The following is a 230,686-nucleotide window of genomic DNA, read 5'->3' as shown; positions in this document are numbered from 1 at the left end:
TGGCATTGGCGCTGAGCAGATTCACGCCGTGGCTTTCCGTCAGCCAGATGTTGCCCCAGTCGTTGAGCGCAATGCGAATCAGATAGACCAACACATACGACACGCCGAGCAACCAGATCATCGGGTTTTTCAGCATGGTGGTGCGTAACATTTGCCACAGCCCCATCGGCGGGCTTTGCTGCTCCTGACGCAGTTCCAGCGGGTCATGACGCCATTCCCCAACCGTCGGTAATCCTTCTTCCCGGGGAGTGCCTTTCAATTGCAGAGTGAGCCAGATTCCCAGTGCCATGCTGATTATCCCCGGTGCCAGCATGGCTGCCTGCCAGCCCCACCAGTGGGCGGCAAAAGCGCTAATCAGCGGGATAATGGCGCCACCGATATTGATCGACATATTCCAGCAGCCCCACCAGAATCCGCGTTCGTTGCGCGAGTACCAATGGGTCAGCAGGCGGGCGCAGGGCGGCCAGCCCCAGCCCTGAAAAAATCCGTTCAGCGTCCAGACCACCAGCAGCAGCGTCAGTGATTCACCAAAGGCGAACAGCACGTTTAAAACGCCGGTGGCAAACAGGCCAATCCCCATAAATGCGCGTTGTCCGTGGCTGTCGTGCCACAGCCCGGCGGTAAATTTCGACAGACCATAGGTCAGATAAAACAGTGACCCGAGCAGGCCGATATCGCCTTTATCCAGACCCAGATCCGTTTGCAGCGCCGGGAGGACGTAGTTAACGCTTTTGCGCGTCAGATAAAACGCGGCGTAGCCTATCACCATACACATCAGCAGCCGGGGGCGTAGCGTCCGGTATTGTTGGTCTGTTTCGCTGGCTGAGCGTGCGTGCATGGCAGTCTCCGTTTGTGCTGACTATAGGAAAGTGAAAGCAAAAGGGGATGAGAGAAAGTCCGCAGTGACTAAGACTTTTTCCTGGTTAGCGGCTGATTTGTTGCAAATTTGTGGGCAGGTTAACAATTACGTGCGTGCCGTTGTTTGATTCGAGCGTCAGTTCGCCGCCAAGGGCGCTCACCCGCTCACGCATCCCCTGGATACCGAAACCGGGAATTTTTTCAGGCAGAATACCAACGCCGTTGTCAGCGACATCCAGAAACAAACGTTGTTCCCGCTGGCGCAGCGTAATCGACACGTCGCTGGCGTTCGCATGTTTACAGACGTTATTGAGTAACTCCTGTAGCAGGCGATACAGCGTGAAGCGCACCGTTTCGTTTTCTGGCGTATTCTCTAGCTGATAATCAAAGCGACAGCGAATACCGCGTTCAGCAAAAGCAAATTCATTCACCAGATGATGTAGTGCATCTTTAAAGGCCAGTTCATCGAGCGCGGGTGGGCGTAGCTGGCGCAGCAACTGGCGGGTGGAATGGTGAATGCGCCGGGCAAGGTTGTTGATCTGATTTGCCGCTTCGAGCGTTTGCTCAGGGCCTGGCGCGCGTTTGACCAGTTGCGACTGAATTTGAATGGCGGTGATGTTCTGCCCAATTTCGTCATGCAGCTCCCGCGCCAGGCTTTTGCGCGTATTTTCTTCGGTGCGGATCAGCTGTTCGGTCAGCGCGCGTCGTGCCGCCAGTTCGGTTTCCAGACGCTGGCGATAATGGTGCAAATTTTGCGCCAGATGCTGCTGGCGGCTGATGGCGATCCCCAGCCCTATACCCAGTAGCGCCTGGGTGGCGAGAAAAATTTCCAGCTCTAGTAAGTTACTGAACCCGACGCCGATTTGCCGGGCGATGGTGATCATCATACTGCCGAGCAATCCGGATAACACGCCGCCCTGCCAGCCAAATTTCCACGCCATCACCACGTTCGGTAAGAACACCACGATCAGCAACAGGCGCTCGATCTCCGGCGACAGAACCATCTGAGTGCCGATGCCAATAATAAAAAACAGGCTGCACCAGATGATAAGCGAAGTGCGCAGCGGGGGATTGGTGGTATCCAGTCCGAGCAGATGATAGCGGTGCTGCTGGCGCAAAAATTCATAGATCAGATAGACAAACGGCGTCAACAGCACGCCGCCGGTAAACGACGCCAGACCTATTAACGTCGCCGGGCTTTGAATAAACGGTGAAAGCAGGGCGGTATTGAGCAATGAAGTGATCGTCACGGCGGCCAGCAGCAGGGTTAAGCGCTGCCAGTAAAGGGGGAATCGGTGCCAGTATGACTGGCCGATGCTCGCCGGAATCAGGCTAATTAATGGTGCAGCCAGCAGGATATAGCCATTCAGTAATTGCTCGCTGTGCAGCCAGAGCAACATCAACACCGGCGGCAGAACCAGCGCGGGCCAGTAACGGCGAGAAAGCAGGATTAACAGCGCGAGATAGACGCCGTGCGGTAGAAATAGCGCCGCTTGCTGGCCGTTGTGGGTCAGATAAAACCCCAGCGTCCACAGCATCAGCCAGCCCGATCCCCAGGCCAGCAGAATAAACAGAGAAATAACCCAATGCCGAAGGTTACGCGACATTAATGCCCCGTCAATAGCTGGTGGTCGAGCGCAAAATGCACCAGATCGATGGTGCTATGGCATTGCAGTTTGCCCAACACGTTCGCCCGATGAACGTGCACCGTCTTGTGGCTGAGATCGAGTTTGAAGGCGATCTCTTTCACGCTGTCGCCTTTGACCAGCAGATCAAACACTTCGCGCTCGCGTGGGGTCAGTACTTCCAGGACCTGCGCGGGCTGTTCGCCGCCGCGTAGCGCACGCAGCGCATCGGCGCACAGGTAATGCCCGCCCATACCTACCGAACGTACCGCCTGCACCAGTTCCTCCGGTCCGCAGCGTTTGGTCAGGTAGCCGCTGGCGCCGGCATCCAGCGCGCTTTGCACAAACGTGGGCGAGTCATAAATGCTGAGAATTATGGCGCGAAAACCGGGCTTCTGCGCCCGCAGTCGTTTTAACAGGCTCAGGCCATTTTCATCCGGCATGGCGATGTCCATCACCGCCACGTTGACGTCATCATGCATTAACGCAGGCCACGCCAGGGCCGCGCTGCTGAACTGGCCGATGACGTTGAGATCGTCTTCGAGACTGAGTAATTGCGCAAAGCCGGAACGCACCACCACATGGTCATCCACCAGCACAACATGAATCATGATATTGCTCTCTTGCCTGATAATGGCGTCTATGATGCCTGTCAGCGCCGCACTGGCAATCACCGTGGCGCGGATATGTAACGAATGTAACAAAATTGCAATAATTTGCCGGGTGTTATAGCGAGTGTAGGCCTGATAAGCGCAGCGCATCAGGCATATGATTACCGGATGGCGGCGCAAGCGCCTTATCCGGCCTACGTTCTGTAATGAGCGAAATAGCTAACTATTGCCGCTTTTTTTCTAAAAACAGATCGCTATTAGCCAGAATTTTTAATTCCTTTATCAAATTGTGCCGCAACGAAATACTGCCCTCATAACAAGACAGGGGAGCAGACAATCATGGCTATTTCATCGCGTAACGCACTTCTTGCCGCACTGGCATTCATCGCATTTCAGGCGCAGGCGGTGAACGTCACCGTTGCTTATCAGACCTCCGCCGAACCCGCCAAAGTGGCGCAGGCAGATAACACTTTTGCTAAAGAAAGCGGTGCTACCGTTGACTGGCGCAAATTCGACAGCGGCGCGAGCATCGTTCGTGCGCTGGCATCCGGTGATGTGCAGATCGGTAATCTTGGCTCCAGCCCGCTGGCGGTCGCAGCCAGTCAGCAGGTGCCCATTGAGGTTTTCTTGCTGGCGTCAAAGCTCGGCAACTCCGAAGCGCTGGTGGTGAAGAAAAACATCAGTAAACCGGAAGATTTGATTGGTAAGCGCATTGCCGTGCCGTTTATCTCCACCACCCATTACAGCCTGCTGGCGGCGTTGAAACATTGGGGGATCAAAGCGGGGCAGGTTGAGATTGTGAACCTGCAACCACCGGCGATTATTGCCGCCTGGCAGCGCGGAGATATTGATGGCGCGTATGTCTGGGCGCCTGCGGTCAACGCGCTGCAAAAAGACGGTAAGGTGTTAACTGACTCCTCGCAGGTTGGCGAGTGGGGCGCGCCGACGTTGGACGTGTGGGTGGTGCGCAAAGATTTTGCCCAGAAGCATCCTGAAGTGGTGAAAGCCTTTGCCAAAAGCGCTATCGATGCGCAGCAGCCTTATATCGCTAATCCTGATGAGTGGCTGAAGCAGCCGGAAAATATCAGCAAACTGTCGCGTTTAAGCGGGGTAGCGGAGGCGGATGTGCCAGGACTGGTGAAAGGAAATACTTATTTGACGGCGCAGCAGCAAACCGCGGAGTTAACCGGGCCGGTGAATAAAGCGATTATCGATACCGCGCAGTTCCTCAAAGAGCAGGGCAAAGTTCCTGCGGTCGCGACGGATTACAGTCAGTACGTGACCGATCGCTTCGTGCAATAAATAAGGAGGCGCTGATGCTGCAAATTTCTCATCTTGCTGCCAGCTACGGTGGAAAATCGGCGCTGGAGGATATCAACCTGACGCTCGATAGCGGTGAACTGCTGGTGGTACTCGGACCTTCCGGTTGCGGGAAAACCACGTTGTTAAATCTGATTGCCGGGTTTGTGCCGTATCAGCATGGCAGCATTACGTTGGCGGGTAAAAAAGTTGAAGGTCCAGGCGCTGAGCGCGGGGTTGTGTTCCAAAACGAAGGACTGCTACCCTGGCGCAACGTGCAGGATAACGTAGCCTTCGGGCTGCAACTTGCGGGGGTGGAGAAGTCCCAACGCCAACGAATCGCTAAAGAGATGTTGCAGAAAGTCGGGCTGGAGGACGCGGAAAAACGCTTTATCTGGCAACTTTCCGGTGGGCAGCGTCAGCGCGTCGGCATTGCGCGGGCGCTGGCGGCCAACCCGCAGCTATTGCTGCTGGATGAACCCTTTGGCGCGCTCGACGCTTTTACCCGCGAGCAGATGCAAACCCTGTTGCTGAAGCTGTGGTATGAGACCGGCAAACAGGTGCTGCTGATTACCCACGATATCGAAGAAGCCGTGTTTATGGCGACGGAGCTGGTATTGCTGTCGCCGGGCCCAGGCCGGGTGCTGGAGCGTCTGCCGCTGAATTTCGCCCGTCGCTTTGTGGCCGGAGAGTCGAGCCGCAGCATTAAGTCCGACCCGCAGTTTATCGCCATGCGCGAGTATGTGTTAGGTCGGGTCTTTGAACAACGGGAGGCATTCTCATGAGCGTGGTCATTAATGATAAACCCCGCCGCCAGCGCGCACTCAACTGGCGCTGGCCGTTCTCGCGGCAGATTACCTTAAGCCTCGGTACGCTGGCCGTCATTCTGGCGGTGTGGTGGACGGTGGCGGCGCTGCAGTTAATCAGTCCGCTGTTTTTACCTCCACCGGGGCAGGTTTTGCAAAAATTGATAGTCATTGCCGGTCCGCAGGGATTTATGGATGCCACGCTGTGGCAGCATCTGGCGGCGAGTCTGACGCGTATTGTTATCGCGCTGCTGGCGGCGGTGCTGCTGGGCGTTCCGGTTGGGATCGCGATGGGGCTGAGTCCGACGATGCGCGGCATTCTCGATCCGATCATTGAGCTGTATCGTCCGGTTCCGCCCCTGGCCTATCTCCCGTTGATGGTCATTTGGTTTGGCATCGGTGAAACCTCCAAGATCTTGCTGATCTATCTGGCGATTTTCGCCCCTGTAGCGATGTCGGCGCTGGCGGGAGTGAAAAGCGCGCAGCAGGTGAGAGTGCGCGCCGCGCAGTCGCTGGGGGCCAGCCGTAAGCAGGTGCTGTGGTTTGTTATTTTGCCGGGGGCATTACCGGAGATCCTCACCGGGTTACGTATCGGACTTGGCGTGGGCTGGTCGACGCTGGTGGCAGCAGAGCTGATTGCCGCCACGCGAGGCTTAGGATTTATGGTGCAGTCTGCCGGTGAGTTTCTGGCAACGGATGTGGTGCTGGCGGGGATCGCGGTGATTGCCGTTATCGCGTTTATTTTAGAACTGGGTCTGCGCGCGCTTCAGCGCCGCCTGACGCCCTGGCATGGAGAATTACAATGAGTGAACGTCTGAGCATAACCCCGCTGGGACCGTACATTGGCGCACAAATCAGCGGCGCGGATTTAACGCGTCCGCTGAGCGATAATCAGTTTGAACAGCTTTATCACGCGGTATTGCGCCACCAGGTGGTGTTCCTGCGTGAGCAGGTGATTACGCCGCAACAGCAGCGCGCACTGGCGTTGCGTTTCGGCGATCTGCATATTCACCCGGTCTATCCGCATGCCGAAGGGGTAGAAGAGATTATCGTACTGGATACTCATAACGACAATCCGCCGGATAACGACAACTGGCATACCGATGTCACCTTTATTGACACGCCGCCTGCCGGGGCGATTCTGGCTGCAAAAGAGCTGCCATCGACCGGGGGAGACACCCTGTGGACCAGTGGGATTGCCGCTTATGATGCGTTGTCTGAGCCGTTTCGCCAGTTGCTGAGCGGCCTGCGGGCAGAACATGATTTTCGTAAATCATTTCAGGAATATAAATACCGCAAGACGCCAGAGGAGCATCAGCGCTGGCTGGAAGCGGTGGCGAAGCATCCGCCCCTGTTGCATCCGGTGGTGCGTACGCATCCGGTGAGCGGGAAGCAGGCGCTGTTCGTGAATGAAGGATTTACCATGCGAATTGTCGATGTCACGGAAAAAGAGAGCGAGGCGTTACTGAGTTTTTTATTCGCGCATGTCACTAAACCGGAGTTTCAGGTGCGCTGGCGTTGGCAGCCCAACGATGTGGCGATTTGGGATAATCGCGTGACGCAGCATTATGCGAATGCGGATTATCTGCCACAGAGGCGCATTATGCACCGGGCGACAATTTTGGGAGACAAGCCGTTTTATCGGGCGGGATGATTGCCGGCGGCGATTGACTTACCGGGCCTACGATTTGTAGGCCGGATAAAGCGAAACTGCCATCCGGCAACAATGTGATTAGCGCAGGATTTTTTTCTCAGCCAGATCCAGTGCGAAGTAGCTGAAGATCAGATCCGCGCCAGCGCGTTTGATCGAGCCTAAGCTTTCCAGCACCACTTTCTCTTCATCTATAGCACCCGCCATCGCCGCGAATTTGATCATCGCGTATTCACCGCTGACCTGATAAGCGCCAATCGGCAGCTCGGTGCGCTCGCGGATATCGCGCAGAATATCGAGGTAGGCGCCAGCCGGTTTGACCATCAGGCAGTCTGCACCCTGGGCTTCATCCAGCAGCGATTCGCGGATCGCCTCCCGACGGTTCATCGGGTTCATTTGGTAGGTTTTACGATCGCCTTTCAGCGCGGTGCCTGCGGCTTCACGGAACGGGCCGTAGAAAGAAGAGGCAAATTTGGTGGAGTAGGACATGATCGCGGTATCGGTGAAGCCCGCGGCGTCCAGCGCCTGGCGAATAACCTGCACCTGGCCGTCCATTGCGGCGGAAGGGGCGATGAAATCTGCGCCCGCTGCGGCGGCAACGACTGCCTGTTTGCCGAGGTTAGCCAGGGTTAAATCGTTATCAACGCCGTGCTCGCATAACACGCCGCAGTGACCGTGCGAGGTGTATTCACAGAAGCAGGTGTCGGACATGACGATCATTTCCGGTACGGTCTGCTTACAGATACGCGACATGCGCGCCACCAGACCGTCTTCTTTCCAGGCATCGCTGCCGGTGTCATCGGTGTGATGAGAAATGCCGAAGGTCATGACCGAGCGGATGCCTGCATTAGCAATGCGTTCAATCTCGCGCGCCAGGTGCTTCTCCGGAATGCGCATCACGCCGGGCATGGCGTCAATAGCTTTGTAATCGTCGAGTTCTTCTTCAACAAAGATCGGCAACACCAGGTCATTTAAGCTCAGTGTTGTCTCTTCAAACATAGCGCGCAGCGCAGGTGATTTGCGCAGGCGGCGAGGGCGTTGGATTAGGTCTGTCATGGTATGCCTGATGTTTGTGGAATCGAAGGCCGTAGTATACCCGAACCTGAGGGCGGGTGGTTTATGAAAGTTGGCGTTATATCTGGATTTTACGTGGTGCAAGGCTGAATCATTAGAGCAATTTATTCACATGCATAGCAATTTATTCATATTCATTATTTTGTTTGTTCTTGTTTTTATTATTTTAAATATCGATGTATTTATTTGTTTAGCGCGAAATATAACTCTCGAATATTTATTTTTTATTTATTTGAATGCTAGGTGAATCATTTGATAATTATATGTGTTAGATGTCGTGTGTTCCATATCTGATTGAAAGTTATTGTGTTTTTGTTAACTCCTTTTGGCTGACGTAATTCATGGCGTTGTCCGGTTTCGGACAGCGGACAAAGAATAATTGAACCTTTCCGTTGTGAAACCGCATAATCGGTCCTGCGAAACATAAAATGTTTTCTTTGCATTGATAATTGATGGATCAACTATATTACGTCCCTGAGGAGGGATGACAAATGCACACTTGGAAAAAGAAACTTGTAGTCTCACAATTAGCATTAGCCTGCACTTTGGCAATCACTTCTCAGGCGAATGCTTCTACTGATATTTCTGGAACCACGTACACAACGTTCACCCATTATAATGACGCATCTTATGCTGATGGCGTTTACTACGATGGATATGTCGGTTGGAACAATTACGATACTGATAGTATTTATAACGGTGATATTTATCCGGTAATCAATAACGCTACTGTTAACGGCGTTATTTCTACTTATTATCTGGATGATGGACTGTCAACTAACAGCAATAACAACAGCCTGACGATTAAAAACAGTACCATTCACGGTATGGTGACTTCCGAGTGTATGACCACGGATTGTACTAACCGTACGGGTACCGACTATTACTACGATCGTCTGGCGATGAACGTCATCAACTCCACTATCGATGACAACTACGAACATTATACCTACAACGGTACCTATAACGACGCAGCTGATACACACGTTGTCGACGTTTATAACCTGGGTACGGCGATCACTCTGGATCAAGAAGTTGATCTGTCTATCTCCAACAACTCTCACGTTGCGGGTATTACGCTGACTCAGGGTTATGAGTGGGAAGATATTGACGATAACACCGTCAGCACCGGCGTAAACAGCGGCGAAGTGTTTAACAACACCATTGTTGTTACCGATTCTACCCTGACCTCTGGCTCATGGTCTGATGAAGGTACCTCCGGTTGGTTTGGCAACACCAGCAATGCAAGCGACTACAACGGTAACGGCTGGAACGCTAATGATGTCGCATTAGCGGTTATTGCTCATCCGGATGCTGATAACGCGATGCAGACCACTGCCACGTTTGATAACGCTACGCTGATGGGCGATGTGCTGTTCTCCAGCAACTTTGACGAGAACTTCTTCCCGAACGGTGCTGATACTTATCGTGATACCGATGCCGATCTGGATACCAACGGCTGGGATGGTACTGACCGTCTGGATCTGACCCTGAACAACGGCAGTAAGTGGGTTGGCGCGGCCATGTCCGTACATCAGGTTGATGTTGATGGTGACGGCGTTTACGACAGCTATGCTGCAGGCACTGAAGCCACTGCAACGCTGATCGACATCGCTGCCAACAGCCTGTGGCCTTCTTCAACCTACGGTATCGATAGCGACACAACCTCTTATGACGAAAATGGTCATGTGGTTGGCAACGCTGTTTACCAGAGCGGTCTGTTCAACGTCACGCTGAACGGCGCTTCACAGTGGGATACCACCAAAACGTCTCTGATCGACACCCTGAGCATCAATAGCGGTTCCGTCGTCAACGTGGGTGATTCTTCCCTGATTTCTGACTCTATCTCTCTGACCGGTGCTTCTGCACTGAACATCAACGAAGATGGTCATGTTGCGACGGATACGCTGTCTATCGACAACAGTATCGTCACGATTGCTGATGATGTTGCTGCTGGCTGGGGTGTAGGTAGTGCTGCGCTGTATGCCAACACCATCAACGTTACCAACAACGGTGTTCTGGATGTGGGCAACAGCACGGGCGATGCACTGCAGGTTGATACGCTGAATCTGACCAGCTACACCGACGCTTACAACCATGTTAATGCGGGTGTTTTCGACATCAACAGCACTAACTATGTACTGAATGCTGACCTGACCAACGATCGTACCAACGATACGACCCAGGCTAACTACGGTTATGGCGTGATCGCGATGAACTCTGATGGTCATCTGACTATCAATGGTAACGGCGATTCCGACACCTCAGGCGATCAGTCTGAAGTTGATAACTACGGTGACCACGTAGCGGCAGCAACCGGTAACTATAAAGTTCGCATCGATAACGCGACTGGCGCGGGTTCTGTTGCGGATTACAAAGGTAACGAGCTGATCTACGTTAACGACACGAACAGCAACGCGACCTTCTCTGCAGCTAACAAAGCTGACCTCGGCGCTTACACCTATCAGGCTCAGCAGCAGGGTAACACCGTTGTTCTGCAGCAGATGGAACTGACCGACTACGCGAACATGGCGCTGAGCATCCCATCTGCCAACACCAATATCTGGAACCTGGAACAAGACACCGTTGGTACTCGTCTGACTAACGCGCGTCATGGTCTGGTTGATAACGGCGGCGCATGGGTGAGCTACTTCGGTGGTAGCTTCGATGCAGATAACGGCACCATTAACTACGATCAGGACGTTAACGGCATCATGGTCGGTGTTGACTCCAAAATTGATGGTAACAACGCTAAGTGGATTGTCGGTGCCGCAGCAGGCTTCGCGAAAGGTGATATGAGCGACCGTACCGGTCAGGTGGATCAGGACAGCCAGACTGCCTACATCTACTCTTCTGCACATTTCGCCAACAACATCTTTGTTGACGGTAACTTGAGCTACTCTCACTTCAACAACGATCTGTCTGCCAACATGAGCAACGGTCAGTATGTTGATGGCAGCACATCTTCTGATGCCTGGGGCTTTGGCTTGAAACTGGGTTATGACCTGAAGCTGGGTGATGCAGGTTATGTAACGCCTTACGGTAGCGTATCCGGTCTGTTCCAGTCTGGTGATGACTATAAGCTGAGCAACGACATGAAAGTTGACGGTCAGTCTTATGACAGCATGCGTTATGAACTCGGTGTAGATGCAGGTTATACCTTCGCCTACAGCGACGACCAGGCGCTGACCCCGTACTTCAAACTGGCCTACGTTTACGACGACTCTAACAACGATTCTGATATAAACGGTGACTCTATCGACAACGGCGTAGAAGGTTCTGCAGTACGTGTTGGACTGGGTACTCAGTTCAGCTTCACCAAGAACTTCAGCGCCTACACCGATGCTAATTACCTCGGTGGCGGTGATGTCGATCAAGACTGGTCTGCAAACGTTGGTGTTAAATATACCTGGTAAGTACTTTCTCACTGAGAAATATAAGGTAATTTAATTCAGAATAATGCCCGTCACGGATTTGACGGGCATTTATTGCAAGGAATGCGCTCATGCTATCTACAAATAAACCTCTTCTTGAATTTGGTAAGCTTGATAAATGTTTGGCAAAATATGGCAAACACTTTGAGTGTGATAACGATAAAGAAATAATATATTCCAGTGATATAAATAGCGACGATACTTTTGTTATTTTAAGTGGTGTAGTTTCCCTGCGTAGAGGGGAAAACGTGCTGGTCGGGATTGCACAGGCGCCTTTTATTATGGGCCTTTCCGATGGCGTGATGAAAACAGATGTACAATACAGATTAATGACCGAAAGTAATTGTACGGGATACCACCTACCTGCTTCGCAAACGATAAATATAATTGAACAATGCCAGCTTTGGCGGGAAGCCTTTTGCTGGTTAGCCTGGCAAAACTCCATCCTTGAATTGCGCGATCTGCAGCTGATCGGCAATAACTCCTACGATCAGATCCGCGCGACGCTGATATCCATGACGAAATGGGACGATGTGCTGCGTTCACGTATCGGCGTCATGAACTATATTCACCAACGCACACGCATTTCACGCTCAGTTGTTGCTGAGGTTCTCGCGGCACTGCGTAAAGGTGGTTACATTGAAATGAATAAAGGCAAACTGGTAGGCATTAACCGTTTGCCTTTTGAGTATTGAATCAGGATGCGGGAATAACCAGCGGTTTGTTCCCGCTCAACTCTGCAACCAGATCGTTGATACCGTCGCTCATATTGGTAAAACGGGTTAGCGGAGAACGGGTCACCACGATAAACGCCCCGACGTTTTGCTGCGGGATCATCGCCATATAGGTAATGAATCCGCCGCCGCCACCGGTTTTTTGAATAATGCCTGGTCGCCCATTCTTCGGCGCCATATAGACCCAGCCCAAACCTAGCGCATCGGCTTTGCCCGGCACATCCATCCCTATCACTTTGGTTAGCTGCGTACGCTGATAAATCAGCGTCTGCATACGGTCAGCCTGCTGGCTACGATGGTAAAAATCAGAAGAGAGATACTGCTGCATCCAGCGCATCATATCGCCAGGCGTTGAATAGACGCCGCCACTGCCCATCGCTGCCAGCGTATTGTTACAGGGGCTGGCGCCCTTTTCCGCGACCATCAGGCGTTTGCACTGATCGGGGGACGGGGTGAAGGTGGTGTCTTTCATCCCCAGCGGACGGGTGATTTTTTCTTCAAACAGCTGCGGATAAGGCTTACCGGACGCGGCTCCCAGCGCATCAGCCAGCAGGTCAAACGCCAGGTTGGAATAAGAAGCCTGCGAGCCTGGTGCAGCTTTAAGCGTGGCGGTTGAGAGATAGCTCCAGCGCTGTTCGCGGGTTGGCCAGACAAACACCGGGCGCTTGGCCGCGCCGCCAGGCTGTTCGCGTGGCAGCGCGCTGGTATGTGTCGCCAGATTCACCAACGTAATCGGCGTGCCCTGATAAGTCGGCACGCGCGCGCCAGGTGGCGCATATTTACTCAATGGATCGTTGAGTTTAACCGTACCCTGATCGAGTAATTTTACCAGCATTTCGCTGGTCATTAATTTAGTGATTGAGGCAATTCGAATTACGGAATCCAGCTGCGGATGTACGTTATTGCCGGGGCGTGTTTCGCCGAAACTGCGAAATACGCGCTGATTACCATCAATCACCACCAGTGCCATCCCCGTAGCACCACTGCCGTAAAATATATGGTCGGCATAGCGATCGACGATATCAGAGGCGAAGACCGGATCGGTTATAGGCTGTGCCGCCTGGACAGATGTCAATGACGCCGCACACAGCGCGGCAGAAAAAAGCAGACTACGTTTCAACGGTGGTGTCCATGAGTTAGAGAAAGTGAAAAAGGATGTCATGCGTATGCGTATTTATACTACTCATCGGCGTATTGCAAAGCGCTTATCAGCCAATGATAGTGTGAAAAACGTAACGATGAGTAAATGCGAGCGTTTCCCCGATTATGGATGTTCGCTTTTGTGATCTCACGCTGTGATAATCTGCACTTGCTGGAACGTTGTCGAGTGTGAAAACCACAGAAACAATTCTTCATAACCCTCGTGCGAACTAAGCGCTGCGGTTCTGGTCACACTTGTCGGTTTCAGCTTGTGTTTTTGGGCGTAAGCCGTCTTGCCGCCGCACTCCACGGTGGCAAATACACAGCAGTCGTCATAACGATAAGAAGTTAGCAGGAGAGCATTATGTTTAAGTCTTTTTTCCCAAAGCCGGGGCCGTTCTTTATTTCGGCATTTATTTGGGCACTGGTCGCTGTTGTATTCTGGCAAGCAGGTGGGGGAGCCTGGGTTGCACACATTACCGGCGCGTCGGGAGACGTACCGATTAGCGCGGCTCGTTTCTGGTCGCTGGATTACCTGATTTTTTATGCGTACTACACTCTTTGCGTTGGAGTGTTCGCGCTGTTCTGGTTTCTCTACAGCCCGCACCGCTGGCAGTACTGGTCCATACTCGGCACGTCGCTGATTATTTTCGTGACCTGGTTTCTGGTTGAAGTTGGCGTTGCCGTCAACGCCTGGTATGCGCCATTTTATGATTTGATTCAATCCGCGCTCAGCGCACCGCATAAGGTGAAGATTGAGCAGTTCTATCATGAAGTGGGCATCTTTCTTGGCATCGCGCTGATTGCCGTGGTCATCGGCGTGATGAACAACTTCTTTGTTAGTCACTATGTGTTCCGCTGGCGTACAGCAATGAACGAACATTATATGGCGCACTGGCAGCATCTGCGCCATATCGAAGGTGCGGCGCAGCGTGTGCAGGAAGACACCATGCGTTTTGCCTCCACGCTGGAAGATATGGGGGTCAGCTTTATCAATGCGATTATGACGCTGATCGCCTTCTTACCTGTACTGGTCACACTCTCTGCTCATGTTCCGGATCTGCCGATTGTTGGGCATGTTCCTTATGGCCTGGTGATTGCCGCAATTGTCTGGTCGCTGATGGGAACCGGCTTGCTGGCGGTCGTTGGGATCAAACTTCCGGGACTGGAGTTTAAAAACCAGCGTGTGGAAGCGGCCTACCGTAAAGAACTGGTATACGGCGAAGATGACGCTAATCGTGCGACACCGCCGACGGTGCGTGAGCTGTTTCATGCGGTGCGCCAGAACTACTTCCGCCTCTATTTTCACTATATGTACTTCAATATCGCCCGTATTCTTTACCTGCAGGTTGATAACGTTTTCGGCTTGTTCCTGCTGTTTCCGTCGATTGTTGCCGGTACGATTACGCTCGGCCTGATGACGCAAATCACCAACGTGTTTGGCCAGGTGCGCGGTTCGTTCCAGTATCTGATTAACTCCTGGACAACGTTAGTGGAACTGATGTCTATTTATAAGCGTCTGCGCAGCTTTGAACGAGAGCTTGATGGTCAGGATATTCAGGAAGTTACCCATACGCTTAGTTAATAAGGAGATGTTATGTCGACGGTTTCCCGTCTTTACCCCTTGTCTGGTCTTGCTGCACTGGTGCTGGTGGGATGTAGTAGCCAACCCGCGCAGCCGCTAAAAAAAGGGGAGAAAGCCGTCGATGTGGCGAGCGTGGTGCGCCAGAAAATGCCCGCCAGCGTAAAAGACCGGGACGCGTGGGCGCAGGATTTGGCGAAGACCTTTGAAAGCCAGAAGCTGGCGCCGACGGTTGAAAATATCTGTTCGGTGCTGGCGGTCGCGCAACAGGAGTCAAATTACCAGGCGGATCCAGCCGTGCCGAACTTAAGTAAAATCGCCTGGAAAGAGATCGATCGTCGTGCCGAGCGTATGCACATCCCGCTATTTGTGGTGCATACCGCGCTGAAGATTAACTCGCCAACGGGGAAAAGCTACAGCGAGCGCCTGGATACGGTGAAGACGGAAAAACAGCTTAGCGCGATATTTGATGATTTTATCAACATGGTACCGATGGGGCAGACGTTATTTGGTTCGCTTAATCCGGTGCATACCGGTGGGCCGATGCAGGTCAGCATCGCCTTTGCTGAGCAGCATGCCAGCGGCTACCCGTGGAAAATGGCGGGAACCGTGCGCCAGGAAGTATTTAGCCGCCGCGGTGGGCTGTGGTTCGGTACGTATCATCTGCTTAACTACCCGGCGAATTACAGTGCGCCAATTTTCCGCTTCGCCGATTTCAATGCCGGGTGGTATGCCAGCCGCAATGCAGCTTTCCAGAATGCGGTCAGTAAAGCCAGCGGCGTGAAGCTGGCGATGGACGGTGATTTAATTCTCTATGGCAGCAGCGAGCCGGGCAAAACGGAGCTGGCGGTACGTAAACTGGCCGGGAAGCTGGACATGAGCGAGAGTGAGATCCGCCGTCAGCTGCAAAAAGGCGACAGCCTGGCCTTTGAAGAGACCGCGCTGTACGAGAAAGTCTATAAGCTGGCGGAAGCGAAGGCCGGGAAAACGCTTCCCCGTGAAATGCTGCCTGGCATTCAACTTGAAAGCCCGAAGATCACACGTAATCTGACTACCGCGTGGTTTGCTAAACGCGTGGACGATCGTCGGGCGAAATGTATGGGTCAGTCATCGTTATGATGACGGCGGCGCCAGCGCACGAATGCCGCGATGGCGCCAAGAATCAGGCTTCCGGCGAGAAAAGGGACCAGTCCAAAAAGGGTTCCGACACCCAGGCCGATTTCAACTCGCGGGCGCCCTGTCTCTTGCATTTGCAACTGCATCAACTGCTCATAGATGCCGGGAGCGTGGGCCAACAGATTTAAAATCTGCGCGCCCGCCCAGAAGCAAAACAGCACAAAAACGGCATACGCAATATTGCCGGGCAGGGAGGAGGTATCCCGATGCTTGCCCTTAAAAAGGGATTTAGAGAGCGTAAAATCAGCCATAAAGACCTCCGGAAATAACCTGCTTTTTTGACGTATTGCCTGGAACTGACAGTGAGTCTGACAGGTGATCGGCAATGTCAATATCAGAATGATGGTAATTTCAGGTAGAGATTATTCCTGGATTTCGGTTTTTTGCTGATCGTCACAATTACGCAACCTTAAGTGAAATTAATTTACATTTCAGAAATTCCGCACAGGCCACAGACGTGTATGAGGAAATGTGCGAGGATGCGTTGTCATGTTGTATATCCACCGGAGCCGTTATGAACCTGCCTGTTAAAATCCGCCGAGACTGGCACTATTATGCCTTCGCTATTGGGCTTATCTTTATTCTCAACGGCGTGGTGGGCTTACTCGGTTTTGAAGCGCAGGGGTGGCAAACCTATGCGGTAGGGCTGGTCACCTGGGTGATTAGCTTTTGGCTGGCCGGATTAATTATCCGTCGCCGCGTGGAAGATGAAGAAGAAGCAAAGGATGCCCAATAGAGGTCTATCAGGCATCCTGGCGGGATTACATACTGGTTTTCAGCGCGCTATCCGCCGCATGGCGTTCCAGCGCCAGTTCGATCAGGCGAGTGATCAAATCGGTATAGCCTAAGCCGCTCGCCTGCCACAGTTTTGGATACATGCTGATGTTGGTAAAGCCAGGCAGCGTGTTGATCTCATTGATCACAACCTCGTTCTCTGCGGTTAAGAACACGTCCACGCGGGCCATGCCGGCGCAGCCCAGCGTTTGATAGGCCTGAATAGCAATATCACGGATCTTATCGTTAATCTCCGGTGCGATCGCTGCCGGAACCACCACTTTGGCACCGTTATCGTCAATGTATTTGGTGTCGTAAGCGTAAAAATCACTGTTCAGCACGATCTCGCCACAGGTACTGGCCTGCGGATGATCGTTGCCCAGCACCGCGCATTCGATCTCGCGGCCTTTGATCCCTTGCTCCACCACGACTTTATGATCAAATTCAAATGCCAGCGCGACGGCCTGTTCATATTGCGCTTCGCTGGTCACCTTACTGACCCCAACGGACGATCCCTGATTGGCTGGTTTCACAAACAGCGGCAAACCGAGGCGAGATTCGACTTCGGCAAAGCTGATGCTGTTGCGATTGGCGCGAGTGAGCGTAATAAATGGCGCGATGTTTAATCCGGCATCGCGCAACAGACGTTTGGTCACGTCTTTATCCATACAGGCCGCAGACCCCAGGACATCAGAACCGACGAACGGCAGATTCGCCACCCGCAGCATGCCCTGCAGAGAGCCATCTTCACCCAGCGTGCCGTGAACGATCGGGAAAATAACATCAACCGTTGGCAGCGGCTGACCGTTTTGCGCATCGATCAACTGGTGCGCTTGTTTACCCGGTACCTGAGCCAGGCTGGTCGCGGAAGGACGCAGCGCTATATGCGCCGGATCGTCTGAATTAAGCAGATAGTTACTGGCATCGCTGACGTGCCATTGCCCTTGTTTATCAATACCTAACAGCACAACGTCAAAGCGAGTCTTGTCGATGGCATCGACAATATTTTTTGCCGATTGCAATGACACTTCATGTTCCGCTGATTTACCACCAAATACGATTCCTACCCGCAACTTTGCCATCTTAAAAACCCATTCCATGAATGCAAAGCACATACATTACCACGACAAAACGCAGGTTTCCTCGGCTTCTGGCAGATTGTTTTGCTGGGCCACAAGGGAAAAGATAAGCGCAAACGTGCGTTTCGCCTGTGAAGCATAATTCCCTGCTAGTATTGTGGGTTTGATGTGAGGCGTATCACAAATACGATGAGCGGGAAGATAAAATCCTGAACTGTGATTTATCGCACCTGTGAACCCTTATTTGGCTAAGTAATTTGTTAAGCTGCTCGCAGTTTTCAGCTGCTTATCGTTATGAGTCCCTATGGAATCCTGGAGAGTAAACCTTATTTCCGTATGGTTCGGTTGCTTTTTCACCGGCCTGGCAATTAGCCAAATCCTGCCTTTTTTACCGCTTTATATCTCCCAACTGGGGGTGACCTCGCATGAAGCGCTCTCAATGTGGTCCGGCTTAACGTTTAGCGTCACCTTTCTGATTTCAGCCATTGTCTCTCCGATGTGGGGCAGTTTAGCCGACCGTAAAGGACGCAAGCTGATGCTGCTACGGGCCTCTTTGGGTATGGCGATTGCGATTTTACTGCAGGCCTTTGCGACAAACGTCTGGCAGCTTTTTCTGCTGCGTGGGGTGATGGGGTTAACGTCAGGCTATATTCCCAATGCGATGGCGCTGGTCGCCTCACAGGTTCCGCGTGAACGTAGCGGGTGGGCGCTGAGTACGCTCTCAACGGCGCAAATTAGCGGCGTCATTGGCGGGCCGCTGATGGGGGGATTTATTGCTGACCACGTTGGCTTACGGGCTGTATTCTGTATTACCGCAGCCTTGCTGGTCGTGAGCTTCCTGGTCACGCTGTTCTTAATCAAAGAGGGCGTGCGTCCGACAATCAAAAAAAGCGAGCGTCTGAGCGGAAAGGCCGTGTTTGCCTCGCTGCCTTATCCGGCGCTGGTGATCAGCCTGTTTTTTACGACGATGGTGATCCAACTGTGTAACGGCTCAATTGGGCCAATTCTGGCGCTGTTTATTAAATCGATGGTCCCAGACAGTTCGAATATTGCCTTTCTCAGCGGACTGATTGCGTCGGTTCCGGGCATCTCGGCGCTGATTTCAGCCCCCCGACTCGGTAAATTAGGCGACCGTATTGGGACCGAGCGGATTTTAATGGCGACCTTAATCTTCGCGGTGGTGCTGTTTTTCGCCATGTCGTGGGTTACCACGCCGTTGCAACTGGGAATTTTGCGTTTTCTGCTCGGCTTTGCCGACGGCGCGATGTTGCCTGCGGTGCAGACGCTGCTGGTGAAATACTCCAGCGACCAGATAACCGGGCGCATTTTTGGTTATAACCAGTCATTTATGTACCTCGGCAACGTCGCCGGGCCATTAATGGGGGCGACGGTTTCAGCAATGGCAGGCTTTCGCTGGGTGTTTATTGCCACCGCGAGCATTGTGCTTATCAATATCTGGCAACTGGCTATCGCGCTGCGACGTCGGCGCCGCGCACGCTGAATTGCTGATTAACAACGCTGCCCGTCAGCGTTGTTAATCCATAAATGTACATTATATATCTGTGTGATTATTAATCCCCTTACCCTTTTATATTGAATAATTCTGCGCTACGACTCTTTTCCCCTTATTTTGTGTTGTGATTGTTTTCGCAAAACGTTTTATTACTTATAAAAATACAACTTTCATCCTCTAGGCAGTTGTGAGTCTTAATGATAACGTGGCCTATATTTTGTTAAGGGAATACGCAAATGAAAAATCTCGTCACTGAGTTGTTACTTAAGCTCGCCCAAAAAGAAGAAGAGTCGCAAGACCTTGCGGCGCAGGTTGAAACGCTGGAGCAGGTAATCATCGAAATGCTGCGCAATATGACGTGGAGCGATCGGCAAATACTCATTCGCCAAATCGAGGATGCCCTGGCTGGAGCTGGCCGTATGCCTGCGTTTCTGGCGAACGTACATAACGCTGGCGAGAGCGTGCCAAAAGCGTTTTGAGTAATCTGTGGCGTTCCCTCCACAAATTATCATAAAAGTGTCACATCAAATACTTATAGTCGCTTTGTTTTAATTTTACCGTATTTATACATGGAGAAAATAAAGTGAAACAAAGCGCACTCGCTATTGCCCTGATACCTTTGCTGTTTACCCCAATTATTAATGCAGAAACTTCTACCGTAGCGGTTATGGATAATCGTGCCGCTCAGGGTGATATCACCACGCCGGGCGGCGCCCGTCGATTGTCAGCCGATCAAACTGCGGCTCTGCGCGAATCTCTGAACGATAAACCTGCCAAAAATATTATTTTACTGATTGGCGATGGTATGGGGGACTCAGAAATTACTGCAGCGCGAAATTATGCCGAAGGCGCGGGCGGCTTTTTTAAAGGTATTGATGCTTTACCATTGACCGGACAATACACGCACTATGCGCTGGATAAAAAAACGGGTAAACCCGATTATGTGACGGATTCTGCGGCATCCGCAACGGCGTGGACCACCGGCGTGAAAACCTATAACGGTGCTCTGGGCGTTGATATACATGAAAAAGATCACGCTACAATTCTTGAAATGGCAAAAGCGGCGGGTCTGGCGACAGGCAACGTTTCTACCGCTGAATTGCAGGATGCTACCCCGGCGGCGCTGGTTGCTCATGTGACCTCGCGTAAGTGCTATGGTCCCGACGTGACCCGTGAAAAATGCCCAACCAATGCGCTGGAAAAAGGCGGCAAAGGATCCATCACCGAACAATTACTGAATGCCCGGGCTGACGTTACGCTGGGCGGCGGGGCAAAAACGTTTGCGGAAACCGCTGCGGCAGGCGAGTGGCAGGGTAAAACGTTGCGTGAACAAGCCCTTGCCCGCGGTTATCAGATGGTGAGCGATGCCGCGACGCTGGCAGCGATTACCGAAGCTAATCAGGATAAACCGTTGCTGGGTCTGTTCTCTGACGGCAATATGCCGGTACGCTGGGAAGGGCCGAAAGCGTCTTATCACGGCAATCTGGATAAACCGGTAGTGACCTGTACCCCCAATCCAAAGCGTGACGACAGCGTGCCAACGCTGGCGCAGATGACGGATAAAGCGATTGAGCTGTTAAGCAAAAATGAGAAAGGTTTCTTCCTGCAAGTGGAAGGGGCGTCAATCGATAAACAGGACCACGCCGCCAACCCGTGCGGACAGATTGGCGAAACGGTCGATCTGGATGAAGCGGTACAGCGCGCGCTTGCTTTTGCGAAGAAAGATGGCAATACCCTGGTGGTAGTAACCGCTGACCACGCGCATGCCAGCCAGATAGTCGCGCCGGATACTAAAGCGCCAGGCCTGACCCAGGCGCTGAACACCAAAGATGGCGCGGTCATGGTTATCAGCTACGGCAACTCTGAAGAGGAATCCCAGGAGCATACCGGCAGCCAGCTGCGAATTGCAGCCTATGGCCCGCACGCGGCGAATGTGGTTGGTCTGACCGATCAAACCGACCTGTTTTACACCATGAAAGCGGCGTTAGGACTGAAATAACCCGACGCCCGGCGGCAATACTTTTGCCGCCGGGTGGTATTTTTATCGTTAGCAGCCAAACTTACCTGTGTGTCGTCGTTCAGAAAAGGATGGTGCTATGAAAATTACATTATTAATGACGTTGCTTTTTGGTCTTATTTTTTTAACTACCGTCGGTGCTGCCGAGAAGACATTAACCCCGCAACAACAACGTATGACCACCTGCAATCAGCAGGCAACGGCGCAGACCTTAAAAGGGGACGCGCGTAAGACATATATGAGTGATTGCCTGAAAAACAGTAAATCTGCGCCTGAGGAAAAGAGCCTGACGCCGCAGCAGCAGAAAATGCGTGAATGCAACGTCAAGGCGACGGAGCAGTCTCTGAAAGGTGATGATCGTAATAAATTTATGAGCGCTTGCCTGAAAAAATCTGCGTAGCACTTACGGGTGAGCAGGTAAAATCGCTCACCCGAAATATCATACTTCCGCCGCCAGACCCCTTCCTATAATTTGGGAAATTTGTTTCAGAATATTCCCAAATACGATGAATGATGAAAACTTTTATCAAAAGAAGGTCGTCCCGAATGAAGCGTTTTTATCGCTCCATCAGAATGACCACCAGCGTTCCGGTCTGCGATTCGCCCGACGGATCAGGCTGCCGCGAGCGGTGGGATTGGGGGGAATGTTTTTCCCTATCGCGTCGGTACTCGTTGCTCAGCCGATTACTGGTGGCTGGTGGCTGTTACTGGTGGGATGGGCGTTTGTCTGGCCGCACCTGGCCTGGCAGTGGGCAAGCAAAGCTGACGATCCTCTGCATAGCGAATTTACCAACTTAAAAGTCGATGCCATTCTCGCCGGTATGTGGATAGGAATTATGGGGGTGAACCTGTTGCCATCCACGGCGCTGCTGATGATTACCTGCATCAACCTGATGGGCGCAGGAGGGATGCGAATTTTCATCGCAGGCGCCGTTTTGATGGTGGTTTCATGCCTGGTGACGTTACAGTTAACTGATATCTCTGTCGCGTTCAGCAGTACTCAACTTAGCGTGCTATTGACGCTGCCGGTGCTGGTGATTTATCCGCTGCTGTTTGCCTGGGTCAGCTACCAGACGGTCATCAAACTGGCGGAACATAAACGCCGCTTACAGGTGATGAGTACGCGAGATGGCATGACCGGGGTGTACAACCGCCGCCATTGGGAACTGTTGCTGCGTAATGAATTTGATAATTGCCGTCGCTATCAGCGTGACGCCACGTTACTGATTATCGATATTGACCATTTCAAGAGCATTAATGATACCTGGGGTCATGACGTTGGGGACCAGGCGATTGTCGCGCTGACCCGCCAGTTGCAGATGACCTTACGCGGTAGCGATGTGATTGGGCGCTTTGGCGGAGATGAGTTTGCGGTGATTATGTGCGGCACGCCAGCAACCAGCGCGATTGCGGCGATGTCTCGTGTTCACGAACGACTTAGCCAACTGCGTTTATCCTGCGCGCCGCAGGTTGCTCTGCGTATCAGCGTGGGCGTTGCGCCGCTGACCTCAGAAACCGAGCATTACCGAGAATGGTTAAAGTCGGCGGATATGGCGCTCTACAAAGCAAAGAATTCCGGACGTAACCGCACTGAAGCTGCGGCCTGACGTCCGGCGGTGTTAACTCAGGAGCGGCTGAGTTTTTCCGACTGTTCCATGCACTTAATCATCGCTTCAATCACTGATGAACGGAAACCGCGTTCTTCCAGGACGCGTACCGCTTCAATGGTGGTTCCGCCAGGCGAGCACACCATATCCTTCAGTTCTCCGGGATGTTTACCCGTATCCAGCACCATCTTCGCCGAACCCATAACCGCTTGCGCCGCGAATTTATAAGCCTGCGCGCGAGGCATGCCGCCCTGCACGGCGGCGTCCGCCATCGCTTCGATAAACATAAAGACATATGCCGGTGCTGAACCGCTAACGCCAACGACCGGATGAATCATTGCCTCCGCAATGACTTCAGCTTCGCCAAAACAGCGGAAGATATTCAGCACGTCGGCCGTATCTTCCGGTGTGACTAAGGCGTTCGGCGTGACGGAAGTCATTCCGGCGTTCACCAGTGACGGCGTGTTTGGCATTGCGCGAATGATTTTTCGGTCATGGCCCAGCGCGCGGGCGAGCTGGTCTAGGGTGACGCCAGCAGCAATCGAGACGACCAGGGAGTCTTTGTTCAGGCTGGAGGTAATTTCGCTCAGCACCTTAATCATAATGCCTGGTTTTACGGCGCCAAAAACGATGTCGGCGATTTGCGCGACTTCTTGCGCAGACTGCGCCGCATTAATACCGTACTGGTCGTGCAAGGCAGCGACCTTATCGGGGGAGGGGGTGTAGACCCAGATTTGTCCCGGGAGAACCTGGCCGCTGGCGATCATGCCGCCAAGAATTGCTTTGCCCATATTACCGCAGCCGATAAAACCAATTTTTTTGTCCATCTTGTCACTCCCTATGCGTGATATTCATTGTTTTACCTGGGAAAGCTAAGCTTAGCGCGGAATGAATATGTGCAGAAGGAGAAACAGCACTTTGCCTGAAAGTAAAAGCACGAGACAATGTGCGACTGCACATCTGTGGGGAGAGGTTATGACAATATGGGTGGACGCCGATGCGTGTCCGAATGTGATTAAAGACATTTTGTACCGCGCTGCTGAGCGCATGCAGATGCCGCTTATTTTGGTCGCAAACCAAAGCTTGCGCGTTCCTGCTTCGCGTTTTATCCGTACACTACGCGTTCCCGCCGGGTTTGACGTGGCGGATAATGAGATTGTGCGCCAGTGTAGCGCCGGTGATTTAGTGATAACGGCAGATATCCCGCTGGCGGCTGAAGTGATTGAAAAAGGTGCAGCGGCGCTTAACCCGCGCGGGGAGCGTTATACCGTAGCCACGATCCGTGAGCGTCTGATGATGCGTGATTTTATGGATACGCTACGCGCCAGCGGTATTCAGACCGGAGGGCCAGACAGCCTTTCACCGCGTGACAGGCAGCATTTTGCGGCTGAGCTTGATAAGTGGTGGCTGGAAGTACAGCGTAGAAAATAAAATGTGTAATTTATTATTTACACTTTATTCATTGTGAATTCTTGTTATAGTAGGGATTAATAGATATCGCCACTCCACCTGTAATTTTTTCTTTACGCTTTGGCGATGTACTAGTTTGATGATATGATTATATCTTTAACCGCATCAGATCCCGCTCGTTCGCGGCTCTCTGGGGAATTTCTGTAATGACGCAACCTCTTTTTCTTGTTGGCCCCCGGGGGTGTGGTAAGACAACTACCGGTATGGCGCTGGCGAAGGCTATCGATTTCCAGTTTGTTGATACCGATCGCTGGTTGCAATCGCACGTGCAGATGACCGTGGCGGAGATCGTCGAAAGAGAAGGATGGGAAGGGTTTCGTGCCCAGGAGACGACCGCTCTGCAGGCCGTCACAGCCCCGGCAACGGTTGTTGCGACCGGCGGCGGTATCATACTTACCGAATTTAATCGTCATTACATGCGCAGCCACGGCGTGGTTGTCTATTTAAGCGCACCGGTATCTGTACTGGTCGATCGTCTCGAGGCGACGCCTGAAGAGGGATTGCGCCCAACTTTAACCGGTAAGCCGTTGACTGAAGAGGTGCAGGAAGTGCTCGCCCAGCGCGATGTTCTGTATCGTGAGGCTGCGCACTATATCGTTGATGCCACCAATCCGCCTTCACAGGTGGTGGAAGACATTCTTGGGATACTGGCGCAGGCAGCGCCACGGTTGCAGGGCGGTGTCTATACTTAATGTTCATCCAGTGAAAAGGAAGAACTATGCCGACAAAACCACCTTACCCACGTCAAGCGACGATTGTTACGGTTGAAAAAGGGACGCCAGGCCAGACGGTAACCTGGTATCAGCTTCGAGCCGATCACCCTAAACCGAATTCGTTGATCAGTGAGCATCCTTCTGCGCAGGAAGCTATGGATGCCAAAAAGCGCTACGAAGACCCCGATAAAGCCTGATCTTAATCACCGCCCTGGCACGATTCTGAAAAGTGCCAGTACGGGCGTGCATCACATTTTTTTAAATTTCGCCGTATACAGTAAAAATTGAAAATTAAACAATAACAATCCATTACTGGAATTATTTGGAATCTTTACGCAATACACCGCCGATCTGCTGCTACGCTTTTGAGCATTTGTAGCGCAGGTCAGCGCCCGGCACATGTCCGGGATTTCACAGCAAAGTAAGAAGACGGTGGAGCAACAAATGAGTACGTCGTTGGCTATCCTCACGATTGGCGTTGTGCCGATGTGTGAGGTGTTACCGCTCCTGACGGAATATATCGATGAACAGCACATCACTCACCACAGTCTGCTGGGACAGATGCGGCGAGAGGATGTGATGGCTGAGTACGGCGTTTCGCCCGGTGACGAGCATTTATTAACGCTGCTCAGCGACCACCAACTCGCGCATGTCTCACGCCAGAAGGTAGAACGCTCGCTGCAAAGTATCGTGGAGGTGCTGGATAACCAGGGCTTTGACGTGATCCTGCTGATGAGTACCGCCTCAATCGCTCGCCTGACCGCCCGCAACAGCATTTTGCTGGAACCGTTACGGATTATCCCACCGCTGGTGGCCTCGATTGTCGATGGGCATCAGGTCGGGGTTATTGTTCCCGTCACTGAATTGCTTAAAGCCCAGGCGCAAAAATGGCAGGTGCTACAAACCCCACCAGTGTATGCCGTGGCGAATCCGATCCACGGTAGCGAACAACAATTGATTGATGCCGGGAAAGAACTGCTGGAGCAAGGTGCGGATGTCATCATGCTGGACTGCCTGGGGTTCAATCAACGCCATCGCGATTTACTGCAAAAATCGCTGGATGTCCCGGTTCTTCTGTCCAATGTGCTGATTGCCCGGCTGGCTTCGGAGCTGCTGACGTAATTTTGCGTGACAGGTGGAACGTCACCCCCCTATATTGGTTGTTAACTTAATCACGAGATAGGGCCAGTTGTATGCTTCAAAGTAATGAATACTTTTCCGGCAAAGTAAAATCGATCGGTTTTACCAGCAGCAGTACTGGCCGCGCCAGTGTTGGCGTGATGGCTGAAGGTGAATATACCTTTGGTACCGCGGCGCCTGAAGAGATGACGGTCGTCAGCGGCGCACTGAACGTGCTGCTACCAGGGGAAACCGAGTGGAAAGTGTATGCCGCGGGGGACGTGTTTAACGTGCCGGGCAGCAGCGAGTTTCATCTGCAGGTGGCAGAGCCAACATCCTATCTTTGCCGCTATCTGTAAGCGTAAAAATGACGAATGGCGACATTGAGCCGCCATTCGGTAAACACGGCTTAACGTTGCGCTTCGCCGCCTAATCCTTCCACCAGACTTTTAATCAGCGCCGCCAGTTCACCCGTCATCAGGATAAAATCGGCATCAAAACGCTGAGCATAATCTTCGCGGTCGATATCTTCGTTCTGATCGCGCAGCTCGTCGCTAAACTTCAGACGCTTAACAGAGCCGTCGTCACACATAACGAACTGAATGCGCTGTTGCCAGTCGAGAGCCAGCTTGGTGACCAGTTTGCCCGCTTCGATATGCACGGCGATTTCGTCGCAGACCAGATCCTGCTTTTTCGCGCGGATCACACCACCGTCTTCAAGGATCGCTTTTAGTTCGGCTTCATCAAGCAACTGGAATCCCTGAGCAGTTGTGCCGGAGCGAACCCATTCGGTCAGCGTCAGCTCAATAGGGTTTTCCATCGTCAGCGGAACGACCGGCAGCGAACCGAGACTCTTACGTAGCAGCGCCAGCGTATCTTCGGCTTTCTTCGCACTCGCGCAATCAACCATGATCAGATCGTTGACGGTGTCGATCCACATCATTGTCTGACTGAAACGGCTAAAGGCGCGCGGCAGCAATGAGTGCAGAACTTCATCTTTCAGCGAGTCTTTTTCGGTCTTCTTGAGTTTGCGACCTTGCTCAGCTTCCAGTTTGAATATTTTGGCTTCCAGCGCCTGTTTGATAACCGGCGATGGCAGAATTTTTTCTTCTTTGCGGGCGCAGATAATAATTTGGCCATTGGCGGTATGCGTTAATGCATCGCTGTGCGATCCCATCGGCGGAACCCAGCCCATTTTTGCCATATCCTGGCTACCGCAAGGGGTGAACGTCATTGATGCCAGCTGTTTTTCCATCTCTTCGGCACGCAAAGAAACATCGCGGCTAAGACGGTAAACCATTAAATTTTTGAACCACAGCATGATAATTTCCACGGCCTTGTCGTTAAATCCAGCGGGCATGATAGCGAATTGTCGCTATGCTTGCATTGTTAATCGGGAAGAGGAGTAAACAGTGCGTATAGGTATCGATTTGGGCGGTACGAAAACGGAAGTTATCGCGCTTGGCGATGTGGGCGAACAGCTTTTTCGCCATCGCCTGCCCACGCCGCGCGATGATTATCGGCAAACGATAGAAACCATCGCTGCGCTGGTGGAGATGGCGGAAAAAGCCACCGGGCAGACGGGAACCGTGGGGATGGGCATTCCTGGTTCAATTTCTCCTTACACCGGGGTGGTGAAGAATGCCAACTCGACCTGGCTTAACGGGCAACCTTTTGACAAAGACTTGAGTGCGCGTCTGAATCGTGAAGTTCGGTTGGCAAATGATGCCAACTGTCTGGCGGTTTCAGAGGCGGTGGATGGCGCGGCGGCAGGGGCGCAAACCGTGTTTGCGGTGATCATCGGCACCGGATGTGGCGCTGGCGTGGCGCTGAATGGTCGGGCGCACACGGGCGGCAACGGTACCGCAGGGGAGTGGGGGCATAATCCGCTGCCGTGGATGGATGAAGATGAGCTGCGTTTTCGACAGGAAGTCCCCTGTTATTGTGGCAAACAAGGCTGCATTGAAACTTTCATTTCCGGGACCGGTTTTGCCACCGACTACCAGCGTCTGAGCGGTAAGCTGCTCAAGGGCAGTGAAATTATCAGCCTCGTTAATGCGCAGGATGCTCTGGCGGAGCAGGCGTTGAGCCGCTATGAGCTTCGTCTGGCGAAATCACTGGCGCATGTGGTAAATATTCTCGATCCGGACGTCATTGTGCTGGGCGGCGGAATGAGCAATGTCGACCGACTGTATCAAAATGTTCCGACGTTGATTAAGCAGTTTGTCTTTGGCGGCGAATGCGAAACGCCTTTACGCAGAGCGCTACACGGTGACTCCAGCGGCGTTCGCGGTGCGGCCTGGCTGTGGCCGCAGGAGTAATGTTCGCGTAGCCGGGTAGCGCAGATGCTATCCGGCAGCGTGTGTCATCTGGGGGACTGCGCGCTTCAGGCGAGCGTACACCAACAGTGACGACATCGCAGAAAACGACAGCAGTGCCGCCGGCAGCGTCACGTAGTTGTAGGCAAAGCCCAGCGTCAGCATCATGCCACCGCAGTAAGCGCCAATCGCGCTGCCGAGGTTAAAGGCAATTTGCCCGCCAGCCGCACCCAACAGCTCACCTCCTTTAGCGTTTTGCAGCAGTAAAATTTGCAGCGGCGCCGACAGCGCAAACAGGCCTGCGCAGCAAATAAAAGCGAAGGTCAGCGACGCGGCTTTGATTCCGCCACAGGCAAAGAGCAACAGCAGAGCCAGCACAATCACAAAGTCGGTTATTACCGCAATGCGCAGCGGCGTATAGCAGCCAGACAGCCGACCGCTCAGCAGGTTTCCCAACACCATTCCTAATCCCACCAGCATCATGATGAAGGTCATCAGCGCTTCGGAGAAGCCGGAAATGTACATCATGTACGGTTTGACGTAGCTGAACCAGGCGAATACCCCGGCGTTACCAAACATGGTGGCGGAAAAGATGAACCACGGGGCGGGGCTTTTCAAAAAGTGAAATTGTTCGCGCAGTTTCCCTTTTGCCTCATCGCTGATATTGGGGACCCAAAAAGCGACCGAGACTATTACGGCAATATTAAAGACGGCTATCAGCAGAAACGTGTAACGCCAGCTAAATTCCTGGCTCAGCCAGGTGCCGACGGGAATGCCAACCAGATTGGCCACGGTCATCCCCGAAATCATGCCCGCGACGGCGGCGGTGACTTTTCCCGGACGGGCCAGCTTCGACAGGATAATCGCGCCTACGCCGAAAAACGCGCCATGCGGGAAGCCGGAAACCAGCCTGCCTACCGCCAGCATGGAGTAAGAGGAGGAGAGGGTGAAGATGGCGTTGCCAATCACGCACAGCGTGACCAGAAACAGCAGAATATGCTTGAGCGAAAAGCGGTTGGAAAAGAGCGCAATAATGGGCGCGCCCAGCACCACGCCAAAAGCGTAAAACGAAATCATATGGCCGGCAGCAGGGATGGAAATGCCCACGTCCCGCGCCAGCTCGGTGAGTACACCCATGATGCCAAATTCGGCCATGCCCAGACCAAATGTCCCCAGCGCTAAAGAGAAAATGACTTTTTTCATACCACCTGCCAACAAGAAAGACGCAGGACGTGCGTCATAGCGGCGAACGTTCGCCGCCAATAGCGATAGCTTGCGGATAAGCGAAGTGGAATGCCATTTCATATCCGTCCCTGAGTATGCAATATTGTGCTACATAGAGTGCCGGAGGGTGCCAGCGCTTATACGGCCTGTGAAACCACATCCGCTGGTCGATTACTCCACCGCAAACATCTTGTCGAGTTTGCTGTAGCCCAGTCCGTTGATTTTTTTAACCTTGATCTGTACCGGAATGCGCTCTTTCATCGCTTCAACGTGGCTGATGACGCCAATCGTTTTGCCGGTGGCATTAAGCGCATCCAGCGCATCCAGGGCGGTATCCAGCGTTTCGCTGTCCAGCGTGCCGAAACCTTCGTCGAGGAACAGGGAGTCAATCCGCGTTTTGTGGCTGACCAGATCGGACAACGCCAGCGCCAGCGCCAGACTCACGAGGAAGCTCTCGCCGCCGGAGAGCGTGCGCGTGTCACGCACGGCATCGGCCTGCCAGGTATCAACCACTTCCAGCTCCAGCGCTTCGCTTGCCTTGCGCTGCAACAGATAGCGGCCGTGCAGACGGGTCAACTGGTTGTTGGCAAGCCAGACCAGATTATCCAGCGTTAGCCCCTGGGCAAACTTGCGGAACTTATCTCCCTCTTTCGAGCCGATCAGCGCATTCAGATACCCCCAGTCTTCGACCTGCTGCGCGACCTTTTCCATCTCCTGCATCAGCGCCTGCTGCTGCTGGCGGCTGTCAGCATCCTGTTTCAACTGCTGGCGAATTTCGCCCTGACGAGTGGTGTTATCCCGTAGCTTCTGTGTGAGTTTTGCCAGCGCGTCGTGCAGTTGTTGTGCCGTGAGCGTGAGATCCACTCCTGTTGGCAACTGTTGTTGATGAGTCGCCAGCGCCTGCTGAGCCTGATTAAGCAGGGTTTGCGCCTGTTGCTGCTGGCCTTCGAGTGACTGCTTTAACTGCTCAAGACGGGTGAAGGTCTCTTCATCCAGCAGGGCGGCAATAAAGGCATCGCGATCGGGAAAAATACTGGCCTGCAATGCGGCATCAAACTGTGCCTGAATTTCTGCGGCGCGCTGAACGTCCTGCGCCTCCTGCTGTTGCAAAGTTTGCCACTGCCCCTGTAAAGAGAGGCAATCGTCGTGCACCTGCCGCCAGTTTTCCAGCGACAGACCCTCATTGTTTTCAGGAAGTGCCTCGGTTTCTGGCAGCGTTTCCAGCAGCGGCGCAAGCTGGGCTATTTGGGTCTGTAAAGCGCTCAGTTCGCTTTGGCGTTGTTGCCATATTTGGGCTTCGTTCGCCCGTTCGCTCAGCCATGAGGCGACGTTATCCTCAGCCGGAAGGGACAGGCCATGACGGGCCAGCTCGGCGGTTAGCGCCGCCTGACGCTGGTCAATATGCTGCTGGAGCTGAGTTATTTGCTCTGTATGCGCGGCGATTTGCGCCTGCAGGGTATGGCGCAGGCTCAATTGGTGAAGCTGCTGCTCATGCTCTTCCTGGGTAGCAAGCCATGGGGCGATGTCATCCTGCGGTTGCAGCGTCACGTTGAGGCTGGCGGTGACCGTCTGCCACTCTTGAGTAAGTGCTTGCTCCTCCTGAGAAAGCGTCTGTACTTCGCGTTCATCCCGCTGAAGCTGCTGGCTTATTGCCTCGAGCTGTCCGCGTAGCGTTGAACCCTCATCGGCCAGCGTTTTAACCTCTTTTTCCAGCGCCTCACGTCGCGTCTGATTCACGCTCAGTTCGAGCGTTTGATAGCGCTCAATTGCCGGATGTGCGGTGGAGCCGCAAAGCGGGCAAGGCATACCGGATTGCAGTAATGCCCGCTGGCTTTCCAGATCTTTGATACGGGCTTCCTGCTCACAAATGATTCTCACATCGGCAAGCTGCTGATTTTTATCTTTATAACGTTGACGTTTTTCGGCAAGCACCGCGTTGCGTTGAGTCAGCTCATGCTGACGCTGTACAAGCGTGGCGCGTAGCTGCGCCAGCTGCTTTTGCTTCGGGGCGATTTGTCCGTGCAGGTTGCTCAACCGCTGACGTAACGGACGACGCTGCACATGTTGCGCCAGCGCTTGTGTTACCTCCTGCGGCGAAAGGGTCAGCGTGGGAAGCGCCAGCGCATCGAGCTTACGCATGTCGTTCTCTCGCAACTGCTGCCACTGGCGTAGCTGGGCACTGGCATCGGACTGTTGGGCCAGCAGCGCTTTCCAGCCTGCCAGTTCGCTACTCCATAAGCGGAAGCGGTCATGTTCGTTCAGCCAGTCGGTTAGCGTCTGTTGTCCGGCGAGCATCGCGGTCGATTGCGTGCGCGCCTGCTGACGGATGCGCCCGCGCAGCGCTAAGCTGCTTTGTAAGCGAGCATTCACTTCCTGAATCTTCTGCCGCGTGCGCGCGATAGTAGCCGTTTGTTCCTGGATTCGCTCCCAGTGTGGGCGTAACGCTCTGGCCGGTTGCGCCAGACTCAGCGCCGCCAGTTGTGGCTGCGCGTCTTCTTGCGCCTGAAGAGCAGCCTGTAATGCCTGCTGGTGGCGATTTATGTCCGTTTGTAGCTCATTTTGCCGAATAAGCCAGTTGAGGTGCTGTTGCTGGACGTGCTGGCTGGTAATGTATTGTTTTTCTTCGTCAGTAAGTACCTGCAAACTTTCCGTCAGGGACTGCACCTGCTCTGGTGCTAATAGCGCAACGCCGCTGGCCTGGGCCTGCAGTTTTTCCAGCTCTGTGCGCGCTGATTTGTGTTTTTCAAACACCATCGCGGAAATTTGGCCGTAGATCTCAGTGCCGGTCAGCTCTTCCAGCAGCTCGGCGCGCTCTTTCGGTTTGGCATTGAGAAATGCGGCGAACTGCCCCTGAGACAGCAGCATCGAACGGGTAAAACGACCGTAATCCAGCCCGGTAAGCTCGGCGGTCATCTCCAGCTTGTCTTTGACTTTATCGGCGAGGATTTTGCCGTCGGCGCAGCGGGCCAGTTCTACGCGCGGGACCTGCAGGTTGCCCTCAGGCTGGTTGCGTGCCCGGTTCTGACTCCAGAAAGCGCGGTAGGCTTCGCCCCGCACCTCAAATTCGACCTCGGCCAGACACTCTGCGGTGTCGCGGGTCATCAGGTCGTTTTGCGACTGTGACACGGTATTCAGGCGTGGCGTTTCGTGGTACAGCGCAAGGCAAATCGCGTCCAGCAGGGTGGTTTTCCCCGCACCCGTTGGCCCGGTGATGGCAAACAGCCCGTTGCTGGCAAAAGGCTCGGCGGTAAAATCGACTTTCCATTCTCCCTTCAGGGAGTTGAGGTTTTTCAGGCGCAGGCTGAGAATTTTCATGCTTCAGCCTCCCCGGCAAGCGTGTGCAAGGTTGCGCTAAACAGCTGGTTAAGCCGCTCACGCTGTGGTTCTTCGAGTTCTTCCAGCGCCAGACGGCGGTCAAAAACTTCCGCCACACTCAGTTCACTTAACGTTTCACGCCGTTCATTGGCCATGATACGTTCGCGCTGTTCCCGGCTGCGGCGCACCAGTAACACCTCTACCGGTAAATCTTCGGTTAAGGCCTGGATTTTGCGCTGCATATCATGCAGATAGTCGTCGGTGGTGATTTCAATATCCAGCCACACCGGCGGCTCTTGCTGCATGTCGCGCCACTGGTCAAGCTGGGCGGTAATGGCGGCTAAATCGCCTTTCAGTACTGCAAGCTGCTGCGTGACCGGGACGGTGAGATTTTCGACGGCGCTGAGTTTCCCCGCTTCAAAGCTCACCAGATGTACACATTTGTTTTTGCCGCACTCGTCAAAACTGAGCGCAATCGGCGAACCGCAGTAGCGGATATGTTCCGTGCCGCCGATAACCTGCGCCCGGTGAATATGTCCCAGCGCGATGTAGTCCGCTGGTGGGAAGTTTTGTGCCGGGAAGGCGTCCAGCGTACCGATATAAATGTCACGTACGGCGTCACTTTTACTGGCGCCGACGGTGGTCAAATGTCCGGTCGCAATGATGGGGATATTCCGATCGCCGCGCAGCGTACAGGCGTCCTGATACTGCTGCTGGTAATAATCAGTAATCGCGCCCAGCAAATGCTGCTGTTTTTCTTGTCCTGTCAGTCCAGCCTGGCTGGTGATGATGTCGCGCGGACGTAAAAAAGGAACCGGACACAGGATTGCCCCCGGGGTGCCGTCGCGTTGTAGCAGAATTTGCGGCGCATGGCCGGCGCTGGCAACGACCGTGGTGTTGAGAAATGCCAGAATGTCGCGAGATTCATTGAGCGTGGCGACGGAGTCGTGGTTACCTGCCAGCACCACCAGATGACAGCCGGTTTGCTGCAAATTGACGACAAAGCGGTTATACAGCTCTCGGGCATAGCTTGGCGGTGAGCCAGTATCGAAAATATCGCCTGCCACAATTATGGCATCCACCTGCTGGGATTGCGCCGTTTCCAGCAGCCAGTCGAGAAAGGCCTGATGTTCAGCGGCGCGGCTCTTGCTGTAGAAATTTTGGCCCAGATGCCAGTCAGACGTGTGAAGGATACGCATAAGAGTTCCATGACGATAAAACAATGGCGGGGATTATAACCCTGTAAGGACGTTAATATCTTGTCTCCGGGCTGTCATAATTCACCGGGCTGCGTTAAACCTGGGCTATCTTTTCATAAATCTGTCATAAAACTGACGCATAATGGCACTGTATTGATGGCAAACGATTTAATTATAAACAGGGCAAATCATGGCGAGACGTATTCTGGTCGTAGAAGATGAAGCTCCAATTCGTGAAATGGTCTGCTTCGTGCTCGAGCAAAACGGATTTCAACCCGTTGAAGCCGAAGACTATGACAGTGCTGTGAACCAACTCAATGAACCCTGGCCGGATCTCGTCTTACTTGACTGGATGCTTCCCGGCGGCTCGGGTCTGCAGTTTATTAAACATCTCAAGCGCGAAGCGATGACGCGGGACATCCCTGTGATGATGCTGACGGCGAGAGGTGAAGAGGAAGACCGCGTTCGGGGTCTGGAAACCGGCGCGGATGACTATATTACCAAGCCGTTTTCTCCCAAGGAGCTGGTGGCGCGTATTAAAGCGGTTCTGCGTCGTATTTCCCCGATGGCGGTGGAAGAGGTTATTGAGATGCAGGGGCTAAGCCTTGATCCGACCTCGCATCGCGTGATGACCGGCGAGGATCCGCTGGATATGGGGCCGACCGAATTCAAACTGTTGCACTTCTTTATGACTCACCCTGAGCGTGTCTACAGCCGTGAACAACTCCTCAATCATGTCTGGGGAACCAATGTCTACGTGGAAGACCGGACAGTGGATGTGCATATCCGCCGCTTACGTAAAGCGCTGGAGCACAGCGGACACGATCGTATGGTGCAGACGGTTCGCGGGACGGGATATCGTTTTTCGACCCGCTTCTGACTGACAAGAATCATGGCCTGATGGATTAGGCCGTAAATGGAGTAAGACGTTTGCTAGAACGATTGTCATGGAAAAGGTTGGTACTGGAGCTGATCCTGTGCTGCATACCGGCATTTATCCTTAGCGCTTTTTTCGGTTACCTGCCCTGGTTTTTACTGGCGTCGGTAACGGGCCTGCTTATCTGGCATTTCTGGAATCTATTACGTTTGTCCTGGTGGCTATGGGTCGACAGAAGCATGACGCCGCCGCCGGGGCGAGGCAGTTGGGAGCCGCTGTTATATGGGCTGCATCAAATGCAGCTTCGCAACAAAAAGCGCCGTCGAGAACTGGGTAACCTGATTAAACGTTTTCGCAGCGGGGCGGAATCGCTACCCGACGCGGTGGTGTTGACCACCGAAGAAGGCGGTATCTTCTGGTGTAACGGACTGGCTCAGCAGGTTCTGGGACTGCGCTGGCCGGACGATAGCGGGCAAAATATTCTTAACCTGCTTCGCTATCCGGAATTCACACAATATCTGAAAACGCGCGACTTTAGCCGGCCTATCAATCTGGTGCTCAATACCGGACGGCATCTGGAAATTCGCGTGATGCCCTACACCGATAAGCAACTGCTGATGGTGGCGCGCGACGTTACCCAGATGCACCAACTTGAAGGTTCACGACGTAACTTTTTTGCTAACGCCAGCCATGAGCTGCGTACGCCGCTGACGGTGTTACAGGGTTACCTGGAAATGATGCAGGAGCATCCGCTGGAAGGGACGACGCGTGAAAAAGCACTGCATACCATGCGTGAACAAACGTACCGCATGGAAGGACTGGTGAAACAGCTGCTGACGCTGTCAAAAATTGAGGCTGCACCGACGCTGCAACTGAATGAGAAGGTCGATGTACCCATGATGCTGCGCGTAGTTGAGCATGAAGCGCAGACGCTGAGCCAGCAAAAACATACGTTTACCTTTGATGTTGATAACAGCCTGAACGTGCGGGGTAACGAGGAACAGTTGCGTAGCGCTATCTCGAATCTCGTCTACAACGCAGTAAACCACACGCCTGCGGGAACGCACATTACCGTACGCTGGCAGCATGTGGCGTCGGGGGCGGAGTTTTGTGTGGAAGATAACGGTCCGGGCATTGCCGCCGAGCATATTCCACGTTTGACCGAACGTTTTTACCGAGTGGATAAAGCGCGATCGCGGCAAACAGGCGGTAGCGGGCTGGGTCTGGCCATCGTGAAGCATGCGCTGCATCATCACGACAGCCGCTTGAATATCGAAAGCGAACCAGGTCAGGGGACGCGATTTAGTTTCGTGATCCCGGAACGTTTGATTGCCAAAAGTAACGGTTAAAGCACATTCGTAAGATTAACTTTCCAAAAGCCAGCACAAGCTGGCTTTTTCCATGCGGTCAATATATGACTCCTGAATTTTACGACGTTTGATTGTTTTTTGTTCGAACTATTACCCATACCTTTTTCCATGAAATGGTGTTTTGTGCTAACCCAATTTTTCATATCGCTATATTGTTCTGGTTTTTGGATCCCACCTTGCTTTAAAACGTTATAAGCGTTTAAATTGCGCTCCAGGTGCTGTCATACCGACTGCATTTGCGCGGTAAATCGAAAAACTATTCTTCGCCGCGCCAGCTCGGGAGTGTTTCCCGCTGGAATTGAGCAAAAATGCCGCTGTATTGTCCCCCAGGGAAAGGCAAAAATTTATTATTTTCAACACCACATCCACAGGCAGTAAGACTTTATGACCCATCAGTTAAAATCGCGCGATATTATCGCTTTGGGATTTATGACATTTGCACTGTTCGTTGGTGCAGGTAACATCATCTTCCCCCCAATGGTTGGTTTGCAGGCAGGTGAACACGTCTGGACTGCGGCTTTTGGCTTTTTGATTACCGCCGTTGGTTTGCCGGTGCTTACCGTTGTCGCGCTGGCGAAAGTCGGTGGTGGTGTGGACCGACTGAGCACGCCTATCGGTAAAGTCGCCGGTCTGCTGCTGGCGACCGTTTGCTATCTGGCAGTTGGGCCGTTATTTGCTACTCCACGTACCGCGACGGTCTCTTTCGAAGTCGGGATTGCACCGCTGACCGGTGACTCTGCGTTGCCGCTGTTTATCTATAGCGTTATCTATTTCGCGATTGTCATTCTGGTTTCACTGTATCCGGGTAAACTGCTGGATACGGTTGGTAATTTCCTGGCGCCGCTGAAAATTCTGGCGCTGGTGGTACTGTCTGTCGCTGCAATTGTCTGGCCAGCGGGCCCGATCAGTAATGCGATGGAGGCCTATCAAACTGCGGCGTTTTCTAATGGCTTCGTGAACGGGTATCTGACCATGGATACGCTGGGCGCGATGGTATTTGGTATTGTTATCGTTAACGCTGCTCGCTCGCGTGGCGTTACTGAAGCGCGTCTGCTGACCCGTTACACCGTTTGGGCGGGTTTGATGGCGGGTGTGGGCTTAACGCTGCTGTATCTCGCGCTGTTCCGTCTGGGTTCAGATAGCGCGATTCTGGTCGATCAGTCTGCTAACGGCGCGGCAATTTTGCATGCGTATGTTCAGCACACCTTTGGTGGCGCGGGAAGCTTCCTGCTGGCGGCGCTGATTTTCATCGCCTGTCTGGTCACCGCGGTTGGCCTGACCTGCGCATGCGCAGAGTTCTTTGCCCAGTATGTTCCACTGTCTTATCGTACGCTGGTATTTATCCTCGGCGGCTTCTCGATGGTGGTCTCTAACCTGGGTCTGAGCCATCTGATTCAGATCTCTATTCCGGTGCTGACGGCTATCTATCCGCCATGTATCGCACTGGTTGTATTAAGCTTTACCCGCTCATGGTGGCATAATTCTTCCCGCGTCATTGCACCTGCGATGTTTATCAGCCTGATTTTTGGTATCCTTGATGGCATTAAAGCTTCTGCAATTGGCGACGTGTTACCGGCCTGGACCCAGCGTTTACCGCTGGCGGAGCAGGGGCTGGCGTGGTTGATGCCAACAGTCGTGATGGTGATCCTGGCAGTTATCTGGGATCGCGCAGCGGGTCGACAAGTGACCTCCAGCGCACACTAATATCACTGACAATAAGTTTTAACCACGGGGCTATTAATATGGCCCCGTGGTTTTTTTATTGTGTTAACAGGTTAGGAATCGATGGAAAGTAATAACAAGCTAAAGCGTGGGCTGAGCACCCGGCACATCCGCTTTATGGCATTAGGTTCAGCAATTGGCACTGGGCTGTTCTACGGCTCGGCCGATGCCATCAAAATGGCGGGGCCAAGCGTATTGCTGGCCTATATTATCGGCGGTGTAGCGGCGTATATTATTATGCGTGCGCTGGGCGAAATGTCCGTTCATAACCCGGCTGCCAGCTCCTTCTCGCGCTACGCGCAGGAAAACCTTGGACCGCTGGCAGGCTACATCACCGGCTGGACCTACTGTTTTGAAATCCTGATTGTCGCTATTGCCGACGTGACTGCCTTTGGTATTTACATGGGGGTCTGGTTCCCTGCCGTTCCGCACTGGATTTGGGTCCTCAGCGTGGTGCTGATTATCTGCGCCATCAACCTGATGAGCGTGAAGGTGTTTGGCGAGCTGGAGTTCTGGTTTTCGTTCTTTAAGGTCGCCACCATTATCATCATGATTGTCGCCGGTTTCGGCATCATCATTTGGGGGATTGGCAACGGCGGGCAACCGACCGGTATCCATAACCTGTGGAGCAACGGCGGTTTCTTCAGCAACGGCTGGCTCGGTATGGTGATGTCGTTACAAATGGTGATGTTCGCCTACGGCGGGATTGAGATTATCGGGATTACCGCAGGTGAAGCCAAAGACCCGGAAAAATCTATTCCGCGCGCCATCAATTCCGTACCGATGCGCATCCTCGTGTTTTACGTGGGGACGCTGTTCGTCATCATGTCCATTTACCCATGGAACCAGGTTGGCACCGACGGTAGCCCGTTCGTTCTGACGTTCCAGCATATGGGCATTACCTTTGCCGCCGGGATCCTCAACTTTGTCGTACTGACCGCGTCGCTGTCGGCCATCAACTCTGACGTCTTCGGCGTGGGTCGTATGTTGCACGGTATGGCAGAGCAGGGCAGCGCCCCGAAAATGTTCGCTAAGACCTCGCGTCGTGGCGTGCCGTGGGTCACGGTGATGGTGATGACCATCGCGCTGCTGTTTGCGGTGTATCTTAACTACATCATGCCGGAAAACGTCTTCCTGGTGATCGCCTCTCTGGCGACCTTCGCCACGGTATGGGTGTGGATTATGATCCTGCTGTCGCAGATTGCCTTCCGTCGTCGTCTGCCGCCGGAAGAGGTCAAGGCATTGAAATTTAAAGTGCCGGGTGGGGTTGTGACGACCGTTATTGGCCTGATTTTCCTGGTCTTTATCATCGCGCTTATCGGCTATCATCCGGATACCCGTATTTCGCTGTACGTCGGCTTTGCGTGGATTATCCTGCTGCTGGCCGGCTGGGTTTTCAAGCGCCGTCGCGAGCGTCAACTGGCTGAAGCGCAGTAATATTTTTGCCGGGTAGCCTGATGTTACCCGGCAATTTTCTCCTCCCCCGAGCTCCTCCCCCAATAAACGTTAAGATGAGGAGTGATCCTGCACTTCGCTATGGCAAGGTGACGTCATTATCATCAAAGGGGATACGTGATGTTGAACGCCTGGCACCTTCCGGTTGCCCCATTTGTTAAGCAAAACAAAGATCAACTGACGATTACATTATGGCTGGCGGGGGAGAATCCACCCCAGCGGGTGACGCTACGCGCAGAAAACGATAACGAAGAGATTTCGCTGGCTATGCACAAGCAGCGCAGCCAGCCGCAGCCGGGCGTGACCGCGTGGCGAGCGGCAATCGATCTCTCCAGCGGGCAGCCTCGTCGACGCTATAGTTTTAAATTACTTTGGCTCGATCGTCAGCTGTGGTTTACCCCGCAGGGTTTCAGCCGTTTTCCGCCTGCGCGTCTGGAGCAGTTTGCGATTGATGTGCCGGATAACGGTCCGCAGTGGGTCGCCGATCAGATTTTCTATCAAATTTTCCCGGACCGTTTTGCCCGCAGCCAGTCGCGTGAAGCGGCTCAGGATAATGTCTATTACCACCACGCGGCCGGGCACGATATTGTGCGGCGCGAGTGGGACGAGCCGCTTATGGCTCAGGCCGGCGGCTCCACGTTTTATGGCGGTGATTTGGATGGCATCAGTGAAAAGCTGCCGTACCTGAAAACGTTAGGGGTCACGGCGCTGTATCTGAATCCGGTGTTTACCGCGCCGAGCGTGCATAAATACGATACCGAAGATTACCGCCATGTTGATCCACAGTTTGGCGGCGACAGAGCACTGCTGCGCCTGCGTCACAACACCCAACGGCAGGGCATACGGCTGATTCTCGACGGTGTTTTTAACCATAGCGGCGATTCGCACGCCTGGTTTGACCGGCATAATCGGGGAACCGACGGGGCGTGCCATAATCCGCAATCTCCCTGGCGCGACTGGTATCATTTTTCAGATGATGGTGTCGCGCTCGACTGGCTGGGGTATGCCAGCCTGCCTAAGCTGGACTTTTCCTCCGCAAGCCTGGTGAATGAAATTTATCGCGGCGAAGACAGTATCGTCCGCCACTGGCTGAAAGCGCCGTGGAGTATGGACGGCTGGCGTCTGGATGTGGTGCACATGCTGGGAGAGACCGGTGGCGCGCGCAACAACCTGCAGCACGTGGCCGGTATTACGCAGGCGGCAAAAGAAACCCAGCCAGAGGCGTATGTGGTGGGCGAACATTTTGGCGATGCGCGCCAGTGGTTGCAGGCTGATGCCGAAGATGCCGCCATGAACTATCGCGGCTTTACTTTCCCCCTCTGGGGATTCCTCGCCAATACTGATATCTCATACGATCCGCAATCTATTGATGCCCAGACCTGTATGGCGTGGATGGACAACTACCGTGCGGGTTTGTCGCATCAGCAGCAACTGCGGATGTTTAATCAGCTCGACAGCCACGATACCGCCCGTTTTAAATCTCTGCTTGGTAAAGACGTTGCACGGTTACCGCTGGCGGTGGTGTGGCTGTTTACCTGGCCTGGCGTGCCCTGTATTTACTACGGTGACGAAGTGGGGCTGGATGGGAACAACGATCCATTTTGTCGCAAACCGTTCCCGTGGCAGCCTGAAAAACAGGACGCTAACCTGCTGGCGTTGTACCAGCGGCTGGCTAAATTACGCCATCAAAGCCAGGCGTTACGCCATGGCGGTTGTCAGGTGATTTACGCCGAGGATAACGTGGTGGTGTTTGTCCGCGTGCTAAACCGTCAGCGCGTGTTGGTGGCGATTAACCGTGGCCACGCCTGTGAAGTGGTCCTGCCAGCCTCGCCATTACTGAGCGTCAGCCAATGGCAGCACAAAGAGGGTAAAGGCCTGCTTGCTGATGATGTCCTGACGCTGCCGGCGATTACCGCCTCGGTGTGGTCAGGTCATTGATATAAGCGCGCAACCTCCCGGCTTGCCAGCAGCGCGTCTCGCCACCAGCGCTGTGCCAGCCCATCACGGTTATTGCGCCAGGCCATATAGGCCACGTCTTTTTGGCGAAATGAGATAACCGTTTTTTCTACCAGCTCGCCCGTGGCAAGCCACGGGCTGGCAATATGACGTGGGAGAAATCCGCAGCCCATGCCGGCCCGAAGTAGCATCACTTTACTGTGGAAGTCATCGACGCGGATCTGCGCTTGTTCTTCCATCAGATTGGTTTGTAACGGATGACAAAAGCGCGCACTGTCGCTGATAACAATCGCCCGATGCAGGCACAACTGCTCGTTGGTCAGGCCGTCCGTTGCTGCGGCCAGCGGATGCTCAGGTGCAACGACAAACACATTGTCCAGCGTACCGAGCATTTTGTAGGACCAGGCCGCAGACGTTGGCGGTTCATTAATCGCCCCCAGAATAATATCTGCTCCATTATGGGTCAGTTCCTCCCAGGAACCCGCCAGCGTATGGTGGGTAAAGCTCAGGCGCGTTTGCTTATTCAGCGCGTGAAATTCATCGATAATCGGCAACAGCGAGGCGAGGGGAAAGGAATCGTCCAGCGCAATTGCCAGCTCTTTTTCCCAGCCTGAACTCAGCTGCACTGCCTGCTTTTCGAGATCTTTTGCCGCGCTCAGCAGCAAACGTCCCTTTTCCAGCATCATCTGTCCGGTGTCGGTAAACTTAGCCCGGTGTCCAGAACGGTCAAGCAACTCGATATTCAGGTCGCTTTCCAGCTTTTGAATCATATAGCTGAGTGCCGCAGGGGTTTTAAACAGCGATTCGGCCGCCGCGGCAAATGAACCCTGTTTGTCGAGTGCGTCGAGAATGAGCAAAACATCCAGATTGATGCGCATAAGCAGAAAATATCCTGAAAATTAAACCTCTCTGTTGTACCGAATGAAGAAAAACAATGCCAGTGAATAAATTAGATGAGTTATGCGCATTTTTTTGATGTTGTTTAGGATATATCGCAATACAAAATTAATAGTTTCACAGGATGGTAAGTTTTCTTTAATAACTCGTTAGAAATTTCCCGCTATACTCAACAAGCTTTCTGATTCAGGATCCTGCTGCTGACGGCAGATACAGACCGTTGCCTTTTAACTTATTGATTAAGAAGGTGTGATATGTCTATTCGGGAACTGATTGACCCTCAAAACTCTACGCTTATTTTTATTGATCATCAGCCGCAAATGTCATTTGGTGTAGCGAATATTGATCGCCAGACTTTAAAAAATAATACCGTGGCATTAGCGAAAGCCGGGAAAATATTCAATGTTCCGGTGATTTATACTTCTGTGGAAACGAAAAGTTTTAGCGGATATATCTGGCCAGAATTGTTAGCGGTTCATCCTGATGTAAAACCCATTGAACGCACCTCAATGAACTCCTGGGAAGATGCGGCGTTTGTGAAGGCCGTGGAAGCGACCGGACGTAAAAAACTGATTATCTCCGCGCTGTGGACCGAGGTATGTCTGACTTTCCCTGCGCTGATGGCGCTGGAAGCGGGCTACGAAGTGTATGTGGTGACCGATACTTCCGGCGGTACGTCCGTAGATGCCCATGAACGTTCTATCGATCGTATGGTGCAGGCGGGCGCCGTTCCCGTGACCTGGCAACAGGTTCTTCTCGAGTACCAGCGCGACTGGTCACGCAAAGAAACTTACGACGCCGTTATGGATCTGGTGCGCGAGCACAGCGGCGCTTACGGTATGGGCGTGGATTATGCCTATACCATGGTGCATGGCGCGCCGGAACGTAAAGCTTAAATACACGTCATCCTTCATGTTGCATCTTTGTTGGCTTCGTTTGCATACCCCGGTCACTTACTTATGTAAGCTCCCGGGGATCCACAACCTTGCCGCCTCGATGCACCATGAATGATTTTGTGTATTGCTTTCCTGGCCTAAGCGGCCTGTTTCCTCTCAACAAGGAACCCTTCATGGCGCAGAGCAAACATGTGACGTTGGTGATTACCCACACCTTGCTACCTGAGCAGGCGCAGCGGTATGAGCAGTGGTTGGGGAAAATCATGCCTGTAGCGGCTGAATTTCCCGGTCATCTCGGCGCGAACGTGATTCGCCCGGCAGATGGCAACAACCTGTGGAACATCATTATCCGCTTCGACACGCTTGAGCATCTGTATAACTGGACCCAGTCCGATACGCGCCGCGTGCTGGTCGAAGAGATTGCTCCACTGCTGGCGGAAGGTGACAAAACCGAAGTTCGTACCGAAGCGGCATTCTGGTTTACGCCGCCCGCGCCCCATGTACGCCAGCCCAAACGCTGGAAACAGTTTCTGATAACCCTGCTGGTGATATTTCCCAGCACCAATCTGGTGCCGTGGTTGACCGGCATGGTGCTGCCTGCAATGAAGGGCTCGTTACTCCTGCATCTCATCAATGATGCCTTTGTGGTTGCGCTGGTGGTCTGGTTCTGGATGCCCATCGTAACCCGTCTGTTTGCCGGATGGCTGAAAAAAGCCTGACCGGTTTCTCAGGAGATTGATATGTCGCAAACTGCCACATTAATTCTGACTCACGGAAAAATTCATACTCTCGAAAAACAAAACCCGCAGGTTGAGGCGGTGGCGATCGCCAATGGTAAAATCCTGGCGACCGGGAGCCACGAGCGTGTAATGAGCTTTGCCGCCGAAGGGACGCAGGTTGTTGATCTGCAGGGACATACGGTGGTCCCGGGTCTGAACGATTCGCACCTGCATCTCATTCGCGGCGGTCTGAATTACAATCTGGAATTGCGTTGGGAAGGCGTGCCGTCGCTGGCGGACGCGCTACGTATGCTTAAAGAGCAGGCGGACAGAACGCCGTCGCCGCAATGGGTACGCGTGGTGGGAGGTTGGAGTGAATTCCAGTTTGCCGAACGTCGCATGCCAACCCTCGAAGAACTGAATGAAGCTGCTCCCGATACTCCGGTTTTTGTTCTGCATCTCTACGACCGGGCTTTGCTCAACCGTGCCGCGCTGAAAGCCGTCGGTTACACCAAAGCGACGCCGGATCCGGCGGGCGGTGAGATTGTGCGTGATAGCAACGGCAACCCGACCGGAATGTTGATCGCCAAACCCAATGCCATGATCCTTTATTCGACGCTGGCAAAAGGACCAAAACTGCCGCTGGAAATGCAGGTTAACTCGACCCGTCAGTTTATGCGCGAGCTGAACCGTCTGGGACTGACCAGCGCCATCGATGCGGGCGGCGGGTTCCAGAACTACCCGGAAGATTATGAGATAATTGAGCAGCTACACGCCAATAAACAGATGACGGTGCGTATCGCCTACAACCTGTTTACCCAGCGTCCGAAGCAGGAACTGGAAGACTTTGAACGCTGGACCGATATGCTCAAGCCAGGGCAGGGAACCGACTTCTATCGTGCCAATGGGGCAGGGGAAATGCTGGTTTTCTCGGCCGCGGATTTTGAAGACTTCCTCCAGCCACGCCCGGATCTGCCGGAAGGTATGGAAGATGAGCTGGAGCGCGTGGTGCGACACCTGGTTGAGCACCGCTGGCCGTTCCGCTTGCATGCTACCTACGATGAATCCATCAGCCGAATGCTGGACGTGTTTGAGAAGGTAAATCGTGATATCCCGTTCAATGGTCTGCACTGGTTCTTCGATCACGCCGAAACGATTACCGAACGGAATATCGAGCGTGTAAAAGCGCTGGGGGGCGGGATAGCGGTTCAGCACCGTATGGCGTTCCAGGGCGAATATTTTGTCGATCGCTACGGTAAAGATGCGGTCAAACATACACCGCCGGTGGCGAAAATGCTGGCGGCTGACGTTCCGGTCGGATTGGGGACTGACGCCACCCGCGTGGCCAGCTACAACCCGTGGACCGCGCTCTACTGGCTGGTTTCGGGCCGTACCGTTGGCGGAATGGCGATGTATGATGATAACAATCGCCTGCCACGCGATGTGGCGCTGGAACTGTGGACGGCCGGTAGCGCCTGGTTCTCCAGCGAACAGGGTAAGAAAGGGCGCATCGAGAAAGATCAACTGGCCGACCTGGTGGTGCTGTCTAAAGATTACTTCAGCGTGCCGGAAGAAGAGATCAAAGGCATCGAGTCGGTGATGACCATTGTCGATGGCAAAGTGGTGTACGCGGCAGGGTATTTCACTCCGCTGGCACCGCCAGCCATTCCGGTTGTGCCGGACTGGTCGCCGGTAGTGAAGGTGCCGGGGCACTATCGCTCAGCGCCACCTGCTGCGGCGAAAATTGGCGCAATGGTGCAGATGCACCAGTGCTGCGGCAGCTGCGGCGTACACGGTCACCAGCATGATATTGCGCGTAAGTCGGGGATTCCGGTGTCGGACGATCGGGCTTTCTGGGGCGCACTTGGTTGCTCCTGCTTCGCGTTTTAATCCCTCCTCACAGCCCCTGGCCAAACGCAGGGGCTGATTGTATTTTCTGAAAAGCGGGTCATAGTGTTAACAGATATGGCGTAACTGCAACAAATTGTGTCATTCTGGTCTGTCTTTATACAGTGAAGGTGGAAACATGGATGAGCTGCTAACCCTTGGCTGCATTGTTTTATTCTTCGCGCTGGTAGTGGTACCTTGCCTCGCGATCGTGGCATACAGACGCAGTGCGGCGGTACGTTCCGAACTGGTGGCCTTGCGCCGTCGGGTAGAGGAACTTGAGCTGCGCGGCGTGGTGCCAGAGTCTGTGGCGCAGGCAACAGCCATTGAGCCGACGCCTGCAACAGAGAGTATTCTTTCTGATGCGCCAACGTCTGCGATTAGCAACGTGGTGCCGGAACCTGTCACTGAGCCGACGCCGGAACTTGTTAACCCGTGGGCTTCGCAGCCGAAGCCGGAGAAAGCGGCGGTATCCACGCCCAACGTCGAGCGCCCTTCTGCTTTTGGTGGGGTGATGTCATCGCTGGTGCACTGGTTTATGCAGGGCAACCCGTTGGCAAAGCTCGGTATTTTGCTCCTGTTCCTGGGGCTTTCTTTCCTGTTGCGTTACACCGTCGAACATTCTTTGTTTCCGCTTGAGCTGCGCCTGGTGGCTGCCGCATTGTTTGCTATTGTCCTGTTGGCACTGGGCTGGCGGTTAAGGCATAAGCAACCGGTCTATGCGCTGATCCTACAGGGCGGGGCTACGGGGGCACTCTATCTCACCGTCTTTGGCGCGTTCCGGCTGTGGCAAATGCTGCCCATGACGCTGGCATTTGCGCTGCTGGTGGCGATTTGCGCGGCCAGTGTGGGTCTGGCTATTTTGCAAAAGGCACTCAGCCTGGCGATGCTGGCAAGCCTTGGCGGCTATCTCGCGCCGCTGCTGCTTTCCACCGGCGGCGGCAGTCATGTCGCACTCTTCTCTTTCTATCTTTTGCTCTCGGTGGGCATTCTCGCCATCAGCATCTGGCAGCACTGGCGGGAGCTGAATCTGCTCGGCCTGCTGTTTACCTTTGGCGTTGGCGGTTTGTGGGGACTGGATGACTATCGGCCTGAGTATTACCTGAGCTGCCAACTTTTCCTGATCGCCAACACCATTATTTTTGGTGTGCTGAGCGTGGCGCTATCGCTTCGGGCGCAGGAAAAAGGCAAACAGATTATTGACGGCGTGCTGCTGTTTGCTCCTCCACTGATAGGTTTTGGCATGCAGTATGCCATTACCCGACATATGGCATATGGTCCGGCGCTCAGCGCGCTAGGCTACGGTGGTTTCTATCTGGTGTTGGCGACGCTTGCCTTGCGGCGCTCGTCTTCTCTGGGGAGACCTCTGGTATTAGCTGCCCTGGCGCTCGGCGGCGCATTTACCACCCTGGCCATTCCGTTAGCGCTTTCAGCCCGTTGGACGGCGATGGCCTGGTCGCTGGAGGGGCTGGGTATCCTTTGGTTGGGTGTGCAACAACAGCAACGACGCATGAGTTATAGCGGTACGGCGCTGCTCGTGCTGGCCGTGGGCAGCGCGCTATGGGCGCTGACGAACGGCACAACCGCACTTTCGATGATGCTGATTTTTGCCGTGCTTAGCCTTAGCTGGCTGGCTGGTGCATGGCTATGGCGCAACATTCGGATACAGGGCAGTTGGGGGCTTCTCGCGGGTGGTTTGCTTTTCTGGATTATTGCACTTGTTGCGGCATCGCAACTCATCCTGAAACAGGATCGGTGGGTGCTGTCTGGCGTGTTGGCATTAATGGCGGTATCGGTTTGGGGCTGGCGAGCGATTGCTGGTCGCCTGGCATGGCGGGAGCTGGATGCCAGTAAATGGCTGCTGTGGCCGATGATGCTCGTGGTGCTGATGTATCAAATCTCTTTGCAGCAGATTTTTGCGGCGGGTTGGCCGAATCTGGCCTGGTGTGCGGCGCTAGTTGTTGCGCTGGCGCTGCTCTGGCGTGACGCGCAGATATTACCGCCAGCGCTTTCCCGGCTGGCGCATTTGTCGTTCTTCTGGATGATTTTATTGGCGCTGGCGGTTGAGCTGTTCTGGTTCGCGCAGGCGCTGCCGTGGGGCAGGGCTGCGTGGGGAAGCGGCCTGATGATGGCGGCTGGTGGGCTGCTGATTTTCATGGTTTATCAAGCTGTTCATCGCAAGCTCTGGCCGTTTCGCATCTGGCCGGCCCTCTATTCTGTTCAGGCGATGATTCCCGTTGCGCTGGCACTGGTCGGTTTGCTCGTGCTGACGAATTTACAGGATGGCGTGGTTTATCGTCAGACGTATCTGCCGTTGCTCAACCCGTTGGAAGAGGGCGCAGCGTTTGCCCTGCTGGGGTTGGTGGTGTTTTATCGCGTGTCTCAACGCTATTTCCCGGTTCAGCTTTCCGTATGTCGCCCATGGCCGCTTGTGGCGTTGATGGCGCTCAGCTTTTGGTGGCTTAATGGTTTGCTGCTGCGCGCGTTGTCCTGGTATGGCGAAGTTGCGTGGAATGTCCAGGCGCTATGGGATTCGCGGCTGATTCAAACCTGTTTTGCTCTGTTCTGGATGTTAGCGGCGCTGGTGGTGATGCTGCGAGCGACCCGGCGTCGCTCGCGCCAGGAATGGCTATGTGGCGCGGTTTTGCTGGGGATAGTCATCGTTAAACTGATGCTGGTGGACAGCGCGGGAGGCGGCGGCCTGGCGCGCGCGGTCGCGTTTATTGGCGTGGCCATTCTGGTGCTGATTATTGGCTATTTTTCACCCTTACCGCCCAAAGCTGGAGAAGAAAAATGAAATGGATGAAAGCGGTTCTCTGGAGTGCTCTGTTAGGAGCAACCGGCGCTGCGTGGGGCAGTAATACGGCTACGGATGCGCCAGCAGACTACGCGACGGGAGTGAAGCTCTTTACGCCTGGGTCAGAGCAATGGTATAGCCTCCCTCTGCCTTTAGCGGTATACCACGAGGCAGTCTGGCCGGACTTACGTGATATCAGGGTGTTCAACCGTCAGGGTGACGTAGTGCCTTTCACTCTGCTGGCAGAAAAAGCGCAGGCAACATCCCCGAAAACCATTCCTCTGCGCCTTTTCCCGTTTGATTCTACGGCGCAGCAGGTGACGCCAACGCAAGATGATGAACGCCCCGCGGTCCTGCTGCGTTCTAAAAATGGCATAGAAATTCGCTTCGAAAGTGAAAACCAGCAATCCATCGGGCAGAGTTATTTAATCGCTTTGCCAGACGATGTGAAAGAGACGCCATCGCTGTCCCAGTTACGTTTGATCTGGGATGCGCCTGCGAAAAACTGGCAGGGAACGGCATCGCTTTATTACAGCCGCGATTTGCGTGACTGGAGGTTGATTACAGGAAATGCGCCGCTGATGGATCTGACGCATAGCGACGACCGGTTGAAAATGGACACCTTAGGCGTTGATGATTTGCGAATGTCCGCTGATGGCGTCCCCTGGCTGCTGCTGATTCTTGATTCGCAAAGTCCTGCGCTGAATCTGAGCGGGGTGAGTGGGATAACCCGTGAGGAGCCTTCGCTTATCCAGCCTGTTTCGATGAATGCTGAAGTGGAGAGAATCGCCGAAAACCAGGCGATTTGGCGGTGGTCCAGGCCGCAACCGTTGACCTCATTACAGGTTTCACTGGATAACGAAGGCGTGTTGCCGGTTGAGCTTGAATGGCGCAAGGCAGAAAAAGAGGCCTGGCAGCCTTTAACCCGAACGGTTCTCTACAATCTGGAAAATCAGTATTCGGATGATATTCCGCTCTCCGGTGAATTGGTTGAGGCTGTCCGGATGACGACGCTTCAGGCGCGTTTGCCTGCCACCTTACCCGTGCTCAGAGGGGAGCGTGACAGCTATAAAGTGATTTTTAACGCACAAGGCCAAAGCCCGTTTATCCTGGCATGGGGAAACAAAGCGGCGGAACCGGCGAGCATCAGTCTGGCGATGCTGATCCCGGAGGCGTTACGCAAACACAACGACCCCGACAAAATGTCGCAGGCTTTTGAGGATGAACGGGTCACCCTGGGTGGCGAGGCGAGGCTGACGGCAACGTCAGTCGCTGAGCAACAAAGCCAGTGGAAAACGCTGTTGGTATGGGGGGCGTTGATACTTGGCGTCGCCGTACTGGCTCTGATGGCGTGGCGAATCTGGCGAGAAGTGAAAAAGGGTAATCCGACATAAACCAATAAAAAAGGCCCGCATTGCGGGCCTTTTGTCGATTCATGCCAATTACAGGCTGGAAACGTTCTCGGTCAGGTATTTTGCCACGCCGTCCGGAGACGCGTTCATACCTTCTTTACCTTTTTCCCACTGTGCCGGGCAAACGTCGCCGTGCTCTTCGTGGAACTGCAGCGCGTCAACCATGCGCAGCATTTCGTCGATGTTACGACCCAGCGGCAGATCGTTAACCACCTGGTGGCGAACAACGCCGTTAGCGTCGATCAGGAAAGAACCGCGCAGAGCAACGCCCGCTTCCGGGTGCTCGATGCCGTAGGCTTTCTGAATTTCGCGTTTGATGTCAGCAACCATTGCGTATTTCACTGCACCGATGCCGCCTTTGTCGACAGGGGTGTTACGCCATGCGTTGTGGACAAATTCAGAGTCGAAGGAAACGCCAACAACTTCAACGCCGCGCTTCTGGAATTCTTCGTAACGTTTGTCGAATGCGATCAGTTCAGACGGGCAAACGAAGGTGAAGTCCATCGGCCAGAAGAACAGAACGGTAGTTTTACCGTTGGTATGCTGTTTGAAGTTGAAGTTTTCAACGATCTCACCGCTACCCAGTACCGCAGCTGCTGTGAAATCCGGAGCCTGACGAGTTACCAGTACCATATAATTCTCCTGCAATGTTAAGGGGTTTTTGGAACGCAACGCGGGCCAGTATAGAGAGTGTTCGGGAATAAGACAAAGAGGCGTTGGCAATCAATGAGACAGGTTTTGTCTATCAATCTTTTGCCGGATCGCGGCTACGGCTTATCCGGCGGGGAATGCGGGCTGCAATCAAAGGGTTTTACGCCGCGCCTGGTCCATCATTTGCGGATAAAATTGCCAGAAACGTTCTTCTAACGCATCGTAATGCGTATCGAGGTCATACCATGAGTCGCGCAGGGCATCGAGTCGCGGGCGGCGGCTGGCCATGCCGTTCAGGACGTTCTGGATAAAATCCATGTCCCGGTAGCGCTCAAGCCATTTCTCTGACCATATATAGTTGTTCAGATTGATAAAGCGCGGCGGCGATTCCGGCAAAATAGTGGTTACCTGGGTACGGGCATAGCGCACAAAGTCCGTCAGCGGGAAGTCAGGGGAGATTTCCGACCAGTGGCGCGACAGAAAATGATCCCACATGACATCCAGCGTAATCGGTGCGACGCGGCGCGTTTCGCTACGAAACCACTCTTTGGCTTCACGCACCTGCGGCAGGTTATCGGTCATCACGTCGATACGACGGTGCATGAAGATGCCTTCCACCACGTCAGGCGAATAGTGCGTTTCCGGATTACCCCGGACAAAATCGGCCAGCAGATTGCCGGAAAGCGAGCTGTCGGCAAGATGAGCGAGATGCAAATGTGCAAGAAAATTCATAGTTAAACGTTTATCCAGAGGGGTAAAGGTTGCAGGGAGAACGCCCCGGCACTAGACTACCCGCCTCTTATTTTAGTCTGAGTCAGTGTCATGCGCGTTACCGATTTCACCTTTGAACTACCCGAATCCCTGATTGCCCACTATCCGCAAGCTGAGCGCAGTAGCTGCCGCTTGCTGTCTTTGGACGGGCCGACGGGCGCGCTGACGCACGGTACTTTCACCGATTTGCTCGATAAGCTCAACCCTGGAGATTTGCTGGTCTTTAACAACACTCGCGTCATTCCTGCGCGTTTGTTTGGCCGTAAAGCCAGCGGCGGCAAGATTGAAGTACTGGTCGAGCGTATGCTGGATGACAAACGTATTCTGGCGCATATTCGTGCTTCGAAAGCGCCGAAGCCGGGCGCTGAGCTGCTGCTGGGCGACGACGAAAGTATTAACGCGACGATGGTCGCCCGCCATGACGCGCTGTTTGAAGTTGAGTTTAACGACGAACGCAGCGTGCTGGATATCCTCAACGCCATCGGCCATATGCCGTTGCCGCCGTATATCGACCGTCCCGATGAAGACGCCGACCGCGAGCTGTACCAGACCGTGTATAGTGAAAAACCGGGTGCCGTCGCCGCGCCGACTGCGGGTCTGCACTTTGACGATCCGCTGCTGGCTAAACTGCGCGATAAAGGTATTGAAATGGCGTTCGTCACGCTGCACGTCGGCGCGGGTACTTTCCAGCCGGTGCGCGTAGACACCATTGAAGACCACATCATGCACTCTGAATATGCGGAAGTGCCGCAGGATGTGGTGGACGCGGTGCTGGCGGCGAAAGCGCGCGGCAACCGCGTGATTGCGGTGGGCACCACCTCTGTACGCTCACTGGAAAGCGCAGCGCAGGCTGCCAAAAACGACCTTATCGAGCCATTCTTCGGCGATACGCAAATTTTCATTTATCCAGGCTATAAATATCAGGTGATTGATGCCCTGGTAACCAACTTCCACCTGCCGGAATCGACGCTGATCATGCTGGTTTCCGCGTTTGCTGGTTATAAAAACACCATGCACGCCTATCATGAAGCGGTAAAAGCGGAATATCGCTTTTTTAGTTACGGTGATGCGATGTTTATCACGTACAATCCGCAGGCTATTTCTGAGCGACCGTGAGAAGGCTATCTCACTTGCCATTTTGATGGCGGGCAGTGCTCGCCATCCTCACGTACTGCGTGTACGCTCCGGTGGCTGTGCGCTGGTCGCCCCCAAACTGGCTGCGCCGATTGCGCCTTCGCCAGTGGGTTAAGATATTTTTACTCCGTGGAGTGAATCCATGGGGAAAGTTTAATCATCAGACTGTCTCTCTGATGCAGGAGAAAAAATGAAATTTGAACTGGATACCACAGACGGTCGCGCGCGTCGCGGCCGCCTGGTTTTTGATCGTGGCGTAGTAGAAACGCCTGCTTTTATGCCGGTCGGTACTTACGGCACCGTAAAAGGCATGACGCCGGAAGAAGTTGAAGCGACCGGCGCACAGATCATCCTCGGCAACACCTTCCACCTGTGGCTGCGCCCGGGTCAGGAAATCATGAAGCTGCACGGCGATCTGCACGATTTTATGCAGTGGAAAGGGCCGATCCTCACCGATTCCGGCGGCTTCCAGGTGTTCAGCCTGGGCGATATCCGTAAGATAACCGAGCAGGGCGTGCATTTCCGTAACCCGATCAACGGCGATCCGATTTTCCTCGATCCCGAGAAGTCGATGGAGATTCAATACGATCTCGGTTCCGATATCGTGATGATCTTCGACGAATGTACACCGTATCCGGCCGACTGGGACTATGCTAAACGCTCGATGGAGATGTCTCTGCGTTGGGCGAAGCGCAGTCGCGACCGTTTTGATAGTCTCGGCAACAAAAATGCGCTTTTTGGCATCATTCAGGGCAGCGTTTACGAAGATTTACGTGATATCTCTGTTAAAGGTCTGGTAGATATCGGCTTTGATGGCTACGCTGTCGGCGGTTTGGCTGTCGGTGAGCCGAAGGAAGATATGCACCGCATCCTGGAGCATGTATGCCCACAGATTCCGGCAGATAAACCGCGTTACCTGATGGGCGTCGGCAAACCAGAAGATCTGGTTGAAGGCGTGCGTCGCGGTATCGATATGTTTGACTGTGTGATGCCAACGCGAAATGCCCGTAATGGTCATTTGTTTGTGACTGACGGCGTGGTAAAAATTCGTAACGCGAAACATAAAAGCGACACCAGTCCGCTCGATGCTGAGTGTGATTGCTACACCTGTCGCAATTATTCGCGCGCTTACTTGCATCATCTCGACCGTTGCAACGAAATATTGGGCGCGCGTCTCAACACGATTCATAACCTTCGCTACTACCAGCGTTTGATGGCGGGTTTACGCAAGGCTATTGAAGAGGGTAAATTAGAGAGCTTCGTGACCGATTTTTACCAACGTCAGGGTAGACCAGTTCCACCTGTGAACGTTGATTAATTTTAATAATGAGGGAATTTGAATGAGCTTTTTTATTTCTGATGCGGTAGCGGCAACAGGTGCTCCGGCGCAGGGCAGCCCGATGTCTCTGATTCTGATGCTGGTGGTGTTTGGTCTGATTTTCTACTTCATGATCCTGCGCCCGCAGCAAAAGCGTACCAAAGAACATAAAAATCTGATGAGCTCCATTGCGAAAGGCGATGAAGTGCTGACTAACGGTGGTCTGGTGGGTCGCGTGACCAAAGTAGCAGAATCTGGCTACATCGCTATCGCGCTGAACGACACCACTGAAGTGGTTATTAAACGTGATTTCGTAGCTGCCGTTCTGCCGAAAGGCACCATGAAGGCGCTGTAATTTATTGTTTTCCCAAAGGGAACTGCCGTGTTAAACCGTTATCCTTTGTGGAAGTATGTCATGCTGATCGTCGTTATTGTCGTCGGTCTGCTCTATGCGCTTCCCAACCTGTATGGTGAGGATCCGGCTGTTCAAATCACTGGCGTGCGCGGTGCCGCCGCCAGTGAGCAAACGCTGATCCAGGTCCAGAAAACGTTACAAGAAGATAAAATCACACCTAAGTCTGTGGCTCTGGAAGAGGGTGCTATTCTCGCGCGCTTCGACTCCACTGATACCCAACTGCGCGCACGTGAAGTGTTAATGGGCGTACTGGGCGATCAGTATGTCGTGGCGCTTAACCTTGCTCCGGCAACCCCGCGCTGGCTGGCAGCCATTCACGCAGAACCGATGAAACTCGGTCTTGACCTGCGTGGCGGCGTTCACTTCCTGATGGAAGTGGATATGGACACCGCGCTGAGTAAGTTGCAGGAACAAAATATCGATAGTCTGCGCAGCGATCTGCGTGAAAAAGGCATTCCTTATACTACCGTTCGTAAAGAAGATAACTACGGTCTGAGCATCACCTTCCGTGATAGCAGCGCCCGTGATGAAGCTATCTCTTACCTGAGCAAGCGCCACCAGGATCTGGTTATTTCCAGCCAGGGCAGCAATGCTCTGCGTGCGGTAATGACCGATGCGCGCCTGAGCGAAGCCCGTGAGTACGCGGTACAGCAGAACATCAACATTCTGCGTAATCGTGTTAACCAACTGGGTGTTGCTGAGCCGGTGGTACAACGCCAGGGTGCTGACCGCATTGTGGTCGAACTGCCGGGTATTCAGGATACCGCGCGTGCGAAAGAAATTCTGGGCGCAACCGCGACGCTGGAGTTCCGTTTGGTAAACACCAACGTTGACCAGTCCGCTGCGGCATCGGGTCGTGTTCCGGGTGATTCGGAAGTGAAACAGTCTCGTGAAGGCCAGCCGGTTGTGCTGTACAAACGCGTGATTCTGACCGGTGACCATATCACCGACTCTACTTCCAGCCAGGACGAATACAATCAGCCGCAGGTTAACATCTCGCTGGATAGCGCGGGTGGTAACATCATGTCCAACTTCACTAAGGACAACATCGGTAAGCCGATGGCGACCCTGTTCGTGGAGTACAAAGACAGCGGTAAGAAAGATGCTAACGGTCGCGCAGTGCTGGTGAAACAGGAAGAGGTGATTAACATCGCCAACATTCAGTCTCGCCTGGGCAACAGCTTCCGTATCACCGGTATCAACAACCCGAACGAAGCGCGTCAGCTTTCTCTGCTGTTACGTGCCGGTGCGTTGATTGCGCCGATTCAGATTGTTGAAGAACGTACCATCGGCCCAACCCTGGGTATGCAGAACATTAAACAGGGTCTGGAAGCATGTCTGGCCGGTCTGGTGGTGTCTATCCTGTTCATGATCTTCTTCTATAAGAAGTTCGGTCTGATTGCGACCAGTGCGCTGATTGCTAACCTGGTGCTGATTGTCGGTATTATGTCGTTGCTGCCGGGTGCTACGCTGAGTATGCCGGGGATTGCGGGGATCGTCTTAACCCTTGCCGTCGCGGTCGATGCGAACGTACTGATCAACGAACGTATCAAAGAAGAGTTGAGTAACGGGCGTTCGGTGCAGCAGGCGATCAATGAAGGTTATGCAGGCGCATTTAGCTCCATCTTTGATGCGAACATTACGACGCTGATCAAGGTCATCATCCTGTACGCAGTTGGCACCGGGGCAATTAAAGGGTTCGCGATTACTACCGGTATTGGTGTGGCGACGTCGATGTTTACCGCGATTGTCGGTACACGTGCCATCGTAAACCTGTTGTATGGCGGCAAGCGCGTCAAAAAGCTGTCAATCTGAGGAGTGCGAAGTGGCACAGGAATATACTGTTGAACAATTGAACCACGGCCGTAAAGTCTGGGACTTTATGCGCTGGGACTACTGGGCTTTCGGCATTTCAGGTTTCCTGCTGATTGCGGCCATCGTGGTGATGGGCGTACGCGGGTTTAACTGGGGTCTCGATTTCACCGGTGGTACGGTTATTGAAATCACGCTGGAAAAACCGGCCGATATGGACGTGATGCGCGATGCGCTGGAGAAAGCGGGCTTTGTTGATCCGCTTCTGCAGAACTTCGGCAGCAGCCACGACATTATGGTACGTATGCCGCCAACTGAAGGCGCAGACGGCGGTCAGGTGCTGGGCAGCAAAGTGTTGAGTGTGATTAACGAATCCACCAACCAAAACGCCGCGGTGAAACGAATTGAATTCGTGGGGCCGAGCGTGGGTGCAGACCTGGCGCAAACCGGTGCGATGGCGCTGATGGCGGCGCTGATCTCCATCCTGGTGTACGTCGGTTTTCGCTTTGAATGGCGACTGGCGGCTGGGGTAGTTATCGCGCTGGCGCACGACGTGATTATCACACTTGGGATCCTGTCGTTGTTCCATATCGAGATTGACCTGACTATCGTCGCATCGCTGATGTCGGTAATCGGTTACTCGCTGAACGACAGTATCGTAGTATCTGACCGTATTCGTGAAAACTTCCGCAAAATTCGTCGCGGTACGCCTTACGAAATCTTTAACGTGTCATTGACTCAGACGCTGCACCGTACGTTGATTACGTCCGGTACGACGTTGATGGTTATTCTGATGCTGTTCCTGTTCGGTGGTCCGGTACTGGAAGGCTTCTCGCTGACGATGCTGATCGGTGTTTCCATCGGTACCGCATCTTCTATCTACGTGGCATCGGCGCTGGCGCTGAAGCTGGGTATGAAGCGTGAACACATGCTGCAGCAGAAGGTCGAGAAAGAAGGGGCGGATCAACCGTCGATTCTGCCTTAACCATTAAGAGTGAAGATACTGGAATCCCGATCGCAAGGTCGGGATTTTTTTTGCCTGCGATTTAGCGGCAGGACATTATCTTTTTCTCTCGCCACACTACTGACAGTATGCTGTCAGTAGCCCTGTCTTATAGTCCTTCTGAGATTACCCACACAGGCAGGAGGAAGTATGAAGAACGTAATTAACTGGTTTGAAATCCCCGTGGCACAAATGGATCGCGCCATCGCTTTTTATGAGCCAGTGATGCTGGTTTCGTTGCGTCGGGAGAATATGGACTGCGCCGAGCTGGCCGTATTCCCGTATCAGGAGCCCGCTCCCGGCGGGGCGCTGGCTAAATTTGACGGTATTACGCCTTCAGCGCAGGGCGCTATTATTTATCTGCATACGGACGATTTGGCTGCCACGCTTGAACGCGTCGCCACTGCTGGCGGTCAATGCGTGTTTGGCCCACTCGAATTGGGGCAGGACATTGGTACGATTGCGCTATTTACTGACAGTGAAGGCAATCGTGTTGGTTTACATCAACCCGCGTAATACTTTCAGGACTGAGGATTAACATGAGCAGACGCGCCGACCGCTTGTTTCAGATTGTACAAATCCTGCGTGGCAGGCGAGTGACAACGGCGGCGCTGCTGGCAGAACGCCTTGAAGTTTCTGAACGGACGATTTATCGCGATATCCGCGATCTCTCTTTATCCGGCGTGCCCATTGAAGGAGAAGTGGGCAGCGGATACCGCTTGATGGCCGGGTTTGATCTGCCGCCGTTGATGTTAACGCATCACGAATCAGAAGCATTGATGGTAGCGATTCGGTTGCTGAAAACATGGGGCGGAGATTCACTCTCACAGGCGCTGGAATCCGCGCAGGAAAAAGTGCTGGCGATATTGCCGCCAGAGAGTCGGCGCAGAGCCGAGCAAACGCGGATTTTCGCGCCAGATTTTGGTAATCAGCCGCATTCACGCAGTGCGTTCGATCTCATACATCGCGCGGTTTCGGCGCAGCAGGCGTTGGCGCTGCATTATCGCGATGAGTCCGGGAACCTCTCCTGGCGCGACGTTCAACCGTTGGGCTTATTTTTCTGGGGCGAGCACTGGCTGCTGGTTGCCTGGTGCGAGAAGCGTGACGATTATCGCTGCTTTCGCGTTGATCGATGTCTGAAGATCACGCCGCTCGACAGGCGCTTTCGCGAATCGGCGGATCGCTCGCTAAGTGACTTTTTACGTAAAGTACGCTGTGAAGACCAGCCATAAAAAAGCCAGCGGTTAAGCTGGCTTGTCTGCGAAACATTGTCTGGATTAGAAGTTGTAACCTACGACCAGGTAACCACCCCAACCGGTAGATTTCGCGCTGAAGTCGCCTTCGCCCCAGTTCAGAGTATCTCCACCTTTCCACTGACCACCGTTATGGAAGTAACGCGCGACTACGGAGTAGTGCCAGTGATCGTAGTTCAGCGCCAGAACGTGGCTGGAAGCGATAGAGTTGCTGGTGCGGTTCGGATCATCACCCAAATCTGAGCCCCAGTCGAAGTTGGTGAAGCCGATGTAGGTCAACTGACCGCCCCAAACCTGGGTGATCGGCACAAAGTATTTCACTTTGAAACGGTAGCCATCCCACTCGTTTTCGTTGGATGCGCCATAGTTCTGCCACTGGTATTTAGCATACACGTTCAGGGAAAGCCCCATCGGCAGACCGGTATCGATATCGGTACCCAGACCCATATACCAGGTGCTCTGGCGGCTGGCTTTGTTGTCACCCATATCGTAGATGTAGTTGTTGGCGAAATACCATTCTTTGAACGGGCCAAAGCTCAGGTCAGCACCGGTCAGTTTGTCAATGGAGAAACGCGGTTCGATTTCCATAAACAGCGGGGAACCGTCAGACCAGATGCCTTTGTCGTTGCCGTTACCCCAGTCGAAGGTTTTCGGAATATCGATGTAGCCATAGAAGTCAAACCAGTCTTTTTTAGCAAACGCTTCGTATTCCAGATACACATCGTTGTTCAGTTTCGGGGAGAAACGGGTGTGGTAGCTGCCCACCACGTTGACGCTCTGGTGCCACCAGTCGGACAGATATTGCGGTTTGTCATTTTCTGCTGCATTGGCAGTGAAAGACGAGGAGAGCGCCAGCACTGCACCGGCTGCAAGTAATGTTTTTTTCATATGTATGCCACTGTTTGAAATCCCTTTCGGGATAGAAAAATGCGCAATTTGCGTTTCTATACACTTCATCCTTCAAGACGCCTCTTTGTTGGCTGCCTTTGCTCACCCCTGTCACTTACTGATGTAAGCTCCAGGGATTTACGCAGTTGCCGCCTCGATGCATCTTGCATGATTTTGTGTAGAAATATTTCGTGTTTCTTCGGAGCCTATTATAAAAATCATTGTTCACAAAAATATGTCTTGTTTCACAGTTCTATCATTTGCGTAATCGATTGCGTTCACGTTTGCGTACTTTAGGCGGCGAATTGTACTGGCTCCCATGAATGTTGCCAAGTTTTAACAGAAATATTGGTTATGTCAGGGGAGTAACAAAATAAGGCAAAGTGATGTTGCGGAACGCACAAAACGTCCCGCAAAAAAGTTTATTGGCTAACAGGCTGGATGTCGTGGATGCGAACAAACCCTAACTGGTCCGCAGAAAGGCCATTTAACTGCAGCGGAATATCGACGTCGCTGGGTGCAAGGATACTCGCGGGGGCAGTGACCAATTGATTCTGAACGTTCACTTCCTGATAGTTATCCGTGGTGCCCTGAATTTGTCCGTACTCGACGGTGGCGCTAAAGGCGGGTAAAGGTGTGTTGGATTCACCCTGAATCCGCAGCGTCAGACGTGTGCCTTCGGCGTTTGGCGCAATATTGATTAGCGACATACGTAGCGTGCCAATCTGGCTGTCCAGTCGGGCAGGCGTTTTGGAACCCGGCAACAGATAGACGCCGCTGGTTGATTTTGCATTCAACATATTCTGTTGTGTAATTTTTACCGTTTCCTGATTGAGCTGCGTCATCTCTTTGTTCAACGTGCTAACGCTTTGATGCATCTGACGTACTTCGCTTTGCTGTGCGCAGGCGCTAAGACTAAAGAGACTTCCCACCAGGACAATTCTTAGGTAACGTCTTGTCATTGTGATTACTTCCTTCATTGTCGCGATAGCATAATGGTAGTGCGCACTGAGCACGAAGGCATCGATCCTTTGTCTCAAAAGCGCTGCGCCTTTGTTGTCACGCCAGTTCAGGGTAAAATAGATTTCTGTTAACCACTGAGGTACAGGACGCCGTATGCATTGCCCATTCTGTTTCGCCGTAGACACTAAGGTAATTGACTCTCGTCTTGTAGGCGAGGGCTCCTCAGTACGCCGCCGTCGGCAGTGTCTGGTCTGTAACGAACGTTTCACCACTTTTGAAGTGGCTGAACTTGTTATGCCGCGCGTTGTGAAAAGCAACGATGTGCGTGAACCCTTTAATGAAGATAAGCTGCGCAGCGGCATGCTCAGAGCGCTTGAGAAACGCCCGGTCAGCTCTGATGACGTCGAAATGGCGTTGAACCATATCAAATCACAACTGCGTGCAACTGGCGAGCGTGAGGTGCCGAGCAAGATGATCGGCAACCTGGTGATGGAGCAGTTGAAAAAACTCGATAAAGTCGCCTATATTCGCTTCGCCTCGGTTTACCGGAGCTTCGAAGATATCAAAGAATTTGGCGAAGAGATTGCTCGCCTACAGGACTAAGCCATGCAGGATGAATTGTACATGGCGCGCGCGCTGAAGCTTGCTGCGCGCGGACGTTTTACCACGCATCCCAATCCCAATGTGGGCTGCGTGATTGTGAAAGATGGGGAGATCGTCGGTGAAGGATATCATCACCGCGCGGGCGAACCGCATGCTGAAGTCCATGCCCTGCGGATGGCTGGAGAAAAAGCGCAAGGGGCAACCGCCTATGTCACGCTTGAACCCTGCAGCCATCATGGTCGTACGCCGCCATGCTGCGATGCGTTGATTGCCGCGGGTGTGATGCGTGTGGTTGCGGCGATGCAGGATCCCAATCCACAGGTAGCAGGTCGTGGCCTCTACCGTTTGCAGCAGGCGGGTATCGATGTCAGCCACGGGCTGATGATGAGCGAGGTTGAGCAGCTTAATAAAGGTTTTCTCAAGCGCATGCGTACCGGATTCCCGTATCTGCAGCTTAAGCTTGGCGCGTCGCTTGATGGGCGTACGGCGATGGCCAGTGGTGAAAGTCAATGGATAACCTCGCCGCAGGCGCGCCGCGATGTGCAACGTCTGCGGGCGCAAAGCCATGCCATCTTAACCAGCAGCGCGACGGTGCTGGCCGACGATCCTCTGCTTACCGTGCGTTGGTCGGAGCTTGGGGAGTCAACCCAGGCGAGTTACCCGCAGGAAAATCTGCGCCAGCCAATCCGCATTGTTCTTGATAGCCAGAATCAGGTCACGCCGGAGCATCGTATTGTGCAACAGCCAGGAGAAACCTGGATTGTCCGGACTGAAGACGATTCTCGAAGCTGGCCGGAGGCGGTACGCAGCCTGAAGGTGCCGGAACATAACGGGCATCTGGATCTGGTGGTGCTGATGATGCAGTTGGGCAAACAGCAAATTAACAGCATTTGGGTTGAAGCTGGCCCTACGCTTGCGGGCGCGTTATTACAGGCCGGTTTGGTTGATGAGCTAATCGTGTATGTTGCGCCTAAACTGTTAGGCAGCGATGCGCGAGGATTATGTGTTCTTCCAGGCCTTGAGAAACTGGCCGACGCGCCCCATTTCAAATTCAACGAGATACGCCAGGTGGGCCCGGACGTTTGCCTGCATTTAACCACTGCGTGAGGCTTTCTGAATTAGAGCAAGCAGCGCACAGAATATTATGATAAAATCCGCCCCCCTTACGGGGCCATAAATCGAACCCGAAGGAAGAATATGAACATTATTGAAGCTAACGTTGCTACCCCGGACGCTCGCGTCGCCATCACCATTGCGCGTTTCAACAACTTTATCAATGACAGCCTGCTGGAAGGTGCGATTGACGCCCTGAAACGTATTGGCCAGGTAAAAGATGAAAACATTACCGTTGTTTGGGTTCCAGGCGCATATGAGCTGCCGCTGGCGGCTGACGCGCTGGCGAAAACCGGTAAATACGACGCGGTGATTGCGCTCGGTACGGTGATCCGTGGCGGTACTGCGCACTTCGAATATGTGGCTGGCGGTGCTAGCAATGGCCTGGCGCATGTCGCTCAGGACAGTGGCATTCCGGTAGCCTTCGGTGTTCTGACCACCGAAAGTATTGAACAAGCCATCGAACGTGCTGGCACTAAAGCCGGCAACAAAGGCGCAGAAGCTGCACTGACTGCGCTTGAAATGATTAATGTATTGAAAGCCATCAAGGCCTGATTTTTGTAAGGGGAAATCCGTGAAACCTGCTGCTCGTCGCCGCGCCCGTGAGTGTGCCGTCCAGGCGCTCTACTCCTGGCAGTTGTCCCAGAACGACATCGCTGATGTTGAATACCAGTTCCTGGCGGAACAGGACGTGAAAGATGTTGACGTTCTGTATTTCCGTGAACTGCTGTCCGGGGTGGCGACTAACAGCGCGTACCTGGATGGATTAATGAAGCCTTACCTGTCTCGTCTGCTGGAAGAGTTGGGTCAGGTAGAAAAAGCCGTGCTGCGTATTGCGCTGTTTGAACTGTCTAAACGTAGTGATGTGCCGTACAAAGTGGCCATCAACGAAGCGATTGAACTGGCGAAAACCTTCGGCGCTGAAGACAGCCACAAGTTCGTGAACGGCGTACTGGATAAAGCAGCACCTGTGATTCGCCCCAACAAAAAGTAATCCCGAGGCCGGCTGGATGGTGGAACCTGTTTCCGCTGTCCCCGGCTTTTTCTTTTTTTTCTGCTGAGGCATAACGTATGGCATGCGGCGAGTTTTCCCTGATTGCCCGTTATTTTGACCGCGTAAGAACGTCTCGTCTTGATGTCGAAACCGGTATTGGTGACGACTGCGCACTTCTGAACATCCCTGAAAAACAGACGCTGGCGATCAGTACCGATACGCTGGTGGCTGGCAACCACTTCCTCCCCGACATTGATCCTACCGATCTGGCCTGGAAAGCCCTGGCGGTGAATTTGAGCGATCTGGCGGCGATGGGAGCCGATCCTGCGTGGCTGACGCTGGCGCTCACGTTACCTGACGTCGATGAAGCCTGGCTTGAAGCTTTCAGCGATGGCCTGTTTGAACTCCTTAATTACTACGATATGCAGCTGATTGGCGGTGATACCACGCGTGGACCGCTGTCGATGACGTTGGGTATTCATGGCTACGTTCCCGTTGGGCGTGCCTTAAAACGCTCCGGTGCGAAACCGGGTGACTGGATTTATGTGACCGGCACGCCGGGTGACAGCGCTGCCGGGCTGGCGATTTTGCAGGATCGCTTGCAGGTTGCAGAGGTAAAAGACGCAGACTATCTGCTGAAACGCCATTTGCGTCCCACGCCGCGTATTTTGCAGGGACAAGCCCTGCGCGATCTGGCCAGTGCGGCTATCGATATCTCCGACGGTCTGATTTCCGATCTGGGGCATATCGTTAATGCCAGCGGCTGCGGCGCACGGGTTAACGTTGATGCGCTGCCTTACTCCGCGGCGTTTGCCCGGCACGTGGAGCCGGAACAGGCCCTGCGCTGGGCACTCTCGGGTGGTGAAGATTATGAGTTATGCTTTACCGTACCGGAAATTAATCGTGGCGCGCTGGACGTAGCGCTGGGAAATCTCGGCGCAACGTTTACCTGCATAGGACAGATGAGCGCGGACGTGGAAGGTATTCACTTTACGCGCGATGGAAAATCCGTCACGTTCGACTGGAAAGGATATGACCATTTTGCCGCGCCTTAAAAAAGATGTCGCCAAAAGCCGCCTGAGTATGCGCAATCCGTGGCATCTGTTAGCCACCGGTTTTGGCAGCGGGCTGAGCCCAATTGTTCCTGGCACCATGGGTTCGCTGGCGGCGATCCCTTTTTGGTATTTAATGACGTTTCTGCCGTGGCAGCTGTATTCACTGGTGGTGATGTTATCTATCTGTATCGGCGTTTATCTGTGCCATCAAACGGCGAAAGATATGGGCGTGCACGATCACGGTAGCATTGTCTGGGACGAGTTTGTCGGGATGTGGATAACCCTGATGGCGCTGCCGACCAACGACTGGCAGTGGGTTGCCGCCGGATTTGTGATTTTCCGTATTCTGGATATGTGGAAGCCGTGGCCGATTCGTTGGTTCGATCGCAACGTACATGGCGGTACGGGAATTATGATCGACGATATCGTGGCCGGGATACTGTCCGCCGGGATACTGTACTTTATTGGCCATCACTGGCCGGTAGGGATCATTTAACGGGTTTGCCGGATGGCGGCGTAAATGCCTTATCCGGCCTACAATCTACAATCGCGCTTATTTAAATCCCACCACCGGATGCTGTTTGTACGGCGTTTCCAGCTCGGCAATCTGCTCCGGCTTCAGCGTTAAATCCACCGCATTGAGCAACTCATCCAGCTGTTCCTCGCGCGATGTGCCGATAATCGGTGCTGCCACACCCGGTTTGCTCAGCAGCCAGGCCAGCGCGACCTGCGCACGGGTTACGCCCAGTTCCTCACTGACGCCGGTCAGCCGTTCGGCGATTTGCGCGTCGTTTTCATCGCTCTCGCTGTACAAATTTTTACCGACCTCATCGGAAACCAGACGGGCGGTCGTTTCTCCCCAGGGGCGCGTCAGGCGACCACGCGCCAGCGGACTCCATGGGATCACTGCCACACCCTCCTGATAGCAAAGCGGCAGCATTTCGCGTTCTTCTTCGCGGTAGATCAGGTTGTAGTGATCCTGCATGCTGACGAACTGCGCCCAGCCGTGTTGCTTCTGTAAGGCCAGCGCCTGAGCAAACTGTGAAGCGTGCATGGATGAGGCGCCGATATAGCGCGCTTTACCGGCTTTCACTACGTCGTTAAGGGCTTCCAGCGTTTCTTCGATCGGCGTGTTGTAATCCCAGCGGTGAATTTGCAGGATGTCCACATAGTCCATACCCAGGCGTCTGAGGCTGTCGTCGATTGAGCGCAGGATTTGTGCGCGGGATAAACCTTCCGCTAAATCATCCACCTGGTGAAAAACCTTGGTCGCCACCACGACATCTTCGCGGCGGGCGAAATCACGCAGCGCGCGGCCGACAATCTCTTCGCTGCTGCCAGCGGAGTAGCTGTTGGCGGTATCGAAAAAGTTAATGCCGCCTTCAAGAGCGTGTTTGATTATCGGGCGGCTACTTTCTTCAGGTAGCGTCCAGGCATGATTGCCGCGATTGGGCTCGCCAAACGTCATGCAACCCAGGCAAAGGCGGGAGACCCGAAGGTCGGTTTTTCCTAAGGTGTTGTATTTCATCAATCCACTCCTGCTTAGCTCGTGATGAGTTAAGCATAGCAGGAGCGGAGAGAGGATTATGCCAGCCAGGCCTTGATTTTGGCCTCAATGCCGGCGGCATCAAGACCCAGATCGGCGCGAGCCTCGTCCTGAGTCCCCTGCGGGATGAAGAAGTCAGGCAGGCCAATGTTCAGCACCGGAACGGGTTTGCGATGGGCCATCAGCACTTCGTTTACGCCGCTGCCAGCGCCGCCCATAATGGCGTTCTCTTCGAGGGTGACCAGCACCTCGTGTTGGGCTGCCATTTCCAGAATCAACGTTTCATCCAGCGGTTTGACAAAGCGCATATCAACCAGCGTGGCGTTCAGCGACTCTGCGACCTGCGCGGCTTCCGGCATTAGGGTACCGAAGCTCAGTATTGCCACTTTCTCCCCGTGACGCTTCACGATGCCTTTCCCAATTGGCAGTTGCTCCAGCGGCGTTAGCTCAACGCCCACCGCGTTACCGCGTGGGTAGCGTACAACCGTTGGGCCGTCGTTGTAGTGATAGCCGGTGAACAGCATCTGGCGACATTCGTTCTCATCGCTCGGGGTCATAATGACCATTTCCGGGATGCAGCGCAGGAAGGAGAGATCGAACGCCCCCTGGTGGGTTTGCCCATCTGCGCCAACAATACCAGCCCGGTCAACGGCGAACAGGACCGGCAGTTTCTGAATGGCGACATCATGCAGCACCTGATCGTAGGCGCGTTGCAGGAAGGTAGAGTAAATAGCCACGACCGGCTTATAGCCGCCAATTGCCAGACCGGCAGCAAACGTCACCGCGTGCTGCTCGGCAATCGCCACATCGAAGTAGCGGTCCGGGAACTTACGTGAGAACTCCACCATACCGGAGCCTTCACGCATCGCCGGAGTGATCGCCATCAGCTTATTGTCTTTCGCTGCGGTTTCGCACAGCCAGTCACCGAAGATTTTTGAATAGCTTGGCAGGCCGCCGCTGCTTTTCGGCAGGCATCCGCTGGACGGATCGAATTTTGGTACCGCGTGGAAGGTAATCGGATCTTTTTCCGCAGGCTCGTAACCACGACCTTTTTTGGTCATGATGTGCAGGAACTGCGGACCTTTAAGGTCGCGCATGTTCTTCAGCGTAGTGATAAGCCCCAGCACGTCGTGACCGTCTACCGGACCAATATAGTTAAAGCCCAGCTCTTCAAACAGCGTACCCGGCACAACCATGCCTTTGATGTGTTCTTCGGTACGCTTGAGCAGCTCTTTAATCGGCGGCACGCCGGAGAACACTTTTTTCCCGCCTTCGCGCAGCGAGGAGTAGAGTTTGCCAGAGAGCAGTTGCGCCAGGTGGTTGTTCAGCGCGCCGACGTTCTCTGAAATCGACATTTCGTTGTCGTTGAGGATAACCAGCATGTCGGGCTTAATATCACCCGCGTGGTTCATCGCTTCAAACGCCATCCCGGCGGTGATAGCGCCGTCGCCAATCACACAAACGGTACGACGATCTTTGCCTTCTTTCTCGGCGGCAACCGCAATACCAATACCGGCGCTGATGGACGTTGAGGAGTGCCCAACGCTCAGTACGTCATACTCGCTCTCACCGCGCCACGGGAACGGATGCAAACCGCCTTTCTGACGAATGGTGCCGATTTTATCGCGGCGGCCGGTCAGAATTTTGTGCGGGTAAGCCTGATGTCCCACATCCCAGATTAACTGGTCAAACGGGGTGTTGTAGACATAGTGCAGCGCGACGGTGAGTTCCACCGTGCCCAGACCAGAGGCGAAGTGCCCGCTGGAACGGCTTACGCTGTCGAGCAAATAGCGGCGCAGTTCGTCGCAAAGCTTTGGCAGACTCTCTTTTGGCAGCAGGCGTAACTCCTGGGTGGAGTCGACCAGCGCCAGGGTCGGGTATTTGGCTATATCAAAACTCATCGCAAGCTCATGGGATATGTTGGTTTATTTATCACGCTGGATTATATAGTCCGCTAGCGCTTCCAGTGCCGAGGTATCGAGTGACTGTGCGGCCAGCAAACTTAGCGACTCGCGGGCATCCTCAATTAAATCCCGGGCTTTGTTCTGGGCTTGCTCAAGACCCAGAAGTGCAGGATAGGTACTTTTGCCAAGCTGCTGGTCAGCACCCTGACGTTTACCCAATGTTGCAGTATCGCCTACCACATCCAGGATGTCATCCTGAACCTGGAAGGCCAGACCGATGCTTTCTGCGTATTTGTCGAGTATTGCCAGGCATTCTCGCCCTTTATCGCCAGCGCTTAATGCTCCCAGACGTACGGCGGCGCGAATCAGTGCCCCGGTTTTATGGCGGTGAATACGCTCCAGCGCATCCAGCTCAACCTGATGACCTTCAGCTTCCAGATCCAGCGCCTGACCGCCGCACATACCGGCGATACCGCTGGCCCGGGCCAGTTCAGAGATCATCGCGATGCGGTCACGATCGGACACTTCCGGCATCGGGGCATCGCTGATAATAGAGAACGCCAGCGTTTGCAGCGCATCTCCGGCCAGGATCGCGTTTGCCTCGCCAAATTTTACGTGGCAGGTCGGCAGACCGCGGCGCAGGTCATCGTCGTCCATCGCGGGTAAATCATCATGCATTAGCGAATAGGCATGAATGCACTCGACGGCGGCAGCGGGAGCATCAAGCGTACTCAGGCTGACGCCAAACATCTGACCGGTCGCATACACCAGGAACGGGCGCAGACGCTTACCGCCTAATAATGCGCCATATTGCATGGTTTCGACCACGGGAGTGTTCTGAAAGGGCAATGGCGCAATAAAACGGCTCAGTGCCTGGTTGGCCTGCTCAACGCATGCCTGTAGCTGCTGCGTAAAATCCATTTACTCATTATCCGGTGTGAAAGGCGTAAGGGCGGCGTCTTCAGTATCTGACAGCAGGATTTGTACGCGCTGTTCAGCCTGTTGCAATTTAACCTGTCCCTGACGCGCCAACTGTACGCCACGTTCGAATTCGTTCAGCGCTTCTTCCAGCGGCAGGTCGCCGCTTTCCAGGCGGGTAACAATCTGTTCCAGCTCGCTCAGCGCTGTTTCAAAACTGGCTGGCGCTTCATTTTTCTTCGGCATAATGAATGTCTGACTCTCTGTATTGGCAGCACAAGACTATGGTAACGGACTCGTACTGATAAGCAAATAACGCGCAATGGTAAGGCGATGTGCACAGGATGACCATGATAGTGGTATACTTGCGCGCCTGGATGCAGCCGCAGGGTATGGGCTGCTGTATTTTTTTCCATTACAAGTCGTTCAGACTTGCCAAAGAACCATTGCCGCCATGAAGTTTATCATTAAATTGTTCCCAGAAATCACCATCAAAAGCCAATCTGTGCGTTTGCGCTTTATAAAAATTCTGACAGGGAACATTCGTAACGTTTTAAAGCATTATGATGAAGACCTTGCCGTTGTCCGTCACTGGGATCACGTTGAGGTTCGCGCTAAAGATGAAAGCCAGCGCCTGGATATACGCGACGCGTTAACCCGTATTCCGGGGATCCACCATATTCTCGAAGTAGAAGACGTGCCGTTTACCGATATGCACGATATTTTCGAGAAAGCGCTGGTGCAGTATCGCGATCAACTGGAAGGTAAAACCTTCTGTGTACGCGTTAAGCGTCGCGGTAAGCATGAGTTTAGCTCCATTGAGGTGGAACGCTATGTTGGCGGCGGGTTGAACCAGCATATTGAATCCGCACGCGTGAAGCTGACGAAGCCGGACGTGACGGTTAATCTTGAAATCGAAAACGACCGTCTGCTGCTGGTTAAAGGCCGCTATGAAGGTATTGGCGGTTTCCCGATTGGTACGCAGGAAGACGTACTGTCGCTGATCTCCGGTGGTTTCGACTCCGGCGTGTCCAGCTACATGCTGATGCGTCGCGGCTGCCGCGTACACTATTGCTTCTTCAACCTCGGCGGCGCAGCGCATGAAATCGGCGTTCGCCAGGTGGCGCATTATCTGTGGAATCGCTTTGGCAGCTCGCATCGCGTGCGTTTTGTTGCAATCAACTTTGAGCCGGTGGTTGGCGAGATCCTGGAGAAAGTCGACGACGGCCAGATGGGCGTGGTCCTCAAACGCATGATGGTACGCGCGGCGTCGAAAGTCGCTGAGCGCTACGGCGTACAGGCGTTGGTCACCGGTGAAGCACTGGGTCAGGTGTCCAGCCAGACGCTGACCAACCTGCGCCTGATCGATAACGTATCTGACACCCTGATCCTGCGCCCGCTTATCTCCCATGATAAAGAGCACATCATCAATCTGGCGCGTGAAATTGGTACCGAGGACTTTGCCCGTACCATGCCGGAATACTGTGGTGTGATTTCAAAAAGCCCGACGGTGAAAGCGGTTAAAGCGAAGATTGAGGCTGAAGAAGAAAACTTCGATTTCTCTATCCTCGATAAGGTGGTTGAAGAAGCCAACAATATCGATATTCGCGATATCGCTCAGCAGACACAGCAGACCGTGGTGGAAGTTGAAACCGTGAGCGGCTTCGGCCCGAACGATGTGATTCTGGATATCCGTTCGGTGGATGAACAGGATGACAAACCGCTGAAAGTTGACGGTGTGGACGTCGTTTCTCTGCCATTCTACAAACTGAGCACTAAATTCGGCGATTTGGACCAGAGTAAAACCTGGCTGCTGTGGTGTGAACGCGGGGTGATGAGCCGCCTGCAGGCGCTTTATCTGCGCGAGCAGGGCTTTGAAAACGTGAAGGTGTACCGCCCGTAATTGACTAAACACCGTGTTGTAAGCCGGATAAGGCGGTTACGCCGCCATCCGGCAATATAACGATATTATTCAAAACGCACGGGTAGTGTCTTTCCGTTCGATTCCCAGACGCCCTGATAGACACCGTCTTTTAACTCCAGCGTTATCTTCTCTTCCGATTGTTCAGCGGCAGACGTCTTCAGTTCATAATGTCGATTGTCGGCTGTGTCGCACTTACCGGTTAATTCAATCGGTGCGCCAAATTTCTGGTAAAAGTAAGCCCCTTCAAAAAAATCACCGTATTTGCAGTCCACCTTCAGCACAATACGCATGCTTTTTCCCAACGTGCCGTACATGACCTTGCCGTCAATGCCTGGAGTGGGCTCAACCGATGTTGTACTCTTTGCACCAGTCAGATACTGGCCGTATGGCGTGAACTGTTTATGCAGTTCACCGGTAGGGATTTTCGTGGTGAAATCGCCCAGCTCGTCACCCGCGCGGTTGGCGTGGTTGCTACAGCGTCCGTTCAGGAAAGCCAGATGATCTTTTTGCAGGGAGAATCTGTCGATGTAGTACAACCCGTCAGTGTAGGTTGCGCACGAGGCGTAGAATTCGGCATAGCCAGGATCTCCACCGTCCTTCTGTGCGGTAACAAAGGTATCAATTTGGCTGCGGATATCTTTTCTGATGCGGGTGTTTAATTCGGCCATCGTGGAGCGGGAAAAAAGATCGTTAAGGGTAATTGCCGCGCCGCTGGCCAAATCGAAGCTGATCGGCACATTGTATGACTCGCAATACGCTCCGCAGCCTTCGACAAACATATTCAGGGTCAGGACATTGGCATCGCGATACTCAATCGTGTAGTCAAGGTTTGCGGTAGGGTTCATCTCTGAATTTGCAAACTGATTCACTGTCGTTTGCGGATTATTTCCCGGTAGCTGATTGATAAAGCTGGCGAAAATATAATCGTTAATGCGTTTTGCAACCTGTGGGCTTTCCTTTGAAGTAAACCACGGCACGCGATACTGCATCTCAGTACTTGCGGGATAGCGATACTCAAGGTTTTTTATTTCAAGCTGTGTTGCACAGGCGTAACCAGAAAAGAGCAGTAAAGCCACTGTGCTCAGATATCCTTTCATTATAATTCCTTGTATGTGAGTGGCCTGAAAGTTTACTCGTAGTAGTTATAAATTCCCGCGGCCATCACCAGCTGTGACGCCACCTCGTGAGCTTTTTCGCGACTCACCAGCAGATCAATGATTTTTAAACCGAAATCGATTGAGGTTCCCGGTCCCTGGCTGGTTAACAGATTGACGCGCGGATCCCATACGACGCGCTTGTCCTGCCACTGGTCAGCGGGGATCTTGTCTTTCAGCGCCGGGAAGCCCGTCATATTTCCGATGGGGAAAATATCGTGTGGGACGAGGACGGTGGCGGCAGCGGCGCAAATTGCCGCGACAATGCGCCCGGAGCGATGAAACTGTTTCACGGTTTCGACCAGCAGAGGGCTGTCGCGAAAACACTCGGCGCCTTTAATTCCGCCCGGCAGCACGATGATATCGAAATCGCCGTCAGCAACTTCCACTAATGGCGCATCCGCCAGCAGCTTCACTCCGCGTGAACACACAATAGCCAGGCCGCCATCGCTGGCGACGCTTGCGGTCGTGACCTTAATCCCGCCGCGAACCAGCAGATCGATAGTGGTGACCGCTTCGGTTTCTTCACTACCAGGGGCGAGACATACCAGTGCTTGAGCGCTCATACTCACTTTCCTTTCTCTTAACCATTTCAAACAGGCGGGCATTTTCCGGGACGGCGATGCCGTGCGCGCGGGCGCGTTTTAACAAATAGCCGGTAATGTAATCGATCTCAGTATGGCGCAGCGCACGAATGTCTTGCAGCATCGATGAGATATTTTCCGCAGTACTGTCAATTACTTGCTCGACATAATAGCGTAAATCATCCGCTGATGTGTGGTGGCCTTCGCGTTCAATGACCGCTGCTACTTCCTCGCAGATGAGTGCTATTTTTTCTGGATGATGGGGTAACTCGCCGTTTGGGCAATCCCATAATGCGGTCAGCGGATTAATAACGCAGTTTACTGCCAGCTTGCGCCATAGCTCGGCGCGGATAGTGTTGTGCCAGGCGACGTCCGGCAGCACTTCTTGCAGGACTTCAGCCAGATAGCTGAAATCACCGTCTTGTTCACGCGCCGGACCAATCCTTGTAGTACCCTGAGCGACATGAATGATGACGTTCCCGTCACGGCGTGCCGCGTGGGTGGTGGTGCCCATCAGCAGAGGTTGCTTAATGTTATGCAGTTCTTCAATCGTCCCCATACCGTTGTGAATCAGCAGAATGGGAGTGGTTTCAGGCAGTATTGCGGCCAGGCCTTTTACCGCATCAGAAACCTGCCAGGCTTTCAGGGTGACCAGCAGCAGGTCGCTTTTCGCCAAAAAATCGGGGTCGTTTGCCGTCAGGGATTCATTAAAAACTGACCCATCCGTGTCGATCAGGTTAACGCTGCAATAGGGTTGCGGTACGCGTAGCCACCCCTGAACTTCATGTCCATGTTTGCACAGCGCGGTTAGCCAAAGCTGCCCTAACGCTCCACATCCCAGTACGGTAATTTTCATTCTTCCTCCTCACCTGCAACAGCACCAGGTGTTAATCCATATCGGCCGTACCCCATTATTGTTCGCAGGTGTCAGTACCACGTACAATTAAAGGATACAGCCTAGTATAGCGCTGTCTGTTGTGTAACTTTGCAGGTATTATGCTTCGCATCAAAAATGAAGGGAGAGGAAAAGATGCCATCTTTCGATATTGTTTCTGAAGTTGATCTTCAGGAAGCCCGTAACGCGGTAGATAACGCCAGCCGTGAAGTGGAATCACGCTTTGATTTTCGTGGCGTTGAAGCGACTTTTGAGCTGAATGAGTCAAATAAGACGATTAAGGTGCTGAGCGAGTCTGATTTTCAGGTCAACCAGTTGCTGGATATTTTACGTGCCAAGCTGTTGAAGCGCGGTATTGAAGGCACGTCGCTGGACGTACCAGAAACCTTCGTGCACAGCGGTAAAACCTGGTTTGTGGAAGCTAAGCTGAAGCAGGGCATTGAAAGCGCGGTGCAAAAGAAAATCGTTAAGCTGATTAAAGACAGCAAACTGAAGGTGCAGGCGCAGATTCAGGGCGAAGAAATTCGTGTGACCGGTAAGGCGCGTGACGATCTGCAATCCGTTATGGCGCTGGTTCGCGGTGGCGATCTCGGCCAGCCATTCCAGTTTAAGAACTTCCGCGATTAAGTCGTAATGCCTGATGGCGCTACGCTTATCAGGCCTACAGGTAGCACACGCTATTGGTAGGCCGGATAAGGTGATAGCCGCCATCCGGCAATCTTCACGCCTGGCTGATGGCCTGCTCAACCTCAAATCGATTCGTCACTTTGCTGTCGATTTTCACGTAGGCCGAGTGCTCTTTCGCGACAATTAACACTTCGCTTATCCCTTCTTTAGCCAGCAGATGCTGCTTCAGGGTGTCATCCGCAGCAATTTCAGGTGGGATTTCCACCCGCAGGCTGCTGACATACGGCGGCTCTTTCATTGTACTTGCCACCAATAACCACACTGCTGCCAGAAGCGCACCAGCCAGGAATACCGCCTGACCATCAAACATTTCGACTACCCAACCGCCGAGCGAACCGCCAATCGCCACGCCGATGAACTGGCTGGTGGAGTAAACGCCCATCGCCGTGCCTTTATAGCCAGCCGGAGATTCTTTACTGATAAGCGAGGGGAGGAGGGCTTCCATCAGGTTGAAGGCGAGGAAGAATATCTGAACGCCCGCAATCAGCCCCCAGAAACGAATGTTAGCGCTCCACAATACAATCTCTGCAATAAGAATCAGTAACACGCAGGCGAGGAACACGCGTTTCATCCGGCGCTTCACTTCGGCGTAAATGATGAACGGCACCACGGAAACAAAGGACAGCAGCATCGTCACCAGATAAATTTTCCAGTGTTCGGCGGCGGGGAAGCCTGCTTTCGCCAGTTGGCCCGGTAAGGCGACGAAGGTAGACATCAGCAAAATGTGCAGACACATGATGCCGAAGTTGAGCTTCAGCAGTTTAGGTTCCGCCAGCACTTTGCTGAAGCTGCCTTTTACCATGCCCGACTCGCGGTTCAGCACGTGGTTGGTACTGTTGGGAACGACCCAAATAGTCAGCACGATACCCGTGGTAGCAAGAGCGGCAATCATCCAGAACAGCGCGTGTAGCCCCAGCGCGTGGGTAACGATCGGCCCCAGCACCATCGCAATGGCGAAAGTGATACCAAAGCTGACGCCGATAAACGCCATCGCTTTCGTTCGGTTTTGCTCACGGGTTAAGTCGGACAGCAGCGCCATTACGGCAGCAGCAATCGCGCCAGAGCCTTGCAGAGCCCGGCCGAGAATAATTCCCCAGATTGAATCGGATAGGGCGGCAATTACGCTGCCGAGAACGAATACCGCCAGCCCGCCGACGATAAGCGGCTTACGACCTATGCGGTCAGAGAGCAGACCAAAGGGGATCTGGAAAACGGCCTGCGCCAGACCGTAAATGCCGATGGCAAGGCCTATCAACGCTTCGCTGGCGCCCTGTAGCGCCATACCGTATGTGGTCAGAACCGGCAGGACCATAAACATGCCAAGCATGCGCAACGAGAATACGGTCCCTAAACCCCAAGTGGCGCGCAACTCACCGGGCGTCATTTTGTAATCGTTCATTCCCACCTCTGTATTAATTTCGCGCCTAGTGTAAAGCGGGGAAGGGGTGGGGTAAACCTCTACGATATGTGGAATTGTGTAGTGGGATAATTGAAATAGTTACCGATGCAACTAATTTACTTGCGATAATTACAGGTGTAGTCTTTTTGTGGTTGTTTCTAATGGAAAGAGGGAAAAGGAAAATGGCGATTCCAGGCAATATGTGGATTTATGACGATGGTGGCGCGCTGATAAAGGGCGGTGTGATGTAAAGGGAAGAGAATACAGTATTGAATTTAAAGGCTTTCATCATAATCTGTCTATTCCCACTGATAATGGTACAGGCAAGCCAACAGGCACTCGCCAACATTCACCGATGATGATAGTCAAAGAGTTTGACTACTCTAGTCCGTATTTATACAAAGCGGTCGCTTCTGGTCAGAATCTTAAGTCCGCAGAGATTCGTTGGTACAAAATTAATGATGCGGGTCAGGAAGTTGAATACTTCAATATGCTTCTGGAAGGGGTGCGGATTGTCTCCGTTTCTCCTTCGATGGCTGGTCCAGAGGACATGAACAATAACCATCTTGAAACCATAGAATTACGCTACGAAAAAATCACCTGGAAGCATTGCGACGGGAACATTATCTATACCGACGCATGGAATGACCGGCAGACGGCATAATGGGTGATTGAATGGACACCACTGAAGAAGTGAATGGAACCTATTGGTATCATGGTCACAGCAATCTATCAGCTGGGGAATTGTATGATCTCATCTTTCTGGAACAGTTTTGTGATGAGTTAGGAATTGGCATTGAATCGGGAGCAGCTATTCTGGCTGGTCAGCCTTGGTTGAAGACTAGACAGAAACCTTCTGGGGCTATTGAAGGAATAAGTGTTGTTTCCAAATACGGGAGAATGCTTCTGAGAGATGCGCGGGTGCCATTTGGTATTAAAGTCCCCACCCCAGTGGGTTTCAGGATACAAAGCACTAACAAACTTGCAGCTGTGATTGCTCGGTATATACCTTGGCTTGGGTGGATTGGTCTGGTAAATGCACTTGTGCAAGTATCAAGAAAGACGCAGCTAAAATACAACTTAATTGCTCGACCTAAAGATCGCATTCAGTGGACATCATTCTAATGAGTATTCAAGACGATGTGTTAAAGCTTTTCAGGGAAGAAATACCTGGGTATTTGGATGAAAACTGGAAGGAGGTTTCTTTAGAACTCGACTCAGAATTGTTTGATGTCCCCGGAGATGATCTCCACAGCGCTCTGGATCGATATGAGAAAGAGTTCAAAGTTGATTTATCATGTGTGAACTGGAAACCTTATTATCCATGGCACAATCTGCCACTATTCACGAGATGGTTCAAAGCTAACCGGGAAGAAGTGGAAGCAACACGCATACCGTTAACCGTAAGGATGTTTGCTGAGTCGGCTGAAGCGGGGAAATGGTTGTTTGAGAGCTGGCCTGAAGAACAAAAAGACGAGACCTGACGCTCTCAAAATAACGTAGTAAATAAAAAGGGTGCCGGGGCACCCTTTTCGTATCTGCAGATTCTTACCAGACGTAAGTCAGCAGGTTCTGCGAGTTTGGCACCATAAAGTCGACGGACATCATCACGGAAAGCGCGGTAATGGCGATGATGGAGAAACCGAACAGCTTGCGCGCCCAGATTCTGTCATCTTCCACTTTATATCCGCGCAGCGCCATGCCCAACCACCAGACGCTCACCGCCGCAGCAACAATCAGGTATTTATAACCAGCATAGCCGCCCAGGGTTAGCATTAACGTGGCGATAGCAAACGCTACGATGTACAGCGTGATATGGTTTTTCGCGACCGAAATACCTTTCACCACCGGCAGCACCGGGATGTTGGCAGCCTGATAATCCTTGAAGCGGAAAATCGCAATCGCGTAAGAGTGCGGCATCTGCCACAGGCTGAAAATAGCCAGCAGAATCAGCGCACCGCTATCGAACACACCGGTTACGGCGCAGTAGCCAATCACCGGCGGCGCTGCGCCGGAGAGTGAGCCAATCAGCGTGCCGTAAACGGAATGGCGCTTCATATACAGGCTATAGACGCCCACATAGACCACGAAGCCCATTACCCCCAGCCAGCAGGCCAGAGGGTTCGCGCCAAACCACAGCAGCATAAAGCCAGCAATACCCAGCAGGGTGGCGTATACCAGCGAGACCGCAGGGGAAATCAGACCTTTAACCAGCACGCGGTTTTTGGTCCTCTCCATCTTCCTGTCGATATCCCTGTCGATGTAGTTGTTAAATACACAACCCGACGCCACAACCAGTGACACCCCAACCAGCGTGTAGATAAACAGGGGATAGTCGATGCTGCCTTTCGAGGCCAGCAGGAACCCCCCAATCACCGAGATCAGGTTGCCAAAGATGATGCCTGGTTTCGTTACTTGCAGGTATTGCTTAAACATCATAATCGCCGCTCTTAGTGCATCATCATGTTGTAGTTAAGGTTCCACATAATCCAGATGGAGCCCACAACCAGGATGGCGATGATTAGCACAGTAAAGACAAAGGCCGTCATGTTCCAACCTTCATCAGATTTGCTATTCATGTGCAGGAAGCACACCAGGTGCACCAGAATCTGTACCACTGCCATTGCCAGAATAGTTCCCAGAATGACGGCCGGAGAGGCAGCACCCGTCATGACCATCCAGAACGGAATGACCGTCAGGATTACCGACAGGATAAAACCTGTCATGTAGGTTTTTACGCTGCCATGGGATGCGCCGCCGCTTTCGTTAGAATGACTCATTACATCGCCCCCATCAGATAAACAACAGTGAACACACAGATCCACACCACATCAAGGAAGTGCCAGAACAGACTCAGACACATGATGCGGGTGCGGTTAGTACTGGTCAGGCCGCGACGAGCAACTTGCACCATCAGCACCGCCATCCAGATAAGACCGGAGGTAACGTGCAGACCGTGCGTGCCGACCAGCGCGAAGAACGCAGACAGGAAGCCGCTGCGATCCGGGCCCATACCGTTAACAATCAGGTGATGGAATTCATAGAGTTCCATCCCGATGAATCCGGCACCGAACAAGAAGGTCAACGCCAGCCAGGAGATAACCTGGCTCTTGTTGTTCTTGTACATGGCAATCGCTGCCATGCCGTAAGTAATGGAGCTGAATAACAGCAGGAATGTTTCAACCAGAACGAACGGCAGTTCAAAAATGTCCTTACCTGTTGGGCCACCTGCGGTGCCGTTCACCAGAACGGCATAGGTTGCAAACAGAATAGAGAACAGAATGCAGTCGCTCATCAGGTAGATCCAGAATCCGAAGATTTTGGTCTGGCCTGCATCGTGGTGCCCGTGTTCGTGCGCGTGGGCAGTCGCGTGCGTTAAAGTATCAGTTGCCATTTTTCAGCCCTGCCTTAGTAATCTCATCGAAATGCTGATTTTCCAGTTTTTCGACTTCCGGGACCGGCACGTAGTAATCCACGTCTTCATCAAAGCTTTTCACAATCCAGCTGATGATCATGCCTGCGAAGCTTGCAATCGCCAGCCACCAGATATGCCAGATCATGGCGAAACCAAACAGTGTTGCGAAGGCGGTAATGACGATACCGGCACCGCTGTTCTTCGGCATATGAATTTCTTCATAGTGCGCAGGCTGTTTGTACGCTTCACCTTTTTCTTTCATTTCCCAGAATGCATCACGCTCGTGAACGTGCGGCACAACGGCAAAGTTATAGAACGGAGGCGGGGAAGAAGTTGCCCACTCCAGCGTACGACCACCCCATGGGTCACCGGTCAGGTCACGGTTCTGCTCGCGGTCGCGAATAGACACGTAAATCTGAATCAACTGGCACAGGATACCCAGTGCAATCAGCGCGGCACCGCAGGCGGCAACGACCAGCATCGGATGGAACTGCGGGTCAATCTGCTGGCTGAGGCGACGGGTCATACCCATGAAGCCCAGCACGTACAGCGGCATAAATGCCACGAAGAAGCCGATGATCCAGAACCAGAACGCGCGTTTACCCCAGGTTTCGTTCAGCGTGAAGCCAAACGCTTTTGGCCACCAGTAGGTCATACCAGCGAAGCATCCAAATACAACGCCGCCGATGATAACGTTATGGAAGTGCGCAATCAGGAACAGACTGTTGTGCAGTACGAAGTCCGCACCCGGCACCGCCAGCAGTACGCCGGTCATGCCGCCGACTGAGAAGGTGACGATAAAGCCAATCGTCCACAGCATCGCTGAGTGGAATACGATACGGCCCTGATACATGGTGAACAGCCAGTTGAAAATCTTCACCCCGGTCGGGATGGCGATAATCATGGTGGTAATACCGAAGAAGGCGTTTACGTTAGCGCCCGCACCCATGGTGAAGAAGTGGTGCAGCCAAACAACGAACGACAGAACGGTGATACACACGGTTGCCCACACCAGTGAGGTGTAGCCAAACAGACGTTTACGCGAGAAGGTTGCAGCGATTTCGGAGAATACACCGAACACCGGCAGAACCAGAATGTACACTTCCGGATGGCCCCAGGCCCAAATCAGGTTGATGTACATCATCATGTTGCCGCCCATATCGTTGGTAAAGAAATGGGTACCCAGATAGCGATCCAGGGTTAGCAACGCGACGGTAACCGTCAGGATTGGGAAAGAAGCGATAATCAGGATGTTCGCACACAGAGATGCCCAGCTAAATACCGGCATCTTGAACATGGTCATTCCTGGCGCACGCATCTTAATGATGGTCACAAAGAAGTTGATACCGGTCAGAGTGGTACCAATACCTGACAACTGAACTGCCCATATCCAATAATCGACCCCGACGCTTGGACTGTACTCTATTCCCGAGAGCGGCGGGTACGCCAGCCAACCGGTCTGTGCGAACTCTCCCACGCCCAGAGACAGGTTAACCAGGATTACGCCGACAACGGTGAACCAGAAGCTCAGGTTGTTCAGGAATGGGAACGCAACGTCACGAGCGCCGATCTGCAGCGGAACCACCAGGTTCATCAGACCGATAACAAATGGCATTGCCACGAAGAAGATCATAATCACGCCGTGAGCCGTGAAGATCTGATCGTAGTGGTGAGGTGGCAGGAAGCCCGCTTCACCTGCAGAAGCCAGCGCTTGCTGGCTACGCATCATGATGGCGTCGGCAAAGCCACGAATCAACATGACGATTGCAACGATGACATACATGATGCCAAGGCGTTTGTGGTCAACAGAAGTCAGCCACTCTTTCCATAGATAGGTCCACTTACCGAAGTAAGTGATTAGGCCCAGTAAGGCCGCACCACCGATGATTATTGCAGCAATCGTAACCATGACAATAGGTTCATGGAACGGCACTGCATCCAGCGTCAATTTTCCGAACATCGTATTCTTCCTCGGCCCCTTAGTGAGCGGATTCCGCGTGGCTCATGTCCATGCCTTCCATTCCTTCGTGTGCGCTGTGCTCACCTTCGGGTTGGGTCATGTCCATGCTCTTACCGTGAGCCATAAATTTGTTAATAACGTCTTTAAACAAATCGGGTTTCACGTTGGAGAAGTATTCCACCTGGTTGTATTCACTTGGCACAGCCACTTTCTCGAACGCTGCCATGTCGCTCATGGTGTTCGTGGACTGTTTAGCTTTAGCAACCCATTGGTCGAATTCGGCGCGGTCCTTTGTTGCGATAGCCTTGAACTTCATACCGGAGAAGCCAGGTCCGCTATAGCTTGCGGAGATACCATCATAAGTACCGGCTTCGTTGGCGATCAGATGCAGTCGAGTCTGCATACCGGCCATGGCATAAATCTGGCTACCCAGACGCGGGATAAAGAAGGAGTTCATCACGGAGTTGGACGTCACTTTGAACTCAACCGGAGTATTCGCCGGGAAGGCGATTTCATTCACGGTAGCGATACCCTGTTCCGGATAGATGAAGAACCATTTCCAGTCCATGGAAACCACTTCGATGGTAATGGGCTTCTCGTCATGCGCCAGCGGTTTGCTTGGCTCAAGAGCGTGAGTGGTTTTCCAGGTCAGTACGGCAAGGAAAATGATGATTAAGATCGGCACCGTCCAGACCACAGCTTCCACTTTATTGGAGTGTGACCAGTTCGGGCTGTACTTCGCATCTTTATTGCTTGCACGATACTTCCAGGCAAAACCAACAGCCATCAAGATGGCGGGAATAACGACAATCAACATCAGGCCAAATGCCGTCAGTATCAATGAACGTTGTTCCAGTCCAATCTGTCCTTTAGGGTCAAGCAGCGCAGAATTACAGCCACTGAGTAACGCAGTGCCTGCAATTAATGACAACCATCCCAAACTTTTATTGTATTTCCTGAGTCTCATTTAACGACCTCAATTCCACGGGACCGGGTGGCGTTTAAAGTGTGAGGTCATTTTACGGGAAGGTTACATTACTGTAAACATCCTTGGATCTGTGTTACTGGGTTCTGCCGCGCATGTCACATATGTTGCAATATATGTCGCTTTGGCTTTAAGAACCTGTTGCAACATCACGTTATAACGAAAGCGGGCAGGCGAGGGACTTGCTGAGGGCAATTGGTATAACCAATACGAAAATAAAACAATTGTTTAACAATTGATTATCAATAAAAAGACAATTAAAGAACAAAAAATAAATCTGTAGTGGCTGAATCGAGTAAGGAAAATAGTATATATAAAAGGCGTCAATAATTTCCAAATTCTTTGGCGCACAAAATAACAAATTATATTTTTAGCGATTGTTGTTTATTTAGCCGTTATAATTACGCAAGGTGATTACAACGGCGATATTAATGCGGATTGTTACGCCAGACGGGTTTTGCGCAGTGCCAGATAATCCAGCAATCCACCAAAAACGACTCCACAGACCGCGACCACCACTGAGACTTCAAGCAGTTCCGGCAGGAAGGAGAAGTTGGTGTAATCCAGTGCGTTCATAGTTAACAGCAGTAGCCAAGCCAGCAGTAAGCAGCAGCCCGCTACCAACGTCATTAATGCCAGGCTGTACGCCCCACGAAATTCCGTGCGTGGAATAAAGCTTTCATTTTTCCAGCTATGCTCCAGCGTCTGACGACAAACCAGCAGCAGTATGAGGCCGGGGATCGCGGCAAACACGGAGAACAAATAAAACGTTGGCCAACCGTGCGCTTCGACAAACCAACCCGCTACCGGGCCAACGTAAACGCGACCAACCGCTGAAAGCGCGGAGAGCAGGGCGAACTGAGTCGCTGAGAAGGACTTATTGCACAGCGTCATTAATAAGGCGACAAACGCTGCCGTGCCCATTCCACCGCACAGGTTTTCAAAGAAGACGGCGGCCGCCATACTGAACATGTGTTTGTCAGTGATGGACAATAGCCAATAACCCGCATTCGACGCCCCCTGCAGAATGCCGAAAATCAGCAAGGCGCGAAACAGCGAAAGGCGCTGCATCAGAATCCCGCCGTACAGCGCGCCAACGATGGTGGCCAGCAGCCCGAGCGTTTTATTCACCACGCCAACTTCACCCGCATCAAACCCAACGCCGCGAATTAAAAAGGTGGTGGTCAGGCTCATGGCGAAAGCGTCCCCAAGCTTATACAGCACAATCAGCAGCAGGATCAGCCAGGCGTTGTTACGACCAAAGAAGTCGCGCAGCGGGGCGACTACCGCCTGTTCCAGCGTTTTGGGCACCGGAATGGCATCAGTTGGTTCGGGCGCTAACAGAGTCGCGATGATACAAGGTATCATCAGCGCCGCCATCAGCCAGTACATGCCCTGCCAGCCCAGCCAGCGATCGGCCATCCACAGGGCCAGACCGCCGGAAACCAGCATCCCTAAGCGATAGCCCAGCACGCTGATAGCCGCACCGGTGCCGCGTTCTTCGGCGGGCAACACGTCGGTTTTCCAGGCATCAAAGACGATGTCCTGCGATGCTGAGCAAAACGCGATCACCACCGCAAGCGCGGCCATCCAGCGCAGCTGCGTACCAGGTTCCAGAAAACCCATCGCGGCGATAGAAATCAGTAACAGTACCTGGGTTGCCAGCAGCCAACCCCGGCGTCGACCTAAAAACGGCGGAGTGTAGCGGTCCATTAGCGGGGACCAGAGGAACTTAAACACGTAGGCCTGGCCGACCAGAGAAAAGAAACCAATGGTTTTAAGATCGATATTCTCGACCGTCATCCACGCCTGAAGCGTACCCGAGGTCAGAGCGAGCGGTAAACCGGAGGCGAATCCCAGTATGAGCAGGATAGCTGAACGTGGTTGCTGAAAAATACGTAAGTAATGACTGGACATGGGCTTCTATAGGCCCGACGAGCGCCGGGCCATATGGGCAGAAATTAACGAGCGTTCTGCTTGATGAAATCGTGAACGCTGGTGTCCTGAGACATATCAGCGATGGTGTCGGTCAGTACGCTGTTAACGGCGTCAGCGATATTTTTGTTAGAGGCCTGCAGTGCGCCTTCAACAGAATAGCTTGCGCGGTAGTTTTTGGTCATCTTGTTGCCGTTAGCGGCGGTCGCGATGATGGCGATGTCTGCCTTGGTGGCGATGTTGTAACGCACGCTACCCTGAGACACGTCAGCATACAGTTGGCTAACAATAATTTGCAGGTTGACTGCACCGTTTGGCCCAATCATATAACCGCGTGCGGTCATCTGTTTTTCCAGTACTTCTTGCAGCAGGAAGCGCAGATCGCGAGACGCGGTCAGGGTAACCAACTGGTTGTCACGGGTGACTTTTGCCAGCGCCTGATCCTGACGCTGGTCGGCACCGTTGATGCTAACGGTCACGCCCATCAGGCTTGGGTCCTGCTGCGGCAGAGTGATTTTTGGGGAAACTTCAATAGTGGTCGGCGGCGTTGCGCATCCAGCTAACATAAACAGCGCGACAAACGGGACGAGGATTTTTTTAAACATGCCAGGGCTCTCAGCGAATCTAAATTGTATGGTTGGAGAAAATTCCCGCCATCATAACATCGCCAACGATGAGGGGAAGTGGGTAACGCATGTAAATTCATTGTGTTGTCCGTTTTATGACTTTGTGGAGACCATAAACGGACTTTTTGCAATAAATCGAAGGGTGGATTCAGTGAACTTCATCCGTTTGGCTGAGAAAATCAGACAAGGGCTAATTTTTTGTTGCTAAGGTGTAATGAAAACGGTAAAAGCGGCTAGTATTTAAAGGGATGGGTGACATCTCAGCGTTGTCGGAGGAAAAATTTCATGATGATTCGTGAGCAAATAGAAGAAAAATTAAGGGCAGCGTTCGAACCCGTATTCCTCGAAGTTGTGGATGAAAGCTATCGTCACAATGTCCCGGCTGGTTCTGAAAGCCACTTTAAGGTTGTGCTGGTTAGCGATCGCTTTACAGGTGAACGTTTTCTTAATCGTCATCGGATGATTTACAGCACATTAACGGCGGAGCTTTCCACAACCGTTCATGCGCTTGCCCTGCATACCTATACCATTAAGGAGTGGGAAGCGTTGCAGGATACGATTTTTGCATCGCCTCCGTGTCGTGGGGCGGGAAGCATCGCGTAAAAACGGATTTGCAACAACCGACGCTTTTCCAGTATGTTGCTACAGATTATGTGAAAACGGCCTGCGGGCCGTTTTGTTTTGTCTGAATTCTGGGGCGCTCGTACAGTATTCAGACAAAAATTAGCCGGGAATTGTGAAAAAAGCCGCAGCAACGCGCGATAACCGTTCTCGACTCATAAAAGTGATGCCGCTATAATGCGCGTCTTATTTTTCGGAATGTCTTCGGGATGATTCTGACGACAGGGAATGTGATTGCTTATGAGAACATCCCAGTTCCGCGAAGCCAACAACCTGTGCTTGCGGAGAAGAGTTGACCGAGCACTGTGATTTTTTGAGGTAACAAGATGCAAGTTTCAGTTGAAACCACTCAAGGCCTTGGCCGCCGTGTAACGATTACTATCGCTGCTGACAGCATCGAGACCGCTGTGAAAAGCGAGCTGGTCAACGTAGCGAAGAAAGTGCGTATTGACGGTTTCCGCAAAGGAAAAGTACCGATGAATGTTGTTGCTCAGCGTTATGGCGCATCTGTTCGCCAGGACGTTCTGGGTGACCTGATGAGCCGCAACTTCGTTGACGCGATCATCAAAGAAAAAATCAATCCGGCTGGCGCACCGAACTACGTTCCGGGCGAATACAAACTGGGTGAAGATTTTACTTACGCGGTAGAGTTCGAAGTTTACCCGGAAGTTGAGCTGACTGGCCTGGAAGCAATCGAAGTTGAAAAACCGGTTGTTGAAGTCACCGACGCTGACGTTGACGTGATGCTGGATACCCTGCGTAAGCAGCAGGCTACCTGGAAAGACAAAGACGGCGCTGCAGATGCAGAAGACCGTGTAACCATCGACTTCACCGGTTCTGTAGACGGCGAAGAGTTCGAAGGCGGCAAAGCGTCTGACTTCGTACTGGCGATGGGCCAGGGTCGTATGATCCCGGGCTTTGAAGAAGGCGTTAAAGGCCACAAAGCTGGTGAAGAATTCACTATTGACGTGACTTTCCCAGAAGAGTACCACGCTGAAAACCTGAAAGGTAAAGCCGCTAAGTTCGTTATCAACCTGAAGAAAGTTGAAGAACGCGAGCTGCCGGAACTGACTGAAGAATTCATCAAACGTTTCGGCGTTGAAGATGGTTCCGTAGCAGGTCTGCGCGCTGAAGTACGCAAAAACATGGAACGCGAGCTGAAAGGCGCTGTGCGTAACCGCGTTAAGTCTCAGGCGATCGAAGGTCTGGTAAAAGCTAACGACATCGACGTTCCGGCTGCTCTGATCGACAGCGAAATCGACGTTCTGCGTCGTCAGGCTGCACAGCGTTTCGGCGGCAACGAGAAACAAGCTCTGGAACTGCCGCGTGAACTGTTCGAAGAACAGGCTAAGCGTCGCGTAGTTGTCGGTCTGCTGCTGGGCGAAGTGATTCGCACCAACGAGCTGAAAGCTGATGAAGATCGCGTTAAAGGCCTGATCGAAGAGATGGCTTCTGCTTACGAAGATCCGAAAGAAGTTGTTGAGTTCTACAGCAAAAATAAAGAGCTGATGGACAATATGCGTAACGTCGCTCTGGAAGAGCAGGCTGTTGAAGCCGTTCTGGCGAAAGCGAAAGTGACTGAAAAAGCCACTTCCTTCAACGAGCTGATGAACCAGCAGGCGTAATTCGTCGCTTTTTTAGCTCGAATTTCGTACGCAAGCCCGTCACCTTTTGGTGGCGGGTTTTTTTTTGTCACGCATTTTGCATGGGAAGAGTGCGAAAACAGCGTTTCAGTGTTAGCGTTACAACAAAAGATTGTTATGCTTGAATTATGGCGATGTCGTACCCATTACTGAGGGACTAGCTGATAATCCGTCCATAAGGTTACAATCAGCACAGCAGGTTTTTTCAAATTTTATCCAGGAGACGGAAATGTCATACAGCGGCGAACGAGATAACTTTGCACCCCATATGGCGCTGGTGCCGATGGTCATTGAACAGACCTCACGTGGTGAGCGCTCTTTTGATATCTATTCTCGTCTACTTAAGGAACGCGTCATTTTTCTGACCGGCCAGGTCGAAGACCATATGGCTAACCTGATCGTGGCGCAGATGCTGTTCCTGGAAGCAGAAAACCCAGAAAAAGATATCTACCTGTACATCAACTCCCCTGGTGGAGTGATCACTGCCGGGATGTCTATCTATGACACCATGCAGTTTATTAAGCCGGACGTCAGCACCATTTGTATGGGCCAGGCGGCCTCAATGGGCGCGTTCCTGCTGACTGCCGGGGCGAAAGGTAAACGTTTTTGCCTGCCTAACTCTCGCGTCATGATCCACCAGCCTCTGGGCGGTTACCAGGGCCAGGCAACGGATATTGAAATTCATGCCCGTGAAATCCTGAAGGTAAAAGGGCGCATGAACGAACTTATGGCGCATCATACGGGTCAATCTCTTGAGCAGATTGAACGTGATACCGAGCGCGATCGCTTCCTCTCCGCTTCTGAAGCGGTAGAGTACGGTCTGGTCGACTCGATTTTGACCCATCGTAATTAATGCCCAGCGCGCAGGTGTGCCGCTATAATTACCTGGAGCGGCACAACGCTGACTAGCGTCTTGCGCCTGAGAATGGCATTTGCGTCGTCGTGTGCGGCACAAAGAACAAAGAAGAGGTTTTGACCCATGACAGATAAACGCAAAGATGGCTCGGGCAAATTGTTGTACTGCTCTTTTTGCGGCAAAAGCCAGCATGAAGTGCGTAAGCTGATTGCCGGACCATCCGTGTATATCTGCGACGAATGTGTTGATTTATGTAACGACATCATTCGCGAAGAGATTAAGGAAGTAGCACCGCACCGTGAACGCAGTGCGCTGCCGACGCCACATGAAATTCGCAACCACCTGGACGATTACGTTATCGGTCAGGAGCAGGCGAAGAAAGTGCTGGCGGTCGCGGTATACAACCATTACAAACGTCTGCGCAACGGCGACACCAGCAATGGCGTCGAGTTGGGCAAAAGTAACATCCTGCTGATTGGCCCGACGGGTTCCGGTAAAACGCTGCTGGCTGAAACGCTGGCGCGCCTGCTGGACGTTCCGTTCACCATGGCCGACGCCACCACGCTGACCGAAGCCGGTTATGTGGGGGAAGATGTTGAGAACATTATTCAGAAACTGCTGCAGAAATGCGATTACGATGTACAGAAAGCACAGCGCGGGATCGTCTATATCGATGAAATTGACAAGATTTCTCGTAAGTCCGATAACCCGTCCATTACCCGTGACGTTTCCGGCGAAGGCGTACAGCAGGCGCTGTTGAAACTGATCGAAGGTACGGTTGCTGCCGTTCCGCCGCAGGGTGGTCGTAAACATCCTCAACAGGAATTCCTGCAGGTTGACACCTCTAAGATCCTGTTTATCTGTGGCGGTGCCTTTGCCGGTCTGGATAAAGTGATTGCTAACCGTGTTGAAACCGGCTCCGGCATTGGTTTTGGCGCAACGGTAAAAGCGCAGTCTGACAAAGCCAGCGAAGGTGAACTGCTGTCGCAGGTAGAACCAGAAGATCTGATCAAATTTGGTCTGATCCCTGAGTTCATCGGTCGTCTGCCGGTTGTCGCGACGCTGAGCGAGCTGAGCGAAGAAGCATTGATCCAGATCCTCAAAGAGCCGAAAAACGCCCTGACCAAGCAGTACCAGGCGCTGTTCAATCTTGAAGGTGTCGATCTGGAATTCCGTGAGGAAGCGCTGGATGCGATCGCCAAGAAAGCGATGGCGCGTAAAACTGGTGCTCGTGGTCTGCGTTCAATCGTCGAAGCCGCGCTGCTCGACACCATGTACGATCTGCCGTCTATGGAAGACGTCGAAAAAGTGGTGATCGATGAGTCGGTGATTGGCGGTCAGAGCAAGCCGTTGCTGATTTACGGTAAGCCGGAAGCGCAGCAGGCATCTGGCGAATAATTCATCAATTCATACAGACATTTAATTAAAAAGGGGGGATTTTATCTCCCCTTTTATTTTTCCGTAAACATGGCGTTGAATGTGTGGGAAACATCCCCATATACTGACATACATGTTAAAGGTGGTGTGGAGCACAGTCGTACCACCTGATTACCTGGCGGAAACTAAACTAAGAGAGAGCTCTATGAATCCTGAGCGTTCTGAACGCATTGAAATCCCCGTATTGCCGTTGCGCGATGTGGTGGTTTATCCGCACATGGTCATACCCTTATTTGTAGGGCGGGAAAAATCTATCCGTTGTCTGGAAGCGGCTATGGACCATGATAAAAAAATCATGCTGGTCGCACAGAAAGAAGCGTCAACGGATGAGCCGGGTGTAAACGATCTTTTCACCGTCGGGACCGTGGCCTCTATTTTGCAGATGCTGAAACTGCCTGACGGCACCGTAAAAGTGCTGGTCGAGGGGTTACAGCGCGCGCGTATTTCTGCGCTGTCTGACAACGGCGAGCATTTCTCTGCGAAAGCGGAGTACCTTGACTCGCCAGCCATTGATGAGCGCGAACAGGAAGTGCTGGTGCGTACCGCTATCAGCCAGTTCGAAGGCTATATCAAGCTGAACAAGAAAATCCCACCAGAAGTGCTGACGTCGCTGAACAGCATTGACGATCCTGCACGTCTGGCGGACACCATCGCTGCACACATGCCGCTGAAGCTGGCTGACAAGCAGTCCGTGCTGGAGATGTCCGACGTTAACGAACGTCTGGAATATCTGATGGCGATGATGGAGTCTGAAATTGATCTGCTGCAGGTTGAGAAACGCATTCGCAACCGCGTGAAAAAGCAGATGGAAAAATCCCAGCGTGAGTACTATCTGAACGAGCAGATGAAAGCCATTCAGAAAGAGCTCGGCGAGATGGACGATGCGCCGGACGAAAACGAAGCGTTGAAGCGTAAAATCGACGCGGCGAAAATGCCGAAAGAGGCAAAAGAGAAAGCGGAAGCAGAACTGCAGAAGCTGAAAATGATGTCTCCGATGTCCGCGGAAGCGACCGTAGTGCGTGGCTACATCGACTGGATGGTTCAGGTACCGTGGAATGCGCGTAGCAAGGTCAAAAAAGACCTGCGTCAGGCGCAGGAAATCCTCGATACTGACCACTACGGTCTGGAACGCGTCAAAGATCGTATCCTTGAGTATCTCGCGGTTCAAAGCCGTGTGAACAAAATCAAGGGACCGATCCTGTGCCTGGTTGGGCCGCCGGGGGTAGGTAAAACTTCTCTGGGACAGTCCATCGCTAAAGCCACCGGACGTAAATATATTCGTATGGCGCTGGGCGGCGTGCGTGATGAAGCTGAAATTCGCGGTCACCGCCGGACCTATATTGGCTCTATGCCGGGTAAACTGATCCAGAAAATGGCTAAAGTGGGCGTTAAAAACCCGCTGTTCCTGCTCGATGAGATCGACAAAATGTCTTCTGACATGCGTGGCGATCCGGCTTCCGCATTGCTTGAGGTGCTGGATCCAGAGCAGAACGTGGCGTTCAGCGATCACTACCTGGAAGTGGACTACGACCTCAGCGACGTGATGTTCGTTGCGACCTCTAACTCCATGAATATTCCAGCGCCGTTGCTGGATCGTATGGAAGTGATCCGTCTGTCCGGTTATACCGAAGACGAGAAGCTGAACATTGCTAAACGTCACCTGTTGCCGAAACAGATTGAGCGTAATGCGCTGAAAAAAGGCGAGCTGACGGTCGACGATAGCGCCATTGTGGGCATTATTCGTTACTACACCCGTGAAGCCGGCGTGCGTAGTCTGGAGCGAGAAATCTCCAAACTGTGCCGTAAAGCGGTGAAACAGCTGCTGCTCGACAAGTCGCTGAAACACATCGTGATCAATGGTGATAACCTGCACGACTACCTGGGCGTTCAACGCTTTGACTATGGCCGCGCGGACAACGAAAACCGCGTTGGTCAGGTAACGGGTCTGGCGTGGACGGAAGTGGGCGGCGATCTGCTGACTATCGAAACCGCCTGCGTACCGGGTAAAGGTAAGCTGACCTACACCGGTTCGCTGGGTGAAGTCATGCAGGAATCCATTCAGGCAGCACTGACCGTGGTGCGGGCGCGTGCGGAAAAACTGGGTATTAATCCGGACTTTTACGAAAAACGCGACATCCACGTTCACGTACCTGAAGGGGCGACGCCGAAAGATGGTCCAAGTGCGGGTATTGCCATGTGTACCGCGCTGGTGTCTTGTCTGACCGGTAACCCGGTACGCGCCGATGTGGCGATGACCGGTGAGATCACCCTGCGTGGTCAGGTTCTGCCTATTGGTGGTTTGAAAGAAAAACTGCTGGCGGCACACCGTGGTGGTATTAAAACGGTCTTAATTCCAGACGAAAACAAACGTGACCTGGAAGAGATTCCGGACAACGTGATTGCCGATCTGGACATCCATCCGGTGAAACGCATTGAGGAGGTTCTGACGCTTGCGTTGCAAAATGAGCCCTCCGGAATGCAGGTTGTGACCGCAAAATAGTGACCTCGCGCAAAGAGCACTAATAAAAACAGGGCTGGCAGGCCATTTCGGACTTGCCAGCCTTTTTTTGTATAGCTAATTTAGATGACGGATTGGGCTTGCCATCATTAACGGGTGTTGTAAGGGCATGGCAGGCCTGATATAACTGCTGCGCGTTCGCACTTTGAAGGATTCAGGTGCGATATAAATTATAAAGAGGAAGAGAAGAGTGAATAAATCTCAACTGATCGACAAAATTGCTGCAGGGGCTGATATCTCTAAAGCTGCGGCTGGACGTGCGTTAGATGCAATTATTGCTTCTGTTACTGAATCTCTGAAAGAAGGTGATGACGTGGCGCTGGTAGGTTTTGGTACTTTTGCCGTTAAAGAGCGTGCTGCCCGTACTGGTCGCAACCCGCAAACAGGTAAAGAGATCACCATCGCCGCGGCTAAAGTACCGGGCTTCCGTGCAGGTAAAGCACTGAAAGACGCGGTAAACTAAGTGATTTCCCCTTTGGGGATGTGACGAAGTACAAGGGCGCATCGACTGATGTGCCTTTTTTATTTGTAATTCCGGTACTTTCTACGCGTTGTGGGCTGACAATTGCCCCTGTTTCTTGTCACAATAGACCTTTGTGCGCAGCGTTCAGGAAACGCTATGCTGCGTGAAGCATATATACTCAAAATCCTTGCCGCCGTTGTTGTGCCTGCGCGCAGGCGGCTTGAGAGATAACGCGTATAGTCATCTACAGCGGAGTGTGGTTACACCATGATGGACAGCTTACGCACGGCTGCTAACAGTCTCGTGCTCAAGATTATTTTCGGTATCATTATCGTGTCGTTCATTTTGACCGGCGTGAGTGGTTACCTGATTGGCGGGGGCAATAACTTCGCCGCCAAAGTGAATGGCCAGGAGATCAGCCGCGGGCAGTTCGAGAATGCGTTCAACAGCGAACGTAACCGCATGCAGCAACAGCTGGGCGATCAATACTCCGAACTGGCTGCGAACGAAGGCTACATGAAAACGCTGCGTCAGCAGGTGCTGAATCGTCTTATTGACGAAGCGCTGCTGGATCAGTACTCCCACGAGCTTAAGCTCAACATCAGCGACGATCAGGTCAAACAGGCTATTTTCGCCACGCCTGCGTTCCAGGTGGACGGCAAATTTGATAACAACCGCTACAACGCGATTGTTAATCAGATGGGTATGACCGCCGATCAGTACGCTCAGGCATTACGTAATCAGCTCACTACCCAGCAGCTGATCAACGGTGTTGCCGGTACGGACTTCATGCTGAAAGGCGAAACGGACGAGCTGGCGGCGCTGGTTGCACAGCAGCGTATCGTTCGCGAGGCGACGATTGACGTTAACGCACTGGCCGCGAAGCAGTCTGTTACCGAGCAGGAAGTTGCCAGCTATTACGAGCAAAATAAAAACAACTTTATGACGCCGGAGCAGTTCCGCGTGAGCTACATCAAGCTGGACGCCGCTGCTATGCAGGAGACGGCCAGCGATGCTGATATTCAGTCTTACTACGACCAGCATCAGGACCAGTTCACTCAGCCGCAGCGTAACCGCTACAGCATCATTCAGACCAAAACGGAAGATGAAGCCAAAGCGGTGCTGGACGAGCTGAACAAAGGCGGTGATTTCGCTGCGCTGGCAAAAGAAAAATCTGCTGACATCATCTCTGCCCGTAAAGGCGGCGACATGGGATGGCTGGAAGATTCCACCACTCCGGATGAGCTGAAAAGTGCTGGTCTGAAAGAAAAAGGCCAGCTGTCAGGCGTGATTAAGTCTTCCGTTGGTTTCCTCGTTGCGCGTCTTGACGACGTACAACCTGCACAGGTTAAACCGCTGAGCGAAGCCCGTGACGACATTGCGGCGAAAGTGAAGCAGGAAAAAGCGCTGGACGCGTATTACGCACTGCAGCAGAAAGTGAGCGATGCCGCCAGCAACGATAACGAATCCCTGGCGGGCGCGGAGCAGGCTGCTGGCATGAAAGCGGTTGAGACGGGCTGGTTTAGCCGTGACAGCCTGCCGGAAGAACTGAACTTCAAACCGGTCGCTGACATCATTTTCAATGGTGGTCTGGTTGGCGAAAACGGTACGCCTGGCAGTAACTCCGACATCATCACCGTGGACGGCGATCGTGCGTTTGTACTGCGTATTGCAGAACACAAAGCCGAAGCCGTTAAGCCACTGGCTGAAGTGAAAGATCAGGTAACTGCGCTCGTTAAGCACAATAAAGCAGAGCAGCAGGCGAAGCTTGATGCCGATAAACTGCTGGCGGATCTGAAAGCTGGTAAAGGCGATGAAGCGATGAAAGCGGCGGGTCTGAGCTTTGGCGAGGCGAAAACGCTGAGCCGTACCGGGCAGGATCCGCTGAGCCAGGCGGCCTTTGGCCTGAGCCTGCCAGCGAAAGACAAACCGAGCTACGGCGTGGCGAACGATATGCAGGGTAATGTTGTTCTGCTGGCGCTGGACGAGGTGAAAGCCGGTTCTATGCCTGAAGCGCAGAAGAAAGCGATGGTTCAGGGGATTACCCAGAACAACGCGCAGATTGTCTTCGAAGCGCTGATGAGCAACCTGCGTAAAGCCGCAAAAATTAAAGTCGGTGACGCGCTGGAACAGCAGCAATAACCGAGGCTGCTCGCAAAAAATTGCAAAAAGTTGTATCGACAAAAGGCCGCTTTCGCGGCCTTTTCCATTTCTGATATTTGCCGTTTGTCTGTCGTTGTGCACCCCGCTATCGTGATTCCACTGTTAACAAACAAGGAGAAAACAGTATGAAACATGGAATCAAAACCCTTCTTATCACTCTTTCATTGACCTGTGCCGGCATGGCTCAAAGCGCACTGGCTGCAGAGCCTGTCGCCAAAAGTCAGGCGACTCAAGCCAAAGCGGATGCTTCCACAGTGGCGCAAAGCAAAGCCACGTCAGCGGCTAAAGCGAGCGACGATGAAGGTACCAGGGTAAGCATCAACAGTGCTTCTGCTGAGGATTTAGCTCGAGTCATGAATGGCGTTGGTCTGAAGAAAGCGCAGGCGATTGTGAGCTATCGTGAAGAGTACGGACCGTTTAAAACGGTGGAGGACTTAAAGCAGGTGCCGGGCATGGGTAGCTCGCTGGTTGAGCGTAATTTGGCAGTTTTAACACTTTAATAACTTGCGCAGTGGCCAATATTTGCCACACTAGAGAGGTCATACCAGTTATGGCCTCACTACCCTGAATATATTCCTATAAAAACGTAAGGTTCCTGCGCTATGCAAACACAAATCAAAGTTCGTGGTTTTCATCTTGATGTCTATCAGCACGTTAACAATGCCCGCTATCTGGAGTTTCTGGAAGAAGCCCGCTGGGATGGTCTGGAAAACAGCGACAGCTTTCAGTGGATGACCGCACACAACATCGCTTTTGTGGTCGTTAATATTAATATTAACTACCGCCGACCTGCGGTGCTGAGTGATCTGCTGACCATCACCAGCCAGGTCCAACAGCTAAATGGTAAAAGCGGCGTGTTGAACCAGACCATCACCCTGGAGCCGGAAGGACAGGTGGTGGCAGACGCGTTGATTACCTTCGTCTGCATTGATTTGAAAACGCAAAAAGCGCTGCCGCTGGAAGGGGAGTTGCGCGAAAAATTGGAGCAGATGGTGAAGTAGTGGCTGCGAGTGTCTGCAGGCCGGATAAGCAAAAGCGCCATCCGGCATCACTCAACGTATTACTTTAACCCGGTTTTCTGCTTCATTGCCGCCATCACCGCCGATTTATCCGCCAGATAATGGTTCAGGCCGTTGGCGCGCAGATTACACGCCGCACAGTGACCGCAACCGTCACCTTTGATGCCGTTATAACAGGTCAGCGTTTCTTCGCGTACCAGGTCCAGCTTGCCCCAGTAATCGGCCAGTGCCCAGGTTTCGGCTTTATCGATCCACATTAACGGTGTTTCAAAGCGGATATCTTTTGCCATCCCCAGGCTTACGGCATGGTTCAGGGCTTTGACGAACTCATCGCGACAGTCCGGGTATCCGGAGAAATCCGTTTCGCAAACGCCGGTAATGACCGCTTCTGCCTGTACCTGATACGCGTAAATCGCCGCCAGCGTTAAAAACAGAATATTGCGTCCAGGCACAAAGGTGTTGGGGATGCCGTTGGCATCAGGTTCGTAATCAGGTACCGGAATGTTATCGCGGGTCAGGCTACTGACGGCCAGTTCGCTGAGCAGCGTGACATCAAGGACTTTGTGCGCACGCGCGCCGAGTTTTAAGGCCAGGTCACGTGCGACATCAATCTCAGCGCGGTGGCGCTGACCATAATCAAAGGTCACGCAATGCACTTCATCATACTGATGCAGCGCTTGCGCCAGACAGGTTGTGGAGTCCTGGCCTCCACTGAATACAACAACGGCACGTTTCATGGCTTTTCCTGACTAGTAACGAAAGCGCTTATGGTAGCGCCTGGGCGTGTCGCCGACCAGCTTCTTCACGCTGAAGGCGGCGGCAGCCAGGCTTCGGTAAACTCGAACCAGCCGCGAGGGTTCAGGCGTACGCCGTTCACACCTGGAGGGGCGCTAATACGATAGTGATAATTGAACAGCGGCGTCAGGGTCGCGTCATGCATCAGCGTGGCGAAAACTTGTTGTAAAGCCGCGTGACGATCGTCTTCATCAGCCTGAATTTGCAAGGCATCCAGAGTGGTTTGCAGATGAGTATAAGCCGGCGCGCTCAATACGTGTGACCAGAGCTGATCGCAGCGCAGCCACTGTTCGAGGGTATATTCAGGCGCTTCGCCAATTAGCCTGTCGCCCATCATCAGGTCGGCCTGGGCTAAAGGATGATCGCCATCCCAGTTCTTGGCATTATGAAAAATAAGCGTTAATTCACAACCGAGCAGCGCCAGCGCCTGGCGAAGCTGTTCAGCCATCGCATGCAGTTCTACCGGCAGATGATAGGCCAGCGTTAGTTTTTTCGGCAGCGTTACCTCGTCCAGTTCATCCCATTGTGGGATAGTCCATCCTGGCAGCAGCGCATTGCTTGGCGTAATCAGGTTTTCATCCACTTCAAGCGTTTGTAGCAGGGAAGAGCGGTGGATAATATTGACCAGTCGGCGGGCCTGCTGCGTATTCAGGCGCGCGCTTTTTCTGAGCGTAAGATAGCAAAAACCGAGGCTGATGCCGCTGCTTACCTGGCTTAGCATGGGCAATTCTTCGGGCTTACCAATCGCAATTTGCACCGGATGGCGACAGCTGGTGCCCAAATCCTGGGAGAAGAGTTGCGGGGTTATCCAGTATTCAATGGCTTTTAGCAGCGGATGACTCAGGTGGTAGTGATCGTGACTTTCGATACGCACCAGTTCAGGAGTAAACAGCGTCAATCGGAACGGACCAGTACCCACAAACGGATGTTCAGGATGCGCCAGATGACTGCTGTAGCTTGCCAGACGATGCGCCAGCCAGAAGTCGGGGCGATGCAGAATAAAGGTCAGGCACTGGGGATGCGTCACTTCAATGCGCTTCACGCTGATAAACAGCTTATTCAGCGCGGGTAGCGCTAACAGCTTCTGCAATTGTTGATGTAGCTGCGTGCTGCTGACCGCATCGCCGTTATGCCAGTGCAGGGTGGAACGAATATAGAAATCCCAGCGCAGGCCATCGGCGGAGATATTCCAGTGGTGGGCTAAATCTCCGCAGGGGCGTTGCGTCTTGCTGTCGAACCGTGTCAGTCCAGAAAATAGTTGTCCGGCGAGGTGTTGCTCCGCGCGACCGGGGAGAAATCCAGGGTGCAAAGGGTCGAGCTGGCGGTAATAGGGGATACGCAGGGTTGGCGTGTCGTTTTGCCACTGACCTCCCATAAACGGTTGTAGCAACGTTCTTAATTCGCCTGGCGCCAGTTGAGCCAGTTCAAGTACGCTGAGCTGTTCTCCCTTTTGCAGCGCCTGTTCCATCATGGTGTTGCGCAGCGAATCTGGCGTCACCAAAAAACGTAGCAGCCCGCGTTTCCCGCGCCCCGACTGAGCGTACCACTCCAGCCAGCCAGCATCCTGCGCTTGCTTTAGCAAGGTTCGCACGTGGCGCTCGCTGCAAAAACAGCGTTTGGCCAGTTCGCCCACGGTCACTGACTGTGGTTCGCCGTTCGACGGTTGCCACAGGCGCTGGTACTGATTCAGTCGATTCAATAATCGCATATAAACCCGGAACAATTCATTTTATCTATTCACTATTACTTCCGTATATCTCAGGTGATACTGAATCACAAGTTAACCGCGTCACAGTGTGGAGAAAGAAATGGCTCGTCTGGCTGCATTTGATATGGATGGCACCCTTTTGATGCCGAATCACCATTTAGGTGACGAAACGCTTTCAACGCTGGCGCGCCTGCGTGAACGTGATATCACCCTGACCTTTGCCACCGGTCGCCATGTGCTGGAGATGCGCCATATTTTGGGTTCTGTGTCACTGGACGCTTTTTTGATCACGGGTAACGGCACGCGTATTCACTCTCTTGAGGGCGATGTGCTGCACCGTCAGGATCTGGATCCGAATGTTGCGGATATCGTGCTACATCAGAAGTGGGATACCACCGCCAGCATGCATGTCTTTAATGACAACGGTTGGTTCACCGGACAAGAGATCCCCTCGCTGCTGCAGGCGCATGTATATAGCGGATTTCGCTACCAGATTGTCGATGTGAAACGTATTCCTGCTCATCAGGTCACGAAAGTTTGTTTCTGCGGCGATCATGACTCCCTGATCCAATTACGCATTCAGCTGAATGAAGCGCTGGGTGAACAGGCGAATCTCTGTTTTTCCGCGTTTGATTGTCTTGAGGTACTGCCGTTGGGCTGTAACAAAGGATCTGCGCTGGCGGTACTAAGCGACCACTTAGGTTATTCAATGGCCGAGTGTATGGCGTTTGGCGATGCCATGAACGATCGCGAAATGTTAGGCAGCGTTGGTCGCGGTCTGATTATGGGTAACGCGATGCCGCAACTGATTGCCGAACTGCCTCATTTATCGGTGATTGGGCATTGCCGCAATCAGGCAGTATCACACTTTTTGACGCATTGGCTGGACAATCCGCATCTACCTTATTCCCCCGAATGAGAGATCCCTTCCAGCAAGCCAGACTTCGCGTCTGGCTTTTTTTTATCCTGTTAATGGGTGTTCAGAAGTCGGGCGAGTTCCCCTTTCCACGGCGTTAAATCACCGATCTGCGCGTCGACCCATTGTGGGTTGTAGTAGGTTTCCAGATAGCGTTCGCCACTGTCGCACAGTAGCGTTACCAGTGAACCGGTAACGCCTGCATCGCGCATACGAGCGGCAAGCTGCAGGGTTCCCCACATGTTGGTACCGGTTGAAGCGCCGACTTTGCGGCCCAATTGCGTTTCCAGCCAGTGCGCGGTAGCCACGCTTGCGGCATCCGGTACGCGCAACATTTCATCAACCACGTCAGGAATGAAAGACGGTTCGACACGCGGGCGGCCAATGCCTTCGATTTTACTTCCTACCGGGCTGCGCAACGTTGCATCGCGATCCTGCCAGAAGGGCAGAAAGACCGAGTTTTCCGGGTCCACAACCATCAGTTGAGTGTCGTAGCCCTGACAGCGGATATAGCGGCCAATGGTTGCTGAGGTGCCGCCGGTTCCGGCACTCATCACGATATGGCGGGGAACGGGGTTGGGCTCGCACTGCATCTGACGAAAGATGCTGTCGGCAATATTATTATTGCCACGCCAGTCGGTGGCGCGTTCAGCGTAAGTGAACTGATCCATGTAGTGACCGTTCAGCTCACGCGCCAGCTGTTCAGAAGCCGCATAGATTTCGCAGGCGCTTTCCACGAAATGGCAGCGACCGCCGTAGAATTCAATCTGTTCAATTTTACGTTTCGCCGTACAGGAAGGCATGACGGCAATAAACGGCAGTCCTAACAGTCGGGCGAAATAAGCCTCAGAAACCGCCGTTGAACCGGACGATGACTCAATGATGGTGGTGCCTTCTTTGATCCAGCCATTGCACAATCCGTACAAAAACAGTGAGCGCGCCAGACGATGCTTCAGGCTCCCGGTCGGATGCGTGCTCTCATCTTTTAAATAGATCTGAATGCCCGGGAACGCCGGTAGCGACAGACGAATGAGATGCGTATCCGCAGAACGCTGATAATCCGCGTTGATTTCATTGATGGCGTTTTTAACCCAGGAGCTATTCATCATTAATAGATATCCATTTGTCATTTTGTGCCCAGAATAGCGAAAAGCACGGAAAAAATTGTTGCCATTTAGCCTTTAAAATAGAATGTAAGGAGAAAATTCTTCTCTGTGGAGTGGTTATGTTAGACAAAATTGACCGCAAGCTGCTTGGCTTACTGCAACAGGACTGCACCCTTTCTTTGCAGGCGTTAGCAGATGCCGTTAATCTGACTACCACCCCCTGCTGGAAACGTCTCAAACGACTTGAGGATGACGGTATCCTGCTAGGCAGAGTCGCGCTGTTGGATCCAGAAAAGCTGGGGCTGGGACTCACCGCGTTTGTGCTGATCAAGACTCAGCATCACAGCAGCGAATGGTATTGCCGCTTTGTCACTGAAGTGACCGGAATGCCCGAGGTTCTGGGATTCTGGCGTATGGCTGGGGAGTATGACTACCTGATGCGAGTGCAGGTTGCCGATATGAAAAGCTACGATGAATTCTATAAGCGCCTGGTGAACAGCGTACCGGGCCTGTCTGATGTCACCTCCAGCTTTGCGATGGAACAGATTAAATACACAACTGCTCTACCTATTGAATAATTCTCCCGGCGCTCATTGCCGGAAATCTTGTCAGGACATAACGCGTGCGATTATTTGCTCAATTAAGCTGGTACTTCCGCCGGGAGTGGCGTCGCTATCTCGGGGCAGTGGCCTTGCTTATCATCATCGCTATCCTTCAGCTTATTCCGCCGAAAGTGGTTGGGATCATTGTCGATGGCGTGACGACACAACGCTTCACCACCGAGCGGCTGCTGATGTGGGTGGGAACAATTGCCCTGATCGCAGTGGTGGTTTATTTGCTGCGCTATGTCTGGCGCGTGCTGCTGTTTGGCGCATCCTACCAACTGGCGGTTGAACTGCGGGAAGATTATTACCGTCAGCTGAGTCGCCAGCATCCAGAATTTTATCTGCGTCACCGTACGGGCGATCTGATGGCGCGTGCAACTAACGATGTCGATCGCGTCGTATTTGCCGCCGGAGAAGGTGTGCTGACGCTGGTGGATTCGCTGGTGATGGGGTGTGCGGTGCTGATCGTGATGTCTACGCAGATAAGCTGGCAATTGACGCTGATTGCGCTTCTGCCGATGCCGGTGATGGCGATAATGATCAAACGTTACGGCGATCGACTCCATAATCGCTTTAAGCTAGCGCAGGCGGCGTTTTCCAGTCTCAATGACCGTACTCAGGAAAGCCTGACCAGTATTCGTATGATCAAGGCCTTTGGTCTGGAGGATCGGCAGTCGGCATTATTTGCCGCCGATGCCGAGGATACCGGTAAGAAAAACCTGCGCGTGGCGCGCATTGACGCCCGCTTTGATCCCACGATTTATATTGCCATTGGTATGGCTAACCTGCTGGCGATTGCCGGAGGAAGCTGGATGGTGGTGCACGGTTCGCTGACGCTCGGCCAGCTCACCAGCTTTATGATGTATCTCGGTCTGATGATTTGGCCGATGCTGGCGTTGGCATGGATGTTTAATATCGTCGAACGCGGCAGCGCTGCCTACAGCCGGATTCGCGCTATGCTGGCCGAAGCGCCGGTGGTGGATGACGGCACTGAGTCGGTACCGGAAGGACGCGGCGAGCTGGCGGTGGCGATTCGCGAATTTTGTTACCCGCAGACCACCCACCCGGCGCTGGAAAATGTGAATTTCCAGCTTAAACCTGGACAGATGCTGGGCATCTGTGGTCCGACCGGCGCGGGAAAAAGCACGGTGCTGTCGCTGATCCAGCGTCATTTTGATATCACTCAGGGCGATGTACGCTTTCATAATATCCCGTTAACGCGCTTACAGCTTGATAGCTGGCGCAGCCGACTGGCGGTCGTTAGCCAGACGCCATTCCTGTTTTCAGATACCGTCGGTAATAACATCGCGTTAGGACGCCCACAGGCCACGCAGGAAGAGATCGAGCATGTGGCGCGCCTTGCCAGCGTTCATGAGGATATTTTACGTCTTCCGCAGGGCTACGACACCGAAGTGGGCGAACGTGGGGTGATGCTGTCTGGTGGGCAAAAACAACGTATTTCTATCGCTCGGGCACTACTGCTGAACGCTGAAATCCTGATCCTGGATGATGCGCTGTCGGCGGTGGACGGTCGTACCGAGCATCAGATCCTGCATAATCTGCGCCAGTGGGGCGAAGGCCGAACCGTCATTATCAGCGCCCACCGCTTATCGGCTCTGACGGAAGCCAGCGAGATTATCGTGATGCAGCATGGGCATATTGCCCAGCGCGGCGAGCATGACGTGCTGGTGCAGCAGGCTGGCTGGTATCGTGATATGTACCGCTATCAGCAACTGGAAGCGGCGCTGTCTGATGCACCAGAGATAAACGAGGAGGCGGCTAATGCGTAGTTTCGGGCAATTATGGCCGACTCTGAAAAGATTACTGGCATACGGTTCCCCATGGCGAAAACAGCTGGCGATTGCGGTCGTCATGCTGTGGGTGGCGGCTGCGGCGGAAGTCAGCGGCCCGCTGCTGATTAGCTATTTTATCGATAACATGGTGGCGAAGAACAATCTGCCGCTGGCGATGGTCGCCGGGCTGGTTGCGGCGTATGTCGGTCTGCAACTGCTGGCAGCAGGCCTGCATTATGCACAGTCATTGCTGTTTAACCAGGCGGCGGTTGGCGTAGTACAACAGCTACGCACCGACGTAATGGACGCTGCGCTGCGCCAGCCGCTCAGCGCCTTTGATACTCAGCCCGTCGGGCAGCTTATCTCCCGCGTGACCAATGACACCGAAGTGATTCGCGACCTGTATGTGACGGTGGTTGCAACGGTTCTGCGCAGCGCGGCATTAATCGGCGCCATGCTGGTCGCGATGTTCAGCCTCGATTGGCGTATGGCGCTGGTGGCGATGGCTATTTTCCCGGCAGTGCTGGTGGTGATGGTGATTTATCAACGCTACAGCACCCCGATTGTGCGCCGGGTTCGCGCTTATCTGGCGGATATTAACGATGGCTTTAACGAAGTCATCAACGGCATGAGCGTTATCCAGCAGTTCCGCCAGCAGGCGCGGTTTGGCGAGAGAATGGGGGAGGCCAGCCGCTCGCACTATATGGCGCGTATGCAGACCCTACGACTCGATGGCTTTTTGTTGCGCCCGCTGCTGAGCCTTTTTTCGGCGCTGATCCTCTGCGGTTTATTGATGCTGTTCAGCTTTACCTCTGGTAGCTCCATCGAGGTTGGTGTGCTGTATGCGTTTATCAGCTACCTCGGCCGTTTAAACGAGCCGCTTATCGAACTGACAACCCAGCAGTCAATGCTGCAGCAGGCGGTTGTCGCCGGTGAACGTGTGTTCGAATTGATGGACGGGCCTCGTCAGCGCTATGGTGAAGATGATCGACCGCTCAAAAGCGGTGACATTGAGGTGGATAACGTTTCATTTGCCTATCGCGACGACAATCTGGTGCTGCAAAACATCAGTCTGTCCGTGCCTTCGCGTAGCTTTGTGGCCCTGGTCGGACACACCGGCAGCGGCAAAAGTACGCTGGCCAGCCTGCTGATGGGGTACTACCCGCTGACGCAGGGTGAAATCCGACTTGACGGACGTCCGCTGTCTTCGCTGAGCCACGGTGCGTTACGTCAGGGCATCGCGATGGTGCAGCAGGATCCCGTGGTGATGGCGGATACCTTCCTGGCAAACGTCACGCTGGGTCGCGATATCTCAGAAGAGCGGGTATGGCAGGCGCTGGAGACCGTGCAACTGGCAGAACTGGCCCGCGGTTTGAGCGAGGGGATTCATACCCGGCTGGGTGAGCAGGGCAATAATCTCTCCGTTGGGCAGAAACAACTGCTGGCGCTGGCGCGGGTATTGGTTGAAACGCCGCAGGTGCTGATCCTCGATGAAGCCACGGCCAGTATTGATTCCGGTACTGAGCAGGCCATTCAGCAAGCTCTGGCGGCGGTCCGTGAACACACAACGCTTGTGGTGATTGCGCATCGGTTATCGACGATTGTCGATGCGGATACCATTCTGGTGTTACATCGCGGTCAGGCGGTTGAGCGTGGTACGCACCAGCAATTACTGGCGGCGCAAGGCCGTTACTGGCAGATGTATCAGTTGCAGCTGGCGGGGGAAGAGTTAGCCGCCAGCACGCAAGAGGATTCTGTTATCGCCTGACGGCGCAGCGCTTATCCGGCCACGCGGAGTCGTAGGTCGGGTAAGGCGTAAACGCCGCCATCCGGCAATCAACAATCTGGTGCAAAAATGTAACGCACTATGCACCGTTATAGTGCGTTTTTTCTTTTTCTCTCCTGGCTGTACCCTGCGAACCTGAATCATTCCGCGTTTTTCATTCCTGGCACATCCCTTGCAATATTCCTCTCGTGTATCTGCAGCCACTACTGAATTCTGACTGGAGGGGATCTATGAAGCTGGTTACCGTGGTAATCAAACCATTCAAACTGGAAGACGTCCGTGAAGCACTGTCGTCTATTGGTATTCAGGGGCTGACCGTCACCGAAGTGAAGGGGTTTGGCCGACAGAAAGGTCATGCTGAGCTGTACCGTGGGGCTGAATATAGCGTCAATTTTCTGCCAAAGGTGAAGATTGATGTGGCGATTGCCGACGACCAACTAGATGGCGTGATTGATGTCATCAGTAAGGCGGCATACACCGGAAAAATTGGCGACGGCAAAATCTTCGTCGCCGAGCTGCAACGTGTGATTCGTATTCGTACCGGCGAAGCCGACGAAGCCGCACTGTAACTTCTGGCACACAGTGATAGGAAACCAAAAAATGAAGATAGCAACGATGAAAACGGGTATTGCCTCACTGGCGCTACTGCCGGGACTGGCGATGGCGGCACCGGCGGTTGCGGATAAAGCAGATAACGCTTTTATGATGATCTGTACCGCGCTGGTGCTGTTTATGACTATCCCTGGCATTGCGCTGTTCTACGGCGGTTTGATTCGCGGTAAGAACGTGCTGTCGATGCTGACTCAGGTAACAGTGACATTCGCTCTGGTTTGTATTTTATGGGTAGTTTATGGCTACTCGCTGGCCTTTGGCGAAGGGAATAATTTCTTCGGCAACTTCAACTGGGTATTGCTGAAGAACATCGCGCTGACGGCGGTCACGGGGAGTTTCTACCAGTACATTCACGTTGCTTTTCAGGGTTCGTTCGCCTGTATTACCGTTGGGCTGATTGTCGGGGCGCTGGCTGAGCGTATTCGCTTCTCTGCGGTGCTGATTTTCGTGGTGGTGTGGTTAACGCTGTCGTACATCCCGATTGCCCATATGGTCTGGGGCGGCGGCTTGCTGGCTTCCCATGGCGCGCTGGATTTTGCCGGCGGAACGGTCGTGCACATCAACGCGGCGATAGCCGGTCTGGTTGGTGCGTATCTGATTGGCAAACGCGTCGGTTTTGGCAAAGAAGCCTTTAAACCGCACAACCTGCCAATGGTCTTCACCGGCACCGCTATTCTCTACATTGGTTGGTTTGGCTTTAACGCCGGTTCAGCGGGAACGGCGAATGAGATCGCCGCACTGGCCTTCGTCAATACCGTGGTCGCCACCGCTGCTGCCATCCTCGGATGGATCTTCGGTGAATGGGCACTGCGTGGCAAACCGTCTCTGCTGGGCGCTTGTTCTGGCGCTATTGCGGGTCTGGTAGGCGTAACACCGGCATGTGGCTACATTGGTGTCGGCGGCGCGCTGATTATCGGTGTCGTTGCGGGGCTGACTGGCCTGTGGGGCGTAACCATGCTGAAGCGTTTTCTGCGCGTGGACGATCCGTGCGACGTGTTTGGCGTTCACGGCGTGTGCGGCATTGTTGGTTGCATCCTGACCGGCGTTTTCGCTGCCAGCTCTCTGGGCGGCGTGGGCTTTGCTGAGGGCGTGACCATGGGGCATCAGCTGCTGGTGCAACTGGAAAGCGTGGCGATCACCATCGTCTGGTCCGGCGTGGTGGCCTTCATTGGCTATAAGCTGGCGGATATGACGGTGGGTCTGCGCGTACCGGAAGAACAGGAACGCGAAGGTCTGGATGTGAACAGTCACGGCGAAAACGCCTACAACGCTTGATGTTTCAATCTGCCGGATGGCAACGCTTTTGCGCCACCATCCGGTAATTCTTAATTGCGATTACGCATTACCCCTTCCTGCACGGTAGAGGCGACCAGCACACCGTCCTGGGTATAAAACTCCCCGCGAACAAAGCCCCTGGCTCCGGAGGCTGAAGTGCTCTCGACGTTATACAGCAGCCACTCATTGATATTGAATGGACGGTGGAACCACATTGAATGGTCAATAGTGGCGATCTGAATCCCTTTTTCCAGGAAGCCAATCCCGTACGGCTGCAGCGCTACAGGCAGGAAGTTCAGGTCTGAGGCATAACCCAGCAGATACTGATGGACGCGTAGATCGTCCTGCAGTTCGCCGTTAGCGCGGATCCAGACCTGGCGCGCCGGAGGTGCGACGTGACCTTTTAAGGGGTTATGAAACTCTACCGGACGCACTTCCAATGGACGATCGTTGATAAATTTTTCTTTCAACAGCGGTGGCAGCAAATGCGCCACTGAGCGGGCAATTTCCGTTTCGGATTTCAACTCATCGGGACCTGGCGCATCCGGCATGGTTTTCTGATGTTCAAATCCGTCTTCCGGTGCCTGAAAAGAGGCGGTCATATAAAAAATGGGTTTACCATTCTGGATCGCGGCAACGCGGCGTGCGCTGAAGCTGTTACCATCACGCAGGACTTCTACATCATAGATGATGGGCTTCTGGCTATCGCCGGGACGTAAAAAGTAGCTGTGAAAAGAGTGCACCAGACGCTCTTCTGGTACGGTTTCTTTGGCGGCATACAGCGCCTGACCGACAACCTGCCCCCCAAAAACCTGACGTAACCCTAAGTCTTCACTTTGGCCCCGAAAGAGTCCTTCTTCAATTTTTTCCAAATTTAACAATGTCAGCAAATTTTTCAGCGCCAGACTCATACGTGCTCTCCAGGTAATATCGATCTCGCAGCGAGGTAGGCAGAGTATAACGCAATTTTGAAAGTGGTCCGATGGGTGCAATTGTCTGAATTACTGGCCTATTACAGGCAAAAATAGCTGTCTTGTGCCACACTTAGTCACGTTATGTTTTTGTTAACCACTCTTCTGGCGGGGAAAGTTCTCGCTGGTGCATAGATGATAAGGAGAATTTAATGAAACTCGTGCACATGGTAAGTGGTTTAGCGGTTGCGGTCGCTCTGGCAGCCTGCGCCGATAAAAGTGCTGATATTCAGACGCCTGCGCCAAGCCCTAATACGTCAATTTCTGACACACAGTCTAAAATTCAACAACCGAATGTTTCCGGTACGGTATGGATCCGCCAGAAAGTGGCCTTGCCACCCGATGCGGTGCTGACCGTTACGCTGTCGGATGCTTCACTGGCCGATGCGCCGTCAAAAGTGCTATCGCAAAAAGCGGTCCGTACTGAAGGTAAACAGGCGCCATTCAGCTTCGTATTACCGTTTAACCCGGCAGATATTCAGCCTAACGCTCGTATTCTGCTGAGTGCGGCGATTACGGTGAATGATAAACTGGTCTTTATTACTGATACCGTTCAGACGGTCATTAATCAGGGTGGTAAAAAAGCCGACCTGACGCTGGTGCCTGTACAGCAAACAGCAGTACCGGTTCAGGCGAGCGGTGGGGCGACAACCACGGTACCGTCAACGTCACCAACCCAGGTGAATCCGTCGTCTGCGGTTCCAGCTCCCACGCAGTACTAAGGCAGTTGTAACCCTCTCCGCCAGGAGAGGGTTAGTACACCCAGCGATAGCGCTGTAAATCGATCTGTCCGCTTCCTGAAACCACTATTCCTTCTGCCAGCAGCGCCTGACGCTGTCGTTGCAGATCGGGACCCGTCAGCGAAATAGCTCCGTGGCGATTAACCACCCGATGCCAGGGGAGAGTGCTGCCTTCAGGTAGACGCTTGAGCACGCCGCCTACCTGGCGCGCAGCACGCGGCGAACCGGCAAGCCTGGCAACATCGCCATAGGTAGTGACGAAACCTTCGGGGATTGACGCGACGATTTGCCAGACGCGTTGGGGGAAAGTGTCTTGTATATCCATCATTTATTCCTGCGCTAATCCTCCAGCATAATGCCGAAAAGCGAAGGAGTGAAGCCGCATTGCGCAAGAAAACAGCATCCGATGCTGGATGGGTTGCAATTACAGGGTGCAGCAGTGATAATGCGCCTGCGCGTTGGTTAACAACGCTCTCAATGGGGGCTCTGTTGGTTCTCCCGCAACACTACTCTGTTTACCAGGTCAGGTCCGGAAGGAAGCAGCCAAGGCAGATGACGTGTGTGCCGGGATGTAGCTGGCAGGGCCCCCACCCATTTCTGCCGTCCGATATTTCCCTTCTGTTTATCTTCTTTTCTTTGTCATCGTAATGTCATTTTATTGTCATCAAATACTGTCAATGTGTTTCGGGGATGTTATTTGATGCTTTTGCCGCCGCCATCGCGCTGTAACGACATGGTCTTACTTTCGGTGTGTTTTGGCTGACCACAAGGATTTTCTACGATGTCGACCGCTGTATTGAATGTCAAAATTGATGAGGCGCTAAAAGAAAAGCTTCGCCATTACGCTGAAGTACATAATGAAAATTTAAGTATTGCGACGGAAAAACTACTGCTGATCGCGTTTTCCGCCGTTGAAGAGGCGGGAGTCTCCGCTGAGGATATCGATAGCCAGCACACGGAAGAATCCGTAGTTGAAGCACTGACTCCTAAAGAAATCAAAGCATTGCGAAGATTACTGAAGAAGAAAAAATGAAACAACAATCGCTCTCAACCGCCTGTAATTACGGCGAAGCCTGTGAAATGCTGCGCTCCGGTTATGTGAAACATGTTCGTCTGAGCTGGAACGTCGGCAGCGATGAGTTCTTCCGTATAGCCTCCGACTGGTGTGATGCCGGGGCAAAGATTAAGAAGGATGGTGAGAATTTCGTGATTTCCCTGAAGGGGTTCCCGGTTCCTCCTCAACGGTAATATTGCCGGGGCATCCTCGCCCATCACGGCATTCAAAGACGAGTCCTTTGACTCGTCGTTTAGATTATTTTACGCATTTTCCCGCTGCTGGCCTGCAAACGCAGGTTATCCCAAATGGGTTGCAATACCTGGAAGGCGGCACGCGTTGTGTCATCCGGTAACGTGAAAGGCATACGCAAAAAGCGGTCGAATGCGCCATCAAGGCCAAACCGCGTACCGGTTCCCAACTGAATGCCAGCGCTTTCGGCGCGCGTAGCGAACAGCGTTGCCAGCGTATCGGGCAGTTCAACCCAGAAAGAAAGCCCTCCCTGCGGCTGGGTAAATTGCCATTCCGGGAAATGTGAGTTCATCAGGTCCGAGCACAGATCTCGCTGGGATGTGAGCAGGCGTCTTCTGTCAGGAAGAAAGTCGGCGGCGTTATCCAGTAGCCAACTGGTGGCGAGTTGTTCAAGCACTGGTGAGCCCAGGTCGAAGGTGTCGCGGGTTTGTACCAGCGCGGCAATGGTTCGCGCCGATGCCCGGATCCAGCCCAGACGTAATCCTCCCCAAAAGCTTTTCCCTGCCGAACCGAGCAGGATGATCGGCGCATCGCGGTTGAATGCGGCAAGCGGTGGCGGCGGCGGGGCGTCATACCACAGGTTCACCATGGTCTCATCGACCACTAACGTAGTGTGGGTTCTTTCAGCAATATCCGCCACGACCTGGCGAGTTGCGGCATCCATACAGCGTCCGGTCGGGTTGTGAAAGTCCGGCATCAGATAAGCCATTCTCGGCGCAGTTTGTGCAAGGGTGGCGACCAGGCCCGCCGTATCCCAACCGTGCTCGGGCAGCGAGACGCCGATGGGGCGACATGATGCCCCTTGTATTGCCGCAATCGCCAGCGGATAAGTGGGGTGATCGACCACTACGCGATCGCCGGGGCCGGTGAGTAACCGCAGGATCAACGCCAGGCCACTGACCGCGCCGTTCACGACCATTATTTCATCGAGCTGTGTCGGGAGTCCGCGTTCGCAATAATGCCGGGCGATGGATTCACGCAAAACCGACAACCCCTGCGGCAGATACCCGGAGCTCTGCAGGTGCTGCGGCATTGCGAACAGCGCCTGCTGGTAAGCCTGATGAATTTCGGGACCGGCGTTCAGCGCCGCCGTGGACAAATCAAGCGCGGTGCCGGTGCTGGTCCGGGTCGGCACATGGCGAATATGTTCCGCCAGGATCACCCGCGAGCCGCTACCATGACGACTTTCCAGATATCCCTCTTCACGCAACTGCGCCATAGCGCTGGCGATGGTAGTTCGACTTACTTGCAGAACGGCGGCGAGCTCGCGTTCACCCGGTAAGCGGCTATCCAGCGCCAGTCGACCATCGAGGATCAGTAAACGTAACGCTTCTGCCAGCTGTCGCCAGATGGGGGTTCGCGAGGGGCTTTCCTGCCAGTGTCCGAGCAGGCGCTGCAAAGACTGGCTTCCGTAACGGCGAGATGACATAGCAGTCCACTTTTTGAAAACTGGACATTAATCATAGTGCCAATTGCGGTGAAGATGAAAGTTATCTGAGAGTGAGAGGAGAAAAGCATGCTGCGTCGTTTACTTCAGCTGTTTATCGGGCTGACGCTGTACGGTGTGTCGACGGCGATGTTTGTCCGTGCCGATTTAGGGGCCGATCCGTGGAACGTGTTTCACCTGGGGGTGGCAAATTTACTGTCGATGAATATCGGCGTGGTGATTATTGCCGTGGGCGTGTTGGTACTGCTGGCGTGGATACCACTGCGCCAGCGCCCAGGGTTTGGCACGTTGAGCAACGTGATTATGATTGGGCTGGCGGCAGATGCCGCGCTGCTGGTGATTCCGGGATTTGAATCCCTGCTGGCGCGCAGCGGGCTGTTGGTATCAGCGGTGATCCTGAATGCGTTAGCAACCAGTCTGTACATTGGTGCCGGTTTTGGCGCCGGTCCGCGTGACGGCCTGATGACCGGTATTCACGCGCGTACCGGCTGGCCAGTACGACGAATTCGAACCGCAATCGAAGTGTCGGTGCTGCTTATCGGTTGGTTGCTGGGAGGAACCGTTGGGTTAGGGACCGTGCTGTATGCACTGGCTATCGGGCCGCTCATTCAGATTTGCCTGCCATGGTTTCGCCATCAGCCGCAGGCGCGTATTCGCATCAGGAATGCGCCTGGGGCACGATCGCCTGCTGGCGACTAAACTTAACCTCGACTGACGCGGCCGGAATCGGCTTGCCGCGCAGTACACTTCGGAGGTTTTTCTCATGAAGTATGTTGATGGCTTTGTGGTTGCCGTACCCGCTGAAAACAAGGAGGCGTACATTGCGATGGCGGCAAAAGCAGCTCCGCTTTTCAAGGAGTTCGGTGCATTGCGCGTGGTGGAGTGCTGGGCAGATGATGTCCCCGACGGCAAACTGACCGATTTTCGCATGGCGGTGAAAGCGCAGGATCATGAAGAAGTCGTATTCAGTTGGATTGAATACCCTTCCAAAGAGGTCCGCGATGCGGCAAATCAGAAGATGATGTCCGATCCCCGTATGAAGGAATTCGGTGAATCTATGCCATTTGATGGCAAGCGAATGATCTACGGTGGATTTGCGCCCATTATGGAAGAGTGATGTGACTGGCTGTGCGGCGTGCCGCCAGCCATCTCAACATAAACAGCCATGTTAAAGCCGTTTTTCTGCCCACAGAATAAATTCTGCTTTCGGCAGCGCTTTGCTGTAAAGCCAGCCCTGACCGTACTGCACGCCGTGCTGGCGTAGCCAGGTTTCCTGATTCTCGGTTTCGATACCTTCCGCTACCATCTCCAGCTTCAGCGTTTTCGCTATCTCGATAATATGCGGCGTGACGTTGTTGTATTCCAGTGCATCGACGAACGATTTGTCTATCTTCAGGATGTCAACATCCAGATCCTGCAAATAGCTCAGGCTGGAATAGCCGGTACCAAAGTCATCAATATAAATTGAGTGACCCGCCTGACGGTATTTGGCAATAAACGGCGCGCTGTTTTTCGGGTCGGCAAATTCGCGTTCGGTGAGTTCCAGCGCGATTTGCGCAGGTTTTAGCTGCCAGTGGTTCACCTTCTGGCTTAACAGGGCAGGAAGCGTTTCGGAAGACAGATCGGCTGACTCAAGGTTGATGGAGATATGCTGCTCCGGATGCTGGCGCAGCCATTTTCCTAAATCATCAAATACGCTTTCAATAATCAAACGGGTGAGCTGTTCTGAGAGTCCGGTCTGCTGCGCCATGGGGACGAAGATTTCCGGCGACAGATAGCTCCCATCGGCCTGCTGCCAGCGAGCCAGCGCTTCTGCCCCGACCACTTTCCCCGTTTTGAGCGAGATAATCGGTTGGTAGTGGACTTTAATGTCCCGATGCTGGATAGCGTCCTGCAACTGGTGATGGGGCGACTGTAAGCGGCGCAAAATGCGCAGAACAAAGGCGGCGGTGAGCAGGCCGATAAGAATACCTGCCGGGAGCCAGATCAGCGCCTGTCGGTGCCAGGTTTTTTGCAATGGCAGGGTGGAGGCCCAGGTTACGATAGTGATGCCCAGCTCCGGGAAAGGGCGGGCGTTAAAAATGCTGCCATCTTTCTGAAAATGGGTAATCGAGCGTTCTTGCTGTACATGCTGCAAAACGTCCGAAGGCAGATCGGCGCTACTGGCAACCACGACGTTGCGCACAGTGCCAATGATAGTGACTTCAATTGGCCATGAGCCAAACGGGATGACGTCTATGAAAGAGCTCGGATCGACCATCACAACGTAATGTTCGCTCCCTAATGCCGCCATAAAGCGCTTAATCCCCAAATCGTTCTGCGTAGTAAGCCATGCGCGATATCCATCAGGCGTGACTTTCATTGCGGGGGGAAATGCGTCAGCCTGGCTTCTTTTTTCCAGAGATGAGCATTGCGGAACGTTATCTTTGAGGTACAGCACTTCCTGAATATAGCGATAGCTATATGACAAACGACGCATTTCCAGCAGATGCTCTTCACTACAAGGCACCCCCTGAAAGGCTTCAATATGGCGTAATGCTTTCCTGGCCTGCTCGCCTACGCGTTCCGTGCGTAATGCGACTCGCGTTGAGAACATATCGAGTTCATCGATAAATTTCGTTTCGACCTGACGATGTGCCAGCCACAAGCTTAAACCTACGGGCGCGAGGATGGAAAGAAACAGTACCCCTGTCACCAGGCTTATCAGATGTCGTGTTGTCACAGTGATATCCTTATTAACACAGCGTAGGGAAAGTATATCCGAAAGCCGAAAAAGCTATTCGATTGGCATCATATATTTACGGCCACTTATCATCCCGTTTAACTCTCTGTAGCGTAAATCAGGTTGTGGTTTGTACAAGAGTGGTGTATTTTGTTGGTTATGTTATAACGTAACAAATTGAGGTTGCCATGAAACCGGATATTCATCCTTTTTACCGTACCGTGGTGTTTCACGATACCAGTGCCAATGAGTTCTTTAAGGTCGGTTCGACCATCAAGACTGAGCGTGAGATTGAGTTTGAGGGGAAAATGTACCCATACGTGACCCTGGATATCTCTTCCAAATCGCATCCGTACTATACCGGGAAACAAAAAACCTTTGATAACGAAGGCAGCGCAGCTCGTTTCCAGAAACGTTTTGGCCATTTTATTGGCGCTAAGCGAGGTTAAGATGCAGGTACTCAATTCACTTCGCAGTGCGAAACAGCGCCATCCTGACTGCCAGATAGTAAAACGCAAAGGGCGTTTGTACGTTATCTGCAAAACGAACCCACGCTTTAAAGCGGTACAGGGGCGTAAAAAAAGACGTTAGTTTCTTTGCCAGCATTTCAGGGACTAAAGTGCGTTTCCTCCACAGGGACGCACTTTTTTTATCTGTACTAAGGCCGCCTTTACTGGCTGGTCTGGGGGCGGGTTAGGGTAAAGACATCGTAAAACGAGAGTTCGCCCTTACGCGATATCATTTTTTGCAGCTGTGCTTTATGTTCACTATCGACGGAGGGTGAGTGCAGGATGGTGTCGATGAGTGAAGGGGGGACAAAGCGCGTGTTGTACCATTCGCCGTTGTAGCAAACTCTGAAATCCAGCACGTCTATATCTTCAAAGCGGTATCGCGGCGCAACGTCGAAAAAGAAAAACGCGTTGAGTATGACAAACAGAACCACCAGCAGCCATACTGAATCGACTAACGTTTCTGACTGTAGCATCACCGCCAGCGTGGCAAACCACGCAACATACATGCCGATGAACAGCCCTGGGTGTTTGCGAATAAAGCTGACGCTAAAGCGCGGTTTGTTGTCGCGCTTTTCGCGAATATTTAAGTCGTCGATTGTTTCAGTAAGCAGGCGCTGTATTTCTGTCATCTCTTGCCTTCGTGGTGTCTGCAAAATTCAAGTGTGATCGCCCTATTTTAAAAGGGGATACCTTTTGAAGAAAGTAACAGATTAACCACAATTTAGCATAACAGTTACATTTAAGATCACAGCGTTTTGATGATCCTCGCGGGATTGCCCCCAACCACGCTGTTGGCCGGAACGCTTTTAGTGACTACCGCGCCTGAGGCCACAACCACGTTATCTCCCAACGTTACGCCGGGGTTTATCACCGCGCGCCCACCTATCCAGACGTTGTTGCCAATCGTCACGGGTTTACCCAGCTCCATGCCGCTGTTTCGCTCGGTGGCATCCAGCGGATGGGTCGCGGTATAGATATGGACGCCCGGCGCTAACATGCAGTTGTCGCCAATATGGATCGGACAGACGTCGAGCATAACGCAGTCGAAGTTGGCGTAAAATTCTTTACCGAGATAGATGTTGTAGCCGTAATCGCAACGAAAAGAGGGTTCAATATAAGCGCCCTCGCTCTGACCCAACAGCTCATGCAGGATAGCTTGTCGCTCGCTTTTTTCATCGGGAGCGGTGTGATTGTAGCGATGGGTCAACTGACGAGCGCGTAGCCGGTCGTTGCGCAATGTTTCATCTGCCGGGCGATAAAGTTCACCGGCGATCATTTTTTGCTTTTCATTACTCATTACGAATTCCCTGTGTCCTGGAGATCATTTCAACACAGTAAAACGCAATGCCAGCAAGGGGAACGTTCCCGTTGTTTCGCTGTGATCGTAGTCACATGATTTGAATTAAATAACTATTGTAAATACGAAAATGGTCAGCCAGACAAATGTACTGCTATACCTGACTTAACCCGTGAGCAATTAGCGAATGAATTTCCAAACAGAAGTTGGAATCTTGTCGTAGAGCTTATTCATAGTCAATTCAGCAAGGCGGTGATCTGCTGCTGAGTAAAATACAGCCAGTTCGTTGTCGGACAATTCATATTTATTTTTTTCAATAACGCGCTCAAGTGTGTCAATTGTCTGACAACGTCGCAGGCGCATCAAATAATCAGTTTTAGTTAATGGTTTATCGGACATAACTCTTACCTATGATTGTAATAATTTTTAACAAGACAAACTAACAGGATTAGCCCTGGTGGCATTGACAAAACAGCGAAACAGACGATTACCTGACTTCCGCCATTTCTGCAGATCCTGCGTATTAATACCATAACTGCTGAACAACATAAAAGTGTCATCCAGGTATTCATCTATCTGCGCAATCAGCTTATTCTCTTCATTGTACTTAATTTTATAATTAAGAGCGAAGGTTGCAATATGCTCTATCAGTTCATTGAGCTGCAAGCTGGTGGCAGAGGTAGGGTCATTAACCCAGCCATGGTTACTTTGTTCAAGGTTTGCAAGACAGTCATGATACAGGGTTTCGCAGAGAAATTTAAGCTGCGCGATATCATGTCTTTTGGGTGAGTATTCATCCATAACGCATCCCCTTCTTAGTGGCTTAAACTAACCGAACACCTTTCGGGATGGATACAACAAACTACCTGGAACTTGCCCGCGACTCCTGATGATTTAACTATAATCTACTCTAAAAAAGATTTCATCGTCATATCACGAAAAATTACAATTATGCAAAATTATGATGTCAGGTCATTTTTACATTTTAACAGATACGTACGGCTATTCGGAATGGGACAACTTCTTTATTCTTCGGGCAATCATCGGGTTATCTTGATTAGGTTTAGCAACGCAAGGTAACAGTCGACAATGCCAGTCAAAAGCTAGGAATAATCTTAATATTTATTAAAGTAAATAAGAACTCTCAATGTTTTTTAAGAATAGCCTTTAAGCCTACAGGGATTATATCGCTTATTTACCCCAGAGAAAATAAACGATATCGCAATAAGTGGTTTTTATGATTTTTCCAGAAAAAAGGCCGCTTGCGCGGCCTTATCTTTAGAGAGCTATCAATGATGGTCTACTGAGTGGCTATGCTCAACATCTTCGCTTTTGCGGCTAAAGCGGCGGCGTACCACCACAAAGAACACCGGAACAAAGAAGATAGCCAACACGGTTGCCGTTACCATCCCGCCCATTACGCCTGTACCTACTGCGTTCTGCGCGCCGGAGCCTGCGCCGGAGCTGATTACCAGCGGCATTACGCCCAGAATAAAGGCCAGCGATGTCATCAGGATTGGACGTAAACGCATACGTACCGCGTCCAGCGTCGCCTCTATCAGACCTTTACCTTCTTTATCCATCAAGTCTTTGGCGAATTCGACGATAAGTATCGCGTTCTTCGCCGACAACCCAATGGTTGTGAGCAGGCCTACCTGGAAGTAAACGTCGTTGGTCAGGCCGCGGAACGTCGCCGCCAGCAATGCGCCAATAACACCCAACGGTACTACCAGCATTACGGAGAACGGAATTGACCAGCTCTCGTACAATGCCGCCAGACACAGGAATACGACAATCAGTGAAATGGCATACAGGGCAGGGGCCTGGTTGCCGGACAGTCGTTCCTGGTAGGACATACCGGTCCAGTCATAGCCGATACCGGATGGCAGTTTACTGGCCAGTTGCTCCATCATTGCCATCGCTTCACCGGTACTTTTACCCGGTGCGGCCTGGCCTAAGATTTCCATGGAAGGCAGACCGTTATAGCGTTCCAGACGCGGTGAACCATATTCCCAACGTGAGGTAGAGAAGGCGGAGAACGGCACCATCTGACCGTCGCTGCCGCGAACATACCAGTTGCCAATATCTTCCGGCAACATACGGTATTTCGCTTCAGACATGACGTAAACTTTCTTCACACGACCACGGTCGATGAAGTCATTCACGTAGCTTCCGCCCCATGCTGCACCCAGCGTTGTATTAATGTCACTAATGGAAACACCCAGAGCCTGCGCTTTTTCCTGATCGATATCGATCTTGAACTGCGGCGTATCTTCCAGACCGTTAGGACGTACGCCGACTAACAGATCGGGATGCTTCGCAACTTCACCAAACAGCTGGTTACGCGCCTGGGTTAGTTTCTCATGACCTAAACCTGCCTGGTCAATCAGCTGGAAGTCGAAACCGGTGGCGGTCCCTAACTCCACAATGGCTGGCAGGTTAAAGGCAAAGACCATTGCGTCTTTAATCTGCGAGAATGCGCCCATCGCACGTTGAGTAATCGCCTCAACCTTGTTCTCTTCGCCAGGACGTTCACTCCAGTCTTTCAGAGAAACGAACGCGATACCGGTGTTCTGACCACGACCAGCAAAGCCGAAGCCGTTAACGGCAAACACCGATTCAACGTTCGCTTTTTCTTTGGTCAGATAGTAATCCGTCATTTCGTCCAGCACCTTCTGGGTACGCTCTTGCGTTGCACCCGCTGGCAGCTGAGCCATTGACAGGAATACCCCCTGGTCTTCATCCGGCAGGAACGAGCTTGGCAGACGAACGAACAGATAGGCCATGCCCACGACGATTATCAGATACAGCGCCAGATAACGACCGGTGCTGCGCAGAATTCCGCCCACGCTGTCGGTGTAATGGTGCGTGCTCTTATCGAACATGCGGTTAAACCAGCCGAAGAAGCCTTTTTTGCCTTCTCCGTGATCGCCTTTAGCAATCGGTTTAAGCATGGTCGCACACAGGGCAGGGGTCAGAATCAATGCCACCAGGACTGACAGCGCCATCGCCGAAACAATGGTGATGGAGAACTGACGGTAAATTGCGCCGGTAGAACCCCCGAAGAAAGCCATCGGGATAAATACCGCTGACAGCACCATCGCGATACCAACCAGTGCGCCCTGAATCTGGCCCATCGATTTACGCGTTGCTTCCTTCGGCGGTAGCCCTTCCTCAGCCATTACACGTTCAACGTTCTCGACCACAACGATGGCATCATCCACCAACAGGCCGATGGCGAGCACCATCCCGAACATCGTCAGCGTGTTTATCGAGAAGCCGAAAATCGCAAGGACGGCAAACGTACCCAATAGCACCACCGGCACGGCGATAGTCGGAATCAGCGTCGCGCGGAAGTTCTGCAGGAACAGATACATTACCAGGAACACGAGAATGATTGCTTCCGCCAGCGTTTTCACTACTTCGTGAATAGAAATTTTCACGAACGGCGTGGTGTCATACGGATAAACGATCTTCAGACCTGACGGGAAGAACGGTTCCATCTTCTTCAGTTCTTCGCGGATAGCGTTAGCGGTGTCCAGGGCGTTAGCGCCTGTCGCCAGCTTGATACCCAGACCGGATGCAGGTTTACCGTTGAACTTCGCAATGATGTCGTAATTCTCGCCACCCAGTTCGACTTTCGCTACGTCACGCAGACGCACCTGAGAACCGTCCTGATTCACTTTCAGCAAAATTTTGCTGAACTCATCGGCAGAGGTCAGACGGGTTTGCGCGATGATCGACGCGTTAAGCTGCTGGCCTTTCACCGGCGGCGTACCGCCTAACTGACCGGCTGCAACCTGGGCGTTCTGCGCTTTGATGGCGCTGATCACATCAACCGGCGTCAGTTGGAAGTTATTCAGTTTGTTCGGATCCATCCAGATACGCATCGCGTACTGGGAACCGAACAACTGAACGTCACCCACACCTGAAGTACGGCTGATGGCGTCCTTCATGTTGGCGCCCACGTAGTCGGAAATATCCTCCTGCGTCATGGTGCCGTTGGTGTTGATAACACCGACAACCATCAGGAAGCTGCTGGATGATTTCTCAACGCTCACGCCCTGTTGTTGTACTTCCTGCGGCAAAAGCGGCATTGCCAGCTGCAGTTTGTTCTGCACCTGTACCTGTGCGATATCCGCGTCAGTACCAGACTGGAAGGTTAGGGTGATCTGCACGGTACCCGTGGAGTCACTGTTTGAGGACATGTACATCAGGTTATCGATACCGTTCATATTCTGTTCGATAACCTGCGTAACAGTATCCTGTACTGTTTTGGCATCAGCGCCAGGATAGGTCGCGGAGATCGTCACTGCAGGCGGTGCAATAGTTGGATATTGCGCTACCGGCAATTTGAGGATCGCGAGCCCCCCTGCCAACATGATGATAATGGCGATCACCCACGCAAATATTGGGCGATCGATAAAGAAATTAGGCATGTCTTAACGGCTCCTGTTTAAGTTAAGACTTGGACTGTTCAGGCTGGCTACCGCTTGCTGCTTGCTGGTTGTTATCAGCGGTGATTTCCTGCGCTTTTACCTGCGCGCCAGGACGTACTTTTTGCAGCCCAGTGACAATCACACGGTCGCCCGGTTTAAGTCCATCAGTGACTAACCATTTGTCGCCAATCGCTTGTGAGGCGACAATTTGACGAGTTTCAACTTTGTCGTCTGCACCGACAACCAATGCACTGGCATCGCCACGCGGTGTGCGGGTAACGCCTTGCTGTGGAACCAGTAATGCAGTTGGGTTAGTCCCTTCTTCCAGACGTGCGCGAACGAACATACCTGGCAGTAAGGTGTGATCCGGGTTAGGGAAGATTGCGCGTAACGTAATCGATCCGGTGGTTTGATCAACCGTCACATCAGAAAATTCCAGCGTACCGGACTGCGGGAATTTAATACCGTCATTGGTCGCCAGTTCGACTTTCGCTTTACCGTTTTCTTGCTTAAGCGTGCCGTTGGCCAATTCTTGTTTCAGGCGCAGGAAGTCGTTACTTGACTGCGTCACGTCCACATAGATTGGGTCAAGCTGCTGAACGGTCGCCAGTGCGGTCGCCTGACCATTTTGCACCAGAGCGCCTTCAGTAACGGATGACTTACCAATGCGGCCGCTGATCGGCGACGTCACTTTGGTATAGGCCAGATTGATGCGTGCAGTTTCTACCGCGGCTTTCGCGGCGACAACGGCGGCGTTCGCCTGCTGTGCGTCTGCCAGCGCGCTATCGTAATCCTGTTGACTAATGTACTTAGTCCCCAACAGTTTCTGATAACGTTTGACCGTCAGTTGAGCGATATTTGCTGCGGCTTGTGCTTTGGCCAGATCGCCTTTTGCGCTTTCATAAGCGGCCTGGTAAGTAGCAGGATCAATCTGATAGAGAGATACACCCGCTTCGATGTCACCACCTTCCGTGAAATTACGCTTCAGGATAATACCGCTAACCTGAGGACGAACTTCAGCAATGCGATACGCACTGGTGCGACCCGGGAGTTCGGTTGTTATCTGTAGAGGTTCAGTTTTGAGCGTAACAACTCCAACCTCTGGCATCTGCTGGCCCCCTTGTTGGGCCTGTTTGTCGTCACATCCTGTTAGCGCTAAGCTGCCTGAGAGCATCAGAACGACTGCCAGAGGCGTTAACCCTCTGTTTTTGTTCATATGTAAACCTCGAGTGTCCGATTTCAAATTGATCAATGGCTAAAAGCCCATAAACCCATTGCTGCGTTTATATTATCGTCGTGCTATGGTACATACATTCACAAATGTATGTAAATCTAACGCCTGTAAATTCACTGACCTATGGCACGAAAAACCAAACAACAAGCACAGGAAACACGACAGCACATTCTCGATGTCGCTCTGCGTTTGTTTTCGCAACAAGGGGTATCATCCACCTCGCTTGCGGAGATCGCAAAAGCCGCTGGTGTCACGCGCGGCGCAATCTATTGGCATTTCAAAAACAAATCGGATTTATTCAGTGAAATCTGGGAGCTAGCAAAACCTAACATTGATGAGTTAGAGATTGAGTATCAGGCAAAATTCCCCGACGATCCACTATCAGTATTAAGAGAAATTTTAATTTACGTTCTTGAAGCTACCGTGACAGAAGAACGCCGACGTTTGTTGTTGGAAATTATATTCCACAAATGCGAATTTGTCGGGGAAATGGCCTCTGTTCAGTTAGCTCAACGTAGTCTGTGTATTGAAAATTACGACCGTATCGAACAAACATTGCGGCACTGCATGAATGCCAACATGCTGCCGGAAAATTTGAACACGCGTCGCGTGGCGGTGCTGCTGCGTAGCTACGTTACCGGAATTATAGAGAACTGGTTATTTGCCCCAGAATCTTTTGATCTGAAAAAAGAGGCCCGGGAATACATCGCTGTACTGCTGGAGATGTGTCTTCTCTGCCCAAGCCTGCGGGTTAACGTGGCGAAAACCTGCTAACGCTTTGGGTCTGAACCAGGAATTCTCCTGGTCGTTTTGCCTGCTGCTATTCTGCCGGTCACAGCCGTGATATTCTTGCTGCTTGACTATTTTCGGTCACTTTTCCGGTTCAGAAACGTTCATTCTCATGACTATGTTGCAGCTCTATAAACGTTCACAGCATCTTATTGCTATTACCATTCTTTTCTTCATTCTATTGCTATCCTGCCAGTCATCTGCATTTGCGCGGGCGCAACAGAGTGGTGAACTGCCGACGAAAGCGGATATTCAGAGCCAGTTAGACACGCTGAATAAACAAAAAGATCTCTCCGCGCAGGATAAGTTGGTCCAACAGGATCTCATCGATACCATTGCCACGCTGGATAAAATCGATCGCGTGAAGGATGAAACCGTACAGCTTCGGCAGAAAGTTGCCCAGGCGCCGGAAAAAATGCGTCAGGCGACGGATGCGCTAAATTCGCTTAGCGATGTTGATAATGACGATGAAACGCGAAAAACGCTAAGTACGCTCTCCTTACGACAGCTTGAGTCGCGCGTGGCGCAGGTTCTGGATGACCTGCAGAGTTCGCAAAACGATCTTGCCGCTTACAACAGCCAACTGGTGTCGCTGCAGACGCAGCCAGAGCGCGTACAAAATGCGATGTACACCGCGTCGCAACAGATGCAGCAAATTCGCAATCGACTTGATGGCACCAGTGTGGGAGAGGCGGCTTTACGCCCCAGCCAGCAGGTGCTGCTGCAGGCGCAGCAGGCGCTGCTGAATGCGCAGATCGACCAGCAGCGTAAGAGCCTCGAAGGTAATACGGTTTTGCAGGACACCCTGCAAAAACAACGCGATTACGTGACGGCGAACAGTAACCGCCTTGAACATCAGCTTCAGCTCTTGCAAGAAGCGGTGAACAGCAAACGACTGACGTTAACCGAAAAGACGGCGCAGGAAGCGGTAACGCCGGACGAAGCCGAGCGTATCCAGTCCAATCCGTTAGTGAAGCAGGAGCTTGATGTTAACCATCAGCTCAGCCAGCGCCTGATTGCCGCGACTGAAAACGGCAACAGCCTGATGCAGCAAAATATCAAAGTTAAAAACTGGCTTGACCGCGCCCTGCAATCCGAACGCAACATTAAAGAGCAGATCGCCGTTCTGAAAGGCAGTCTGCTGCTGTCGCGCATTTTATATCAGCAACAACAAACGCTGCCGTCGGCAGATGAGCTTGCCGATATGACCAACCGGATCGCCGATTTGCGTCTGGAGCAGTTCGAGGTCAACCAGCAGCGTGATGCGTTGTTCCAGAACGATGCGTTTGTCGCCAAACTGGAAGAAGGGCACAGCAACGAAGTTAATCCTGAAGTCCACGATGCCCTGATGCAGGTCGTGGATATGCGTCGTGAACTGTTGGATCAGCTAAATAAGCAGTTGGGCAACCAGTTGATGATGGCGATTAATCTGCAAATCAACCAGCAACAGTTAATGAGCGTGTCGAAAAACCTGAAAGGGATCCTCACGCAGCAAATTTTCTGGGTTAACAGTAACCGTCCGATGGACTGGGACTGGATCAAAGCCTTCCCACAAACGCTAAAAGACCAGTTTAAGTCGATGAAAATCACGGTGAACTGGGAAAAAGCCTGGCCAGCCGTATTTATTGCGTTCCTGGCAGGACTGCCGCTGCTGCTTATCGCCGGGTTAATCCGCTGGCGTTTGAGGTGGCTGAAGGATTATCAGGCAAAATTAGCCGCCGCGGTGGGGAACCTGCGTAACGACAGCCAGCTTAATACACCCAAAGCAATTCTGATCGATCTCATCAGAGCCTTGCCGGCATGTCTGATTATCCTCGCGGTGGGCCTGATTTTGCTGACCATGCAGCTGAATATCAGTGACCTGCTGTGGGCGTTTAGCAAGAAGATGACCATCTTCTGGCTGGTGTTTGGTCTGTGCTGGAAGGTGCTGGAAAAAGATGGCGTGGCGATTCGTCATTTTGGCATGCCAGCGCAGCAGACCAGCCACTGGCGCCGCCAGATTGTTCGTATCAGCCTTGCGTTGTTGCCGCTCAACTTCTGGTCGGTCATTGCTGAGCTGTCGCCGCTTAATTTGATGGACGATGTGCTTGGCCAGGTGGTCATTTTCCTCAACCTGCTGCTGATCGCCTTCCTGGTATGGCCAATGTGCCGCGAAAGCTGGCGTGACAAAGAGTCGCATGGTCTACGTCTAGTCACCATTACCGTGCTGTCTATTATTCCGATTGCACTAATGGTGCTGACGGCGACAGGGTATTTCTACACCACGCTGCGCCTGGCCGGTCGTTGGATTGAAACGGTCTATCTGGTTATCCTCTGGAACCTGCTGTACCAGACGGTGCTGCGTGGATTGAGCGTAGCGGCACGCCGTATTGCCTGGCGTCGTGCGCTGGCGCGTCGTCAGAACCTGGTTAAAGAAGGGGCTGAAGGCGCAGAACCACAGGAAGAACCGACCATTGCGCTGGAGCAGGTTAACCAGCAAACGCTGCGTATCACCATGCTGGTGATGGTTGCCCTGTTTGGGGTTCTGTTCTGGGCTATTTGGTCTGATTTGATAACCGTATTCAGCTACCTCGACAGCATAACGCTCTGGCATTACAACGGCACCGAAGCAGGGGCTGCGGTGGTGAAAGACGTCACCATGGGCAGTCTGCTGTTTGCGATTATTGCCTCAATGGTCGCGTGGGCGCTGATCCGTAACTTACCCGGCCTGCTGGAAGTGCTGGTGCTTTCGCGACTGAAGATGCGTCAGGGCGCTTCCTATGCGATCACTACGATCCTTAACTACGCCATCATCGCCATCGGCGCGATGACGGTCTTCGGATCGCTCGGCGTCTCGTGGGATAAGCTACAGTGGCTGGCAGCTGCTCTGTCGGTTGGTCTTGGTTTTGGTCTGCAGGAAATTTTCGGTAACTTTGTTTCCGGTCTGATTATTCTGTTTGAACGTCCGGTCCGCATCGGCGATACCGTGACTATCGGTACGTTTTCAGGAACGGTCAGCAAGATCCGTATCCGTGCCACCACCATTACCGACTTCGATCGCAAAGAAGTGATCATCCCGAACAAAGCATTCGTGACGGAGCGTTTGATTAACTGGTCGCTCTCTGATACCACCACGCGTCTGGTGATCCGCATTGGTGTGGCCTACGGTTCGGATCTGGACAAAGTGAAGAAAGTGTTGCTGCAGGCGGCGATGGAACACCCGAAAGTCATGCACGATCCGGAGCCTGCGGTGTTCTTTACCGCCTTTGGCGCCAGTACGCTTGATCATGAACTGCGTTTATACGTACGTGAACTGCGCGATCGTAGTCATACGGTTGATGAACTTAACCGTGCGGTGGATCGTTTGTGCCGTGAAAACGACATTGATATCGCCTTTAACCAGCTCGAAGTGCACCTGCATAATGCGAAAGGCGACACCGTGACCGAGGTTAAGCGTGACATCATCAAGGGTGACGATCCGACGCCTTCGGTAGGTTAAGTTGCAATCAGGGCGGCATATTTGCCGCCCTGATTGTATTTAGTGAGTCAGCGCTGTCAGCTCTTCCTGGGTCAGGCCCGTAAGATGTGTAATCAGGTCCGGTTCCAGACCGCTGGTGAGCATTTTTTGTGCGATATCACGCGCTTTTGCCTGCCGACCTTCTTCTAACCCTTTTTCCAGCCCTTGTTGCATGCCTTCCGCTCTTCCTTTTTCTTCCAGCCATTCGGCAATTGTCATCAGCTGTTCCTTGTACTGTGGCGTACTCTGCGCCAGTTGACGGACAAGTACGCCGGGTTCCGTGGTATTTCCTGCTTTCAGCATGTAATTGATCAAAACGTCGATTTGAAACTCTGTCAGATGATCTTGCGTTAAGAGCGTAATCAGTTGATCCAATAACTCGCTAAGATCCCGTCGACGAATATGTTTTTGCAGGAGTTCCAGCATCGCGACCCGCTGATGCTGCAAGATCTGATTATCTGGCATTACGGTCAGGTCTACCAGTGCAAATTCATTGCCGTAAAGCGCTTTCGCAAGCTGTGGTTCGCCAAACAGGTGATGCCAGTTGAGAGTATAGGGCCACGGACTTTCCATGCCATGGTAAAACAACACCGGTACCACCAGAGGTAAGGTTTTATGCCCGGCGTTAAGGTGATGCTGCATGGCGGCAACAGCGTAGCGCATCAGGCGAAAGGCCATGAATTTATCGGGTTTACTCTGATGTTCAATCAGCGCGTAAACGTAGCCGGGTCCATGTGTTGTTTGCAGGGAATAGAGGATATCTGAATAGCTGGTGCGTAAATCGTCCTCAATAAAGCTGCCTGATTCCAGGGTTAATGTTTCCATATTGCATATATTGAGAAATGCTTCAGGCAAATGGATCTGCAAAAAATCTCGGGCGACCTCTTTTTGCGTCAGCATTTGCCGAAAGACCGCATCGTGCGGCGTGGTGGGGAGTCGTTCCATGATCTGTCCGTTATCGTCGTGATGTTGCGACGACTCTGACACCAAAGCCAATGGCAGACCAGAGGGCAGTTAATCAGTTTGCGAGGTGCCTTCCGCACTTTTAAGCTTGTTTTCATAATCACGCATAACGATCTCCAGCGCGCGTAGCACTGTGCGTGCTGGGAGCTGATTTTCCTCAAGTAAAACAATCAGGTCGACGGCCAGTTTGACCTCGTCCGGGGCATTCTCTAATGACATAAATTCTCCGGGGATTAGCGGGTTAAACGCGCCAGCACGTTTTCTATTCTTGCCAGTGCATGACGACAACGCGCGAGTCGCGCTTCGAATGCTTCTACTTCACGATGCAGTTTTTGCTGTTCTTCAAAGCCGGTAGCCTGAGCCAGGCGCTCTTTGCGTTCTCGCGTCATTTCAACCAGACGGCGTTCAAACTCCTGGTGTTGTACTCGCTTGCGCTGCCAGCGCGCAAGACCTGGAGATGCGCTGTCCCACTCCCGGAGCGACCAACTGGCGGTTTCACGTGAAATCGCCTCTAACTGTGAGGCAAGGTGTTCCGCAAGCCAGCTAATTTGTGGTAGTTGCTGCTGCTCGACTGCGCGGCGCAGGGCCGCGAGATTATCATCTGCTTCATCCAGACAGGCCTGCAGCAACGTGCTGCGGGTGTGAAACAGATGTCTGTCAAAGCGGGCGCTAAGCGTTGCATGGTGCGCCAGGGGGGCACAACGCTGGCGTAGGCGGTTAAGCTGGTTTTCGAGCGTCTGAAGCAGCATGACGGTTTTCACGACAACACTCCGATGAAAATGAGAACTGTTATGCTAAAGTAGCGATTCTCTGTGTTAAGTACTCATATTATGCAACGCATTATTCTAATCATCATTGGCTGGATAGCGGTAGTGCTAGGTACGCTGGGCGTTGTATTGCCTCTGTTGCCGACGACGCCGTTTATACTTCTGGCTGCCTGGTGTTTTGCCCGCTCATCGCCGCGTTTTCACGACTGGCTGCTGTACCGTTCGTGGTTCGGCGGGTATCTGCGCCACTGGCAAAAACACCGCGCGATGCCGCCGGGAGCGAAGCCGCGCGCTATTTTGTTGATCCTGGTGACGTTTGGTATCTCACTGTGGCTGGTCAATATGATGTGGGTACGCGGCCTGCTGCTGGTCATCCTCGCCTGTTTACTGATTTTTATGTGGCGGATCCCGGTGATTGATGAAAAACAACAAAAGCAGTAAAGCGCAATAAACGCTGTTGCAATTGTCTCCCACAGTCAGTAAATTCGACCGTTTTCGAGCACAGGCGCAGGTGGTCAAAGGTTAAGCAAGTGTAACCTTGACTCATATATAGACACAAAATCATTCAAGATACGTCGAGGATGAAGTGTATAGTGCGCCGTGAAGTAATACTGTATTAATCAGGCACAAACTTATGACCGCGACTGCACAGCAGCTTGAGTTTCTCAAAAATAGCATCAAAAGCATCCACGACTACCCAAAACCGGGCATTCTCTTTCGTGATGTCACCAGTTTACTGGAAGACCCGAAAGCCTACGCCCTCAGCATTGAATTGCTGGTTGAACGCTACAAAAATGCGGGTATCACAAAAGTGGTTGGCACCGAAGCGCGTGGCTTCCTGTTTGGCGCGCCGGTAGCGTTGGGTCTGGGCGTCGGCTTTGTTCCAGTACGCAAACCCGGTAAGCTTCCGCGTGAAGTTATTGCTGAGAGCTATGAACTGGAATACGGCACCGATCAGCTGGAAATCCACGTTGATGCCATCAAACCTGGCGATAAAGTCCTGGTTGTGGATGATCTGCTGGCAACCGGCGGCACGATTGAAGCGACCGTGAAACTGATCCGCCGTCTGGGTGGGGAAGTGACCGATGCCGCTTTTATCATTAACCTGTTTGATCTGGGCGGCGAACAGCGTCTGGAAAAACAGGGGCTGACCTGTTATAGCCTGGTTCCATTCCCAGGCCACTAAGTCGGGCTATCTTATCCCGGCTGAAGTAATACCGAGACACACAACCTCGCCGTCGCTGCGAGGTTGTGTTAGCATTATCCCCCTGTGAATCCACCCTCCAGCCTTTCAGAGCCTGCCAATGAGTTATCAGGTCTTAGCCCGAAAATGGCGCCCACAAACCTTTGCTGACGTCGTCGGCCAGGAACATGTGCTGACGGCACTGGCGAACGGCTTGTCGCTAGGGCGTATTCATCATGCTTATTTGTTTTCCGGCACCCGTGGCGTCGGGAAAACCTCTATCGCCCGTTTGCTGGCGAAGGGATTAAACTGTGAAACCGGCATCACCGCGACGCCGTGCGGCGTGTGCGATAACTGCCGCGAAATCGAGCAGGGGCGTTTTGTCGATCTGATTGAAATCGACGCCGCCTCACGCACCAAAGTCGAAGATACCCGTGACCTGCTGGATAACGTCCAGTATGCGCCTGCGCGCGGTCGCTTTAAGGTCTACTTGATCGACGAAGTGCACATGCTGTCGCGCCACAGTTTTAACGCCTTGCTGAAAACGCTCGAAGAGCCGCCCGCGCACGTTAAGTTCCTGCTGGCGACTACCGATCCGCAGAAGCTGCCGGTGACTATCCTGTCGCGCTGTCTGCAATTCCATCTTAAAGCGTTGGATGTCGATCAGATTCGTCATCAGCTTGAGCATATTCTCAAAGAAGAGCATATCGCGCATGAACCACGTGCGCTGCAACTGCTGGCTCGCGCCGCGGACGGTAGCCTGCGCGATGCGCTGAGTCTGACCGATCAGGCGATCGCCAGCGGCGATGGTCAGGTCTCGACCGACGCGGTCAGCACCATGCTCGGCACGCTGGACGACGACCAGGCGCTCTCGCTTGTTGAAGCGGTTGTGGCTGCGGACGGTGAACGCGTTATGACGCTGGTTAACGATGCCGCTGCGCGTGGGATCGAATGGGAAGCGCTGCTGGTTGAGATGTCGGCTTTGCTGCACCGTATTGCTATGGTTCAACTTTCACCCGCCGCGCTCGGTAGCGATATGGTCGCCATTGAACAGCGTATGCGCGAGCTGGCGCGAATCGTCCCGCCAACCGATGTGCAGCTTTACTACCAGACTCTGTTAATCGGGCGCAAAGAACTGCCGTATGCGCCGGACAGGCGAATGGGCGTCGAAATGACGCTGCTGCGTGCGCTGGCTTTTCATCCGCGCATGCCGCTCCCGGAACCTGAAGTCCAGCGACAGTCGTTTGCCCCGGTCGCACCCACTGCGGTGATGACCCCGACGCAGGTGCAGCAGCAGCCAGCGCCTGCGCAACAGCAACAGAATGTGCCGCTCTCCGATGCCACCAGCCAGGTGCTGGCGGCGCGCAGTCAGTTGCAACGTGCTCAGGGAGCAACCAAACCAAAAAAGAGTGAACCGGCAGCCGCTTCCCGCGCGCGGCCGGTGAATAATGCTGCGCTGGAAAGACTGGCTTCGGTGTCGGAACGTGTTCAGGCGCGTCCGGCAGTTTCTGCGCTGGAAAAAGCGCCAGCGAAGAAAGAAGCGTATCGCTGGAAAGCGACCAATCCTGTTGCAGAAGTTAAAGAAGTCGTCGCCACGCCGAAAGCGCTGAAAAAAGCGCTTGAGCATGAAAAAACGCCGGAGCTGGCGGCAAAGCTTGCGGCTGAAGCCATTGAACGCGACCCGTGGGCTGCGCAGGTAAGCCAGCTCTCGTTGCCAAAACTGGTGGAGCAGGTGGCGCTCAATGCCTGGAAAGAAGAGAATGGCAACGTGGTTTGCCTGCACCTGCGTTCCACGCAGCGACACCTTAATTCCAGCGGCGCGCAGCAAAAACTGGCTGAAGCACTGAGTTCCTTAACGGGGTCAACGGTTGAATTGACCATCGTTGAAGATGATAATCCAGCGGTGCGTACGCCGCTGGAGTGGCGTCAGGCCATTTATGAAGAGAAGCTCGCGCAGGCGCGTGAGTCGATTATTGCGGATAATAACATTCAGACGCTGCGTCGTTTTTTCGATGCGGACCTGGACGAAGAGAGTATTCGCCCCATTTGATCGTGAGCCTAATGGTTTGACGGTCGTCATCCCTTAACGTGATTGAGAGAGAAGCCTATGTTTGGTAAAGGCGGTCTGGGGAACCTGATGAAACAGGCCCAGCAGATGCAAGAAAAAATGCAACAGATGCAGGAAGAAGTCGCCAAGCTGGAAGTGACCGGCGAATCTGGCGCTGGCCTGGTTAAAGTGACCATCAACGGCGCGCACAACTGCCGTCGCGTGGAGATCGATCCAAGCCTGCTGGAAGACGACAAAGAAATGCTGGAAGACCTGGTCGCTGCGGCATTCAACGACGCGGCGCGTCGCATTGAAGAGACGCAGAAAGAGAAGATGGCTTCTGTTTCCTCCGGAATGCAGCTGCCGCCTGGCTTTAAGATGCCGTTCTGATGCAAACCAGCCCGCTGTTAACTCAGCTTATGGAAGCATTGCGCTGTCTGCCGGGCGTTGGCCCGAAGTCTGCGCAGCGCATGGCGTTCACGCTGCTTCAGCGCGATCGCAGCGGCGGGATGCGTCTGGCGCAGGCGTTAACGAAGGCGATGTCGGAAATCGGCCACTGTGCCGATTGCCGCACCTTCACAGAGCAGGACGTCTGCAACATCTGCTCGAACCCGCGTCGCCAGGAGAACGGTCAGATTTGCGTGGTGGAAAGTCCGGCGGACATCTACGCCATTGAGCAAACTGGGCAATTTTCCGGACGTTACTTCGTGCTGATGGGACACCTGTCGCCGCTGGACGGTATTGGCCCTGATGATATCGGGCTGGATCGTCTCGAACAGCGACTGGCGTCTGAGCAAATCAACGAACTGATCCTGGCGACCAATCCCACGGTCGAAGGAGAGGCGACCGCCAACTATATTGCTGAGCTTTGCATGCAGTATGGCGTTGAAGCCAGCCGTATCGCCCATGGCGTTCCGGTAGGCGGCGAGCTGGAAATGGTCGATGGCACCACGCTGTCGCACTCTCTGGCAGGACGACACAAGATTAAATTCTGAACAAACGGAGGCCGCGACGGCGGCTTCCGCTTGAAATCCTTCCCGCTTGTCCCCATTTCACCCTCAACGTGTTTTTACCATTGAAAATGGCATTGTTGAGGTAGATCTACATGAAAGGACAAGAAACTCGTGGTTTTCAGTCAGAAGTAAAACAGCTTCTGCACCTGATGATCCATTCTCTGTATTCCAATAAAGAAATCTTCCTGCGTGAGCTTATCTCTAACGCCTCGGATGCGGCAGACAAGCTGCGTTTCCGCGCTCTGTCTAACCCGGATCTGTATGAAGGTGATGGTGAGCTGCGTGTACGTGTTTCCTTCGATAAAGATAAGCGTACGTTGACCATTGCCGATAACGGCGTGGGGATGAACCGCGATGACGTTATCGATCATCTGGGGACCATTGCAAAATCCGGCACCAAATCTTTCCTCGAATCCATGGGCTCCGATCAGGCGAAAGACAGCCAGTTGATCGGCCAGTTCGGGGTTGGTTTCTACTCTGCGTTCATCGTGGCGGACAAAGTTACCGTACGTACCCGCGCTGCGGGCGATAAACCGGAAAACGGCGTGTTCTGGGAATCTGCGGGCGAAGGCGAGTACACCGTAGCTGACATCACCAAAGACGATCGCGGCACCGAAATCACTCTGCATCTGCGCGAAGGCGAAGACGAGTTCCTGGATGACTGGCGCGTACGTTCCATCATCAGCAAATATTCCGACCATATCGCGCTGCCGGTAGAGATCGAAAAATCCGAAGAGAAAGACGGCGAGACCGTGGTTTCCTGGGAAAAGATCAACAAGGCGCAGGCGCTGTGGACCCGTAACAAGTCGGAAATCAAAGACGACGAGTACAACGAATTCTACAAGCATATCGCCCACGACTTCACTGACCCGCTGACCTGGAGCCACAACCGTGTGGAAGGTAAGCAGGAGTACACCAGCCTGCTGTACATCCCGTCCCAGGCACCGTGGGATATGTGGAACCGCGATCACAAGCATGGGCTGAAACTGTATGTTCAGCGTGTGTTCATCATGGACGACGCCGAGCAGTTCATGCCGAACTATCTGCGCTTTGTGCGCGGCCTGATAGATTCCAACGATCTGCCGCTGAACGTTTCTCGTGAGATCCTGCAGGACAGCACCGTCACCCGTAACCTGCGCAGCGCGCTGACCAAACGCGTACTGCAGATGCTGGAAAAACTGGCGAAAGACGACGCGGAAAAATACCAGACCTTCTGGAAACAGTTCGGCCTGGTGCTGAAAGAAGGACCGGCGGAAGACCATGCCAACCAGGAAACGATCGCTAAGCTGATGCGCTTCGCGTCCACGCACACTGACTCCTCCGCGCAAACCGTGTCGCTGGAAGATTACGTGTCGCGGATGAAAGAAGGGCAGGAGAAAATTTACTACATCACTGCAGACAGCTATGCGGCGGCGAAGAGCAGCCCGCACCTGGAACTGCTGCGTAAGAAAGGCATCGAAGTGCTGCTGCTTTCTGACCGCATCGATGAGTGGATGATGAACTACCTGACCGAGTTCGACGGTAAGGCATTCCAGTCCGTCGCCAAAGCTGACGAGTCCATCGACAAATTGGCGGATGAAGTTGACGAATCGGCAAAAGAAGCGGAAAAAGCGCTGACGCCGTTCGTTGAGCGCGTGAAAACCCTGCTGGGCGACCGCGTAAAAGAAGTGCGACTGACCCACCGCCTGACCGACACGCCGGCCATCGTCACCACCGATGCGGACGAAATGAGCACCCAGATGGCGAAACTGTTCGCCGCTGCGGGTCAGGCCGTACCGGAAGTGAAATACATCTTTGAACTGAACCCGGACCACGTGCTGGTAAAACGCACGGCGGATACCCAGGATGAAGCGCAGTTCAAAGAGTGGGTTGAACTGCTGCTGGATCAGGCACTGTTTGCTGAGCGCGGCACGCTGGAAGATCCGAACCAGTTCATCCGTCGTATGAACCAGTTGCTGGTGTCCTGATAGCCGTAATGTAATGCCGGATGGCGCTAACGCTTATCCGGCCAACGAGCAGGCAGCTTATGAAAGCCCGATGAGCGTAGCGCCATCGGGCGTTTTTTTATCCTCTCTTTTCTTCATTTTCCTCCGTTAACCGTTTCAGCGTCGGGCGTCTTCCTTGAGCCAATTGCGTGATGGTGGTATCGTTTAGCGCTTTTTAAAAAATATCGACAACCTTTAAGGGGATTTTCGTAATGCGTATCATTCTGCTTGGCGCTCCGGGCGCGGGTAAAGGAACTCAGGCTCAGTTCATCATGGAGAAGTATGGTATTCCGCAAATCTCCACCGGTGATATGCTGCGTGCCGCCGTGAAATCTGGCTCCGAGCTGGGCAAACAAGCGAAAGACATCATGGACGCCGGTAAGCTGGTGACTGATGAGCTGGTGATCGCGCTGGTAAAAGAGCGTATTGCTCAGGAAGACTGCCGTAATGGTTTCCTGCTTGATGGCTTCCCGCGTACTATTCCGCAGGCTGACGCCATGAAAGAAGCAGGCATCAACGTGGACTACGTTCTGGAGTTTGACGTACCTGACGAGCTGATCGTTGACCGTATCGTGGGGCGTCGCGTACACGCTGCTTCTGGCCGCGTTTACCACATCAAATTCAACCCGCCTAAGGTTGAAGGTAAAGACGACGTGACCGGCGAAGAGCTGACCACCCGTAAAGACGATCAGGAAGAGACCGTACGTAAGCGCCTGGTGGAATACCATCAGATGACCGCTCCGCTGATCGGCTATTACTCTAAAGAAGCGCAGGCGGGTAACACCAAATACGCGAAAGTTGACGGCACCCAGGCCGTGGCTGACGTGCGCGCAGCGCTGGAAAAAATCCTCGGTTAATTTTTTAACGCGGTTAATGCCGGATGGTGGTGTAAACACCACCATCCGGCAAATTCTCGTCTTACCTCTCACAGCAATTAGTTCTTCTTTATCGCTTTTCCGCTACAATTATCAACAATTTGAATCGATAAGAGGCGGTAATGCGTCAGACGAAAACCGGTATCCTGCTGGCAAACCTCGGTACTCCCGATGCCCCAACCCCCGAAGCCGTTAAGCGCTATCTGCGCCAGTTTTTAAGCGATCAACGCGTAGTCGATACGTCACCTGCGCTGTGGTGGCCACTGTTGCGCGGCGTTATTTTGCCGCTACGTGCCCCGCGAGTGGCAAAACTGTACCAGTCAATCTGGATGGAAGACGGTTCCCCGCTGATGGTCTACAGCAAGGCGCAACAGCAGGCGCTGGCACAACGTTTGCCAAATACGCCTGTCGCGCTGGGGATGAGTTATGGTTCGCCGTCGCTCGAAAGCGCGGTTGATGAGCTGCTGGCAAGCGGGGTAGAACACATAGTGGTGTTACCTCTGTACCCGCAATATTCCTGTTCGACGGTAGCGGCGGTCTGGGATGAACTGGCGCGCATCTTAGCGCGTAAACGCGGTATTCCTGGCGTCTCGTTTATTCGTGATTACGCCGATGACAGCAGCTACATTGATGCGCTGGCCAAGAGCGCCCGGGATTCATTTGCTCAGCATGGCGAACCTGATTTACTGCTGCTCTCCTACCACGGCATTCCGCAGCGCTACGCCGATGAAGGCGATGACTACCCGCAGCGCTGTCGCGATACGACGCGTGAGCTGGTTTCAGCGCTTGGTCTGCCGCCGGAAAAAGTCATGATGACCTTCCAGTCTCGCTTTGGCCGCGAACCATGGCTGACGCCGTATACCGACGAAACGTTAAAAATGCTGGCGGAGAAAGGGACCCGACATATCCAGGTTATGTGTCCGGGCTTTGCGGCCGATTGCCTCGAAACGCTGGAAGAGATAGCGGTACAAAATCGGGAGATTTTCCTCGAGGCTGGCGGTAAGCAATATGAGTATATCCCGGCGCTGAACGCCACGCCGGAACATATCGAAATGATGGTCAATCTGACTGCAGCTTACCGTTAAAGCTGTGCCCTGAAGTAACGCGCGCCCTCCCGCAACGCATCGTCGGCGGTTTTCATCATCCGCGAATAGTGCAGGAAGGCGTGCAGCGTGCCGGGGTACATTTTGTACTGGCAGGGCTGCTGATGCGTCTGTAGCGTCTGGAATAATAAGCGGCTATCGTCAATCAGCGGATCAAACTCCGCGCCGGCAATAAAACACGGCGGCACATCGCGCGTCAGATCGTTATTAAACAGGCAATAATACGGTGACTCGCGATCGTCGGTGCTACGCAGGTACGCGTTTTCGTACATCTGCAAGTCCTCGCGGGTTAAACCATCCCACGCTCCGCCCATCAGCCGTCTGCTCAGTGATTCCTGCAGGCCGTAAAGCCCATACCACAACAGCACCCCAGCCACCTTGCCGCAGACAATGTGTTTATCCCGCAGCCACAGTGCGCTGGCCAGCGCCAGCATGGCCCCGGCGGAATCACCGGCAAAACCAATATGATTCACATTAAGGGAATAGTCGCCAGCGTGCTGATGAAAATACTGGCAAAGGGCGACAATCTCTTCGATGGCTTGCGGGAAACGAGCTTCCGGCGACAGCGAATAGTCGATACCAATTACCGTGCACTGCGTATAGTGCGCCAGTAAGCGCATAATGCGATCGTGGGTATCCAGATTACCGAGAATAAAACCGCCGCCGTGCAGGTAATATAGCGTCGCCTGGCTATGGGGCTGCGGAGCGTAAATGCGTGTGGCAACGGGGCCGCACGCGGTAGAAATAACGCATTCACGGGTATTCATCTGTGGCGCATCGGCATTCCACAGCTGTCGTTCATGAATATAGTGTTGGCGCTGGGCCACGATGTCATCGGCAGCGGGCCACGGCGGCAAATCGTCGCGATGAAAATTCACCACGCTTTTCATTTCATCCGAAATTTTGTCGAGTACGGGGATCTTGTTTTCCGGCTTCATAAAACGCTCCTTGTGAAGGTGAGTTATTGTAGAAATTAATCCCGTTTAAACTGCGATCTCACCGTCCGATATTGAAACTCAGTGCCGCATCGCATGCGCAGCAGGGAATGTGCTACCATGCATCGCTCAGTTAACCACCCGTAAAATCGACCATGAAATTTCCCGGTAAACGCAAATCCAAACACTATTTTCCCGTCAGCGCGCGCGATCCGTTGCTGCAACAAATTCAGCCAGAAAATGAAACCAGCGCAGCCTGGGTGGTGGGTATTGACCAGACGCTGGTGGATATTGAAGCCAAAGTGGATGATGGCTTTGTAAAACGTTATGGATTAAGCGCCGGGCATTCTCTGGTGATTGCCGATGATGTCGCAGAAGCGCTCTATCAGGAGCTGGTGCGTGAAAATTTGATCACCCATCAGTTTGCGGGCGGTACTATCGGTAACACGATGCACAACTACTCCGTGCTGGCGGATGACCGCTCGGTGCTGCTGGGCGTGATGTGCAGCAATATCGAGATTGGCAGCTATGCGTACCGCTATTTATGCAATACCTCCAGCCGTACCGATCTGAACTATCTGCAAGGCGTTAATGGACCGATTGGCCGCTGCTTTACGCTGATTGGCGAGTCAGGTGAGCGTACCTTCGCGATCAGCCCAGGGCATATGAATAAGCTACGGGCAGATAGCATCCCTGAATCGGTGATTGCCGGAGCGTCCGCGCTGGTGCTGACGTCCTATCTGGTGCGCTGCGAGCCGGGCGAGCCGATGCCGGAAGCGACCATGAAGGCAATTGAATATGCTAAAAAACACAATGTTCCGGTGGTACTGACGCTGGGCACCAAGTTCGTCATTGCCGATAACCCGCAGTGGTGGCAGGCGTTCCTCAAAGAGCATGTCTCTATTCTGGCGATGAATGAAGAAGAGGCCGAAGCGCTGACAGGCGAGAACGATCCGCTGCTGGCGTCCGACAAAGCGCTGGATTGGGTGGACCTGGTGCTGTGCACCGCGGGTCCGGCGGGTCTGTATATGGCGGGCTTTACGGAAGAAGAAGTTAAACGTAAAACCCAGCATCCGCTGCTGCCTGGGGCTATTGCCGAATTTAACCAGTACGAATTCAGCCGCGCCATGCGCCATAAAGACTGTATCAATCCGCTGCGCGTGTATTCGCACATTGCGCCGTATATGGGCGGGCCTGAAAAGATAATGAATACCAACGGCGCGGGTGACGGCGCGCTGGCGGCATTGTTGCATGATATCACCGCCAACAGCTATCACCGCAGTAACGTGCCTAACTCCAGCAAGCACAAGTTCACCTGGCTGACCTATTCGTCGCTAGCCCAGGTGTGTAAATATGCTAATCGCGTGAGTTATCAGGTGCTGAACCAGCATTCACCGCGCCTGACGCGCGGTTTGCCGGAACGTGAAGACAGTCTTGAGGAGTCTTACTGGGACCGTTAAATCAGGCACAGGCCGGATAAGCGACAGCGCTATCCGGCACGTACATTAACTGGCGGTAGCAACTTCACCGGCAGGCGGCGTTTCAATTAGCTCCAGCATGGTACGGGCGATTTCACGCTCACCCATGACGACCTGATTGGCGCCGCGTTCGGTAATATATTCCACCTCATCGTCATAATGCGCGCGGGCGATAATCTCAATCGACGGGCATTTCTCACGTGCAGAGGCGACAATTTCACCCGCTTCATAACCATTGGGAATGGTCAGCAACAGCCAGCGTGCGCAATCCAGATGCGCCAGATTCATAATCTCTTCGTTGGCGGCATTTCCCAGCACTGCGCGGATCCCGCGCTCGCGCAGTTCATCTACCCGGGTACGCGAGGTTTCGATAACCACCAGCGGGATCCCCGCAGCCATCAATTTCTCACCCAGCAGGCTACCGACACGACCAAAGCCAACCAGCAGGGCGTGATTACAGATATCCACCGGAATTTGCTTCTCTTCTTCGATGGCCTCTTCCAGCGTCTGCTCTTCCAGCGTTTCTGTTTTGGCGAGGTATTTTTCTAACACCGCGAACAGCACCGGGTTAAGCATGATGGACAGGATTGCCCCGGCCAGCACCAGATTCTGTCCGGCCTGCGGCAGCAGGTTTAACGCCATTCCCAGACCCGCCAGGATAAAGGCAAATTCACCAATCTGCGCCAGGCTGGTGGCAATGGTGAGCGCCGTACGTTGGGAGTGTCCAAACAGGCGCACCAGGAAATAGGCAGCAAGGGATTTACCAAAGATAATAATCGCCAGCGTGCCCAGCACCGCCAGCGGCTGCTGGATCAGGACTAACGGATCGAACAGCATCCCGACGGAAACGAAGAACAGTACGGCGAACGCATCGCGCAGCGGCAGGGTGTCATGCGCCGCACGGTGACTCAGTTCCGATTCATTCAGCACCATACCGGCGAAGAACGCGCCCAGCGCAAAGGAGACGTCGAACAACTCTACAGCGCCAAAGGCGATACCTAATGCGAGGGCGAGGACTGACAGGGTAAACAGTTCACGTGAACCGGTAGCGGCGCTGCGGGCCATAATCCATGGCACCAGGCGACGACCCACCAGCATCATAATCGCGATAAACGCCACCACCTTACCGATGGTTATGCCCATATCGACGGCCAGCGAGGCGAAGCCGACATCTTCTTTTTCCAGCATTCCGGCGACGGCTGGCAGGAGAACCAGCGTCAGTACCATCATCAGGTCTTCGACAATCAGCCAGCCGATGGCGATTTGCCCGCGCTGGCTGTCAATGAGCTGTCTTTCTTCAAGGGCACGCAGTAGCACCACGGTACTGGCGGTTGATAGACACAGACCAAACACGATCCCTACCATTAACGACCAGCCCATCACCGCTGAAAGCGCCATACCCAGCAGCGTTGCCACCGCTATCTGAGCAATCGCGCCGGGAATGGCGATAGCCTTTACCGCCATCAAATCTTTCAACGAAAAGTGCAACCCCACGCCGAACATCAGCAGGATTACGCCAAGCTCGGCCAGTTCAGGGGCTAACTTGGTATCCGCAACAAAACCAGGTGTAAATGGACCGGCCAGAACGCCCGCTAACAGATATCCCACCAGAGGAGAAATACGTAGTTTATTGGCAATCATGCCTAATATAAAAGCGAGCACAAGGCCGCCGACAATGGTGGTGATAAGCGGGGTGGCGTGATGCATTCCGTCTCCTTTGGTTGCTGTGATGATCCTGAAAACTCAAATTACGAGTAATAGTTTATGACAATTTTGATGTTTATGTTTATGAATAATTATTGAATTTTGAAGAAAACGGGATTTTAGGCGTAAAAAAGCACGGATCGGAAAAGTAAGGTGATATCTGAGAGGTAAAGGCTGATGGCAACTGTAAGTGATGACGGCCAAAATTTACTTTTGGCCGTCAGAAAATCAGGCTTTGTGTCGGTTATCAGGTAAGAATATGGTCAGTATCCCCAGAAGAGGCAGGAAAGCACATATTTTGTAGACCAAATCGATACTGGTATGGTCGGCTACCAGCCCTAACACCGCGGCTCCCAAGCCACCCATGCCGAAGGCAAAACCGAAAAATAGCCCAGAAACCATGCCGATACGCCCAGGAAGCAGCTCTTGTGCGTAGACCAGAATGGCAGAAAACGCCGATGCGAGGATAAAACCAATGATCACGGTTAAAATCCCGGTCCATTCCAGCGTTGCGTAGGGCAAAACGAGGGTAAATGGCGCTACACCGAGGATAGAGCCCCAAATAACATATTTTCTGCCAATTTTATCGCCTAATGGTCCACCAATCACCGTCCCGGCCGCGACGGCAAACAGGAAGGCAAACAGGTGAAACTGGGCATTTTGTACCGATAATCCGAATTTTTGCATCAGATAAAAGGTGTAATAGCTGCTGATGCTCGCCATATAGAAGTATTTGGAGAAAATCAGTACCAGCAGGATGCTTACCGCCAGCACCACTTTATTGCGCGGTAACGGATTTACGATGGCGACTTTCGGTTTTCCTTTACTCATCCGATGCTGCGCAGCGTACCAACGGCTGATTTGCGCCAGGACGACAATCGCTAACAACGCAGCCAGAACAAACCAGGCCACATTACCCTTACCATATGGCGCGATGATGACAGCCGCCAGCAAGGGACCCAGAGAGCTACCGAAGTTGCCGCCAACCTGGAAAATTGACTGGGCCAGGCCGTGACGACCGCCGGAGGCCATTCGCGCCACGCGGGATGATTCCGGGTGAAACACCGAAGAGCCGGTGCCAACCAGCGCTGCGGCGAGCAACACCATATGGAAGCTGCCGGCCATGGCCAGCAAAACAAGCCCGCTCAGCGTGAAGCACATCCCAATGGGCAGCGACCACGGCATCGGGTATTTGTCCGTCCAGTAACCCACGACAGGTTGCAGCAGCGAGGAAGCAAGCTGGAAGGTCAGGGTAATCATACCTATCTGCATAAACGTCAGTGAGAACTCTGACTGCAACAGCGGATAAATCGCCAGGATCAGCGACTGGATCATATCGTTTAGCAGATGGGAGAGACTGATCGCGCCTAAAATGCCAAATGAGGTGCGTGCTTTAGCAACCGACGCTGACGCGCCAGCCACAGGCTGGGTTTGTTCACTTATTGCCATAGAAAGTCACTTCTGTTTGGGTTGCGATTATGAGGGTAATCTATTTTGTTATTATTACCTGACTAACATACCTGCGGAAGGTGTTTGAAGGAAGTCTCATTTCTGAAAACATTTTCGACTATTATTTCATATCATTGTAATTTCAGTCGTTGATTTTGGCTCAGGGAGAGAAATATGAAGTTTTTGAAACGGGGCGTGGCGCTGGCGTTATTAGCCGCATTTACGCTGGCAGGTCAGCCTGCGCAAGCGTACGAAAAAGATAAAACCTACAAAATTACCATTCTGCATACCAACGATCATCACGGTCACTTCTGGCGCAGTGAATACGGGGAATATGGACTGGCGGCGCAAAAAACGCTGGTGGACGGTATTCGTAAAGAGGTGGCTGAGGAGGGGGGAAGTGTACTGCTGCTTTCCGGTGGCGACATTAATACCGGCGTACCGGAGTCCGATTTGCAGGATGCGGAACCTGATTTTCGCGGGATGAATCTGATTGGCTACGACGCGATGGCGGTCGGAAACCACGAGTTTGATAATCCCATGACCGTCTTGCGTCAGCAGGAAAAGTGGTCCAAATTCCCGTTTCTCTCGGCCAATATCTATCAGAAAAGCACCGGCGAGCGTTTGTTTAAGCCGTGGGCCATCTTTAAGCGCCAGGATTTAAAAATAGCCGTACTCGGTTTAACCACTGACGATACGGCGAAAATTGGCAACCCCGAATTCTTTACCGATATTGAGTTCCGTAAACCTGCCGATGAAGCCAAACTGGTAATCCAGGAACTGAATATGGGGGAAAAGCCAGACATCATTATCGCGACCACCCATATGGGGCATTATGACAATGGCAATCACGGATCGAATGCCCCTGGCGATGTCGAAATGGCGCGCAGCCTGCCGGCGGGATCGCTGGCGATGATTGTCGGTGGTCACTCGCAGGATCCGGTGTGTATGGCTGCGGAAAACAAGAAGCAGGTTGATTACGTACCGGGTACGCCATGTGCGCCAGACAAGCAAAATGGGATCTGGATTGTGCAGGCGCATGAGTGGGGGAAATACGTGGGCCGGGCGGACTTTGAGTTCCGTAACGGCGAAATGAAAATGGTTAATTACCAGCTCATCCCTGTCAACCTGAAGAAAAAAGTGACCTGGGACAACGGTAAAAGTGAACGCGTACTCTACACCCCAGAAATAGCTGAAAATCAGCAAATGCTTTCGCTGCTGACGCCGTTCCAGAATAAGGGTAAAGCGCAGCTCGACGTGAAAATCGGTAGCGTCAATGCGCGCCTTGAAGGCGATCGGAGCAAAGTCCGTTTCGTGCAGACCAACATGGGGCATTTGCTGCTGGCTGCGCAAATGGCGCGAACCAGCGCTGATTTTGGCGTGATGAGCGGCGGCGGCATCCGTGATTCCATCGAAGGCGGTGATATCACCTATAAAAGCGTGCTGAAGGTACAGCCGTTTGGCAATATCGTGGTATACGCCGACATGAGCGGGAAAGAGGTGATTGACTATCTGACCGCCGTGGCGCAAATGAAGCCGGACTCCGGGGCCTATCCGCAGTTCGCCAACGTCAGCTTTGTGGCGAAAGACGGCAAGCTTAACGATTTGAAAATCAAAGGCGAACCCGTTGACCCAGCCAAAACCTATCGCATGGCAACGCTAAGCTTCAACGCGACCGGCGGCGATGGCTATCCGCGAATTGACAATAAGCCAGGCTATGTGAATACCGGGTTTATTGATGCGGAAGTGTTGAAAGAGTACGTGCAGAAGAACTCACCGCTGGATGCCAGCGCGTATGAGCCGAAGGGCGAAGTTACCTGGCAGTAACAGGGCGAAGTGCCGGATGGCGGTACTGGCACCTTATCCGGCCTGCTGACTGTAAGAGTCTTCGGTTGTAGGCCTTAAAGCTGCTCGCCATCAGGCATTCATTCTACAACCGCTTAATCACGGCGTGCGATGTCGGCGAATTTCGCATCCAGAATTTTCGCCAGATCGCCCGCTGCCAGTTCGATATCCAGCCCGCGTTTGCCACCGGAAATATAAATGGTGTCAAACGTTTGGGCGGGAGCATCGATCAGCGTCGGCAATCTTTTTTTCTGCCCCAGCGGGCTGATGCCGCCGACCAGATAGCCGGTGGTTCGCTGCGCAACCATTGGATCGGCCATATCGACTTTTTTGGCGCCTAATGCTTTGGCGACTTTTTTTAGATCTAATTGACCTGCCACCGGCGTAACGGCCACCGCCAGGTGCTTCATATCGCCATTCACGGCAACCAGCAGCGTTTTGTAAACCTGGTCCGCATTCAGACCTAGCTTGCGCACCACTTCGTCACCAAAGTTCGTCTCGGACGGATCGTGATCGTAGGTGTGGATCTGGAAAGAAATTTTGTTTTTTTCGAGTAATTTAACGGCGGGTGTCATAGCAATTTTCCTGGACCAGACAAAATACGACTCAAGCATACGCCTGATGTCTGTCTAAAAAATAGTACCATCTTGCGCAATAGTATTGGCAGGATGATGACTTTGAGCGACAATCGAACTACACCGACGCTTTAAGCGTTGGGATCATAATAATGATGAAATTCCTCTTTGACGGGCCAATAGAAATATTGGCCATTTTTTTTACCGTAACATCTCCGGCAAATTTCCTTCCCCATACAAATGCAGCGCGCCTACGGCCACGACATAGTGACCGGCGGGCATCGCTCTGAGTCGATCGCGCCAGGCTGCGTTACGCTGATGCATTAAAACGTCATACAGCGACTGGCTAAACGTATTGGGTAGCGTGAGTTCGCTATTGCGCGGCGGCGTTTTAAGCCACCAGCCCATCATCTGTTGGAGCAGTCTGGCATTGGTATGCCAGTGTGTCAGGGTATCGTCCAGTAGAGCCAGGCCGTTATCGGGCAGCTGGCATAACAGCTCGATTTGGCTGGATGCGCCTTCCAGTTCGATGACCGGTTTATGTGCCTGTTTTGCCGCATTCAGCAGTTGGTAATCAATCCCGTATTCCGCCCGCAGCCCCAGCTGTTGCGCCTGCGTTGCCTGTAATACCATGGCGATTTGCCACAACGGCTGGGTAGACAGCAGGGAAGGGGAAATCCCCAGTTCGCTGGTGATCTTGTGTAGATTGTCTAACTGCTCCGGGCTGATGCGCTCTTCAAGGGCGGCAAAGGTCGGAAGGTTGGCAAACGGCGCGTCGTCGCCGGAAACATCGGCTTCAACGATCAGCGCATCGGCACGCTTGAGCTTTTTGAGTAATTTGGCAGGCAGAGGCGCCATTTCGCGGCTGCCCATGTGAATGCTGCCTATCAGATGAAAATGGCGGTTGCCGGGCAAGGATATATCGATGGCAGGCCAGGTATAGGGGTTGCCGCGTAGCGCGGTGAAAAATGTTTTTACCCGGTACAACAGATCCATACGGCCTCCCTAAGTAGACTTCCATGCTAGCGCGTGGTCCAGGAAGGTGCAATGCGTGAATCGCCGGATGGCGATGCGAAATCCTCTTATCCGGCCTACAAAGTGCAGATAACATTGTAGGTCGGATAAGCGTGAGCGCCATACGGCAATGGGTTACTCTTTCGGTTTGAAGCGCAGCAGTCGGTTAGCGTTGCTCACCACGGTAATGGAGGAGAGCGCCATCGCCGCCCCGGCAACGACCGGGTTGAGCAGCGTTCCGGTGAACGGCCACAGGATCCCAGCGGCAACCGGAATACCGATGCTGTTATAGATAAACGCGCCGAGCAGATTCTGCTTCATATTACGCAGCGTTGCCCGGGAGATAGACAGCGCATCCGCCACGCCCATCAGACTATGGCGCATTAGCGTAATCGCGGCGGTTTCAATCGCCACATCGCTACCGCCACCCATGGCAATCCCTACATCAGCCTGAGCCAGCGCAGGCGCATCGTTGATCCCGTCACCCACCATGGCAACCTGACGCCCCTGGCTTTGCAGACGCTTAATCGCCTCGGCTTTACCGTCCGGCAGGACGCCCGCAATCACCTCATCAATACCCGCCTCTTTGGCAATGGCGTTGGCGGTCGTTGGATTGTCGCCGGTGAGCATCACCAGACGATACCCGGCGCGATGCAGACGCTGGAGCGCTGCCACGCTGTCGCTACGTAATGGATCACGTACCGCTAACAGAGCCGCCGCGTGACCATCAATCGCCAACAGGACCGGGGTTGAACCCTGGGAAGCCTGAGCGGTAATTTCAGCTTCCATTTCAGTGGTATCTACCTGCTGTTCATTGAGCAACGCCTGGTTGCCCAGCAGCAACGTATGACCTTCCGTCTCACCGCTGACGCCTAACCCACGCAGCGTACGGAAACCGTTGACCTGCGGCAGCGAGATATCACCGGCTCTGTCCAGAATCGCCCTGGCCAGCGGGTGGCTGGAACCCTGTTCAAGGGCTGCAGCCAGACGAATTGCCAGCGCTTCATCGGTGTTGCCAAACGTTTTGATGGCGACAACCTGCGGCTTGCCTTCCGTCAGCGTCCCGGTCTTATCAAACACGATGGTATCCAGCGTGCTGGCGCGCTGCAGCGCATCAGCATCACGTACCAGCACCCCAAACTCCGCGGCACGCCCAACGCCGGAAATAATCGACATCGGCGTTGCCAGACCTAGCGCACAAGGACAGGCAATAATCAGAACGGTGGTGGCAATCACCAGCGTATAAACAATCTGCGGAGCCGGCCCAAAGAAATACCAGATAGCCGCACTGACCAGCGCAATGGCGACCACGACCGGAACGAACACCGAGGAGATGCGGTCGGCCAGTTTACCTATTTCCGGTTTGCTGCTTTGCGCCTGGCGCACCATACGAATAATGCGTGACAGCGTGGTGTGGCTGCCAACGGCGCTGGCGCGGAACAGCACGCTGCCGTCCTGTACGACCGTACCGGCGTGGACGCTATCGCCTTCGCCTTTTTGTTGCGGAATTGGCTCACCGGTCAGCATGGCTTCATCCAGCCAGGCTTCGCCCTGAGTGATTTCGCCATCAACCGGAACGCGATCGCCGGTGGTCAGGCGCAGCAACATTCCCGCCTGAACATCTGCCAGCGGCACGTTCTTTTCACCTTCGTCGGTAACAACACGCGCGGTCGGCGGCGTCAGATCGAGCAATTTTTCCAGTGCTTTGGACGAGCGCTGGCGAGCCCGCGCTTCCAGCATGTGCCCGAGGTTAATCAGACCGATAATCATCGCACTGGCTTCATAATAGAGGTGTCGCGCTTCCATCGGAAACCATTGCGGCCAGAGGTTGACGCTCATGGAATAGAGCCATGCCACCCCCGTACCCAGCGCCACCAGCGTATCCATGGTCGCGGTGCCGTTCATCAGGCTTTTCCACGCATTGCGGTAAAAGTGACCGCCCGCGAAAACCATCACGGCAAGCGTTGCCAGACCAATCGCCAGCCACAGGCTGCGGTTGTCGTCACTCACCATCATGTTATCGCCAATCATTCCCCATACCATGACCGGAATACCCAGCAGCAGCGCGACGGCCGCCTGCCAGCGAAAACGTTTCATGGTTGCCACGGCGGTTTCTTGCTGACGTTCGCGACGCTTAGCATCATCTTCAATGGCTTCTGCGCCGTAACCTGCTTTCTCCACCGCTTTCACTAATTGGTCGGCGGACGCACTGCCCATTACCAGCGCAGTACGTTCCGCCAGATTTACCCGTGCCTGTGTGACACCCGGTACGTTTTGCAGAGCATCTTGTACGCGGATGACACAGCTGGCGCAGCTCATGCCGTTTAACAGCAACTGCTGGCTGTCATCATCAGCCGTAGCTGCCGGAAGCTCGGAAGGGACCGCTGCCAGTGCTTCCGACGGGATTGATGACTCCGTCAGCGGTTTAGCCTTTGGGTGGCTTAACTCCGCGCCGTAACCGGCTTGTTTGATAGTTTCAATCAGCGCTTCTGCACTGGCGCTCCCGGTGATGTGCGCTTCAGTCACGGTGACATCCGCTTGTTCAACATCCGGACGTTGTTCCAGACTTTCTTTGACGCGTTTAACGCAGTGACCGCAGGACAGTCCGTCCAGGGTCAGGTCGATGGTTTGAGACATAACACACTCCTTTATTACGGGATTAACTGACTGTGATAAAGGTTAAACCTTCCAGCAAGGGGAAGGTCAAGGGCGTTTTAAAAAAAGATGAAAAAGCAGGAAAAGGAGAAAAACGGGAACGTCAGGTCAGGACGTTCCCGGTCTGTTATTGATTGAGAACGATAAGCGGCGTTCGATGCTCCGGTTCATTCATCACTGTGAGATCGGCGCCGTACAGCGCATTTAGCGATGGTTGCAGCAGAACATCCTGTGGGCGACCGTTATCAACTATCCTGCCGCGTTCCATCAATACCACGCGGTCAGCATAGCGCGCTGCAAGATTGAGATCGTGCAGGACGCAGCAGACGCTGAACTGTCGTTCACCTACCAGGCGACGCAGCAGACGAAAAAGATGCTGTTGGTGGTGAATATCCAGGGCAGAGGTGGGTTCATCGAGAAACAACCATTTTGGTCTGGGCTCGGGCTCCCAAAGCTGAACCAGCAGGCGCGCCAGTTGTACCCGTTGTTGTTCTCCTCCCGACAGATGCCGGTAATCGCGCGCGGCCAGCGCCTGGCAGTCGCACAGCGTCATGATGTGCTCCGTTTCATCGCCCGTGTTGCGCGTCCGATACGGATGCCTGCCCATGCGGATGACCTCCTGCACGCTAAACGGGAAGGCCATATGACTGTTCTGGCGCATCACAGCACGGGTTTTTGCCAGCTCGGTGATTGACCACTCGTTCAGCGGCTTGCCAAACAAGCTGCAACGTCCGCTATGGGGCTGCAGATAGCCCGTAAGCTGGCGGAGTAGCGTCGATTTTCCTGCCCCATTCGGGCCAAGAATCGCGATGATTTCTCCATCAGGTAGCGTCAGGGAAACGTCATCGGTCAGTCGTCTGCCCTGAATGTGGTAGACCAGATTTTCAGCGACGATCATGACACCCTCCGGCTACGCAGTATTAACCACAGGAAATACGGTCCACCGATCAGGCTGGTTAACAGGCCAACAGGCATTTCGGCAGGCTGAACAAGAGTGCGGGCCAGCGTATCGGCAATCAGAAGTAAACAGGCGCCGGCCAGCGTAGAGCAGGGAATCAACCAGCGATGATCGGCGCCGGTAGTCATTCTGATCAGATGTGGGATCACCAGGCCAATAAAGCCAATCACGCCGCTGACGGAAACGGCAGCGCCAACCAGGAGCGAGCTGAGCAACAGTAACTGCTGGCGCTTACGTTTGACGTTTACGCCGAGGTAATGCGCCTCTTCATCACCCAATTGCAGCAAATTAAGCGTTCCTGCCATACAGACGGTGACAGCAATAGCTGGAAGAACAAACGTGCTGGCAACCAGCAGCGTTGGCCACTGGGCCTGGCCGAGATTCCCCATCATCCACAGCGTAAGTTGACGTAGCTGCTGTTCGTCACCCACATAACTCAGCACGCCAATAGCCGAACCGCACAGAGCATTGATAGCGATACCGGCTAACAGCAGTTGCATCATTCCGCCGTGGTTATGACGCTGGCTTATCAGAAAAATAATCGTGCAGACCACCATGCTGCCCGCGACGGCAAAAATCATCTGCTCATACAACACCAGCACCACGGGGAATGAAAAGGGGATAACTATCGCGATGCCGACCATCAGCGCGGAGCCGCTGCTGACGCCAAGCAGGCCGGGATCGGCCATTGGATTGCGAAAAAGCCCCTGCATAATGACCCCTGCCGTAGCCAGCGCAGCACCGACCAAAACGGCCAGCAGCACGCGAGGCAGGCGGATGTTCAACCAGATATCACGGTATTCGTCGTTGAACAGGGCGCTGAAGCTAATATTCAACGCCCCCTGACTGGCACCGAACAGCATCAGAGCGACCAGCAAGAGAGAAAGGCCCGTCAGAATGCTGACGGAAGAAAGCGAGTCCTTAAGCACGCAACGCTCCATAACGTCTTTGCGGCGCGAAGTTTCCGCGCCGCGAGGGGTTTACGCGGGTTTCAGTCCCGGCTCAACCAAACTGTAAATCTGGTTATTGAGTGCCGGCGCCGTGGCCAGTTCGTGAATGTGCCTGGCAACATCTGCGCGCATCACAAAGCCATGACACTCTTCGGCCTGTAATCGTTGCGCCAGGCCTGTGGCTTCACCGTTCAGCAAACCGCCGGGGCGGAGAATGGCGTAGTCCAGTGGACTGGTTTGTAGCCAGCTTTCAGCCAACGATTTTTCCCGTACAGCCTGGCCAAATGCGGCCCTGGCGCGTGGGGACAAAAAGGCCCAACTGTCGCCACAGCCCAGGGAGGTGACCAGAATCATGCGTTTGATCTCAGCTTTTTCTGCTTCATCAATGACGGTTCTGTGCGCCAGATAATCCTGGGCACCGCCCATGGAGGAGATCACTGTGGCATGCTGACCCGCTGCGCGACAGGCGCAGGCGGTGACCTGGCTGTCGCAGGCATCGCCAATAAAGACCTGCACACCTTTTTCCTGCAGCCCGGCAGCGACCTGGGGATTGCGAACGACAGCAATCACCGGACGACGCTCCGCCAGCGCGAGTTCCAGCGTTTTCGCGCCGACGCCGCGACCACCTGCACCAAAAATGAGCCATGGAGCCATCAGGCATGTTCCTTTAAAGATGAAGACAACGCGTGAAAGGCGCTGACCTGTTCGGCCAGTAGTTGTCGATGCTCATCGCGACCGAGGAAAATTTTGAACATAGCGCTACCCGCCTGGTTGAAGAAGAGAATGGACGCAGTGTCCATTCCCATAAATTTGCGTTCAATCAGGGCAATATGCGTGCAGTTTTCTGCCTTGATATGACCGGTCATGCCTTTTTTGCCGCGCAGGTTGAAGTAACCGTGGCGGTGGAACCCGGAAGGTAATTCACCGGTGAATTCCAGAATGACATCAGCAGTATGGACCAGGGTGGTGACTTTGCCCCATTCGCAGACGTTTTCCCAGACGGTATCAAATTGACTGCCGGAAACCAGCGTCGGGGAAGGGAGGTTTTTCACCACCTCCAGCAATGTAGTGTTGTACTGGGCGGCGATAGCTTCCAGCGTACCGTCCGGCTCAGTTTTCAAAAAATCCTGTAAAGAGACATGGCTCATAATTCACTCCTTTTATGGTTGCTCTACCGCAATGCGCGGCGCGTTAAGTGCCTGAATCAGTTCATCAAGAGACTGCAAAATATTGCTCGCCCAAAAACGCCCTTCATTGGTCAGGCGTACACAGGTGCTGGCATCTCGCGTCAGTCCTGCGTGATGCCATTGGGTCAGTAGCGGGGCCAGTTTTTGTGCATGAGGCGTCAGCTCATCCAGCGGAACGCGGGCCGTCTCAATACCGGCCTGGAGAGTGTGTCGCCACTGGAAACCACGCTCGGCGGTGCGCATCATCATCATTAGCGGTTTTTTTCCGGCGGCGATAGATTCATGCCATGTATTCAGGTTGCGCTCGACCATCCAGGAATAGCCATTGACTGATCCTCCTGCCCCAGAGCCGAATGCCAGACAGTCTGCACCCTGTTTAATCAGCAGGTTGTACAGATTGCGTTCCCGTGTGGTGCGCGCCCAGTGGCTGTTGCTGATGCAGCGCCAGCCCGCGCTGTCCATGAAATCGCAGCCCTGAAGATAGAGATCGCGGCGTTCGGCGGGAGAGGGAACGGTTGTGCGCCCGGTTTCAACCGCTTTGCCTAGCGGTGTATTAGGGATCAGATTCAGCGCATAAAGATCTACGCCGTCGAGGCCGATGTCGCGGGCAATCTCCAGATCCTCGCCCCACAGTTTTGCGTCTTGTCCTGGCAGACCAAACAGCAGATCGCACACCACGGCGGCACGATCCCGTTTTACCAGTCCTTGCATAAAGGCTGTCGCGGTCGGGCCGTCCGAAGTACGCGCCATTTTCTTGCGGATTCGGCTGTTAAAAGACTGAATACCGATCGAAAATCGATTGGCGCCAGCGTCAAGGCAGGCATCGATTCGCGCATCGTCAAAATTGAGCACCCGTCCCTCAATGGTGATTTCGCAGTCCGGCGCCAGCGGCAGCTTGTCGCGCAGCGTGGTGATAATTCTGGCCAGATCCTGTGCAGACAGCGCAGAAGGCGTACCGCCGCCAAAATAGACGGCGTGAATGGGGGCCGACTGATGTAATGCGCTATCAGCTTCCATCTCTATTTCGCGCAACAGCGCGTTGGTGTAGCGGGTGCAGTTGTCTTCTTCAAACCGGTTTTGATAAAAACCGCAGAAAGTACAATGCGTTGCACAAAAAGGGATATGCAAGTACACCAGCCGTTTACGCGGCGGGGTTGGCTGGCTGATGACCTCCTGCCAGGTTTGTGACAATAGCTCTTTGGCAACCGGGATCGCCCCACGCCAGGGCATCGTGGCGCGGCGATCCTTAAATGGCTGACGTCCCTCGAGCGCAAAATGCGCGGTGAGATCCAGCGAGTGTTCAGTTTTCATTCTTCTTAATAAATCCAGTTAGTGAGGCCAGAATTGCTGGTGCAGGGCTTCAACCGCATCGGCGACGCGAGGCCCCATCCCCAGAATCAGCGCCTGGTCTACCGCCACAATGCGCTGGTTTTTCCAGGCAGCAGTATGGGTAATACCGGCAATCGCGCTCAGGCGATCCAGACCGCCATCCACCATTTGCGACGTCACCACGATCACCTCCGGGTTGGCGGCGATCAGTGATTCCGCGCTGTAGCTTTTATACTGCTCATGGGTGGCGACATTTTGTGCGCCGGCGAGGGTCATAATGGCATCGGCAACGCTGCCTTTTCCGGCGACCTGCGGCGCGCTGCCGCCAGCGGAGAGAATGAACATGGCTTTGACCGGCACGTTTTTCGCCGCCACGCTGTGCTGAACACGCTCCAGACGTTGCTGCAGGCGATTGACTAACGCCTCGCCTTGCTCAGGAATGTGCAGTGTTGTAGCCAGTTCTCGAATGTTGGCGTACATCTGTTCGACGGTGGCCGGCACGCGTGGCAACGTCACGACGTTAACCTTTTGCGCTCGCAGCTGATCCAAGACGATTTGGGGACCAGCATCCTGCCAGGTGATAAAGCTGTCCGGATGTAGCGATAAAATGCCCTCGCTGCTTAACTGCTTCCAGTAGCCGATATGCGGGAGTGCGGCAGTTTCAGGCGGATACGAGGTGGTTTCATCAACGCCGACCACCCGGTTGCCGACGCCCATGGCGTATATCAGTTCGCTAAGCGAGCCGCCCGCCACCACCAGGCGGTCGGCGGACTGGGCATTGAAAACGCAGGCGAGGCTCAGTAAGCCAATCATGAGTTTTTTCATCGTCAGAAATTCCACGCAAAGCCAACGGCGGCATTGAAACCAGCGTCTGGAATAGATTCATGCGCGGTTCTGTAACGCTTGTCGGTCAGGTTGTTGAGCGCGAGGTTGACCTGATACTGATCCTGCGGACCGAACTCGGTGTTAAATGCGAGGTTAAGTGTGGCCCAGCCTGGGTAGTTGATTTCCGTGGTGCCGGTATTGTCTTTGGCGCTGGACGCCGCGCGGATAAAGACATCGGACGTCAGGTTAGCGACGTTCATCAACCAGGTATGTTTCAAGCCGACGCGGCCGGTCAGCGTGGGTTCGCCGGTATCCCAGGTTTTAAGGGTATTGCCTTCGTACTGACGGCGAATGAGATTACCGCTCAGGTAAGGTGAAACCGCCCAGCCGTTGTATTCTGCGGTGAGTTCCATGCCCCAGGTTTTGGCCCGATCGATGTTGTCGTAGTAGTAATAGCCGCCCCGTGAAGAGGTGGTATTACCGTTGCATACGGGTTGACCTGAACAGGCCAGGCTGGCGATATAGTCTTTGGCTTCGGAGTAATAAATGGCGCCGTCAATCAGCCACATATTCCCTTTATACCGTGCGCCCAGCTCATAGTTATTCGAGTGTTCCGCCTTCAGGTTTGGGTTGCCGTAGGTCACGCTGCCGCCTGCGGACGTCTGCATAAATAGCTGAGTCAGCGTGGGGAAGACATAGCCCTGGGCATATGCAGCCCGGAGTTCAAGATCTTTAAAACCGGAATAGCGTAGGCTGGTTGAGGTCACCAGTTCATCATCGTGAACGGAATTTCCTCCGGTGGATTGCCAGGTGCTGCCGCTGCTTTGCAGGGTTTGCGTATCGTTGCGATTGAGCTTCGAAGACAGCCAGTACTGGCGTGCGCCCACGGTCCACGTCCAGTCATCGGCAAAGCGCCAGTCGTTTTGCGCGAACAATGAGGTGTTGCTTTGCTCCGCTTCGTTGTATGACAGGGTACGGGTTTGCGTATCGAAGAAGCCGGTAGCTGCGGTCTGGCGCGTACTGCCGTCCGCGTCCTGTTTTATTTTGTCATGCTGATATTGAGTGCCAATCACCAGTTCGTTGTTAGCGGGAAGGGTGAAATTGCCCTGCAGCGTTACCCCCTGGGTATACTGTTTGTCGTTGGTATTGGTTTGATTGTTTATCGTCAGCGCTTTAATCGCCGGGCTGGGGATTATCTGGGTCGTTTTGACCCGGTTTTCAAATTTGCGCTCTATTGTCTGGCTGTATGCGTCAAGATGGATTTTCTTCAGGTAATCCCCGTCAGCCGCATAGTCGTAGAAAAGACCGATTTTCTCGCGTTCCAGCTTAGGTATTTTGACGCTAAAGTCGTCGAACTGGCCCTCTGGATCGTCAAACCAGGTTTGAGTAGACAGTTTGTAACGATCGAGGGAAAGTCCGATTTTGTGGCGATCGAAGTTGTAGCCAAGCCACATGCCCTGGCCGTTATTACGGAAATTGGTGTCGGGCAATCTTCCATCAGGCGTATCGCGGTCCCCCTGGTCGGAATAGCTGCCATTGATGCGGTAGTCAAAGTTTCCGATGCTGCCCCAGGCCGCAGCTGATTCTTCCCATCCTGCCGTTGCGGAGTTATAGACGGCCTTAACGCTGCCGCCGAGAGGCTTATCGCCGCCTTTTTTGGTAATAAAGTTTACGACGCCGCCAATCGCCTGCGAACCATAGAGGACAGAGTAAGGGCCTTTGACCACTTCAATCCGTTCCAGCGCGGATTCGTCAATCAGCAAACCGGCCCCGTAGTTTTGCCCGGCGCGCTGGTAGCTGACGACCTGGCCGTCTATCAAAATCAGCACCCGCGAAGAGGCTTCGCCACGAATACGGATTTGTTTCCGGCCAGCGAGGGCGTTATCGGTGACTTCAACGCCGGGAATATCTTGTAAATCATCAGCAATAGAAACGCTGGTGGAGTTTTGCAGCGTCTGGCGATCGATAACCTGAATGGTTGCCGGGCTATCCCAGAGACTACTTTCAGAGCGGTTAGCCGTGACGATCACCGTATCATCGCCGGGCGTTGAAGCGTGTGTTGTAGAGGTCGCTGCAGAAGCAGCGCCGGACATGCATAATGTCAGGGCTGAAAGAATAAATGGCCTTTGGTTAATCCGTGGCAACATAAGGGAACCTTTATTGAATGTAAATGATCATCATTATCATTCGCGTTTATATATAAAAATGTTTCCCTTTGTTCAATATGAAAGATGTAGAATCAATGCATCTTTTGATTTGAGTCAATTTTGTGCGGTCAACAAATACTGAAATGTGATCTGTGTCGCGTATAACAATGTGAATCAAAAGGATTTATTCATTTCTTTATTGGCTGAAAATGTGCAGGTCACTCGGGTAAATGATTATGGCAATCTGGGCTATAATGTGGCTCAGCACCAACAAGCACCGCGGGGGAAAAGTGAATATTAGCGATGTTGCGAAAAAAACCGGTTTAACCAGCAAAGCCATTCGCTTTTATGAAGAGAAAGGACTGGTGACGCCGCCGCTGCGTAGTGACAATGGCTATCGCACTTACAACCAACAGCATCTGAATGAACTGACGTTGCTGCGTCAGGCGCGCCAGGTTGGTTTTAACCTGGAAGAGTGCGGCGAGCTGGTAAACTTATTTAACGATCCGGCGCGTCATAGCGCGGATGTGAAAAAGCGTACGTTAGAAAAAGTGGCGGACATTGAGCGGCATATCAGTGAGCTGCAGGCCATGCGCTTGCATTTGCTGGCGCTGGCGGACAGTTGCCCGGGCGATGACAGCGCCGAATGTCCAATCATGGATAATCTCTCCGGCTGCTGCCATCACCAGGCGAAGGCTTAACGGCGAGAAGGATTAAGCATAAACACCACCGTACCGCGATACCACGGGGATTTCTCAAGCTGCGCTTCAGCCTGAGGGTCCCTGCTACCGTTTTGTACCAGTCCCAGCTTAAACGGAATGCGCAGGCGAGCGAGCGCAGGCAGATACGCCTGATAATTTGTTACCGTGTGACGGCCCTGATAGCTCTGCACCACCAGTTCATCGACCGCCAGCGCGTTCAACGTGGCGACGTCGCCCGTTTTTGCCCAATCCAGTAATCCGGTTACGCCAAGTGCAAATTCAGTGGGTAACCTCTGGCGCAACTGCTGTAGAAAGTGCGCGTAGTCGGCAAGCTGATGGGTCGCCGCGTCAAAATCAACCTGCAGGCCGACAACGTGATTCCCGGTGGCCTGCCAGCGTTGCATCAACCGTATGATACGCGCCGGGATTTCCTCCGGTACGTCGAGCGTGGTAAAGCGTACGGTCAGCCAGATTGACGGAAAAGACAGACGGCTGACCGGCAGTCCGAGACGCTGGAAAACCACGTTACCCGAACGAACCAGTACCTCGCCCTGATGCAGATAGACCGTTTGCGCGTTTTTCAGCTCGTCACTGGCCTTCACTCCGGACCACAGCCAGAAGGCGGGATGCTCACGGGCGGCGACGATATCCGCCGCCTGTGCCTGGCCCAGCAGCAGTGTGGTTACCAGTAGTATTTGAGTTTTTGCGCCCACGGGCTTCCCGGATACTGCGTTTTCAGTTGGGTGAACCAGCCCTTACGCTGCAGTTTATCCACTTCCTCGCCGCCGCACTCGTTAGCGCCTGAAGGCGCATAGCACATGATGGCGCGATACAACGCGAAGCTCTTATCTTCGACTTCAGCGGTGGGCGAGGTGATTACCTGCTGATAGTAGCTTTGTCTGTCGAACTGGCCGAAGGGTTTCTTGCGCGAGATTGCTGATTCAAGCACGTCATTGCCAGCGCTGTTTTTCCACAGATCAACATGCGTTTGCGTGGTGCGGAAGAATTCGCCTAAGCAGTTCAATGCGTGGGCATCATCCGCTTTTTTGCTCAATACCGTTACCGTTTCATTGAGGCTGCGACACGTATAGCCCGCCTGCGCCGCGTCGCCATTCCAGTCGAATATGCTCAGGTTAACGTCAGCAAACGCTTCGCCAATGACTGGAGGCGTAATCGCGCTGGCCAGTTTTTTGTCATTCAGCCAGTCGCCAAAGCGATCCTCAGTAAGATCCCGCACCAGCAGCGTATGCAGGGCGATGGTACGCTCTTCGTTATTCGGACCGTGGACGGCCTGCTGACGCAGCAGTTCAGGCGTGGCCTGTGTTTTTAGCACTTGCGAGCGAAAGCGCAGGTTGGTCACGGTACTTTCTGGGGAAAAAACTGCCTCCACGTCGCCGCTATAAACCAGCGTCGCAGCGAGCTTAGCCTGCACATACTGCTGCTGTTCGTTGTCCTGACTAAGTTTTAGCAACTGCTGCCAGAAATCACGCGCCGCGCTCCAATTCTTCTGGCCCATCAGCGCTTCGCCGTACAGCACCTGTTCGCTGAAGGCGAGAGTATCGTGAGCGGCAAGTTTCTGCGCTGGCGTAACTGCCTGAATAATTGCCGCGTAGTTGCCCGTTGCCTGCCACAGATTCAGTTGCAGATCGCGCCAAAGCGGCAATTTTTGGCTCTGTTCAAACACCGGCTTGCTGGCGTCGAGTTGTTCCTGGGTTAATGTCAGTTTGTAATCACTATTCAAACGCAGCGCGCGCAGCAGTTCGATATAGCTGACCAGCGGCGCGTCGGGGAAGGCCTCCACCACAGGTCCTTCAAAGAATTGCATACCGAATACATTATCGTATTCGATAACGATTTCACGCAGTTGCTGTGCGTCAGCCGACTGCTGGAGCGTCTGCTCATACAACCCGGCCAACTGCGGCCACGCCTGTAAATACCAGTTTATGCGACGCAACATACCGCGGGTGGAATTGGCGTAGAGTCCTTCCGGCCAGCGTTGCAGATAGTTCTGCGCCTCTTTTTGCGCCTGAGCGGCGTCTTTGAGTTTGATATTGTCGATATTAAATTCGCCGAACTGCCCGTCGCTAAACTTACTGCTTTTGTTCAGTGCTGTGCGCATCAACATGTATTGCGCGGTTTCCATCAGCCAGGGGGAGCCGTTGTGCAACACGATGGTAAAGTCTTGCTCGGCCCCTTCGTAATTTTGATCGTAAAAATGCGCGGCACCGGTCAGATACGTTTTGTACAGAAGTGAAGTCGAATCAGCCGGAAGTGCAGCAAGGGACTCGGCGATCTGTTCTTTGGTCGCGCGACCCCATAAATCCAGGCGCGCTTGCGCAAGTAATCGGCGCTGGTCGATATTTAACGTCTCGTCCGTCATCAGCGCAGCGATAAACTCGCTTACGCTCTGGCGATTATTCGAAACATAACGGTTTTCCAGGTCGGCATCATAGCCGTTTTGTTTAGCAAATAGCGGAGGTTCGATTTCCAGAACAGCCAGTTGCTGACTCAGAGTGGTATCTTCACTTTGCACCGGGGCAACCGCTGGCTGCGGGACAGCCTCATCCCATTGTGGGTGATACGCAAAATAGAAATCGCGGGAGCGGGTGATATCCGCTGGCATCGACTGCACCGGCAGAACAAATGATTTTTCCTGACTCAGCAGCCGCAGCAGGTTGTCGCGGCTGTCGTTTTCAGGGTTAAAGGTCGGCGTGCCTTTCAGCAGGCAGCTGTCGTCGCTCCATTTACAGTCTTCCATATCGAAAGAGGCGAGTGCCTGCGGGGCGGCGGTCAGTAATGTGCAAAGGGCAAAGGCAAGGGGTGTCTTCCTGACCATGGTCTTATTTCCTGTCTTTTTAGTGTGATACCGCTTTAATAATCAGGGTAATTCCCTCAACGGCAATGACTTCAACCTGCGTTCCTGCGCTCAAATCGTCGCGGGCGCTAACGGGCCAGGAGCTGTCGCCGACGCGCATATGTCCGCGGCCATTGACCAGGGCGGTTTCCAGAATAAATCGACGGCCAACCAGCTGCTGTCCGCGCTGGTTCAGATGGCTGTCGGCGGGTTTCTGCTCCTGAACGCGCCTTGCCAGCCACTTCCACCACAGCCAGGCCGCCAGCAGGGTGAGGGCGGCGAACATCGCCCCCTGCCACGCCCAGTCAAGCGGGACGAGCCATACCACCAGGCCAGTAATTACCGCCGCCACGCCGCTCCACAGCAGATAGCCGTTACCGCCCAGCATCTCGGCGGCGAGGAGCAAACCGCCGAGGCTGAGCCAGAAGATGTGCGGGTGCACCAGAATCATCGCTATCATGATTTTTTCCGCTCGCTGGCGCTGTCCTTAACCAGTTCGGCGATCCCGGCAATGGAGCCCATCAGGCTGCTGGCGTCCAGCGGCATCATCACCACTTTGCTGTTATTTGACGAACCGATATGTTGCAGCGCTTCGGTGTATTTCTGCGCCACGAAGTAGTTCACGGCCTGAATATCCCCGGCGGCAATGGCCTCAGAAACCATCTGCGTTGCACGGGCTTCTGCTTCTGCGGAACGTTCACGCGCTTCAGCCTGTAAAAACGCGGACTGACGTTCACCTTCCGCTTTGAGGATTTTCGACTGCTTCTCACCTTCGGCCTTGACGATTTCCGCCTGACGGATCCCTTCTGCTTCAAGAATGTAGGCGCGTTTTGTTCGTTCGGCTTTCATCTGTGCGTTCATGGCGTCGATAAGCTCAGCCGGAGGACGGACGTCGCGGATCTCAATACGGGTGATTTTGATGCCCCAGGGATTGGTGGCCTCATCAACGATGTGCAGCAAGCGCGTGTTGATGTTGTCGCGTTGGGAGAGCATTTCATCGAGTTCCATCGAGCCGAGAACGGTACGAATGTTGGTCATGGTCAGGTTGATGATCGCCAGTTCCAGGTTGCTGACTTCATAAGCCGCTTTCGGCGCGTCGATCACCTGAATAAAGCACACGGCATCAATCGCGACGTTGGCGTTATCTTTGGAGATGACTTCCTGAGAGGGGATATCAAGCACCTGTTCCATCATGTTGATCTTACGCCCAATGCGGTCCATGAACGGTACAACAAGGCTTAAACCCGGCTGCAGGGTTTTGGTGTAACGGCCAAAACGCTCTACCGTCCACTGGTATCCCTGCGGGACGATTTTGACGCCTGCGCCGACGATGACCAGCGCGACAAAAATAAGAATAGGAATAAAAATGAGCATTGATGAAACCTCCTGTTGTGCTGTCCTTTACTGCCTCATTAGTCAAATTATACCCGATTTATCAAGGTGGCTCCCCTATAATAAATTACAGGAATATACCCTTCATACTTCAAGCTGCATGTGCGTTAGCTACGTTACTCGGCCCATCCTTGGGCCTCGCCCCTGCGGGGCCGCTGTAAGCAGCGTTCAAATCTGCTCCCGGCAGATTTGTCGTTCACTCCAGTCACATAGTTAGCTATGCTCCTGGAGGTTCACTCACTTGCCGCCTTCATGCAACTCGAATTATTTTGGGTATAGACTATCTGCACGAAAGAGGTAAAAAAGGGATTGGTAATGGAAGAAAGCAGCATTCTGCTTCAGTTAAAAAATGTCGCATGGCAGGCAGGGGCGACGCAGGTTCTCAATAACATCTGTTTTGATCTCCGCGCCGGAGAATTTAAGTTGATTACCGGCCAGTCCGGGTGCGGTAAAAGTACGTTACTCAAGATAGTCGCGTCGTTAATAAGTCCGAGTTCCGGTGAAATCCTTTTTGAGGGTAAGGAGATAAATACCCTCAAGCCGGAAGCGTATCGTCAGCAGGTCTCTTATTGCGCGCAAACGCCCGCCTTGTTTAGTGATACCGTCTACGACAACCTCATTTTCCCGTGGCAAATTCGCGATAAACGCCCGGAACCGGATGTGTTTCTGGAAGATCTGGCCCGATTTGAGTTACCTGAGGCAATCCTCAAAAAAAATATCAATGAGCTGTCCGGCGGCGAAAAGCAGCGCGTCTCGTTAATTCGTAATTTGCAGTTTCTGCCGAAAATCCTGCTGCTTGATGAAATCACCAGCGCGCTGGATGAAGCCAACAAGCGTAATGTGAACGAATTAATTCACCACTATGTTCGCGATAAGAATATTGCTGTGCTGTGGGTGACGCATGACAAAGATGAAATTGATCATGCGGATAACGTCATAACCCTTCAACCGCACGCCGGTGAAATGCAGGAAGTAAGCAATGAACGAGCATAATATTACCAATGAATCCCTGGCATTAGCGATGATGCTGGTGGTGGTCGCAATACTGATCAGCAACAAAGAAAAGCTGGCGCTGGAAAAAGATATTCTCTGGAGCGTGTGCCGGGCGGTGGTTCAGCTTATTATCGTTGGCTACGTGCTGAAATATATTTTCGGCGTCAACCACAGCATTCTGACCTTATTGATGGTGCTGTTTATTTGCTTTAACGCGGCCTATAACGCGCAAAAGCGCAGTAAATTTATTGATAAGGCTTTTCTCTCGTCGTTTATCGCCATTACGGCGGGGGCGGGGTTAACGCTGGCGGTGCTGGTTCTGTCAGGCTCTATCGAGTTCACGCCGATGCAGGTTATCCCTATTTCCGGCATGATTGCAGGCAACGCGATGGTTGCGGTAGGGCTGTGTTACAACAATCTGGGGCAGCGGTTTAACAGCGAACAGCAGCAAATTCAAGAAAAACTCAGCCTCGGCGCGACGCCGAAAGTGGCCTCCGCGCCGCTGATTCGCGACAGCATTCGTGCCTCGCTGATCCCGACTATCGATTCAGCGAAGACCGTGGGACTGGTGAGTTTACCGGGGATGATGTCCGGATTGATTTTTGCAGGTATTGATCCGGTAAAAGCGATTAAGTATCAGATTATGGTAACGTTTATGCTGCTTTCGACGGCCAGCCTGTCAACCATTATTGCCTGCTACCTGACCTATCGGAAGTTCTATAATTCACGTCACCAATTAGTTGTAACGCATTTGAAGAAGACGTGATCTGGTGCCGGAGGGAGCGGTATTTGTCGAATTTCCAGGCCCGATAAGCGCAAGCGCCATCGGGCAAAATCAAACGGATTAGTACAGCAGCGCGTACAGCTGGCGGCGGTACTTTGAAGCCAGCGCATCGCCCGTACCCAGTGCGGCAAGGATCTCCTGGAAAGTTTTACGCGCCTGGCCGTCGGCTGCAGTAAGATCTTTCTTCAGGTGGCTAAACAGCAACTCCAGCGATTCTTCGTTGCGTCCGACCTGGTGTAACTGAATGGCAAGTTGAGTTGCCAGCGCTGCATCCTGCGGATTGCTGGTGACCTGCTGCTGCAACTGTTGGATTTCCGGCGTATCAGCCGCCTGCTTCAGCAATTCGATCTGTGCCACCAGCCCCTGATAACGGGTGTCCTGATCCTGCAACGGAATGGTTTTCAGCACCGCTTCGGCTTCGTCAGAACGGTTCAGGGCGATTTGCGTTTCCGCCAGCAGCAGACCAATTTCGCTGCTCTGGTTGGAGATCTGCCAGGCTTCTTTCAGCAGCGGCAGCGCATCAGCGTGATTACCCGCTTCGATAAATTCGATAGCCTGGCGCGCTTTCAGCTCTTCTTCGCTCGGCAACACTTTTTCCAGCAGCGCACGAATAACCTCTTCCGGCTGCGGGCCCTGGAATCCATCTACCGGCTGACCGTTCTGGAACAGATAAACCGTGGGGATCGCGCGCAGACCAAACTGGGAGGCGATCATCTGTTCAGCGTCACAGTCGAGCTTAGCGAGTATAAACTGGCCGTTGTACTGGGCAGCAAGACTCTCCAGTACCGGTGTTAACTGCAGACAATGCTGGCTGCGCTCAGACCAAAAATAGAACAGGACCGGCGTGGTCATCGACTGTTCAAGGGTCTGCTGTAGGTTCGATTCGTTAATGTTAACAATATTCTGTGTGGACATGGAGTTACTCTCTTTTGTCGATTTCTTGTTACATGGGGGCTGACGCGCCTGCTTCAACTCAACCCTGTAAAATTTTGTCCATTATGCGGCCTGGCAACAGGCGTTTAAGCAGCATCACTGCCCAGGTCACCAGCGTAATTGGATAACGTAGCTTCGGTTTATCGCTCTCAAACGCATGACGCACTTTGGCGACAACCGCTTCTGGTCCCAGCGTAAAACGCGCGGCAATGCCGGGATTTTCCACGGGAGCATCGCTCTGGGTCTGGTTGACGTTTTCAGTAAAGCGGGTGCGGATAGGGCCGGGCTCAATCAGGCTGACCTTAATCCCGCTGTAGCGCAGCTCCATACGCAGTGCGTCGGACCAGGCTTCCAGCGCATATTTGCTGGCGGCATAGGCCCCGCGTCCCGGCGTTGAGATCAATCCCATGACCGATGAGGTCATCACGATGCGTCCTTCGCCGTGAGGTTGCATGGCGGGCAACAGACGCATGGTAAGCTGATGTGCGCCAAAGAAGTTGGCGGAAAACTGCTGCTCCATTTGCTCGCGGCTGATGGTGGGCAGGGGGCCATAGACGCCGTATCCGGCGTTGTTAAAGATCCCATACAAACGATTATCGGTCAGGGCGATCACCTCATCGGCGGCGCGATCCACGCTTTCGGGTGAATCCAGATCCAGCAATACGCCGGTGAATCCCATGCTGTTCATACGCGCGACATCGTCAGGTTTGCGACAGCCTGCCAGAATTTGAAAACCCTGGCGCTTTAGCTCAAGCGCGCTTTCCAGACCGATTCCGCTGGAACATCCTGTTATTAAGACCGATTTTTGCATAACTTTACCTGTCAGGATCTCCGTTGTTTTACGAGTCGTGATTTACTATATCCGTCATACTTCAAGTTGTCTGTGCGTTGGCTACGCTCGCTCACCCCAGTCACATAGTTATCTATGCTCCTGGGAACTCTCTCACTTGCCGCCTTCATACAACTCGAATTATTTAGGATAGAAAAGGGGTGAGATGTTGCGCCATCCAGTCGGCAATAAACGGCTGGGCGTCACGGTTAGGATGAATACCATCATCCTGCATCCACTGGGGTTTCAGATAAACCTCTTCCATGAAAAAGGGCAGCAGAGGGATATCAAACTCTTTGGCGAGCTTTGGATAAATCGCGCTAAAGGTTTCATTATAACGGCGACCGTAGTTTGCCGGCAGACGAATTTGCATTAATAGCGGTTCGGCATTTGCCGCTTTCACGTCCTGCAAAATCGTGCGCAGAGTTTGTTCGGTTTGCGCAGGCGCAAAGCCGCGCAGGCCATCGTTGCCGCCAAGTTCGACCAGTACCCAACGCGGCTGGTGCTGCTTGAGTAATGCAGGCAGACGGGCCAGACCCTGCTGCGAGGTGTCGCCGCTAATGCTGGCATTTACCACCGGCGTTTTTGTTTGCCATTTATCATTAAGTAGCGCAGGCCACGCGGCGCTGGCGGACATACGGTATCCGGCGCTCAGGCTGTCACCCAGAATTAATAACGTGTCCGCAGCGGCGGCGCGGAAAGTTAACAGGACCAGGAACAGGAAAGGCCAATGCCAGCGGAAAACATTGTTGAAGTTCATCATCTTAAGAAATCCGTCGGTCAGGGTGATCATGAGCTATCCATCCTTACCGGAGTTGAACTGGTTGTCAAACGCGCCGAGACCATTGCGCTGATTGGCGAGTCGGGATCGGGGAAATCCACGCTGCTGGCGATCCTCGCCGGGCTGGACGATGGCACCAGCGGTGAAGTCAGCCTCGTGGGGCAGGCGCTGCACGCCATGGACGAAGAAGCCCGGGCGCAACTGAGAGCCCGACACGTGGGCTTTGTCTTCCAGTCGTTCATGTTAATTCCGACCCTCAACGCGCTGGAAAACGTCGAATTGCCTGCGCTGTTGCGCGGCGAAAACAGCGGAAAAAGTCGCGATGGGGCAAAAACACTGCTGGAGCAATTGGGACTGGGAAAACGTCTTGATCATCTTCCGGCTCAACTTTCCGGCGGGGAGCAGCAGCGTGTGGCGCTGGCGCGGGCCTTTAACGGTCGCCCTGACGTGCTGTTCGCCGATGAACCAACGGGCAATCTGGACCGCCAGACCGGAGAGAAAATCGCCGACCTGCTGTTTTCTCTGAACCGGGAACACGGTACCACCCTGATACTGGTGACCCATGACCCGCAACTGGCGGCGCGTTGCGATCGGCGTTTACGCCTGGTGAACGGACAGTTGCAGGAGGAGGCATGATTGCACGCTGGTTTTGGCGCGAATGGCGCTCGCCTTCATTACTGATTGTCTGGCTGGCGCTGAGCCTGGCGGTAGCCTGCGTGCTGGCGCTGGGCAATATCAGCGATCGTATGGAAAAAGGGCTAAGCCAGCAAAGTCGTGAGTTTATGGCGGGAGATCGGTCGCTGCAAAGTTCGCGCACCGTGCCGAAAGCGTGGATTGACGAGGCGCGACAGCGTGGCCTGAAGGTGGGCGAACAACTGACCTTTGCCACCATGACCTTTGCCCAGGATACGCCGCAACTGGCGAACGTCAAAGCGGTGGATGAAGTGTATCCGATGTACGGCACATTGCAGACCAATCCGCCGGGGCTGAAACCACAGCCAGGCTCGGTGCTGCTGGCCCCGCGTCTGATGGCGCTGCTCAACTTAAAAATCGGTGATTCCATCGACGTTGGCGATGCCACGCTGCGCATCGCCGGGGAAGTGGTACAGGAGCCGGACTCAGGTTTTAATCCGTTCCAGATAGCGCCGCGCCTGATGATGAACATTGCGGATGTCGAAAAAACGGCGGCAGTCCAGCCGGGAAGCCGCGTGACCTGGCGCTATAAATTTGGCGGGACGCCGTCCCAACTGGAAGCCTATGAAAAATGGCTGCTGCCGCAGTTAAAGCCGGAACAGCGCTGGTACGGGCTGGAGCAGGATGAAGGCGCGCTGGGGAAATCACTGGAGCGTTCGCAACAGTTCCTGCTGCTCTCGGCGCTATTAACGCTGCTGCTGGCGGTGGCCGCGGTTGCCGTGGCGATGAGCCATTATTGCCGCAGCCGTTACGATCTGGTGGCGATTCTGAAAACCCTCGGTGCGGGCAGAGCGCAACTGCGCAGGCTGATTGTTGGTCAGTGGCTGATGGTGCTGGTGCTGTCTGGCGTGACCGGCGGGTTGTTCGGGCTGTTATTTGAGCGCGTGCTGGTCGTGCTGCTCAAACCGGTTCTGCCCGGCGAACTACCGCCTGCCAGCCCCTGGCCGTGGCTATGGGCATTAGGTACCATGACGGTTATTTCGCTGCTGGTGGGGTTACGCCCTTACCGTTTGCTGCTGGCGACGCAGCCGCTGCGGGTGCTGCGCCGTGACGTGGTAGCAAACGTATGGCCGCTGAAGTTTTATTTGCCGGTGGTATTGTTAGTTGTGATTGCACTGCTGGCCGGACTGATGGGCGGAAGCCCGCTGCTGTGGGCGGTGCTGGCTGGCGCGGTAGTGCTGGCGTTGTTGTGCGGGGTACTCGGCTGGATGCTGCTCAACGTGCTGCGCGGTCTGACGCTCTCCTCGCTGCCGCTGCGTTTGGCGGTCAGTCGACTGTTGCGCCAGCCGTGGTCAACGCTCAGTCAGCTGTCGGCCTTTTCACTTTCCTTTATGCTGCTTGCGCTGCTGCTGGTGCTGCGCGGCGATCTGCTCGACCGCTGGCAGCAGCAAATGCCGCCGGAAAGCCCGAACTATTTTCTGATCAATATTGCCACCGAGCAGGTGGTTCCGCTGAAGGCTTTCCTGTCTGAGCATCAGGTGATCCCGGAATCGTTCTATCCGATTGTGCGGGCGCGTCTGACGGCGATCAATGAGAAGCCAACCGAAGGCAACCAGGATGAGGCGCTGAACCGCGAGCTTAACCTGACCTGGCAGGATACCCGACCGGATCATAACCCGATAACCGCCGGAAGCTGGCCGCCAAAAGCAGGCGAAGTGTCGATGGAAGAGGGGCTGGCGAAACGGCTGAACGTCAGGCTTGGCGATCGGGTGACCTTTATGGGCGATACTCAGGATTTCAGCGCCAAAGTCAGCAGTCTGCGCAAAGTAGACTGGGAAAGCCTGCGACCTAATTTCTTCTTTATCTTCCCCTCCGGCGCGCTGGACGCTCAGCCGCAAAGCTGGTTAACCAGCTTTCGCTGGGAGAATGGCAACGGCATGCTGACGCAGCTTAACCGTGAATTTCCGACCATCAGCCTGCTGGATATTGGCGCCATCCTCAAACAGGTGGGCCAGGTGCTGGAGCAGGTAAGTAGAGCGCTGGAGGTGATGGTGGTGCTGGTTACCGCCTGCGGCATGTTGCTGCTATTAGCGCAGGTCCAGGTCGGTATGCGCCAGCGTCATCAGGAACTGGTGGTCTGGCGCACGTTGGGAGCAGGCAAGAAATTGCTGCGTACCACGCTGTGGTGCGAGTTCGCCATGCTCGGGATGGTAGCCGGATTGGTGGCAGCCATCGGTGCGGAAACCGCATTGGCGGTGCTGCAAACCAAAGTGTTTGATTTCCCATGGGAGCCAGACTGGCGACTGTGGGTCGTGTTGCCACTTTGTGGGGCATTGCTGCTTTCTTTATGCGGCGGGTGGCTCGGTTCACGTCTGCTAAAAGGCAAAGCGCTGTTCCGTCAGTTCAGTAGTTGATTCATATCCGTGATGATTACGCGCCGGTTTTTTAAATCGGTGCGTTTTTTTATCTATGTAGCACAAATTGACAACTCCTTGATATTTAACAGCACAGAACAATAAAAACCCGACAACACGAGTGTATTAATAAACGTTAATATTTGTATGCTGAATAATTGGCAGGCTATCTATCAAGGTACAAATAATGACTATAAAAAAAACGGCGCTGGCGGTATCGATCGGCGCAGCAGTGGCATTAACGACCTTCGCCTCCCAGGCGGAAATCACGGTCCTGAAACAAGATCCGCAGGCGGGCGACCCGCTGAGCCGTCTTAACTTCACCGTCGGCGGGAGTATTCGTCCGCAGTTCCAGAATATGGCCGGTGACGATGGTAAGAATGGCTACAAACGTAATGGCTTCGACGGCGGGACGCGTTTCCGCTTCGCTGCTGACTACTATCTGTTTGATGACATCAGTTGGGTGAGCTACTACGAGCTGGGCGTTAACTTCCCGGCGATGTTCAACTGGGACAACCACTACGCTAACGGCGCCAACGATACCACGCGTCGTATGCTGTACACCGGTCTGAAGAGCGCAACCTGGGGTACGCTGACCTTCGGTCAACAGAACAGCATTTACTATGATGTGGTTGGTGCGAAAACGGATATCTGGGACTACGACATGATCGGTCAGGCGCCAGGTAACGGCATCAATGGCGACTATGACGGTTCCTATCGTACGCGTAAGTCACTGAAGTATAAGAAAACGGTTGGCGATGTCGATCTCTACGCCTCTTATCTGTTCAGCGATGATTACAACCCGAACAACGGTCTGCGCTACAAACGTAAAGGCGGCGGCTCGTTGGGTGTGGATTATCACATCACCGATGACCTGACCTGGGGTACGGCGTGGAACTACACCCGTGCGGAAATGCGTGGCGACACCAGCAAAACCTACGATCAAAACATCGTTGGTACCGCGTTGAGTTGGAAACCGGACAACTGGACCTTCTCGATGGGCGGCGGTTGGTATCAAAACTTCATGACCACCAAAAAAGTGTCTGTTAATGACTACTTTGCCGGTGATGCCTGGGGTCTGGAATACTTCGCGGGTTACACCTTCCCGGTTGGTCAGTATGCGCTGAAATCTGTTCAGCCCTACTTTATGGGAGACCGTATTGAGTATGTGAATGGCCGTAACTACCTGCGTACTGACAACGGTGTGGGTATCAGCTTCCAGCTGGATTACGGTTTCCGTGTTGATTACGAACACGTATTCACCTCCAGCACCGACAATCTGGGCGATATGAACCTGGTTCGTCTGCGTTACGACTTCTAATCGAACGCCTGTCAAACGGAACGCCCGATGCGCTTGCGCTTATCGGGCCTACGGGAGCAGGGTGATCACGTTATTTGTAGGCCGGATAAGGCACTTGTGCCGACATCCGGCTTTTTCATGCCTTCTCTCATTTGAAAACACATTTCGCAACATCATGAAATAATTTCAAGGACAGCAGGTTGTGATCTGTGTCATGTTAACAATCAGCCTGTTAACGGGCCAACAAGAACAACGCCGCAAGAACGGCGTGAGACATGACACCACAACGTTAAAATGGAGAGATTATGGGATTGCGTCAGAGTTTACGCGTCGCGACCGGAGCGCTATTGCTGGCCTGCGGATTACAATTTGCTCATGCGAACAGCGATCCGCATACCATCGTGTTTGGCGTCGCGCCTGGGCCGTACGGTGATATGGTGAAACAGGCCATTGCCCCTACGCTGAAAGAGAAAGGCTATAAGGTCGTGGTGCGCGAATTCAGTGACTACGTGCAACCGAACATGGCGCTATCCAACGGCAGCATCGATGCCAACCTGTTCCAGCATTCACTCTACTTTGACAAATTCACCGCCGATAAAGGACTTAAGCTGAGCAAGCTGATTGTGGTCCCGACGGCCGGGATGGGTTTTTACTCACATAAAATCAAAAGCCTGGATGAGTTGAAAAAAGGGGATGTGATCACGCTGTCCAACGATCCCACCAACCTGGCTCGCGGTCTGCGTTTCCTGCAGTCTATCGGCCTTATCACCATCAAAGACAATATCGATCCAACGAAAGCCTCCGAGCGCGATATCGCCAGCAACCCGAAAGGACTGGTGTTTAAACCGCTGGAAGCCGCACAGCTGCCGCGTACGCTGGACGGCGTGACCGGCGCGCTGGTCAACGGTAACTTTGCCGTGGCGGCAAAACTGGATCTCGCCAGCGCCATCAAGCAAGAGCATCTGGATGAAAATCTGAAAAATATCATCGCGGTACGCAGTGAAGATGCGGATAAACCGTTTGCGAAAGATATTGTGGAGGCGGTGAAATCTCCGGCGTATCGCGCGGTGATCGATGATCCGCAAAACATCTACAGCGCCTTCCAGAAACCGGAATGGATGTCGGCAGCCCAATAATTGCTGCGCACAAGGGTTAACAGGGGCAGCGGCGACTGCCCTTTTCGCATTTCTGAGGTGGCTATGATTGAAATAGAAAAGGTATGCGTGGATTTTAGCGCAGGCCGTGGACCGTCAACCCGGGCGGTTGATGACGTCAGCTTGCGCATCGGCGCAGGTGAGATATTTGGCATTGTCGGGACCAGCGGCGCGGGGAAAAGTACGCTGCTGCGCACCCTGAACGCCTTAACGCGACCGAGTCAGGGAAGCGTGAAGGTGAACGGCGTAGAAATTTCCGCGCTGGAAGGCGCGCATCTACGTAAAGCTCGTCAACGTATCGGGATGATTTTTCAACATTTTAATCTGATGCATACCCGTACCGTGGCGCAAAACGTCGCCTTTAGCCTGAAGGCTGCCGGATGGGAGCGCAGTAAAATTGGCCCGCGCGTTAGCGAAATCCTGGCGCTGGTGGGGCTGTCTGACAAGGCAAACCGCTTTCCGGTTCAGCTCAGCGGCGGGCAAAAGCAGCGTGTGGGTATTGCCCGCGCGATTGCCAATCACCCGGATGTACTGCTGTGTGATGAACCTACCTCCGCGCTGGATCTGGAAACCTCGGCCACGATTCTGGCGTTGCTTAAGCAGATCAATCAACAGTTGGGGATCACGATCGTACTGATCACTCACGAGATGAACGTGATCAAATCGATTTGCGATCGCGTGGCGGTGATGTCCGGCGGCAAGGTGGTGGAGTCCGGTGAGGTGTTTGACGTTTTTGCTCACCCACAGCACGCTTTCACGCAGCAACTGGTGTCGCATACCCTCAATTTGACGCTGCCCGAGCGTCTGCGCCAGCATCTGCCCGGTCAACTGCTAAAAATTCTGTTCATTGGCGATTCGGCGGAACAGCCGGTGTTGTCAGAAGTCGCGGTTAAATTTGGCGTAGCGGTGAACATTCTGCACGGCAAAATTGAATATATTGGCGAACGCGCGCTGGGGATTCTGGTGGTGCAACTGACCGCGCCGCATAACCCTTCAGCGGTGGAAGTCGCCGTGGAACATATTCGTCAACGTACTGCACAGGTGGAGGTGATTCGTGGATGATTTATTGCCTGATTTGACGCTGGCGTTTAATGAAACCTTCCAGATGCTGAGCATCTCTACGGTGCTGGCAATTATTGGCGGTCTGCCGCTCGGTTTCCTTATTTTTGTCACCGACCGGCATTTATTCTGGCAAAATCGTTTTGTGTATCTGCTCAGCTCCGTGCTGGTGAATATCATTCGTTCGGTGCCGTTTGTGATCCTGCTGGTGCTGCTGTTGCCGCTAACCCAGTTTTTACTTGGGAATACCATTGGCCCGATTGCGGCGTCGGTCCCGCTCTCTGTGGCGGCAATCGCCTTCTATGCCCGTCTGGTCGACAGTGCGCTACGTGAAGTCGATAAAGGCATTATCGAGGCGGCGGAAGCGTTTGGTGCCAGCCCGATGCGCATCATCTGCACCGTTCTGTTACCGGAGGCGAGCGCGGGTCTGCTGCGTGGGTTGACGATAACGCTGGTGAGTCTGATCGGTTACTCCGCGATGGCCGGGATCGTTGGCGGTGGCGGGGTAGGCGACCTGGCGATTCGCTTTGGTTATTACCGCTACGAAACCCAGGTCATGGTAGTCACCGTGGTGGCGCTGATTATTCTGGTGCAGGTCGTTCAGGTGCTGGGCGACTGGCTGGCAAAACGCGCAGATAAGCGCGACAGACACTGATCACTGTGCGTTAAGCCAGTCGGCAACATCCTGCCAGGTGCCGCGAAAGACGATTTTCGCGGCTTTCTTTTCCAGTTGATAGCGATACATCGGGTCGTAATACTCGTTGAGCAACGGCACCAGCCAGCCCATATGGGCGTCGGTGCTGCCCGTCGCCTGCTGTTCGCGCAGAGCCACGTCGAGCAGGGCGGTCAACTCGGCAAAACGTTGTAAACCCAGGCGACGGCGGATAGCAAACAGGCCGTGGTGCAGATAGTCACTGTACTCCTGCCAGCCCTGGCTCTCGCCATAAGCATGGGTAAAATCGTGGTGCATTCGCACGAAATACTCTTCGCGCAGTCGCTCCAGACGACGCTCAAAAGGATCGTCAACCACCGCTATAGATGCCTGGATCATACGCTCTCGCAGGCATTCGGGCAGATGATTAGCCCCGATCATGCGGCCTTCATCTTCCAGTACCCACAGGCGTAGAGCCTGACGGCTGTCGGTTTTGAGCATTTCGACCGCCAGCAGGTTTTCAAAACTCGCCTGGCTTAGCTGCGGTTCCACGGTACGTCCAAACGAGGAGCCGCGATGGTGAGCCAGTCCTTCGAGATCCACACCGTTCGGCTGCTGTTGTACCAACTGCGTTTTGCCGTTCCCGGTACAGCCGCCGATTAAGACGATCGGTTTTTGCACCAGTTCTTCAGTCAGTTGAATCGCTGCCTGACGCAATGCTTTATAACCACCTTGTATCAGCGGGTAGTCAATGCCGGACTCGTGCAGCCACTGCTGCACAATATGCGAACGCTGACCGCCGCGTGCGCAGCATAGGTAGCCCGCAGGATTTTGACGACAGGCATCCTGCCAGGCACGTATTCTCTGCTGGCGGGTTGCTCCCGAGACCAGTTGATGACCGAGCGCGAGGGCGGCCTCAGGCCCCTGACGTTTATAACAGGTACCCACGGCGGCACGTTCGTCATCGTTCATTAAGGGGAGATTGACTGCGCCCGGCATCGCGCCTTGTTGAAATTCGACGGGGGCGCGTACATCGATTATAGGCGTACCGGCGAGCAGAATTGCGCGATAGTCCGTTCCATCGTTCATGTTTGATCCTGAAAATACAAAACAGCAATGGAGGGGATTTTACGCGCCAGAGGAGGGGCCGGGGAAGGATAAAATCAACTCCCCGGCATTAATGGTTTATTTCAGCTTTGACTGCGCCCAGATGATACCGCTGGCATATTCCGGCGGCAGCAGGGGAATAAGCGCTTCCAGCGTGGCGCTAAGGCGCGCGGTATCGCTGTCGCTCAGGTTCAGGTGACCCACCTTACGCCCTTCACGCACTTCCTTGTCATACCAATGCAGGTGTACCAGCGGCAGCTTCAGCCAGTCGTAGTTCAGGTCGCTGCCGATCAGGTTTACCATCACCGAAGGATTGTTCACCACCGGCGTCGGCAGCGGCAGGCCAGTAATGGCGCGCAGGTGCAGCTCAAACTGGCTGATGCTGGCGCCGTTTTGCGTCCAGTGCCCGCTGTTGTGCACGCGGGGAGCCAGTTCGTTAATCAGCAGACCCTCTGGGGTGATGAAACACTCCATTGCCATCACGCCGACATAGCCCAGCTCCTGCATGATGGCAGAGAGCATCGCTTCGGCCTGTTCCTGCTGTCTGGCGTTAGCCTGCGGGAAGACTACGCTGGTGCGCAGAATGCCGTCCTGGTGCAGGTTATGGGTCAGCGGATAGAAGACGGTGCTGCCGTCGTGCGCACGAGCGCCAACCAGGGAGACTTCACCAGAGAAGTTGATTCCCCGCTCAACGATGCATTCGCCGTAGCAGTCTTCCGGCAGTTGTTCAGTTTCATTTGCGCGCAAACGCCACTGTCCACGACCGTCGTAGCCGCCGACGCGACGTTTTACGATTGCCAGCTCGCCGAGTTTGTCAAACACCGCAGACCATTCGCTTTGATCCGCCAGCAGCTGCCATGGCGCGGTCGCCAGGTTGAGTTTGTCAAAAAGCTGTTTTTGCGTCAGACGGTCGGCAATAATCGGGAACACGTCGCGGTTAACAAACGCTGGATGACGCGCCAGTTCGCGGGTTAGCGCCGTTTCCGGCCAGCGCTCAATCTCAGCAGTGATCACGCTTTGTTGAAAAGGAACGGCAGCCGGTTCAGCGTCCAGCCCGACGGGCCAGACCGCAATGCCCAGCGGCTCGCCGGCCTGGCGCAGCATGCGTCCTAGCTGACCGTTACCGAGTACGCAGACCTGCTTCATGCGACACCTCGCGGGTCCGGGTTCTCCAGCACCTCATCGGTTTGCGCTTTGCGCCAGTCGTTCAGACGCTGGTGTAAGGCTTTGTCGTGTGTTGCCAGAATTTGCGCGGCCAGCAGGGCCGCATTGGCCGCGCCAGCTTTGCCGATCGCCAGCGTGCCCACCGGAATACCGCGAGGCATTTGAACGATGGAATAAAGGCTATCTACGCCGCTCAACGCTGCGCTTTGTACCGGAACGCCTAAAACAGGCACCAACGTTTTCGCCGCAATCATTCCAGGCAAATGTGCAGCACCACCGGCACCGGCAATAATCACCTGATAGCCGTTCTCTTCAGCGCCTTCGGCGAAACTGAACAGTTTGTCTGGGGTACGGTGAGCAGAGACGACCTCAACATGGTGTGGAACGTCCAACATTTCGAAGATTTCGGCGGCGAACTGCATGGTAGCCCAGTCGCTTTTGGACCCCATCACGATGGCGACACGCGCCGGATTATTGCGGGAAGACATGCGTCTGAAAACTCCTGTGGTGCACTACACTCGGCTTTTGAGGGCACAGAGAATAGCATAATTCATCGTCAAGGAAAACGATTGCGCGCTTTACGCTTCACTCTTCAAGCTGCCTCTTTGTTGGCTGCATCTGCTCACCCCAGTCACTTACTTTTGTAAGCTCCAGGGGATTCACAGATTTGCCGCCTCGATGCAACTCGAATAGTTTTGTGTAAAGAGGAACTGGATATCTGCAGAATTAAAACGGAAATACGATCAGTTCAACGTCGTCTGGTGTGACTTTGATCATCGAACCTTCGCTGTGCCATGCGCCTAATACCACGCGGAAAGCAGGTTGCTCATTGGCAGTAAGTTCGTGGACCGCCGGGCGGTGGGTATGACCGTGAATTAACCACTGAACCTGATGTTTTTCCATCTCAGCGATAACGGCCTGCTGATTCACATCCATGATCTCCAGCGACTTGCTGCTGTTGGCCGCTTTGCTGTTGGCGCGCATTTTCGCAGCGATTCGCTGGCGAACGAACAGCGGCAGGGCGAGGAACAGTTTCTGTAACCAGGGTTGATGCACTTTGGCGCGAAATGCCTGATAGCCCGCGTCGTCGGTGCATAAGGTGTCGCCATGCATGATCAGCACCCTGCGGCCATACAGGTCGAGCACTTTTTCTTCGGGAAGCAAGGTCATGCCGCTCTCACGGGCAAAACGTTTGCCGAGCAGAAAATCACGGTTGCCGTGAATAAAAAAGCAGGGAACGCCGGAATCCGCCAGCGATTTTATCGCCGCGGCCATTTCATGATGCAGCGGATTAGGATCGTCGTCGCCAATCCAGGCTTCAAACAGGTCACCGAGAATGTACAGCGCATCGGCCTTTCGCGCATCGCCGGCTAAAAAACGCAGAAAACCGGCGGTGATCGCCGGTTCTTCTGTGCAGAGGTGAAGATCTGCAATAAACAGTGTCGTCACGATTACTCGCTGACGGTCACGTTTTCGATGATGACGTCTTCTTTAGGCACATCCTGGTGCATACCGCTGCGACCGGTGGAAACGCCTTTGATTTTATCAACCACGTCCATGCCTTCAACAACTTCAGCGAACACGCAGTAACCCCAACCTTGCATGCTTTCGCCGGAGAAGTTCAGGAAGTCGTTGTCTGCAACGTTGATGAAGAACTGTGCGGTTGCGGAGTGCGGAGCCTGAGTACGCGCCATCGCCAGCGTACCACGGGTGTTTTTCAAACCGTTGTTCGCTTCGTTTTTGATCGCTTCTTTCGTGGCTTTTTGCTTCATGCCTGGCTCGAAACCACCGCCCTGGATCATGAAACCGTTAATAACACGGTGGAAAATGGTGTTGTTGTAAAAACCTTCGCGGCAGTAGTCCAGGAAGTTTTTAACTGTTTCAGGCGCTTTATCATCAAACGTTTTGATTACGATATCGCCGTGATTAGTGTGGAAAGTAACCATTTTTGCATCCTGTTCCGATAGATTGGTGCTTCGACCCCGTCAAGGGTCAGAGTTAGGGGTGTGTTATAGCATAACCGCAAGCTGCGATCACCTCGCAAAGTGTGCTGCTTCCGGTCTAAATTATGGGTATTATACAGACTTTACTATCCACACACGTCTACACGGAATCTTCGATGTTAAAAATCTTTAATACACTGACGCGCCAAAAAGAGGAATTCAAACCTATTCATGCCGGGGAAGTCGGCATGTACGTGTGTGGTATTACCGTTTACGATCTCTGTCATATTGGCCACGGACGTACCTTTGTTTCTTTCGACGTCGTCGCGCGCTATCTGCGCTTCCTCGGCTATAAGCTGAAGTATGTGCGCAACATTACCGATATTGATGACAAAATCATCAAACGCGCGAATGAAAACGGCGAAAGCTTTGTGGCGTTAGTCGACAGAATGATCGCGGAAATGCATAGCGATTTCGACGCGCTGAATATTCTGCGCCCGGACCTGGAGCCGCGCGCTACACACCATATCGCTGAGATTATTGAAATCACTGAACAGCTGATTGCCAAAGGTCACGCTTACGTGGCTGATAACGGCGACGTGATGTTCGACGTGCCGACTGACCCGAATTACGGTCAACTATCACGTCAGGATCTGGAACAGTTGCAGGCGGGTGCGCGCGTTGACGTGGTTGATGTGAAGCACAACCCTATGGACTTCGTGCTGTGGAAAATGTCCAAAGAAGGCGAGCCGAGCTGGCCGTCTCCGTGGGGCGCAGGCCGTCCGGGTTGGCACATTGAGTGTTCGGCAATGAACTGCAAACAGCTGGGCAACCATTTCGATATTCATGGCGGCGGTTCAGACCTGATGTTCCCGCACCATGAAAACGAAATCGCTCAGTCCACCTGCGCGCATGACGGTGAATACGTCAATTACTGGATGCACTCCGGGATGGTAATGGTTGACCGCGAGAAAATGTCCAAATCGCTGGGCAACTTCTTTACCGTGCGCGACGTACTTAAATACTACGACGCCGAAACCATCCGCTACTTCCTGATGTCGGGTCATTACCGTAGCCAGTTAAACTACAGCGAAGAGAACCTGAAGCAGGCGCGTTCTGCGCTGGAGCGTCTGTATACCGCGCTGCGCGGCACCGACAAATCCGTTGCTCCTGCTGGTGGCGAAGCCTTTGAGGCGCGCTTTATTGAAGCGATGGACGATGACTTCAATACGCCGGAAGCCTACTCAGTACTGTTTGATATGGCGCGTGAGGTTAACCGTCTGAAGGGTGAAGATATGGCGGCGGCGAACGGCATGGCTGCGCATCTGCGTAAGCTTTCCAGCGTGCTGGGACTGCTGGAACAGGATCCAGAAGCGTTCCTGCAAAGCGGTGCGCAGGCGGATGACGGTGAAGTTGCTGAAATTGAAGCGTTAATCCAACAGCGTCTGGACGCCCGTAAGGCGAAAGACTGGGCGGCAGCCGACGCCGCGCGTGACCGTCTCAACGAGATGGGCATCGTGCTGGAAGACGGCCCGCAGGGCACCACCTGGCGTCGTAAGTAACTCTCTATTGCCGGATGGCGTCTAACGCCTTATCCGGCCTACGATGTAATGATCGGTAGGCCTGATAAGCTTAGCGCCATCAGGCACTATTAATGACGTCTATACCACCACAGCACACCCATCATCATCACTCCCGGTAGCCACACCCATAATAATTCCGAAATAATCACCTGGTGCCCGTAAGGGGTCGCGTAGCGTGATAGCGCAAACGGGGCGACTTTAATCACCTGCCACGGCGCGAAGAAGCGTTCATCCGACCACGGCCACAGCCAGCCAACGCCTTTGCCGCCGGTGGTGACCGAATCCAACAGACTGTGCGACAGCAGTGATACCGTCAGGAATAGCCAGCAGCGAATCAATCCCGCCTTAAACCATCGTCGGCCAATCACTACGCAAAGCAGCGGCACGACAAAAGCAAACAGCAGGGAGTGGGTAAAACCACGGTGACCAAACACGTTGCCGTAGGCGACGCCAAGTTTAAAAGACAGTACGTCGGCGTCCGGCAGCATCGCCAGAATGACGCCTGTAAACAGTAATCGCGGGGGGATGACTTTAAGTCCGAGACCTAACCCTAAACAGAGCGGAACGGCTGCGTGCGTGACGATAGTTGGCATGATGATCGCTTCATGTGGAAAAACAACATGCTAACAGTTCACTGTGAAGCGGCGGTGAAGTCATTATCTGAAAAAGAGAGGGGAGGAGGCCGGACAAGAAATGACCTTATCCGGCACCGGGATCACGCTACGACGTTAATGCTGTGGCCTTCAAAGCTGACGGTCTGACCGGCAACGATTTTGCAGCGTTTACGCGTTTCAACAGCGCCATCGACCTTCACTAACCCTTCGCCAATAGCAATCTTTGCCTGGGCGCCGCTTTCGCTCCAGCCTTCCAGCTTCAGCAAATCGCAGAGTTCAACGTGTGGGTGTTTACCCAGTGAAAATGTGGCCATTTTAAACGTCCTTTACATCATGATATTCAATACACGCCTGCAGCGTGTTTTCGATAAGTGTGGCGACCGTCATTGGGCCTACGCCGCCGGGTACCGGCGTGATATATGACGCGCGTGCGGCAGCATCTTCAAAGACCACATCGCCAACAACCTTACCATTCTCCAGACGGTTGATGCCGACATCAATCACAATCGCACCTTCTTTGATCCACTCGCCGGGTATAAAGCCAGGTTTGCCGACGGCAACAATCAGCAGGTCAGCATGTTCAACATGGCGGCGCAGATCTTTGGTGAACCGGTGGGTGACGGTGGTGGTGCAGCCTGCCAGCAGCAGCTCCATGCTCATCGGGCGACCAACAATATTCGACGCGCCAATGACGACCGCATTCAGACCGTAGGTGTCGATGTTGTAACGTTCAAGCAGGGTTACAATGCCGCGTGGGGTACACGGACGCAGGCGTGGCGCACGCTGGCACAGGCGACCGACGTTATACGGGTGGAAACCGTCAACGTCTTTATCCGGCGCAATACGCTCCAGCACTTTAACGTTGTCGATACCCGCAGGTAACGGCAACTGTACCAGGATACCGTCGATGGTGGTATCTGCATTGAGCGTATCGATCAGCTCAAGAAGCTCCGCTTCGCTGGTGGTTTCAGGCAGGTCATAGGAGCGGGAGACAAACCCCACCTCGTCACAGGCTTTGCGTTTACTCGCAACATAAATCTGCGAAGCCGGGTTGCTACCTACCAGCACAACAGCCAGGCCTGGGGCGCGTAATCCAGCCGCTAAACGCGCCTGAACTTTTTGAGCAACCTCAGAGCGCACCTGCTGCGCAATCGTTTTACCGTCAATAATCTTTGCTGCCATCAGAGAGAGGATTCCGTCTGTTACGTTAAACCGAAGGGGATGCCGCTATTTTGTCAGAAGCGGGACGTGCTGTCAGTTTTCGTTTGCGTTTTTACGTGCGATAGGGGGCGTTACTGCCGGCGAAAGGGGTCAGGTCAGAGGCTAAAGCCTTACGGGTAATTAATGAGCATGCTAATTAAAGTTAACGTGAATGAAACAACTCATCACCCTGGTCTTTTCATGGGTAATGCGTCGCAAACCAGTCTGTTACGCTTAATTTTGGGTGATTTTACCTCATTTTCACCCAGATTTTTCCTGGGGCCTATTAAGAATTAGCCAGGGCCATTAAAAGGAATTGCAGGTATTTTTCATTAATTGAAATGTTTAATTTATCGCTGTGACGAATAGTCATATTCGCGAAGATAAATTAGTGAATCAAATACTCAGGAGAGTTGGGGTAAACGGTTAGCTAATTCTCTTGCGAGATATATCTTTACAGGATGCAGAGATAATTAGCCTGACATTTAATGTCGATAATGAGTCAAACGGATCCCGCAGGACGCCGGAGCCGGATGTGTGTAATTCAAGGGAAATCCATGAAACGTAAATTAATGACCTCTTCTGTTATTGCCAGCCTGATGTTAGTCGCAGGTGCGGCGGTTGCGGCCGATCCGGTAAGCGTTAGCGGCGGAACTGTGCATTTTGAAGGTGAACTGGTCAATGCAGCCTGTGCAGTCAGTACTCAGTCATCCGATCAGGTTGTCACCTTAGGCCAGTATCGTACTGCCAGTTTTGCCGCAGTGGGTGATACGACGGCACAAATTCCGTTCTCTATCGTCCTGAACGACTGTGACCCGAAAGTTGCCGCAACCGCAGCCGTTGCTTTCTCTGGTCAGTCTGATATTACCAATAACAACCTGCTGGCCGTCACTTCTGCAGACAACGGTACTACTGCCAGCGGCGTCGGGATTGAAATTCTGGACAATACGTCCACCGCGCTGAAGCCGGATGGAGCCACCTTCTCTACCGCTCAGGCGCTGGTTGAAGGGACCAACACCCTGCGTTTCTCTGCGCGTTATAAAGCCACTGCTGCAAGCGCAACGCCGGGTCAGGCAAATGCTGACGCGACGTTCATCATGAAGTACGAATAAGCCGTTTTGATTTGCGCAAGGATGCGGTACGCCTCATTGGATGAGGCAATATCCGGGGATGATGAAGGATGCGGCAGATGATAGGGAAAGGCGTGGCGCTGGCGGGAATGCTGTGCGTAATGCCCGTGTTTGCACATACGGTAATACTGGAAAGTGGCCGCGTCCACCTACGCGGGCAACTGGTCAACGGAGCCTGTACGGTCGCCACTGACAGTCAGAATATGCGGGTGCAAATGGGGCAATATCGCACTAATGCTTTCTCCGGGACGGGAAGCTTTGCCTCTACCAGCGTACCGTTTTCACTGCGTTTAACCTCGTGCAGTTCTGATGTCTACGACCATGTTGGGATTGCGTTTGCGGGCGTGACGCCAGCGGAAGATCCGCAGGTTTTCCTTGCCAGCGGCGATGCTTCTGCGGCTTCGGGGATCGGTCTGGCATTATTTGACGAGCGCCAACGGCAAATTATTCCAAATGCGCTGCCGCTTCATTATGCGCCGATTATAACGCAAGAGATGACGTTTCATTTCACTGCTCGCTATCGGGCTGTCTCGGAAAATATAACGCCGGGAATGCTTCGTTCAGACGTGTGGTTTACGTTGGTTTATCCCTGATTTATTTCCCAACGATAATCGCATCAAAGGTATTTGTAGCTATGTCTAATTATCTGAAATCAGGTTTTATCCTTTTACTGGCCTTATTTTCTGCTGCCAGTGTTCAGGCTGCCGGCGGTATTGCATTAGGCGCCACTCGCGTTATTTATCCGGCTGATGCCAAACAAACATCCCTGTCTATCAGCAATAGCGATACCAAAGAGCGTTACCTGGTAAATTCCTGGATTGAGAATAGCGCAGGCGTTAAAGAAAAATCATTTGTGGTTACGCCTCCACTGTTTGTCAGCGAGCCCAAAAGCGAAAATACGCTGCGTATCATCTATGCCGGCGAACCGCTGCCCAAAGATCGTGAGTCTCTGTTCTGGATGAATGTGAAAGCCATTCCGTCAGTCAATAAAAACAGCCTTGAGGGCAAAAACGTTCTGCAACTGGCGATTCTGTCACGCATCAAACTTTTCGTCCGTCCGAATAATTTGCCGCAAATCCCGGAAGATGCGCCTGGGATGCTGACGTTTTCCCGTTCCAGTAACCACCTGAAAATCAATAATCCGTCAGCGTATTACGTCACATTGGTCAATCTCAATGTGGGGAAAACAAAGGTCGATAACGTGATGGTTGCGCCGAAAAGCGATGCGCAGATCCAACTACCAACGGGCGTTCAGGGCAACGTCACGTTCCAGACGGTCAATGATTATGGCGCTGTGACTCCGGCCAAAACGGTTAGCGTGCGTTGAGATAACGATGAATAAGACAACGTATTTTCCTGGCCTGTTACCGGGGGTTACGCCACCGCTGGCAGGGGTGGCGTTGTCCACGCTGGCGGCGCTCTTTCCCTCTTTAAGCCATGGGGAAAGCTATTTTAATCCGGCCTTTTTATCTGCGGATACGGCAACCGTGGCGGATTTATCACGCTTTGAAAAAGGCAATCACCAGCCTGAAGGCGTTTATCGCGTGGATATCTGGCGCAACGATGAGTTTGTGGCCACTCAGGATATTCGTTTTGCGACCAGTGCGGGAAAAGCCGGGGAGAAGTCCGGTGGGCTGATGCCGTGTTTTGGACTCGACTGGGTGAAACGCCTTGGCGTCAATATCGCCGCGTTTCCGGCACTCAGTAAGGACCCGAACGATACCTGCATCAATCTGCCTGAAGCGATTCCAGGCAGCGAGATTGCATTTGATTTTTCTACCTTGCGCCTCAACGTCAGCCTGCCGCAAGCGTCGATGTTAAACAGCGCGCGTGGCTATATCCCACCTGAAGAGTGGGATGAAGGGATCCCGGCTGCGCTGGTTAACTACAGTTTTACCGGCAGTCGCGGCAGTGATGCGGACAGCTATTTCCTGAGTATGCTCAGTGGTCTGAACTATGGCCCATGGCGGTTGAGAAATAACGGCGCGTGGAGCTATTCCAAGGGCGATGGATACCATTCACAAAGCTGGAAAAACATCGGTACATGGCTTCAGCGCGCAATTATCCCGCTGAAAGGCGAACTGGTGATGGGCGACAGCAACACCGGCAACGACGTTTTTGACAGCGTCGGGTTTCGCGGTGCGCGGCTCTATTCCTCAGACAGTATGTATCCTGACAGCTTACAAGGCTATGCGCCTACCGTTCGCGGCATTGCGCGTACCGCAGCGAAACTGACCATTCGTCAGAATGGCTATGTGATTTATCAAAGCTATGTTTCACCCGGCGCGTTCTCGATAACCGATCTCAACCCGACGTCATCCAGCGGTGACCTTGAGGTCACTGTGGATGAGAAAGACGGCAGTCAGCAACGCTATACGGTGCCGTACTCAACGGTTCCCTTATTACAGCGAGAAGGGCGTTTCAAGTATGACGTGGTCGCCGGGGATTTTCGCAGTGGCAATAGCCAGCAATCCTCACCTTTCTTTTTCCAGGGAACATTAATTGCCGGGTTACCAGAAGGCTACACCGCATATGGTGGTACGCAGTTGGCTTCACGCTACACCGCGATGGTTTTAGGCACTGGTCGAAATCTCGGGGACTGGGGGGCGGTTTCTGTCGATCTTACCCACGCGCGTAGCCAACTGGCGGATGACAGTACGCACCAGGGGCAGTCTTTGCGTTTCCTGTATGCGAAATCGTTGAACAATTTTGGCACTAACTTCCAGCTGTTGGGGTATCGCTACTCAACGCGTGGCTTCTATACCCTCGATGACGTCGCGTACCGCAGTATGGAAGGCTATGAGTACGAATACGACAGTGAGGGCAATCGCCACGACGTGCCCAATGTGAAGAGCTACCACAACCTGAGCTACAGCAAAAAAGGTCGTTTCCAGATAAACATTTCGCAGAATCTGGGGGATTACGGATCGCTGTATGTCTCGGGTAGTCAGCAAACGTACTGGAATACCTCAGATACCAATACCTGGTACCAGGTAGGCTATGCCAGTGGCTGGCAGGGGATTAGCTATTCACTCTCCTGGTCGTGGAATGAATCGGTTGGCATCTCCGACACCGACCGTATTCTGGCGTTCAATATGTCAGTCCCGTTCAGCCTGCTGAGCGGGCGGCGCTACTCGCGTGACAACGCCCTCGATCGCACCTACGCCACCTTTAATGCCAACCGCAATAGCAACGGACAAAACAGTTGGCAGAGCGGAGTCGGCGGTACGCTGCTGGATGGACGCAACCTGAGCTACAGCGTGAATCAGGGGCACAGTAGCTCCAATGGCTATAGCGGAAACGCCAGCGCCAACTGGCAGGCGACCTATGGCACGCTGGGCGTGGGATACAACTATGACCGCGACCAGCATGACTACAACTGGCAACTCTCCGGCGGCGTGGTGGGTCACGCGGACGGCATTACGCTCAGTCAGCCTCTGGGCGATACCAACGTGCTGATTAAAGCACCTGGTGCGCAGGGGGTGCGGATAGAAAACCAGACCGGCGTTCAAACCGACTGGCGTGGATACGCGGTGATGCCGTATGCCACCGTCTATCGCTATAACCGCGTCGCGTTAGACACCAATTCCATGAACAACAATACCGATGTGGAAAATAACGTCAGCAGCGTAGTCCCAACGCAAGGGGCGTTGGTGCGGGCGGCGTTTGATACGCGAATCGGCGTGCGGGCACTGATTACCGCGAAATATGCCGGTAAACCCGTGCCGTTTGGTTCCGTTGTGCGGGAGAACACCAGCGGTGTGACCAGTATGGTGGGTGAAGACGGGCAAATTTATCTCAGTGGTCTGCCGCTAAAAGGCGAGTTGCTGATCCAATGGGGAGAAGGCGCAAAAGCTCGCTGCACGGCGCGCTATGCCTTGCCTGAAGAGAGCCTGAAACAGGCGGTGACGATCACGAACGTGACGTGCGAATCCCCAACGGCACGACAGGAATAATACGATGAAACGACAAACGGGTTTGTTACTGGGAAGTGCTTTACTGCTGATGGCCCATTCGTCCTGGGCGACGGTCTGCCAAAACTCGAATGGCACACCAACGGATGTTTTTTACGATCTGTCGAACGTGTTTAACAGCAGCAACAACCAGCCGGGTCAGGTCGTGACGTTACCGGAAAAATCGGGCTGGGTTGGCGTTAATGCCACCTGTCCGGCTGGGACAACGGTAAATTACACCTATAGAAGCTATGTGACTGAACTGCCGGTTCAAAGTACCGAGGGTGGATTTCAGTACCTGAAGCTCAATGACTACCTGCTGGGGGCCATGAGCATCACCGACAGCTACGCCGGGTTGTTTTATCCTCCGCGTAATTATATCCGCATGGGGACTCACCCTAACGTATCTAAGCAGCAGCCTTTTGGCGTAATGGATTCAAAGCTGGTGTTTAAACTCAAAGTGATCCGCCCGTTTATTAACATGGTGCCGATCCCCCGGCAGACGATGTTCAGCGTTTATGTCACGACCAGTACCGGAGATGCGTTAAGCACGCCGGTTTACACCATCAGCTACAGCGGCAAGGTGGAGGTTCCACAAAACTGTGAGGTGAACGCCGGACAGATTGTCGAATTTGATTTTGGTGATATTGGCGCATCGCTGTTTAGCAAGGCGGGGGCGGGAAACCGGCCAGAAGGCATTAATCCGCAGACCAAAACGGTGGCGATAAAATGCACCAACGTCGCCGCACAGGCCTACTTAACCATGCGTGTAGAGGCCGAGAAAGCCACCGGGCAAATGATGGTTTCTGATAACTCAGATTTAGGTTTTATTGTCGCCGACGGCAATGGCAGACCGCTGACGCCTAATAATCTGTCCAGCACGATTCCGTTTCAACTGGACGACAACGCCGCGGCAAGCGTGGGCATTCGGGCATGGCCGGTCAGCGTGACGGGCAATAAGCCCACCGAAGGACCCTTTACAGCCCGTGGCTATCTGCGAGTGGATTATGACTAACAAGCAAACGCCCGCCGCAGGGACACTCCTGGCAATGGTGTCTCTGCTGACATTCAGTTCGTTGTGCCATGCCGCTTCGTCGCTGGGAGAAATCAATATTGAACTGCGCGGTAACGTGGTGGACTTTACCTGTGCGGTAATTGCCAGCGACAGCAACAAGTCTGTGGAGCTAGGCACCTGGCCGACAAAGCAGCTTCAGACCAGTGGAGAGACCACGCAACCGGTCGCGTTTACGCTGAAGCTGGAAGGCTGCCCGCCGGGATCCGCTTCGATAACGTTTTCCGGAACACCGGCCCCAGGCACGACGTTGCTGGCGCTTGATGACGCGGTGATGGCGCAAAAGGTGGCGATCGAATTGCATGACAGCGATCGCACGCGATTGCCGCTCGAACAGGCCAGCCAGACCGTGGGGATTGATGAGAACGGTAATGCCACGCTGACCTTTTTCGCCAACTATATCGCGTTAGCAGACGGGGTTCAGCCTGGTGTCGCCAGGGCTGATGCCACGTTTATGATTAACTATAACTAATCAATGTGCTGACAAAACACTCCCGAACGACATCTCGCCGGGAGTGTTATTACATTAATTCATGCATTTTTGCGTAATCAATCAGCTCAACGATGGTGTGTAATCCGAGCTTGGAGTAGATATTCGCCTTGTGAGCACTAATCGTTTTATTGCTGAGTAACAGCTGCTCAGCAATTTCCTTATTGGACAGCCCGTTTGCCAGATAACGCAAAACGGTAACCTCGCGGTTAGAGAGCGGCATGTCATTCAAGACGCCTTTCTGTGCATTTATATTGTTAATGAAATTAAGGGTATCCGAAGGGAAAAAAGAATATCCCGATAAAATCATTTTTACCGCATTGTAGATATCATTGAGATCCTTTCGTTTACTGACAAAACCATTTGCACCGGCCCTGATAGCACGCCCGGCATAAAATGACTCAGATTTTGAGGACAGAAACAGTACCCGAGTTTTCTCCTGCAATGACTTTATTCTTTTGAGTAATGTAAACCCATCAGAGCCAGGTAGTTCAATATCCAGAATGACAAGATCGACCGGGTGTGTGCGCAGGTGTTCTATTGCCGTACGGCTGTCATCGGTTTTCAGCACTACTTGAATATTACTGTTTTTCTCGAGTAGTACTTCTATCGACATTCTGACAATAGGGTGTTCGTCCATAATGATAACGGATGCTGGTTTCATTGTTGTATGCCTCAAACTGTTTGCGTATCTTGCGAATTTGATAAAACATCAGGCGTTATAATATTGTCAAATAGCCAAGAATTGTTCTGAGGGAGAGCCGAATAAATATTATTTCATCCTTGTTTATTCGGTTGTTCTTCTGCAGAACAATGAATTTGTGGAAAATCCATTTCACACCGGGAAAACTAACAATTAATCAGGAAACTGTGGGGATTATACCTGCTCTGTTCTTTCGGAAAAGACTTACAACATCCCGGTTGTTAATGTCAGTTAGGATGTTCTGAAAGATCCAGGTGTCTTAATGGCTATTGGCATTATTTATCTGCAGTTCGAATTATGGCAGATTGAAAAATTTTTTTAAACAGTAAAAACGATACGATAAACTAATTGTTTAGGTTTTGTTAAGGCGGCATTAAGGTGGTTTTATATTGAAATGCACAGAATCTGTAAGGTTTACTGTGACAGTCGCACCAGACATAATACCAGGAATAGTTGTAAATATTAAATTTTTGTAAAAATTAAATCTGTTTTCTTATTCAAGAATAAGTAATTTCTTAAAAAATCTTATGGGACAGGAGGTTATGGTGTTAATTAAAATGAGGAGAGGTAACGTTGAGGCGATGTATCAGATGTAAGAAGCGTTGCCTGCTGGGCAATCCCAGGCGCGTAATCAACTTGTTCAGACGATAGATGATGCGGTGGTAGGGAAGAGTCTGTAACAATGCAATCTTTTTTAATGAGTTACCTTGTAAAAGTAAGGCAATCATCTCCCAATCGAGCTGGTTTATGCGCCTGGAGTGAATATAGTTTAGAGCCGGATATAATAAGGCGTGACGCATCTCCGGGAGGCGTAAGTTGCGTGACAAGATATAAAATGGACCAGACAGTGAAATAAAAGAGGTAAGGTCTTCATCGCGATTCGATAGCATTATGAAAATTTGAATGTCATTACGCTTCTTAATTAACTGACGCAGACCTTCAAGTATATCGAAATAAGGAGTTGCTAAGCCTTCTATGTCAATCACTAACTGGCTAATTACCGGCTCTTGCATGCTGAGCAACGCCGATTCAACGCTCTGGAAGATCCCCGTGCGAGTGCCTGAAAATAAATGCCGGCTCAGCGCATAGGCCAGATAGTAGTCTGTCGTAATTATCGCCTGAGATATAGTGTCGTCCGGTAATGTGTATTCGAGTTTTTGCGCCAGATACTCGAGCCGGTCAAATACCTGTGAGGTACAGTGGGGATATTGCCAGGTACAGTTAGCGTTTCGTATACGGCGATAGCGGTCCCGGCGTTTTGCGCTGTGCATCCTTTTCCATTCCATTTCTGTTGCGGCAGGTCTGGATAAATTGCTGACTACAAACATCCCTGAACCAAACTTTTGCCAGCGCAAAGGTGAGTTTACTTGTGCCGTTGGGTTTCAGTGCTTCAACAATCATCAGACTGGCAATTGCGTATCCCATCAGAATAATCTGCCGGAAGTTTTCTGATGTCTTACTCAATGCCCAAAAGCTTGTTTTATCCAGTTCAGCCTCTCTCTGAGATTAGATAAAATATTACCGGGTATGTCTTTCTGTTACCCCGGAAATAGTATGGCTCGATAATTCTGGCAGCCTGAAGCCAGGTACAGTAGGAGCCGATACTTAATCGACGATGAGATATTTCTCAATAAAAATTAGGCAGAACTACTCCGACTAATTTTGTAGAAAGTTTAGATGCGCGCGGATGTATCTTAAGAATTGCTGATCGTTTTTCACATGCAGCTTTTTCATAATGCTGCGGCGGGTAGCTTTGGCCTGGAGATCGCTTACCGAGAGCAGGTGGGCCGTTTCGGCTAAGGTATACCCACTGGCGAGAAACATTAAGAACTGACGTTCTTCTATAGAAAAGTTACGAGTGGTGCAGTAATGGCAGATAGTTGCGGGCACGCTATTGCGCAGCGCGCGTTTTTGCAGGATGAGAACCAGTTTTTTGGTTATCTCGTCTACGTCATCTTCCCGATAAATCAGTGGCAGCATGTACAAGCAGGGCCGGAACATCAGCTTATCTTTATCGTTTTTGCTACAGATGACCACCCGGTGTTGGCGCCTGGTGTGGACAGGAACCTGGTAGCAATCGGCACTGAGCCAATCTTCATCCAGGGAGATAAACGCGATGTCAGCGCGATCGATATCTTCGACGGGTAAAAAGCAAATCTCCTGGTGCCATTGATTTGCCAGATGGGAGATGATGATTTTCAGTCCATGTTCGAAGTGACTGTTTTCTTCCTTGATGGCGATACTTAACATTAAAGAGTTCCTGAACCACGGGAGAGGGGATAAAGGAATGTTAAGCAAAATCATAAATATTCTAAATACATGTATCCCTAAATCTGACGTTTTGCGGGCTGAGTTGTTACCAGGTGATTTCCTGGATACCCTTGAACGAGCAGAAAAAATCAACATTCGTACACTTCGCCAGCAACCGAAACAAAAGGCATTGACTCAGCAAGCGCTGACCGTATAATTCACGCGTTTCATCTGCATGAAGTAATCACTTCGCAATGCGCCCTTAGCTCAGTTGGATAGAGCAACGGCCTTCTAAGCCGTAGGTCGTAGGTTCGAATCCTACAGGGCGTACCATCTCAACATCACTTCAGATGTCCAGCTTCAGCGAATTGCGATGAATTTTCCTTTTCCAACCACGTTTCCACTTCCTTAAGACTGAGTTGTACCTCCTCCCTGAGTGAAAAATCAGCTAACGGCTGTTGTTCAAGTGCGGCACAAACGCTGCTGGCAGAACGCATTCCCATGCTGGCGCAACTGCTTTTTAGCTGATGCGCCAGACGTTTTATCTTCTCGCGATCGTGTGCTGCGCGCGCATTATCAATCTCATCTAATACAGGAAGGGTATGTTGCTTAAAGAGCGCTAACCATTCGTGTACCTTTTGCCATCCCATTAGCTGAATATCTCCGGCTAATTGCTGGGTATCTAACCGTTTGTTGTCATTTTCTGATGCAACCGGGAGAGGCGCGTAACCGTGCAAATAATGCATAATTAACCGACTGAGTTCATCCCGGGGAACCGGTTTTTGAATAACGCCGAGAAACAGGGTACTGGTTCTTTGGCTTAGCGTTTCGTCGATGACGTGCGCGCTAAAGCCTATCAGATTTAGCATTGGGTATGCGCAGGTTAACTGCTGCGCCAGCGTGATGCCGTCGATATCCGGAAGATCGAAATCAACCAGGGCGGCATCATAATGGGCGTCTTGCTGCAGTATGGTTAGTGCCGCAGCGGCATTGTCGGCAGCGGTAACCTGTGCGCCATTGAGGGTGAGCATTTCTGTGCTGATGCGCTGCGTGAGAGGGTTATCCTCGATAAGCAGTATGCGTAAACCCTGTAATGATATCGCTCGTGGAACGGATTTCGCTACCGGCATCTCGCCTGCCCGTAATGGCAGACGCAAACGAAAGCAGCTTCCTACCCCTGGCGTGCTGGTGACGCTGAGTTCTCCCTGCATCGCCTGCGCGAGGCTGGCGCTGATGGTGAGTCCAAGCCCGGTTCCCCCACGTTTACCGCTTACCTGAACAAACGGCTGAAAAATGTCGCCCTGACGGGCAGGATCAATCCCGCATCCCGTGTCCTCAACCTCAATGTACCAATCCTGGTCTTCACACCGACTACGCAGGATGATGTGCCCCCGATCGGTAAAGCGCAGTGCGTTGTTTAATAAGTTAGTTATGATTTGCCGGATGCGGCGCGGATCGCCGCGTAAGGAGTCGGGTACGTCGTCGGCAAAATCCATAATCAATGCGACCGGGCGACCCGCAACGCGACCGTGCATGAGCTGAAGCGTACTTTCCAGCAATGGCCTGGGCTCAAAGGGTTCATCACCGATGGCCACATTTTTTCCGCCCGCTTCGATGGCGGAATAGTCAAGAATATCGTTGAGGATGGTCAGCAGAGACTCGCCAGAGTCGGTGATTGCGCGCAGATTCTCCTGATGCTGCGCCAGTGCGGGATTGTCTGAGAGCAATTGCGCAGTACCGAGGATCCCGTATAACGGGGTGCGTATTTCATGGCTCATGGCGGCAAGAAACGCCGATTTTGCCTGGTTAGCTTTTTCGGCTTCCGCACGCGCCAGCCGATGTTCAGACACCATCGACCGCAGCTCGGCGGTGCGCGCTTTAACCTGAGCGGCCAAATGTTCGCGGTGGCTATTCAGGGCGTGAACGCTGGCGCGAAAGGCATCCATCAACCGCCCAATGGTGTCCAGTTCGCGAACGCCTGCGGTTTCCGGAAATGGGGAGTCGATATCACCTTCAAGCAGACGCTGTAACGCCTGGGTTTGCTGCGCCAACGGACGCGTGACCGAGCGGTAAACCACGCGCCAAAGAATGAGAATTAACAAGCATAATGATACCGCACCTAACAGCAGCAGCAGCGTTTGCCCGCGCTGGCTGGCCTGTTTGAGATGCGCCAGCCCGGTCTGATTGCGTTGGCCGATGATTTCCACCAACTGACTGACTTGGCTACTGAAACGGGTAAATTGCTCGATATTGTTTTGCGATAAGATCTGTAAGCGGGTAGTAATGTCATTGTCCTGACGATACAGGGCCAGCAGATCGACATAACGGCTAATTGAATTTATTGCGTCGGCAACCTGAGCGCGTACCACCGGATCTTCAATGCGTATTTGTCGGCGGTGAAGCACTCTGACGGCGGCATTCAGCTGGTTTTCCAGCGCCGCCAGGTTATTCTGCGCCTGGTTATTCCCCAGATTCATCACCATTTGCTGCACGCGTAGCGCGCTCAGGCGCAGCTCATTCATCTGGTTATAATATTCCAGATCAATATCGATAAGCCTGTCGAGAGCGTGTTCAGCCGCCTGCCCCTGATGGCTTTCAATTAAATCATAAATGCTTGCCTGCGTAGCGCCCGCCGAGGTGGCGGCATTACTGGCCTGCCCGCGCGCCATTTCGGCAACGTTGGCGGTAGCCTCAACAAGTTGTTGGCTGAGTTGTTGCTGTTGCTCGCGCAGTTTCAGCCGTTCGCCAACCATTTCCCCCTGATGGCTTAACGACTGGGCGATCTCTTTTTCCTGTTGTTCAATGGACGAAGTATCAAAGCCCTGTTCGCGAAGAGTTTTCAGTAATGCGGTTATTTTCAGACTTTGGGCGGTTAACATACGCCCCTGAGCCAGCCACATATTTTCATTATCTGCGGTGGTCAGATTCTGCGCGGAAAACAGTTCCCAGGCGCTGGCTTCGCTGAGCTGGCGCGCCATGTCCATGGTCGGGATCAGCGCCTGGGTATTGGCCTGCTCAACCTGGCTGACAAAACGCAGGTTATACCAGCCTACCAGCGTACTCATGAGGGTCAGCGCCGCCATCAGCGCAAAGCCTATCCACAGTCGTTTGGTCAGAGATAAATTCACTGTCTGGTCGCCACAGATTAAAAAGGTTGAGTCGAAAAGAGGAAAGCAACTAGGATAAAGCCTTATCAATGATGAGGCTATCATGCGCGTATTGGTTTTCCTGCTTATCACGCTTTTTCCCGGTCTGGGTCACGCGACCGTGCCCGCACTACTGCGCTGGCAGGATAGCCAGCAGGCTGTCCCGGCGCCGCAAACGGACGTTACTGCAAACAAAATCTGGAAACTGTGCGCGCTGTATCCCAGCCTGAAGGATTCTTACTGGCTTTCCGTAAATTACGGCATGCTTGAGGCGGCGAAAAAATACGGAGTGAGCCTGAAGGTGCTTGAAGCGGGAGGGTATCGTCAGTTAAACATGCAAAAATCTCAAATCGCTCAGTGCCAGCAATGGGGCGCGGATGCCATTTTGTTAGGCAGCAGCACGACGACTTTTCCAGATTTGCAGACCCAGGTTGGATCGCTGCCTGTTATTGAGGTGGTGAATGCGATCCATGACGCGACGGTAAAGGCGCGGGTTGGGGTTCCGTGGTTTCAGATGGGGTATCAGCCAGGCCGCTATCTGGTTAAGTGGAGCGGCGGTAAACCGCTAAAGGTCTTATTATTGCCCGGGCCTGACGACGCCGGAGGCAGTCGTGAGATGGTGGAAGGATTCCGCCAGGCGATTGCCGGCAGTCAGGTGCACATTGTGGATGTGGCGTTAGGGGATAATGATATTGAAGTTCAGCGCAACCTGTTGCAGGAGATGCTTGAGCGTCACCCGGATGTTGACGTAGTGGCCGGTACGGCAATTGCTGCGGAAGCCGCCATGGGGGAGACGCGGAATCAGGGCACGCCGCTAACCGTAGTCTCTTTTTATCTGTCGCACCAGGTGTATCGCGGGCTTAAACGCGAAAGAATCATAATGGCTGCCAGCGATCAGATGGTCTGGCAAGGTGAACTGGCGATTCAGCAGGCTATCAGGATATTACAAGGGCAACCGGTGTCGGAAAATATCAGCCCACCGATCCTGGTGCTCACCCCGAAAAATGCCGACAGCCAGCATGTTAAGTGCTCGCTGTCACCCGGCGGATTCCGTCCTGTTTATCTGTATCAGTACACGTCAGCCGCTAAAAAATAGCCTTCCCCATGCTGCGTCACCAGTAAATCCGCTCGTAGCTTGTGGCGTAAACGGCGGATCAGCACATCTACGGTGCGTAAGTCTGGATTGTCCACCCGTCGTGCCGAAAGCATGCGCAGTAAACGTTCGCGGCTGAGAATCTCCCCCGGATTGGTGACAAAAGCGACCAGCATTTCATATTCGGCGCGGGTGAGTTTGATCGCCTCTTCACCCAGTTCCAGGGTATGACGAGAGACATTCAGACAATACCCGGCAAACTGATAGCAGTTGTCTTTGGCCTCCGGCTGCGCCTGACGGGCAAGGTCGATCCGCCAGAGCAAGTTTTTCACCCGTACCACCAGTTCACGTAGCTCCAGCGGCTTGGTGACATAATCATCAGCGCCCATTTCCAGGCCAACGATACGGTCAATTTGGTCACTACGGCCCGTTACCAGAATGATCCCTACCGTTGAACGTTCTCGCAGGGCACGGGTCAGCATTAAGCCATTTTCATCCGGGAGGTTAATATCCAACAGAATAAGATCCACAGGGTGCTGCGACAGGATTTCACGCAGGCCGGCTCCGCTGGCGGTGACAGAGACATGATAACCTTCCTGTTCAAAATAAGCCTGTAACCGTGCCTGGGTCACGGGTTCATCTTCAACAATTACAATGTGATGCGACATCCTGGTTGCTGTCTCTTTCTGTTCATATCTGTTCACATTGTGCCGTAAGCCATTCATCCTGACCAGTGTTGCTGTTCACATTTGAGAAATAAGATCCTCTGTAACTAAACCATATAATTACAGGGGCTATTATGCGGAAACTTTGGAGGGCGCTACTCAGACCGAGCGCACGTTGGTCAGTGTTGGCGCTGGTCGTCATCGGGATTGTGGTCGGTATCGCGCTGATCGTTTTGCCGCACGTTGGCATCAAATTAACCAGCTCTACCGAGTTTTGCGTGAGCTGCCACAGCATGCAGCCGGTTTATGAAGAATATAAACAGTCCGCGCATTTTCAGAATGCCTCTGGAGTGCGCGCAGAATGCCATGACTGTCATATTCCTTCAGATATTCCGGGCATGGTGAAGCGTAAGCTGGAAGCAAGCAACGATATTTATCAGACCTTTGTTGCCCACTCTATAGATACGCCTGAAAAATTCGAGGCCAAACGCGCCGAGCTGGCGGAGCGAGAATGGACACGGATGAAAGAGAACAACTCTGCTACCTGCCGCTCCTGTCATAACTATGATGCGATGGATCATGCTAAGCAGCATCCTGAAGCCGCACGCCAGATGAAGATTGCGGCCAAGGACAACCAATCCTGTATCGACTGCCATAAAGGTATCGCGCACCAGCTCCCCGATATGAGCAGTGGTTTCCGCAAACAGTTTGACGAGTTACGCGCCAGGGCGAACGACGATGGCGATACGCTCTACTCTCTGGACATCAAGCCTATTTATGCCGCTAAGGGTGATAAAGAACCTGCTGGCTCACTGCTACCCGCCTCTGAAGTAAAAGTGTTAAAGCGTGATGGCGATTGGCTGCAAATTGAAATTGTGGGCTGGACCGAGAGTAACGGACGCCAGCGCGTGTTGGCGCAACTGCCGGGCAAGCGCATTTTTGTGGCCTCCATTCGTGGTGACATCCAGCAGCACGTGAAAAACCTGGAGCAAACTACCGTCGCGGAAACGAATACGCAGTGGAGCAAGCTGCAGGCCACCGCCTGGATGCAAAAGGGCGATATGGTCAACGACATCAAACCTATCTGGGCCTATGCCGACTCGCTCTATAACGGAACCTGTAACCAATGCCACGGCGCGCCAGAGAAAGAACACTTTGACGCTAACGGCTGGATTGGCACGTTGAACGGCATGATTGGATTTACCAGTCTGGATAAACGTGAAGAACGTACCTTGCTGAAATATTTGCAGATGAATGCCTCTGACACTACGGATAAGCCGCATGGCGATAAGGGAGAAAGCAATGAAAAATAACGATCTCTTTCAGGCATCTCGCCGACGTTTTCTACTGCAGTTGGGCGGTTTGACCGTAGCCGGTATGTTGGGACCTTCTCTGCTTACGCCCCGTAGCGCCAATGCTGCAGAGGTGCAGGGGGCTGGCGTCAAAGAGGGGATCCTGACCGGTTCTCACTGGGGGGCAATCCGTGCCACTGTTGTTGATGGCCGTTTTATTGAGGCCAAACCGTTTGAGCATGATAAATACCCGTCAAAAATGATCGCCGGACTGCCGGATCACGTACATGGCGCCACGCGTATTCGCTATCCCATGGTCCGCGTCGACTGGTTGCGTAAACGCCATCAGAGCGATACCACACAGCGTGGAGATAACCGCTTTGTGCGCGTTTCGTGGGATGAAGCGCTGGACTTCTTCTATCAGGAGCTGGAGCGCATTCAGAAGACCTATGGTCCGAGCGCGCTGCTGACGGCCAGCGGCTGGCAATCAACCGGCATGTTCCATAATGCTTCCGGGATGCTGGCGCGCGCCATTGCGCTGCATGGCAACAGCGTGGGTACCGGGGGCGACTATTCCACCGGTGCTGCTCAGGTGATCCTGCCGCGCGTGGTCGGGTCAATGGAGGTATATGAACAGCAGACTTCCTGGCCGCTGGTACTGAAAAATAGCAAAACGATTGTGCTGTGGGGTTCCGACCTGATTAAAAATCAGCAGGCGAACTGGTGGTGTCCGGATCATGATGTCTATGAATACTACGAGCAACTGAAGGACAAAGTGGCGCGCGGCGAGATCTCGGTTATCAGCGTTGATCCGGTCATCACCTCGACTCACGACTATCTGGGCCGCGACAAGGTTAAGCACATCGCCGTGAACCCGCAGGCTGATGTGCCGCTACAGCTGGCGCTGGCGCACACGCTCTTTACCGAGAAGCTCTACGATAAGCATTTTCTTGATAACTACTGCGTTGGGTTTGAGCAATTTCTGCCTTATTTGCTGGGCGAAAGTGACGGACAGCCTAAAGATGCGCAGTGGGCGGAAAAAATATGCGGGATTGATGCCGATACGATTCGTGAACTGGCGCGGCAGATGGCGGGCGGCAGAACGCAGATTATTGCCGGCTGGTGCGTGCAGCGTATGCAGCACGGGGAGCAGTGGGCATGGATGATTGTGGTGCTGGCCTCAATGCTTGGACAAATCGGCTTACCCGGCGGTGGGTTTGGCTTTGGCTGGCACTACAACGGCGCAGGCACCCCGGGGCGTAAAGGCGTTATCCTGAGCGGATTTTCTGGCTCCACTACCGTTGCGCCTGTACATGACAGCACCGATTTTAAGGGCTACAGCAGCACTATTCCGATCGCACGTTTTATCGATGCGATTCTGGAACCGGGCAAAAAAATTAACTGGAACGGAAAAACCGTCAAGCTGCCGCCGTTAAAGATGTGCGTTTTTGCCGGGACTAACCCTTTCCATCGTCACCAGCAGATCAACCGTATTATTGAAGGCTGGCGTAAGCTGGAAACCGTTATCGCCATCGATAATCAGTGGACGTCGACCTGTCGATTCGCCGATATCGTCTTGCCCGCAACGACCCAGTTTGAGCGTAACGATCTCGACCAGTATGGCAACCACTCTAACCGCGGCATTATCGCTATGAAACAGCTGGTGCAGCCGCAGTTTGAAGCGCGTAATGATTTCGATATTTTCCGCGATCTTTGCCGCCGCTTTAATCGTGAAGAAGCCTTCACCGAAGGGCTGGATGAGATGGGTTGGTTGAAACGGATCTGGCAGGAAGGTAGCCAGCAGGGGAAAGGGCGCGGGGTTCATCTCCCGGCTTTTGACGTTTTCTGGAATCAGCAGGAGTATGTTGAATTCGAACATCCACAGATGTTTGTTCGTCATCAGGCCTTCCGCGAAGATCCCGATCTTGAGCCGTTGGGTACGCCGAGTGGTTTGATCGAGATTTTCTCAAAAACGATTGCCGATATGCAGTATGACGACTGCCAGGGGCATCCGATGTGGTTTGAGAAAATCGAACGTTCCCACGGTGGGCCGGGGTCGCAGCGTTGGCCGCTGCATCTGCAATCGGTTCACCCGGATTTCCGTCTGCACTCGCAGCTTTGTGAATCTGAAGCGCTACGTAAACATTATGCGGTAAGTGGTAAAGAGCCGGTATTTATCAACCCGCAGGATGCCAGCGCAAGGGGGATTCGCAACGGTGATATTGTCCGTGTGTTTAACGCACGTGGACAAGTACTGGCCGGAGCGGTTGTCTCCGATCTTTACACTCCGGGCGTGGCGCGTATTCACGAAGGTGCCTGGTACGATCCTGACAACGGTGGAGAAACCGGGGCGCTGTGTAAATACGGCAATCCGAACGTGTTAACGTTAGATATCGGCACGTCTCAACTGGCGCAGGCAACCAGCGCCCATACTACGCTGGTGGATATTGAGAAATATACCGGCAAAGTGGATAACGTGACGGCGTTCAGCGGCCCGATAAAAATGGTGGCGCAGTGCGAATATGTCCCGGCAGAGAAGGTGACGTCATGATGAAACGCTCTTCCCTGACCACAGAACAGATGGCCTGCGTTTACGCCTGGCTGGCGCAGTTGTTTTCCCGGGAGCGTGACGACCAAAGCCTGGCGCTTTTACAGTCCAGCGAAATGGCTGAGTGGTTCGCGGTGCTAAAAGGTGAACCGTCGCTTGAGGCGGAAGTTCTTTTGCTGGAGGCGAAAATTGCTGCGCTTCAGGTGCGCGAAGACGCTACCCTGGAACTGGCGGCTGATTTTTGCAGCCTGTTTCTGATGTCGGACAAACATGCGGCGTTACCCTATGCGTCGGCTCATCTGGAAGGCGGGCAGAATTACGGGGTTATTAAACAATTGTTATCTGATGCGGGCATGCAGGTAAGCGATACGTTTAGCGAGTCAGCCGATCATCTGGCGATTTTTATCGAACTGTTAAGCCATCTGCATTTTTCTCTCGGAGAGTCCGGGCTTAGCCGCCAGCGTATTGATGCACTGCGCAGAGAAACGCTGGAGGGGCTGTTACGCTGGTTACCGACGTTCACCGCCAAATGCCGCCGCTATGATGACTTTGGTTTCTACGGCGCGCTGAGTCAGCTGTTGCTGGCGTTGGTCAGACTGGATAATCAGAACTGAGTGATGGCCTAAGCCACAAAAAACGGGAGCAAATTCGCTCCCATTTTAACCCTATCACCGCACAACCAGCACCGGGCATTTCGCGTGGCGTACGACGGCTGCCGCCGTTGACCCCAGCAGATATGTGCTAAAACCGGGCTTATGTGAGGCGATGACAATAAGCTCGGCGTCAACCGCTTCCGCCAGCTTGAGGATCTGGTCCTTCGGCGGGCCATAAACGACATGAGTCTGACTCCTGCCAGCAGGAATATTGAACTGCTTAATAATTTCTTCGAGTTTTTCGCTGGCCTTGGCCTGCAGACCACTTCTGTCCGGAAATTCGGTAGAGTAGGCCAGCCCCAGCGAGGCATAAAACGGAACGGTAGGAATAACGGCTAAAAAGTGGACCTTAGCGGTTTTGGCATGCGCCTGGACCTGGGGAACAACATGGCGGGTTAAATCGGTTTCAGAGATATCAATGGGCACCAGAATTGAGCGATACATATTCACTACCTCCTGTTTGTTTACCTCTACCCTGAGTGTAGCGAAAGCTGGCTCTGTATAATAAGTGACCAGATCAAGGTTACGTGCATAAATGCGCGTCAATGAAAGGCGTGTGTCGCAAGTCTGCTCATAAATATATATCTGAGCAACACTGCAAGACAGATATCTTCATTAATACGTGTAATCAAAAAACAGAAAAGGGTTCTTTTTTATGTGTTTTCATTATATATTTAATTATATAACGAGTGTCACCAAAGGGTTAATTTCAGCAGCTTTTAATATTTATCAAACTTTTATTCTGATGTTTATTAAATTAATAGTTAATCCAACCTTATACTTGGTTTAAAATTCTGATTTTAAACGAAATTCGATATTTACATTTCGTTCTCATTAATTATGCGAGCCCCTTCAAACTTACCCGCATGCTGATTCTCATTTCCCTCTGTGTTTGATGAATATCAATAAGTAACCGCGTTAGGGTAATTATTGTCTACCCATTAAAGAGTATTCGTCTTGTGGGAATAAAAGATGAGAAAAATAAATAAAACCATCCTCTGGACGATGCTGCTGTCCATTGTTCTTGGGGCTGTTATCGTTTTGGCAGGGCAATGGACCTTGCACAAAACGTCAAGCACGGAATTCTGTTTATCGTGCCATACAATGCAGGCCCCCTATGAGGAATATACCGGTTCGGTTCACTTTCAGAATCAGAAAGGGATTCGTGCAGAGTGCGCGGATTGTCATATCCCGCAAGGCGGACTGGATTATCTGGTGGCTAAACTGCGGGCCTCAAAAGATGTTTATCATCAGTTCATAACCAAAAAAATCGATACCCCGGAAAAATTTGAAGAACACCGTCTGGAGATGGCGCAAACCGTCTGGGCACAGCTCAAGGCGAGTGATTCTGCGACCTGCCGTAGCTGTCACAGCATGGACGCGATGGATCTTGCCGCACAAAGCGCAGATGCGCAGAAAATGCACAAAATGGGCATCGCGGAAAAGCAAACCTGTATTGATTGCCACAAAGGCGTCGCCCATTTCCCACCTGAAGTAAAAATGGATGACAGCGCGCTCAAAGGGCTTGAAGCACAGTCAGCCTCCACTCCTGCCTCGGCAACTGAGCTTTATGCCGTAAGCAACACCGCGCTTGGCGATTTGGGAACCGTTTACCCGGCAACAAAAATGCAGGTCCTGAAATCAACGGACAATTCGCGACAGGTCGAGATTCGCGGGAGCCAGATGCAGGGAAGTGAACAGGTCATTTACTACGCGGCAGGACAGCGTTTGATTCTTGCCAGCCTGAGTGAAAAAGGTCAGCAGTCGCTGAAAATCCTCTCCGACTGGAAAAAAGATGATTACGGCAATGCGTGGCGAGATGTGGTACTGCAGGGTGAATGGAGCGGTTCCGCTCTCGCCAGCCGCGAACCCATGTGGGATTACGCACGCAAACTCGACAATGTGTATTGCGCGGGCTGCCATGCGCCAATTCCGGCGAATCATTTTACGCTCAACGCCTGGCCTTCAGTAGCGAAAGGGATGGGCGCTCGCACCAATATCAGTGAAACCGAACTGGATATCCTGAGCCGTTACTTCCAGTACAACGCTAAAGACATGAACAAATAAGCGATAAATCAGGAGAAATCATGAAACTCACAAGACGTGACTTTATCAAGACGGCTGGCGCGGCAACCGGGACAATGGCGATTTCTTCGGTGATCCCAATGCCAGCCTGGGCCGAAGGCCAAAATGGCGGAGCGATTCTGACGGCTGCACGTTGGGGGGCGGTATACGTGGAAGTAAAAGACGGCAAAGTGGTTTCCTCAAAAGGGGCATTGCCGAAAACGGTGCCGAACTCGTTACAGCAAACCGCGCCGGATCAGGTTCATACCAATATCCGCGTTAAATATCCGATGGTGCGCAAAAGCTATCTGGAAAACCCGGGTAAAGCGGATGGTAAACGTGGCAACGATCCTTTCGTGCGGGTGAGCTGGGAGCAGGCGCTGAAGCTCATTCATGAGCAGCATAGCCGGATCCGTAGCAGCTATGGGCCGTCCTCAATATTTGCCGGTTCCTATGGCTGGCGCTCCAGCGGCGTTCTGCATAAGGCGCAAACCTTACTGCAACGCTATATGAGCATGGCCGGTGGCTACGCCGGCCATACCGGAGATTATTCAACCGGGGCGGCGCAGGTGATCATGCCTTATGTCGTGGGATCGGTTGAAGTCTATGAGCAGCAAACCACCTGGCCGATGGTGCTTGAGCACAGTCAGGTCGTGGTGCTGTGGGGGATGAACCCGCTCAACACCCTCAAAATTGCCTGGAGCAGCACGGATGAACAGGGGATTGAATACTTTAATCTGCTGAAAAAATCAGGAAAAAGCGTTATCGCCATCGATCCAATGCGTTCTGAAACCATTGAGTTCTTTGGTGATAATGCCACCTGGATTGCGCCACATATGGGGACCGATGTGGCGATGATGTTAGGGATCGCCCATACGCTGGTGAAGAAAAATCTCCATGACAAAGCCTTCCTGGAAAAATACACCACCGGTTATCCGCAGTTTGAGGAATACTTGCTCGGCAAGAGCGATAAAATAGAGAAAACCGCCGAGTGGGCTTCCGGCGTGTGCGGCGTGCCTGCTGAGCAACTGGAAAAACTGGCGGAAATTTTCTCCAGCAATAAAACCATGCTCATGGCAGGTTGGGGGATTCAGCGCCAGCAATACGGTGAGCAAAAACACTGGATGCTGGTGACTCTGGCGGCGATGCTGGGGCAAATTGGTACCGAAGGCGGCGGCTTTGGATTCTCGTATCATTATTCCAACGGCGGTAACCCAACGCGCACGGGTGGGGTATTGCCAGCAATTTCCGCCAAAATTGAGGGGGGGTCATCAGCGGGTAACGACTGGGCGGTTTCCGATGCGGTAACCAGCCTGCCGGTAGCGCGAATTGTTGAAGCGCTGGAAAACCCAGGCGGTAAATATCAGCATAATGGTAAAGAGCAAACCTTCCCGGATATCAAAATGATCTGGTGGGCAGGCGGTGCTAACTTTACCCATCATCAGGATACTAACCGCTTAATTACAGCCTGGCAGAAGCCTGAACTGGTTGTCATCTCTGAGTGCTACTGGACCGCAGCGGCTAAACACGCTGATATAGTCCTGCCGATCACCACCTCGTTTGAGCGTAACGATCTGACCATGACCGGTGATTACAGTAACCAACACCTGGTGCCGATGAAGCAGGTCATCGCGCCGCAGTTTGAATCCCGCAGCGATTTTGACGTATTTGCCGATCTGGCTGAGATGCTCAAGCCGGGAGGTAAGGCGGTCTACACCGAAGGCAAAGACGAAATGGCGTGGCTGAAGCAGTTCTATGATGCCGCGCAAAAAGCCGCCCGCGCCCAACGTGTCGCTATGCCTCAGTTCAACGCGTTCTGGCAGCAGAATAAACTGATCGAAATGCGTGAGAATGAAAAGAATAACAAATATGTGCGCTACGCGGATTTCCGCAGCGATCCGGTGATGAATGCGCTGGGAACGCCGAGCGGTAAGATAGAAATCTACTCGAAAACGATTGAAGGCTATCAATATAAAGATTGTCCGCCGCATGCGTCATGGATTGAACCCGATGAATGGAAAGGAACTGCGGATAAAGATCAACTGCAACTGCTGACTGCGCACCCTGCGCATCGTCTGCATAGCCAGCTGAACTACGCGTCGCTGCGCAAAGAGTACGCTATTGCCAATCGCGAGCCGGTCACCATTCACCCGGATGACGCGAAAGCCAGAGGGATTGCCGAAGGCGATCTGGTCCGCGTATGGAATGCGCGTGGGCAGGTGCTGGTGGGGGCGCACGTTAGTGACGGCATTAAACCGGGAATTATCTGTATCCATGAAGGTGCATGGCCGGATATTGAAAACGGTATCTGTAAAAATGGCGGCGCGAACGTACTGACGGCAGATATCCCGACTTCAAGGCTGGCGAATGGCTGTGCGGGGAATACCAGCCTGGTATACGCAGAAAAATTCACCGGTGAAGCGCCAAAACTCACCGTCTTTGATGAGCCAGCCATTGTCACTATGTAACGAAGGCTGATAAACGGGAGCCGCGAGGTTCCCGTTTTTTATTGCTGTTTTGGCCATGTTTACTGTCGTTACTCTGCCAGCACAATTACATCTCCCGTTGCCGGGGCGTCAGTTCCCGGTAGCCATAATCGCCCCCACGAACCGGTGCAATGACAGCCGAGTAGTTTTTCGGGTTGCTGTTGCTTAATAAATTGTCGGGTTCGCCATAGCTTAGCGGGGGAGGCGGCACGTAAATGAAATCCACCGACGAGGGCGTAAATTTGATTAATGCCGGTAATGTTCTGGCAATGGCGTACGATATTCTCTATTCCCCGATGCCCGCATCCGGTAATGATGACTAACCCGCGCTCCGATTTATATATCAATACGCCTTCATCGCTGATGTAATCCGGTTGGGGCGTCTCCTTACTAATAACACCATAGGCCTGCGGAGTGGGGACACTGATTTCCCCGGACCACAAAAAGCGCTCGCTGATAGTCAGCGGCTCGCGGGTGTATTCCATGATGAGCCGAGAGTAGTCGTTATCACGCGAGAGTTTTTTTATTTTCCTTGTCGTTCCTGCCAGGGTTATTGAAGCGTACCGCTCGCAGGCTATTTGGGGATGGCAAATGATACGGCTGTTATCCGCAAGCCACGGCACGCCGCCGCAGTGATCGTAATGACCGTGCGACAGTACCACGGCGGTCAATTGCGTCAGGTCTACGCCCATTTGTGCGGCGTTAAGTATGTAGCTGTCGTCCGGCCCGGTATCAAACAGTATGCTGGTGGTTTCATCCTGAACTAACAGACTTAACCCAGGCTTTGCCCGTAATGATTTATCCGCGCCCGCCGCACGCCGGTTTTCAAGCAATACCGTGAGGGTTAAAGCCATACCTGTCTCCAGTATTCAAACGGCATACTGTAATGCATGGCTTTTGAGAGCGCTGTGATCGCAGCGCCCTTTGGCGTTATCCGTTATCGTGTAGAGCTTGCCTGCGCACGGTGTTTTTCCGCCTGCTGCTCATGGGCATAGGAATGAGCATTATTTGTCGACTGATGTACTACCATTGCCTTTTCATGTTCATTCATTTGTGAAAATGATTGTGCATGGGGTGACGTTTCTGCCGCATTAACGCCAGCTGAAATAAAAAACGCGATAGCTAAAAAAGAGGACATCTTATTCATCATATTTCTCCTGTATGGGTTTACGGAAGAAATTATAATTGGCGAGGTCGGTCAGCGGCGTGACTGAATTATGACGGTTGTGTCAGACAACAGGTGATGACATATATCTGTCATCACCCGGAATTATTTCGCGTGCTTGGGTAGCGTCAGAATAAATCGGGTAGCAAGCTGATCGGATGAAACCGAGACTTTTCCCTGATGGGCGATGACGATTGATTTCACTATCGCCAGGCCAATACCGCTGCCTTCGCCTTTGCGCTGTCGCGAAGGGTCTACCCGATAAAATCGGTCAAAGAGGCGGGGGAGATGCTGTGGGGGAATGGGGGGGCCAGGATTTTCCACGATTATCTGCACCTGACTGTCCGCCTCTTTCACCCGTACGGTTACCGACTCGCCTTTTGGCGTATAGCGCATAGCATTTGATAGAAGATTGCTCACCGCCCGGCGTAGCATTAACGGATCGCCCGAAACCCAGCACGCGCGTCCTTCAAAACGTAAGCCAACCTCGCGCTCTTCTGCCCAGGCCTCGAAGAAGTCGAACACTTTACCCACCTCATCAGCCAGATTAAGCGCTGTCTTTTCCGGGATGAGCTGATTGTTGTCCGCTTGCGCCAGAAACAGCATGTCGCTGACCATTTTCGACATACGACTAAACTCTTCGAGATTGGAATACAGCACATCTTCCAGCTCTTTTTGGCTGCGGGTCTGGCTGAGCGCAATTTCCGTTTGCGTGACGAGGTTAGTTATTGGCGTGCGGATCTCATGGGCAATATCCGCCGAGAAGTTCGACTGACGTTTAAATACGTCCTCAATGCGCTCGATCATGTGATTAAACGAACTTACCAGCTGTTCCAGTTCAATAGGAACAGCTTGCGGATCGAGGCGTACATCCAAATCTTTTGAGGTGATATTTTGGATGCGGCGACTGACGTTACGGATCGGTTCATGGCCTTTATAGACAGCGAACAGCACGATAAAAACAATCATCATGCTAATCAGTGATGCCGTCATAATCAGTTTGTTTTTCAGGTCGTTAATATAGTGCAGATGAAAATCGATCGATAATGCCAGATACAGCGTATATGCCGGTTTTCCATCGGTAAGCTGTCCTACAGGCAGGCGAATCATTCGCCAGTTAGACGACGTTTTCTGCCCGTGGACATGTCTGGGCGTTTGTAGCGTTGGGCCGGAGATAATAAAAACATCGCTGGCATGGGCATTTTTATCCGGCCTTGCACTGGAAATAAATTGCCGGAGATCCGGTGCATTGGGCGAATGAAAAATGGCTTTCTGATTACTATCTTCCAGAGAAATAATGACGTTCGAGTAACCCGCTACCACGTTTTTTAGCGTTTCCAGGCGGCGTGATTCTGGCTCGTTAGGTTGGTTAATAATCCGCTCCAGCGTGGCGCTGATCTCTTGTAAATCATTGATGTCCTGCTCGGCGAAATGGACCTTTACAGAGTGGATCATTATCCAGGCAAAGGCGAAAAATGACGCGATCGTCGCCAGACTGATAAAAAATGTCAGCCGTGTCGCCAGCGAAAAAGGGCGTCGCCATCGTTTACTGGCCATCAGGAACCTCAAGCATATATCCCACGCCGCGCACGGTCTGGATCAGTTTCGGCTCAAAGTCGTTATCGATTTTGGCGCGCAGACGTTTCACGGCCACGTCGATAGCATTGGTATCGCTGTCAAAATTCATATCCCAGACCTGAGACGCGATCAGCGAGCGGGGTAAAACTTCCCCCTGATGGCGCAGGAAAAACTCAAGCAACGTAAACTCTTTGCTGGTCAGGGTGATGCGCGTACCGCTGCGGGTGACTTTTCTGCTGACCAGATCGACCATTAAATCCGCGACCTGAAACTGGCTCTCGACAATCACCGCCGCACCCCGGCGTAGCAGCGTTCTGACCCGTGCCAGCAGCTCGGCGAAGGCGAACGGTTTGACCAGGTAGTCATCCGCGCCTAATTCCAGACCTTTAACTCGATGTTCAATGGTGCCCAGCGCGGTGAGAAGAAGAATTGGCATCCCTTTGTTAGCGGATCGCAGCATCCGCACGATATCCCAGCCGTTTACATCCGGCAGCATGATGTCGAGTATGAGCAGGTCGTAATCACTGGTCATCGCCAGGTGATACCCGTTCAGGCCGTTATCCGCTAAATCCACGACAAAACCCGCTTCCGTCAGGCCTTTCGTCAGGTATTCACCGGTTTTTTTCTCATCTTCGACTATCAAGACCTTCATCGCATTCTCCTTCTCGCACTGGTTGTGCGGACTTTCAATTCTAGGGAAGCGGGATCGGATAGCAATCGGTTATTGGGAAAATGACAGTTTTGTCATTTTCCTGTCACCGGTTAAACAGAGTCACTTGGTTAAAGTACAACACTATAAATTCCTACACATTTTAGGGTCATCAGTCCGGTCAGGACGAGAAGAACTATGAGCAAATTTAAGCTTCTTACCCTCAGCGCTGTATTCGTTCTCGCCGGTTGTTCATTGGCGCCGGACTATCAGCGTCCGGCATTGCCGGTGCCGCAGCAATTCTCCTTAAGCCAGAATGCGTTGGTTTCTGCGCCGATGGGATATCAGGATACGGGCTGGCGGACTTTCTTCGTTGACCCCCAGGTAAAGGCGCTGATCGGCGAGGCGCTGATTAATAACCGCGATTTACGTATGGCAGTGCTGAAAGTTCAGGAAGCGAGAGCGCAATATGGCGTCACCGACGCTGACCGCTATCCGCAACTCACGGCAGGCTCCAGCGGCACCTACAGCGGTAAATTGAAAGGCGATAGCAGCACCAACCGCGAATTCGAAGCCGGGCTGAATCTCAGTTTTGATCTGGATTTCTTTGGCAGGCTGAAGAATATGAGTGAAGCCGAGCGACAGAACTTCTTTGCCAGCGAAGAGGCGCGTCGGGCGGTGCATATCTCATTAATCTCCAGCGTGTCACAAAGTTACTTCAATCAGCGTCTGGCTTATGCGCAATTGCAAATTGCCGAAGAAACGCTGCAAAACTATCAGCGCTCATACGCTTTTGTGGAGAAACAGTTGCTGACCGGCAGCACCAACGTACTGGCGCTGGAACAGGCGCGCGGCGTAATTGAAAGCACGCGCAGCGAAATCGCGAAGCGTAAAGGTGAACTGGCGCAAGCGAACAATGCGCTGCAGCTGTTGCTGGGTACGTACGGGAAATTACCCAACGACCAGATGCGCAGCGGCGGGGATATTAAACCGGTAACGCTGCCGCCATCGTTGTCATCGCAAATACTGTTGCAGCGTCCGGATATTTTGGAAGCTGAGCACGGATTAATGGCGGCGAATGCCAATATCGGCGCCGCGCGGGCGGCATTTTTCCCATCGATTACTCTAACCAGTTCAGTTTCCAGTAGCAGCAGCGATCTCTCCAGCTTATTTAATGCCGCCAGCGGAATGTGGAATTTTGTTCCCAAAATAGATATTCCAATTTTCAATGCCGGACGTAATCAGTCGAATCTCGACCTCGCCGAAATACGCCAGCAGCAGTCGGTGGTGAATTACGAACAAAAAATTCAGAACGCCTTTAAAGAGGTGGCGGATGCGCTGGTATTGCGCCAAAGCATTGCCGATCAAATTCGCGGTCAGCAGCGTTATCTGACCTCATTGCAAATCACCTTACAGCGCGCCAGAGCGCTTTATCAAAATGGTGCGGTTAGCTATATCGAAGTTCTGGATGCCGAACGTTCCTTATTCGCCACGCAGCAATCACTGCTCGATCTTAATTACGCCCAGCAGGTTAATGAAATTAAGCTGTTTGCTGCCTTAGGCGGCGGTTGGGTGGAGTAATCCTTAATATTAACTTTTCAGGAGCATCAATTATGAATATTACCGCCAAAGCCGTGCTGTTTAGCCTTTTTTCTCTGGTCATGTTTAACGCTCAGGCCAATGAGCATCAGCATGGCGAAATGATGGATATGCAGCCAGCGGCTCAACATGAACAACTCATTAGCGCCACGGGAGTGATTGAAGCTGTCGATAGGGACAGTAAAAAAATCACGATTAAGCATGACCCTATTCCTGCGGTGAACTGGCCTGCCATGACGATGCGTTTTACGTTGGTTGCCGACACGAAGGCTGATGATATTAAACCCGGCGATAAGGTTGCGTTTACGTTTGTTCAGCAGGGAAATCTCTCTGTATTACGTGATATTCACATCAGTAAATAACGTTCTCGCTGGTCTCTTTTATTCTTACCCGGATTATTCGTAATTCGGGTGAGACTATCGCGCAATGGAAATCACTATGGCGTCTTTAAATATTAAAACTACCGCGCTTATTCTCGCAGGCATGATTGCCGGTGGGGTTATTTCTGTCGGTATTTATACTTATTATTCATCCGTAAAAGCAACGGCTGAAACCGGGCAGGCTGCGCCAAAAGAAGACAGAAAAGTTTTGTTTTGGTACGACCCCATGTACCCGAACACGCGCTTTGATAAGCCGGGTAAATCGCCATTTATGGATATGGATCTTATCCCGAAATATGCCGATGAAGAGACCGCGAGCGCGTCAGCGCCTGGCGTACGAATCGATCCCACCCAGACCCAGAATTTGGGGCTAAAAACAGAACCTGTGCGCCGTGGGCCGCTGCACTACGCGCAAACTTTCCCGGCTAACGTTAGCTATAACGAATACCAGTTCGTTATTGTCCAGGCACGCTCCGCAGGCTTTATCGAAAAGGTTTACCCGCTCACCGTGGGCGACAAAATTAAGCAAGGCGCGCCGCTTATCGACCTGACGATTCCCGACTGGGTTGAGGCGCAGAGCGAATATTTATTGCTGCGTGAGACCGGCGGTAGCGCGACACAGGTGGAAGGCATTCTGGAGAGGTTACGCCTGGCCGGTATGCCTGAAGCGGATATTCAGCGCTTAAAATCGACGCGTAAAATTCAAACCCGCTTCACCCTGAAAGCCCCCATTGATGGGGTGATCACTGCATTTGATTTGCGTACCGGCATGAACATTTCCAAAGACAATGTGGTCGCGAAAATTCAGGGTATGGACCCGGTATGGGTCAGCGCGTCGGTCCCGGAATCTATTGCCTGGCTGATTAAAGACGCCTCGCAATTTAGCATCACTGTGCCAGCCTGGCCGGACAAGATTTTCACCATCAGCAAATGGAATATCTTACCCAGCGTCGATGCCACCACGCGGACGTTGCAGATCCGTTTGCAGGTCGAAAACCGCGACGAGGCGCTCAAACCGGGGATGAATGCCTACCTGCAACTGAAAACGCAAAGTAAGCCGATGTTGCTGATCCCGTCTAAAGCGTTAATTGACACGGGTACCGAACAGCGGGTGATTACCGTTGATCATGAAGGTCGATTTGTGCCGAAGCAGGTTGCGGTATTCCATGAATCGCAGGGGCTGACGGCTATCCGCTCCGGCCTGAGCGAAGGTGAAAAAGTGGTGTCCAGCGGTCTGTTCCTGATCGACTCCGAGGCGAATATCTCCGGCGCGCTGGATCGTATGCGCGCCCAGAATAGCGGTGCACAAGACGCAGTCGCTAGCCCAGCCCCGGCGGCCCATTCACACTGAGGATATGATAAATGATTGAATGGATTATCCGCCGCTCAGTAGCAAACCGTTTTCTGGTAATGATGGGGGCGCTGTTTCTCAGTATCTGGGGAACCTGGACCATCATCAATACCCCGGTTGATGCGCTGCCCGATCTCTCTGATGTTCAGGTGATCGTCAAAACCAGTTATCCGGGGCAGGCGCCGCAAATCGTTGAGAATCAGGTGACCTACCCGTTAACCACCACCATGCTGTCAGTTCCGGGCGCGAAGACGGTGCGCGGCTTCTCACAGTTTGGCGATTCCTATGTATACGTCATTTTCGAGGATGGCACCGATCCTTACTGGGCGCGCTCGCGCGTGCTGGAGTATCTCAACCAGGTTCAGGGCAAATTACCGGCAGGCGTTAGCGCGGAAATGGGGCCGGACGCCACGGGCGTCGGCTGGATTTTTGAATACGCGCTGGTCGATCGCAGCGGGAAACATGACCTCGCGGAATTACGTTCTCTGCAGGACTGGTTTTTAAAGTATGAGTTAAAAACGATTCCGAACGTGGCTGAAGTAGCCTCGGTAGGCGGCGTGGTTAAACAGTACCAGGTCGTTATCGACCCGATGAAGCTCACGCAATATGGCATTAGCCTGGCGGAGGTGAAATCTGCGCTGGACACGTCGAATCAGGAAGCGGGCGGTTCGTCAGTTGAGATGGCTGAAGCGGAATACATGGTTCGCGCCAGTGGCTATCTGCAAACGCTTGATGATTTCAATAACATCGTCCTGAAAACAGGGGCCGACGGTGTGCCTGTTTACCTGCACGATGTCGCGCGCGTGCAGATTGGGCCGGAAATGCGCCGTGGGATCGCCGAGCTCAATGGTGAAGGCGAAGTGGCGGGCGGGGTGGTTATCCTGCGTTCCGGTAAAAATGCGCGTGAAGTTATCTCCGCTGTTAAAGCCAAACTCGACACGTTAAAAAGTAGCCTGCCGGAAGGCGTGGAGGTAGTTACAACATACGATCGCAGTCAGCTCATCGATCGCGCCATTGATAACCTGAGCTATAAGCTGCTGGAAGAGTTTATCGTTGTTGCACTGGTGTGCGCTCTGTTTCTGTGGCATTTGCGTTCGGCGCTGGTGGCGATTATTTCCCTGCCGCTGGGGTTGTGTATCGCGTTTATTGTGATGCATTTCCAGGGACTGAACGCCAATATCATGTCGCTTGGGGGAATCGCCATTGCCGTCGGGGCGATGGTCGATGCCGCGATCGTGATGATTGAAAACGCCCATAAGCGGCTGGAAGAGTGGGGGCATCAGCATCCGGATGAAAAACTGGATAACGCAACGCGCTGGAAGGTCATTACCGACGCCTCGGTAGAAGTCGGCCCGGCGTTGTTCATCAGCCTGCTGATTATCACCCTGTCATTTATCCCTATTTTCACGCTTGAGGGGCAAGAGGGGCGACTGTTCGGCCCGCTGGCGTTCACCAAAACATATGCCATGGCAGGCGCGGCGTTTCTGGCCATTGTGGTAATTCCAATCCTGATGGGATTCTGGATCCGTGGCAAGATTCCGGCGGAAAGCAGCAACCCGCTAAACCGCTTCCTGATCCGTATTTACCATCCGCTGCTGTTGAAGGTGCTGCACTGGCCTAAAACTACCCTCCTGGTGGCGGTGCTTTCAATACTGACGGTTATCTACCCGCTGAATAAAGTTGGTGGGGAATTCCTGCCGCAGATTAACGAAGGCGATTTACTGTATATGCCTTCAACCTTGCCAGGAATTTCGGCGGCGCAGGCGGCGGATATGCTGCAAAAAACCGATAAGCTGATCATGACCGTTCCGGAAGTCGCGCGCGTGTTTGGTAAAACCGGTAAGGCAGAAACCGCAACGGATTCCGCGCCGCTGGAAATGGTTGAAACGACAATCCAACTGAAGCCGCAGGATCAGTGGCGTCCGGGTATGACGATGGACAAAATCATCGCCGAGCTGGACAAAACCGTGCGCTTGCCGGGGCTGGCGAATCTGTGGGTTCCGCCTATCCGTAACCGTATCGACATGCTCTCTACCGGTATCAAAAGCCCAATTGGCATTAAGGTGTCAGGTAACGTTCTGACTGATATCGACGCCACGGCGGAACAAATCGAAGAGGTGGCCAGAACCGTACCGGGCGTCTCTTCGGCGCTGGCTGAGCGTCTGGTGGGAGGGCGCTATATCAACGTAGACATCAATCGGGAGAAAGCAGCGCGTTATGGCATGACCGTAGGCGCAGTGCAGCTGTTTGTCACCTCAGCGGTGGGGGGCGCGATGGTGGGCGAAACGGTGGAAGGGATTGCTCGTTATCCTATCAATCTGCGCTATGCGCAGAGCTATCGCGATAGCCCAGAAGCGCTGCGTAATCTGCCGATTCTGACGCCCATGAAGCAGCAAATTACGCTGGCAGATGTTGCAGATGTGACGGTAGTTTCTGGTCCGTCAATGTTAAAAACTGAAGATGCGCGACCAACCAGCTGGATTTATATCGACGCCCGCGATCGTGACATGGTTTCGGTGGTGAACGATCTGAAAAAGGCTATTGCTGAAAACGTACAGTTAAAACCGGGGACCAGCGTGGCTTTTTCCGGGCAGTTCGAGCTGCTTGAACGCGCCAGCCATAAGCTCAAACTGATGGTGCCGATGACGCTGATGATTATCTTCGTTCTGCTTTATCTGGCTTTCCGTCGCTTTGGCGAGGCGCTGCTGATTATCACCAGCGTCCCCTTTGCGCTGGTGGGCGGCATCTGGTTTCTCTACTGGATGGGGTTTCATATGTCGGTTGCAACCGGAACCGGGTTTATTGCGCTCGCCGGCGTTGCCGCAGAATTTGGCGTGGTGATGCTGATGTATCTGCGTCACGCCATTGAAGCTGAACCTGCACTGGAAAATCCGCAAACCTTTACCGCTGATAAGCTGGATGAGGCGTTGTATCACGGCGCGGTGCTGCGTGTGCGTCCGAAAGCGATGACCGTGGCGGTAATTATCGCGGGTTTGCTACCTATCTTGTGGGGGACGGGGGCAGGCTCAGAAGTCATGAGCCGTATAGCCGCACCGATGATTGGCGGTATGATCACTGCGCCATTGCTGTCGCTGTTCATTATCCCGGCAGCTTATAAGCTGATGTGGCTGCACAGGCATCGCAGCCAAAAGTAATGCTCTGAAGCGCTCGCCTGCGTCGGTTTGGTCGCCGAAGCAGGCGTAGCTTTATGCTTCCAGGGCTTTCACGCGTTTGCGGTACTCGCCCGGCGTGCAGCCAAATTCCCGTAAAAAGACTTTATGGAACGACGATTCGCTGGCGTAGCCTACCGACTCGGCGACGACAATCAATGGCTGCGACCCGCGTGACAACATCTGGGCGGCGAATTGCAGACGTAAGGTGGTTAACACCGCCAGCGGTGTGGAATTTGACACTTCACGGAATAGCTGTGCGAAGCTGGCCCGCGACATATGTGCCCGTTTTGCCAGCTCTTCAACGGTCCAGGCAAAAGCCGGTGACTCCAGCATCAGGAATACCACGGCCCCCAGTTTGGGATGCAGCAATAAATTCAACACGTTCTGTGCGGGCGTCGCTTGGGTTAGCCACTCGCGAACGGCGAGTGTGAACAGTGTGGCGCATTGTTGGCTACATACTACACTGGAGCCTGGCAGCGCACTCATGGATTCCTGTTGCATCAGTGCGATCATAGCCTTGAGCCAGTGGCTGACGGGGCTGTTTTCATCAGGCGCCAGAACCAGAACTTCCGGCAGCGCAGTTAAAAAATAACGAGAGGAAGCATGCAGTCGCAGGCTACCGCATACGATATGCGTTTGTTCATCGCCGGACTGGCACAACCGGTGCGCGGAGTTTTGCGGCAGGATAACAAGAGTGCCTGGCCGCAGGGTGAATGATGTCCCGTCGGGCATCTCCAGTAGGACCGCTCCCTGAGTAACCGTATGCCAGCGGATAACGGACAACTCTCCCGCCGCGTGTGGCAACTGCCAGTCTCTGCTCAGTAGACAGTTCTTGTCGATCGAGCCTTGCGGGTCGTTAAGCATCAGTAATCGGCTAAGGGTATCCATGAAGACTCCTGAACAGTTTTATTTATTGTTTGTTGAAACGGCATTATCTCTTTAATTAGTTATTATTTTAATACCTTCAAAGTGTTAGTGTGTTTTTTCATTCTATAAACGTTAGTCATCTTTAATGATGATTTAGACGATTTGACAGTTAATCGCGCGTTATGGATACGTTGTTTTGTCAGGGCTCAACCTATACTTCAGTTCATCAAACGAACAGTGACCTGGCGGAGAGACAGCATGAATCAGTATCAGGCGATTATTATCGGATTTGGCAAAGCAGGGAAAACGCTGGCGGCTACCCTGGCGAAAACGGGCTGGCGTGTGGCGATTATTGAACAGTCAAACACCATGTATGGTGGGACATGCATCAATATCGGCTGCATTCCAACCAAAACCCTGGTACATGATGCTGAACTTCAGCATGACTTTGCTGCGGCGATGCAGCGCAAGGCCTCTGTTGTCAGCTTTTTGCGTGATAAAAACTTCCATAATCTTGCCGATCTGGAAAACGTGGATGTGATTGAAGGGCGGGCCGAATTCGTTGATAACCATACCGTGCGGGTCATGCAGTCAACCGGCGCGATTGAGCTAAGCGGTGAGAAGATCTTTATTAATACCGGCGCGCAGTCAACGATTCCGGACGTAGAAGGATTAACGACTACACCGGGTGTGTTTGACAGCACTGGTCTGTTGAATTTGACGCAACGTCCTGAGCGTTTAGGTATTTTGGGCGGCGGTTATATTGGCGTTGAATTCGCATCGATGTTTGCCAACTTCGGCAGTAAGGTCACTATTTATGAAGCGGCCCCGCAGTTTTTACCCCGCGAAGATCGGGATATTGCTGACGCTATCGCTAATATTCTACGCGACAAAGGGGTTGAGATTATCCTCAATGCCAGGGTTCAGGCGGTTTCATCCGAGGACGGCGAGGTACGGCTGCAAATGCCGGAAGGCGTACACACAGTGGATGCGCTGCTGGTGGCATCGGGTCGCAAACCTGCAACTGAAAATCTACAGTTGCAGAACGCGGGTGTGGATGTAAATGACCGTGGCGCCATTATTGTGAATAAATACCTGCGTACCTCGGCAGACCATATTTGGGCAATGGGCGATGTCACGGGGGGATTACAATTTACCTATATCTCGCTGGATGATTTTCGCATTGTGCGTGACAACCTGTTAGGCGAGGGATTACGTCATACCGGCGATCGCCAAAACGTACCGTATTCCGTCTTTATGACGCCACCGCTTTCCCGCGTGGGGATGACCGAAGAACAGGCTCGCGCCAGCGGCGCGGCGATGCAGGTAGTTACACTACCTGTTGCGGCTATCCCGCGTGCACGGGTGATGGATGACACGCGTGGTGTCCTTAAAGCGGTGGTGGATAGCGAAACGAAACAAATATTAGGCGTATCGCTGCTGTGCGTGGATTCTCATGAGATGATTAATATCATTAAAACCGTAATGGACGCGGGTTTACCGTATACCACATTGCGCGATCAAATATTTACGCATCCGAGCATGAGTGAATCACTGAACGATCTCTTTTCTCTCGTTAAATAATAAAAGCGTAGTCTGTATGTTTGCCCCGCCCGTGTGGGGCTTTTTTTATCTATTTATCGGCTGGATACTAATTGACAGTTATTCTGGCGTGATGGATGAAATGAAATAAGTCGACGTATTTTATTATATTGCTACTGAAACTACTGGTTAATGGAAATACACATGAACATATTTAAAAGTACCTTACTAATGACCGCGTTATTGACTGCGCCGGTGACATTTTCCGCATTGGCGCAAACCGAGGTTGCTCACGTTAGCGTGTCTGGCATAGCGGATTCACCTTCCGTGATAGAGGATGCTATTGCGAAACTGGCTCAGGAAAATAATGCAACTTCCTGGAAAATAACCTCAATGCGCATTGATAGCAGTACTCACGCAACGGCAATTTTGTACAAATGAGGAGAGTCTGGATGGAAAAATACCTGCATTTACTCAGTAAGGGCGATAGAATTGGATTAACCCTAATTCGCCTGAGCATTGCAATTGTTTTTATCTGGATTGGTTTATTAAAGTTTGTACCTTACGAAGCCGACAGCATTACGCCGTTTGTCGCCAATAGCCCGGTAATGTCATTTTTTTATGAACATCCAGAAGAGTATAAGCAGCATTTAACTCACGAAGGTGAGTTTAAGCCGCAGGAACGTGAGTGGCAGACTGCGAATAATACGTATACGTTTTCCAATGGTCTGGGCGTAGTCGAGGTGCTTATCGCTTTGCTGGTGCTGGCTAATCCTGTTAGCCGTTGGTTGGGACTAATTGGCGGCGTTCTGGCATTTGCTACACCAATTGTAACCTTATCATTTTTAATAACCACGCCTGAAGCATGGGTAATGCCGCTGGGTGATTTACACCACGGATTTCCATACTTGTCAGGCGCCGAGCGGTTGGTGTTAAAAGATACGTTAATGTTGGCGGGAGCAGTGATGATCATCGCAGACTCATCCCGATCAATAATTAAGCAGCGATATTGAATTTTTAACGTTGTACCCTCTGTAAGATAGTAAGCCACTATAGTTAGATTCGGTAATTACCGGGCCAGCAGGATGCTGGCTTTTTTTCTGCCTTAAGGGAAATTTATTTAATATGTATGAGTTGCAATTATTCAGTTTATAAGAATAACGAGTCAGAGCTATATTTTTGACTAATGATACAGTCTCGTAAGTATTTTTTCTTTCTTCTTGTACAAGCGTGCCACCCCGCGTACGGCATAGCCCTCCCGCCAGGATAGCTCCATTTTTCTCAAATTTTATCTATGCAATTCTTGCTATTTGTTATCTCAAAACCACACTTCAAAAAAGATTGTTATTCACTTTTGTTATAGTTAATCAACAAGTTCGTGTGGTTTTAGGCATGTCTTAAGCTAGAATTAATCCTGATTAAACGTTTTTACGTATCAATAAATGACTAAAGATAGTTAAAAACTTAATTTTTAACCAACTGTTTGACATGGAATCCACTATGGTAATTAAGCACCAGGGGTGGATGCTGATCTCGCGTTTTGTGAGTAACCAAAAGCGAGACATATCTTAAATATGGAAATAAGGGTTTTAGAATGAGCTTTGGATTAGCAAAGGAAAACAAGTTTGAAATCATAGCTACCCTTCGAGAAGAGCTGCACAAGAAAACGAAACTGGAAGTCTTATGCGAAAACAGTAGCGTTATCACGCAGTTAGAGAAGGTCGATTTCGAGCGGTTTGTGATCTCTGGGCACGAAGACATTGTTCCTGAAAAGGTCCAATACTTTATCCTGCACAGCGAAAGCGGGATTGTGAAATTTAGTGCCAGATTCGAACAAACCTCATCAGCAGGTGCGGAAGCAGGATTATCCTACCTCATCCCGGATATGATTTTCTTTGCCCAGCAGCGACAAAATCAGCGTTTTTCCTTCCTGAAGGGTTACGACTTTTTCTGTTTTGGTCGTTACAAAAACGGAGAAAACTACTCTCTGAAGATTAAAAACATCTCGCAGGGCGGTTGTGCATTAATTGTTAAAGATGTGAACTCCCGTTTTCTTTATAAAGATGCGGTGATTAAAAATGCCACACTGGATTTTGATACGTTTGGCAGTTTACAGCTGGATTTAAAAGTGATCGATGTCGTCATGATCAATGAATTTGATGATGATAATCAATTGTATTCCTGTCATCAGATCTCATGCGGGTTCGATTTTAAAAACCGTCGCGAAGAGACTGAGGTCGAGAAAATTATTATTAAATTTTTAATGAGTAACAAGATTAGAAGCTTATAAGGAGCGGTGAACAGGATGTTGATGTGTGGCAGTGATAATTTTGTAGGCAACGGTCTGTTTACCTACCTGACAAGCAAACATGTACCGATACAAACATTCCCGTTTGAGGATATGTTGCATCAGACATCATTATGCCAGCATCAAACCATGGTTTTTAATATCATTGATAATGAACAACCGTGTTCAGCGATCGTGCAGTTTCTGAATAAAAACCGCTTTAAGTTTTATAATAACGTCGTGGTAATTGTTGCTGATAGCCTGGTGGCAAAATTATGCGTCGAGTTGTTATATGTTGAAAAAACAATAGTTTTGACTGAGAAATCTTCGCTGCGTGATTTCGGTCAACTGGCGTCGTTAACGGTCGGGAAATGGAATCCCCGACTATATCGTTCGCAGAAAAGATTAACCGAGAGAGAACAGCAGATCCTGAATTTGTTGGTAAGCGGTTATTCCGCTAAAGAAATTTCAGAGTTAGTTAGTCTGAACTATAAAACTATTCAGGCGCATAAGATGCGGGTCGTCGCCAAGCTGGGACTGACCAATACCTCTGAGTTAAATAAATTAATTGTCAGATTTACCCATCGTATGTCTTTTTTACCCTAAGTTGGCCATTCTTTTCTGATGTAACACACCTAATAGTAGATACAATTCGGGAGTGATGTTGACTGGTTTTTAATTTCTATGATTTATTGAGGGGGAGCGGAATGTTTAATTCCAGTGAGGTGCTAACTGCGCTTGAAAAGGCATTGAATACCAGTCAGCTTTATATGGTTTATCAGCCTATTTTTAACTTGCGTACTCAGAGTATTAGTGGGTTTGAAGCATTAATGCGTTGGAATAGCCCTCAGATGGGTATGATCTCTCCCGATGTTTTTATTACATTACTGGAAGACAGCGGCAATATCATTTCAATTGAAGATATGGTTATCCACACTCCCTGGGATGTGGCAACCTGTTGGCCAGACCCCCTTGTACTATCAGTCAATATTTCCGCGCTTGAATTTTGCGATCCTCTGTTACCCCAACGTGTCAGAAAAAACCTTACCGCCTGCGGACTGCCGCCCCATCGATGCCAGATAGAGGTCACGGAAACGTCGCCGCTGTGCGACAGTCAGATAGCGGCTAAAAATATGATGGAGTTGAAGGCGATAGGGGTCAAACTTGCCCTTGATGATTTTGGAACCGGCCACGCTAATCTTAACTATCTGTTGAAATATCCTTTTGATACCTTAAAAATTGACAAGGAATTTGTCACCGGCATTGAACCCGACACCCGCTCAACAAAGATTGTGGAGGGTATCATTTCACTGGCGCATAATTTTGGGATTGAAGTTCTGGCCGAAGGGGTGGAAACCCAGTCCGAACTGGACCGCCTGATGCAGATTGGTTGTGACAAAATTCAAGGCTTTTTCATTTCTCCTCCGGTGTTGGCAGAAGAGATCCCTACACTCTTAGTACAATATAATCATTAATCCCTCCTTTTTACGTTTCCCAAACCCTTGATTGTGCCGCGTTGCCGGTAAGTCAGTAGACCTGAAAGCGTAGCGCATCAGGCCGCCCTGAAAGACAAAAAAAAGCCCCCTGTAGAACAGAGGGCGGGTAAGTTTATATCTGCTTAGAACGATTTCTTAAAGCCGATAGAGGCATTGACCGGCGCTTCAACCTGCGACTTACTGCCGCCGTTGCTGAATTGCGTACCCAATTCACCGTAGACCTGCAGGTTTCTGTCGATAGACCATGACAGACCGGCGGCAACTTCAGTGCTGGAGTACTGTTGTGAAGATTCCAGCGTGGTGGTGGCGACCGCATTGCTAAAGTGCGTTTTGTCTTTTGACCCCAGTCCCTGCCAGACGTTGACCCTACCGTACGGCTGGAATTTGCCATGGTTGGTGTCATAGTCTGCGACCAGGCGCACGCCCAGACGAGCGGTAAAGGAATCAGCGGTATCCATTTTCACTTTCGTTTGGGTCACACCATCGAGATGCCCGTTATCGAAGTCGCTGTATTGATAGATCAACTGCGCCTGAGGTTCCAGACTCCATGCGCTGGCGCCCAAACGGAATGATTTACCCACTTCTGTCGACGCCGTCAGCGTGTTGCCTCTGACGGTATACGATCCGTTATTGCCGGTCGCCGCCAGGCGGGATTTATGGTTACCGTATTGCAGGACGTTATCAACATACATTCCGTCGCCCGAGAACCAGGTGGCATAGCCGCCGACATAAAACGCGTTGTCGTCGATGTTACCGCCTTTGCCGTCGCTGCCTGTCTTCGTGCCTTTCACGTTGCTGTCGATGTCAAGAATGCTGGTATACAGTCCGGCTTTCCAACTGTCGTTAGCATACATGTCAACGCCGACCTGAATACCCATGGTATGGGAGCTGGTTTGTGTCCCGGCCGCATCATCCAGTTTGGTTTTTCCGGAGTAACCAATCATTCTTGCCCAGGCGCGATTATCTTCATCAATACCCGGTTTAACTTCGTCGCCCATACGCTGGTGCATGTTGCCTAGCAGGCTGATGTCGCCCTGACGAACGACGCTGGCGAGACCAGAATACAGCATAGTTTCTGGACGATATTCGCTTCTCAGGTACCAGTTTTCACCCTGACCTTGAGCATTACCCGCATGCAGTTGATACTCAAATGCGCCAGCAGCCATACGGTCGGCGGCAAGATGGAAGGCGTCACGCGACGTTTGGGCCGTGGTGGTCGCGCCATTGAGCGCCGTCACCACTTCGATGCCATCGCCAATGGTCGGCGCGCCGAGACCAGAGCCGTCGACATCCAGCAGCGTACTACCGCTGGCTTTACCGCCATCGATAATCAGACGGTCGGCAATGCCTGCGCCGCTACCATTCTGGATTGCCGCCATGTTGATAGTCCCTTTTTCGCCGGTGTAATCCCCTTTGACGGTTAACGTTGTGCCAGTCTGCTGGCCGATGAGTGAAACATCGCCGCCGTTGCTCAGGCCCGCTACCGTCTGGTTGTAACCCTGCGTGTTCAGGGTGGTGTCAGCGACAACGTAGTGGTGTGACGCACTACTCAGGGTGTTGGTGTTACCCGCCCGCAGTACGCCGCTGGCAATCAGCGTTGCGCCGCTGTAGCTGTTTTCACCTTGTAGCTCCGTCACACCGCTACCGGTCTGATGCAACTGGCCTTCGCCGCTGATATTACCGGTCAGCGCCAGGGTATCGCCACGATTAACATTGAGTACGCCGTTATCAACGATATCCCCCTGAATGCTACCGATATTACCGCCGTTACCCAGCTGTAAAACGCCTTGTTCGATGGTGGTGCCACCGGTATAGGTGTTATCCAGCGTCAGAGTCAGGGAGCCTTTACCGGTTTTGGTCAACTGACCGTTACCTTCGACTTCCGTTAGCAGGGAAACGTTATGTCCGTTGGTATCGAATGTCCCGCCGCCGGATTCCAGCGTCACCTGACGGGCGGTATCAAACGCTTCGCCATATTTCAGCGTACCGCCATTAAAAGTAATTCCCGTTTCTGGCGCGCCAAGGTTGGTATCGCCCGCCACCTGCAGCGTCCCTGAAGTGATGGTGGTTCCACCGCTATAGGTATTGTCGCCAGTGAGGATGAGCGTACCAAGATCGCCTTTATTCAGGCCGCCGGTACCGCGGATCACGCTGTCGATAGTGGCGGTGTAGTTAGCGCCGTCTACTGTGCCATCGCCGACGCGAATCAGCGTGTTGGCCGTATCGGTGGTAATGGCCTCACCGCCTACGCGATAACCATCGGTAGCGAACTGTGCGCCGCTAATGATAACGTCGCCTTTGCTGTTATCGACGGTGACGTTGCCCGCTTCACCCTGGAAGACGGCAAACGCGGCATCGGTAAACGGTGCGTTCAGCGCGCCTTCTGGCGTTGATTCATCCGTAGTCCAGTTGTCGTTACCCTGGCTTGATTGCCAGATACCGTCGCCGCCGTTGATGACGCCGTTGTTTTTCAACTCGCCATTCTCACCGCCGGTGCCGTCCCAGAAGCGCAGCGTCAGTCCGGCATGGTTGACCAGGTTAACTTGGTTTTTAACCGAGGTTTGAACGTACAGGCTGTCTGCGGCTTCCGGCGCGTTGGCAATGTCCATCACATTGTTGGTCAAGGTGCCGGTGTAGTTGATGACACGATAAACGCCAACGTCAAAACTACCGCCCGGAGAGGTCTCGATATTGAGCTTACCGTCGAGCGTCAGATCGCCATTCACATCAATCAGGTCGTTGAAAGCTCCGCCAGGGGTATAGGCCTGACCAAACTGGTAATCAAGCTGTGCGTTATCGCTGAGCGTCAGTGAACCGGTAGTGAGTTTACCCACGCTGTTGATGGCGGCACCTGCGGTAATATGGCCGTCGTCCAGCACATCAACTGCGCCGCCGATGATACCGTTACCGCCGAGCGTTGCCCCGGATTTCACTGTCACCTGACCGGTTGCGGCAGACTGATTACCGTTGACCAGCAGCACACCTTCATTGACGTCCGTGGCGCCGGTCCAGGTATTATCGCCGGTCAGCGTTAATGTGCCGTCGCCGATTTTCACCAGACTGCCGTCGTTGCCGCTGATAATGCCGCTAATGGTGTCATCAAGATGCAGATTACCCAGCGATAGTTCTTTATTACCCAGTTCAACGTTACCCGCACCGGACAACGAACCGATAGACGTAGCGCTGTCGACTGCGCTGATATCGACCTTGCCACCCGCCAGGTTTTTAACGACGGTATCTTCAGCCATCGCCTGGTCGGCAAAGGTCATCAGTCCGCTGTTATTCACCGTAGCATTGCCGCCGCTGGCGTTTTCTTCCAGCGCCAGGGTGCTGTCTTGTGACACGTTAACCTTCGCGTTGCCCGCGGTAGCGTTGTTGGTTAACACCGCTTTTGCTGCGCCCGTCAGGTTCAGTTTTGCGCTCGCAGCGGTGACGTTATCTGCCAGCGTTAACAGGCTGTCGGCAATGTTCATGGTCAGGGACTGCAGACTGGTATCCGTTCCGCTGACATTGAGCGTCGCCCCCTTATTGACGTTCACAGTGCTGCTTTCATTGCTACCAAAGGCCCCGGTTTTACTGACGTTGACCGTTACATTGTTGGCGTTTCCGGTACCGGCAATTTCGGTATCGCCTTTGTAGCTGTTCGCGCGGTCGAGCGACAGGGTGCTGCCCGCATCGCTTGAACTGCTGGTGACTTTCAGTTTACCGTCGCCGGTAATCTCACCTGTTGGCGTGAAGTGGTGTGAATTGAGGTCGAACACCGCCGCGTTATCATGTGCTCCCAGCTCAATGGTGCGATTGCTGGTCAGGTCCGCGCCCATTTGCAGCGTGGAGCCATTGTTGATAGCTAAGTCGGTTCCGCTTTGGCCGAGGTTGCTGTCGGAGGAAATCTGCAACGTACCGCCATCAATGCGCGTGCCGCCACGATACTCGTTATCGCCGCTGAGGATCAGACGACCAAGGTCGGTTTTCACCAGCGTCAGCTTGTCAGTCGTGCTGGCTTCGCGGATAACGGACTCAATGGTCGCGGTGTAGTTTTGCCCCGCGCCACCGGCGCCAACGCGCAGCAGCAGTTCACCGGTTCCAGGCGTCTGGCCTGCGTGGGTCGCGTTTTCCGTGGTGGCATAAGCGTTAAGCGCATCGCCTTTAACGACATAGCCATCGGCGTCAAACTGTGCCCCGGAGAAGTTAACTTCTCCCACGGCGTTATCAACGGTAACGGTTCCGCCTTTGGTGGTGAAGACAGCAAAGGACTTCTGCGCCCAAGGGGCGTTACCTTCACCGGTTGCTGTGGTCCAGTTGTTATCACCCTGGCTGCCGATCGCCATCCATTTGCCATCGCCACCGTCAATTTTGTTGTCGCCTTCAATGCCCGACGCGCCGTGGCTCTGATTGACGGTTGCGCCGTCCCAGAACTGCAGGGTAACGCCGTTGGCGTTCACCAGGTTGACCTGTTTGTCGATGGAGGTCTGGACAAAAATATTGCTCTTATCCTGACTATCCGGTATCGCGCCTAATTCCAGCGTCTGGTTATTCAGCGTGCCGCCGTAGTTATAGATACGGTACACACCCGGTCCGAAGTTGCCGCCCTGTGAAGTCGTCACATCCAGGGTTCCGTCCAGTTGCAGATCGCCTGCGACGTTAATCAGATCGTTTAGCGCACCGCCTGGCGTATATGCCTTGCCCAGTTCAAAAGCGGAGGTCGTTTTGCTGCCGAGCTGCAGATTACCGTTGATGGATAACGTACCCGCACCGCCGTCACCGGCGCTGAGAGTCGTGGCATCGTTCATCAGCACGTTGCCGCCGATAACGCCATTGCCGCCAAGTGTGGATGTGCCGCTGACGGTGGTGGTGCCGCGCGCTGCGCTTTGATCGCCATTGACCAGCAGCGTACCGTTAGTGACAGTGGTCTCACCGGTATAGGTGTTGTTGCCGTTCAGTCGGGTAATGCCGCTACCGATTTGCTGTAGCGCCCCGATGCCGGAGATCACACCATTGAGCAGCACGGTGTTGGCGCGATTAATCGCCAGTACGCCGTTGTCGATAATGTCAGACACGGCGCTGACTTCGCCTTCATTTCCGCCGTCACCTAACTGCAGCGTACCAGTTTGAACAATGGTGGTAGAGCCGGTGTAGCTGTTGTTGGCGGTAAATACCGTAGTACCGCCTGCCGCACGTTCGAATTTCCCGTCGCCGCTGATGATGCCGCGATAGATCTGTGCTGCTGACGTATCCCCCTGGGTATCGAAGATAACCTTGCTGCCTGCGCCCTGGGTGGTGATATCGTAATCGCCAATGCTTGCGGCAGTACTGGTTGGCTCGACGTGGTCGCCGGTGCGCAGCGTTGCGCCATTGTTTACGGCGATGGTTTTGCTCGCCAGATTAAGGTTTTCAACGACGCGCACATCCGCATTTGACCCGCTAATGGTCAGTGAATCCCAGCCGGTGCCAATGTTGGTGCCGGTATTCAGGTTGTCGCTGGCCAGCGTACCAATCTTCGCATCTTTCGTATCGGTGAAGGTGAGGGCGTTGCCTGTACCCGCAGCGGTCATGATGTGGCGCGTTTTATCCAGCGTCACATTGCCAATGTTGGCCTTATTGTTACCACCGGTACCCGCGAAATTCACTTCGCCGGCATAGGAGCCACTGCGCCAGTTGAAGGTGTCCGTACCTTCGCCGGTGTTGATTACACCACTGGTCACACCGCCGCTGATATCAATGGTGTCGTTACCTTTACCAGACTGAATGGCTACCGCCGTGTCGTTGATAGCCTGCAGGGTTCCCGTGTTGGTAATGGTTTTGCTGCTGTCGCCGCTGGCGTCGATCACCGGTGATGTGGTGCTGGCCGAGATAATCTTGCCGCTGTTGGTTAATGCGCTGACGTTTTTCGCGATGATCGCCGAACCGCCTGCGCTATCATGCACGTTGATGTCAGCATTAGTGGTGACACGACCGTCCGTATTGGCGCGAATCCCGCTCCCTTCACTGTTTTGTACTTCAATGGTGTAGCCTTTGCCGATAGTAAGGTCGCCCGTCACCGCATCGCCATTGCGTTGTTCAAAAGCGAAGCCGGTACCTTTACCATTGACGTTAAGGATGTTGTTCAGCCCATCTTTCATGTTCAGCGCCACGCTGGTACGGATCCCCGGGCCATCGTTGGCATTGATGGTCACGTCATTGAGCGTGATATCGGTATTGTTGGCATCGTTTTGAATACCGGCACCCGTCCCTTTAGCGCTGATAGTCACACCTTTTGCAGCCAGCTTACCCGCTCCCGTCTCGAGACGAATGCCGTCTGCTGAACCATTGGTCGTGATGGCATCGCCGGCATTACCGGTAATACTCAGGCTTGCACCATTGGTCAGCAGAACCCCTGCGGTTCCGTCATCAACGGTTACCTGACCCAGTTTTTTAATCTGTGCGCTGTCACCTGAAGCCCGTACGCCGATGCCGTTGCTGACGTGCAGGGCGCTGGAGGCGTTATTGGTTAAACTCCCGCCTTTTTGAACATCAACACCGATGCTGTCGACGCTGGCCAGATCGATAATCGCTTTGGTATCGAGGATCAGGTTGCCCAGATTTCTCGCCACATAGGCGATAACCTTGTTGCCGCTGACTTCAGAGGTGATCTTCGCGTCCGAGGTGAGGGTGGTGCTCGTGGCATTACCCTGCGTATTGCCATTCAATTGATGCGCCTGACCATCCACAACCCCGGCAACGGTTCTTTCACCGGTCAGATTAATGGTGGTTTTATCGCTGATAGTTCCTTTCGCGCCGCCCTCGATAACCAGTGCCGCGGAGTCGGTACCCTGAACGGTGAACGTTGCTTCACCGGTATCTACGCTACTGCCAGCCCCGGTGGCGAGAACGCCAACAGAATTGTTACCGCTGAGAGTCAGATTCAGGTTGGAAGTGGACTGATCTTTCGGGTTAGTGGTATTACCGGCCAGCAATGCGCCATTGGCGATACGGAAAATGGTGGTGCGATCCTGACCGTTGTCATTCATCACCGCCTGACCAATATTGGCGGTAGCGCCTTTGCCATACAGGTAATAACCAATCTGATCGGTGCTGTTGAATGACGGGCTACTCAGGCTGTCAACGTTAGCGATGGCGTTATCACGCACGTGTACGCCGATGTTACCGGCCTTATCCAGCGTGATGTTGGAGTAAACGTTGACCACTGCCTGGCCGTTAGCGCCACCTTCCGCCCAGATGGCGTAGTTACGGTTACCGACGCCGCCTTCTCCGTCCACCACGATAGAGCCTGCCGCGCTGGTGGTGACTTCGGCATTTTTGTTATTGGCGCTAACGTGGATCCCCACGTTGTTGGTGCCATTTACGTTAATCTTGCCGTCGTTGCGGATTTCCTGATTATTTTCCGCGCCGCTGTCCCGTACGGAGATGCCGTAGTTTTTACTGCTACCTCCATCAGAACCGCCATTGATCACGATGTTGCCGGTATTGAGGATGTTGCCCGTGGCATTCCCGACCAAAATCCCCGCGGCGTTACGTATGCCGGTTCCCAGCGTGATAAGGCCGTTGTTAATAACTTCTTTAGCACTCTTGGTCATAATACCAGCGCTCAGGCTGGAACCGCCCGCCATGGTGACATCTTTAGACGGATCGCTTGCGTCGCGACCAAGATAAATTGAGGCATTCTGAGCGTTGGTAAAGGTGGCATTCCCGGCGACTTCTACGCCATAAGCGGTGCCTTTGGCAAAGGATGCACCGCTTTTACGCCCGTCTACGACGTTGATATCGCCGTTGTTGACCCCTTGCGCATCGTCAGACAATTGCATACCAATAGCCAGCGTCAGCGAAGAGTCGGGTACGTCTTTGCTCCAGGGATCGGCTGCCGACGCGGTACCAAAGTTATCGGTGGTGATCGCCTGGTTGATGGTGCCATTGTTCGCTATCTGGCTGGCGCCTTGCCCCTGCATGCCAAATGCGCCATAGCTGTTGACGTTTTGGTTGCCGTCTTTGTCGATAAACAGCCCGGAATTGATGATCCCGTTGTTGGTTGCCGTAGCGTCTTTTGCCAGCATGCCAATCGCCAGACTCTGTCCGGTAGAAGTACGTAATGCGTTTAGTTGGCCGAGGTTGTTGATAACCCCGCCATCAATGGCTTTCATGACGCCATTAATACTGCCGTCAACGGCAATAATCGCATCTTGGTTCAGGGTGCCGGTGGTGCCTGCACCGTTGGCGTAAATAGCATGCAGCTCACCGCGGCCAGCGGTCGCGTTATTGCTATGTGACAAGCCGTCGGTCCAGACGTCGTAATCCCAGGTGAGCACGTCTGAGGGCTTGCTGGAGTTGATAAGATCATCAATCAGCTCGGCATATTTCGTTTGTGCGGCGGTGGAGGTAGTGACGACATTTGCATCCAGCCACAGCTGGATTTGGCTGACTTTTTCGCCTTCCGGGTTTTCTGCTGCATCGCTGCTGTTGCCCAACAGCCAGTCGTTAAAATCGGCCAGATCCTGCGTGTTGGTAATGCTAAATGTGCGCTCACCCGTTTCGACGACATTGCCGTCTGTATCATAACCGTAGGTCATGAGCTTCACATCATCGCCAAACACAGAGGTTTGGGCCGAGCCGGCGAACGTTTTTTCAGGAATAACCGGAGCAGCGTTAAATTTTATGTAGTTATCGGATTGCCAGTTAACCTGGCTACCAGCGTCCTGAGCCTCCAGTAAGGAGGAGTCTTTGGCCAGCAACTCGATAGTATTGGCTTTGTCGCGGACATTGAGCGTGTCGTTGCCAATATCCAGATTGGCTATGGAGCCATTTGTCGCCAGCGCGATGCCAAATTGTTTATAGATTTTAGACAACGTTGGATCGTAGGTGTTTAATGCCGAATCGCCAATCTGCGATTCGGTAAGGAAATTATTTAAGTCATTGGTGTTAAAGACTTTAATAGTTGTAGGTTCGCCAGGGAAGGCCGGGTCGTTAATATCAAATTCTGTGCTTTGTGATGGTGTCGACGATTGGTTATACGTCAGGTATTCCGCCAGTTCTTCAGCGGTAGTAATCGTTTTTACGCCCTGGTCAGGGCTGGTGGCCTGCAGGGTGATTTTGCCGGTTTGCAGTAGCTCTCTGATGGTCGTTGATTCAACAACACCACTTTGGCCTGGGGCAATCGTTGGGATCGCGCCGCTGATATTGAGCGCCTGACCAGCAGTGATATCTTTATATAAGAATCCGTAGTCGTGGATACCCTCATAATCTCCAACGGAAATACCTGCCTGGTAGTCGGTGAAAATATTGTGCTCACCGATATCGATAATCGGATCAGCGGAAGCCGGCATTGAAGCAGCGCTTAATGCGCCGGCCGCCAGTACGGCGACAGTTTTACGCGAGCTGCTTTTTTTCTTTCCTTTAGTTAATTCGGAAACGACCACCCAGATACCGAGTACCGCGTTCCAAATAATGCTGTAAACTTTGTTCATATATAACCCTCGTCTACATTCCTGTTATGTATGTGTTAATACGTTGAGTTGTTGGCTATGGTTGGCACGCGGATGTGCTACCCGGTAATAGATTTCGGAAAATAGGGTTCCCTTCCGTGCGATGCGGAATTTAAAATTTGAGTAGAAAGAAAACCTTTTAAATGGTAAGCGTGATAATTGTCCTTAAATAAGTCAGTTATGGCTGGCTATAGTGGGAAATGGTGTACTTGAGTCGCGAGTTATTTTTGCCGAGTTTTCTGGCAATGTTGCTTTTGTACGCCCCGATGGTTTTTTCACTTTTTTGTGATGCTCCGGCGATTTGCGTCAGTGACCAACCCCGGGCCAGCATCATCATTACGCTGAATTCGTTTGCTGTAATTTTATTTTGTAGTTCTTTGTTATTGCTTGGTTTTTTGTTTTGTGTAATACGCGTTACGGCATGCAGTAACCGATCAAGGCTGGCGTCTTGATCGAGAAACAGCATGTTCTTCCCGCAAACGGTTTGAAAAATAGAAAAAGTAGCTTCATCTGCCAATACAATGATTCTTGTGGCAGGGCGTAAAGCCATGTTGCGGATAATCCTGGCATATTTTAAAAAATCTGTGTTGTCAGGATTAATAATGATGCAATCCGTTTCATAAGGGATTATGTTGACGGCAGAAAGCGTCTGAGAGGAGTAATACGCGATATCAATATATAATGATGAACCACGTAGGATTTCTCGCATGCCTAGCCAGGGGTAAATTGAGTCACCCAAAAAAATAGCCTTAGACATAACGATCTCCTTGAAATTTTGATGCAGGCGACCGCCTCTTTTTTTAAGAAGAAAAAGAGTTTCTTGCGACGCATGAAATGTTAATTAAATCTCGTATAACGTTCTCTGGTGTGAACGCATCCTTATTTATTACAGATTCCACAGATATTTCTGTATTAATTCGAATCATTAACTATTCTTAAAGTAGATATTACACTTTGTTAAAATTTAAGATAAATCGTTTATTTCAGCTCTGCGTAAATGATTGATAGATTTCGCTTATGGATCACGCTAATAATGATTGAGTGATTTCTATAAAGACAGGGTATTCCTATTCATTGTGGAGGGGATTTATATGGAAAACTTTATATTTCATACAGATACCTGTTTTTCTTGATGAGATGATTGGTGACCAGGAGAATTCTTAATCAAGACCAGGACAAAGAGAAGGGGAGCCAGGGGGAAGAGAGAAATATCGCTCAATTTGCAGTTATCGACCTGAAATTAGAATTTTCAGGTCGATAATTCTTAGTGGTGCTAAGTTTTTAGGGAATTATCCTATTTTGGGCTTTTTGTGCTTAATTTTAAAATCTCACCTGAAGAGGTTATTTTTTCTGATTGCATTGCTGATAGCGCTTAGCCCGCCAACAGCTCCTGTTCAACCTGATGCACCTGTTGTTCCAGGGTATTGCGGATTTCCGTAAGCGCCCGTTGTTGATCGCAGAAGTAGGCCTCTTTATCTGTGACGGAGGTGGCAAGCCGCCAGGCGTTCTCAGCTTCCAGTTCGGTAATTTCTTTGAGCAGCGCGTTAATTTGTTCTCTGAGCTGCTGGATTTTGCTGCGTAAATGCTGCAGATCGTTCAATCGGTCACTCGCCATCATCGGTTCGAGGCCACTTTGTAATTGAGTCAGTAGCGCCCGAACGGCGGCAAGATCGGCATTTTGGCGCGCCTGGTTAAGCTGAACCATCATCTGATGCGCTTTCTCTTTCAGACAATCTGCCACCACATCCGGATGACAAAGACGGCTGGCCTGGCGCCACAGGCGTTTTAACTCATTACGTTCATCAGATGAAAGTCGCTGGTCACGGTTAAAACGATGCTGCGCATCCTGCTGCTGCTCCTGAAATTCATCATATTCATGGCTGGCCTCTTCCTGAGCCTGGCGGGTTGCGCTGTCGTCCTGGCGAGAAAAGTCGTTTTCCAACTCACGAATCTCCGCCAGCAGGGCGGTAATCAGTTCCGTTTGTTGCTGAATACGTTGGCGTGTTTCCACCGATTCGCGCGAATCTGAATTAAGGTTCATCCAGTGCTGCTTGAGCCTGGCAAGTTGATCAACAGCCTGGGAAATATAGTGCTGACAGGACTGATAGTCTTTTTCCCGACGTTTTCGCTCCGCTTCCTGTTTACGCTGGGCGCTGGCGGCGAGCTGTTTACGTAACTCGAGGATCCGGCTCATCAGCGGTCCAAGGCGAAGATGATACAGATCGTTGAAATCATCGAGGATTTGAATGCGCGTGTTGCGCTTATCGATCAGGTCACGCAGCTGTGTTTCGAGCGCTTTGAGTTCCAGTTTACTGGCGGCAATGGCGGGATCCTGCCACGTAGAGACTGCCCGTTGAGATTGCAGCCAGGCTGAGATTTCACGCAGGGCATCACTAAAGCGTCGTTCTTCGATCGCCAGCACAATGGTGCCTGGCACGACGGATAAAGGCTCATTTTTCAGATGTTCTACCTGCTGGAAAATAATTTCCTCATCTTCCAGTTCAATAGCGCTTTTGACGATTTCCAGTCGTTTAATGATCTTATTCATGACAGTCGTTGCCTGGCCTGGCTCAAAAACGAGTGACTAAAACACAGCCGGTTCACCCGTTTGAAAATGTTAGAAAAACAGTAAAGCGCATTCTGTGGCCTGCGATGCCTTTTCGTCCAGAATAATTCACTGTAATTGTGAAAAACCGGAAGTCGCACGCACCTGTTTGCATCTTCAAACCTCTGTTTCATGTTTTTTATTATCGGGTAATTATTCTTGATTCAAAAAAGATAATGCGTATAGTTCTCATTCTCTTTTGTCATTAACTCTCTGTATTACTTCTGGTAAGGATCCCGACAATGAAAAAAACAACATCTGCGTTGGCATTGCTGATTGCTGCGGCGTTAAGCGGTTGTGCGGCGCATTCCACGCCAGCCAGCAACGTCAGCGTAACGGAAAAAACAGCACAACCTGCCGTTACCGATGTACAGCAACGCGCGCTGGCGGATGGGTTATATGAAATGGCGCTTAGCCCGGCAGGGGATGCATTGTACGTTGCCAGCGCCGAAGGATTTAAAGATGTGCAGGGCGGCGTGGTTTACAAGTTGGATCCGAAAACGCTCAAAACGCTTGGATTGAGTCATACCGATATGAAAAACTTTGGTATGGCTATCTCGCCGGACGGTAAAACGGTGTATGTCACCAACTCACTGGACGGTGGCCTGAGCGCGCTGAATACCGCTGACGGCAAGGTGAAAAATCGCGTATTGTTCCCGGAACGTAACCCGGAAGGTTTCCCGTATGGTGCCCGTCAGGTGCTGTTGCATAACGGTTTGCTCTATATTGGCGCCGTGGCGGATCCGGCGGTGATTTGGGTGGTTGATGCCGAAACCCTGAAGCTGAAAACCCGCATTAAAAACACAGGTAAATGGATGACCGGACTGCATTATTCAGCGGTGACGCAGCGAATTTATGCAGCTAACGGCGGCGGTGAAATTCTCGTCATCAACCCGCGTAACCAGCGTGTAGAAAAACGCTGGCAGCCGCTGGGCGATAAACCCGCGTTGCTGTTGAACATGGCGGAAGACCCGCAAACGGGTCGTCTGTTTGTCACCGACAACTCAAAAGCGAAAACCACTCTGGTTCTGGATATTCATACCGGTAAACTGCTGAAAAAACTGGATGTGGGTGATTCGCTGGCGGTGAAATTCAACGCAAAACGCAACGAAATCTATATTACGCAGCGTGATTCAGGGAAATTGCTCAGCCTGAATGCGACCGATTACAGCGTGAAGAAAAGTTGGGATTTACCCCCTAACCCAAACAGCCTGCTGCTCTCGGCGGATGGACAAACGCTGTTTGTGACGGTGAAGCAAAAATTTAATAAAGACCACTCTACGTCTGCGCCAGATAACGTGGTACGTATTGACTTGAATAAACAATAACAACTCGCCTTCTTTCTATTGTTTTTCTCCCGAGCCTCGGTGCGTTGGGCAAGGAAGCCCGGCGCATCCAA

204 protein-coding genes, 1 tRNA gene, 1 other RNA gene, 2 pseudogenes and 1 other annotated feature (1 of these 209 running past the window's edge) are annotated in these 230,686 nt (G+C 52.8%); of the genes and pseudogenes, 118 read left to right on the top strand and 90 right to left on the bottom strand.

Features of this window, described 5'->3' with window-relative positions; genetic code table 11:
• The 3 genes from uhpC to OGW16_RS14155 form a co-directional block, all read right to left on the bottom strand.
• On the bottom strand, positions 1-838 hold the 5' portion of the coding sequence (uhpC, locus tag OGW16_RS14165; protein ID WP_043015348.1) for an MFS transporter family glucose-6-phosphate receptor UhpC. Its footprint begins 467 nt before the window's first position; 838 of the gene's 1,305 nt are visible here — the first part of the coding sequence; its start codon is at positions 836-838; its stop codon lies beyond the left edge, outside the window.
• Positions 839-923: 85 nt separating this feature from the next.
• Positions 924-2,465 carry an MASE1 domain-containing sensor histidine kinase gene (locus OGW16_RS14160; RefSeq protein ID WP_043015349.1) on the bottom strand — a complete coding sequence of 514 codons (1,542 nt, stop codon included), beginning with the start codon at positions 2,463-2,465 and terminating at the stop codon, positions 924-926.
• Positions 2,465-3,094, bottom strand: a complete 630-nt coding sequence (locus OGW16_RS14155; protein ID WP_047413572.1) for a response regulator transcription factor — start codon at positions 3,092-3,094, stop codon at positions 2,465-2,467. Before OGW16_RS14155 ends, OGW16_RS14160 begins: the two co-directional genes overlap by 1 nt.
• Positions 3,095-3,433: 339 nt before the next feature.
• On the opposite strand from OGW16_RS14155, the gene tauA reads away from it, so the two are divergent.
• The 4 genes from tauA to tauD are packed head-to-tail and all read left to right on the top strand — an operon-like array spanning position 3,434 to position 6,853.
• Positions 3,434-4,396 carry a taurine ABC transporter substrate-binding protein gene (gene tauA, locus OGW16_RS14150; RefSeq protein WP_047413097.1) on the top strand — a complete coding sequence of 321 codons (963 nt, stop codon included), beginning with the start codon at positions 3,434-3,436 and terminating at the stop codon, positions 4,394-4,396.
• Between the two features lie 14 nt (positions 4,397-4,410).
• Entirely contained in the window at positions 4,411-5,178 is a 768-nt protein-coding gene (gene tauB, locus OGW16_RS14145) for a taurine ABC transporter ATP-binding subunit (protein WP_200007601.1), read from the top strand.
• Positions 5,175-6,005, top strand: a complete 831-nt coding sequence (tauC, locus tag OGW16_RS14140; protein WP_075145088.1) for a taurine ABC transporter permease TauC — start codon at positions 5,175-5,177, stop codon at positions 6,003-6,005. The genes tauB and tauC overlap by 4 nt, the downstream gene beginning before the upstream one ends.
• Entirely contained in the window at positions 6,002-6,853 is an 852-nt protein-coding gene (gene tauD, locus OGW16_RS14135; protein ID WP_286518537.1) for a taurine dioxygenase, read from the top strand. Before tauC ends, tauD begins: the two co-directional genes overlap by 4 nt.
• 78 nt (positions 6,854-6,931) lie before the next feature.
• Here the strand turns inward: tauD and hemB are convergent, their stop codons facing one another.
• A complete protein-coding gene (gene hemB / locus OGW16_RS14130) occupies positions 6,932-7,906 on the bottom strand; it encodes a porphobilinogen synthase (protein ID WP_286518536.1) in 975 nt (324 codons plus the stop codon).
• Positions 7,907-8,415: 509 nt separating this feature from the next.
• Here hemB and ehaB point away from each other — a divergent pair.
• Positions 8,416-11,340, top strand: a complete 2,925-nt coding sequence (gene ehaB / locus OGW16_RS14125) for an autotransporter adhesin EhaB (RefSeq protein ID WP_075145085.1) — start codon at positions 8,416-8,418, stop codon at positions 11,338-11,340.
• Positions 11,341-11,429: 89 nt separating this feature from the next.
• Positions 11,430-12,053, top strand: a complete 624-nt coding sequence (gene iprA / locus OGW16_RS14120) for a hydrogen peroxide resistance inhibitor IprA (RefSeq protein WP_043015357.1) — start codon at positions 11,430-11,432, stop codon at positions 12,051-12,053.
• Position 12,054: 1 nt separating this feature from the next.
• On the opposite strand, the gene ampH is transcribed toward iprA, so the two are convergent.
• A complete protein-coding gene (gene ampH, locus OGW16_RS14115) occupies positions 12,055-13,212 on the bottom strand; it encodes a D-alanyl-D-alanine-carboxypeptidase/endopeptidase AmpH (protein WP_286518535.1) in 1,158 nt (385 codons plus the stop codon).
• A gap of 384 nt (positions 13,213-13,596) precedes the next feature.
• Between ampH and sbmA the strand changes: the two genes are divergently transcribed.
• Both sbmA and OGW16_RS14105 read left to right on the top strand, forming a co-directional pair.
• A complete protein-coding gene (sbmA, locus tag OGW16_RS14110; RefSeq protein WP_043015359.1) occupies positions 13,597-14,817 on the top strand; it encodes a peptide antibiotic transporter SbmA in 1,221 nt (406 codons plus the stop codon).
• Between the two features lie 12 nt (positions 14,818-14,829).
• Entirely contained in the window at positions 14,830-15,933 is a 1,104-nt protein-coding gene (locus OGW16_RS14105) for a DUF1615 domain-containing protein (RefSeq protein ID WP_003847631.1), read from the top strand.
• Here the strand turns inward: OGW16_RS14105 and OGW16_RS14100 are convergent.
• Positions 15,918-16,241 (bottom strand): DUF2755 family protein, encoded by a 324-nt coding sequence (locus OGW16_RS14100; protein ID WP_043015360.1) that lies wholly within the window; start codon positions 16,239-16,241, stop codon positions 15,918-15,920. The genes OGW16_RS14105 and OGW16_RS14100 overlap by 16 nt on opposite strands.
• 263 nt (positions 16,242-16,504) lie before the next feature.
• Between OGW16_RS14100 and OGW16_RS14095 the strand changes: the two genes are divergently transcribed.
• The gene (locus OGW16_RS14095; RefSeq protein WP_019076140.1) at positions 16,505-16,726 is read left to right on the top strand and encodes a DUF2754 domain-containing protein; all 222 of its coding nucleotides are present in this window, start codon (positions 16,505-16,507) and stop codon (positions 16,724-16,726) included.
• A 25-nt stretch (positions 16,727-16,751) separates the two neighbouring features.
• On the opposite strand, the gene ddlA is transcribed toward OGW16_RS14095, so the two are convergent.
• Positions 16,752-17,846 carry a D-alanine--D-alanine ligase gene (ddlA, locus tag OGW16_RS14090; RefSeq protein ID WP_047413567.1) on the bottom strand — a complete coding sequence of 365 codons (1,095 nt, stop codon included), beginning with the start codon at positions 17,844-17,846 and terminating at the stop codon, positions 16,752-16,754.
• A 301-nt stretch (positions 17,847-18,147) separates the two neighbouring features.
• On the opposite strand from ddlA, the gene OGW16_RS14085 reads away from it, so the two are divergent.
• The 5 genes from OGW16_RS14085 (at position 18,148) to adrA (ending at position 22,980) form a co-directional block, all read left to right on the top strand.
• Positions 18,148-19,344: a multidrug efflux MFS transporter gene (locus OGW16_RS14085; RefSeq protein ID WP_043015361.1), complete on the top strand. Its 1,197-nt coding sequence runs from the start codon at positions 18,148-18,150 to the stop codon at positions 19,342-19,344.
• A 248-nt stretch (positions 19,345-19,592) separates the two neighbouring features.
• A complete protein-coding gene (locus tag OGW16_RS14080; RefSeq protein WP_043015362.1) occupies positions 19,593-19,835 on the top strand; it encodes a sigma-S stabilization anti-adapter protein IraP in 243 nt (80 codons plus the stop codon).
• Between the two features lie 104 nt (positions 19,836-19,939).
• Positions 19,940-21,355: an alkaline phosphatase gene (gene phoA, locus OGW16_RS14075; RefSeq protein WP_075145082.1), complete on the top strand. Its 1,416-nt coding sequence runs from the start codon at positions 19,940-19,942 to the stop codon at positions 21,353-21,355.
• Positions 21,356-21,452: 97 nt separating this feature from the next.
• The gene (gene psiF / locus OGW16_RS14070; RefSeq protein ID WP_003830956.1) at positions 21,453-21,773 is read left to right on the top strand and encodes a phosphate starvation-inducible protein PsiF; all 321 of its coding nucleotides are present in this window, start codon (positions 21,453-21,455) and stop codon (positions 21,771-21,773) included.
• Positions 21,774-21,864: 91 nt separating this feature from the next.
• Complete coding sequence (gene adrA, locus OGW16_RS14065) at positions 21,865-22,980, top strand: diguanylate cyclase AdrA (protein WP_105179632.1); 1,116 nt, start codon at positions 21,865-21,867, stop codon at positions 22,978-22,980.
• Between the two features lie 17 nt (positions 22,981-22,997).
• Here the strand turns inward: adrA and proC are convergent, their stop codons facing one another.
• Complete coding sequence (proC, locus tag OGW16_RS14060) at positions 22,998-23,807, bottom strand: pyrroline-5-carboxylate reductase (RefSeq protein WP_016152005.1); 810 nt, start codon at positions 23,805-23,807, stop codon at positions 22,998-23,000.
• A 148-nt stretch (positions 23,808-23,955) separates the two neighbouring features.
• Between proC and OGW16_RS14055 the strand changes: the two genes are divergently transcribed.
• The 5 genes from OGW16_RS14055 (at position 23,956) to ppnP (ending at position 26,641) form a co-directional block, all read left to right on the top strand.
• Positions 23,956-24,411, top strand: coding sequence for a YaiI/YqxD family protein (locus OGW16_RS14055; protein ID WP_043015365.1), 456 nt, complete (start codon positions 23,956-23,958; stop codon positions 24,409-24,411).
• A 185-nt stretch (positions 24,412-24,596) separates the two neighbouring features.
• Entirely contained in the window at positions 24,597-25,142 is a 546-nt protein-coding gene (gene aroL, locus OGW16_RS14050) for a shikimate kinase AroL (RefSeq protein ID WP_286518534.1), read from the top strand.
• A gap of 26 nt (positions 25,143-25,168) precedes the next feature.
• Positions 25,169-25,360, top strand: coding sequence for a protein YaiA (gene yaiA, locus OGW16_RS14045; protein WP_043015366.1), 192 nt, complete (start codon positions 25,169-25,171; stop codon positions 25,358-25,360).
• 247 nt (positions 25,361-25,607) lie between these two features.
• Entirely contained in the window at positions 25,608-26,285 is a 678-nt protein-coding gene (locus OGW16_RS14040; protein WP_043015367.1) for an AroM family protein, read from the top strand.
• A 71-nt stretch (positions 26,286-26,356) separates the two neighbouring features.
• Positions 26,357-26,641 (top strand): pyrimidine/purine nucleoside phosphorylase, encoded by a 285-nt coding sequence (ppnP, locus tag OGW16_RS14035; RefSeq protein ID WP_038638136.1) that lies wholly within the window; start codon positions 26,357-26,359, stop codon positions 26,639-26,641.
• Between the two features lie 50 nt (positions 26,642-26,691).
• On the opposite strand, the gene rdgC is transcribed toward ppnP, so the two are convergent.
• On the bottom strand, positions 26,692-27,603 hold the full coding sequence (gene rdgC / locus OGW16_RS14030) for a recombination-associated protein RdgC (RefSeq protein ID WP_032940007.1): 912 nt from the start codon (positions 27,601-27,603) through the stop codon (positions 26,692-26,694).
• Positions 27,604-27,694: 91 nt separating this feature from the next.
• Here rdgC and mak point away from each other — a divergent pair, with 91 nt between their 5' ends.
• Complete coding sequence (gene mak, locus OGW16_RS14025; protein ID WP_075145081.1) at positions 27,695-28,603, top strand: fructokinase; 909 nt, start codon at positions 27,695-27,697, stop codon at positions 28,601-28,603.
• Positions 28,604-28,630: 27 nt separating this feature from the next.
• Here the strand turns inward: mak and araJ are convergent, their stop codons facing one another.
• The 3 genes from araJ to sbcD all read right to left on the bottom strand — a co-directional run bounded on the left by araJ (position 28,631) and on the right by sbcD (position 34,338).
• On the bottom strand, positions 28,631-29,803 hold the full coding sequence (gene araJ / locus OGW16_RS14020) for an MFS transporter AraJ (RefSeq protein ID WP_181634739.1): 1,173 nt from the start codon (positions 29,801-29,803) through the stop codon (positions 28,631-28,633).
• Between the two features lie 192 nt (positions 29,804-29,995).
• Positions 29,996-33,139, bottom strand: a complete 3,144-nt coding sequence (gene sbcC, locus OGW16_RS14015; RefSeq protein WP_286518533.1) for an exonuclease subunit SbcC — start codon at positions 33,137-33,139, stop codon at positions 29,996-29,998.
• Positions 33,136-34,338, bottom strand: a complete 1,203-nt coding sequence (gene sbcD, locus OGW16_RS14010; protein WP_075145079.1) for an exonuclease subunit SbcD — start codon at positions 34,336-34,338, stop codon at positions 33,136-33,138. Before sbcD ends, sbcC begins: the two co-directional genes overlap by 4 nt.
• 190 nt (positions 34,339-34,528) lie before the next feature.
• Between sbcD and phoB the strand changes: the two genes are divergently transcribed.
• The 5 genes from phoB (at position 34,529) to malZ (ending at position 41,700) form a co-directional block, all read left to right on the top strand.
• The gene (gene phoB, locus OGW16_RS14005; protein WP_003021496.1) at positions 34,529-35,218 is read left to right on the top strand and encodes a phosphate response regulator transcription factor PhoB; all 690 of its coding nucleotides are present in this window, start codon (positions 34,529-34,531) and stop codon (positions 35,216-35,218) included.
• A 50-nt stretch (positions 35,219-35,268) separates the two neighbouring features.
• Positions 35,269-36,564: a phosphate regulon sensor histidine kinase PhoR gene (phoR, locus tag OGW16_RS14000; RefSeq protein ID WP_087051642.1), complete on the top strand. Its 1,296-nt coding sequence runs from the start codon at positions 35,269-35,271 to the stop codon at positions 36,562-36,564.
• 405 nt (positions 36,565-36,969) lie between these two features.
• Complete coding sequence (brnQ, locus tag OGW16_RS13995; RefSeq protein WP_043015372.1) at positions 36,970-38,289, top strand: branched-chain amino acid transporter carrier protein BrnQ; 1,320 nt, start codon at positions 36,970-36,972, stop codon at positions 38,287-38,289.
• 81 nt (positions 38,290-38,370) lie between these two features.
• The gene (proY, locus tag OGW16_RS13990; protein WP_016152018.1) at positions 38,371-39,744 is read left to right on the top strand and encodes a proline-specific permease ProY; all 1,374 of its coding nucleotides are present in this window, start codon (positions 38,371-38,373) and stop codon (positions 39,742-39,744) included.
• Positions 39,745-39,882: 138 nt separating this feature from the next.
• Positions 39,883-41,700, top strand: a complete 1,818-nt coding sequence (gene malZ / locus OGW16_RS13985) for a maltodextrin glucosidase (RefSeq protein WP_286518532.1) — start codon at positions 39,883-39,885, stop codon at positions 41,698-41,700.
• On the opposite strand, the gene OGW16_RS13980 is transcribed toward malZ, so the two are convergent.
• Positions 41,694-42,596, bottom strand: coding sequence for a LysR substrate-binding domain-containing protein (locus tag OGW16_RS13980; protein WP_047413073.1), 903 nt, complete (start codon positions 42,594-42,596; stop codon positions 41,694-41,696). The genes malZ and OGW16_RS13980 overlap by 7 nt on opposite strands.
• Before the next feature lie 273 nt (positions 42,597-42,869).
• Here OGW16_RS13980 and OGW16_RS13975 point away from each other — a divergent pair, with 273 nt between their 5' ends.
• The 5 genes from OGW16_RS13975 to OGW16_RS13955 all read left to right on the top strand — a co-directional run bounded on the left by OGW16_RS13975 (position 42,870) and on the right by OGW16_RS13955 (position 50,308).
• On the top strand, positions 42,870-43,511 hold the full coding sequence (locus OGW16_RS13975) for a hydrolase (protein WP_003021513.1): 642 nt from the start codon (positions 42,870-42,872) through the stop codon (positions 43,509-43,511).
• A 173-nt stretch (positions 43,512-43,684) separates the two neighbouring features.
• A complete protein-coding gene (locus OGW16_RS13970; protein WP_043015375.1) occupies positions 43,685-44,230 on the top strand; it encodes an antibiotic biosynthesis monooxygenase in 546 nt (181 codons plus the stop codon).
• Positions 44,231-44,251: 21 nt separating this feature from the next.
• The gene (locus tag OGW16_RS13965) at positions 44,252-46,120 is read left to right on the top strand and encodes an amidohydrolase (protein WP_047413070.1); all 1,869 of its coding nucleotides are present in this window, start codon (positions 44,252-44,254) and stop codon (positions 46,118-46,120) included.
• A gap of 136 nt (positions 46,121-46,256) precedes the next feature.
• Complete coding sequence (locus OGW16_RS13960; RefSeq protein ID WP_286518531.1) at positions 46,257-48,914, top strand: DUF2339 domain-containing protein; 2,658 nt, start codon at positions 46,257-46,259, stop codon at positions 48,912-48,914.
• Positions 48,911-50,308, top strand: a complete 1,398-nt coding sequence (locus tag OGW16_RS13955) for a DUF3999 domain-containing protein (protein WP_286518530.1) — start codon at positions 48,911-48,913, stop codon at positions 50,306-50,308. The genes OGW16_RS13960 and OGW16_RS13955 overlap by 4 nt, the downstream gene beginning before the upstream one ends.
• Positions 50,309-50,356: 48 nt before the next feature.
• On the opposite strand, the gene OGW16_RS13950 is transcribed toward OGW16_RS13955, so the two are convergent.
• Positions 50,357-50,959 (bottom strand): peroxiredoxin, encoded by a 603-nt coding sequence (locus OGW16_RS13950; RefSeq protein WP_003021524.1) that lies wholly within the window; start codon positions 50,957-50,959, stop codon positions 50,357-50,359.
• 168 nt (positions 50,960-51,127) lie between these two features.
• Positions 51,128-51,709, bottom strand: a complete 582-nt coding sequence (gene acpH, locus OGW16_RS13945; RefSeq protein ID WP_043015379.1) for an ACP phosphodiesterase — start codon at positions 51,707-51,709, stop codon at positions 51,128-51,130.
• Between the two features lie 90 nt (positions 51,710-51,799).
• Between acpH and queA the strand changes: the two genes are divergently transcribed.
• The 7 genes from queA (at position 51,800) to OGW16_RS13910 (ending at position 58,662) form a co-directional block, all read left to right on the top strand.
• Complete coding sequence (gene queA / locus OGW16_RS13940) at positions 51,800-52,864, top strand: tRNA preQ1(34) S-adenosylmethionine ribosyltransferase-isomerase QueA (protein WP_043015380.1); 1,065 nt, start codon at positions 51,800-51,802, stop codon at positions 52,862-52,864.
• A 208-nt stretch (positions 52,865-53,072) separates the two neighbouring features.
• Entirely contained in the window at positions 53,073-54,200 is a 1,128-nt protein-coding gene (gene tgt, locus OGW16_RS13935) for a tRNA guanosine(34) transglycosylase Tgt (protein WP_003021535.1), read from the top strand.
• 22 nt (positions 54,201-54,222) lie between these two features.
• Positions 54,223-54,555 (top strand): preprotein translocase subunit YajC, encoded by a 333-nt coding sequence (gene yajC, locus OGW16_RS13930; protein ID WP_043015381.1) that lies wholly within the window; start codon positions 54,223-54,225, stop codon positions 54,553-54,555.
• 27 nt (positions 54,556-54,582) lie between these two features.
• Complete coding sequence (gene secD, locus OGW16_RS13925; protein ID WP_003021547.1) at positions 54,583-56,430, top strand: protein translocase subunit SecD; 1,848 nt, start codon at positions 54,583-54,585, stop codon at positions 56,428-56,430.
• A gap of 10 nt (positions 56,431-56,440) precedes the next feature.
• Positions 56,441-57,412: a protein translocase subunit SecF gene (gene secF, locus OGW16_RS13920; protein WP_003021550.1), complete on the top strand. Its 972-nt coding sequence runs from the start codon at positions 56,441-56,443 to the stop codon at positions 57,410-57,412.
• Positions 57,413-57,580: 168 nt separating this feature from the next.
• Complete coding sequence (locus OGW16_RS13915; protein ID WP_043015382.1) at positions 57,581-57,946, top strand: VOC family protein; 366 nt, start codon at positions 57,581-57,583, stop codon at positions 57,944-57,946.
• A gap of 23 nt (positions 57,947-57,969) precedes the next feature.
• The gene (locus OGW16_RS13910; RefSeq protein WP_286518529.1) at positions 57,970-58,662 is read left to right on the top strand and encodes a helix-turn-helix transcriptional regulator; all 693 of its coding nucleotides are present in this window, start codon (positions 57,970-57,972) and stop codon (positions 58,660-58,662) included.
• A gap of 45 nt (positions 58,663-58,707) precedes the next feature.
• Here the strand turns inward: OGW16_RS13910 and OGW16_RS13905 are convergent, their stop codons facing one another.
• Together OGW16_RS13905 and OGW16_RS13900 are read right to left on the bottom strand one after the other, a co-directional pair.
• Positions 58,708-59,571, bottom strand: a complete 864-nt coding sequence (locus tag OGW16_RS13905; protein WP_003021561.1) for a nucleoside-specific channel-forming protein Tsx — start codon at positions 59,569-59,571, stop codon at positions 58,708-58,710.
• Between the two features lie 422 nt (positions 59,572-59,993).
• Positions 59,994-60,533 (bottom strand): SadB/YajI family lipoprotein, encoded by a 540-nt coding sequence (locus OGW16_RS13900; RefSeq protein WP_213731959.1) that lies wholly within the window; start codon positions 60,531-60,533, stop codon positions 59,994-59,996.
• 154 nt (positions 60,534-60,687) lie between these two features.
• On the opposite strand from OGW16_RS13900, the gene nrdR reads away from it, so the two are divergent.
• The 6 genes from nrdR (at position 60,688) to pgpA (ending at position 64,795) form a co-directional block, all read left to right on the top strand.
• Entirely contained in the window at positions 60,688-61,137 is a 450-nt protein-coding gene (gene nrdR, locus OGW16_RS13895) for a transcriptional regulator NrdR (protein WP_016152032.1), read from the top strand.
• A gap of 3 nt (positions 61,138-61,140) precedes the next feature.
• On the top strand, positions 61,141-62,244 hold the full coding sequence (ribD, locus tag OGW16_RS13890; RefSeq protein ID WP_286518528.1) for a bifunctional diaminohydroxyphosphoribosylaminopyrimidine deaminase/5-amino-6-(5-phosphoribosylamino)uracil reductase RibD: 1,104 nt from the start codon (positions 61,141-61,143) through the stop codon (positions 62,242-62,244).
• A 90-nt stretch (positions 62,245-62,334) separates the two neighbouring features.
• On the top strand, positions 62,335-62,805 hold the full coding sequence (gene ribH / locus OGW16_RS13885; RefSeq protein ID WP_003021575.1) for a 6,7-dimethyl-8-ribityllumazine synthase: 471 nt from the start codon (positions 62,335-62,337) through the stop codon (positions 62,803-62,805).
• 19 nt (positions 62,806-62,824) lie between these two features.
• Entirely contained in the window at positions 62,825-63,244 is a 420-nt protein-coding gene (nusB, locus tag OGW16_RS13880) for a transcription antitermination factor NusB (RefSeq protein ID WP_000801129.1), read from the top strand.
• Positions 63,245-63,321: 77 nt separating this feature from the next.
• Positions 63,322-64,299 (top strand): thiamine-phosphate kinase, encoded by a 978-nt coding sequence (gene thiL, locus OGW16_RS13875; RefSeq protein ID WP_043015387.1) that lies wholly within the window; start codon positions 63,322-63,324, stop codon positions 64,297-64,299.
• Positions 64,277-64,795, top strand: coding sequence for a phosphatidylglycerophosphatase A (gene pgpA, locus OGW16_RS13870; protein WP_003021578.1), 519 nt, complete (start codon positions 64,277-64,279; stop codon positions 64,793-64,795). The genes thiL and pgpA overlap by 23 nt, the downstream gene beginning before the upstream one ends.
• A 57-nt stretch (positions 64,796-64,852) precedes the next feature.
• Here the strand turns inward: pgpA and yajO are convergent, their stop codons facing one another.
• Genes yajO through xseB form a run of 4 tightly spaced genes read right to left on the bottom strand, consistent with a single transcriptional unit; the run spans position 64,853 to position 68,913 of the window.
• Positions 64,853-65,827, bottom strand: coding sequence for a 1-deoxyxylulose-5-phosphate synthase YajO (yajO, locus tag OGW16_RS13865; protein ID WP_043015388.1), 975 nt, complete (start codon positions 65,825-65,827; stop codon positions 64,853-64,855).
• A 56-nt stretch (positions 65,828-65,883) separates the two neighbouring features.
• Complete coding sequence (gene dxs / locus OGW16_RS13860) at positions 65,884-67,746, bottom strand: 1-deoxy-D-xylulose-5-phosphate synthase (RefSeq protein WP_100194039.1); 1,863 nt, start codon at positions 67,744-67,746, stop codon at positions 65,884-65,886.
• A gap of 24 nt (positions 67,747-67,770) precedes the next feature.
• Complete coding sequence (ispA, locus tag OGW16_RS13855; protein ID WP_043015390.1) at positions 67,771-68,670, bottom strand: (2E,6E)-farnesyl diphosphate synthase; 900 nt, start codon at positions 68,668-68,670, stop codon at positions 67,771-67,773.
• A complete protein-coding gene (xseB, locus tag OGW16_RS13850) occupies positions 68,671-68,913 on the bottom strand; it encodes an exodeoxyribonuclease VII small subunit (RefSeq protein WP_038638224.1) in 243 nt (80 codons plus the stop codon). It abuts the gene before it with no gap.
• 208 nt (positions 68,914-69,121) lie between these two features.
• On the opposite strand from xseB, the gene thiI reads away from it, so the two are divergent.
• Positions 69,122-70,570 carry a tRNA uracil 4-sulfurtransferase ThiI gene (gene thiI / locus OGW16_RS13845; RefSeq protein ID WP_003021587.1) on the top strand — a complete coding sequence of 483 codons (1,449 nt, stop codon included), beginning with the start codon at positions 69,122-69,124 and terminating at the stop codon, positions 70,568-70,570.
• Positions 70,571-70,635: 65 nt separating this feature from the next.
• Here thiI and OGW16_RS13840 read toward each other — a convergent pair whose 3' ends face one another.
• From OGW16_RS13840 to panE, 3 genes are read right to left on the bottom strand one after another with little or no spacing between them, the layout of a single operon-like run.
• Positions 70,636-71,688, bottom strand: a complete 1,053-nt coding sequence (locus OGW16_RS13840; RefSeq protein ID WP_080625622.1) for a hypothetical protein — start codon at positions 71,686-71,688, stop codon at positions 70,636-70,638.
• 32 nt (positions 71,689-71,720) lie between these two features.
• Complete coding sequence (yajL, locus tag OGW16_RS13835) at positions 71,721-72,311, bottom strand: protein deglycase YajL (protein WP_043015393.1); 591 nt, start codon at positions 72,309-72,311, stop codon at positions 71,721-71,723.
• Positions 72,274-73,185, bottom strand: coding sequence for a 2-dehydropantoate 2-reductase (gene panE / locus OGW16_RS13830; protein ID WP_286518527.1), 912 nt, complete (start codon positions 73,183-73,185; stop codon positions 72,274-72,276). The genes yajL and panE overlap by 38 nt, the downstream gene beginning before the upstream one ends.
• 174 nt (positions 73,186-73,359) lie before the next feature.
• On the opposite strand from panE, the gene OGW16_RS13825 reads away from it, so the two are divergent.
• Positions 73,360-73,851, top strand: coding sequence for a YajQ family cyclic di-GMP-binding protein (locus OGW16_RS13825; protein WP_003831002.1), 492 nt, complete (start codon positions 73,360-73,362; stop codon positions 73,849-73,851).
• Between the two features lie 94 nt (positions 73,852-73,945).
• Here OGW16_RS13825 and OGW16_RS13820 read toward each other — a convergent pair whose 3' ends face one another.
• A complete protein-coding gene (locus OGW16_RS13820) occupies positions 73,946-75,310 on the bottom strand; it encodes an MFS transporter (protein ID WP_043015395.1) in 1,365 nt (454 codons plus the stop codon).
• Positions 75,311-75,492: 182 nt separating this feature from the next.
• On the opposite strand from OGW16_RS13820, the pseudogene OGW16_RS13815 reads away from it, so the two are divergent.
• The 3 genes and pseudogenes from OGW16_RS13815 to OGW16_RS13805 all read left to right on the top strand — a co-directional run bounded on the left by OGW16_RS13815 (position 75,493) and on the right by OGW16_RS13805 (position 76,794).
• Positions 75,493-75,974, top strand: a pseudogene (locus OGW16_RS13815) (Hcp family type VI secretion system effector).
• Between the two features lie 11 nt (positions 75,975-75,985).
• Positions 75,986-76,435, top strand: coding sequence for an STM2901 family protein (locus OGW16_RS13810; RefSeq protein ID WP_286518526.1), 450 nt, complete (start codon positions 75,986-75,988; stop codon positions 76,433-76,435).
• On the top strand, positions 76,435-76,794 hold the full coding sequence (locus OGW16_RS13805; protein ID WP_043015396.1) for a DUF1493 family protein: 360 nt from the start codon (positions 76,435-76,437) through the stop codon (positions 76,792-76,794). The genes OGW16_RS13810 and OGW16_RS13805 overlap by 1 nt, the downstream gene beginning before the upstream one ends.
• A 64-nt stretch (positions 76,795-76,858) precedes the next feature.
• On the opposite strand, the gene cyoE is transcribed toward OGW16_RS13805, so the two are convergent.
• The 7 genes from cyoE to OGW16_RS13770 all read right to left on the bottom strand — a co-directional run bounded on the left by cyoE (position 76,859) and on the right by OGW16_RS13770 (position 84,210).
• A complete protein-coding gene (gene cyoE / locus OGW16_RS13800; protein WP_286518525.1) occupies positions 76,859-77,749 on the bottom strand; it encodes a heme o synthase in 891 nt (296 codons plus the stop codon).
• Between the two features lie 11 nt (positions 77,750-77,760).
• A complete protein-coding gene (locus tag OGW16_RS13795) occupies positions 77,761-78,090 on the bottom strand; it encodes a cytochrome o ubiquinol oxidase subunit IV (RefSeq protein WP_043015398.1) in 330 nt (109 codons plus the stop codon).
• Positions 78,090-78,704 carry a cytochrome o ubiquinol oxidase subunit III gene (locus OGW16_RS13790; protein ID WP_003021608.1) on the bottom strand — a complete coding sequence of 205 codons (615 nt, stop codon included), beginning with the start codon at positions 78,702-78,704 and terminating at the stop codon, positions 78,090-78,092. The genes OGW16_RS13795 and OGW16_RS13790 overlap by 1 nt, the downstream gene beginning before the upstream one ends.
• Positions 78,694-80,685: a cytochrome o ubiquinol oxidase subunit I gene (gene cyoB / locus OGW16_RS13785; protein WP_003021610.1), complete on the bottom strand. Its 1,992-nt coding sequence runs from the start codon at positions 80,683-80,685 to the stop codon at positions 78,694-78,696. Before cyoB ends, OGW16_RS13790 begins: the two co-directional genes overlap by 11 nt.
• A 19-nt stretch (positions 80,686-80,704) precedes the next feature.
• On the bottom strand, positions 80,705-81,652 hold the full coding sequence (gene cyoA, locus OGW16_RS13780) for a cytochrome o ubiquinol oxidase subunit II (RefSeq protein WP_043015400.1): 948 nt from the start codon (positions 81,650-81,652) through the stop codon (positions 80,705-80,707).
• Positions 81,653-82,111: 459 nt separating this feature from the next.
• A complete protein-coding gene (gene ampG / locus OGW16_RS13775) occupies positions 82,112-83,587 on the bottom strand; it encodes a muropeptide MFS transporter AmpG (RefSeq protein WP_286518524.1) in 1,476 nt (491 codons plus the stop codon).
• Positions 83,588-83,631: 44 nt separating this feature from the next.
• Positions 83,632-84,210, bottom strand: coding sequence for a lipoprotein (locus tag OGW16_RS13770; protein ID WP_016152050.1), 579 nt, complete (start codon positions 84,208-84,210; stop codon positions 83,632-83,634).
• A gap of 306 nt (positions 84,211-84,516) precedes the next feature.
• Here OGW16_RS13770 and bolA point away from each other — a divergent pair, with 306 nt between their 5' ends.
• From bolA to fadM, 9 genes are all read left to right on the top strand, one after another.
• Entirely contained in the window at positions 84,517-84,834 is a 318-nt protein-coding gene (bolA, locus tag OGW16_RS13765) for a transcriptional regulator BolA (RefSeq protein WP_003021619.1), read from the top strand.
• Between the two features lie 344 nt (positions 84,835-85,178).
• Positions 85,179-86,477 carry a trigger factor gene (gene tig / locus OGW16_RS13760; protein ID WP_003021622.1) on the top strand — a complete coding sequence of 433 codons (1,299 nt, stop codon included), beginning with the start codon at positions 85,179-85,181 and terminating at the stop codon, positions 86,475-86,477.
• A 247-nt stretch (positions 86,478-86,724) separates the two neighbouring features.
• Positions 86,725-87,348 (top strand): ATP-dependent Clp endopeptidase proteolytic subunit ClpP, encoded by a 624-nt coding sequence (clpP, locus tag OGW16_RS13755; protein WP_003021624.1) that lies wholly within the window; start codon positions 86,725-86,727, stop codon positions 87,346-87,348.
• Between the two features lie 126 nt (positions 87,349-87,474).
• Positions 87,475-88,749, top strand: coding sequence for an ATP-dependent protease ATP-binding subunit ClpX (gene clpX, locus OGW16_RS13750; protein WP_003831013.1), 1,275 nt, complete (start codon positions 87,475-87,477; stop codon positions 88,747-88,749).
• 184 nt (positions 88,750-88,933) lie between these two features.
• The gene (gene lon, locus OGW16_RS13745) at positions 88,934-91,288 is read left to right on the top strand and encodes an endopeptidase La (RefSeq protein ID WP_038638272.1); all 2,355 of its coding nucleotides are present in this window, start codon (positions 88,934-88,936) and stop codon (positions 91,286-91,288) included.
• Between the two features lie 190 nt (positions 91,289-91,478).
• A complete protein-coding gene (gene hupB / locus OGW16_RS13740; protein WP_219352570.1) occupies positions 91,479-91,769 on the top strand; it encodes a nucleoid-associated protein HU-beta in 291 nt (96 codons plus the stop codon).
• A gap of 267 nt (positions 91,770-92,036) precedes the next feature.
• On the top strand, positions 92,037-93,911 hold the full coding sequence (ppiD, locus tag OGW16_RS13735; protein ID WP_043015402.1) for a peptidylprolyl isomerase: 1,875 nt from the start codon (positions 92,037-92,039) through the stop codon (positions 93,909-93,911).
• Positions 93,912-94,057: 146 nt separating this feature from the next.
• On the top strand, positions 94,058-94,432 hold the full coding sequence (locus tag OGW16_RS13730) for a helix-hairpin-helix domain-containing protein (RefSeq protein ID WP_043015403.1): 375 nt from the start codon (positions 94,058-94,060) through the stop codon (positions 94,430-94,432).
• A gap of 102 nt (positions 94,433-94,534) precedes the next feature.
• The gene (gene fadM, locus OGW16_RS13725; RefSeq protein WP_016152055.1) at positions 94,535-94,933 is read left to right on the top strand and encodes a long-chain acyl-CoA thioesterase FadM; all 399 of its coding nucleotides are present in this window, start codon (positions 94,535-94,537) and stop codon (positions 94,931-94,933) included.
• A gap of 59 nt (positions 94,934-94,992) precedes the next feature.
• Here the strand turns inward: fadM and queC are convergent, their stop codons facing one another.
• Together queC and OGW16_RS13715 are read right to left on the bottom strand one after the other, a co-directional pair.
• Entirely contained in the window at positions 94,993-95,688 is a 696-nt protein-coding gene (gene queC / locus OGW16_RS13720) for a 7-cyano-7-deazaguanine synthase QueC (RefSeq protein WP_043015404.1), read from the bottom strand.
• Positions 95,689-95,753: 65 nt separating this feature from the next.
• The gene (locus tag OGW16_RS13715) at positions 95,754-97,454 is read right to left on the bottom strand and encodes an SgrR family transcriptional regulator (protein WP_075145066.1); all 1,701 of its coding nucleotides are present in this window, start codon (positions 97,452-97,454) and stop codon (positions 95,754-95,756) included.
• 100 nt (positions 97,455-97,554) lie between these two features.
• Between OGW16_RS13715 and cof the strand changes: the two genes are divergently transcribed.
• Positions 97,555-98,373, top strand: a complete 819-nt coding sequence (cof, locus tag OGW16_RS13710) for an HMP-PP phosphatase (protein WP_047413023.1) — start codon at positions 97,555-97,557, stop codon at positions 98,371-98,373.
• Between the two features lie 50 nt (positions 98,374-98,423).
• Here cof and OGW16_RS13705 read toward each other — a convergent pair whose 3' ends face one another.
• Complete coding sequence (locus tag OGW16_RS13705; RefSeq protein WP_220133950.1) at positions 98,424-99,479, bottom strand: PLP-dependent cysteine synthase family protein; 1,056 nt, start codon at positions 99,477-99,479, stop codon at positions 98,424-98,426.
• Positions 99,480-99,595: 116 nt separating this feature from the next.
• Here OGW16_RS13705 and decR point away from each other — a divergent pair, with 116 nt between their 5' ends.
• The 5 genes from decR (at position 99,596) to amtB (ending at position 105,547) form a co-directional block, all read left to right on the top strand.
• A complete protein-coding gene (decR, locus tag OGW16_RS13700) occupies positions 99,596-100,054 on the top strand; it encodes a DNA-binding transcriptional regulator DecR (protein ID WP_003831023.1) in 459 nt (152 codons plus the stop codon).
• 44 nt (positions 100,055-100,098) lie between these two features.
• A complete protein-coding gene (locus tag OGW16_RS13695) occupies positions 100,099-101,871 on the top strand; it encodes a SmdA family multidrug ABC transporter permease/ATP-binding protein (RefSeq protein ID WP_043015407.1) in 1,773 nt (590 codons plus the stop codon).
• The gene (locus OGW16_RS13690) at positions 101,864-103,642 is read left to right on the top strand and encodes a SmdB family multidrug efflux ABC transporter permease/ATP-binding protein (RefSeq protein ID WP_080625619.1); all 1,779 of its coding nucleotides are present in this window, start codon (positions 101,864-101,866) and stop codon (positions 103,640-103,642) included. Before OGW16_RS13695 ends, OGW16_RS13690 begins: the two co-directional genes overlap by 8 nt.
• Before the next feature lie 248 nt (positions 103,643-103,890).
• The gene (gene glnK / locus OGW16_RS13685) at positions 103,891-104,229 is read left to right on the top strand and encodes a P-II family nitrogen regulator (RefSeq protein WP_003021657.1); all 339 of its coding nucleotides are present in this window, start codon (positions 103,891-103,893) and stop codon (positions 104,227-104,229) included.
• Positions 104,230-104,260: 31 nt separating this feature from the next.
• On the top strand, positions 104,261-105,547 hold the full coding sequence (amtB, locus tag OGW16_RS13680) for an ammonium transporter AmtB (protein ID WP_286518523.1): 1,287 nt from the start codon (positions 104,261-104,263) through the stop codon (positions 105,545-105,547).
• Positions 105,548-105,597: 50 nt separating this feature from the next.
• Here amtB and tesB read toward each other — a convergent pair whose 3' ends face one another.
• The gene (gene tesB, locus OGW16_RS13675; protein WP_003831027.1) at positions 105,598-106,458 is read right to left on the bottom strand and encodes an acyl-CoA thioesterase II; all 861 of its coding nucleotides are present in this window, start codon (positions 106,456-106,458) and stop codon (positions 105,598-105,600) included.
• A 212-nt stretch (positions 106,459-106,670) separates the two neighbouring features.
• Here tesB and OGW16_RS13670 point away from each other — a divergent pair, with 212 nt between their 5' ends.
• On the top strand, positions 106,671-107,240 hold the full coding sequence (locus tag OGW16_RS13670; RefSeq protein WP_043015409.1) for a YbaY family lipoprotein: 570 nt from the start codon (positions 106,671-106,673) through the stop codon (positions 107,238-107,240).
• Positions 107,241-107,271: 31 nt separating this feature from the next.
• Here the strand turns inward: OGW16_RS13670 and OGW16_RS13665 are convergent.
• Positions 107,272-107,661: pseudogene (locus tag OGW16_RS13665) on the bottom strand (MGMT family protein).
• A gap of 84 nt (positions 107,662-107,745) precedes the next feature.
• Here OGW16_RS13665 and ffs point away from each other — a divergent pair.
• From ffs to OGW16_RS13650, 3 genes are all read left to right on the top strand, one after another.
• An RNA gene (gene ffs / locus OGW16_RS13660) (signal recognition particle sRNA small type) lies at positions 107,746-107,842 on the top strand.
• Positions 107,843-108,039: 197 nt separating this feature from the next.
• Positions 108,040-108,291: a hypothetical protein gene (locus OGW16_RS13655; RefSeq protein WP_043015410.1), complete on the top strand. Its 252-nt coding sequence runs from the start codon at positions 108,040-108,042 to the stop codon at positions 108,289-108,291.
• On the top strand, positions 108,288-108,506 hold the full coding sequence (locus tag OGW16_RS13650) for a hypothetical protein (protein ID WP_016152066.1): 219 nt from the start codon (positions 108,288-108,290) through the stop codon (positions 108,504-108,506). The genes OGW16_RS13655 and OGW16_RS13650 overlap by 4 nt, the downstream gene beginning before the upstream one ends.
• Positions 108,507-108,565: 59 nt before the next feature.
• Here the strand turns inward: OGW16_RS13650 and yczR are convergent, their stop codons facing one another.
• On the bottom strand, positions 108,566-109,993 hold the full coding sequence (gene yczR, locus OGW16_RS13645) for a MocR-like transcription factor YczR (RefSeq protein ID WP_193144606.1): 1,428 nt from the start codon (positions 109,991-109,993) through the stop codon (positions 108,566-108,568).
• Between the two features lie 87 nt (positions 109,994-110,080).
• Between yczR and yczE the strand changes: the two genes are divergently transcribed.
• Both yczE and OGW16_RS13635 read left to right on the top strand, forming a co-directional pair.
• Positions 110,081-110,710, top strand: a complete 630-nt coding sequence (yczE, locus tag OGW16_RS13640) for a membrane protein YczE (protein WP_043015412.1) — start codon at positions 110,081-110,083, stop codon at positions 110,708-110,710.
• A gap of 64 nt (positions 110,711-110,774) precedes the next feature.
• Positions 110,775-111,128, top strand: coding sequence for a DUF1428 domain-containing protein (locus OGW16_RS13635; protein WP_003831033.1), 354 nt, complete (start codon positions 110,775-110,777; stop codon positions 111,126-111,128).
• Between the two features lie 51 nt (positions 111,129-111,179).
• Here OGW16_RS13635 and pdeB read toward each other — a convergent pair whose 3' ends face one another.
• Positions 111,180-112,733 carry a cyclic di-3',5'-guanosine monophosphate phosphodiesterase PdeB gene (gene pdeB, locus OGW16_RS13630; protein ID WP_286518522.1) on the bottom strand — a complete coding sequence of 518 codons (1,554 nt, stop codon included), beginning with the start codon at positions 112,731-112,733 and terminating at the stop codon, positions 111,180-111,182.
• A 188-nt stretch (positions 112,734-112,921) separates the two neighbouring features.
• Between pdeB and OGW16_RS13625 the strand changes: the two genes are divergently transcribed.
• The gene (locus OGW16_RS13625) at positions 112,922-113,182 is read left to right on the top strand and encodes a type B 50S ribosomal protein L31 (protein WP_043015414.1); all 261 of its coding nucleotides are present in this window, start codon (positions 112,922-112,924) and stop codon (positions 113,180-113,182) included.
• A 1-nt stretch (position 113,183) separates the two neighbouring features.
• Positions 113,184-113,324 carry a type B 50S ribosomal protein L36 gene (gene ykgO / locus OGW16_RS13620; protein ID WP_005125190.1) on the top strand — a complete coding sequence of 47 codons (141 nt, stop codon included), beginning with the start codon at positions 113,184-113,186 and terminating at the stop codon, positions 113,322-113,324.
• 79 nt (positions 113,325-113,403) lie between these two features.
• Here the strand turns inward: ykgO and OGW16_RS13615 are convergent, their stop codons facing one another.
• From OGW16_RS13615 to acrA, 6 genes are all read right to left on the bottom strand, one after another.
• Positions 113,404-113,874: a YlaC family protein gene (locus tag OGW16_RS13615; RefSeq protein ID WP_043015415.1), complete on the bottom strand. Its 471-nt coding sequence runs from the start codon at positions 113,872-113,874 to the stop codon at positions 113,404-113,406.
• A 116-nt stretch (positions 113,875-113,990) separates the two neighbouring features.
• Entirely contained in the window at positions 113,991-114,542 is a 552-nt protein-coding gene (gene maa / locus OGW16_RS13610; RefSeq protein ID WP_043015416.1) for a maltose O-acetyltransferase, read from the bottom strand.
• 180 nt (positions 114,543-114,722) lie between these two features.
• Positions 114,723-114,941, bottom strand: a complete 219-nt coding sequence (gene hha, locus OGW16_RS13605; protein WP_002892050.1) for a hemolysin expression-modulating protein Hha — start codon at positions 114,939-114,941, stop codon at positions 114,723-114,725.
• Positions 114,942-114,968: 27 nt separating this feature from the next.
• On the bottom strand, positions 114,969-115,343 hold the full coding sequence (gene tomB, locus OGW16_RS13600; protein WP_047413009.1) for an Hha toxicity modulator TomB: 375 nt from the start codon (positions 115,341-115,343) through the stop codon (positions 114,969-114,971).
• Between the two features lie 488 nt (positions 115,344-115,831).
• Entirely contained in the window at positions 115,832-118,981 is a 3,150-nt protein-coding gene (gene acrB / locus OGW16_RS13595) for an efflux RND transporter permease AcrB (protein ID WP_043015417.1), read from the bottom strand.
• Positions 118,982-119,003: 22 nt separating this feature from the next.
• Positions 119,004-120,197: a multidrug efflux RND transporter periplasmic adaptor subunit AcrA gene (gene acrA, locus OGW16_RS13590; protein ID WP_286518521.1), complete on the bottom strand. Its 1,194-nt coding sequence runs from the start codon at positions 120,195-120,197 to the stop codon at positions 119,004-119,006.
• Positions 120,198-120,338: 141 nt separating this feature from the next.
• Between acrA and acrR the strand changes: the two genes are divergently transcribed.
• Both acrR and mscK read left to right on the top strand, forming a co-directional pair.
• The gene (gene acrR / locus OGW16_RS13585) at positions 120,339-120,989 is read left to right on the top strand and encodes a multidrug efflux transporter transcriptional repressor AcrR (RefSeq protein WP_043015419.1); all 651 of its coding nucleotides are present in this window, start codon (positions 120,339-120,341) and stop codon (positions 120,987-120,989) included.
• 127 nt (positions 120,990-121,116) lie between these two features.
• Positions 121,117-124,482 (top strand): mechanosensitive channel MscK, encoded by a 3,366-nt coding sequence (gene mscK, locus OGW16_RS13580; protein ID WP_043015420.1) that lies wholly within the window; start codon positions 121,117-121,119, stop codon positions 124,480-124,482.
• A 39-nt stretch (positions 124,483-124,521) separates the two neighbouring features.
• On the opposite strand, the gene OGW16_RS13575 is transcribed toward mscK, so the two are convergent.
• The 3 genes from OGW16_RS13575 to priC all read right to left on the bottom strand — a co-directional run bounded on the left by OGW16_RS13575 (position 124,522) and on the right by priC (position 126,224).
• Positions 124,522-125,445: an Rpn family recombination-promoting nuclease/putative transposase gene (locus OGW16_RS13575; RefSeq protein ID WP_286518520.1), complete on the bottom strand. Its 924-nt coding sequence runs from the start codon at positions 125,443-125,445 to the stop codon at positions 124,522-124,524.
• A 69-nt stretch (positions 125,446-125,514) separates the two neighbouring features.
• Positions 125,515-125,682, bottom strand: a complete 168-nt coding sequence (rsmS, locus tag OGW16_RS13570) for a pleiotropic regulatory protein RsmS (RefSeq protein ID WP_072033944.1) — start codon at positions 125,680-125,682, stop codon at positions 125,515-125,517.
• A gap of 14 nt (positions 125,683-125,696) precedes the next feature.
• On the bottom strand, positions 125,697-126,224 hold the full coding sequence (priC, locus tag OGW16_RS13565; RefSeq protein WP_043015421.1) for a primosomal replication protein N'': 528 nt from the start codon (positions 126,222-126,224) through the stop codon (positions 125,697-125,699).
• 69 nt (positions 126,225-126,293) lie between these two features.
• Between priC and OGW16_RS13560 the strand changes: the two genes are divergently transcribed.
• The 8 genes from OGW16_RS13560 (at position 126,294) to hemH (ending at position 134,418) form a co-directional block, all read left to right on the top strand.
• Positions 126,294-126,671 (top strand): DUF454 family protein, encoded by a 378-nt coding sequence (locus OGW16_RS13560; protein WP_008783969.1) that lies wholly within the window; start codon positions 126,294-126,296, stop codon positions 126,669-126,671.
• A gap of 193 nt (positions 126,672-126,864) precedes the next feature.
• Positions 126,865-127,416, top strand: coding sequence for an adenine phosphoribosyltransferase (gene apt / locus OGW16_RS13555; RefSeq protein WP_043015422.1), 552 nt, complete (start codon positions 126,865-126,867; stop codon positions 127,414-127,416).
• A 118-nt stretch (positions 127,417-127,534) separates the two neighbouring features.
• Positions 127,535-129,463 carry a DNA polymerase III subunit gamma/tau gene (dnaX, locus tag OGW16_RS13550; RefSeq protein WP_075145059.1) on the top strand — a complete coding sequence of 643 codons (1,929 nt, stop codon included), beginning with the start codon at positions 127,535-127,537 and terminating at the stop codon, positions 129,461-129,463.
• Positions 128,796-128,860, top strand: a sequence feature (DnaX frameshifting element). (Overlaps the previous gene by 65 nt.)
• 57 nt (positions 129,464-129,520) lie before the next feature.
• Positions 129,521-129,850 (top strand): YbaB/EbfC family nucleoid-associated protein, encoded by a 330-nt coding sequence (locus OGW16_RS13545; protein ID WP_003021764.1) that lies wholly within the window; start codon positions 129,521-129,523, stop codon positions 129,848-129,850.
• Positions 129,850-130,455 (top strand): recombination mediator RecR, encoded by a 606-nt coding sequence (gene recR / locus OGW16_RS13540; protein WP_003021767.1) that lies wholly within the window; start codon positions 129,850-129,852, stop codon positions 130,453-130,455. Before OGW16_RS13545 ends, recR begins: the two co-directional genes overlap by 1 nt.
• 110 nt (positions 130,456-130,565) lie before the next feature.
• Complete coding sequence (htpG, locus tag OGW16_RS13535; protein ID WP_032942554.1) at positions 130,566-132,440, top strand: molecular chaperone HtpG; 1,875 nt, start codon at positions 130,566-130,568, stop codon at positions 132,438-132,440.
• Between the two features lie 230 nt (positions 132,441-132,670).
• A complete protein-coding gene (adk, locus tag OGW16_RS13530; RefSeq protein WP_003021773.1) occupies positions 132,671-133,315 on the top strand; it encodes an adenylate kinase in 645 nt (214 codons plus the stop codon).
• A 140-nt stretch (positions 133,316-133,455) separates the two neighbouring features.
• Positions 133,456-134,418, top strand: a complete 963-nt coding sequence (gene hemH, locus OGW16_RS13525; RefSeq protein ID WP_172862786.1) for a ferrochelatase — start codon at positions 133,456-133,458, stop codon at positions 134,416-134,418.
• Here hemH and aes read toward each other — a convergent pair.
• Entirely contained in the window at positions 134,415-135,374 is a 960-nt protein-coding gene (aes, locus tag OGW16_RS13520) for an acetyl esterase (protein ID WP_286518519.1), read from the bottom strand. The two genes, hemH and aes, sit on opposite strands and share 4 nt — an antisense overlap.
• Positions 135,375-135,526: 152 nt before the next feature.
• Between aes and gsk the strand changes: the two genes are divergently transcribed.
• Positions 135,527-136,831: an inosine/guanosine kinase gene (gene gsk, locus OGW16_RS13515; RefSeq protein WP_043015427.1), complete on the top strand. Its 1,305-nt coding sequence runs from the start codon at positions 135,527-135,529 to the stop codon at positions 136,829-136,831.
• Positions 136,832-136,876: 45 nt separating this feature from the next.
• Here gsk and ybaL read toward each other — a convergent pair whose 3' ends face one another.
• Together ybaL and fsr are read right to left on the bottom strand one after the other, a co-directional pair.
• Positions 136,877-138,556, bottom strand: a complete 1,680-nt coding sequence (gene ybaL, locus OGW16_RS13510; protein WP_043015428.1) for a YbaL family putative K(+) efflux transporter — start codon at positions 138,554-138,556, stop codon at positions 136,877-136,879.
• Positions 138,557-138,781: 225 nt separating this feature from the next.
• Positions 138,782-140,002: a fosmidomycin MFS transporter gene (gene fsr / locus OGW16_RS13505; protein WP_043015429.1), complete on the bottom strand. Its 1,221-nt coding sequence runs from the start codon at positions 140,000-140,002 to the stop codon at positions 138,782-138,784.
• Positions 140,003-140,176: 174 nt separating this feature from the next.
• Here fsr and ushA point away from each other — a divergent pair, with 174 nt between their 5' ends.
• Complete coding sequence (ushA, locus tag OGW16_RS13500; protein ID WP_043015430.1) at positions 140,177-141,829, top strand: bifunctional UDP-sugar hydrolase/5'-nucleotidase UshA; 1,653 nt, start codon at positions 140,177-140,179, stop codon at positions 141,827-141,829.
• A gap of 113 nt (positions 141,830-141,942) precedes the next feature.
• On the opposite strand, the gene ybaK is transcribed toward ushA, so the two are convergent.
• The 10 genes from ybaK to OGW16_RS13450 form a co-directional block, all read right to left on the bottom strand.
• Complete coding sequence (gene ybaK / locus OGW16_RS13495) at positions 141,943-142,422, bottom strand: Cys-tRNA(Pro)/Cys-tRNA(Cys) deacylase YbaK (RefSeq protein ID WP_043015431.1); 480 nt, start codon at positions 142,420-142,422, stop codon at positions 141,943-141,945.
• A 201-nt stretch (positions 142,423-142,623) separates the two neighbouring features.
• Entirely contained in the window at positions 142,624-143,418 is a 795-nt protein-coding gene (locus tag OGW16_RS13490; protein ID WP_043015432.1) for a TraB/GumN family protein, read from the bottom strand.
• Between the two features lie 153 nt (positions 143,419-143,571).
• Positions 143,572-146,073 (bottom strand): copper-exporting P-type ATPase CopA, encoded by a 2,502-nt coding sequence (copA, locus tag OGW16_RS13485; protein WP_075145055.1) that lies wholly within the window; start codon positions 146,071-146,073, stop codon positions 143,572-143,574.
• Between the two features lie 145 nt (positions 146,074-146,218).
• Complete coding sequence (locus OGW16_RS13480) at positions 146,219-146,989, bottom strand: heme ABC transporter ATP-binding protein (RefSeq protein ID WP_047412979.1); 771 nt, start codon at positions 146,987-146,989, stop codon at positions 146,219-146,221.
• Positions 146,986-147,978, bottom strand: coding sequence for a FecCD family ABC transporter permease (locus tag OGW16_RS13475; protein WP_087053066.1), 993 nt, complete (start codon positions 147,976-147,978; stop codon positions 146,986-146,988). Before OGW16_RS13475 ends, OGW16_RS13480 begins: the two co-directional genes overlap by 4 nt.
• A gap of 51 nt (positions 147,979-148,029) precedes the next feature.
• Positions 148,030-148,653 carry an anaerobilin reductase gene (gene chuY, locus OGW16_RS13470; protein WP_286518518.1) on the bottom strand — a complete coding sequence of 208 codons (624 nt, stop codon included), beginning with the start codon at positions 148,651-148,653 and terminating at the stop codon, positions 148,030-148,032.
• The gene (gene hutX / locus OGW16_RS13465; protein ID WP_043015437.1) at positions 148,653-149,147 is read right to left on the bottom strand and encodes a heme utilization cystosolic carrier protein HutX; all 495 of its coding nucleotides are present in this window, start codon (positions 149,145-149,147) and stop codon (positions 148,653-148,655) included. The genes chuY and hutX overlap by 1 nt, the downstream gene beginning before the upstream one ends.
• A gap of 12 nt (positions 149,148-149,159) precedes the next feature.
• A complete protein-coding gene (gene hutW / locus OGW16_RS13460; RefSeq protein WP_286518517.1) occupies positions 149,160-150,497 on the bottom strand; it encodes a heme anaerobic degradation radical SAM methyltransferase ChuW/HutW in 1,338 nt (445 codons plus the stop codon).
• Between the two features lie 18 nt (positions 150,498-150,515).
• On the bottom strand, positions 150,516-151,340 hold the full coding sequence (locus OGW16_RS13455; RefSeq protein WP_087051618.1) for a heme/hemin ABC transporter substrate-binding protein: 825 nt from the start codon (positions 151,338-151,340) through the stop codon (positions 150,516-150,518).
• A gap of 2 nt (positions 151,341-151,342) precedes the next feature.
• Complete coding sequence (locus OGW16_RS13450) at positions 151,343-153,487, bottom strand: TonB-dependent receptor plug domain-containing protein (protein WP_080625609.1); 2,145 nt, start codon at positions 153,485-153,487, stop codon at positions 151,343-151,345.
• 290 nt (positions 153,488-153,777) lie between these two features.
• Here OGW16_RS13450 and cueR point away from each other — a divergent pair, with 290 nt between their 5' ends.
• Positions 153,778-154,188, top strand: a complete 411-nt coding sequence (gene cueR, locus OGW16_RS13445) for a Cu(I)-responsive transcriptional regulator (RefSeq protein WP_043017858.1) — start codon at positions 153,778-153,780, stop codon at positions 154,186-154,188.
• On the opposite strand, the gene OGW16_RS13440 is transcribed toward cueR, so the two are convergent.
• From OGW16_RS13440 to OGW16_RS13425, 4 genes are read right to left on the bottom strand one after another with little or no spacing between them, the layout of a single operon-like run.
• Positions 154,185-154,901, bottom strand: a complete 717-nt coding sequence (locus OGW16_RS13440; protein ID WP_286518516.1) for a DUF3142 domain-containing protein — start codon at positions 154,899-154,901, stop codon at positions 154,185-154,187. The two genes, cueR and OGW16_RS13440, sit on opposite strands and share 4 nt — an antisense overlap.
• Complete coding sequence (locus tag OGW16_RS13435) at positions 154,871-157,024, bottom strand: PA5441 family protein (protein ID WP_286518515.1); 2,154 nt, start codon at positions 157,022-157,024, stop codon at positions 154,871-154,873. The genes OGW16_RS13440 and OGW16_RS13435 overlap by 31 nt, the downstream gene beginning before the upstream one ends.
• A 19-nt stretch (positions 157,025-157,043) precedes the next feature.
• Positions 157,044-157,502, bottom strand: coding sequence for an NfeD family protein (locus OGW16_RS13430; protein ID WP_043015443.1), 459 nt, complete (start codon positions 157,500-157,502; stop codon positions 157,044-157,046).
• Complete coding sequence (locus tag OGW16_RS13425) at positions 157,499-158,416, bottom strand: SPFH domain-containing protein (protein ID WP_003021835.1); 918 nt, start codon at positions 158,414-158,416, stop codon at positions 157,499-157,501. Before OGW16_RS13425 ends, OGW16_RS13430 begins: the two co-directional genes overlap by 4 nt.
• Before the next feature lie 333 nt (positions 158,417-158,749).
• Here OGW16_RS13425 and fetA point away from each other — a divergent pair, with 333 nt between their 5' ends.
• Entirely contained in the window at positions 158,750-159,427 is a 678-nt protein-coding gene (gene fetA / locus OGW16_RS13420; protein ID WP_043015444.1) for an iron efflux ABC transporter ATP-binding subunit FetA, read from the top strand.
• Positions 159,414-160,193 carry an iron efflux ABC transporter permease subunit FetB gene (fetB, locus tag OGW16_RS13415; protein ID WP_043015445.1) on the top strand — a complete coding sequence of 260 codons (780 nt, stop codon included), beginning with the start codon at positions 159,414-159,416 and terminating at the stop codon, positions 160,191-160,193. The genes fetA and fetB overlap by 14 nt, the downstream gene beginning before the upstream one ends.
• Positions 160,194-160,271: 78 nt before the next feature.
• Here the strand turns inward: fetB and OGW16_RS13410 are convergent, their stop codons facing one another.
• The 3 genes from OGW16_RS13410 to tesA all read right to left on the bottom strand — a co-directional run bounded on the left by OGW16_RS13410 (position 160,272) and on the right by tesA (position 162,733).
• On the bottom strand, positions 160,272-161,126 hold the full coding sequence (locus OGW16_RS13410; RefSeq protein ID WP_286518514.1) for a co-chaperone YbbN: 855 nt from the start codon (positions 161,124-161,126) through the stop codon (positions 160,272-160,274).
• Positions 161,127-161,184: 58 nt separating this feature from the next.
• On the bottom strand, positions 161,185-161,955 hold the full coding sequence (locus OGW16_RS13405) for an SDR family oxidoreductase (protein WP_286518513.1): 771 nt from the start codon (positions 161,953-161,955) through the stop codon (positions 161,185-161,187).
• A gap of 163 nt (positions 161,956-162,118) precedes the next feature.
• Entirely contained in the window at positions 162,119-162,733 is a 615-nt protein-coding gene (tesA, locus tag OGW16_RS13400; RefSeq protein WP_043015448.1) for a multifunctional acyl-CoA thioesterase I/protease I/lysophospholipase L1, read from the bottom strand.
• On the opposite strand from tesA, the gene ybbA reads away from it, so the two are divergent.
• From ybbA to OGW16_RS13370, 6 genes are all read left to right on the top strand, one after another.
• On the top strand, positions 162,704-163,390 hold the full coding sequence (ybbA, locus tag OGW16_RS13395; protein WP_043015449.1) for a putative ABC transporter ATP-binding protein YbbA: 687 nt from the start codon (positions 162,704-162,706) through the stop codon (positions 163,388-163,390). The two genes, tesA and ybbA, sit on opposite strands and share 30 nt — an antisense overlap.
• The gene (ybbP, locus tag OGW16_RS13390; protein WP_286518512.1) at positions 163,387-165,801 is read left to right on the top strand and encodes a putative ABC transporter permease subunit YbbP; all 2,415 of its coding nucleotides are present in this window, start codon (positions 163,387-163,389) and stop codon (positions 165,799-165,801) included. Before ybbA ends, ybbP begins: the two co-directional genes overlap by 4 nt.
• A 187-nt stretch (positions 165,802-165,988) precedes the next feature.
• Positions 165,989-167,122 (top strand): porin, encoded by a 1,134-nt coding sequence (locus OGW16_RS13385; protein ID WP_043015451.1) that lies wholly within the window; start codon positions 165,989-165,991, stop codon positions 167,120-167,122.
• 284 nt (positions 167,123-167,406) lie between these two features.
• The gene (locus tag OGW16_RS13380) at positions 167,407-168,237 is read left to right on the top strand and encodes a MetQ/NlpA family ABC transporter substrate-binding protein (RefSeq protein WP_003021862.1); all 831 of its coding nucleotides are present in this window, start codon (positions 167,407-167,409) and stop codon (positions 168,235-168,237) included.
• Positions 168,238-168,300: 63 nt separating this feature from the next.
• On the top strand, positions 168,301-169,317 hold the full coding sequence (gene sfbB / locus OGW16_RS13375; protein WP_043015452.1) for a virulence-associated ABC transporter ATP-binding protein SfbB: 1,017 nt from the start codon (positions 168,301-168,303) through the stop codon (positions 169,315-169,317).
• Entirely contained in the window at positions 169,310-169,969 is a 660-nt protein-coding gene (locus OGW16_RS13370; protein WP_043015453.1) for a methionine ABC transporter permease, read from the top strand. The genes sfbB and OGW16_RS13370 overlap by 8 nt, the downstream gene beginning before the upstream one ends.
• Here the strand turns inward: OGW16_RS13370 and mnmH are convergent, their stop codons facing one another.
• The 5 genes from mnmH to ppiB form a co-directional block, all read right to left on the bottom strand.
• A complete protein-coding gene (gene mnmH, locus OGW16_RS13365) occupies positions 169,970-171,055 on the bottom strand; it encodes a tRNA 2-selenouridine(34) synthase MnmH (RefSeq protein ID WP_286518511.1) in 1,086 nt (361 codons plus the stop codon). It abuts the gene before it with no gap.
• Positions 171,056-171,151: 96 nt separating this feature from the next.
• Complete coding sequence (gene purK / locus OGW16_RS13360) at positions 171,152-172,219, bottom strand: 5-(carboxyamino)imidazole ribonucleotide synthase (protein WP_286518510.1); 1,068 nt, start codon at positions 172,217-172,219, stop codon at positions 171,152-171,154.
• Complete coding sequence (gene purE, locus OGW16_RS13355) at positions 172,216-172,725, bottom strand: 5-(carboxyamino)imidazole ribonucleotide mutase (protein ID WP_043015473.1); 510 nt, start codon at positions 172,723-172,725, stop codon at positions 172,216-172,218. The genes purK and purE overlap by 4 nt, the downstream gene beginning before the upstream one ends.
• 238 nt (positions 172,726-172,963) lie before the next feature.
• Positions 172,964-173,686, bottom strand: coding sequence for a UDP-2,3-diacylglucosamine diphosphatase (gene lpxH, locus OGW16_RS13350; RefSeq protein WP_286518509.1), 723 nt, complete (start codon positions 173,684-173,686; stop codon positions 172,964-172,966).
• 2 nt (positions 173,687-173,688) lie between these two features.
• Positions 173,689-174,183 carry a peptidylprolyl isomerase B gene (ppiB, locus tag OGW16_RS13345; RefSeq protein ID WP_003021875.1) on the bottom strand — a complete coding sequence of 165 codons (495 nt, stop codon included), beginning with the start codon at positions 174,181-174,183 and terminating at the stop codon, positions 173,689-173,691.
• A 173-nt stretch (positions 174,184-174,356) separates the two neighbouring features.
• Between ppiB and cysS the strand changes: the two genes are divergently transcribed.
• Positions 174,357-175,742, top strand: a complete 1,386-nt coding sequence (gene cysS, locus OGW16_RS13340; protein ID WP_047412902.1) for a cysteine--tRNA ligase — start codon at positions 174,357-174,359, stop codon at positions 175,740-175,742.
• An 89-nt stretch (positions 175,743-175,831) separates the two neighbouring features.
• On the opposite strand, the gene OGW16_RS13335 is transcribed toward cysS, so the two are convergent.
• The 3 genes from OGW16_RS13335 to folD form a co-directional block, all read right to left on the bottom strand.
• The gene (locus tag OGW16_RS13335) at positions 175,832-176,356 is read right to left on the bottom strand and encodes a metal-dependent hydrolase (RefSeq protein WP_075145043.1); all 525 of its coding nucleotides are present in this window, start codon (positions 176,354-176,356) and stop codon (positions 175,832-175,834) included.
• A 122-nt stretch (positions 176,357-176,478) separates the two neighbouring features.
• Positions 176,479-176,691 carry a ribosome-associated protein YbcJ gene (gene ybcJ, locus OGW16_RS13330; RefSeq protein ID WP_016152124.1) on the bottom strand — a complete coding sequence of 71 codons (213 nt, stop codon included), beginning with the start codon at positions 176,689-176,691 and terminating at the stop codon, positions 176,479-176,481.
• A 1-nt stretch (position 176,692) separates the two neighbouring features.
• Entirely contained in the window at positions 176,693-177,559 is an 867-nt protein-coding gene (gene folD, locus OGW16_RS13325) for a bifunctional methylenetetrahydrofolate dehydrogenase/methenyltetrahydrofolate cyclohydrolase FolD (protein ID WP_043015477.1), read from the bottom strand.
• A gap of 575 nt (positions 177,560-178,134) precedes the next feature.
• On the opposite strand from folD, the gene fimA reads away from it, so the two are divergent.
• The 6 genes from fimA (at position 178,135) to sfmF (ending at position 184,204) form a co-directional block, all read left to right on the top strand.
• The gene (fimA, locus tag OGW16_RS13320) at positions 178,135-178,689 is read left to right on the top strand and encodes a type 1 fimbrial major subunit FimA (protein ID WP_043015478.1); all 555 of its coding nucleotides are present in this window, start codon (positions 178,135-178,137) and stop codon (positions 178,687-178,689) included.
• Between the two features lie 77 nt (positions 178,690-178,766).
• The gene (fimI, locus tag OGW16_RS13315; RefSeq protein ID WP_047412895.1) at positions 178,767-179,300 is read left to right on the top strand and encodes a type 1 fimbrial protein subunit FimI; all 534 of its coding nucleotides are present in this window, start codon (positions 178,767-178,769) and stop codon (positions 179,298-179,300) included.
• A gap of 41 nt (positions 179,301-179,341) precedes the next feature.
• Complete coding sequence (gene fimC / locus OGW16_RS13310) at positions 179,342-180,034, top strand: type 1 fimbria chaperone FimC (RefSeq protein WP_043015480.1); 693 nt, start codon at positions 179,342-179,344, stop codon at positions 180,032-180,034.
• Positions 180,035-180,041: 7 nt separating this feature from the next.
• Positions 180,042-182,663 (top strand): fimbrial biogenesis usher protein, encoded by a 2,622-nt coding sequence (locus tag OGW16_RS13305; RefSeq protein ID WP_286518508.1) that lies wholly within the window; start codon positions 180,042-180,044, stop codon positions 182,661-182,663.
• 4 nt (positions 182,664-182,667) lie between these two features.
• Positions 182,668-183,675 (top strand): type 1 fimbria D-mannose specific adhesin FimH, encoded by a 1,008-nt coding sequence (gene fimH, locus OGW16_RS13300; protein WP_043015482.1) that lies wholly within the window; start codon positions 182,668-182,670, stop codon positions 183,673-183,675.
• Between the two features lie 34 nt (positions 183,676-183,709).
• Entirely contained in the window at positions 183,710-184,204 is a 495-nt protein-coding gene (gene sfmF, locus OGW16_RS13295; protein ID WP_223306703.1) for a fimbria assembly protein, read from the top strand.
• A 49-nt stretch (positions 184,205-184,253) separates the two neighbouring features.
• Here the strand turns inward: sfmF and fimZ are convergent, their stop codons facing one another.
• The 3 genes from fimZ to fimW form a co-directional block, all read right to left on the bottom strand.
• The gene (fimZ, locus tag OGW16_RS13290) at positions 184,254-184,886 is read right to left on the bottom strand and encodes a fimbria biosynthesis transcriptional regulator FimZ (protein WP_043015484.1); all 633 of its coding nucleotides are present in this window, start codon (positions 184,884-184,886) and stop codon (positions 184,254-184,256) included.
• 587 nt (positions 184,887-185,473) lie between these two features.
• On the bottom strand, positions 185,474-186,196 hold the full coding sequence (fimY, locus tag OGW16_RS13285) for a fimbria biosynthesis regulator FimY (protein WP_200007681.1): 723 nt from the start codon (positions 186,194-186,196) through the stop codon (positions 185,474-185,476).
• A gap of 385 nt (positions 186,197-186,581) precedes the next feature.
• Positions 186,582-187,175: a fimbria biosynthesis transcriptional regulator FimW gene (fimW, locus tag OGW16_RS13280; RefSeq protein WP_043015486.1), complete on the bottom strand. Its 594-nt coding sequence runs from the start codon at positions 187,173-187,175 to the stop codon at positions 186,582-186,584.
• A 37-nt stretch (positions 187,176-187,212) separates the two neighbouring features.
• Between fimW and OGW16_RS13275 the strand changes: the two genes are divergently transcribed.
• The gene (locus tag OGW16_RS13275) at positions 187,213-187,392 is read left to right on the top strand and encodes a hypothetical protein (RefSeq protein ID WP_043015487.1); all 180 of its coding nucleotides are present in this window, start codon (positions 187,213-187,215) and stop codon (positions 187,390-187,392) included.
• Between the two features lie 39 nt (positions 187,393-187,431).
• A tRNA-Arg gene (locus OGW16_RS13270) sits at positions 187,432-187,508 on the top strand.
• A gap of 8 nt (positions 187,509-187,516) precedes the next feature.
• On the opposite strand, the gene torS is transcribed toward OGW16_RS13270, so the two are convergent.
• Positions 187,517-190,303: a TMAO reductase system sensor histidine kinase/response regulator TorS gene (gene torS, locus OGW16_RS13265; protein ID WP_200007560.1), complete on the bottom strand. Its 2,787-nt coding sequence runs from the start codon at positions 190,301-190,303 to the stop codon at positions 187,517-187,519.
• 82 nt (positions 190,304-190,385) lie between these two features.
• Between torS and torT the strand changes: the two genes are divergently transcribed.
• Positions 190,386-191,417: a TMAO reductase system periplasmic protein TorT gene (gene torT / locus OGW16_RS13260; protein WP_043015488.1), complete on the top strand. Its 1,032-nt coding sequence runs from the start codon at positions 190,386-190,388 to the stop codon at positions 191,415-191,417.
• On the opposite strand, the gene torR is transcribed toward torT, so the two are convergent.
• On the bottom strand, positions 191,390-192,082 hold the full coding sequence (gene torR, locus OGW16_RS13255) for a two-component system response regulator TorR (RefSeq protein ID WP_047412878.1): 693 nt from the start codon (positions 192,080-192,082) through the stop codon (positions 191,390-191,392). The genes torT and torR overlap by 28 nt on opposite strands.
• Before the next feature lie 131 nt (positions 192,083-192,213).
• Here torR and torC point away from each other — a divergent pair, with 131 nt between their 5' ends.
• Genes torC through torD form a run of 3 tightly spaced genes read left to right on the top strand, consistent with a single transcriptional unit; the run spans position 192,214 to position 196,533 of the window.
• The gene (gene torC / locus OGW16_RS13250) at positions 192,214-193,392 is read left to right on the top strand and encodes a pentaheme c-type cytochrome TorC (protein WP_075145038.1); all 1,179 of its coding nucleotides are present in this window, start codon (positions 192,214-192,216) and stop codon (positions 193,390-193,392) included.
• Positions 193,382-195,922, top strand: coding sequence for a trimethylamine-N-oxide reductase TorA (gene torA, locus OGW16_RS13245; protein ID WP_200007558.1), 2,541 nt, complete (start codon positions 193,382-193,384; stop codon positions 195,920-195,922). The genes torC and torA overlap by 11 nt, the downstream gene beginning before the upstream one ends.
• Positions 195,919-196,533, top strand: a complete 615-nt coding sequence (torD, locus tag OGW16_RS13240) for a molecular chaperone TorD (protein ID WP_075145037.1) — start codon at positions 195,919-195,921, stop codon at positions 196,531-196,533. Before torA ends, torD begins: the two co-directional genes overlap by 4 nt.
• A gap of 54 nt (positions 196,534-196,587) precedes the next feature.
• Here torD and uspF read toward each other — a convergent pair whose 3' ends face one another.
• Complete coding sequence (uspF, locus tag OGW16_RS13235) at positions 196,588-197,016, bottom strand: universal stress protein UspF (protein WP_003021923.1); 429 nt, start codon at positions 197,014-197,016, stop codon at positions 196,588-196,590.
• Positions 197,017-197,544: 528 nt separating this feature from the next.
• On the opposite strand from uspF, the gene OGW16_RS13230 reads away from it, so the two are divergent.
• Entirely contained in the window at positions 197,545-198,639 is a 1,095-nt protein-coding gene (locus OGW16_RS13230) for a NapC/NirT family cytochrome c (RefSeq protein WP_075145036.1), read from the top strand.
• Between the two features lie 20 nt (positions 198,640-198,659).
• Entirely contained in the window at positions 198,660-201,104 is a 2,445-nt protein-coding gene (locus OGW16_RS13225) for a trimethylamine-N-oxide reductase 2 (RefSeq protein WP_043015495.1), read from the top strand.
• Between the two features lie 68 nt (positions 201,105-201,172).
• On the opposite strand, the gene OGW16_RS13220 is transcribed toward OGW16_RS13225, so the two are convergent.
• The 4 genes from OGW16_RS13220 to cusR form a co-directional block, all read right to left on the bottom strand.
• Positions 201,173-201,976, bottom strand: a complete 804-nt coding sequence (locus OGW16_RS13220; RefSeq protein ID WP_080625589.1) for an MBL fold metallo-hydrolase — start codon at positions 201,974-201,976, stop codon at positions 201,173-201,175.
• A gap of 83 nt (positions 201,977-202,059) precedes the next feature.
• Complete coding sequence (locus OGW16_RS13215; RefSeq protein WP_047412863.1) at positions 202,060-202,269, bottom strand: PcoE/SilE family metal-binding protein; 210 nt, start codon at positions 202,267-202,269, stop codon at positions 202,060-202,062.
• 123 nt (positions 202,270-202,392) lie between these two features.
• Positions 202,393-203,844, bottom strand: coding sequence for a Cu(+)/Ag(+) sensor histidine kinase (locus tag OGW16_RS13210; RefSeq protein WP_087051605.1), 1,452 nt, complete (start codon positions 203,842-203,844; stop codon positions 202,393-202,395).
• A complete protein-coding gene (cusR, locus tag OGW16_RS13205) occupies positions 203,834-204,517 on the bottom strand; it encodes a copper response regulator transcription factor CusR (RefSeq protein ID WP_047412857.1) in 684 nt (227 codons plus the stop codon). The genes OGW16_RS13210 and cusR overlap by 11 nt, the downstream gene beginning before the upstream one ends.
• 195 nt (positions 204,518-204,712) lie before the next feature.
• Between cusR and OGW16_RS13200 the strand changes: the two genes are divergently transcribed.
• From OGW16_RS13200 to OGW16_RS13185, 4 genes are all read left to right on the top strand, one after another.
• On the top strand, positions 204,713-206,095 hold the full coding sequence (locus OGW16_RS13200; RefSeq protein WP_043015500.1) for an efflux transporter outer membrane subunit: 1,383 nt from the start codon (positions 204,713-204,715) through the stop codon (positions 206,093-206,095).
• A gap of 32 nt (positions 206,096-206,127) precedes the next feature.
• Positions 206,128-206,475, top strand: a complete 348-nt coding sequence (gene cusF, locus OGW16_RS13195; protein ID WP_213733176.1) for a cation efflux system protein CusF — start codon at positions 206,128-206,130, stop codon at positions 206,473-206,475.
• Positions 206,476-206,551: 76 nt separating this feature from the next.
• Positions 206,552-207,844 (top strand): efflux RND transporter periplasmic adaptor subunit, encoded by a 1,293-nt coding sequence (locus OGW16_RS13190; protein WP_286518507.1) that lies wholly within the window; start codon positions 206,552-206,554, stop codon positions 207,842-207,844.
• Between the two features lie 11 nt (positions 207,845-207,855).
• The gene (locus OGW16_RS13185; protein WP_043015503.1) at positions 207,856-210,999 is read left to right on the top strand and encodes a CusA/CzcA family heavy metal efflux RND transporter; all 3,144 of its coding nucleotides are present in this window, start codon (positions 207,856-207,858) and stop codon (positions 210,997-210,999) included.
• A 51-nt stretch (positions 211,000-211,050) separates the two neighbouring features.
• Here OGW16_RS13185 and rclR read toward each other — a convergent pair whose 3' ends face one another.
• On the bottom strand, positions 211,051-211,905 hold the full coding sequence (gene rclR, locus OGW16_RS13180) for a reactive chlorine-specific transcriptional regulator RclR (RefSeq protein WP_043015504.1): 855 nt from the start codon (positions 211,903-211,905) through the stop codon (positions 211,051-211,053).
• A gap of 237 nt (positions 211,906-212,142) precedes the next feature.
• Here rclR and rclA point away from each other — a divergent pair, with 237 nt between their 5' ends.
• The 6 genes from rclA (at position 212,143) to OGW16_RS13150 (ending at position 217,188) form a co-directional block, all read left to right on the top strand.
• Entirely contained in the window at positions 212,143-213,468 is a 1,326-nt protein-coding gene (gene rclA, locus OGW16_RS13175) for a reactive chlorine resistance oxidoreductase RclA (RefSeq protein ID WP_286518506.1), read from the top strand.
• A 168-nt stretch (positions 213,469-213,636) separates the two neighbouring features.
• A complete protein-coding gene (gene rclB / locus OGW16_RS13170) occupies positions 213,637-213,867 on the top strand; it encodes a reactive chlorine resistance periplasmic protein RclB (protein WP_043017861.1) in 231 nt (76 codons plus the stop codon).
• An 11-nt stretch (positions 213,868-213,878) separates the two neighbouring features.
• Positions 213,879-214,439 carry a reactive chlorine resistance membrane protein RclC gene (gene rclC, locus OGW16_RS13165; protein ID WP_286518505.1) on the top strand — a complete coding sequence of 187 codons (561 nt, stop codon included), beginning with the start codon at positions 213,879-213,881 and terminating at the stop codon, positions 214,437-214,439.
• A 581-nt stretch (positions 214,440-215,020) separates the two neighbouring features.
• Positions 215,021-215,716 (top strand): flagellar brake protein, encoded by a 696-nt coding sequence (locus OGW16_RS13160; RefSeq protein WP_043015507.1) that lies wholly within the window; start codon positions 215,021-215,023, stop codon positions 215,714-215,716.
• Positions 215,717-215,737: 21 nt separating this feature from the next.
• The gene (locus OGW16_RS13155) at positions 215,738-216,319 is read left to right on the top strand and encodes a helix-turn-helix transcriptional regulator (RefSeq protein WP_170928040.1); all 582 of its coding nucleotides are present in this window, start codon (positions 215,738-215,740) and stop codon (positions 216,317-216,319) included.
• Positions 216,320-216,420: 101 nt separating this feature from the next.
• The gene (locus tag OGW16_RS13150) at positions 216,421-217,188 is read left to right on the top strand and encodes a putative bifunctional diguanylate cyclase/phosphodiesterase (protein ID WP_047412841.1); all 768 of its coding nucleotides are present in this window, start codon (positions 216,421-216,423) and stop codon (positions 217,186-217,188) included.
• A gap of 143 nt (positions 217,189-217,331) precedes the next feature.
• On the opposite strand, the gene OGW16_RS13145 is transcribed toward OGW16_RS13150, so the two are convergent.
• The 3 genes from OGW16_RS13145 to OGW16_RS13135 form a co-directional block, all read right to left on the bottom strand.
• Entirely contained in the window at positions 217,332-226,664 is a 9,333-nt protein-coding gene (locus tag OGW16_RS13145) for an autotransporter outer membrane beta-barrel domain-containing protein (protein WP_286518504.1), read from the bottom strand.
• Between the two features lie 196 nt (positions 226,665-226,860).
• Complete coding sequence (locus OGW16_RS13140; protein WP_075145027.1) at positions 226,861-227,439, bottom strand: helix-turn-helix transcriptional regulator; 579 nt, start codon at positions 227,437-227,439, stop codon at positions 226,861-226,863.
• A 615-nt stretch (positions 227,440-228,054) separates the two neighbouring features.
• Positions 228,055-229,230 carry a coiled-coil domain-containing protein gene (locus tag OGW16_RS13135; protein ID WP_286518503.1) on the bottom strand — a complete coding sequence of 392 codons (1,176 nt, stop codon included), beginning with the start codon at positions 229,228-229,230 and terminating at the stop codon, positions 228,055-228,057.
• A gap of 299 nt (positions 229,231-229,529) precedes the next feature.
• On the opposite strand from OGW16_RS13135, the gene OGW16_RS13130 reads away from it, so the two are divergent.
• Positions 229,530-230,615 (top strand): YncE family protein, encoded by a 1,086-nt coding sequence (locus OGW16_RS13130; RefSeq protein WP_286518502.1) that lies wholly within the window; start codon positions 229,530-229,532, stop codon positions 230,613-230,615.
• The last annotated feature ends 71 nt before the right edge of the window (positions 230,616-230,686 follow it).

The organism is Citrobacter sp. Ce104 (assembly GCF_030334595.1).
GTDB lineage: Bacteria > Pseudomonadota > Gammaproteobacteria > Enterobacterales > Enterobacteriaceae > Citrobacter > Citrobacter europaeus.
The sequence above is the reverse complement of the archived record's forward strand: the minus strand, read 5'-3'. Positions and strand labels throughout refer to the sequence as shown.

What these genes read in the sequence shown, in the direction of transcription:
- ybaL (WP_043015428.1), bottom strand. Translation starts at nt 138,556, where the DNA reads ATGCATCACGCCACCCCGCTTATCACCACCATTGTCGGCGGCCTTGTG.
- OGW16_RS13965 (WP_047413070.1), top strand. Translation starts at nt 44,252, where the DNA reads ATGTCGCAAACTGCCACATTAATTCTGACTCACGGAAAAATTCATACT.
- OGW16_RS13425 (WP_003021835.1), bottom strand. Translation starts at nt 158,416, where the DNA reads ATGCTCATTTTTATTCCTATTCTTATTTTTGTCGCGCTGGTCATCGTC.
- mnmH (WP_286518511.1), bottom strand. Translation starts at nt 171,055, where the DNA reads ATGAACGATGGAACGGACTATCGCGCAATTCTGCTCGCCGGTACGCCT.
- queA (WP_043015380.1), top strand. Translation starts at nt 51,800, where the DNA reads ATGCGCGTTACCGATTTCACCTTTGAACTACCCGAATCCCTGATTGCC.
- yajO (WP_043015388.1), bottom strand. Translation starts at nt 65,827, where the DNA reads ATGAAATACAACACCTTAGGAAAAACCGACCTTCGGGTCTCCCGCCTT.
- decR (WP_003831023.1), top strand. Translation starts at nt 99,596, where the DNA reads ATGTTAGACAAAATTGACCGCAAGCTGCTTGGCTTACTGCAACAGGAC.
- OGW16_RS13220 (WP_080625589.1), bottom strand. Translation starts at nt 201,976, where the DNA reads ATGGCTTTAACCCTCACGGTATTGCTTGAAAACCGGCGTGCGGCGGGC.
- nrdR (WP_016152032.1), top strand. Translation starts at nt 60,688, where the DNA reads ATGCATTGCCCATTCTGTTTCGCCGTAGACACTAAGGTAATTGACTCT.
- OGW16_RS13950 (WP_003021524.1), bottom strand. Translation starts at nt 50,959, where the DNA reads ATGGTACTGGTAACTCGTCAGGCTCCGGATTTCACAGCAGCTGCGGTA.
- ybbA (WP_043015449.1), top strand. Translation starts at nt 162,704, where the DNA reads ATGCCAGCGGAAAACATTGTTGAAGTTCATCATCTTAAGAAATCCGTC.
- tig (WP_003021622.1), top strand. Translation starts at nt 85,179, where the DNA reads ATGCAAGTTTCAGTTGAAACCACTCAAGGCCTTGGCCGCCGTGTAACG.
- xseB (WP_038638224.1), bottom strand. Translation starts at nt 68,913, where the DNA reads ATGCCGAAGAAAAATGAAGCGCCAGCCAGTTTTGAAACAGCGCTGAGC.
- OGW16_RS13545 (WP_003021764.1), top strand. Translation starts at nt 129,521, where the DNA reads ATGTTTGGTAAAGGCGGTCTGGGGAACCTGATGAAACAGGCCCAGCAG.
- rsmS (WP_072033944.1), bottom strand. Translation starts at nt 125,682, where the DNA reads ATGTCATTAGAGAATGCCCCGGACGAGGTCAAACTGGCCGTCGACCTG.
- hutX (WP_043015437.1), bottom strand. Translation starts at nt 149,147, where the DNA reads ATGAGCCATGTCTCTTTACAGGATTTTTTGAAAACTGAGCCGGACGGT.
- rclR (WP_043015504.1), bottom strand. Translation starts at nt 211,905, where the DNA reads ATGGATACCCTTAGCCGATTACTGATGCTTAACGACCCGCAAGGCTCG.
- OGW16_RS13275 (WP_043015487.1), top strand. Translation starts at nt 187,213, where the DNA reads ATGTTAAGCAAAATCATAAATATTCTAAATACATGTATCCCTAAATCT.
- clpX (WP_003831013.1), top strand. Translation starts at nt 87,475, where the DNA reads ATGACAGATAAACGCAAAGATGGCTCGGGCAAATTGTTGTACTGCTCT.
- acpH (WP_043015379.1), bottom strand. Translation starts at nt 51,709, where the DNA reads ATGAATTTTCTTGCACATTTGCATCTCGCTCATCTTGCCGACAGCTCG.
- OGW16_RS13770 (WP_016152050.1), bottom strand. Translation starts at nt 84,210, where the DNA reads ATGTTTAAAAAAATCCTCGTCCCGTTTGTCGCGCTGTTTATGTTAGCT.
- queC (WP_043015404.1), bottom strand. Translation starts at nt 95,688, where the DNA reads ATGAAACGTGCCGTTGTTGTATTCAGTGGAGGCCAGGACTCCACAACC.
- OGW16_RS13820 (WP_043015395.1), bottom strand. Translation starts at nt 75,310, where the DNA reads ATGAACGATTACAAAATGACGCCCGGTGAGTTGCGCGCCACTTGGGGT.
- OGW16_RS13430 (WP_043015443.1), bottom strand. Translation starts at nt 157,502, where the DNA reads ATGATAGCGATGATTCTGGTGCACCCGCACATCTTCTGGCTCAGCCTC.
- OGW16_RS14080 (WP_043015362.1), top strand. Translation starts at nt 19,593, where the DNA reads ATGAAAAATCTCGTCACTGAGTTGTTACTTAAGCTCGCCCAAAAAGAA.
- OGW16_RS14055 (WP_043015365.1), top strand. Translation starts at nt 23,956, where the DNA reads ATGACAATATGGGTGGACGCCGATGCGTGTCCGAATGTGATTAAAGAC.
- OGW16_RS13805 (WP_043015396.1), top strand. Translation starts at nt 76,435, where the DNA reads ATGAGTATTCAAGACGATGTGTTAAAGCTTTTCAGGGAAGAAATACCT.
- fimI (WP_047412895.1), top strand. Translation starts at nt 178,767, where the DNA reads ATGATAGGGAAAGGCGTGGCGCTGGCGGGAATGCTGTGCGTAATGCCC.
- ehaB (WP_075145085.1), top strand. Translation starts at nt 8,416, where the DNA reads ATGCACACTTGGAAAAAGAAACTTGTAGTCTCACAATTAGCATTAGCC.
- araJ (WP_181634739.1), bottom strand. Translation starts at nt 29,803, where the DNA reads ATGAAAAAAGTCATTTTCTCTTTAGCGCTGGGGACATTTGGTCTGGGC.
- OGW16_RS13140 (WP_075145027.1), bottom strand. Translation starts at nt 227,439, where the DNA reads ATGTCTAAGGCTATTTTTTTGGGTGACTCAATTTACCCCTGGCTAGGC.
- OGW16_RS13715 (WP_075145066.1), bottom strand. Translation starts at nt 97,454, where the DNA reads ATGCGATTATTGAATCGACTGAATCAGTACCAGCGCCTGTGGCAACCG.
- malZ (WP_286518532.1), top strand. Translation starts at nt 39,883, where the DNA reads ATGTTGAACGCCTGGCACCTTCCGGTTGCCCCATTTGTTAAGCAAAAC.
- ppiD (WP_043015402.1), top strand. Translation starts at nt 92,037, where the DNA reads ATGATGGACAGCTTACGCACGGCTGCTAACAGTCTCGTGCTCAAGATT.
- OGW16_RS13790 (WP_003021608.1), bottom strand. Translation starts at nt 78,704, where the DNA reads ATGGCAACTGATACTTTAACGCACGCGACTGCCCACGCGCACGAACAC.
- OGW16_RS13455 (WP_087051618.1), bottom strand. Translation starts at nt 151,340, where the DNA reads ATGAAAAAACTCATGATTGGCTTACTGAGCCTCGCCTGCGTTTTCAAT.
- OGW16_RS13305 (WP_286518508.1), top strand. Translation starts at nt 180,042, where the DNA reads ATGAATAAGACAACGTATTTTCCTGGCCTGTTACCGGGGGTTACGCCA.
- ampG (WP_286518524.1), bottom strand. Translation starts at nt 83,587, where the DNA reads ATGTCCAGTCATTACTTACGTATTTTTCAGCAACCACGTTCAGCTATC.
- purK (WP_286518510.1), bottom strand. Translation starts at nt 172,219, where the DNA reads ATGAAGCAGGTCTGCGTACTCGGTAACGGTCAGCTAGGACGCATGCTG.
- acrR (WP_043015419.1), top strand. Translation starts at nt 120,339, where the DNA reads ATGGCACGAAAAACCAAACAACAAGCACAGGAAACACGACAGCACATT.
- torR (WP_047412878.1), bottom strand. Translation starts at nt 192,082, where the DNA reads ATGTCGCATCACATTGTAATTGTTGAAGATGAACCCGTGACCCAGGCA.
- OGW16_RS13450 (WP_080625609.1), bottom strand. Translation starts at nt 153,487, where the DNA reads ATGTTGCCACGGATTAACCAAAGGCCATTTATTCTTTCAGCCCTGACA.
- torT (WP_043015488.1), top strand. Translation starts at nt 190,386, where the DNA reads ATGCGCGTATTGGTTTTCCTGCTTATCACGCTTTTTCCCGGTCTGGGT.
- tauD (WP_286518537.1), top strand. Translation starts at nt 6,002, where the DNA reads ATGAGTGAACGTCTGAGCATAACCCCGCTGGGACCGTACATTGGCGCA.
- OGW16_RS14160 (WP_043015349.1), bottom strand. Translation starts at nt 2,465, where the DNA reads ATGTCGCGTAACCTTCGGCATTGGGTTATTTCTCTGTTTATTCTGCTG.
- OGW16_RS13955 (WP_286518530.1), top strand. Translation starts at nt 48,911, where the DNA reads ATGAAATGGATGAAAGCGGTTCTCTGGAGTGCTCTGTTAGGAGCAACC.
- ppnP (WP_038638136.1), top strand. Translation starts at nt 26,357, where the DNA reads ATGCTTCAAAGTAATGAATACTTTTCCGGCAAAGTAAAATCGATCGGT.
- cyoA (WP_043015400.1), bottom strand. Translation starts at nt 81,652, where the DNA reads ATGAGACTCAGGAAATACAATAAAAGTTTGGGATGGTTGTCATTAATT.
- ribH (WP_003021575.1), top strand. Translation starts at nt 62,335, where the DNA reads ATGAACATTATTGAAGCTAACGTTGCTACCCCGGACGCTCGCGTCGCC.
- cyoE (WP_286518525.1), bottom strand. Translation starts at nt 77,749, where the DNA reads ATGATGTTTAAGCAATACCTGCAAGTAACGAAACCAGGCATCATCTTT.
- hemB (WP_286518536.1), bottom strand. Translation starts at nt 7,906, where the DNA reads ATGACAGACCTAATCCAACGCCCTCGCCGCCTGCGCAAATCACCTGCG.
- OGW16_RS13825 (WP_003831002.1), top strand. Translation starts at nt 73,360, where the DNA reads ATGCCATCTTTCGATATTGTTTCTGAAGTTGATCTTCAGGAAGCCCGT.
- tgt (WP_003021535.1), top strand. Translation starts at nt 53,073, where the DNA reads ATGAAATTTGAACTGGATACCACAGACGGTCGCGCGCGTCGCGGCCGC.
- hha (WP_002892050.1), bottom strand. Translation starts at nt 114,941, where the DNA reads ATGTCCGATAAACCATTAACTAAAACTGATTATTTGATGCGCCTGCGA.
- proC (WP_016152005.1), bottom strand. Translation starts at nt 23,807, where the DNA reads ATGGACAAAAAAATTGGTTTTATCGGCTGCGGTAATATGGGCAAAGCA.
- yajC (WP_043015381.1), top strand. Translation starts at nt 54,223, where the DNA reads ATGAGCTTTTTTATTTCTGATGCGGTAGCGGCAACAGGTGCTCCGGCG.
- yaiA (WP_043015366.1), top strand. Translation starts at nt 25,169, where the DNA reads ATGCCGACAAAACCACCTTACCCACGTCAAGCGACGATTGTTACGGTT.
- OGW16_RS13215 (WP_047412863.1), bottom strand. Translation starts at nt 202,269, where the DNA reads ATGAATAAGATGTCCTCTTTTTTAGCTATCGCGTTTTTTATTTCAGCT.
- OGW16_RS13915 (WP_043015382.1), top strand. Translation starts at nt 57,581, where the DNA reads ATGAAGAACGTAATTAACTGGTTTGAAATCCCCGTGGCACAAATGGAT.
- OGW16_RS13210 (WP_087051605.1), bottom strand. Translation starts at nt 203,844, where the DNA reads ATGGCCAGTAAACGATGGCGACGCCCTTTTTCGCTGGCGACACGGCTG.
- OGW16_RS13615 (WP_043015415.1), bottom strand. Translation starts at nt 113,874, where the DNA reads ATGACAGAAATACAGCGCCTGCTTACTGAAACAATCGACGACTTAAAT.
- cusF (WP_213733176.1), top strand. Translation starts at nt 206,128, where the DNA reads ATGAATATTACCGCCAAAGCCGTGCTGTTTAGCCTTTTTTCTCTGGTC.
- OGW16_RS13960 (WP_286518531.1), top strand. Translation starts at nt 46,257, where the DNA reads ATGGATGAGCTGCTAACCCTTGGCTGCATTGTTTTATTCTTCGCGCTG.
- OGW16_RS13980 (WP_047413073.1), bottom strand. Translation starts at nt 42,596, where the DNA reads ATGCGCATCAATCTGGATGTTTTGCTCATTCTCGACGCACTCGACAAA.
- fetA (WP_043015444.1), top strand. Translation starts at nt 158,750, where the DNA reads ATGGAAGAAAGCAGCATTCTGCTTCAGTTAAAAAATGTCGCATGGCAG.
- gsk (WP_043015427.1), top strand. Translation starts at nt 135,527, where the DNA reads ATGAAATTTCCCGGTAAACGCAAATCCAAACACTATTTTCCCGTCAGC.
- OGW16_RS13155 (WP_170928040.1), top strand. Translation starts at nt 215,738, where the DNA reads ATGTGTGGCAGTGATAATTTTGTAGGCAACGGTCTGTTTACCTACCTG.
- ppiB (WP_003021875.1), bottom strand. Translation starts at nt 174,183, where the DNA reads ATGGTTACTTTCCACACTAATCACGGCGATATCGTAATCAAAACGTTT.
- torA (WP_200007558.1), top strand. Translation starts at nt 193,382, where the DNA reads ATGAAAAATAACGATCTCTTTCAGGCATCTCGCCGACGTTTTCTACTG.
- OGW16_RS13435 (WP_286518515.1), bottom strand. Translation starts at nt 157,024, where the DNA reads ATGGTCAGGAAGACACCCCTTGCCTTTGCCCTTTGCACATTACTGACC.
- ispA (WP_043015390.1), bottom strand. Translation starts at nt 68,670, where the DNA reads ATGGATTTTACGCAGCAGCTACAGGCATGCGTTGAGCAGGCCAACCAG.
- OGW16_RS14100 (WP_043015360.1), bottom strand. Translation starts at nt 16,241, where the DNA reads ATGGCTGATTTTACGCTCTCTAAATCCCTTTTTAAGGGCAAGCATCGG.
- torD (WP_075145037.1), top strand. Translation starts at nt 195,919, where the DNA reads ATGATGAAACGCTCTTCCCTGACCACAGAACAGATGGCCTGCGTTTAC.
- cysS (WP_047412902.1), top strand. Translation starts at nt 174,357, where the DNA reads ATGTTAAAAATCTTTAATACACTGACGCGCCAAAAAGAGGAATTCAAA.
- OGW16_RS13135 (WP_286518503.1), bottom strand. Translation starts at nt 229,230, where the DNA reads ATGAATAAGATCATTAAACGACTGGAAATCGTCAAAAGCGCTATTGAA.
- cyoB (WP_003021610.1), bottom strand. Translation starts at nt 80,685, where the DNA reads ATGTTCGGAAAATTGACGCTGGATGCAGTGCCGTTCCATGAACCTATT.
- folD (WP_043015477.1), bottom strand. Translation starts at nt 177,559, where the DNA reads ATGGCAGCAAAGATTATTGACGGTAAAACGATTGCGCAGCAGGTGCGC.
- fimW (WP_043015486.1), bottom strand. Translation starts at nt 187,175, where the DNA reads ATGTTAAGTATCGCCATCAAGGAAGAAAACAGTCACTTCGAACATGGA.
- OGW16_RS13730 (WP_043015403.1), top strand. Translation starts at nt 94,058, where the DNA reads ATGAAACATGGAATCAAAACCCTTCTTATCACTCTTTCATTGACCTGT.
- rclA (WP_286518506.1), top strand. Translation starts at nt 212,143, where the DNA reads ATGAATCAGTATCAGGCGATTATTATCGGATTTGGCAAAGCAGGGAAA.
- panE (WP_286518527.1), bottom strand. Translation starts at nt 73,185, where the DNA reads ATGAAAATTACCGTACTGGGATGTGGAGCGTTAGGGCAGCTTTGGCTA.
- yczE (WP_043015412.1), top strand. Translation starts at nt 110,081, where the DNA reads ATGCTGCGTCGTTTACTTCAGCTGTTTATCGGGCTGACGCTGTACGGT.
- brnQ (WP_043015372.1), top strand. Translation starts at nt 36,970, where the DNA reads ATGACCCATCAGTTAAAATCGCGCGATATTATCGCTTTGGGATTTATG.
- purE (WP_043015473.1), bottom strand. Translation starts at nt 172,725, where the DNA reads ATGTCTTCCCGCAATAATCCGGCGCGTGTCGCCATCGTGATGGGGTCC.
- cof (WP_047413023.1), top strand. Translation starts at nt 97,555, where the DNA reads ATGGCTCGTCTGGCTGCATTTGATATGGATGGCACCCTTTTGATGCCG.
- OGW16_RS13480 (WP_047412979.1), bottom strand. Translation starts at nt 146,989, where the DNA reads ATGATCGTCGCTGAAAATCTGGTCTACCACATTCAGGGCAGACGACTG.
- OGW16_RS14155 (WP_047413572.1), bottom strand. Translation starts at nt 3,094, where the DNA reads ATGATTCATGTTGTGCTGGTGGATGACCATGTGGTGGTGCGTTCCGGC.
- fetB (WP_043015445.1), top strand. Translation starts at nt 159,414, where the DNA reads ATGAACGAGCATAATATTACCAATGAATCCCTGGCATTAGCGATGATG.
- phoB (WP_003021496.1), top strand. Translation starts at nt 34,529, where the DNA reads ATGGCGAGACGTATTCTGGTCGTAGAAGATGAAGCTCCAATTCGTGAA.
- ribD (WP_286518528.1), top strand. Translation starts at nt 61,141, where the DNA reads ATGCAGGATGAATTGTACATGGCGCGCGCGCTGAAGCTTGCTGCGCGC.
- OGW16_RS13230 (WP_075145036.1), top strand. Translation starts at nt 197,545, where the DNA reads ATGAGAAAAATAAATAAAACCATCCTCTGGACGATGCTGCTGTCCATT.
- maa (WP_043015416.1), bottom strand. Translation starts at nt 114,542, where the DNA reads ATGAGTAATGAAAAGCAAAAAATGATCGCCGGTGAACTTTATCGCCCG.
- hutW (WP_286518517.1), bottom strand. Translation starts at nt 150,497, where the DNA reads ATGAAAACTGAACACTCGCTGGATCTCACCGCGCATTTTGCGCTCGAG.
- OGW16_RS13190 (WP_286518507.1), top strand. Translation starts at nt 206,552, where the DNA reads ATGGCGTCTTTAAATATTAAAACTACCGCGCTTATTCTCGCAGGCATG.
- OGW16_RS13655 (WP_043015410.1), top strand. Translation starts at nt 108,040, where the DNA reads ATGTCGACCGCTGTATTGAATGTCAAAATTGATGAGGCGCTAAAAGAA.
- OGW16_RS13200 (WP_043015500.1), top strand. Translation starts at nt 204,713, where the DNA reads ATGAGCAAATTTAAGCTTCTTACCCTCAGCGCTGTATTCGTTCTCGCC.
- ybbP (WP_286518512.1), top strand. Translation starts at nt 163,387, where the DNA reads ATGATTGCACGCTGGTTTTGGCGCGAATGGCGCTCGCCTTCATTACTG.
- mscK (WP_043015420.1), top strand. Translation starts at nt 121,117, where the DNA reads ATGACTATGTTGCAGCTCTATAAACGTTCACAGCATCTTATTGCTATT.
- OGW16_RS13970 (WP_043015375.1), top strand. Translation starts at nt 43,685, where the DNA reads ATGGCGCAGAGCAAACATGTGACGTTGGTGATTACCCACACCTTGCTA.
- tauA (WP_047413097.1), top strand. Translation starts at nt 3,434, where the DNA reads ATGGCTATTTCATCGCGTAACGCACTTCTTGCCGCACTGGCATTCATC.
- OGW16_RS14105 (WP_003847631.1), top strand. Translation starts at nt 14,830, where the DNA reads ATGTCGACGGTTTCCCGTCTTTACCCCTTGTCTGGTCTTGCTGCACTG.
- dnaX (WP_075145059.1), top strand. Translation starts at nt 127,535, where the DNA reads ATGAGTTATCAGGTCTTAGCCCGAAAATGGCGCCCACAAACCTTTGCT.
- chuY (WP_286518518.1), bottom strand. Translation starts at nt 148,653, where the DNA reads ATGGCTCCATGGCTCATTTTTGGTGCAGGTGGTCGCGGCGTCGGCGCG.
- acrB (WP_043015417.1), bottom strand. Translation starts at nt 118,981, where the DNA reads ATGCCTAATTTCTTTATCGATCGCCCAATATTTGCGTGGGTGATCGCC.
- lon (WP_038638272.1), top strand. Translation starts at nt 88,934, where the DNA reads ATGAATCCTGAGCGTTCTGAACGCATTGAAATCCCCGTATTGCCGTTG.
- sbcC (WP_286518533.1), bottom strand. Translation starts at nt 33,139, where the DNA reads ATGAAAATTCTCAGCCTGCGCCTGAAAAACCTCAACTCCCTGAAGGGA.
- sbcD (WP_075145079.1), bottom strand. Translation starts at nt 34,338, where the DNA reads ATGCGTATCCTTCACACGTCTGACTGGCATCTGGGCCAAAATTTCTAC.
- OGW16_RS13705 (WP_220133950.1), bottom strand. Translation starts at nt 99,479, where the DNA reads ATGATGAATAGCTCCTGGGTTAAAAACGCCATCAATGAAATCAACGCG.
- uspF (WP_003021923.1), bottom strand. Translation starts at nt 197,016, where the DNA reads ATGTATCGCTCAATTCTGGTGCCCATTGATATCTCTGAAACCGATTTA.
- cusR (WP_047412857.1), bottom strand. Translation starts at nt 204,517, where the DNA reads ATGAAGGTCTTGATAGTCGAAGATGAGAAAAAAACCGGTGAATACCTG.
- iprA (WP_043015357.1), top strand. Translation starts at nt 11,430, where the DNA reads ATGCTATCTACAAATAAACCTCTTCTTGAATTTGGTAAGCTTGATAAA.
- amtB (WP_286518523.1), top strand. Translation starts at nt 104,261, where the DNA reads ATGAAGATAGCAACGATGAAAACGGGTATTGCCTCACTGGCGCTACTG.
- acrA (WP_286518521.1), bottom strand. Translation starts at nt 120,197, where the DNA reads ATGAACAAAAACAGAGGGTTAACGCCTCTGGCAGTCGTTCTGATGCTC.
- pgpA (WP_003021578.1), top strand. Translation starts at nt 64,277, where the DNA reads ATGACCATTTTGCCGCGCCTTAAAAAAGATGTCGCCAAAAGCCGCCTG.
- fimC (WP_043015480.1), top strand. Translation starts at nt 179,342, where the DNA reads ATGTCTAATTATCTGAAATCAGGTTTTATCCTTTTACTGGCCTTATTT.
- OGW16_RS13380 (WP_003021862.1), top strand. Translation starts at nt 167,407, where the DNA reads ATGGGATTGCGTCAGAGTTTACGCGTCGCGACCGGAGCGCTATTGCTG.
- OGW16_RS13795 (WP_043015398.1), bottom strand. Translation starts at nt 78,090, where the DNA reads ATGAGTCATTCTAACGAAAGCGGCGGCGCATCCCATGGCAGCGTAAAA.
- fimY (WP_200007681.1), bottom strand. Translation starts at nt 186,196, where the DNA reads ATGCACAGCGCAAAACGCCGGGACCGCTATCGCCGTATACGAAACGCT.
- OGW16_RS14040 (WP_043015367.1), top strand. Translation starts at nt 25,608, where the DNA reads ATGAGTACGTCGTTGGCTATCCTCACGATTGGCGTTGTGCCGATGTGT.
- glnK (WP_003021657.1), top strand. Translation starts at nt 103,891, where the DNA reads ATGAAGCTGGTTACCGTGGTAATCAAACCATTCAAACTGGAAGACGTC.
- proY (WP_016152018.1), top strand. Translation starts at nt 38,371, where the DNA reads ATGGAAAGTAATAACAAGCTAAAGCGTGGGCTGAGCACCCGGCACATC.
- OGW16_RS13650 (WP_016152066.1), top strand. Translation starts at nt 108,288, where the DNA reads ATGAAACAACAATCGCTCTCAACCGCCTGTAATTACGGCGAAGCCTGT.
- OGW16_RS14095 (WP_019076140.1), top strand. Translation starts at nt 16,505, where the DNA reads ATGAACCTGCCTGTTAAAATCCGCCGAGACTGGCACTATTATGCCTTC.
- ykgO (WP_005125190.1), top strand. Translation starts at nt 113,184, where the DNA reads ATGCAGGTACTCAATTCACTTCGCAGTGCGAAACAGCGCCATCCTGAC.
- torC (WP_075145038.1), top strand. Translation starts at nt 192,214, where the DNA reads ATGCGGAAACTTTGGAGGGCGCTACTCAGACCGAGCGCACGTTGGTCA.
- bolA (WP_003021619.1), top strand. Translation starts at nt 84,517, where the DNA reads ATGATGATTCGTGAGCAAATAGAAGAAAAATTAAGGGCAGCGTTCGAA.
- recR (WP_003021767.1), top strand. Translation starts at nt 129,850, where the DNA reads ATGCAAACCAGCCCGCTGTTAACTCAGCTTATGGAAGCATTGCGCTGT.
- aes (WP_286518519.1), bottom strand. Translation starts at nt 135,374, where the DNA reads ATGAAGCCGGAAAACAAGATCCCCGTACTCGACAAAATTTCGGATGAA.
- fimZ (WP_043015484.1), bottom strand. Translation starts at nt 184,886, where the DNA reads ATGAAACCAGCATCCGTTATCATTATGGACGAACACCCTATTGTCAGA.
- OGW16_RS13975 (WP_003021513.1), top strand. Translation starts at nt 42,870, where the DNA reads ATGTCTATTCGGGAACTGATTGACCCTCAAAACTCTACGCTTATTTTT.
- fimH (WP_043015482.1), top strand. Translation starts at nt 182,668, where the DNA reads ATGAAACGACAAACGGGTTTGTTACTGGGAAGTGCTTTACTGCTGATG.
- OGW16_RS13385 (WP_043015451.1), top strand. Translation starts at nt 165,989, where the DNA reads ATGACTATAAAAAAAACGGCGCTGGCGGTATCGATCGGCGCAGCAGTG.
- sfmF (WP_223306703.1), top strand. Translation starts at nt 183,710, where the DNA reads ATGGTGTCTCTGCTGACATTCAGTTCGTTGTGCCATGCCGCTTCGTCG.
- OGW16_RS14085 (WP_043015361.1), top strand. Translation starts at nt 18,148, where the DNA reads ATGGAATCCTGGAGAGTAAACCTTATTTCCGTATGGTTCGGTTGCTTT.
- thiL (WP_043015387.1), top strand. Translation starts at nt 63,322, where the DNA reads ATGGCATGCGGCGAGTTTTCCCTGATTGCCCGTTATTTTGACCGCGTA.
- yajL (WP_043015393.1), bottom strand. Translation starts at nt 72,311, where the DNA reads ATGAGCGCTCAAGCACTGGTATGTCTCGCCCCTGGTAGTGAAGAAACC.
- OGW16_RS13910 (WP_286518529.1), top strand. Translation starts at nt 57,970, where the DNA reads ATGAGCAGACGCGCCGACCGCTTGTTTCAGATTGTACAAATCCTGCGT.
- aroL (WP_286518534.1), top strand. Translation starts at nt 24,597, where the DNA reads ATGACGCAACCTCTTTTTCTTGTTGGCCCCCGGGGGTGTGGTAAGACA.
- apt (WP_043015422.1), top strand. Translation starts at nt 126,865, where the DNA reads ATGACCGCGACTGCACAGCAGCTTGAGTTTCTCAAAAATAGCATCAAA.
- OGW16_RS13690 (WP_080625619.1), top strand. Translation starts at nt 101,864, where the DNA reads ATGCGTAGTTTCGGGCAATTATGGCCGACTCTGAAAAGATTACTGGCA.
- OGW16_RS13490 (WP_043015432.1), bottom strand. Translation starts at nt 143,418, where the DNA reads ATGGATCTGTTGTACCGGGTAAAAACATTTTTCACCGCGCTACGCGGC.
- OGW16_RS13840 (WP_080625622.1), bottom strand. Translation starts at nt 71,688, where the DNA reads ATGAAAGGATATCTGAGCACAGTGGCTTTACTGCTCTTTTCTGGTTAC.
- OGW16_RS13810 (WP_286518526.1), top strand. Translation starts at nt 75,986, where the DNA reads ATGGACACCACTGAAGAAGTGAATGGAACCTATTGGTATCATGGTCAC.
- thiI (WP_003021587.1), top strand. Translation starts at nt 69,122, where the DNA reads ATGAAGTTTATCATTAAATTGTTCCCAGAAATCACCATCAAAAGCCAA.
- OGW16_RS13905 (WP_003021561.1), bottom strand. Translation starts at nt 59,571, where the DNA reads ATGAAAAAAACATTACTTGCAGCCGGTGCAGTGCTGGCGCTCTCCTCG.
- adk (WP_003021773.1), top strand. Translation starts at nt 132,671, where the DNA reads ATGCGTATCATTCTGCTTGGCGCTCCGGGCGCGGGTAAAGGAACTCAG.
- rdgC (WP_032940007.1), bottom strand. Translation starts at nt 27,603, where the DNA reads ATGCTGTGGTTCAAAAATTTAATGGTTTACCGTCTTAGCCGCGATGTT.
- OGW16_RS13225 (WP_043015495.1), top strand. Translation starts at nt 198,660, where the DNA reads ATGAAACTCACAAGACGTGACTTTATCAAGACGGCTGGCGCGGCAACC.
- OGW16_RS13335 (WP_075145043.1), bottom strand. Translation starts at nt 176,356, where the DNA reads ATGCCAACTATCGTCACGCACGCAGCCGTTCCGCTCTGTTTAGGGTTA.
- rclC (WP_286518505.1), top strand. Translation starts at nt 213,879, where the DNA reads ATGGAAAAATACCTGCATTTACTCAGTAAGGGCGATAGAATTGGATTA.
- hemH (WP_172862786.1), top strand. Translation starts at nt 133,456, where the DNA reads ATGCGTCAGACGAAAACCGGTATCCTGCTGGCAAACCTCGGTACTCCC.
- OGW16_RS13145 (WP_286518504.1), bottom strand. Translation starts at nt 226,664, where the DNA reads ATGAACAAAGTTTACAGCATTATTTGGAACGCGGTACTCGGTATCTGG.
- htpG (WP_032942554.1), top strand. Translation starts at nt 130,566, where the DNA reads ATGAAAGGACAAGAAACTCGTGGTTTTCAGTCAGAAGTAAAACAGCTT.
- OGW16_RS13670 (WP_043015409.1), top strand. Translation starts at nt 106,671, where the DNA reads ATGAAACTCGTGCACATGGTAAGTGGTTTAGCGGTTGCGGTCGCTCTG.
- tesA (WP_043015448.1), bottom strand. Translation starts at nt 162,733, where the DNA reads ATGAACTTCAACAATGTTTTCCGCTGGCATTGGCCTTTCCTGTTCCTG.
- fsr (WP_043015429.1), bottom strand. Translation starts at nt 140,002, where the DNA reads ATGGCAATAAGTGAACAAACCCAGCCTGTGGCTGGCGCGTCAGCGTCG.
- fadM (WP_016152055.1), top strand. Translation starts at nt 94,535, where the DNA reads ATGCAAACACAAATCAAAGTTCGTGGTTTTCATCTTGATGTCTATCAG.
- sfbB (WP_043015452.1), top strand. Translation starts at nt 168,301, where the DNA reads ATGATTGAAATAGAAAAGGTATGCGTGGATTTTAGCGCAGGCCGTGGA.
- OGW16_RS13410 (WP_286518514.1), bottom strand. Translation starts at nt 161,126, where the DNA reads ATGTCCACACAGAATATTGTTAACATTAACGAATCGAACCTACAGCAG.
- sbmA (WP_043015359.1), top strand. Translation starts at nt 13,597, where the DNA reads ATGTTTAAGTCTTTTTTCCCAAAGCCGGGGCCGTTCTTTATTTCGGCA.
- OGW16_RS13575 (WP_286518520.1), bottom strand. Translation starts at nt 125,445, where the DNA reads ATGGAACGACTCCCCACCACGCCGCACGATGCGGTCTTTCGGCAAATG.
- ushA (WP_043015430.1), top strand. Translation starts at nt 140,177, where the DNA reads ATGAAGTTTTTGAAACGGGGCGTGGCGCTGGCGTTATTAGCCGCATTT.
- clpP (WP_003021624.1), top strand. Translation starts at nt 86,725, where the DNA reads ATGTCATACAGCGGCGAACGAGATAACTTTGCACCCCATATGGCGCTG.
- tauC (WP_075145088.1), top strand. Translation starts at nt 5,175, where the DNA reads ATGAGCGTGGTCATTAATGATAAACCCCGCCGCCAGCGCGCACTCAAC.
- OGW16_RS13150 (WP_047412841.1), top strand. Translation starts at nt 216,421, where the DNA reads ATGTTTAATTCCAGTGAGGTGCTAACTGCGCTTGAAAAGGCATTGAAT.
- OGW16_RS13635 (WP_003831033.1), top strand. Translation starts at nt 110,775, where the DNA reads ATGAAGTATGTTGATGGCTTTGTGGTTGCCGTACCCGCTGAAAACAAG.
- copA (WP_075145055.1), bottom strand. Translation starts at nt 146,073, where the DNA reads ATGTCTCAAACCATCGACCTGACCCTGGACGGACTGTCCTGCGGTCAC.
- dxs (WP_100194039.1), bottom strand. Translation starts at nt 67,746, where the DNA reads ATGAGTTTTGATATAGCCAAATACCCGACCCTGGCGCTGGTCGACTCC.
- tesB (WP_003831027.1), bottom strand. Translation starts at nt 106,458, where the DNA reads ATGAGTCTGGCGCTGAAAAATTTGCTGACATTGTTAAATTTGGAAAAA.
- OGW16_RS13625 (WP_043015414.1), top strand. Translation starts at nt 112,922, where the DNA reads ATGAAACCGGATATTCATCCTTTTTACCGTACCGTGGTGTTTCACGAT.
- OGW16_RS13130 (WP_286518502.1), top strand. Translation starts at nt 229,530, where the DNA reads ATGAAAAAAACAACATCTGCGTTGGCATTGCTGATTGCTGCGGCGTTA.
- ybcJ (WP_016152124.1), bottom strand. Translation starts at nt 176,691, where the DNA reads ATGGCCACATTTTCACTGGGTAAACACCCACACGTTGAACTCTGCGAT.
- ybaK (WP_043015431.1), bottom strand. Translation starts at nt 142,422, where the DNA reads ATGACACCCGCCGTTAAATTACTCGAAAAAAACAAAATTTCTTTCCAG.
- tomB (WP_047413009.1), bottom strand. Translation starts at nt 115,343, where the DNA reads ATGGATGAATACTCACCCAAAAGACATGATATCGCGCAGCTTAAATTT.
- OGW16_RS13900 (WP_213731959.1), bottom strand. Translation starts at nt 60,533, where the DNA reads ATGACAAGACGTTACCTAAGAATTGTCCTGGTGGGAAGTCTCTTTAGT.
- OGW16_RS13405 (WP_286518513.1), bottom strand. Translation starts at nt 161,955, where the DNA reads ATGCAAAAATCGGTCTTAATAACAGGATGTTCCAGCGGAATCGGTCTG.
- ddlA (WP_047413567.1), bottom strand. Translation starts at nt 17,846, where the DNA reads ATGGCAAAGTTGCGGGTAGGAATCGTATTTGGTGGTAAATCAGCGGAA.
- OGW16_RS13560 (WP_008783969.1), top strand. Translation starts at nt 126,294, where the DNA reads ATGCAACGCATTATTCTAATCATCATTGGCTGGATAGCGGTAGTGCTA.
- yczR (WP_193144606.1), bottom strand. Translation starts at nt 109,993, where the DNA reads ATGTCATCTCGCCGTTACGGAAGCCAGTCTTTGCAGCGCCTGCTCGGA.
- OGW16_RS13160 (WP_043015507.1), top strand. Translation starts at nt 215,021, where the DNA reads ATGAGCTTTGGATTAGCAAAGGAAAACAAGTTTGAAATCATAGCTACC.
- OGW16_RS13185 (WP_043015503.1), top strand. Translation starts at nt 207,856, where the DNA reads ATGATTGAATGGATTATCCGCCGCTCAGTAGCAAACCGTTTTCTGGTA.
- psiF (WP_003830956.1), top strand. Translation starts at nt 21,453, where the DNA reads ATGAAAATTACATTATTAATGACGTTGCTTTTTGGTCTTATTTTTTTA.
- fimA (WP_043015478.1), top strand. Translation starts at nt 178,135, where the DNA reads ATGAAACGTAAATTAATGACCTCTTCTGTTATTGCCAGCCTGATGTTA.
- tauB (WP_200007601.1), top strand. Translation starts at nt 4,411, where the DNA reads ATGCTGCAAATTTCTCATCTTGCTGCCAGCTACGGTGGAAAATCGGCG.